Raw genomic sequence first — 227,346 nt, 5'->3', positions numbered from 1 at the left:
CGATGAGGATCCCGGAGGTGAAGGGGACGGAGGAGCGCCCGGCGTCCTCCAGGACGCGCAGGCGTACGGCGGGCTCCTTGTCCGGGGAGCCGTGGTGGGGGCCGCCGGGCTCGGACCACAGGCGGGTCGCGGTCGTCTCCAGCATCATGCCCATGCTGGGCGCGACGGGCTTGAGGCGCTGGAAGTCGGTCCAGGTCAGCACGCCCGGGTTGAGGTGAGGGAGCAGGCCCGTCTCCTCCAGGATGCGGATGGAGACGGCGCGGACGTAGGCGATCGTGTCGTCGTAGCCGTGCGCGTCGAGCCACTCCCGCGCCTCCGGCCAGCGCTCCTCGGGCTTGTCGCCGAGAGTGATGAGGGCTTCCTTGCAGCCGAGGGCGGCGCCCTTGCGGGCGATGTCGAGGACCTCGTCGGGGGACATGAACATCCCGTGCCCGGCGCGCCGCAGCTTGCCGGGCACGGTGACGAACGTGCAGTAGTGGCACTTGTCCCGGCACAGCCGGGTGAGGGGGATGAAGACGCTCTTCGAGTACGTGATGACGCCGGGGCGGCCGGCCGCCTCCAGGCCCGCGTCCCGCACCCGGGCGGCGGACGCGGCCAGGTCCTCCAGGCGCTCGCCGCGCGCCTGGAGCAGGACCGCCGCCTCGGTGACGTCGAGGGCGACGCCGTCCCGGGCACGTTTGAGGGCGCGACGCAGGGAGTTCTCGGTGGGGCCGGTGCCGCCGGGGCGGTCGGCGGGGCCGGTTCCGGAGGTCGCGGAAGTCGTCATTCTTTGAGGATACGTTCGAGCTGATCAGGGCCGACGGGGGCGCCCGATTCGTCCGTCACCGGCCGTCATCACACGGTGTCGGAGGCGCCGGACGCGCTGGTCACGTACCCCTGGTACTCGTCCAGCAGCCGCAGCACCTCCGTCTCCCCCGCCGGCGGCAGCTGCACCACGGCCTCCTCGATGCCCAGTTCGGCGTAGTGGGCGAGCTTGCCGGGGGACGGATGCACGGCGTACGGGACGACCTGGAGGGCGCCCGGGTCGCGGCCGGCGTCGGCCCACGCCGCGCGCAGGGCCGGCAGGGACTCGGACAGACCGCGCCCGCCGATGGGCAGCCAGCCGTCGGCGTACTCGCAGATGTGGGCGAAGAGCTTCGGCCCCGCGGCGCCGCCGAGCAGGGTGCGGGGGCCGACGACCGGGCCGCGCGGCTTCTGCACGGGCTTGGGATGGGCCTCGCTGGCACGGACGGAACCGAACTGCCCCTCGTGGGCCGTCGGCTCCTCGGACCACAGGGCGCGCATCAACGCCATCCGGTCCCGGACGAGCTCGCGGCGCGTACGCCACTCGACGCCGTGGTCGGCGGCCTCCTCGACGTTCCAGCCGTAGCCGAGGCCGAGCGTGAAGCGGCCGCCGGACAGATGGTCCAGGGTCGCGATCTGCTTGGCGAGGTCGATCGGGTCGTGCTGGGCGACGAGCGTGATGCCGGTGCCGAGCCCGAGGTTCTCCGTCACGGCGGCCGCCTGGCCGAGGGCGACGAACGGGTCGAGGGTACGGCCGTACTCGCGGGGCAGGTCGCCGCCCGCGGGGTAGGGCGTGGTCCGCTCCACCGGGATGTGCGTGTGCTCGGGCAGGTAGAGCCCGGCGAAGCCGCGCTCCTCCAGCTCACGGGCGAGGCGGGTGGGGGTGATCGTCTCGTCGGTGAGGAAGATGGTGACGGCGATGCGCATGGTGGGCCTTTCGTCCGACGCGGCGGCGCGGGTGTCGTCCTCATCTGTACCTTCGGAACGGCCGTCTGTCCATACCGACCGGTCGGCATCGGCGTGCGGGCGTCGGTGAGCCCCCCTCACGAGCGGCGGGCCCCCTGGAGGTCGCCGTTCAGCTCCCCACCCGCCCGGCGACGCACCGGTGCGAGCGTGTCCGTCCCGGACTGACGGCGCCGGTCCGGCCGAGGTTCGCGATCACCGGCCCGGCGTGGGCCGTCGCCCCGCGTGGGCCCGGCGTGGGCCATCGCCCCGCGTGCTCCTGACCCCTGCCCCATTCGCGTGAGCCTCCCGCTGACGCACCCGCCGTGAGCTGGAGGAACACGGCGTTCGCTCTGAAGGGCCTGTGTCGTCGGCCGCCTCGCGGTGAAAGCTCCCGTGAGCCAAGCCAGCGCCCACGAGAGGCAGGAAAACGTGGCACACCCGCGCAGAAACCGACGAGTTACAGCGGTGATCGGCACCGCGGTGGTCGCCGGAGCCGTGTTCTGCGGTGCTCCCACGGCACACGCCCAACCAGTCCCGCCCGGCCTGATCCGCCCGGTCGTCCCGAGGGTCCCGTTCCTCCCCGGCCCGGAGACCAGCCCGGGGTTCCGCCCGGTCGTCGTCGTCCCGAACGTCCCGTTCATCTCGGGTCCGGAGACCAGCCCCGGGTTCCGCCCGGTCATCGTCATCCCGGGCATGGGCGGTGGCGGCGGCACAGGCGGTGGCGGTGGCGGTGGCGGCGGTGGCGGTGGCGGCCCTGCGTGATGGGTGCCGAGCCGGCCTGGTCCGACTGGCTGTGGCAGGTGCGACGCGGCCAGTCGGATCAGTGCCGTCTCAGAACAGCGCGCTGTACGTCTGCCAGCCGGTGGCGAGGACGTAGGTGGCGCTGAACGTGCCGTCGCCCCAGCCCTTGTTGCGCAGCAGCTTGCCGTCGGTGGTACGGGAGACGAGGTCGGGGAAACCGTCGCCGGTCACGTCGCCGACCGCGACGATCGCGTCGCGGCCGGCGCCCCAGTCCTGGAACACCAGCGTCCGCGGCTTGAAGCCGCCCGTGCCGTTGCCGTCGTAGCGCCACAGCTCGCCGCCGGAGTCCCGCGCGATGAGGTCGCCGATGCCGTCGCCGGTCACGTCGGCGGCGCCGACGACGGTGTAGCCCTTCCATCCGGTGCCGACGCGCACACCCGGGTCCATGCGACCCTGCGCGTTGGACTTGTACAGGTAGAGGTCGCCGGACGCGGCCTGGCGGGCCAGCAGGTCGGGGCGGTGGTCGCCGGTGAAGTCGTCGGCGGCGACGATGGCGTCGAAGCCGCCCCAGCCGGAGCCGACCAGTGTGCGCTCGGCGTCGGGCAGGAAGACGCCGGTGCAGCCGCCGGAGTACCGGTAGAGGTTGCCGTCGGTGGTCCTGCTGAGCATGTCGGAGCAGCCGTCGCCGGTCATGTCGCCGACGGGGACGAACCGGGTCTTCGGGCTCCAGCCGGACCAGCCGCGGGTGGTGGTCAGGCTGCCGCCGGAGAACCGGTGGGCCTCGAGCAGGCCGCCGCTGGTCATCGTGAACAGCTCGCCGTAGCCGTCGGTGTCGGTGTCGCGGAAGGCGGACCGGCCGCCGGAAAGCCAGAAGTCGCCGGTCGGGAGGGTGCGGACGGCGCCGCCGTCGCCCGGGTCCACGGTCATGGTCCAGTGGTAGCGACCGCTCACCGCCTTCTCGCCCGCGTCGTTCCTGCCGTCCCAGGAGGTGCGGATGGCCGCGCCTTCGTGGGAGCTGCCGGCGAGGGTGCGGACGGTGGCGCCGTACGCGTCCTTGATGGTGAGCTTCCAGGACGCGGGCGGGCGGGTGAGCCGCCAGGTGCCCTCCCACAGGGGGTCGCTCGCCGTGCGCAGGTCCACGGTGGCGTCCGTGCGCCAGTCGAACAGGCTGATCTGCGACCGCGGCACCGTCACCGGTCGGATGTGGATCATCCACTCGCTGTCGTAGTAGGCCACATGGCCGCCGTACCGGTCGACGGACAGCGTGCTCGTCCACGTCCCCTCGGGGACGGTGAAGAAGGGGGTGGTGGTGGCCGGGTGGCCGCCGCCGAGGTGGAAGTCGGTGAGGGTCACCGTCCGCCCGTCCTCGGACTTCTGGACCAGATAGCCGTCGCCGACCTTGGCGGGCAGCGCACCGGGCACGGGGATGTTCTTGCCGGTGCTGTGGTCCCACACCCCGGCCTTGTCCGACGCGGAGCAGCGCCAGTACAGCCACCGCCCGACCGCCTGCAGGTCGTCGGGGACGCAGCCGGAGCCGAGCGCCACGTTCGCCGAGTTCGCCTTGGTGACCAGGTCGTAGGAGTTGACCGTGCCGGCGGTGCTGCCCGGCTTCCAGATCTTCGTGCCCCAGATGGACACCGCGGTGACCGACCGGGTGTGGATCTGCCCCGGGTCGGGCACGCCCGGGTCGAAGGAGCCGATGCGCTGCACGCCCTGGTCGTTGATCGCGATGTACGAACCGCCGGCCGCCACCACACGGTCCGGGGAGTCCCAGCCGAACGGGCCGAGCCGGATGTTGCTCTCGGGCGCCCCGCCGCCGAGGGCGTCCTGGCCCCCGAACGGCGTCATGAAGCCGACCCGGCCGTCGCCGAGCGCCCACAGTTCGGAGTAGAACGCGCTGCACGTGTACTCCGCGGGGTCGACGCCCTCGCAGGGGTAGTTCGTCCAGACGTGGGGGGCCGCGAGCTTCCGGGGCCCCGGCTGCGGGGTGCCGACGGCCGGGAGGTCGAACTCCCACAGCCCGCGATCCGTCTCGGGGTCGGCCGTCCCCAGCACACTGAGCTTCCCGCCGCCCAGCGCGAGGCTCGCGATGTACGCGTTGAGGTCGCCCCTGGTGCCGAGCGGGAACACGATCTCGTCCTCGGCCACTCGCGGCGCTTCCGGCGAGGCCGCCGCGGGCGCCGGGGAGAGACCGAGACCACCGACCGCCAGCGCGACGGCGGTTCCGATCGTGAGCGAGGTGTGTCTGATCGTGCGGGTGGTCATGTGAGCCCCCTGTCGGACGAGAGTCCCGTCTTCGTCTCGGAAGCTATGACCCTCAGGGCTCCCCGCGGGTTGTACAGAACTGAATGATCGTCAGGACAGTGCGCCGGCCTCGCCCCCGTCCAGGTCCACCACCACCGCCGCGTGATCGGACGGCCACACCCCGTCCACCGGCCCGTCCCCGGCCCGCCGCACCGCCCGTACGCGGACCGGGCCGCCGACCCCGATGTGGACGTAGTCGATCCGCGCGCTCGGCGTGCCGCCGGTCGCCACGTACGGGTTCGCCGCGTCCCACGTGGCCCACGGGGCGGCCGGGTCGGCGTACTCCCAGGCGTCGAGGAAGACCTGGCGGGGGACGGGCGGGGCCGTCCGGTAGCCGCCGAACAGGCGGATCTCGTCGGAGTCGGGCCAGGCGTTGAAGTCGCCGGTGACGATCGGGGGGAACGGGGTGTCGCCGCGGTGGTGGGCGACGAACTCGGCGAGGGCGGTGACCTGGCGGCAGCGGAGCGCCGAGGCGTGCAGCTGGGAGGTGAGGTGGGTGGTGAAGAACGGGATGTCGTGGGCGGGATGCGCCAGCCGGGTGTGGAGGGCGGCGCGGCCGTCGTCCACGTCCGAGGGCGCCGGGAGCGGGAGGACCTCCTGCCGCGCCACCGGCCATCTGCTCAGTACGGCGTTGCCGATGTGCACCGACGCGTCCCCGATCCGCCGCTGCCAGCGCTCGGGCGCGTGGGACGGCGCCCAGGCCCAGTCCAGGCCCAGCTCGCCGGCGAGCCACTCCGCGAGGTTCTCCCCGCCCGCGGCCCACACCTCCTGCAACCCCACGACGTCCGGGCGCAGTTCCCGCAGCACGGTGAGGATGGCCTTCTGCCGTGCCTCCCACGGCCCGAAGCGCCACCACAGGTTCCAGGTCACGACCCGCATCCGCAGCCACCCGCTCTCTCCCGCGCGTCGGCCACCATTGAAGCAACAGTTCGAGCCTGTGGTGTGAAGGAGTTGCACAGACGATGTCCCGCCTCGACGACCTCCGTTTCCGCGCCGCCACCGCCGTCCAGCGGCGCATGAACCCGCTGCTGCGCCGCCTCCCCCTCCAGACCGTCCTGGAGACCACCGGCCGCGTCTCCGGTCTGCCCCGGCAGACGCCGGTGGGCGGCCGGCGCGTCGGTGACTCCTTCTGGCTGGTGTCGGAGTTCGGGGTGCGGTCGCAGTACGTCCGCAACATCCAGGCGGACCCGCGGGTGCGGGTGCGGATCGGAGGCCGGTGGCACGCGGGCACCGCGCACCTCCTGCCCGACGACGACGCCGTCGCCCGGCTGCGCGCCCTCCCCCGGCTCAACAGCACGGCGGTGCGGGCGCTGGGGACGGATCTGCTGACGGTGCGGGTGGACCTGGGGGACTGATCCGGACGCCCCTCACCCCGGCCAGACGATCGCCTGCACCTCGCTGTAGGCGTGCAGCGCGTACGAGCCGACGTCCCGCCCCACCCCGCTCCTCTTGAACCCCCCGAACGGCGCCTCCATGTTGCGGCCGACGGTGTTGATCCCGACGCCGCCCGCCCGCAGCCGCCTCGCCACCCGGAAGGCCCTCGCCACGTCACCCGACCAGACGTAGTCGATCAGGCCGTAGTCGGAGTCGTTGGCGAGGGCCACTGCCTCGTCCTCCTCCTCGAAGGGGATCACCACGACCACCGGGCCGAAGATCTCCTCCCGGGCCACCCGCATGTCGTTCGTGCAGTCGGCCAGGAGGGTCGGGGAGGTGTAGAAGCCCCGCTCCAGGGGCGGGCGTTCGCCGCCCGTCACCACCGCCGCGCCCTCCTTGCGGCCCAGTTCGACGTACGCCTCCACCCGGTCGCGGTGGGCGGCCGAGATCAGCGGGCCGACCACCGTGTCGGGGTCCCTCGGGTCGCCCACCTTCAGGCGGGCCGCGTAGGCCGCCAGGCCCCGCACCACCCGGTCGTAGACACCGCGCTGCGCCAGCACCCGCGTCGGCGCCGTGCAGATCTGGCCGCTGTAGAAGGAGAACGTCGTGCCGATGCCGGCGACCGCCGAGGCGACGTCCGCGTCGTCGAGGACGACCGCCGCGCCCTTCCCGCCCAGCTCCATCAGCTGCCGCTTCATCGACCGCCCGCACACCTCGCCGATGCGCTGCCCCACCGCCGTCGAGCCGGTGAAGCTCACCATGTCGACGTCCGGGGAGGCCACGGCCGTCTCGCCGATCTCGGCCCCGCGGCCGGAGACGACGTTCACCACGCCCCGCGGCACGCCCGCCGCCTCCAGCGCCTGAGCCATCCGGTAGACCGACAGCGGGTCCTGCGGGGCCGGCTTCACCACCACCGTGTTGCCCATCGCGAGCGCCGGGGCGACCTTGCCGGCCGTGTTCGCCCACGGGTTGTTGTAGGAGGTGATGCAGGTGACGACCCCTACGGGCTGGCGGACGGCGAGCGCGCCGAACACGCCCGCCCTCCCCATCGGCCCGGCCTCGTTGATCTGCGGCGGGATCGCCCACTCGGCGGGCTCCACGCGCGCGTACCGCCGGAAGCGGGCGGCGGCCACCCCGACCTGCATCCCGCGCGCCGTCCCGGTCGTCGCGCCCGTCTCCGCCCGGGCGAGCTCGGCGTACGGCACCAGGTTGCCGCGGATGACGTCCGCCGCCCGCGCCAGCACCGCCGCCCGCTCCTCCGGGGCCGTACGCGACCACGGGCCGAAGGCCTCGCGGGCCGCGGCGCAGGCCGCGAGCACCTGATCCCGCGAGGCCTCCGGCGCCCACCCGACGGCCTCCTCGGTCGCCGGGTCGGTCACCTCGTAGTGGCCGCCGTCCGGATCGACCCACCGGCCGCCGATGAACAGACGCTCCCGCTCACTCACTTCGTCGCCACCGTCCGCGTGTCCCGCCCCGAACGCAGCACGCGCCCCGGCACCGCCCCGGTCACCACGTCGTCCCGGATCGCCTCCACCCCGTTGACCCAGACCGCCCGCACACCGAGCGCCCTGGAGTCGAGCCGAGGGCTGTCACCGGGCAGATCGTGCACGAGGGTCGCCGGTCCGGCGTCGATCCGCTCGGGGTCGAAGAGGACCAGGTCGGCGTGGAAGCCCTCCTGGACCCTCCCCCGCTCGCGCAGGCCGAACAGCCGCGCCGGGTCGTCCGTCAGCATCTTCACCGCCTGCTCCAGACCCGCCAGCCTCCGGCCGCGCAGACAGTCGCCGAGGAAGCGCGTGGTGTACGGGGCGCCGCACATGCGGTCCAGGTGCGCGCCGGCGTCCGAGCCGCCCAGCAGCACGTCCTCGTGCTGCCAGGTCTCCGCCCGCAGCGCCCAGGACGCCGGGTCGTTGTCCGTGGGCATGGGCCACAGGACCGTACGCAGCTCGTCGGCCGCGCAGATCTCCACCAGGCAGGCGAAGGGTTCCTGGCCGCGTTCCGCCGCGATGTCCTGTACCACCCGGCCGGTCAGGCCCCGGTTCGCCTCGCTGTAGGTGTCGCCGATGACGTACCGCCCGAAGTTCACCAGCCGGCGGAAGACGCCCGCCTCCTTGGACTCGGCGCGGCGCACCATCTCGGCCTGGACGGACGGGTCACGGAGCTTCGCGATCCGCTCGGGGACGGGCAGGCCCAGGATCGGGCCCCACCCGGGGATGAGGTTGAGCGCGCAGAAGGTGCCCAGGGACATGTTCATCGGGGTCAGGATCGGCATGGTGAGGGCGACCACCCTCCCGCCCGCCTTCCTGGCCCGCTCGCTCGCCATCAGCTGCCTCGGCACGCGTTCGGGAACGGCCGAGTCGATCGTGAGGACGTTCCAGTTCAGGGGGCGTCCGGCGGTCGCGCTCATCTCCACGAACAGGTCGATCTCGGCGTCGCTGAACTGGTCCAGGCAGCCGGCGACGATCGCCTCGATCTGGGTGCCCTCGTGCTCGCCGACGGCCTGCGAGAGGGCGAGCAGCTCGTGCGGCGTGGCGTGCCGGGAGGCCACCGGCTGCCCGTCGCCGTCGGAGTGGGTCGTCGACTGGGTGGTGGAGAAGCCCCACGCCCCCGCGTCCATCGCCTCGTGCAGCAGCCGCACGATCCGCGCCAACTGCTCCTCACTCGGCTGCCCGCCCACCGCGTCCGGCCCCATCACATACCGCCGCAACGCGCAGTGCCCCACCATGAAACCGGCGTTGACCGCGATCCGCCCCTCCAACGCGTCCAGATACTCCCCGAAGGAGCTCCAGCTCCAGGGCGCCCCCTCTTCCAACGCGACCAGGGACATCCCCTCCACCTTGGACATCATGCGGCGGGTGTAGTCGGCGTCCTCGGGGCGGGACGGGTGCAACGGCGCGAGGGTGAAACCGCAGTTGCCGGCGGCGACCGTCGTCACCCCGTGGTTGAGGGAGGGGGTCGCGTAAGGGTCCCAGAAGAGCTGGGCGTCGTAGTGGGTGTGGGGGTCGACGAAGCCGGGGGCGAGGACGAGGCCGGCGGCGTCCTCGACGGACCTCGCCTCCTCGGTGACCACCCCGATCGCGGCGATACGGCCGTCCCGGATTCCGACATCGGCGACGCGGGCGGGCCCGCCGGTGCCGTCGACGACGGTCGCGCCCTTGATGACGTGATCGAGCATGGACCTTGCCTCCTTGAATGTCGGCGCGGTGGGCCCGCCCAGGGGCGCGCGGGGCTGTATCGATATGCGGCTCCGCCGCGATGGGGGTCCCCCCGCTCGAGCGGAGCCGAGAGTGGGGGAGCGGCCGGCCAGAGACGACCCGCACCCCGCGATGGCGATCAGGCGGCCTGCCGGAACCGCGTCGTCCGGTGAACCGGATCCGTGTCGATCTTCGGAATCACGTGCTCCCCGATCAGCCGGATCGTCTGCAGCGTCTCCTCCTTCGGCACCCCGACCGGCAGTCCGAAGGACAGCTGGTCGGCGCCGGCCTGCTCCCACCGCTTGCACTGCCGCAGCACCTCGTCCGGATCCCCGCAGATCAGCAGCTCCTCCTCCACCAGGAGCTCCACGAACTCCGCGGTGTACTCGGGCAGCGTCTCCGGCCACACCGGGAAGCCCTCGGGCCGCGGGAAGGTGTCGTGGTACCGGAACACCAGCGACGGCAGGTAGTGCAGACCGCCGTCGACGGCGATCCGTATCGCCTCGTCGTGCGTCGGCGCGCAGATCGCGGTCGTCGTCACCATCACGTTGTCGTTGACGAAGTCCCCGATCGGCTCGGCGTTCACGACCGCCGTCTTGTACTGCTCCAGCACCCACTCCATGTCGGAGACCTTCTGCACGCTGAAGCCCAGCACCCCGAGCCCCTTGCGCGCGGCCATCGCGTACGAGGGCGGCGACCCGGCCGCGTACCACATCGCGGGGTGCGACTTGCCGTACGGCTTGGGCAGCACCTTCCTCGGCGGGAGCTGCCAGTGCTTGCCCTGGAAGCCGGCGTACTCGTCCTGGAGCCACATCTTGGGGAACTCCGCGATGGTCTCCTCCCAGATCTCCTTGGTGTAATTCATGTCGGTGATGCCGGGGAGGAAGCCGAGGATCTCGTGGCTGCCCGCTCCCCGCCCGCTGCCGAACTCGAAGCGGTTCTCGCTGAGGTGGTCCAGCATGGCGACCTTCTCGGCGACCTTCACGGGGTGGTTGACCTGGGCCAGCGGGTTGAAGATCCCGGAGCCGAGGTGGATGCGCCGCGTGGCGTGGGCGAGGTAGCCGAGGAAGACGTCGTTGGCGGAGAGGTGGGAGTACTCCTCCAGGAAGTGGTGCTCGGAGGCCCAGGCGTACTTGAAGCCGGAGCGGTCCGCCTGGATGACGTACTCGGTCTCCTCCATCAGCGCCTTGTGCTCGGCGAGCGGGTCGGTCTCGGCGCGCTTGCCGACGTATCCCTGTACAAAGAGCCCGAATTCCAAGGAGGTTCACCGTCCCCAGTTCATTTCTGACGCCTCGTCAGATTGGCTTGCCGCCGACTGTGGCACCGGGCGCATGCACCGTCAATAGCTGACTGACCGTCAGAAGATGCTCACCCCGGCCAGCCACCCCCCGTCGATCACGAACGGCTGCCCGGTGATGTAGGAGGAGTCGTCGCAGGTGAGGAACAGCGCGAGCCGGGCCACCTCCTCCGGGCGGCCGATCCGGCCCAGCGGCACGAGCTTGCGGTACAGCCCGTCCAGGGCCTTCACGGTCTCCTCGGCGTCCGCCGCCGGGTCCAGGACGGCCGGGTTGGACATCGCGGTGTCGATGGCGCCGGGGCACATGGCGTTGACCCGGATGCCCCGCGCCGCCAGCTCCAGGGCGGCGACCCGGGTGAGCCCGACGATCGCGTGCTTGGTCGCCGCGTACGCGCCGACGGCCGCCATGCCGGTCAGCGCGGTGTAGGAGGCGGTGTTGACGATGGTGCCGCCGTCGGTCAGCTCCGGCGCGACCGTCCGCACCCCCAGGAAGCAGCCGACCTGGTTCACCTGCACGACCTGCATGAACTCGTCGAGGGGCGTGTCGACGAGGGTGTTGAAGCGCAGGATGCCGGCGTTGTTGACGAGGCCGTCGAGGTGGCCGTACGCCTGTTTGGCCTCGCGTACGGCCGACCGCCAGCCCTGCTCGTCGCCCACGTCCAGGTGGACGTAGAGCGCTCCGATCTCCTTCGCGACCGCCCGACCCTGCTCGTCGAGCACATCGGCCACGACGACCTGCGCACCCTCCTCCCGGAACAGCCGCGCCTCCTGCTCGCCCTGGCCCCGCGCGGCCCCGGTGACGAGGACGACCCGCCCGTCGAGCTTGCCCATGCCGGCCTCCCTGGCATCGCTTCGCTGGATCGGCATCGTAGCGGGGTATCTGACGATACGTCAGATATACGTCGGAGGATTGCACAAGCACACATCAAGTGACCTGCCGGTTGGGACATTTGACTCTGTCCACAGCCTGTGCAGAACGCCAATAATCCACAGTCGAAAGGCAAAGACACCCCCAAGAGCGGAACACGGCATGGCCAAAAGAAGCAGGAAGTTCAAGAACAAGAAGATCCGGTTCGTCGCCGTCGGTGCGGCGCTCGCGACCGGTGGTGTCGTCGTCGCGCTGCTGCCGTCGGCGAACGCGGCACAGGAGTCGAAGACCCCGGCGCAGATCATGGACCTGTGCAAAAGGGCCAAGGTACTCAACGGCAAGCAGCAGTCCATCAGCGACTTCGGCGGGCATCCCATCGCCGGACCGAGTTTCGGGTCCGACAACTGCGATTTCGTCGAGACGAAGTTCGAGACCTTCGACGGCCCCACCGAAAAGGCCTCGATCGACTTCCCGAACTGCGAGCCGAACGCCACCCAGCCGGCCAAGGTGTCCATCACCTGGTCCGCCACGGCGGCACAGGGACAGGGCAAGTACACCGTCACCCAACAGGGGGGCGGTGGCGGCCTCTTCGGGCTGTTGAGCGGATCCTGGCTGAAGCACAAAGGCACCCTGGACATGACCGTGAAGTCGGCGACCGCCGGAACCACGGAACAGCGCGAAGTACCGGTCGGCAAGGTGCTCCACATGGAGTTCACGCCGAAGATGCAGCGCATGACCGGAGAGTGGCGGGTGCGGATCGACGCCCGCGAGGCGACGACCGTCACCAACGCCACCCCCGAGCAGAACTTCGTGGCGCCGGAGGTCGTCGAGGGCCCCGTCGTGCTGCCGGGCGCCGCGGGCGCCCCCGGTGTGGTGGACGGCACCTCCAAGGCCGTCCTCGAGGACTGCTGACCCCCGATCTCACCCCTTCGACCAGCCATTACCCCCACAGGAGACCATCATGACCCGCGCCGACCGTCCGAGAAGCCACCGCAGCAGGAAGAAGCGCGTCACCCTCGTCCTGGCCCCGGTGGCCGCCCTCGCGGTGGTCGTCCCGCTGATGAACCAGGCGGGCGCCGCCACCCCCTCCGAGGTGACCGCCGACTGCGCCGCGGACTCCGGCGAACTGGAGAACTGCGAGTTCGTCGACGTCCAGTTCAAGAGGAACAGCCTCGGCCCCAACCAACGCGTCTCGGCGGTGACCGACAACTGCGGAGCGACGGCCGCGGCGACGAACACCTTCAGTGTCAGCACATCCGTCACCAGAACCATTCAGCTGGAGGACGGCTTCACCGCGGCGGCCGACACCAAACTGGGAAACTCGTTCTTCGAGATCGGCGTGAAGTTCAACACCTCGGAAATCAACATCACGCGTGACGACAAGACGACCAGCCTGCAGTTCAGCAGGTCGGACACCGTGCAGCCGGACAGTATCGGTTTCTTCATGTGGTCCGCGAAACGCACCGACGTGAGCGGATTCCTCAGGGCCACCTACAAGGAGGAGCAGAGCGGTCAGAAGGTGTTCTTCGCACCGAGCGAGGGCGCTGCCACCGTCCACGTCTTCTATCCGCAGATCCTGAGGAACGGAACTCCGGACGGCCGCCTCTGGCTACGCAACGTGAAATGCGGCACTCCCGAGGCCGACGCGATCCTGAATTCCTCCGGCGGCGGCGCGCGGACCGACAGCGCCGAGGACGGCGGCGGCAGCGTCGCCGACCTCCGCGCGGAGCCCGGATTCGGTGAGGGCGGCGACGCGGTCACCGACGTGGAAATACCGCTCTCGGAAGTTCCCGCGCCATAGCCATGAGGTGAGGCTTCTCAGGTGCGAAGCACGGGCGCGGCCGGTGTGGCCCCGAGCCACCGCAGGACCGCGTCCGTGCTGCCCCGGGCGTCGAGCTTGCCGTAGATGTTGCTGAGGTTGTTGCGGACGGTCTTCTCGCTGAGTTTCAGGCGCAGCCCTATCTCCTGCGCGCCGAGCCCGGTCGACAGCAGCTCCATGATCTGCCGCTCGCGCGGCGAGAGCAGGGACCGCAGCCGCTCCATGGCGTCACCGGCCGTCGGCATCCGCTGGGCCCCCTCCCGCAGGGCGGCGCACGCGGCGGGCGACAGGTAGGTGTGGCCGACGGTGGCGGCCATCACCGCCGAGGACAGCATGTGGGTGCAGTAGTCGCCCTCGGCCAGATAGCCCGCCCCGCCCCGGAAGACCTCGACGACCGTCTCGGTGTCGGTGCGGTCGCTGACGACGATCACCGGGACGCTGCGGTCGTCCAGCGCCCTCAGCAGCCCCGGTAAGGCCTCCACCGGCTCCTCGCAGCGCAGTACGACGACGTCGAACGCGCCCTCACGCAGGCCGTCGTAGGGCGGTTGGACGTGCACCGTCCGGTCCACGTACGGATCGTCGGGGGCGGGCCAGCCGTCGAGCGGCCGGTCGCCCTCGGCGCAGGCGAGGGCGACGGAGAGTCGCTGGGAGGATCGCACTTACGGGGTCCTTCCGCCGGAGCCATCACGTCCGTACGTTCGTACATACGCGACCCGACGTGGACATGTTCAAACGTTCAAGAAGAACCTGTCACGGCGACGGCATCGCCGAGCAGCGGTCCCACCTCCGCCCCGAACTCGCCCATCTGGTCGGTGAGTTCGGCACGGCTCCGACAGCGGAAGCGCACCTGGATCTGGTGCACGCCCATCGCCCCGTACGCGCGCAGCGACTCCGCGAGAGCCTCCGGCGGTCCGGTGAGGGTGCGGCGGCCGACGTCCCAGGCGGGGGTGCCGACGTAGAGCGGCTCGGTGATGGCGCCGATCGTGAGCGGTGTGCCGTCGCCGCGCAGCCGCCGCAGCCGCTCGATCTGCGCGGGCAGCCGGTCCCTCGGGTCGCCCTGGGGCAGCCAGCCGTCCCCCTTGAGCGCGGCCCGGCGCACGGCGGCCGGGGAGGAGCCGCCGACCCACAGCGGCACCCGGGCCTGCGCGGGCCGGGGCCGCTGCCCGAGGCCCTCGAAGTCGTACAGCTTGCCGTGGTGGGACGGGAACTCCTCCTCCCCCAGCGCGGCCCGCAGCGCGTCGATCGTCTCGTCGAGGACCGCGCCCCGCCGCTCGAAGTCCACCCCGAGCGCCTCGAACTCCTCCCGTACGTGCCCGGCGCCCACCCCGAGGATCAGGCGGCCGCCGGACAGCGCGTCCAGGGTGGCGTACTGCTTGGCGGTGACCAGCGGGTGGCGCAGGCCGACCACCGCGACATGGGCGAGCAGCCGGACGCGTTCGGTGACGGCGGCGAGGTGGGCGAGGGTGGCCACGGGGTCGTACCAGACCGTGCTCATCGCGTCCGCGAGGCGGCGCGGGATCGCCACGTGGTCGCAGCAGGCCACATAGGCGAACCCGGCCCGGTCGGCGGCCCGCGCGATCTCCACCAGGTCGGCGGCTCCCGCGTCGGCCTCCCAGGGTTCGGCGTAGATCCCCGACTGGGACTGGACGGGGAGCTGGATGCCGTAGGCGAGGCTCACCGGGGGCTCCACAGGCCGTCCGGGGTGAGGCCCAGCAGGTCGATCGCGTTGCCCCGGACGATCCGCTCGACGACCTCCGGGTCCAGGTGGCCCATCTGGGACTCGCCGACCTCCTTCGACTTCGGCCAGGTGGAGTCGGAGTGCGGGTAGTCGGTCTCGTAGAGCACGTTCCCGACGCCGATCGAGTCCAGGTTCCGCAGGCCGAAGGCGTCGTCGAAGAAGCAGCCGTAGACGTGGTCGGCGAAGAGCTCGGACGGCGGCCGGTGGACCTTGTCGGCGACGCCGCCCCAGCCGCGGTTCTCCTCCCAGACGACGTCGGCGCGTTCGAGGATGTAGGGGATCCAGCCGATCTGGCCTTCGGCGTACATCACCTTCAGGTTCGGGAAGCGTTCGAACTTGCCGCTCATCAGCCAGTCGACCATCGAGAAACAGCAGTTGGCGAAGGTGATGGTGGAGCCGACGGCGGGCGGGGCGTCCTCGGAGGTGGAGGGCATACGGCTGGAGGAGCCGATGTGCATGGCGATGACGGTGCCGGTCTCGTCGCAGGCGGCGAGGAAGGGGTCCCACGCGTCGGTGTGGACGGAGGGCAGGCCCAGGAACGGCGGGATCTCGGAGAAGGCGACGGCGCGGACCCCGCGGGCCGCGTTGCGGCGGACCTCGGCCGCCGCCGACTCGGCGTCCCACAGGGGGATGAGGGTGAGCGGGATGAGCCGGCCCCGCGCCTTCGGGCCGCACCACTCCTCCACCATCCAGTCGTTGTAGGCGCGCACGCACAGGAGGCCGAGGTCGTGGTCGGCGGCCTCGGTGAAGGTCTGGCCGCAGAAGCGGGGGAAGGTGGGGAAGCAGACGGCGGACTGGACGTGGTTGACGTCCATGTCGGCGAGACGGGCGGGGACGTCGTAGGAGCCGGGGCGCATCTGCTCGTAGGTGATGACCTCCAGCTTGATCTCGTCCCGGTCGAAGCCGACGGCGGTGTCGAGGCGGGTGAGGGGGCGGTGCAGGTCCTCGTAGACCCACCAGTCGCCGATCGGGCCGTCGTCGCTGCCCGGGGTGCCCATGACGGGCTTGAAGCGGCCGCCGAGGAAGGTCATCTCCTTCAGCGGGGCGCGGACGACGCGGGGCCCGGTGTCGAGGTACTTCTTCGGGAGGCGGTCCTGCCAGACGGTGGGCGGTTCGACGGTGTGGTCGTCGACGGAGATGATCCGCGGGAAGGTCTCGTTGGTCTCCATGAAGGCACGGTAGCGCTGATCTGACGACCCGTCAGCTATGGCGGCAGCGGTCGGCGACCGGTGCCGCTGTCGGACTCTGTGCGAACGTGTGCGGGGAGCATGTGAGAGGTGTGTGGAGTCCCGTGCGTCGCCCTGTGTTCCCCGTGTGCCACCCTGTGATCGGCGTCTCCCACGGCTGACGGTTCCGGCCTGGGCAGGGCAAACTGACCTGGTTGGTCATGATGCCTAGGGGGACCCCGATGGACGACCGTGTTGGACACGGCGGCCCGCGCGTGCCGGAGCAGAGGCGCCCCGGCTCCTCCGGGAAGCCGGCGGCGTTGCGCTTCGACGTGCTCGGTCCGGTGCGCGCCTGGCGCGGCGAGGAGTCACTGGCGACCGGTTCCCCCCAGCAACGCGCCCTGCTCGCCGCCCTGTTGCTGCGCGAGGGCCGTACGGCGACGGCCGCCGAGCTGATCGACGCGCTGTGGGGCGAGGAGCCGCCGTCACAGGCGCTGGCGGCGGTGCGGACCTACGCCTCACGGCTGCGGAAGGTGCTGGACCCGGGCGTCCTGGTGAGCGAGTCCGGCGGGTACGCGGTGCGCGGGCTGCGGGAGGGCGCCCTCGACCTGGCGGTGGCGCAGGAGTGGGCGACGGAGGCCGAGAAGGCGCGCGGGGCCGGGGATCTCGGCCATGCGCGCAAGGTGCTGAACCGGGCGCTGGGCCTGTGGGACGGGGAGGCGCTGGCCGGCGTACCCGGCCCCTACGCGGAGGCGCAGCGCGTCCGCCTCGAGGAGTGGCGGCTCGGGCTCCTCGAGTCCCGCCTCGACCTGGACCTGGAGCTGGGCTGCCACGCGGAGGCGGTCTCCGAGCTGACCGCGCTCACGGCGGCGCATCCCCTGCGCGAACGCTTCCGTGAGCTGCTGATGCTCGCCCTGTACCGCAGCGGCCGGCAGGCGGAGGCACTGGCCGTGTACGCGGACACGCGGCGGCTGCTGGCGGAGGAACTGGGCGTGGACCCGCGGCCGGGCCTGCGCGAGCTCCAGCGCCGGATCCTCCAGGCCGACCCGGACCTCGTGGAGCCGTCCGCCCCGGCGGCCGAACCGCCGTCGGCGCCGGTCCGCCCGGCCCAACTCCCCGCCACCGTCCCCGACTTCACGGGCCGCAAGTCCTTCGTGACCGAGCTGAGCGAGGTGCTGGCCGGGGCGGCGGGCGGCGACGAGGACACCGGCCGGGTGATGGCGGTGTCCGCGCTGGCGGGCATCGGAGGCGTCGGCAAGACGACCCTCGCCGTGCACGTGGCCCACCAGGCCCGCTCGGCCTTCCCCGACGGGCAGTTGTACGTCGACCTGCAGGGCGCCGGGGCGCGGGCGGCGGAACCGGAGACGGTACTGGGCTCGTTCCTGCGGGCCCTGGGTACGGCCGACTCGGCCGTCCCGGACTCTCTGGAGGAACGGGCGGCGCTGTACCGCTCCGTGCTGGACGGCCGCCGCGTCCTCGTCCTGCTGGACAACGCGCGGGACGCGGCCCAGGTACGTCCGCTGCTGCCTGGGACGGCGGGGTGCGCGGCGCTGGTCACGTCGAGGGTGCGGATGGTGGACCTCGCCGGGGCCCACCTGGTCGACCTGGACGTGATGTCCCCCGACGAGGCGCTGGCGCTGTTCACGAAGATCGTCGGCGAGGAGCGGGTCGCCGCCGAGCGGGAGGCCGCGCTGGACGTCGTCGCCGCGTGCGGATTCCTGCCCCTGGCGATCCGCATCGCGGCGTCCCGCCTCGCGGCCCGCCGCACCTGGACCGTGTCCGTCCTCGCGGCCAAGCTCGCGGACGAGCGACGCCGCCTGGACGAACTCCAGGCCGGCGACCTCGCGGTCAAGGCCACCTTCGAACTCGGCTACGGCGCCCTGGAGCCCGCCCAGGCCCGGGCGTTCCGGCTGCTGGGCCTGGCCGACGGCCCGGACATCTCCCTGACGGCGGCAGCGGCGGTCCTGGACCTCCCGGTGGAGGAGACGGAGGACCTGCTGGAGTCCCTGGTGGACACCTCGCTGCTGGAGTCGGCGGCACCGGGACGGTACCGGTTCCATGACCTGGTCCGGCTCTACGCGCGTGCATGCGCGGAACGCGACGAACAGCCGCCCGGGGAGAGGGCCGCGGCGATGTCACGGCTGCTGGACTTCTACCTGGCCACGGCGGCGGGTGTGTACGCGATCGAACGGCCGGGGGATCGGCTGGTGGATCATCTGGAGGAAACGGAACACCAGGGGCTGAGCTTCGAGGACCGGCATGCGGCCCAGGACTGGCTGTACGCGGAGTCGGTCTGTCTGCTGGCCTGCGTACGGCAGTCCGTCGGCGCCAAGACCCTGAGAAGGGCCGTCGACCTTCTCTGCGCGACCAAGGACCTCGCCGAGTCGGGCGCCAACGCGCGTGAGTACGAAGTGGCCGCACTGACCCTGCGAGACCGGGCGCGAGACAGTGGAGACGTCCGCACCGAAGGCCGCGCGCGAACGGCCCTGACCAACGCCCACCTCGTCGCCGGCCGCTTCAAGGAAGCAGACGACGAAGCCCGGCAGGCCATGGAACTGGCCGCCCGAGCCAGTGACCCGCTCCCCAGTTGCTGGGCTCCCAACGACCGGGGCATCATCGCGATCTACGAGAACCGGCACGCCGACGGCGAACGCCACCTGCAGCAGGCGATCGAGAACTTCAGGGCTGACGGCAACGACGTCGGCGAGGCGAGCGCGCTGTGCAACCTGTCCCGGATCCACCTCGCCATGGGCCACACGTCCAGCGCCATCGAGCTGGCCCAACAGGGCATCGACATCTACGACCGCATGGGTCTCACGCTTCGGCTGGCCAACGGCCGCTACGCGCTCGGCATCGCTCTGACCCAGGCGGGCCGCCTTTCGGAGGCACTCGATCAGCTCACCGAAGCACTGACCCTCTTCCACGACAATCGTCAGCCTCTCTGGGAAGGCGTCACGCACTTCCGCATCGCGGAAGTCCACTTGGCAGCACAGCGCGCGACGCTCGCCGCGAGCCACGCGGAGCAGGCGATCGCGCTGCGGGGCATCGGCGGGGAGTGGCGACGCGGGACGGTCCTCACCGTGCTGGGAAGGGCGCTGTCCGCCATCGGCCAGTCGGACCGGGCCAGAGCATGCTGGCAGGAAGCCCTTGCCATCTACGAACGCTTGGGTTCCTCCGAGACGGGCGAGGTCCGTGAGCTGTTGGCCCCCGCGGCCGCGGCCTAGCGGTCCCTTTGACACGTTCATCGTTCGTTTATCGCCGCCCGGCACGCTTGGGGCAGTCGATCCGTCGCGCTGGGGGGCAAACGGATCGCCCAAGGCCACACCGTTAGGGTGAGCGGCCGAAAAGTGACCCGCCCGGCGGTCCGCGGGGGAGTTGCCGGGCGGGTCACTTCCACCCTTTGAACTGAGTTTCCGCAGGAGTTGAGAGCATGAGCAAGGCTGAGAAGAACGACGACGTCATCAAGCCCCTGGACAACCACGCCTCCTTCGTGGAGGAGGGGGTCCTCGCTACCGCCACCGAGAAGGACCAGCCCTCCGAGACGGAGATCACCACCCTGGACAACCACGCCTCGGGCGGCACTGCGAAGCTCCTCGACAACCACGCCTCGGACGAGACGGCCTGAAGCACAGCCCGACGGGGGAGACCGGCCGCGGCGGCGCGGAGGGGGAGCCGCCGCGGCCGAGGTGTGCCGGGCCGCCTGTTCACCTGCCGCCCCGGCGTCGTCCCCGTCCGCGACTCGAAGCGGGCAGCAGAGCCGGCGCACATCCCGCTCACCCACCCAAGGGCGGTTGTCCACAGGCCCAGCAGAGAACGGGCAGGACTGCGATCTTGGGTGGATGGGGCGGAGGGCGTTGCGGGAGTTGGCGGAGGGGGGAGTCCTCCTTACTTCGCGTGCCCTTGACGCGGGGTGGCCCAAGCGGAGCCTCACACGGGCGCTCCGGGCAGACGGCTGGACTCTCCTGAGAAAGGGTGCCTGGGCCGAGCCGGGAAGGAACCCGGACCTCGTCACGCGACTCCGGGCAGAGCAACTCCTCAACTCCCGGCTCGTCGTGAGCCACCGTTCGGCAGCCCCCCTGTGGCGGATCGAGACGCTGACCCGAGCCTCCCGTTCGCCCCTGGAGTTCACCGACCCCGAGCTCAGTCACCGGCCGGAAGGGCAAGACGTACGCGTGCACCGCACGCGCCTGGAGCCGGCGGACGTGTTCGAGCGGCGGGGCCTGCGGGTCACCGGCCCCGTACGGACCCTCACCGACCTGCTGCTGACCGGCCCCAGGGACGACGCCCTCGTCGCCGTCGAGTCGGGACTCGCCCGCCGCACAGTCGACGGCGTCCGCCGCGCACCGCTCACCGACCTCGACACGATCGGCTCAGCTCTCGGGCTGCGAGTACGGGCACGGGCGCGGGGCGCCGCCAGGGCACACACCTGGTTCGGTCTGTGCGACCCCCTCGCCGGATCACCGGCCGAGACGATCGCCCGCCTCCGCATGTACGACGCCGGCCTCCACGCCGAGTCACAGGTCGCCCTCCGTACACCGGACGGGCGCAGGATCGTGCTGGACTTCTTCTTCCGTGCCGAGGGCCTGGCCGTCGAGATCGAGGGCTACGCCTACCACGGCGCCCGCGATGCCCACCGCCGTGACGTCATCCGCTTCAACGCGCTCCAACAGTGCCCGGAGGTCAGACGCGTCCTGCGCTTCACCGCCGAGGACGTCTTCCACCAACCGGAGCGGATGATCCAGGAGATCCGCGCCGTCCTGGCGACTGCAAGGAACATCGCAAGCATCGCGTGAGTGTCGTGCGCTTCCGCGCCCCGAGGAGCTGTGCCGCCCGCAGGTGGCTGCAGTGACGCTGGATCGTCCGGCAACTCAGCGGACCAGGCTGGGCATCCGCCACCACCTCGCGGGCGGCCGGAACGAGGTGTCGGCTGGGGACGTGTCGGCCTGCGACCTTCGGGCCGCCGCCGGGCTTCCACGCAGGGAATCGGTGGTCGGCGCATCAGCGGGCATGGCGGCGCAGCAGGATCGCGAGCGTTTGGCGTGCGTCTCGGCGCCGCTCCGGGCTGCGGGAGAACACCGACACGGCCGCGGCGACGGCCGCGCTCCCGGTGTACAGAACACTCGCGGCTGCGGCGAGTTCGGCACCCGTGTGGAGCAGCGCGGGGAGAGCGGACATGGCTTGTGTACCTCCGTAGACAGTCCCCGGCGCTCGTCTTCGCCGGGCGGTAGTGGCAAACTTTCTCCACCATCCGGCGGGTTTCCGGCGATCTCCTGCAGAGAGAGCATGCCAAGTAGCCTGATCAACCCGCGTGTACGAGTCTTCCGGGGAGTTTCCGGCCGCGGTTGCGCGGACATCGGAGGAGAGGCAAATTGACCGCCGCCCGCTCAGCGTTACAGGAGTTCAGGGATGCGCTTTTCGAACTGTGGGTGGCGGCCGGCAAGCCCCCGTACAGCGCGCTTCTAAGGCTCGAAGACCCGGAGTTCGGCGTCCAGACGGCCGGTAACCAGACTCTGAGCGACTGGTTCACTGGCAAGAGCGCCCCATCCGAAGAGAAAACGAAATACGCTCTCGCGCTGATCCGCCGCCTGGTGGCCCGCATTCCCGATCGGTCCGCGCAGCACCAGAAATTCCGTCAGATGCAAGCTCGGCTGAGGGCAGCCCAGGCCGAGCGCAGCCAGAACCGCGGCGGGCGGCCGAGGTCCCGGACCGGGGGACGCGCTGGGGCACGGAAGAGGAGCGGCGCCGCTCCTACGAGGCGAGACCACGTGGACCGGCACAGCGAGGCAGTCACCACCGGCGGCAACAGTCCGGTGACCGTGTACCAGGTCGTCCCGCCGCACGAGGCCGCGGCACACACTGTCCCGTACCTCGAACTCCCCCCAGCGACACACAACTTCACCGGCCGGGAGGCTGAACTCGCCGCTGTATGGGACGTGCTCGACCCACACCATAATGAGAAGCGCCCTGCGACGATCGCCGCGATCTCCGGGATGCCCGGGATCGGCAAGAGTGAACTTGCGGTACAGGCGGCGCACGCGGCCCAGCGGCGAGGGTGGTGCCCCGGCGGTGTGCTGTACGTCGACCTCAGGTGGTACGAGCGGGACGACGCGGACGCGGTGGCGGACTTGGCGCTGTACGACCTGCTGCTGGTCCTGGGCGTGAGGGCGGAGCGCGTTCCGCGGCTGACGGGCCAGCGCGCCCAGCTCTACCGGGACGTCCTTGCCCAACGGGCCAGGCATTGTGAGCGCTTCCTCGTGGTCCTGGACAACGCCTCGAGCCCCGAACAGGTCCAAACGCTGCTCCCCAGCACGGGCGGCATCATCACTTCACGGGAGACGCTGGCCCGTCTCGATGGCGTCCGCCTGCTGAGGTTGGACGTGCTGAGCCCGGACGATGCCGTCGCCCTCATCAGCAAGGCGCTGGACGCCAGTGACAGCCGGATGGCGGAGCATCCGGCGTTGGCACGGGAGCTTGCCAGGCTCTGCGGTCATCTTCCGCTCGCGCTGCGGATCGCCGCCGCCCTGCTGGCAGAGGACCCCGAGGGCACGGTGGGTGAGTTGACCGCAGCGCTCGCCGACGAAAGGGAACGGCTTGCTGAGATCGCCCAGGGCGACTGGGCCGTCCGGGCCGCATTCGATCTGTCCTACGAGCGGCTGGCCGCTCACGAAGCCAGAGTCTTCCGGCTGCTGTCGATACGTCTCGGCGGCGACTTCTCCACCGAGACGGCCGCCGTGCTTACCGGTGACAGCGGCACATCCGTCCGACGCGCCCTGGTGTCATTGCGCCGTGCCGGCCTGGTCGACAGAGGCACGGCGGAAGGCCGCTGGCGTCTGCACGACCTGATCAGCGTGTACGTCGCGGATCTCGCCCGCGCCGAGGAGTCCGCGGACGACCTCACCGCGGCTCGCCACCGGCTGCTGCACCACTACGCCGCAGTCGCCGAGGAGGCGTCCCGGCAGCTTTGGAGCTCCGCGGGTGCCGGGGAGTCACGCTTCGAAGAATCCGTCGAGGCTCTGGAGTGGCTTGACGCGGAGGCCGTGGCGCTCGTCGCCGCGGTGCACACTGCCGAGGATGGCCGACTTCCCGAGTTGGTGGTGCGGTTGTCGGCGTGCATCGAGGACTACCTCCTCCTGCGGCGGCGGTTCAACGACGGGCTCGCCACCGCGGAGGCGGCGGTACGGGCGGCCCGTGCGCTGTGGGACCAACAGGACGAACGAGACCAGCGGGACGAGGGGGAGTTGGCCGGCGCGCTGGGCCGGTGGGGAAGATGGCTGGCCGCCGTGGGCCGCATCGAGGAAGCCATCGAGCCTCTGCAAAGTGCCGCCGTGGCCTACCGGCTGATCGGCAACCGCAGGGGCGAGGGCATGGCCTTGCGCCACTTCGCGCTGGCCAGAACCCATATGTACGACAACACTGCGGTGGCCTTCGAACGCGCGATCGACATCCAGCGGAGCCTTGGCGACCTGACTGCCGAGGCTGCCTCGCTCCTCGAACTGAGTGAGACCGTGCGCAAACGAGCGGTTTTGGAACCGGACTCCGGGCAGGTGCTCCTCAAGGACCGGGAGTTGCAGCAAGCGATCAACTGGTCCGCGCGTGCGGTGCTCCTGTACCGAAGGGCGGGAGGCCTGTACGGCGAAGGCAAGGCGCTTCGGGTTCTCGGCCGTTCGTGGGCGGACATGGGGCATGCGCGTGCCCTGGTGGGAAACCTGGCGACGGTAGCCCAACTGCGGCGCGTACTGAGCCCCGATGTAGAAAACGCCGACCTCGCGTACAGCTGGCTGCGGAATCTCAACAGAAAAGCGGAAGAGCTACGGAGTACCGGCTGGTCTCCTCAGGACTTGAGGGAGGCCCGCAAGGCCGTGCGGCATCTCGAACGGTCGGTCGAAGTCTTCCGTCGATTCAAGGACCCATACGGCGAAGTCCATGCTCTGACCGACCTGGCCTTCGCCCAGGGAATCGCGGGTGACGCCGGCCACGAGACGGTTCTCCTTGACCAGGCTTGGCGGATTGCAGTGGAGACCGAGGACCCGCACATCCAGGCGGTCGTGCTCCGCGGGCGAGGTGAGGAAGCGCTGAGGAACGAGCGGTACGAGGACGCCGTACGGCACTTCGAGGAGGCACTGCGGCTCTTCCGGGAGATCGGCGATATGTACGAGGAGGACCCGACGCGGACCCGTCTGGTCTACGCCTTGGAGCACGCGCGATGCATGGACGATGCCAATGCCCAGAGGAACCGGATGGTGCACATGTCGTTCCGAGCCACGATGCAAGCGTCCGATGGCACTGACTACACATGGGATGGCCTACCCCCTGCCGACGAGGAGTCGGTTCAGGACCTCCTGAGACGCGTGACCGCCCCCTTCGCGAGCGACTCCCCGAGACCCAAGTCCTAGGTGTGCACGTTCAGCAACGCAGTCGGGTGGGTTGGGGCCACCTCCAACGCCCAGACTTCCCAGGTCAGCCGCCCCACCCTGGCCCCAACCCACCAATTGCCGCTTGGTCCCCAATGAGTGAGGCTCACGAACAGGCCAAGGAACTGGCGGCCCCACAGCCACGCCCCCAACAGACGCTCACCTCAACACCCTCCCCACCCCAGGCACCCTCACCCCCGCAACTCCCCCTTGACCACCTTCCCGCCGGCGTTCCTGGGCAGCTCCCGCACGAACTCCACCGCCCGTGGCACCTTGTAGTTCGCCATCTCGCGGCGTGCCCAGGCGATCAGGTCGTCCCCTGTCAGGACGGCTCCCGCCCGCCGGACCACAAAGGCCTTGCCGACCTCGCCGAGCCGCGCGTCCGGGACGCCGATCACCGCGACGTCGGCCACATCCGGATGCAGGCCGAGCAGTTGCTCTATCTCCGCGGGGTACGCGTTGAAGCCGCCGACGATGAACATGTCCTTGATGCGGTCGGTGATGCGGAGGTTGCCGGCCTCGTCGAGGACGCCGATGTCGCCCGTCCGCAGCCAGCCGTCGTCCGTCAGGGCCTCGGCCGTGGCCGCCTCGTCCTCGTAGTAGCCGCGCATGACGTTGAAGCCGCGGACGAGGACCTCCCCGGGGGCGCCGGGGCCCAGGGCGGTTCCGGCGCCGGAGACGACCTTCACCTCCGTGCCGGGGATCGCCCGGCCCGAGGTGGACGCGATCACCGTCGGCTCGTCTCCCCGGCGGCACATCGTCACGATGCCGCCGGCCTCCGAGAGGCCGTACGCCGTCAGGACGGTGCCCACGCCCAGTTCGCCCCGCAGTCGTTCCACCAGCCGCAGCGGCACGACCGCCGCGCCCGTCACCACCAGCCGCAGCGCGGAGAGGTCGTGGGCGTCCCGGGCGGGGTGGTCCAGCAGGGACTGGTGGAGGGTGGGTGGGCCCGGCAGGACCGACACCCGTTCCTTCGCGATGTTCGCGAGGGCCGTGTTCACGTTGAACACCGGCTGGGGGATCATCGTCGCGCCCCGCATGAGGCAGGCGATGACGCCCGCCTTGTAGCCGAAGGTGTGGAAGAAGGGGTTGACGATCAGGTAGCGGTCGCCCTGGCGCAGGCCGGCCAGGTCGGACCAGATCTCGTAGGCCCGCAGTGTCTGGGCGTGTGTGATCACCGCGCCCTTGGGGCGGCCCGTCGTGCCCGAGGTGAAGATGATGTCCGACGGGGAGGAGCCGTCCACCGTCTCCGACCTCGCCCGTACCTCCGCCGCCCCCAGCCCCTCCCCGCTCGCCAGGAAGTCCTTCCAGGTGCGGAAGCCCACCGGCGCGTCCTCCGACAGGACCACCACCTGCTCCAGCCCGGGCAGACCGCCCAACGGCCCCTCCCCCGGGCCCTCGCCGGCCGCCCGCCGCAGTGACGCCACGTACGACGTCCCCAGGAACGTGCCTGTCACGAACAGCAGTTTCGCGCCGCTCCGGGCCAGGACGTCCGCCGCCTCCGCGCCCTTGAAGCGTGTGTTGAGGGGGACCAGGACCGCGCCGGCCGACACCGCTCCCAGTGCCGCCACCATCCAGTCGAGGGAGTTGGGCGCCCAGATCGCCACCCGGTCGCCGGCCCCGACCCCGTTCGCCATGCATGCCGCCGCCGCCCGCTCCACCCGTGCGCCCAGCTCGCCGTACGAGATGCGCGTACGGCCCTCCACCACCGCCTCGACGTCCGTGTACCGTCCGGCCGCCCACCGGACCAGCCCCGGGATCGTCCCCCACTGCTCGTCACCGCGCACGACGACCTCCCCACTACCGCTAGCTGACTGTCCGTCAGATTAGCTGTAACCTGACGGGCTGTCAGCTCCACTCATCTCCCCCCTCTGCGGAGGTGCGCGCGCATGCCCGGAGCAGCAGGACTCAAGGACGCCACGGCCATCGTCGGCATCGGACAGACCCCCTTCGCCAAGCACCTCCCCGAGGACGAGAGGACCCTCGCCTGCCGTGCCGTCCTCGCCGCGCTCGACGACGCCGGGATCGCGCCCGGCGAGGTCGACGCGCTCGCCTCCTACACCATGGAGGAGACCGACGAGGTGGAGCTGGCGAAGGCCGTCGGGTTCGGGGACCTCACCTTCTTCAGCCGCGTCCCCTACGGGGGCGGCGGCTCCTGTGCCACCGTCGCCCATCTCGCCGCCGCCATCGCCTCCGGGCAGGCGTCGGTCGGGGTGGCGTGGCGGTCACGGAAGCGGGGCAGCGGGCCGCGCCCCTGGACCAACACCACCGTCCAGCTCCCCACCCCGGCCCAGTGGACCCGGCCGTACGGGCTCCTGCGGCCCGTCGACGAGATCGCCATGCTGGCCCGCCGCTACATGCACGAGTACGGCGCCACCAGGGACCATCTCTTCAACGTCGCCCTCGCCTGCCGGAACCGGGCCAACCAGAACCCCGCCGCCGTGATGTACGAGCGGCCCCTCACCCGTGAGTCGTACATGAGCTCCCGCTGGATCAGCGAGCCCCTCTGCCTCTACGACAACTGCCTGGAGACGGACGGCGCGCTGGCCTGTGTGGTGGTGAGCCGCGAGCGGGCGCGGGACTGCCGGCAGCGGCCCGTCCTCGTCCACTCCGCCGCGCAGGGGCTGCCCGCCCAGCACCACGGCATGGTCAACTACTGGAACGACGACCCGCTCACCGGCCCGGCCTGGACCGCCGCCCGACACCTGTGGAAACACGCCGACTTCACCCCGCAGGACGTCGACGTGGCCCAGATCTACGACGCGTTCACGCCCCTGGTCCCCCTCTCCCTGGAGGGCTACGGGTTCTGCGGCCGGGGCGAGGGAGGCGCGTTCACCGAGGGCGGCGCCCTGGAGATCGGCGGCCGGCTGCCCCTGAACACCGGCGGGGGCGGGCTCTCCGAGGCGTACGTCCATGGCTTCAACCTCATCAACGAGGGCGTGAAGCAGCTACGGGGGACCAGTACGGCGCAGGTCCCGGGCGCCGCCACCTGTCTCGTCACCGCCGGCGAGGGAGTCCCCACCTCCGCACTGCTCCTGAGGAGTTGAGATGCTCGATCCCCTCGTCGACCCCGACGGCGCCCCCTTCTGGGAGTACGCCGCCCGGGGCGAACTCCGCGTCCAGACCTGCGCCGACTGCGGCGAACCCCGCTTCCCGCCCCGCCCCTGCTGCCCCCACTGCCAGTCCTTCGCGAGCGAGTGGGCGCCCACCTCCGGACGCGGGCGCGTCTGGTCCTATGTGGTCCCGCATCCGCCGCTCCTCCCCGACTACGCCGAGCACGCTCCCTACAACGTCGTCCTCGTGGAGCTGGCCGAGGCGCCCCGGATACGGCTGGTCGGGAACCTGGTGCGGGAGGCCGGGGCGCCGATCGACTCCCTTCCCGCCGACCGTCTGCGCATCGGCGCCCGCGTCCAGGCCGTGTTCGACGGGAGCCGTCTCCCCCAGTGGGTCCTGGAGCGCCCGTGAGCCTGCGGACCAGCACCGACAAGGACACCGGCGTCGCCGTGGTCACCCTCGACCGGCCGGAGCGGCTCAACGCCATCGACCTCGACATGGCTCGGCGACTCGTCGACGTGTGGCGGGAGTTGCGGTTCGACGACTCCGTACGGGCCGTCGTCCTCACCGGTGCCGGGCAGCGCGCCTTCTCCACCGGGATCGACCGGAGCGCCGTCGTGCCGCAGCCGTCCTCCCCGTACATGCAGGACGATCCGCTCCTCACCGTCGGGCCGAAGGCGAACGACCTGTGGAAGCCGGTCGTCGCCGCCGTCGAGGGGATGGCCTGCGGGGGCGCCTTCTATCTGCTCGGGGAGTGCGAGTTCCTCGTCGCCGGCGCCGACGCCGTCTTCTTCGACCCGCACACCACCTACGGGATGGTCAGCGCGTACGAGTCGGTGCTCATGGCGCAGCGGATGCCGTACGGGGAGGTCGCGCGGATGATGCTCATGGGGACCGCCGAGCGAATCTCCGCCCGGCGGGCGTACGAGATCGGGTTGGTGTCGGAGGTCACCGACACCGGTGGGGCGCTGGAGGCCGCTGTCGCCTGCGCCAAGGTCGTCGCGGGGTATCCGGCCGCCGGTGTCCAGGGCACAGTACGGGCCCTGTGGGCGGCGAAGGAGGCGGCCCGGGCGGCCGGGTTCGCGCAGGCGCCGTGTCTCGTCTCGCTGGGGAACCTGCCCGCCGAGCGGCAGGCGGAGCTGTTCGCCGGCCGTTCCGCTGCCGATCCCCGGGTGCGCTAGGGAGTTCACGTCGACGGGTCCGTCTCGCAGAGGGCGGTCCCGGCCGCGCGGGCCGGGTGCGGCGGTGAGGCATGACCGGCGCCGTACGTGGCACACGTGGTGAGCATGAGCACCACCGACGTACGGCGGGGTGAGCCGGTCACCACGGTTCTCACCTGGGAGGTGCGCCCCGGCCGGGAGCAGGAGTTCGAGGACTGGACGCACGGGATCACCCGGTGCGCCAGACGGTTCCCGGGCAACGAGGGCGTCTCATGGCTGCGCCCGGAGCAGGGTCACCGCTTCCACGCGGTGCTGCGCTGGTCCGATCCGCACCGGCTCGCCGCGTGGCTGGAGTCGGACGAGCGGGCGGAGTGGCACGCGCGGATCGAGGGTGTCGCCACGGAGATCGGCAGCGAGCGGCAGTCGACGACCGGGATGGAGACCTGGTTCAGTCTGCCCGGCACCACTGTCCAGTCCCCGCCCCGCTGGAAGATGGTGCTCACCACGTTCCTCGGCGCCTATCCGTTCACGCTGCTGATCCAGTGGCTGGTGACGCCCCGTACGGGTGGCTGGCCCCTGCCGCTGCGCAGCGCCGTGTTCCCGGTGGTGCTGCTGCCGACGCTGACGTATCTGGTGATGCCGCGGCTGAGCCGCCTGCTGCGGCGGTGGCTGTACCCTCCGCCGGACCGGTGAGCGGGCGGCGGGAGCGGAGCCCGTCCGCCTGTCGCGATCATGTCACTGCATGGCGACCTGTGCGTACGGGGCGTAGCGTCTGGGGTGAGAGCGGCGAACGGGCCGCTCCCCGCAGCGACGGCCGCCGTCCGGCCCCCTTTCCGTGTTATTCGGTACGACGGCCGTCCCGGACGGCACAGCGGCGCGCTACGCCGTTCTCGCCGTCCCGGTGCCCTTCTCCGCGTCGAGCGCGTACACGCACCGGTCCTTGCTGCACGCGTACACCACACCGTCGCGGACCACCGGGGAGCCGGTGATCTCGCCGCCGGTCGCCAGCTTCCAGCGCAGCCGTCCGTCGTCGGCCTTCAGGGTGTACAGCAGGTGGTCCGTGGAGCCGAAGTGGATGCGGCCCTCGGCGACCGCGGGGGCGCCCACGATGTCGCCGCCCGCCTGGAAGCGCCACTTGGGTGTGCCCGTGACGGCGTCCAGGGTGTAGAGGCCCTTGCCGCTGCCGACGTGGACGTGGCCGGCGGCCACCAGCACCGGATCGACGGAGGAGCGGGCCTCGGTGGCGATGCGCCAGCGGTCGCGGCCGTCGGTGGCGTCGAGGGCGTAGACCGTGCCGAGGTAGTCCGCCAGATACACCCCGCCGCCCGTCACCGCGGGGCCGGGGACGAAGGTGGGCGGGGAGAGGAAGACCGCCGGGGCCTCGAAGTGCCAGCGCACCATGCCGCTCGCCACGTCCACGGCGAGGACGCGGGTGCCGGCGGAGAGGTAGACGTAGCCGTCGGAGGCGGAGGTGACCCGGACCGGGACGCCGCCGCAGGAGGCCATGTCGCCGATGGGGTACGACCAGCGCTCGTCGCCCGTGCGGGCGTCCAGGGCGCGCAGGCGGGCGTCCTGCCAGACGTAGACCGTGCCGTCGTGGAGCGCCGGTCCGGCCTCCGGGGACTCGAAGTCGGTCTGGCAGCCGGTGACCTCCCACAGCTTCTGGCCGGTGGAGGCCTCCCAGCCCTGGACGCCGCCGCCGCGGGTGCCGGTGACGACGGTGCCCCGCTCGGCCTTGAGGCAGTACACCCAGGCGTCCGTCGGCAGCCGCCACAGGTCGGTGCCCTCGCGGGCGTCCAGGGCGAACAGGGTGGGGCCGTCGGAGGCGTGGACACGGCCGTCCGCGACCGCCATCGACCAGGCCACGTCCCGCGTCTTGAAGCGGCGGCGGCCGGTGGCCACGTCCAGGGCGTGCACCTCGAAGGAGGTGACGTAGACGAGGTCGCCGTCGACCGCGGGGGTGCCCCAGACGTCGTTGGACATGCGGAAACGCCAGGGGCGCCAGCCCGCCGGGGCGTCCGGGGCCGCCGTGGGGGCCGCCGGTGCCGTGGTCGGGTCGGCGCCGTTGACGCCGGGGTTGAGCCGGGTCCAGTGCGCGGAGAGGGCGGGTTCGGGCGCGGCGGCCCGGACGGCGGCGGTGGCGCGGACGTCGGCGACGCGCGGCCCGGGGCCGATGGGCACGGGCGCGCCGGCCAGGCGCACGGGGCCGGTGTCGGGGGCGCCGACCGCGACGGGCGCGGGCTCCGGAGGGGCCGGTACGACGGGGTCGTGCGAGGGCGGGGGCGGTACGGCGGGCCGTGCCATGCCCACGCCGCCGCCCCCGCCGCGGGCCGGGGCGGAGGCGGCGGGCTTGCCGGGCGGGCGTCCGCCGCGGCGGGTCTCGATGAGGGTGACCGCCTTCTCGGGCAGCCACGCCGACGCCGTACCGCTGTCGTCGGAGCCGGAGCCGAAGAGGTGGGGGGCGAGCTGGGCCTGGAGGTCGGCCGGGTTGGGGCGGGCCGTCGCCTCCATCTGCATGCAGGACTCGATGAGCGGGCGCAGCTCGTCCGGGAGGCCTTCGAGGTCGGGGCCCTCGCGCAGCAGCATGAAGACCGTCTCGACCGGGTTGGCGCCGTGGAAGGGCGGGTGACCGGTGGCGGCGAAGACCAGCATGGAGCCGAGCGAGAAGACGTCGCTGGCGCCGGTCACGCTGCGGGAGTCCTTGGCCTGCTCCGGGGACATGTAGGCGGGCGTGCCGACGGCGACGTTGGTCATCGTCAGACGTGTGTTCGAGACGCCGGACGCGATGCCGAAGTCGATCACACGGGGGCCGTCCTCGACGACGAGCACGTTCGACGGCTTCAGGTCGCGGTGGACGAGGCCGGCGCCGTGGATGGACTGCAGGGCCTCCGCGACGCCCGCGGCCAGCCAGCGCACCGCCTGGGCCGGGAGCGGCCCGCACTCGTTCACTATCTCCTCGAGCGACGGCGCGGGCACGTAGGCGGTGGCGAGCCAGGGCACGGCGGCGCGCGGGTCGGCGTCGACGACGGCGGCCGTGTAGAAGCCGGAGACCGCCCGGGCCGCCTCCACCTCGCGCGTGAAGCGCACGCGGAAGAGCTGGTCCTCGGCGAGCTCGGTCCGGACCGTCTTGATCGCCACGCGCCGGCCCGAGGCCGAGCGTGCCAGATAGACCAGCCCCATGCCGCCGGCCCCCAGCCGTCCCAGCACCTCGAACGGCCCGATCCGCCGCGGATCGTGCTGTGTCAGCTGATCCACCACTTGCCTGCCACCTCCCCGTACGAGCCGCGCCACCCATGTGTGCACGCGACCGAAGTGCAGCGTCTCACCACCGCACCGCCATGGCGGCACGCACCCCGATTCTTCCTGGCCGGGCCTTCGGTTGCGAACCCGGGGAGAATCAGGGTGTCCAATACCATTTACCGCCAAAAGTTACAGCTCATCGCTCCAGAAGCGCGAACGACGCCCCCTGATTGTCCGCGACGACGGCCACCGTGCCGTACGAGGCGGTGAACGGGCCCGCCGTGACCCGTCCGCCGAGCCGGCTCACCGCGCCGAGCGCCGCCTCGCAGTCCTCGACGCCGAAGTGGACGAGGAAGTGCGGCGGCATGACCTCGGGGAAGACGTCGGTGACCGGGGCCCGGCCGAAGTCGGGTTCGGCGCCGGGGCCGAAGAGTGCCTCGTGGAAGAGGTGGCCGTAGAAGGTGTTGGCGGTCTCGGTGTCCCGGGCGTACAGCTGGGCCCAGGCGAAGGCGCCGGGCCGGTGCCGGACGCCGAAGCCCTGGTGGCTGCCCGCCTGCCAGAGGCCGAACACGGCGCCCTCGGGGTCGGCGGCGAGGGCCGCGGTGCCCAGCCCGTCGACCGGGAACGGCGCCATGACGACCTGCCCGCCGGCCCCCTGGATGCGGCGGGCGGTCGCCTCCGCGTCCGGCGTCGCGAAGTACACCGTCCAGACGGTGGGCATACGGCCGTCCGTCTTGTGGGCGAGCGCGGCGACCGGCCGGCCGTCGAGCCGGGCCCACACGGAGGCGCCGTACGCCGTCTCGAAGGTCCATCCGAAGAGCTCACCGTAGAACCGCTCGCCCGCGCCCACGTCGGGAAGCTGCGCGTCCACCCAGCAGGGGACGCCCTCCGGGTATCCCTCTGTGTACACCGATGCCCTGTTTTCGGCCATACAGCCAACCTATCGGCGCTTCACGCAAGCCGCAGACCAGGCACACCCCTCCCCGCATCACCTCACACCCCATTTGCAGTCGGCCGAATAGCGCTCCGATCACCCCTCGGTAAGCTGACGGCATGACAGGACAAGTGCGTACCGTCGACGGCCGCGTTGCCGGTCGACGCGGGCAGGCGACGCGGCAGAAGTTGCTCGACTGCCTCAGTGAGATGCTCAGCTCCTCTCCCTACCGGGACGTCAAGGTCATCGATGTGGCCCGGAAGGCGGGCACTTCGCCCGCGACCTTCTACCAGTACTTCCCGGACGTCGAGGGCGCCGTCCTGGAGATCGCCGACCAAATGGCCGCCGAGGGCGCCGGGTTGACCGAGCTGCTCGAGGGGCGGTCCTGGGTCGGCAAGGCCGGCTGGCAGACCGCGCAGGAACTCGTCGACGGATTCCTCGAGTTCTGGAAGAGGAACGACGCGATTCTCCGCGTGGTCGACCTCGGTGCCGCCGAAGGCGACAAGCGTTTCTACAAACTCCGTATGAAGATCCTCAACTCGGTGAACAACTCCCTCGCGGACGCCGTCGCCGAGTTGCAGTCCAAGGGACGGGTCGACAAGGACGTGAACCCGGCCGCGATCGCCGGTTCGCTCGTCGCGATGCTCGCGGCGGTCGCCTCGCACCAGAAGGGTTTCCAGACGTGGGGCGTCAAGCAGGCTGAACTCAAGCCCAACCTGGCGCTGTTGGTGTACCTGGGCATCACCGGCAGGAAGCCGACGAAGTAGCCCGCGGCGGCGGCCCTTTCTTTTTCCCAGACCTCCAAGTCCTGTCTGGCAAGCGGTGGTTCACGTGCGTGAACCACCGCTTGCTTTGTCCTGGGGCGGGGTTGCGAGGCCCAGCGCGTCGGCGAGGCCCGTCGGCCGGGTGGGCGAGGCCCGTCGGCGGGGTGCTCGGGGCCCGCGGCCCGGGGCCCGGGCTCGCCGCTGGGCTACGCCGGCAGCGGCCGGTCCTTCACCACGTGCTTCATCACCAGCGTGGACGTCAGCCGCTGCACCCCCGGCAGCGTCGCCAGCCGCTCGTCGTAGAGCCGCTGGAAGGCCGCGAGGTCGGCGGTGGCCACCCGCAGCAGATAGTCCGGCTCCCCGAAGAGCCGCTGCGCGTCCAGGACGTGCTCGACCTCGCCCACCGCCCGCTCGAACTCCGCGACCGTGTCCCGGTCCTCCTGCCGCATCGAGACGAAGACCAGCGCCTCGAACGTCAGCCCCACGGCGGCCGGCTCCACCATCGCCCGGTAACCGCTGATCGCCCCGGACCGCTCCAGCTCCCGCAGCCGCCGGTGACACGGCGAGACGCTCAGGCGCACCCGCGCGGCCAGCTCGGTCACGGTCAGCCGCCCGTCCTGCTGCAACTCGGCAAGAATCTTCCGGTCCACGTCGTCCATGGGGTGGATCATTCCGGGTTTCCACCGGTTACGGAAAACTTCTGAAGGCGACCGGTGCTAGGACCTGGGGACGATCCGGAACAGCCGTATCTCCCGGTCCACCCGCGCCTGATACGTCGCGTACGGCGGCCAGAAGGCCAGCGCCGCCTGCCACACCGCCGCCCGCTCCTCCCCCTCCAGCAGCCGGGCGGTGACCGGGATGTCCTCGCCCTTCCAGCTGATCTCGGCGTCGGGGTGGGCGAGGAGGTTGGCGGTCCAGGCCGGGTGGCCGGGGCGGCCGAAGTTGGAGCCGATCAGGATCCAGCCGCGCCCTTTCTCCTCGGGCATGCAGGCGAGGGGCGTGCGGCGGGGCAGGCTGCTGCGGGCGCCGGTGGAGGTGAGGACGATCCCCGGCAGGAGCTGGGCGCTGAGCAGCACCTTTCCCCGGGTGAGCCGGTGGACGGCCCGGTCCAGGGCCGGGATGACGTGCGGGGCGACCCGGGCGAAGGCCGGGGCCGAGGAGATCTTCTGCACGAGACGGACGCCGATCACACCGCCACCTCCGTCCGGGGCTGCTGAAACAGCCGGGCCTCGTCGGCCGCGTGGGCGCGCAGCCGGTGCGCCGGCCCGAACAGCAGCTCGTCGCCGGCGGCCCGCTTGAAGTACAGGTGGGCCTCGTGCTCCCAGGTGAAACCGATGCCCCCGTGCAGCTGGATCGCCTCCCCGGCGGCGGTCCGCAGGGCCTGGAGGGCCTGGGCGAGGGCGAGCCCGCCCGCCTTCTCGCCGAGGCCGCGGCCGGTCGCCCAGGCGGCATAGTAGGCGGCGGAGCGGGCCGTCTGGAGCTGCACGTAGACGTCGGCCAGCCGGTGCTGGACGGCCTGGAAGGAGCCGATCACCCGCCCGAACTGCTCCCGCTGCCCGACGTACTCGACGGTCCGCTCCAGCGCGCGGTCGGCGGCGCCGACGGCCTCGCAGGCGAGGACGGCGGCGGCGCGGTCACCGACGCGGGACAGGGCGGCTGGAACGTCCTGGTCCTCGCTGTCACCGAGCAACTCGGCCTTGACGTGCCGGAGTTGTATGCGGGCCTGCGGGCGGGTCGGGTCCAGGGCGGTCTGCCGTACGCGGACGACTCCGTCGGCGTCCCCCGGGACGAGGAAGAGGAGGGTCCGGGAGCGGACGAAGCCGCCGGTGTGGGCGGCGACGAGGAGCAGCCCGGCGCTGTGCCCGTCGAGGACCTGGGCGGCCTCGCCGTACAGCGTCCACGCATCGTGGAGACGCCGGGCCTGGACGCCGCCCGCCCGGCCGCCCCCGGCCCAGTCACCGTCGTTGCCGCCGGTCAGCGCGAGGGCGGTGGCCAGGGCAGGGGCGGGGACGGCGAGGGTGGCGGTGAGGGCGCCGGAGGCGATGCGCGGGAGGAGTGAGGCGCGCTGGGCGTCGGTGCCGAGGGCGAGGAGGAGCGGGGCGGTGAGGACGCAGGTGGCGAGGAGGGGCGAGGGGGTGAGGGCGCGGCCGGTCTCCTCGCAGGCGAGGGCGAGGTCGGTGATCGGGCAGCCGACACCGCCGTACGCCTCCGGGAGGGCGAGGCCGGGGAGGCAGAGCTGGTCGGCGAGGGCCGCCCAGAGGGCGGGGTCATGGCCGGCGGGGGTGTCGAGGGCGGCCCGCAGATCGTGCGGGCCGGAGCGTTTGTGGAGCAGTTCCCGCAGCGTACGGCGGATCTCGTCCTGCTCGGCGGTGAGGCTGGGGTCCATGGAGGGCACTCCCCTTCCCGATCTGACGGGCCGTCATATTAGGGCGGGGGGACGGGAATGCCCAGAGACAACGACGGAGGGTCGCGACAAGGACGTGCCACCGACCGAGGGCGGCGACGGAGGGACGCCCACCTGCGGCGGGCGGCCGCGGAAGCACGCCACCTGCCGCGGACCGCCAGATCTGATGTACCGTCAGATCCATGTCAACCGTCTCCTCGGGCAACCGCAGGGTCGCCGTGGTCGGTGTCGCCCTGTCCGACTGCGGCCGCGTGGACGACGCGACCCCGTACGCCCTGCACGCCCAGGCGGCCCGGCGGGCGCTGGCGGACGCCGGGCTGGACCGGTCGCGGGTCGACGGCTTCGCGTCGGCGGGCCTGGGCACTCTCGCCCCCGTCGAGGTGGCCGACTACCTGGGCCTGCGCCCCACCTGGGTCGACTCCACCTCCGTGGGCGGTTCGACCTGGGAGGTCATGGCGGCCCACGCGGCGGACGCGATCGCGGCCGGCCACGCGAACGCCGTCCTGCTGGCCTACGGCTCCACGGCCCGCGCGGACATCAGGGCGGGCCGCCGCACGGGCACCTTCGCCTTCGGCGCGCGCGGGCCGCTGCAGTTCGAGGTCCCCTACGGGCACACCCTGATCGCCAAGTACGCGATGGCGGCCCGCCGCCACATGATCGAACACGGCACGACGATCGAGCAGTTGGCGCAGGTGGCGGTCCAGGCGAGGGCGAACGCCGCACTGAACCCGGAGGCGATGTTCCGCACCCCGGTGACGGTGGACGACGTCCTGTCCGGCCCGATGATCGCGGACCCCTTCACCAAGCTGCACTGCTGCCTGCGCTCCGACGGCGGCGCGGCCGTCCTGCTGGCGGCCGAGGAGTACGCAGCGGACTGCCGCACCGCCCCGGTGTGGATCCTCGGCACCGGCGAGCACGTCTCGCACGCGAGCCTGACCGAGTGGGACGACTTCACGGTGTCCCCGGCGGCGGTGAGCGGACGGCTGGCGTTCGAGCGGGCGGGGGTGAGGCCGGACGAGATCGACTTCGCGGAGATCTATGACGCCTTCACCTACATGACCTTGGTGACGCTGGAGGACCTCGGCTTCTGCGGGAAGGGCGAGGGCGGGGCGTTCGTGGAGAAGGGGCGGCTGAGGGTCGAGGGCGGGGAACTGCCGGTGAACACCGACGGGGGTGGGCTGTCGGCCCAGCATCCGGGGATGCGGGGGCTGTTCCTGCTGGTGGAGGCGGTGCGGCAGTTGCGGGGGGAGGCGGGGGCGCGCCAGGTTCGGGCGCGGGACGGGGAGCTGCCCCGGCTGGGGGTGGCTTCGGGGACCGGGGGGTGGTTCTGTTCGTCGGGGACGGTGGTCCTGGGGCGGGAGTAGGGCCTGACTATGGTCGCCGCATGACGATGACCGAGGCCGAGTACGTCGAGTACCTCCAGGCCGAGCAACGCCGGTATGCCTGGGTCATGCGGCGGTACGGTGGTCTGCTCCTGACGGAGTCCTGGGCGGCGGCCCTGGACTGGTACCGCTACGAGCCGCCCGAGAAGCAGTACCGCTGGCTCGTCTTCCACGACGAGGCGTGGCACTGGGCGATGTCGGTCATCCACGGCGACCGGTACACGGTGGACCATCCCGACCTGGTCGATCCGCCGGCCGAGTACCGGGCCCTGGACTGAGCGGCCCGGGTGATACTCGGGGCATGGGAACGGATCTCCACGAGCTGCTCAGGTCACTGCGGGTGTGGGACCCGGAGGTGACGGAACTTCCGGCCTTCGATCCGGACTCGGCGCCGGACGACCCGGTGACGCTGTTCGCCCAGTGGTTCGCCGAGGTGGTGGCGGCGGGCGAGCGGGAGCCGCACACGATGACGCTGGCGACGTCGGACGAGGACGGACTGCCGGACGCCCGGATCGTGATGCTGCACGGCGCGGGCCCGGAGGGCTGGTCCTTCGCGACGCACACGACCAGCCGCAAGGGACGTCAGCTGGCCGGCCGCCCCTACGCGGCCCTCACCTTCTACTGGCCCGTGCTGGGCCGGCAGGTCCGCGTCAGGGGACCGGTGTCCGTCGCCCCGCCCGAGGAGGCGCGGACGGACCTGCGGGTCCGGTCGACGGGTGCGCTGGCCGCCGCGCTGACCGGGCGGCAGAGCGAAGTCCTGGACTCGGTGGAGGAGTTGGCGCGGGCGTCGGAGGCGGCTTGGGAACGGGCCCGGCGGGACCCGGCCGCCGAGTCGCCGACATGGACGTTGTACCGGCTCCGTCCGCAATCCGTGGAGTTCTTCCAGGGCGAGGAGCGGCGACGGCATGTGCGGCTCAGGTACCGGCAGGAGGCCGGCGACTGGGTCAGGGAGCTGCTGTGGCCCTGAGGAACCGTGGCGGGGCTCAGTGCAGGGCTTCGATCTCCGGCTCCGGGTCCGTCGCCAGGCGGCCGTGGCGGTGGACGTCCCGCCAGGCGTCCCTGCGGCCCGCCTCCCACATCGCGCCGCGCAGGGTTCCCTCGTACAGGAAGCCGCACCGCTCGGCGATCCGGCAGGAGGCGTCGTGGCCGAGGGCGTGGCCCAACTCCAGGCGGTGGAGGCCGAGTTCGGTGAACACCCAGCGGGACGCCAGCAGCAGGGACCGGGTGGCGACCTGCCGCCCGCGCGCCTCGGGCAGGACCCAGTAGCCGATGTTGGCGACGCTCTGGATCCGGTCGATCGCGTTGAGACCGATCTGCCCGAGGACGGTCCCGTCATCGGCGTCCGTGACGCAGAGGCTCAGACCGCTCCCGGCCGCCGCGTCCGCGGCCTTCGCCCGCAACGACTCCCGTGCGCCGGCGGCATCCGTGACGGTCCTCAGCGGTGTGTTCCAGCGCAGGAAGTCGGGGTCGGCCAGCCCCCGCAGCCAGGCGTCCACATCGGTGGCGGAGTCGGGGTCCCACGGTCGCAGGCGCAGGCCGTGGCCCTGGACGACGAGGTCGGCCGGAAAGACGTACGTGTCACGGGTATCGGTCATCCGGTCATTGAACACCTGCCTGACCGGAGGCGTGCCGAGGTGTCTCCCGTCACCTCCCGGCCAGGCCTACCGCCGCCTCCGGCGTGAACACCGGCACCCCTTCCCGGAACGCCACCGCGAGCTCCATCCCCGCCCGCGGCTCCCCCTCCCCCACGACCTCCGTCGCCATCCGTGGCCCCTCCGCCAGATCCACCACCGCCGCGACATACGGCGTCCGCTCCCCGAAGGGCGGCAGGTCGTTCCGGTGGACGACGGACCAGGTGTAGAGGGTTGCCCGGCCGCTCGCCGTCTCCCACCTCACGTCCTCGCTCCAGCAGTACGGGCAGAACTCCCGCGGGTAGTGGTGGGCCCGCCCGCACGCCCCGCAGCGCCGGATCAGCAGGCGTCCCTCCGCCGCCGCGTCCCAGTACGCGCGCGTGAAGGCGTCGGCCTCGGGGAGGTCGTACCGCGCGCTCACCGGAAGAGCCCCAGCGCGTCGTCCACCGACCAGGTCTGCCAGGCCATGCCGCCCAGCGCGACCACGGAGATGAGCGCCATCATCCCGTTCTGCCCCTGCTCGGCCCAGTCGTGGATCATCAGGACGAGGTAGAGCAGGTTGAGCAGCAGGCCGCCGGCCAGGGCGATCGGGGTGAGGAAGCCCAGTACGAGCCCGAGGCCCAGGGCCAGTTCCGCGTAGACGACGACGTACGCCATCACGCGCGGCCTCGGGGTCACCACCGCGGCGAAGCCGGACCGTACGGCGGTCCAGCGGTGCTTGGCCGCGACGTCTGCCGCCCAGGCGATGCCGGAGCCCTCGAACCAGCTCTTCTTCTCCTTGTGCCGCCAGCTCTCCAGCCACCACAGACCGAGCCCGATCCGCAGCACCGCCAGCCACTCCGCACCGTCGAGCCAGATCGCATCCATGAATCTGACGGTACGTCAGATGCCGGGATCCCGGAAGAAGCGCATGGAGATCCGATGAGAGGGAGCTGTGGGTCCGCCGTGAAGCTGTGGGTCCGCCGTGAATGCCCCCAGATTGTTGGCAATTTCGTTCGCACTCCCGCTACGTTCACAGACGCAAGCCACGAGCAGCGAGGGAGTCGAACCGTGAAGCACAGGGCAGTCAAGCGCAGGTCGGTCGTCATCGGCATCGGGGCCACCGCCGGCGTCGCGGCAGTGGGCGGCGTCGCCCTGAGCGCGCAGGCCGCCGGCACGACGTCGTCCTCGTCCCCGTCGTCCTCCGCGGGGTCCCTGGTCTTCGACCCGGACGGCTACACCGAGCTCACCACCACGGTCACGGACACGGACGGCGCCCAGCACGAGGTGACCTACCACTTCTGGAAGGCGGTCACCTACGTCGCCAAGCCGGTGGACGAGAAGTACCAGAGCCTGAACGTCAGCGCGCCGGTCAGGATCGACGGCAAGGCGGTCGACGCGAGCGACGCGCCGATTCTGTTCGCGAACTCCGTCGGCGGCTACATGCCGTCCTCGGTCGCGGACGCCACCGGCGTCGGCGCGTCCGGCGCGCCCACCGGTGGGGGCGGCGGGGCCGCCGGCGGGGCCTCGCCCAGCGCCTCGGCGAGCGGCGCGCCCGGCGCACCTGGCGCCAACGGCAACACCAACGCCAACGGCGGTGCCCTGAACAGGAACCAGCTCCTCGCCCTGGCCGCCGGCTACGTCGTCGTCGAGCCCGGCGCCCGCGGCCGTACGCTCAAGAACGCCGCCGGCGAGTACTACGGCGTGGCCCCCGCCGCGATCGTCGACCTCAAGGCCGCCGTCCGGTACGTGCGGGCCAACAAGGGCCGTATCCCCGGCGACGTCGAGCGCATCGTCTCCGCGGGCACCAGCGCGGGCGGGGCCCTGTCCTCGCTGCTCGGCGCCTCCGGCGACAGCCCGCTGTACGACAAGTACCTGAAGGAGATCGGTGCGGCGGACGCGAGCGACGCGATCTTCGCGACCGGCGCCTGGTGCCCGATCACCGACCTGGAGCACGCCGACGGCGCCTACGAGTGGAACTGGGGCGCCAACGCCACCGGCTCGGGCGCCACGGTCGACCGGACGGTGTCGAAGGAGTTGCAGGCGCAGTTCGCCGAGTACCAGGCGTCCCTGAAGCTCAAGGGGCTGGGCGGCTTCGGCAGGCTCACCGCGCGCAACTACGACGCGTACCTGGTCAAGCAGTACCTGGAGCCCTCGGCGACCACCTACCTGGCCGGCCTGCCGGACTCCGAGCGCGAGACGTACCTCGCCGCCAACCCCTTCATCACCTGGAAGAACGACAAGGCCACGTTCTCCTGGACGGACTTCCTCACCCACGTCGGCGCCCGCAAGAAGACCGCCCCGGCCTTCGACGCCTTCGACCTGTCGACCGGTGAGAACAACCTGTTCGGCAAGGGCACGACCGTCTCGCGCCACTTCACGGCGTACAGCCTGAAGAACGACACCACCGGGCTCACCGCCAAGCGCCTCGACAGCGACATCCCCGAGACGCTGCGGCTGATGAACCCGATGTACTTCCTGGTCGAGAAGGCCAACCCCAGGCGCACCAAGCACTGGTGGATCCGCCTCGGCACCAGGGACTCCGACACCTCGCACACGGTGTCCGCCAACCTCGCCGCCGCCGCGCACACCCTCGGCGACGACGTGAACCACCTCTACTACTGGGACCAGGGCCACGGCGCCAACACCGACCCGGGCGACTTCATCAAGTGGATCGCGAAGGTGACGGGTCACCGGGCCGAGAAGCGGTAGCCCCCGAACGCGGCGCCCGTTTCCCGTCATGCCCTCGGTCGCCGTCCGCCCGCGACGCCGGGCCCAGCGCGCCTGGGCCCGGCGTCGCGGCGTGTCCCCAACGGCACATCCACGACGGCGTGTCCACAACCGGGCCGCCGTACGTCAAAACCAGACTCCGTACGCCATGACCAGGCCGTCGTACGCCATGACCAGGCCGTCGTACGTCACAACCAGGCCGTCGTACGCCACAACCAGGTGGCGTACGCCACACACCCCACCCATGACTCCTCCAAGCGTGATCAATCCGCAACCAATTCCGGTCTTGACCGAGACCCATCAACCCGCTGCGTGATTACGCTCGCGCTCATGGCCGACTCCACACCGTCCGCGAACCCCTCCGCGATCACCACCGCGAACCCCGCCGACCGCCCGGTCTACGTCATCGGCGGCGGCCCGGGCGGCCTCGCCACCGCGTACGCCCTGCGCGCCCAGGGGATACGCGCCGTCGTGGTGGAGAAGTCCGACCGGATCGGGGCGTCCTGGCGGCGCCACTACGACCGCCTGCATCTGCACACCACGCGGCGCCGGTCGGCCCTGCCCGGACTGGGGATGCCGCGCAGGTTCGGGCGGTGGGTGGCCCGTGACGACGTGGCGCGGTACCTGGAGAAGTACGCCGAGTACCACGAGCTGGAGATCGTGACCGGCGTCGAGGTCTCCCGCGTCGAGCGCACCGCCGACGGCACCGGCTGGCTGCTGCACGCCTCCGGTGGGCGCGAGCTGACCGGCTCGGCGGTCGTCGTCGCCACCGGCTACAACCACACCCCGTACCTGCCGGACTGGCCGGGCCGGGAGGCGTACACCGGTGACCTCGCCCACGCCTCCGCGTACCGCGACGGCAAGCCGTACACCGGCCGGGACGTGCTGGTCGTCGGCGTCGGCAACACCGGCGCGGAGATCGCCGTCGACCTGGTGGAGAGCGGGGCCGAGCGGGTACGGCTGGCCGTGCGCACCGTCCCGCACATCGTGCGCCGTACGACCGCGGGCTGGCCCGCCCAGTACAGCGGCATCCTGGTGCGCCGACTGCCCGTCGGCCTGGTCGACCGGATCTGCCGGGTGCTGGCGCTGAGCCTGCCCGACCTCTCCGCGCACGGTCTGCCGCGCCCCGACACCGGGCTCTACACCCGCGCCAGGCAGGGGGCGATCCCGGTGCAGGACGTCGGTCTGATCGACGCCGTGCGCAAGGGGAGGGTGGAGGTCGTGGCCGCCGTCGACGGCTTCGAGGACGGCAAGGTCGTCCTCGCCGACGGCACCCGCATCTCCCCGGACGCCGTCGTCGCCGCCACCGGATACGTCCGCGCCCTGGAGGGACTCGTCGGTCATCTCGGCGTCCTGGACGACCGCGGCCTCCCCGTCGCCCACGGCGCCCGTTCCCCGCAGGACGCGCCCGGCCTGTACTTCACCGGCTTCACCACGCCCATCAGCGGCACGCTCCGCGAGCTGGCGCTGGACGCGGAGCGGATCGCCAAGGCCGTACGCCGTCAACTCGCCTGATCTCACTGCCCGTTACACCTGTGCCAGATGTGACGGGAGCGTTGTCCGTGCCTCCGTGCGGAGCCAGAATGTGAGCCCTGTTCAACTTTCCGGCTCCACCCCCGCTCGCTCTCGCAGCGCTCGAAGCACGACGGAGGACGCACGTGGCACGTGAAAGACGGCTCTCCCGCCGCTCCCCTGACGGTCTCTCCCGCCGCTCCCTGCTCGGCGGCACCGCCGCCGTGGCCGCCGGCGCGGCCACCCTCACCGCGACCGGCGCCGGTACGGCGTCCGCGGCCACCACCCGGGCTGTGGACGTCGCCGTCGTCGGCGCCGGCCTCGCCGGTCTCACCGCGGCCCGTGACCTGGTCGCCGCCGGGAAGACGGTCGCCGTCCTGGAGGCCCGCGACCGCGTCGGCGGCCGGGTGGTGAACCTCTCGCTCGCCAACGGCGGGGTCACCGAGGGCGGCGGCGAGTTCATCGGCCCCACCCAGGACCGCATCAAGGCGCTCGCCGACTCCCTCGGCGTCGCCACCTTCGCCACCTACAACACCGGCAAGAACCTGCTCTACAAGGACGGCAAGAAGACCCCGTACGCCACCGACGGCCTCCTCGGCTCGGTCCCGCCGATCGACGCGGCGGGTCTGGCCAACGCGGCGATCGTGCAGGCCGCGCTCGACGACATGGCGAAACAGGTCCCGGTCGACGCGCCCTGGACCGCCGCGAAGGCCGCCGAGTGGGACCGGCAGACCTTCGAGACCTGGCTGCGCGCCAACGCCGTCGTCCCGTCCGCCAAGTTCCTTCTCGACGTGGCCTGTACGTCGATCTTCTCGGCCGAGCCCCGTGAACTGTCCCTGCTCTTCGTCCTGTTCTACATCGCCGCCGCCGGCAACGCGTCGAACCCCGGCACCCTGGAACGCCTCACCGAGACCGCCAACGGCGCCCAGGAGCTGCGCTTCGTCGGCGGCTCCCAGCTGGTGCCGATCAAACTCGCCGCCACGCTCGGCGACCGGGTGGTGCTGAAGGCCCCGGTCCACACGATCACCCAGTCGGGCGGCACCTACGTGGTGACGGCCGACGGCATCACCGTCACCGCCAGGAAGGTCGTCGTCGCCGTACCCCCGCCGCTGGCCGCCCGCATCACGTACGACCCGCTCCTCCCGGCCGCCCGCGACCAGCTCACCCAGCGCCTGCCGATGGCCTCGGTGGGCAAGGCGATCGCCGTCTACGACACCCCCTTCTGGCGGGCCGACGGCCTCAACGGCCAGGTCGTCAGCGACACCGGCGTGGTCAGCTCCACCTTCGACAACTCCCCGCCCGACGCCTCCTACGGCGCGCTGATGGGCTTCATCGAGGCCGACAAGGCGCGGGCCTACGACGCGGCGAGTGAGGCGGAGGTCAGGGCGGCCGTACTCAAGGACTACGCGACGTACTTCGGCGAGAAGGCCGCCTCCCCCACCTCCTTCGTCCTGCAACGCTGGAACAACGAGGGCTACACCCGAGGCGGCCCCGTCTCCATCGCCGCGCCCGGCGTCCTGACCCAGTACGGCCCGGCCCTGCGCCGGCCGGTCGGCGGCATCCACTGGGCCGGGACGGAGACCTCCACCTACTGGATGGGCTTCATGGACGGTGCCGTGCGCTCGGGCGAGCGGGTGGCGAAGGAAGTCCTGGCGGTGCTGTAGGAGCCGCCGGCCGTAGTGACCGCCCACGGGCCGGCCCCTGCTCAGGGGGTCGGCCCGTGGCATGTCCGCACAGGGGGCAGGACGCCACCGGGCCGTCCGCCGAGGACACATGGCGGACAAGAGTTCGTAACGAGCCATTGACAGGAGCTCCACCCGTGGGCACCCTCATGTGCACACGGTTGCCAAATCGATTGGGCAACCCGTAATCCACCACTTTGGGCGGGAGCGATGGCGCGCCGGATCAGGATCAAGGACGTGGCCGAGACGGCAGGTGTGTCCGTCACGACCGTGTCCCACATCCTCAACCGGGTCGAGGGCAAGCGGATCAGCCCGGAGACCCGGCAGCGCGTCCTGCAGGTCGCCGAGGAACTCGGGTACGCGCCGAACGGCCTGGCCCGCGGCCTGAGGCTGAAGCGCTCGCAGACCATCGGCTTCGTCAGCGACGAGATCGCCACCACCCCGCACGCGGGCCGGATGATCCTCGGCGCCCAGGAGGCGGCCGCGGCCGAGGGCGTGGTGCTGCTGCTGGTCAACACCAGCGGCGACGCCGAACTGGAGCGCACGAGCATCGAGATGCTCCTCCAGCGGCAGGTGGACGGCGTGCTGTACGCGGCCATGTACCACCGGAGCGTGGAACTGCCGAAGAGCCTGGCGTCGACGCCCACCGTGCTGCTGGACGCGCGCTGCGACGATCCCGCTGTCCCGTTCGTGGTGCCCGACGAGGTCCAGGGCGGTTACACGGCGGTGCGCGAGCTGATCGACCACGGGCACCGCAGGATCGGCGTGACCGTGCAGACCGTCGACCTCCCCGCCCGGCAGGGCCGCCTGGAGGGCTACCGCAAGGCGCTGGCGGAGGTCGGTGTCCCCTTCGACCCGTCTCTGGTCGCCGCCGAGACGGCGGTGCCGTTCAACACGGTCGGCGGTGACGTGACCGCGGGCTACCGGGCCGCCCGGCGTCTGCTGACGGCGAAGCGGCGCCCGACGGCGTTGTTCTGCTTCAACGACCGGATGGCCGCCGGTGCTTACCGGGCCGCCGCCGAGTTGGGGCTCTCCATCCCCGGCGACCTGTCGGTCATCGGGTTCGACAACCAGGAGCTGGTCTGCGAGGCCGTTCACCCGCAGCTGAGCACGGTTCAGCTGCCGCACTACGAGATGGGGGCACGGGCCGTGGCCCAGTTGCTCGCACTCACCAAGACGCCGGGCCGGCCACCGGGCCCGGACACACCGGAAATGCTGCCTTGCCCGCTGGTGGCGCGGGCATCGGTCGCTTCGCCGCCCCGACTCTGACCCCGGGACGGCGAAGCATCCGCACTATGACAGGCGACCGTCGCAACCGGTCGTCGGTCCTGCCAGTACTGTGAACACAGCGAAGGGTACACGCATGTCCACCTGGACCTTCAGTGAGTCGTCGAGCTGCCGCGGGCCTCTGACATCCGGCGCCGTCTCCGACTCCTGCCACTTCCGCGGCTCTTCGGCGCGCGGGTACTGAACCCGGCGCTCCTCACCGCCGGGACGTCCACGCCAGGACGTCCCGGGCAGCCGTGCCGTGCCAGGGCCGGCTGCTCCGTCGGCGTATCTCCGCACGCTCTCCGACATACCGAAAGGCACGTGTGTGTCCACCGCGCCCTGTGATCCGTACCGGCCCGTCGCGCACCTGCGCCCGCCCCGGAACTGGATCAACGACCCCAACGGGCTGGTCTTCCACGACGGCCACTACCACGTCTGCTACCAGTACAACCCGTACGGTGCGACGCACGCGAACATGCACTGGGGCCACTTCCGCAGCTCCGACCTGCTGAGCTGGGAGCCGCTGCCGATCGCCCTGTCCCCGACCCCGGGTGGCGTGGACGCCGACGGCTGCTTCTCCGGCAACGCCGTCTCCGACGGGGATCGGCTGGTCGCGTTCTACTCGGCGCACCGCGAGGACCGCTCGCCCCAGCATCAGCCGGTCACCTGCGCCACCTCCCTCGACGGCGGCCGGACCTTCAGCCCGCGGGGCGAACCGGTCGTCCCGGAACTGCCCGAGGGCTGCACCATGTACCGCGACCCGTACGTCTGGCGCGACGGCGACAAGTGGCGGATGCTGGTCGGCGCCGCGCTCGCCGACGGCCGAGGCGCGGCCCTGCTGTACGAGTCGCCCGACCTGGACGACTGGACCTACCTGGGACCCTTCGACGCCCGCGAGCAGGAGCCGGTCGGCGGCACCGGTCTGCACACCGGCGAGGGCTGGGAGTGCCCCCAGTACCTGCCGCCGCGGTCCGGACGGCCCGGTGCCCTCATCTTCAGCGCGTGGAACGACGACGACGGCCCCCGGTGCGTCACGGCCCTGGTCGGCGAGGAACACGGCGCCGTCTTCGAGTCCGGCCCGCCCGTCCTCGTGGACCACGGCCCGGACTGCTACGCACCCGCGCTGCTGCGTGCGCCCGGGGGCCACTCCCACGCCGAAGGCGGTGGGGGAAGCCGCTGGCTGCTGTGGGGCTGGTCCGGGGAAGCCCGCGAGGGAGCCTGGGCGGTCGCGGACGGCTGGGCCGGCGTGCTGACCCTTCCCCGCGAGATCGCGGTCGGCGACGACGGCACCCTGCGGCAGCAGCCCGCCGCCGAGCTGCTGGCTCTGCGCGGAGCGCACCACGTCCACGCCGAGGGCGTGACCCGGGGCCCCGAGCCGGTGGAACTCGGCGGCGTGGGCCGTGCCTTCGACCTGACGGCCCGCCTGGAGACGACCGGAGCGGCGAGCCTGCGGCTGCTCACCACCCCGGACGGATCCGAGTACCTCGACATCCGCCTCGACGCCGCCGCGGGCGAACTGGTCGTCGACCGCGACCACGCCTCGCTGGACGACCGGGCCCACGGCGGCTCCTACCGGATGCCCTGCCCCACCGGCCGGCCGGTCGACCTGCGCCTGGTCGTCGACCACTCCGTCGCCGAGGTCTTCCTGACCACCACCGGCCAGGTGCTCACCCTGCGCTTCTACCCGACGGGGGACGCCCCGTGGCGGCTGCAGGCCCGCACCGCGCCGGACACGCGGCTCGGCTACACGGTCGACGCCTGGGAACTGTCGCCCCTCGTGATCAAGGAGCCGAGCGCCGGCACCGCGCTGCCGCAGGGGCAGCCCGTATGACCCGGCCGTCGCCCCTGTCGCCGTACGGCCCGTGGCGAGCCCGGATCCGCTCGACGCACCTGAGCACCACCCACCCTCACCCTCACCGCACCCCGGAGGCATCCACCATGATCGCCGGAAACAGAAGAACCCGCCGGACGGCCCGTACGGCCCTGGCCCTGGTCCTCCCCCTGGCCGCGCTGGCCGCCTGCGGCGGAGGCGGCACCACCGACACCTCCGCCGAACAGGGCAGCGGCACGGGCACCATCACCGTCTGGGCCCACCAGGGCCAGGCCAGCGAGGCCACCGCCCTGCAGAACGCGGTGAAGTCCTTCAACTCCTCCCAGGACAAGATCAAGGTCAAGCTGACCCTGATCCCCGACGCCGACTACACCAAGACCATCACCGCCACCGACGCCGCCAAGCTGCCGGACGTGATGGAGTTCGACGGCCCGACCATGGCGAACTTCGTCTACAACAGGAAGCTCGCCGCGATCGACGACTACGTCTCGAGCAAGACCATGGCCAACGCCACGGACGCCATCAAGGCCGAGGGCGAGATCGACGGCAAGCACTACGGCCTGGGCATGTTCGACTCGGGGCTCGGCATCTACGGCAACAAGAAGCTGCTGGACGCGGCCGGCGTGAAGTACCCCACCGGTCTGTCCGACGCCTGGACCGCGCAGCAGTTCACGGCGGCCGTGCAGAAGCTGGCGGCCAAGGACGCCGACGGCAAGAGCCTCGACCTGCAGGAGGGCAACGGCTACGCGAGCGAGTGGGGCACCTACGGCTTCGCGCCGATCGTCTGGTCGGCCGGCGGCTCGCTGCTGAAGGACGGCAGGGCGGAAGGCGTCCTGGACACCCCGGCCGTGGTCTCGGCGCTGAAGACCTTCCAGTCCTGGAAGAAGTACACCGACCCCAACACCGACTCGAACGCCTTCACCAAGGGCCGCGTCGCGCTCAGCTGGGTCGGCCACTGGATGTACCCCGCCTACAGCAAGGCCCTCGGTGACGACCTCGTCGTCCTGCCCCTGCCCGACTTCGGCAACGGCCCCAAGACCGGCCAGGGCTCCTGGGCCTGGGGCATCGGCGCCAACAGCAAGAACGGCAAGGCCGCCGGCGCCTTCCTCGACGCCCTGCTGAACGACGCCAACGTCACCGCGATGACGACGGCCAACGGTGCCCCTCCCGGCACCAAGTCCGTGCTCGCCAAGAGCGAGCTGTACCAGCAGGGCGGCCCGCTCCAGCTCTTCGCCGACCAGCTCGCCAAGCCCTGCGGCGACAGTGACATCACCAAGTCCTGCGTGGCCGTGACCCGCCCGGTCACCGCCGGATACCCCACGGTCACCGCCAAGTTCAGCCAGGCCCTCGCCTCGGTCTACGGCGGCTCCGACCCGAAGAGCGCCCTGGAGAAGGCCGCCCGCGCCATCGACCAGGACTTCTCCGACAACGCCGGCTACAAGATCCAGTAACCCCGTTGGACAGAGCGGCCGGGGCGGGCGCCTTGACGAAAGGCCGTCCGCCCCGCCGGGAACAGGACCCCCTGTGAAAACCGTGGAACCCGCGGCCGCCCCGCCCTCCGGCCGCCATCAGAGCGAGGGCCCACCCGCGCGCAGTACCAGGCCCGCGAGGCCGTCGCGCAGGAACCGCGACTGGCTGCACGGACTGCTGATGTCCGCGCCCGCCCTCGGCGGACTCATCGCGTTCGTCGGCATCCCGTTCGTCTACGCGGTCGTGCTCTCCTTCTACAACGTGCGCCTCGGCTCCCCGCTGGCACCCACGTTCTTCGGTGTGGAGCAGTACCGGCGGCTGTTCACCGACCCCGACATGTCCGGGCCGTTCCTGCGGGCCCTGCTGAACAACCTGACCTTCGCCGTGGTCGTGGTCCCCCTGCAGACCGGGCTGGCGCTGGCGCTGGCGATCCTGCTCAACCGCAAGCTCAAGGCCATCGGGCTGTTCCGGTCCCTGTTCTTCCTGCCGGTGGTCTTCCCCATGGCCCTGGTCGCCGTGATCTGGCGGCTCATCCTCGCCCGCAGCGGCGACGGCCTGCTCAACTCGGCGCTGCACGCGGTGAGTCTCGGGAACTGGGGCGCCTTCGACTGGCTCGGCGACGGGCTCACCGCCATGGCCTCGATCATCGTGCTGTCCGTCTGGCAGGGCGTCGGCTTCCAGATGGTCATCCTGCTCGCCGGCCTCCAGCAGATCCCCGCCGAGCTGTACGAGGCCGCCCAGCTCGACCGGGCCTCCCGCCGGCAGCAGTTCCGCCATGTCACCCTGCCCGGCATCCGCGGCACGCTCGTCTTCGTGGCGCTGCTCACCTCGGTGCTGTCCTTCCGCGTCTTCGACCAGGTCTACGTCCTCGTCAAGGGCGGCGGACTCGACGAGGACGCCACCCGCACGGTGATGTACCAGGCCGTCACCACGGCCTTCGACCAGAACAACATCGGCCAGGCGTCCGCGATCACCGTCGTGTTCTTCCTGATCGTCGTCGCCCTGACCCTCATCCAGCGCCGCGCCGTCCGCACCGGCAACGAGGACTGACCATGACCCGCACACCCCTGCGCCGCTTCCTCGACTACGCCGTCCTCAGCGTCCTGGCCTTCGTCTTCGTCCTGCCCGTGCTGTATCTGGTGCTGGGCAGCTTCAAGCCCTCCGACGAGGTGCTGAACGGCCTGACCGGTTTCCTGCCCACCCACCTGTCGTTCGACAACTACACGGCCGTCCTGGACAACTTCGACTCCGACGCCACCGGCTACTTCTGGCGGTTCATGGGCATCTCGCTGCTGCTGTCCGCCGTCGTGGTGTTCGGCGGGCTGATCGTCAACTCCATGGCCGCCTACGGGCTCACCCGGCTGCGCTGGCGGGGCCAGGGCGCGGTCTTCCTGCTCGTGCTGCTGCTGATGCTGGTCCCGTTCGAAGCGGTGGCGGTGCCGCTGTTCTACATGTTCAACGACCAGCGCAACACCATCTACATCCAGGCCGTCCCGTTCATCGCCAACGCCTTCTCGGTCTACCAGTTCGCCACGTTCTTCCGCGCGATCCCGCCCAGCATCGAGGAGGCCGCCCGCATCGACGGCGCCGGTCCCTGGCGCACCTTCTTCGCGATCGTCGTCCCGATGTCGAAGCCGGTGTTCGCGTCGGTGGCCATCCTCACCTTCCTCACCCAGTGGGGCTCGTTCCTGTGGCCGGTGCTGATGGTCTCCGACCCCTCGGTGCGTCCGCTGCCGCTGGAGATGAGCGTCTTCCAGGGGCAGCAGCCCGTGGACTGGGGCCAGGTCCTCGCCTTCGGTGTGCTGCTGGTGCTGCCGGTGCTGATCGTCTTCGCGTTCTTCCAGCGGTGGTTCGTCCAGGGCGTCGCCGGCTCGGCGGTCAAGGGCTGATCCGGGAAGGTACGGACATCTCTTCTGTGCAGGCTTATTCCTGACATCCCGTCAGTTCTGTAATCTGACACTGCGTCAGTTACTTGGCAGTCACACAGGAGCGGGCGGACCGATGCTTGGATCAACCCACGGCACCCTCACCACCGACTCCCGCCGGGCCCGGGTCCTCGCGTGCGACGAGCGACCCGGGCCCGCCGTCCACGGCCGGTCCGCCGACGCGGACGACCTGGACGTCAGCGGGCGCCCGCTGTACGCCGACGTCCCCGATCTGGACCGGTTCTTCCGGCCCGGGTCCGTCGCGGTGATCGGCGCCTCGGACGCCGAGGGCCGGCCGAACACCGGTGTCACCCGGCAGCTGGTCGGCTGGGCCCAGCGGGTGGGGGCGCGGCTGCACCCGGTGCACCCCACCCGTGAGTCCGTCTTCGGCATCCCCTGCTGCCCCTCCGTCGCCGCCCTGCCCGAGGAGGTCGACCTGGCCGTGCTGCTGGTCGCCGACCCGCTGCCGGTGATCGAGCAGCTCGCCGAGGCGAAGGTGAGGTTCGCGGTCGTCTTCGCCTCCGGCTTCGCGGAGACGGGCGCGCAGGGCGCGGCGGCCCAGGACCGGCTCGCGGCGGCCGTGGCCCGCTCCGGGATGCGGCTGCTCGGCCCCAACACCAATCTCAACGCCTTCGAGCACTTCCGGGACGACCTCGACGGACCGGCCATCGCGCTGATCACCCAGTCCGGTCACCAGGGCCGCCCGGTCTTCGCCCTCCAGGAACTCGGCATCCGCCTCTCCCACTGGGCCCCGACCGGCAACGAGGCCGACCTGGAGACCGCCGACTTCCTGTCCTACTTCGCCGAGCAGCCGGAGGTCGGCGCGATCGCCTGCTACGTCGAGGGCCTCAAGGACGGCCGTGCCTTCCTGCTAGCCGCCGACCGGGCCGCCCGGCGCGGGGTCCCGGTCGTCGCCGTCAAGGTCGGCCGCACCGAGACCGGCGCCCGCACGGCCGCCACCCACACCGGCAAGCTGACCGGCGCGGACGCGGTCGTGGACGCGGCGATGCGCCAGTACGGCGTGATCCGGGTCGACGGGCTCGACGAACTCCAGGACACGGCGACCCTGCTGGCCCGCGCGAAGCCGCCGCTCGCCGACGGGGTGGTGGTGTACGCGATCTCGGGCGGCACCGGCGCCCATGTCGCCGACCTGGCGGCGGCGGCCGGGCTGCGGCTGCCGGAGCTGTCGGCGGCCAGACAGGCCGAGCTGCACCAGTGGATACCCGAGTACCTGAACGTGGCCAACCCGGTCGACAACGGGGGGCATCCCGTGGGGGACTGGCGGGGCCGGAAGATCATCGACGCGATCCTGGACGACCCGGAGGTCGGCGTCCTGATCTGCCCGATCACCGGGCCGTTCCCGCCGCTCAGCGACCGGCTCGTCCAGGACCTGGTGGACGCGGCCGAGCGGACGGACAAGCTGGTGTGCGTGGTGTGGGGCTCGCCGGTCGGCACCGAGCCCGCGTACCGGGAGGTCCTGCTCGGCTCCTCCCGGGTGGCGACCTTCCGCACGGTGTCGGGCTGTCTGACGGCCGTCCGCGCCCACCTCGACCACCATCGCTTCGTCAGCGCGTACCGCTCCCCCTTCGACCAGGCCCCCCGCACCCCGTCCCCGTCCTTCCGCAAGGCGCGGATGCTGATGCGGCCGGGCCAGCAGCTGAGCGAGCACGCGGCGAAGCAGCTCCTGCGCGCGTACGGGATACGGGTGCCGCGCGAGCAGCTCGTGACGAGCGCGGCGGCGGCCGTGCGGGCGGCGGGGCTGGTCGGCTACCCGGTGGTGATGAAGGCCTCCGGCGCCCGTATCGCCCACAAGACCGAGCTGGGGCTGGTGAAGGTCGGCCTGACCTCGGCCAGCCAGGTACGGGACGCCTACCGCGAGCTGACCGACATCGCACGCTACGAGGGCGTCTCGCTGGACGGCGTCCTGGTGTGCCAGATGGTCGAGCGGGGCGTGGAGATGGTCGTGGGGGTGACCCACGACGAGCTGTTCGGGCCGACGGTGACCGTGGGGCTGGGCGGGGTGCTCGTGGAGGTCCTGCGGGACACGGCCGTCCGCGTGCCGCCGTTCGGCGAGGAACAGGCCCGGGACATGCTCGTGGAACTGCGCGGGCGGGCACTGCTCGACGGCGTGCGGGGGCGGCCGCCGGCGGATCTGGACGCGCTGGTCGAGGTGGTGCTGCGGGTGCAGCGGATGGCGCTGGAGCTGGGGGACGAGCTGGCGGAGCTGGACATCAACCCGCTGATGGTGCTGCCCCGCGGGCAGGGGGCGGTGGCGTTGGACGCGCTGGCGGTGTGCCGGTGAGGGGTGTGTCGGCGCGGGGGCCGTCGGTGCGGGGTGGGCGGGGGACGCCGTACCGGCGAGGATCACGTCATGGACGACACGAACGGGACCGGGGCGACCGGCAGGACCGGCGAGCGAGCCGGGAGCGGCGGCCGGGGAGGCGGGAGAAGCCCGCGAGCGGGCAAGGGCCCGAGAGACGAGCCGATCGAGGAGTGGAGGGCCCGGCAGCCGACGGCCAGGGCGCTCTGCGCGGCGGTCCGGCGGGGCGACGTCGACAGGACACGCGCGCTCATCGAGGCGGGCGCGGATCCGGACCAGCTCATCGGCGAGTACGACGACTGGACGCCGCTGACCCTGGCGGCGTGCCACGGGCACCTGGCCGTCGTGGAGCTGCTGCTCGACGCCGGGGTGCACCCCGACTCGCAGAACCGGTTCGGGCTCCTGCCCGTGGTGCTCGCGGGGAGAGCCGACCCGCAGCCGTACCCGGAGATCGTCGACCTGCTGCTGAGGCACGGGGCGGACCTCGACGCGCAGATGAGGGGCAGGTCCGCCCGCGCCTGGCTCGCCCTTCCGCCGAGAACGGAGCCCGACCGTGCCCGAGACCTGGATACGCCACCGGACTGACCGCCACGTCACCCACCTCACCCTCGACCGCCCCGAGGCCCTCAACGCCCTCACGCCCGACCAGCGCGACCGCCTGATCGACCTGCTCGCCGAAGCCTCCGCCGACCCGGAGGTCCGGGCCGTCGTCCTCACCGGGACGGGCCGGGGCTTCTGCGCGGGCGCGGATCTGCGGGGCTCCGGCGGCGGCACCCGAGAGCGCGTCGCCGGTGACGTCGCCCGCACCCTCCGCCGGGGCGCCCAACGCCTGATCACGGCCGTCCTCGACTGCGAGAAGCCGGTCATCGCCGCCGTGAACGGCACGGCGGCCGGACTGGGCGCGCATCTCGCCCTGGCCTGCGACCTCGTACTGGCCGCGGAATCGGCCCGCTTCATCGAGGTGTTCGTACGCCGGGGCCTGGTCCCGGACGGCGGCGGCGCCTATCTCCTGCCCCGCCTGATCGGCCCGCAGCGCGCCAAGGAGCTGATGTTCTTCGGCGACGCCCTCACCGCGGCCGACGCCGAACGCCTCGGCCTGGTCAACCGGGTCGTCCCCGACGGCGAGTTGGCGAAGACGGCCCACGCCTGGGCCGAACGCCTCGCCGCCGGCCCGACCCGCGCCCTCGCCCTGACCAAGCAGCTCGTCAACGCCTCCCTCGACACCGACCGCGCCACCGCCCTCGCCGCCGAGGCGGCAGCCCAGGAGATCAACATGGGCACGGCGGACGCCCAGGAGGGCGTGGCGAGCTTCGTGGAGCGGCGCGAGGCGCGGTTCCGGGGGCGGTGACGAGGGCTCAGGAACCGGGCCTCAGGATCCGCAGCTCCCCCGCGTCCGGATCCCCGAAGATCACGAACAGCTCCGGCGCACGGTCCGTCCCGGCGACCGTCCAGGACGTGTCGTTCCCGCAGCCACTGCCGGTGCCACCGCCGGTGTCGAGGCGTACGACGACGTCGTCCCGGGCGTGGTAGTCGCTCTCCTCGTCGAGGGACCAGGTTCCGGTGCCGTCGCACACCTCGAAGTCGGCGGTCGCTTCGAAGCCGGGCTCGGCCGGCATCCGGGTCAGCTCGGCCCGGCCGCCCGGCAGCAGCCGCAGCACCTCGCCCTCCTCGCCGCGCCAGACGCCGGTGACGTCGGCGGCGGACAGCTTCGGGGCCTCGTACTCCTCGATCAGGCCCGTGGCGACGGCCAGCAGGCCTCCCGGCAGGGCGAGGACGAACAGGGCGACGGAGGCGACCCCCGCACGCCACCAGACGCTCCACAGGCCCCAGGCGCGTCGCGTGCTCCGCGCCCGCACGTACGCCGTCGCAAGGACGGGCAGCACGCCGAGGGCGGCGAGGACGAGGGCCGCGGCGGTGAAGGACCAGTCCCACAGCACCGCCCCCACGGCGGCCCACACCACGCCGGCCAGTGTCACGCCCAGCAGATGCTTCACCCACAGCGGCCGGCGCACTCCGCGCAGCACGACCTCGGCGAGCGCGGCCCCCGGGAACGTCTGCGCCCACGCGTGCAGCAGCCCCAGGACCGGCAGGTACACCGGCGCGAAGAGGAACAGGCAGGCCAGCCCGAGCGCCGAGCCGTAGCCGCTCCCGTACGGGTCGGTGGCCAGGGCGTGAGTCCACCACAGCGCGAACACCGCCGGAAGCTGCGCCGCCCCCGCCGCCACGGCCGCGGTCACGTCGGCGTCCGCCCTGCCGAGTCCGGCCTTGCGCCGGACACTCCCCCACCCCATGACCGCAGCGTACGGCCCCCCTTCCCGCCCGCCCGGCACACCCCTTCACATCTGACGGACCGTCAGCTTCAATGGGGAACGTGATGGGACACGCAGGCATGGCGGCCGCCGCCGTCCGCTATCTCGGGGCCCGACCGACGGAGCCGTACGAGCCGCTGCCCCGCCCCGAACTGCGCTGCGTCCGCGAGGACGAACGGGCGCCGGTCGACCAGGGCGAGTTCCGGCGGGTGCTGGGGAACTTCGCGACGGGCGTCACCGTCGTCACGGCACCGGCCACCGAGGGCGGCGATGCCCCCGCCGGCTTCGCCTGCCAGTCCTTCTCCTCCCTCTCCCTCGACCCGCCCCTCGTCGTCTTCATGGTCGGCCGCACCTCGACGACCTGGCCCCGGATCGCCCACGCGGGCGTCTTCTGCGTGAACGTCCTGGGAGCGGGCCAGGCCGGCCTGTGCCGCGCCTTCGCCGTCTCCGGCACGGACAAGTTCGCGGGCGTGCCCTACGACGCCGCTCCCGCCACCGGCTCCCCCCGCCTCGCGGGCGCCGTCGCCTGGATCGACTGCGCGATCCACGCGGTGCACACCGGCGGGGACCACCTGATCGTGGTGGGGCGGGTCGAGGCGCTGGGCGCCCACAGCGAGGAGGACGGGGAAACCGCCCCGCTCCTCTTCCACCGGGGGCGATTCGGCGGCTTCAAGGCCTGACAGCAAGGGTGCATCACTCGTTCGAGCGCACACCGCGTGATCTACGACGACACCAGCTAGGCTGTTCATAACGTCGCTGTTATGACCTGGGGTGAAGTAGAGCTGGAACCGGAGGTGGAGCAGTGGTTTCTCGCATTGCCCGCCGGCCACCGCGGTACGGTCGCGTTCTACGTGGATCTACTGGCCACTCGCGGTCCGCTGCTCGGCGAACCGTACTCGCGGCAGCTCGACGGAAAGCTGCGGGAGCTGCGCTTCCACCTGGATACCGACGCAGTGCGCATCACTTACTGGATCGCCTCGGGTCGGCGGATCATCCTGATGACGGTGTTCCGCAAGCAGCGGATGCGCGAAACCGCGGAGGTCGAGCGCGCCCGGCGGGCCCTGGTGCGCTGCGTCCAGGAACAGCACACTGTGGACGAGGTGTAAGGCATGTCTGAGCGCAGAAGCTGGAGCGAACTGCGGGACGAAGCTCTCGCCTCACCGGAGGCCCGGCGAGCGTACGACGCCGCGCGGATCCGCTTCGATCTGGGACGCGCCGTTCGTGAGCGGCGGGAGGCGTTGGGTATGACCCAGGCGCAGCTCGCACGGGTCACAGGTATGCAGCAGCCGGCCGTCGCGCGGTTCGAGGCGGGCGGGACCATGCCCACCCTGCCTCTGCTCGAGAGGTTCGCCGTCGCACTCGGCATGCGCCTGTGCGTCGGCTTCGAGCCCCTCGACCGCGCGAGTTGAGACGTTGTCTCAGGCCACCACCAACCCAGCCACCTTGGCGGACGGCCGCCGCCGGATCACCAGCGCCATCAACGCCGCCGCCGCGCACAGCGCCCCCGACGCGTACCAGACCACGTCGTACGAGCCGAACACGTCGCGGGCGACGCCGCCGAGGAAGGCGACGAGGGCGGCGCCGACCTGGTGGGAGGCGAGGACCCAGCCGAAGACGATGGCGCTGTCGTCGCCGTACTGCTCGCGGCACAGGGCCAGGGTGGGCGGGACGGTGGCGACCCAGTCGAGGCCGTAGAAGACGATGAAGAAGATCATCGGGGGGTGGACCGTGGGGGCCAGCAGCATGGGGAGGAACAGGAGGGAGACGCCCCTGAGCGCGTAGTACACGGCCAGCAGACGGCGCGGTTCGAAGCGGTCGGTGAACCAGCCGGAGGCGATCGTGCCGGCCACGTCGAAGACCCCGATGACCGCGAGCAGGGAGGCCGCCGCGGTGACGGGCATGCCGTGGTCGTGGGCGGCGGGCACGAAGTGGGTCTGGATCAGGCCGTTGGTGGAGGCGCCGCAGATCGCGAAGGTGCCGGCCAGCAGCCAGAACGGGCCCGTGCGCATCGCCGAGGAGAGGACCGTGACCGCCCGGCGTGCGGCGCCCCGCACCGGGGGCGGCTTCGGGACGAACTCCTGCGCGCCGTACGGCTTCAGGCCGACGTCGGCCGGATGGTCGCGCAGCAGCAGCCAGACGAAGGGGACGACCGCGAGGGCGGCGAGGGCGACGGTGACCGCCGCGGGACGCCAGTCGTACCGGGTGATCATCCAGGACAGCAGGGGCAGGAAGATCAGCTGGCCGGAGGCGGAGGCGGCGGTGAGGATGCCGCTGACCAGGCCCCGGCGCTCGGTGAACCAGCGGTTGGTGACCGTCGCCGCGAAGGCCAGCGCCATCGAACCGGAGCCGAGGCCGACCAGCAGGCCCCAGCACAGCAGCAGTTGCCAGGCCGCCGTCATCCACACCGTCAGACCGGAGCCGAGCGCGATCACGGTCAGGGCGACGGCGACGACCCGGCGGATGCCGAAACGGTCCATCAGCGCGGCCGCGAAGGGCGCGGTGAGCCCGTACAGCGCGAGGTTGACCGAGACGGCCGCACCGATCGTGCCGCGCGACCAGTCGAACTCCTGGTGCAGCGGGTCGATGAGCAGGCCGGGCAGCGAGCGGAAGGCCGCCGCGCCGATGATCGTGACGAAGGTGACGGCGGCGACGAACCAGGCGCGGTGCACTCGGACGCGGCTACGGGTGGGCTGCTGATCCCTTACGGGTGCGGGAGCTTCGCTTGTCTGGGTCACGCCATAAAGCTTCGGTTCTGCGCTTCTCCCCAACGAGTGGCCCGAAGGACAGCATTCGCTAGGATCGGGCCATGACCCAAGGCCGTCAGCAGGAGTCCCCGGAGTTCCGCCCGCACCGTGTCGTCGTGCTCGCCCTCGACGGTCTGCTGCCCTTCGAACTGGGCATCCCGCACCGCATCTTCGGCCGCCCCAAGGACACCGCGGGGCGGTGTCTGTACGAGGTCGTGACCTGCTCGATCCGCCCGCCCGGCCCCGTCGAGACGGACGCCGACTTCGCCATCCGGGTCGAGCACGGCCCGGAGACCCTCGCCACCGCCGACACCCTGATCGTCCCCGCCTTCTACGAGCGGGGCCCGGTCTTCGAGGAGGGCGTGCTCACCGAGGAACTGGCCGCCGCCCTCGCCCACCTGCGCCCCGGCACCCGCCTCGCCTCCATCTGCACCGGCGTGTACGTCCTCGCCGCGGCCGGCTTCCTCGACGGCCGCCCCGCGACCACGCACTGGGCCGACGCCGAGCAGCTCCAACGCCTCTTCCCGCGGATCAAGGTCGACCCGGACGTGCTGTTCATCGACGACGGCGACGTGCTGACCTCGGCGGGCGTCGCCGCCGGCATCGACCTGTGCCTGCACATGGTGCGCCGCGACCACGGCACCGCCGTCGCCAACGACGTCGCCCGCCGCACGGTCGTCCCCCCGCACCGCGACGGCGGGCAGGCGCAGTACATCGAGCGGCCCGTGCCGGATCCGCAGCAGGCCGGCACCACCACCGCGCGCGCCTGGGCGCTCGGCCGCCTCCACGAGCCGATCCAGCTGCGGGACATGGCCGCGCAGGAGTCCATGTCGGTACGGACCTTCACCCGCCGCTTCCGCGAGGAGGTCGGCATCAGCCCCGGCCAGTGGCTCACCCAACAGCGCGTCGAACGGGCCCGGCACCTTCTGGAGTCCACCGACCTGTCCGTCGACCAGGTCGCCCGGGACGCCGGTTTCGGCACGGCCCAGTCGATGCGGCAGCACCTGCAGGCGGCGCTGGGAGTGACGCCGACGGCGTACCGGCGCACGTTCCGGACGAGCCCTCAGCACGTCTAGAACGTCAGCACGGCCCGTGCCACCCGCCCCGCCTCCGCGTCCGCCGCCGCCTTCTCGAAGTCCTCCACCGGGTACGTCTGCGTCACCAGCTCGTCCAGGAGGAGCCGTCCGGCCCGGTACAGGTCGGCGTACAGCGCGATGTCCCGTTGCGGACGCGAGGAGCCGTAACGGCAGCCGAGGATCGACTTGTCCAGGTAGAGCGAGGAGACCAGGAAGGACGCCTCGGCGGTCGCGGGCGGCACGCCCAGCAGGACCGCCTGCCCGTGCCGGTCCAGCAGGTCGACGGCCTGCCGGATCAGCTCCACCCTCCCCACGCACTCGAAGACGTGGTCCGCGCCCGTCGGCAGCAGCTCCCGCACCCCCTGCGTCGACGTCAGGAAGTCGGTGGCCCCGAACCGCCGCGCCACCGCCTCCTTCGCCGGATTGGCGTCGACGGCCACGATCCGCAGCGCGCCCGCGATCCGCGCGCCCTGAAGGACGTTGAGCCCGATCCCGCCCGTCCCGATGACGACGACGCTCTGCCCGTACTCCACGCGCGCGCGGTTGAGCACGGCCCCGACACCGGTCAGTACGCCGCAGCCGATCAGCGCGGCCGACGGCAGCGGAACGTCCTCGGGGATCCGGACCGCCTGCACCGCCTTCACCACCGTCCGCTCGGCGAAGGCCGAGTTGGCGGCGAACTGGTACACCGCCCGCCCCGCGCGCGTGAACGGCTTCCCCGGCCGCCCGATGGCCTTCCGGCACATCGTCGGCCGCCCCCGGTCGCACTCCGCGCAGGTCCCGCAGTTGGCGAGCGTGGACAGCGCGACATGATCCCCGGGTACGACATGGGCGACCCCGTCGCCGACGGCCTCCACCACCCCGGCTCCCTCGTGCCCGAGCACCACCGGCGCCGGGAAGGGAATCGTCCCGTCGACCACCGAGAGGTCGCTGTGGCACAGTCCGGCCGCCGAGACCGCCACGAGCACCTCCCCCGGCCCCGGATCCCGCACCGCCAGATCGTCCACGACCTCGGCCCGCTTCCCGTCGAACACCACGCCACGCATCGCGCCCCCTATCCCTTGGGCTGTCTGGGCAGGCCGAGCACCCGCTCGGCGATGATCGTCCGCTGGATCTGGTCCGAGCCGCCGTAGATCGTGTCGGCCCGCGAGAACAGGAAAAGACGCTGCGCCTCGTCGAGTTCGTACGGCGCCGAAGGCGACCAGTCGGCCGGCCCCACGCCCGCCACCGCCCCCCGCACCTCCACCGCCAGCTCGCCGAGCCGCTGGTGCCATCCCGCCCACAGCAGCTTGGCCACACTGGGCGCCCCCGGCCCGCCCGCACCCCCCAGCGTCCGCAGCGCGTTCCACCGCATGGCGCGCAACTCGGCCCACAGCCGCACGATCCGCTCGCGTACGACGGGATCGCCGGCGGCGCCCGTCTCGACCGCCGCACGGACCACGCGCCCCAACTCCTCGGCGAACCCGATCTGCTGGGCCAGCGTCGACACCCCCCGCTCGAAGCCGAGCAGGCTCATCGCGACCCGCCAGCCGTCCCCCTCGGCGCCGACGACATGCTCCACGCGCGCGTGTGCCCCGTCGAAGAAGACCTCGTTGAAGTCGCTGGTCCCGGTCATCTGCCGGATGGGCCGCACCTCGATCCGGCCGGGCTGGTCCATGGGGACGAGGAAGAAGGTCAGGCCGCGGTGACGCGTCGAGTCGGGGTCGGTGCGGGCGAGGACGAAGCACCAGTCGGCCTCGTGGGCGAGGGAGGTCCAGATCTTCTGGCCGGTGACGCGGTACGTCCGTCCGCCGTCGGCGAGTTCGGCCTTCGTACGCACTCCGGCGAGGTCGGATCCGGCGCCCGGCTCGCTGTAGCCCTGGCACCAGAGCTCGGCGCCGGCGGCGATCGGGGGCAGGAAGCGGGCCTTCTGCTCGGCCGTGCCGTGGGCGAGGAGAGTGGGCGCGAGGAGGTTCTCACCGATGTGCCCGGAGCGGGGCGGCGCCGCCGAGCGCGCGTACTCCTCGGCCCAGGCGACCTGCTGGGTGAGGGGGGCGGTGCGGTTGCCGTACCCGGCCTCCGGCCAACCGAGGCCGATCCACCCGGCGGCGCCGAGGGTGCGTTCCCAGGTGCGGCGGTCGGCGGCGTGCGGGGCGTGCGCGTCGAGCCAGGCGCGCGCCTCGGTGCGGAACTCCTCGTCCACGGCGGTGAATCCGAACTCCACGTCCGCCTCCTCAGGCAGGGGCTACTGCGACTCGCTCAGGGGCACGGGGCCGCACCCCGACGGCACTCGAGCTCACCCGTTCGGCCGCGCCCCTTCCGTCGCGGCTCGCCGCATCTCCTCCAGCCGCTCCAGCATCGGCATCGGATCCACCCCCACCGTCCCCGGCAGAAACTCCGCGATCCGCTCGGGCGTCCAGGAACCCCCCTCCGCATAGGCCGAGCGCAGTTCCCTGGGCTGGGCCCACACCGCGATCTTCGGCCCCGCGACCGTGTACACCTGCCCGGTGACGCGCTCCTCCCGGGCCCGGTCGGACAGCAGGTAGACCACGAACGCGGCCACGTCCTCCGGCTCCCCGATCTCCGTCAGCTCCATCGGCACCCCCGCCGACATCCGCGTCCGCGCGACCGGCGCGACGGCGTTCGCGGTCACCCCGTACTTGTTCAGGCCCAGCGCGGCGCTCCGCACGAGCGAGATGATCCCGCCCTTGGCCGCGCTGTAGTTGGCCTGCGACACCGACCCCTGATGGTTGCCGCTGGTGAAGCCGATCAGGGTGCCCGAGCGCTGGGCGCGCATCACGGCCGACGCGGCCCGGAACACCGTGAACGTGCCCTTGAGATGCGTGGCGACGACCGGGTCCCACTCCTCCTCGGCCATGTTGAACAGCATCCGCTCCCGCAGGATCCCGGCCACGCACACGACCCCGTCGAGCCGTCCGTACGCCTCCACGGCCGTGTCGACGACCCGTTGCCCGCCCGCCATCGTGGAGATGTCGTCGGCGACCGCGACGGCCTCGCCGCCGGCCGCCTCGATCTCCTTGACGACGGCCTCGGCGACCTCGCTGGTGGGTGAGGCGCCGTCCACGGAGACGCCGTAGTCGTTGACGACGACCCGCGCTCCCTCCGCCGCCGCGGCGAGCGCCACCGCACGCCCGATGCCCCGTCCGGCGCCCGTGACGGCGACGGCCTTGCCGGTCAAGAAGTTCCCCACGCCGGGCCCCTTCCCGCGGTTTCTGACGGACCGTTAGATTTTATGGCCCGGCAGTCGGTCGGGGACAAGCCCCGGGGAGGCACCGAATGGCACTGCCCACGCCGCATCCGGCGTTCCAGGAGATCGCCGAGCGCGTCAACAACTGGGGGCGCTGGGGCACCGACGACGAGATCGGCACCCTCAACCTGATCACCGACGAGGTCGTGCGCGCGGCGGCCGCGGAGGTGCGCACCGGCCGCCGCGTGCCGCTGGCGCTCCCGTTGCGCGAGGACGGCGTGCAGACCGGGATGATCCCGGGGCGGGTGAACCCGCTGCACTCGATGGTGCAGATCAACCAGGAGATCTTCGGGCCGGGGACGGTGGCGTGCAGCGACGACGCCGTGACGATGGGGCTGCAGGCGGCCACCCACTGGGACGCGCTGACCCATGTCTCGCACTCGGGCCGGCTGTACAACGGCCGTCCGGCCGACACGATCACCGCGCACGGCGGCGCCGAGTTCAGCGGCATCGACACGGCGCGGCGCGTCGTCTCGCGCGGGGTCCTGCTGGACGTGGCACGCGCGCGTGGCGCCGACCGGCTGGAGGGCGGGCACCCGGTCACCCCGGAGGACCTGGAGGCCGCCGAGGAACTGGCCGGGACGCGCGTACGGGCCGGCGACATCGTGCTCGTACGGACCGGACAGATGGGGCTCTACCTCGCCGGGGACAAGCACGGGTACGCGCATCCGTCACCGGGGCTGTCGGTGCGCACGCCGGAGTGGTTCCACGCGCGCGACGTGGCGGCGGTCGCCAACGACACCCTCACCTTCGAGGTCTTCCCGCCCGAGATCGACGATCTGTGGCTGCCGGTGCACGGGCTCGACCTGGTGGAGATGGGGATGCTGCAGGGCCAGAACTGGAATCTCGAAGAGTTGTCCACAGCCTGTGGAGAAGAGGACCGCTACGCGTTCCTGCTGTCGGCGACGCCCGAGCCCTTCGCCGGTGCCACGGGCGCTCCGGTGGCACCCGTGGCCATCCTCTGACGGACGGTTGTCAGGTTTGTCGGGGTGATCAGGGCTGTCAGAGTTGTCGGAGTTGTCAGGGCTGTCGGAGTTGTTGGAGTTGTTGGAGTTGTCGCAGTTCAGGAGCAGCCGGGGACGCTGCCGGCCGGGGCGCACTGGTCGGGATCGTTGCCGGCGACGAGGGCCGCCGTCAGGCCGACCGAACCGCCCGCGACGAAGACGCCGCCGCCCTGGCCGTTCTCGGCCGTGTTGTCGGTGACGCGACTGCTGATCAGACGGGACGTGCCGCTGTTGTTGTACAGGCCGCCGCCGTCCTCCGTGGCGGTGTTCTCGTCCAGCAGGGTGCTCCGCAGGTACACGGTGCTGCCCCAGTTCGCGATGCCACCGCCGTACGAGCCGGCGTCGTTGTCCTCGATGCGGCCGGAGTTGACGGTCAGGGTCCCGGTCGCCGTGTAGATGCCGCCGCCCTCGAAACCGACGGCCGTGTTCTCGCGAACCCTGGTGCTGTTGAGCACCGTCGTTCCGAAGGTGGCCAGTCCACCGCCGGTGGAGGTCGCGGTGTTGTCCTCCAGGGATGTGGTGTTGGCGGTCAGCCGGCCGGAGGCGCCGACGTGGAGACCGCCGCCGTCGGAGCCGGTGTTCTGCGTCACGGTGGTGTTGGACAGTTGGGCGCGCGCACCGGCCGCCACCGCGATTCCGCCTCCCGGGCCCGAAGCGGTGTTGCCGGCGATGCGGGCGTTGAGCGCCGTGAGGGTTCCCCGGGTCAGGATTCCGCCTCCGGGGGTGCCGACGGCCGCCGTGGCACTGCCGCCCGACACGGCGACCCCGACGAGGACGAGGGACCCCTGGGCGGCGACCTCGGCGATGCGGAAGGGCGTGAGTGAGGCGCGGGTGATGGTGGAGGCGCGGCCGATGACGGTCAGCCTCCCGGTGATGGTGGGAAGTCCGTTGGCGCCGTCGGGGCCGACGGGCTCGGCGGCGGGAGCCGTGAGCGTGTAGGTGCAGCCGGGCGCGAGGACGATCGTTCCGGCGCCGAGGTCGTTGGCCCGGTCGATCCGCTCGACCAGCTCGGCGACGTCTCCGCACGGGACCACCGCCGCACTGCTCGAGGCAAGGGTCTCGGCGGTGGCCGGCGTGGCGATGCCCGACACGGACGTGCCCAACAGTGCGGCCAAGGCCAGGCCGCGCATGTTCTTCACGGTCAGCACTGGTTCTTCCTCGTTTCTCTGGTGGGGCCTCGGCAGTCCACTGTGATCATGGCCGTCGGCTGTGCGCACCCAGTGGGATCCGGACGGGTGAGGGCAGGGCTTCGGCCGGTTTCGAGGGGCGGCGCCTCTTGAAGCAGGCCGCACGTGCGGTCTCCTCGACCGGCCTTTCTTCTCAGGGGTGTTGGCGACGGTCACCGTGGGGGGCGCGAAATGCGCGCTGGGCCGTTCGCGTGAGTTGCCCAGGAGCCCCTTGCCGTTGGCATAGCCGCGATGAATAACTGGAACGGATCCGACCGGTGGGCCGCCCGTCCTCGCCGGGGGATGCGGCAGCCGGACCCGCCCGCGGCTCTTTCCGGAAGAGTCCGGGTGGCCATTCCGGCATACCGCGATGGGCACCCCCGGTGGGGAACTGGATCCCGTTCAGCCGGTGCCGTTCGCGGCACCGGCTGAAACGGCTGCCCAGGTCATGTCCCGGGCCTCCGTCGATCGACGAGGCCGACGCGATGTCCGCGGAGACGAAGCCCCCGCACGACGCCGCACGACCGCCCCGACCTGGGGCACACATGCTCGACCCGTACTCCTTACGAGTGATGCGAGTTGACGACCCCTTGTCACTCGATCGGACGTGTGGGTCACTGAAAGTGCGAACCGGCGGGCTGCCCATCCCCGTGCCGGGGGATCGTTGAGACAGGCAGCGTTTGCCGGTTTTCTCTTTGCCCGAGGGGATGCCGAAGGCCGTTGTTCCTCGCGTCTCGCGCCCTGTGCGCGGAAGCAGATGTCTCCTCGTTCGCCCCGTGCCCGGTGACACCGACTGCGCCTGGACGGCCCCGGAAGAAAGAGCAGACCTGTCTGCGGCAGGGCTGGTTCCTTGGTCCCGACGGGCATGGCGGCCGGTGACGGGTTCCCCTTGCCGGTTCCTCGCATGTCTCCCTCAACCAGCGAGGAGTGTCTCATGCCCATTTCTCCGAATCAGGGTTCCACCGGCGGCGGAACGCTGGTGACCATCACGGGGACGAACCTGTCCAACACCAGCGCCGTGAAGTTCGGCACCAAGTCGGCCACCAACGTCACCCAGGTCTCGCCGACCCAGGTGACCGCCGTCTCCCCGTCGGGAACCGGCACGGTCGGGGTCACCGTGACCACGCCCGGCGGAACCAGCAACCCGGTGTCGTTCTTCTACGTCGGCGCCCCCTTCAAGGGCTCCCTGGGGACCACGTCCGGGCCGTTGGCCGGCGGCAACGTCATCACGCTCAACGGCACCGGTCTGCAGACGGCCACCAGCGTGTCCTTCGGCGGGGTGACCGCCACCCCCACCGTAGTCAGCGACAGCCAGCTCACCGTCACGGTTCCGGCGGGCCTCGCGGCGGGGCCGGTGGGGGTCAGCGTGACCACCGCCGGCGGCACCAACAACGGCCTGTCGTACACCTACGTCGACAACCCGACGATCGGGACGATCAGCCCCAACTCGGGTGGGACGTCGGGTGGCACGGCGGTGACCATCACCGGCACCAACCTCGACAGCACCGAGTCGGTCACCTTCGACGGCAATCCGGCGCCGTTCTCGGTGATCAACTCCACCACGCTGTCGGCGGTCACCCCGCCCGGGACCGCGGGCGCCGTCGACGTGGTGGTGAGCAACCCCTCGGGATCGGACACCGAGGTCGGCGGCTTCACCTACGTGACCGGCCCCGGCATCTGATCCGTCCGGCAGCCTTCGCTCGACGGAGGCGATGAGTACCCGTCCGGGCGGCAGCCACCCCCTCCGCCCGGACGGGCCCCCGGCCCGCGTCCACGGGCGTGTCCCATCGAAGGAGTACAACCATGGCTGCCCCTGTGGTCTCATCGGTCAGTCCCAACCAGGGACCGGCCGCCGGCGGCACCACCGTCACGGTGACCGGCACCGGCTTCACCGGCGCGACAACCGTCCGGTTCGGCACCAAACCCGCGACCTCGTTCACCGTCAACAGCAACGCCCAGATCACGGCGGTCAGCCCGTCCGGCACCGGGACGGTGAACGTCACCGTCACCACCAGTCAGGGCACCAGCACCCAGCAGGTGTTCTTCACCTATGTCACCGGGGGCCCGTCCCTCACCGGCCTGACACCGGCTCAGGGGACGGTCGCCGGCGGCACCACCGTCACCCTGACGGGCGCCAACCTGACCGGGGCGACGGCGGTGAGCTTCGGCGGAGTGCCCGCGACGTCGTTCACCGTCACCTCGGCCACGCAGATCACCGCGGTGGCCCCACCGCATGCGGCCGGCAGCGCGGCGGTCACCGTCACCACTCCCGGCGGCACCAGCAACGCTCTCACCTTCACGTACGTGACGGCCCCTGCCGTCACCGGCCTGTCGCCCGCCCAGGGCCCGAGCTCCGGCGGCACCACCGTGACCCTGACGGGCACGGGCTTCACCGGGGCGACGGCGGTGAGCTTCGGCGGAGTGCCCGCGACGTCGTTCACCGTCACCTCGGCCACGCAGATCACCGCGGTCACCCCGCCCCACACGGCCGGCAGCGCGGCGGTCACCGTGACCACCCCCGCCGGCACCAGCAACCCCGACGACCCCAGCGCGTACTTCTTCTACGCGGCGCTGCCCTCGCTGACCGCCGTCACGCCCCCGTCCGGGAGCACGGCGGGCGGCACCACGGTCGTCCTGACCGGCAACGACCTGCTCGGTGCGACGGCGGTGAGCTTCGACGCGGCGCCCGCGACGTCGTTCACCGTCGACTCCGCCACGCAGATCACCGCGGTCACCCCGCCCCACGCGGCCGGCAGCGCGGCGGTCACCGTGACCACCCCCGGCGGCACCGGCAACCCCGTCAGCTACGTGTACGTCGCGGCCCCCACGCTGCTCTCGCTCGTTCCCGCCCAGGGACCGACGCACGCCGGCACCGTCATCACCCTGACCGGCACCGGCCTGACCACCACGAGCGAGGTACGGTTCGGCTCCACCCCCGCGGCGTTCACGGTGGTCTCCCCGACGCAGGTGACCGCGGTGGCCCCGGCGGGCAGCGCCGGGCCGGTCGGCGTCACGGTCGTCACCGCCGCCGGTACCAGCAACCCCCTCTTCTACACCCGGGTTGCGAGCCCCGGCATCTGAGGGGCGGCTCCCGCGGCCGGGCGGCAGGTGCACCCCTGCGCCCGGCCCGATGGCCTGTCCGGCCGTCGTGACGGCGGCACGGCCCCACGCGCCGCCGTCCGACTCCGGCGTTCCCGCCCCGGTTCCCTTTTCTCCCCCTGACGGAACCGACGCCGTATCACGACTCACACTCGCCGAGGGCTCTCGTCACCGAGGCCCTCGCCGTCCCCTCGCGGCGAATCGCTGACCTCAAGCGTGATCAGTCGCTCACGAGGCGTCAACAGCCCTTTGGCGATTCATCACTTAAGCCCTTTTTGCCCCCGGTGCGCACGGAAGCACGGACCGGCGCACCGCCGCACACCTCGGCACGCGCGAGCGGATCACCATGCACCCACGCACCGCTCACGCGTCGGACAGCGGGAGCCGGCCCTACACCGCCTCGTACGCCAGCCCCTCGTACGCCACCGCGCCGCCCCCGCACGCCGCGGCGGTCGCCCTCGGCTCCGCGTCGCGGTCCAGTTCGCACCAGATGCGCTTGCCGGGGCCCTCCACGGTCCAGCCCCAGCGGTCCGCCAGACCGTCGACGAGGGCGAGGCCGCGGCCGCCGGTGGCGTCGTCGTCGAGGCAGCGCGGCACGGGCGCCCGGGTGCTGCTGTCGGTCACCTCCAGGCGGACGGGAGCCTCCGCGGCCTCTCCGGCCGTGCCGCCCGGCAGGGACAGGCGCAGTACGGCCGGGCCGCCGGTGTGCACCACGGCGTTGGTGACCAGTTCGGAGACGAGCAGGATCAGCGTCTCGGCGAGCGCCTCGTCGGCCCCTATCCCGGACCCGGCGAGGCGCGAACGGGCCCACCTCCGGGCCCGACCCACCTCAGCGGGGTCGGGCCGGATCTCCAGCTGCACTTGAAGCACCTGCACCGCTCACACCATCCGAACCGGCGGACACATGGCCGCGCGCCACGTGAGCCACGCAAGCCACGCGAGCACCATGACGACGAGGGCCACGATCGTAGCCATTTTCTGCATGGCCAGAACAACGGCCAGAGGCAGGGTGACGGAACGTGATTCCCTTACGAGACAGCTTGATTGACGTACAGTCACCTCAACAAGCGCTTCGGGCATATTCCAGCGCGAAGGAGTACTCGTGCGGCATACTGTGCGACGCTCGTCGCGGGGAGTCGAACGGACGGGCCTCCGGCACCCGTCCGCCCTGCGAGCAGGGGCGCGCACCGTCGTATCCGGCACCGCCCCAGGGGCACCGCCGGCACGGATCGCGCTCGGAACCACTCGCATTGCACAGAAGGTACCGGAGCGACCCCGCGACTCCGGGCTGTGACGGGTCACGCATCGGACACAACCAAATGTCACGCTCCGTGACACCGATCTGCCACGATCCGCGACAAACGGTCCGTCAGACCGCCATCACCGCAGGCAGGGGGCCTATCACCCCACCTCGGAGAGCAGGTCCTCCGCGAGTCTTTGCTCACTCTCCGTGCTGCCTCCCGCACGTCGGGTGCGCACCCACGCCCGCTTCAGCAGCAGGTGCACCTCCGCCTCCCAGGTGAATCCCATGCCGCCGTGGACCTGGAGGCAGTCGCGCGCGCCGCGTACGGCGGCCTCGTCGGCGAGGAGCCGGGCGGCCGCGATGTCGGCCGGGTCGGCGGTGACGGCGGCCGCGTAGACGGCCACACGCGCCACCTCCACCCGCACCAGCAGCTCCGCGCACAGATGCTTGACGGCCTGGAAGGCCCCGATGGGCTGCCCGAACTGCTCCCGCGTCCGCGCGTGTTGCACGGCGAGCTCGCACGCGCGCGTGGCCGTGCCGAGCTGCTCGGCGGCGGTGAGGAGGACGGCGACGGGATCCGGCTCGCCGGGCACGGGCGCTCCGTGGACCCGGTGCAGCGGCGTCAGCGGATCCACCGACCGCAGCGGTACGGCGCCGGAGGCGTCCCCCCGCACGACGTCCGCCTCGGCCAGCCACTCCACCAGCCCGCCGTCGACGGCCGCCACGACCGTCTCCCCGCTCGCCGCGCCCGGCACGCCGCCGGCCGCGAGATGGGTGGCCACGAGCGGCCCCGGCAGCAGCACCCGGCCCGCCTCCTCGAACGCCAACACCGCCTCGGGCAGCCCGAGTCCGACCCCGCCCTCCGCCTCCGGCAGCCGCAACGCGAAGAAGCCCGCCTCCCCGAGCTCCCGCCACAGCACACGGTCGAGCGCGGGCCGGCCGACGGCCGCGCGCAGTCTCTCGGGGCCGAAGCGCCGCGCCAGCACGTCCCGCACCCCGTCCTTCAGCGCCCGCTGGTCCTTGGTGAGTTGAAACCGCATCTCGACGCGTTCACCGCCCCTTCGGCAGCCCCAGGATCCGCTCGCCCACGATGTTCCGCTGGATCTGCGAGGTCCCGGCGGCGATGGTGTACGACAGCGACGACAACCGGTCGAGCACCCAGGGCCGGTCGAGGTCCAGGGCGCCGTCGCCCAGGACGTCGGCGGCGGTGTCGTACAGCTCCTGACGCAGGTGCGAGTACCTCAGTTTGAAAACCGAACCCCCGGCGCCGGGCACCCCGCCGGAGGCCTCCGCCTCGCTCACGTTCCACTGGGTGAGCCGCCACAGCGCCCGGAACTCGGCGTTCAGCCGGGCCAGGCGGCGCCGCAGGACCGGATCGTCCCAGCGGCCGTTCCCGCGTGCCTCACGGGCGAGTTCGGCGAGGACGCGCCGGCAGGCGACCACCTCGCCCACGAAGGCCGTGCCGCGCTCGAAGGACAGGGTCACCATCGTCACCCGCCAGCCGTCGTTCTCCTCGCCGACCCGGTTGGCGACGGGCACCCGCACCTCGTCGAGGAACACCTCGGCGAACTCGGCGGACCCGGCGAGCGTCCGCAGCGGCCGCACGGTGACGCCGGGCGCGTCCATCGGCATGGCGAGCCAGGTGATGCCCCGGTGCCGGGGGGCCCGCGCGTCCGTGCGCACCAACAGCTCGCACCAGTCGGCGACTTCGGCGTGCGAGGTCCAGATCTTGGAGCCGCTCACCACATAGTGGTCGCCGTCGCGCCACGCGCGCGTGCGCAGCGCCGCGAGGTCGGAGCCGGCGCCCGGTTCGCTGAAGCCCTGGCACCAGACCTCCTCGCCGCGCAGGATCGGCGGCAGCCAGCGGGCGCGCTGCTCGGGCGTCCCCTCGGCGGCGATCGTCGGCCCTGCGTGCAGCAGCCCGACGAAGTTGGCGCCCACGTAGGGCGCGCCCGCCCGCTCCGTCTCCTCCAGGAAGATCAGCCGTACGGTCGGGGACGCGTCCCAGTGCACCTGCGCGTACCCGGCGTCGTACAGCATGCGCTGCCAGCCGAGGTCGTGGGCCCTGCGGGCGGGCCAGTCGTCGGGGGGCGGCTTCGGCGGGAGTGTGGGGAGCGCCTTGGCCAGCCACTCCTTCAGGCGGGCCCGGAACTCGGCGTCCCGCGGGCTGTCCGAGAGGTCCATCAGAGGTCGAGGCCGAGCATGCGGATGGCGTTGCCCCGCATCAGTTTGTGGACGGTCTCGTCGTCGAGGCCCTTGACATGGTCGAGGGCGACCTCCTTGGTGTGCGGGAAGGTCGAGTCGACGTGCGGGTAGTCGGTCTCGAAGGTGGCGTTGTCGCGGCCGACGACGTCCAGGGACGCCACTCCGTGCTTGTCGCGGAAGAAGCAGCAGAAGATCTGCCGGTAGTAGTACGTCGACGGCGGCTCGGGGATCAGGTCGCGGACCCCGCCCCAGGCGCGGTGCTCCTCCCAGACGTCGTCGGCGCGTTCCAGGGCGTAGGGGATCCAGCCCATCTGGCCCTCGGAGTAGGCGAGTTTCAGGGTCGGGAACCTGACCAGGACGCCGCTGAAGAGGAAGTCCATCATCGAGGCCATGGCGTTGTTGAAGCTGAGCGACGCCTGGACGGCGGGCGGGGCGTCGGGCGAGGCGGCCGGCATCTGCGAGCTGCTGCCGATGTGCATGTTGACGACCGTCCCGGTCTCCTGGCAGACCGCGAAGAACGGGTCCCAGTAGCCGGAGTGGATGGACGGCAGGCCCAGGTGCGTGGGGATCTCGGAGAAGGTCACCGCGCGCACCCCGCGGGCCGCGTTGCGCCGGATCTCGGCGACCGCGAGATCGATGTCCCACAGCGGGATCAGGCACAGCGGGATGAGCCGCCCGCCGCTGTCCCCGCACCACTCCTCGACCATCCAGTCGTTGTAGGCGCGCACACAGGCCAGCGCGACCTCCTTGTCGTGGGCCTCGGCGAAGGTCTGCCCGCAGAAGCGGGGGAAGGTCGGGAAGCAGAGGCTGGCCTCGACGTGGTTGAGGTCCATGTCCGCCAGGCGCGCCGTCGGGTCCCAGCAGCCGCGCCGCATCTGCGCGCGCGTGATGCCCTCCAGGGTCATCTCGTCCCGGTCGAAGCCGACGGCGGCGATGTTGCGCTTGTACGGGAACTTCAGGTCCTCGTAGATCCACCAGTCGGTGGGCTGGCCGTCCGGGTCCATCGTGATCTGGTACTTGCCGCCGACGTAGGCCAGCTCGCCGATCCCGGCGGTGAGCGGCTGCGGGCCGCGGTCGCGGTACTTCCGCGGCAGCCAGGTCTCGAAGAGGTGCGCGGGCTCGATGACGTGGTCGTCGACGCTGATGATGCGGGGCAGTTCGGTCATGGTCCCCTCCGCCTGGCGGACGCCTCTGCGACGGCCGTATCTGATGGTCCGTCAGATTTGCTCTGTCCTGCAGGCTAGTCCGCGACCCCTGGACCGACAAGGCGCCCAGCCCTACGCTCTGCCCACTATCTGACTGTCCGTCAGCTCTCAAGGGGGTCGCCGTGACCGACACCGCCCACGCCCTGAGCGCGTCCCGCACCCTCTGGGACCTGCTCGCCCGCCGCGCCGCCCTCACCCCCGACCGCCCGGTCCTCCTCCAGGGGGACCGCGTCCTGACCTTCGGCGGACTGCGCGAGCGGGCCGAGCGCACCGCGGCCGGCCTGTACGACATGGGCGTACGCCCCGGCACCGTCGTCGCCTGGCAGCTCCCCACCCGCCTGGAGACGGCCGTCCTCACCTTCGCGCTGGCCCGCCTGGGCGCCGTCCAGAGCCCCGTCATCCCCTTCTACCGCGACCGCGAGGTCGGCTTCGCCCTGCGCGAGTCCAAGGCGGAGTTCTTCGCCGTACCGGGCGTCTGGCGAGGCTTCGACCACGGCGAGATGGCCCATCGGCTCGGCGCGAAGGGCGTCTTCGAGGCGTACGACGACCTCCCGGCCGGCGACCCGTCCGTCCTGCCCGCCCCGCCCGCCGACGGCACCGGCGTCCGCTGGATCTACTGGACCTCGGGCACCACCTCCGACCCCAAGGGCGTCCTGCACTCCGACCGCTCACTGATCGCGGGCGGCTCCTGCCTGGCCCACGCGCTGCGCCTGTCGCAGGACGACGTCGGCTCGATGGCCTTCCCCTACGCCCACATCGCCGGCCCCGACTACACGGTGATGCTGCTGCTGTACGGCTTCCCGGCGGTGATGTTCGAGCAGTTCGCGCTGCCGGACGCGCTGACGGAGTACCGCCGCCACGGGGTCACGGTGGCGGGCGGATCCACGGCGTTCTACTCGATGTTCCTCGCCGAGCAGCGCAGGCAGCCCGGCTCCCCGGTGATTCCGAGCCTCAGGCTGCTCGCCGGCGGCGGGGCGCCCAAGCCGCCGGAGCTGTACCACGCCGTGGTCCGCGAGATGGGGGTGCAGCTCACCCACGGGTACGGGATGACCGAGGTACCGATGATCACCATGGGCTCGCCGGACGACACGGCGGAGAACCTGGCGACGACGGAGGGGCGGCCGCCGGAGGGGATGGAGATACGGATCGTGGACGGGGAGGTGCGGCTGCGCGGGGAGGCGGTCTGCCAGGGCTACCTGGACCCGGCGCAGACGGCGGAGGCCTTCGACGAGGACGGGTTCCTGCGCACCGGTGACCTGGGGCATGTGACGGACGGCGGCCATCTGGTGCTCACCGGGCGGCTGAAGGACGTGATCATCCGCAAGGGCGAGAACGTGTCGGCGAAGGAGATCGAGGACCTGCTGCACACGCATCCGGCGGTGGGCGACGTGGCGGTGATCGGGCTGCCGGACCCCGAGCGCGGGGAGCGGGTGTGCGCCGTGGTCGAGCCGGCCGAACGGCCGCCGGGCGCCATGGAACTGACGCTGGACGCGGTGACCTCGTATCTGCGCGCGGAAGGGCTGTCGCCGCACAAGCTGCCGGAACAGCTGGAGGTCGTGGACGCCCTTCCGCGCAACGAGACGCTGCGGAAGGTGCTGAAGTACAAGCTGCGGGAGCGGTACTCGGGGACGAGAAGCGCCTCGGGGACGGGCGGGTGACGGCTACTCGGGGACGGTGAAGTAGCGGGCGAACGCGGGGACGATCTCCGCCTCGCCGACCTTGCCGTCCCCGTCGGCATCGAGGGCGCGGACGGCCGTACCGGCCACGTCCTCGGGCACACCCAGGCATCCGAGCACGCGCACGGTGTCCTCGACGGTGGCGCGGCCGTCGCCGTCGGTGTCGGCGACGTCCAGGGCGGCGTGCAGGAAGGGGCGGGCGATCTCGGCGAACCGGTCCGGGTTGTCGCGCAGCCGCTTGACCGCGCCGTTCACGAACTCGTCCCGGGAGATGCGCTGGTCGCCGTCCCGGTCGGCGATCCCCGCCATGCCCTGCCAGAACGCCTCCGCGCCCGCGTACAGGGCCTGGCCCTTGTCCGACCGCGCCGGAGTGCCGAACTCGGCGAGCAGCGCCTTGGCGGCGGCGCCGAAGTCCTCGCGGTCGATGGAGCCGTTGCCGTCCTGGTCGAAGATGGCGAACCGGCCGGCGATCCTGCGCTCGTACTCGCTGCTGACCATGTCTTCTCGGGCCGCCTTACTCGTCGCGTGGGGTGCTTCCGGCAGGGAGCGTACGACGCCGGCGACGCTCGGTCAGCGGGAAGGTGACCGTTGTGCCAAGACCGGGGGAATTCCGGGACAGACGTGTGGCCGAGTGCCAGTGCGAGAGCCGTTCGCGGCCCCGGGTCGGAATTCGAGCCAGGGCCTGTCGTTGGGATCAGGTCGCAGGGGATCGACGGTGGCTCGTCAGTGCCGCGTCTGCGGCATGGTCCAAACGACAGGCCCTAAGCCGACAGCGGCTCGGTTCCGTCGTCCACGGCGTCCGTGACGTCCGCGTACACGTCGAAGAGCCGGCGGACGCCCAGCGCGCCGAGGACGCGGTTGACGTGGGAGTCCTCGACCGCGCCGCGCGCCGGGAGGATCAGGCGCAGGCGGCCCCGGCAGGAGCGGATGAGGCGGCGGGCGGCGATGAGGACGCCGACGCCGCTGGAGTCACAGAAACGCACCTCGGAGAGGTCGAGGACGAGACTGTGGCGGCCCTCGGCCACCTCGTCGTGGATCCGCTGACGCAGCACCGGCGACGTCACCAGGTCCAGCTCGCCCGACACATGGAGCACGGCCCATCCGCTCCGCTCGCCGCCGGTCACTTTGAACGCCACCACCACGCCCTTCATTCGCCGGAACGGAAGCTGTCCCTTCGCTTCCTCGCAGCGCGGCTGCCCAGCGGCCGTTCCCCGAAACGCCGAGCATAAATCTGAAGGCTTGGGAAACAGGCTTGTTTCAGTCGGTTTCAGTCCTGTTCGATCTGTCTTTATGCTCTTCTGATCCGAAGCGATCGAATCTGATCTTGCACAGGTCGGGTGGGCACAGGTAGGCACGACCCCCGAAGGGTCCCTTACCACCTCCCGCCCGACAGGGGGCGCACATTGCACCAAAGGGGCGTGCGTCGCCGGACGTGCCGACTACATTCGAGGTGACGGTGGACGCAGGCTGAACGCAGACACGCACACGGCGAGGGGGCAGCATGGCGAAGAAGGACGCACCGCCCCGCTGGGACCTCAGGATGCAGCAGCGGCTCACGCGCGGGGAGGCGGCCGCCCTCGGCGAGCTCTATGACCGGTTCGCTTCGCTTGTGCACGGACTTGCCCATCGCGTGCTCGAAGACGAACGTGCCGCCGACGGCATCACCCGCGAGGTCTTCGCCCACGTCTGGGAACACCCCGACGCCTACGACCCCAAGCAGGGCCCCCTGCGCACCTGGGTCGCCACCCTGACCCACCGCCTCGCCGTGCAGCGGCTGCGCGCCACCGAGACCGCCGCCCTCGCCCGCGGCGGACCCGGCACCACCGAGGAACTGGAGAGCAAGGTCCGCCACGCCTCCGTCGCCGCCCGCGCCGACTACATCGTCCAGTCCATGCCCACCCCCCTGCGCGCCGCCCTGGAACTCGCCTACTTCCAGCGCCGCGACTACCGCCAGACCGCCGCCGACCTCGGCGTCACCGAGGACGAGGCCCGCCGCCGCCTCCGCCTCGGCCTCCAACTCCTGTCCACGGCCCACGACACCGCCGCCCCCGGCGCACCGCCCGGCCACGGAGGTGCGGCATGAGCGGCGGCGAGCCCTTCGAGGCGTACGACGGACCCTCCGGGGACGACCAGGGCGACGAGGCGAAGAACGGCCCCAAAAGCCCCCGTGACGGCGACGGCGACGGCACGCACGCGTCCCCGACCCCGGCGCCCGGCCCCGACCCCGGCGAAGCGCCCCGCATCCCCCTCCCCCGCGCCTCCGTCGAGGACGGCGACCTGCCGCTGCCCGACCTCACCGGCCGCACGCGCCCGCACCTGGCGCATCCGGTGCTCAAGTCCCTGCTGGGCGCGTGGGCGCTGGCGGCCTGCTCGGCCGAGGAGACCGCGGCCGTCGAGGAGCATCTCGGCACCTGCGGCTCCTGCGCCGACGAGGCACGGCGGCTGCGCGAGGCCGTCGGCCTGCTCCAGCGGCCCGAGAGCCTCGACCTCGACCCCGGCCTGCGCACCCGCGTCCTGGACGGCTGCCTGGACCGGCGCCCGCCCCGCATCCCGGTCCCCCACTGGGCGGCGCCGTACGACGCCGAGACCGCCCGCCTGGACGCCCTGCTCCAGGACTTCGGGGACGCCGAGTGGCACGCCCCCGTACGGCTGCGCTGGTTCCACGGCGAGGGCCCGACGAGCCGCCGCACGACCGTCGCCGGGGTCATCGCCCATCTGCTCGCGGTGGACGGGCTGGTCGCCCTCGCCCTGGGCCTCGACGACCCGCTGACCGGCGCCAAACCGGCCGGAACGCCCGCCGAGCGGACCGAGGCCTTCTGGGAGGCCTCGCACTTCCCGCCGACGCGCTCCGTGCGGGGACCGTGGCGGGAGCAGAGCCACACCCTCGTCCGCACGGTCTCCTTCACCGACGGAAGCGCCTCCCCCGCCGGCGCGACCGGACGTGGCGGCGGCCCCGGCACCCGTCCGGTGTCGTACGGCGACTTCGAGCTGCCGCTGCGGGACGCGCTGGTCGACCGCGCCTTCGCGTGCTGGGTGCACGCCGAGGACATCGCGGAGGCGGTCGACTACCCCTACGCGGCGCCCGCGCCGCGCCACCTCCACGACATGATCGACCTCGCCGCCCGTATGCTCCCCGGCGCCCTCGCCGAACGCCGCCGCGCGGGCCTCGCCTCCCCGGCGGCCACCCGTCACCTCGTGACCGCCGGGCAGCCCGGCCGCAGCCTGCGGCTGGAGATCGAGGGGCGGGGCGGCGGCGACTGGCTCATCCCGCTCGACTCACCGGGAGCGGTGGGCTCAGCCGACCACCAGGTGGCCCACGTCGCCCTGGACGACGTGGAGTTCTGCAGGCTGGCGGCGGGTCATGTGTCGCCGGAGGAGGCGGCGGCGGGCCAGGTGGGGGACAAGACCGCGATCAGGGACGTGCTGTTCGCAGCGGCGTCGTTGAGCCGCATGTAGACCAGCCCTCCAAACCGCAGCCCCCGCCCCGCAGCCCCCGCCCCGCAGCTTGGCGACGGGCTAGGCGACGGGCTAGGCGAACACCACCGTCCGCCGCCCGTTCAGCAGGATCCGCCGCTCGGCATGCCACTTCACGGCCCGGGCCAGCGCCTGGCACTCCACGTCCCGTCCGATGGCGACCAGCTGGTCCGGGGTGACGTCGTGACCCACCCGCTCGACCTCCTGCTCGATGATCGGGCCCTCGTCGAGGTCGGCGGTCACATAGTGCGCGGTCGCCCCGATCAGCTTCACACCCCGGGCGTGAGCCTGGTGGTACGGCTTCGCCCCCTTGAAGCTGGGCAGGAACGAGTGGTGGATGTTGATGATCCGCCCGCTGAGCTGCTTGCACAGGTCGTCGGAGAGGACCTGCATGTACCGGGCGAGGACGACCAGTTCGACGTTCTCCCCGCGGACGATCTCCAGCAGCCGCGCCTCGGCCTCCGACTTGGTGTCCTTCGTCACCGGGATGTGGTGGAAGGGAATGTCGTAGGAGCCCACGAGCTCGGCGAAGTCGGTGTGGTTGGACACCACCGCCGCGATCTCCACCGGCAGCGCGCCGATCCGGGCGCGGAACAGCAGGTCGTTCAGGCAGTGGCCGAACTTGCTGACCATGAGGACGATCCGCATCCTCTCGTCGGCCCGGTGGATCTGCCAGTCCATGTGGAAGGAGTCACCGATGGCCGCGAAGCTCGCCCGCAGCTTGTCCACGGTCACCGGCGCCTCCGCCGAGAAGTGGACACGCATGAAGAACAGTCCCGTGTCGTGGTCGCCGAACTGCTGACTGTCCTCGATGTTGCAGCCGGTCATGAAGAGGTAGCTCGACACGGCGTGCACGATGCCCTGCTTGTCGGGGCAGGACAGGATGAGGACGTACTGGTCGGCGGGGGCCGCCGCGGCTCGGGTGGACTGCTCACTCATGCGGGACAGGGTCTCATGACGGCCCGGGCCCGGCGGAACACCGTCCGCAGGCCGGACCGGTGCGGACCGGACCGGGCAAACCGGACTGCGCCGACCGGACCGACGTGGACCGGGCCTACACGGACCGGGCCTACACGGACCGGGCTTACACGGACCGGGCCTACACGGATCGGGCCTACGCGGACCTCGTCAGGATCCGCAGCACCTCGAGCGTGCGCGGCGGCGCGTCCGGGTCCTCCCCGTCGGCCGCGGCCATGCGGACGTGCGCGTCACGCGCCGCCCGGACCGCCTCCGGCCAGCCGGGGTGGTCCACGTACGCGGAGACCGGCGCGTCCGGCCCGACCTGGTGCATGATCCGCAGCACACGCAGCACGGCGGTGTCGACGAGGGCCGCCTCCTGCGAGTCCCGGAAGATCGTGCCGACGTACTTCTCGGCGGACCAGTTGTCCAGCCAGGTGTCCTCGACCAGGCGGTACACGGCGTCGGTGACGTCCCCGTACCCGTCGACGCCGGCCAGCCAGACGTCACGCTGGAACACAGGGTCGGAGAGCATGTGCAGCGCGGAGCGCACATTGCTGCGCCAGCGCCACCACGGCATGTCGTTGAGTGGCATGCCGCCCATGGTGGAGGAGCGACGGCCGCGACGGGAAGAGTTCTCCGAACCTTGTTGCACGGTCATCGATCGTACGTTCTCGGTCACGCGAGCCTCACAGGCCCCTGCTATTCACCTCTGCGTCACCTTTCGTTGACCGAGTATCACTCACGGGTTAGCGATGTGGCGGAATGGTGCGTGTTCATGACCGGCAGGCGACGCACGCGAGGAACCTTCCTCCCCAGGTCCACCCGCTTCCCCAGGTCCATCAGAGCAACCGCCCTGTCGGCGGGAGCCCTGCTGGCCTGCGCGTCGCTCGCCGTCGGCTGCGGAGTCGTCCCCGGCACCACGGGGGATGCCGGGGACGATCCGATCGTCGTCATGACCTGGGCCCCCGAGGGCACGGCCGCGACGAACAAGCCCGGCATGCCCGCCTTCGCCCGCGCCTACGCCCGCTGGGTCAACGCCAACGGCGGCCTCAACGGCCGCAAGCTGACCGTGCTGACCTGCAACGACCACAACGACACCGTATCCGCCGCGAAGTGCGCCCGGCGCGCGGTCAAGGAGGACGCGGTCGCCGTCGTCGGCTCCTACAGCCAGCACTCCGAGTCCTTCCTCCCGCAGCTGGAAGGCGCCGGCATCCCCTACATCGGCGGCTACGGCGTCACCAACGCCGAGTTCACCAGCCCGCTGTCCTACCCCGTCAACGGCGGTCAGCCCGCGCTGCTGGCCGGCCTCGGCAAGGAGCTCGCCGCGGCCTGCGGTCCCGTCACCCTCGTCCGCCCCGACACCATCGCGGGCGACGCGCTGCCCCCCATGCTCAACGCCGGGCTCACCGCGGGCGGCCACAAGACCGCCAACGACCAGCGGGCGGCCGAGGACGCCACCGAGTACTCGGCGCAGGCCCAGACGGCCCTGGACGAGGCCACCGCCGACCCACGCGAGAAGGGCTGCGTGGTCCCGGCGCTCGGCGACCGCACCAGCACCTTCATGGACTCCTTCCGCCGCACCCGCTCCGACTACACCTCCGTCAGGACCGCCACCGTCCTCGGCAGCGTCGACCAGACGGTCATCAACTCCACCGGCGGCGCGTCCAGCCCCTATGAGGGTGCGTACGTCACCGGCTGGTACCCGGTGGCGAGCGACTCGCGCTGGAACGCGATGAAGAAGGTCATCAGCGAGCAGGCGTTCTCCGACACCCGGATCGACCCCGCGGACACCGGGGTGCAGACCACCTGGATCGCGTACAACGTGTTCCGGCAGGCCGTGGAGTCGCTGGGGAACGGCGAGGTGACCGCCGGCACCGTACGGGGCGCGCTGGACGACGGGCTGAAGATCAGCACGGGCGGGCTCACGCCGACCCTGCGCTGGGAGTTCACCGACAAGCTCGCCGCCATCGGCTTCCCGCGCCTGGTCAACGCCGACGTGACCCTGCAGACCGTGAAGAAGGGCCTGCTCGTCGCCGCCAAGAAGGGCTTCGTCGACGTGACGAAGACACTGGAGAACGCGGACGTCGACTGAACCGGTCCGGGCCCGCCCCGGGCTTACGGGGGCCTACAGCGGGCGGCGGTCCTACGAGCAGGCTGGACCTCCAACAGGGCCGGACCTCCAGCAGGGCGGGTCCCGGAGCAGGGCGGGTCCCGGAGCAGGGCGGGTCCCGGAGCAGGGCGGGTCCCGGAGCAGGACCGGACCTACAGCTGGGGTAGGGCCTACAGCTGGACCGGGCCTACAGCTGGGTCGGCTGCCGCTGGGTCAGGCCGTACTTCTTCGCGATCTCGTTCCACAGCTTCGCGGCCTGCGCCTTCTGGATGCTGGCGGTGCCGCTCTCACGGTTGCCGGCCTGCGTCTGCGGTGTGGTGCGGGCGGTGCCCTTCTTGCAGCTCTGCTTCTTGCCGCCGGCGACCTGGTCGGCCCAGGCCGCGTAGTGGTTGTCGGCGGACGCGGACGCCTGCCACGCCTTCGTCAGAGCGGTGGTCAGCGCCTCGTGGTCGGGGAGCCGGTCGACGGCCAGCCCGGACAGCTTGGTCACCAGCTCGTTGCGCTGCTTCGCCGCGTCCCGCAGGTCCGAGGCGGCCTGCGCGAGGTTGTTGCACGCCTTCACATCGGCCACCGCGCTGATCACACTGGCCCGGCTGCTGCCGCTGTCCGCGAGCAGCTTGTCCAGCGCGATCGCCTGCTGCTCGGCCGGATCGGCGGACGCCGAGGCGGAACCCTGCGTCGCGGGGGCGGACGCGGCGACGGTCTTGTTGTCGCCGGCGTCGTCACCACCGCCTCCGCCGGCGAGCATCGCCCCCGCGCCGATCCCGACGACGGCGAGCCCCACGCCGAGCGCCGCGAACAACGGCACGCGCGATCCGGTACGACCTCCCCCACTCTCGGCTTCGCTCGAGCGGGGGGACCCCCATCGGCCACGCCCGTGATCGTCGTCCCGCACGCCACGTCTGCCCGCGCCGGGCGGGGCGTAGGAGGGCTGCCCACCGGGGTGTCCCGGCCCGGTCCCGTAACCGCCGTGCCCGACGCCCTCCGGCTCCGAGAACCGCGGCAGCTGCTGTGTGGACCCGGCCGGTCCGTCACCCCCCGGCCCGTCCCGGAAGAGGTTCTCGAATCCGGCGGGCGGCTGCCGGTCCCCACCGGCGCCGCCGGGCCCGCCGTACGGCCCCTGTCCCGTTACCGGCGGGATGTACTGGGTGGCCTCGGCGTCGGGGTTGGCGGCGCCGGGGAGGGGGCCGGGGTGAGAGCCGGGGGTGGGGAGGGGGCCTGCGCCCGGGTGGGAGGGGGTGCCCGGAAGCGGGCCCGCGCTCGCGTGCGCCCCGGCGCCCGGGTGGAAATCCGCGCCGGTGTGCGCGCCCGAGCCCGGAAGCGGACCAGCGCCCGAGTGCGCGTCGGCGCCGGGAAAGGGGCTCGCGCCCGCGCCCGGCAGAGGGCCTGCGCCCGCGTGTGCGCCGGCGCCCGGGTGGGAGCCCGCGCCGGCGCCCGGCGGGGCACCCGCGCCGGGCATCGGGCCCGGCCCGTTCTGAGGCGTGCGGCCCAGGTAGTGGGTCGACTCCGACGGGGTTTCCGGCGGGAGGGCGCCCGGACCGACCGGGGGGAGGTACTGCGTCGCGCCCTCGTCCGCGGGAGCGGCGGAGACGGGCGGTATGTACTGGGTGGCGCCGTCGTCCGCAGGGGTGGAGGGGACCGGTGGGATGTACTGCGTGGCGCCGTCGACTGCGGCGGAGCCCGTGACCGGTGGGATGTACTGCGTGGCGCCGTCGGCTGCCGGGGCGGACGTGACCGGCGGTATGTACTGGGTCGCCCCCTCGTCGGCGGGCGGCGGCAGGGGGGCGGCGGGGGTGCCCTGACCGTAGGTCGGGGCCGGGGCGCCCTGGGGGGGCAGTGGACCCGCGCCCTGGCCGGACGGGGCGCCCCAGGCGTCGGGGGCCGTCGGCTGTGGTGTGTCCCACTGCTGGTCCGCCGGGAGCGGCCAGCCCTGGCCCGGCTGCTGCTGGTCGGGGCCCCACGGCTGGCCCCAGGTCTGCCCGCCGGCGGGCGCGGACGCCTGCGGCGCCTGCTGCCCGTACTGCTGCGGGCTGTCGTAGGGGCTGTTCGTCGTGCCCGGCAGCAGGGGCTCCCCGCCGTCGGAGGGCAGCACGATGCCTTCGCGCGCGGGCCGCGCCGAGGGCTCCTCGCCCTGTCCACTCTGCGTCACCGGGACTCCTACGAATGGGGGACCTCTCGAAATCGTCGGCTCACGCTACCGGGTCCCCGGAACCCCGTGCTACGCAGCTCAGGTCGTGATCTCCCTCCCAGTGAGGCGTGTAACGGAACCGGAGCGCCGTGCGCTGTATCCGTCACGCCCGGCGCGACGGCGGGCCGTTTCCCGGCGGTTCACGCCCCGGCGCCCCGTCCGTTCACGCGGCGGCCTGAAGATCCAGGCGCGCCCCGAACTCCCTGACCACCGGCTCCTCGCGGAACGGCTCCAGCCGCTGCTGGAGGTCCTCGAGGTACTCCGCGCCCCGGTTGGAGCGGAGCGTCTCGAGCAACTCGACCGCCTTCATGCCGGTGGCGCAGGCCTGTTCCACCTCGCGCTGCTGCACCTGGGCCGTGGCCAACAGCACATAACCGATGGCCCGCCGCCGCGCCCGGCTCCGCGGATGCCCGGCCAGCGACTCCTCCGCGCAGCGCGCCGCCGCCTCCGCCTGCCCCAGGTCGCGGTGACAGTGCGCCAACTCGTCGGCGAGGTAGGCCTCGTCGAAGTGCGCGATCCACGCCGGGTCGTCCCCGGAGGCCGGATCGGCCGCCTCCAGCGCCGCCACCGCCTGCCCGGACGCCACCTGAGCCGCCCGTACGTCGCCCATGAGCGCGTGTCCGCGCGCCTCGGCGGCGTGGAACATCGCCTCCGCACGCGGTGTCACGCGCCCCCGCGCCCCTTCCTGCGCCGCCCGCGCCAGCTGGGCGATCTCACGCGGGTTTCCGAGCTGGGCGGCGAGGTGGCTCATGGAGGCGGCGAGGATGTACCCGCCGTACCCGCGGTCGCCGGCCGCCTGGGCGAGGCGCAGCGCCTGGATGTAGTAGCGCTGGGCGAGGCCGGGCTGTCCGGTGTCGACGGCCATGTAGCCCGCCAGCTCGGTCAGGCGGGCCACGGACGCGAAGAGTTCACGCCCCACCGCCTCCCGGTACGAGCCGGCGAGGAGGCCCGAGACGACGCTGTTGAGGTAGTGCACGACGACCGGACGCACATGCCCGCTGCCGTACTGGTGGTCCAGGTCGACCAGCGCCTGGGTCATCGCCTTCACGGCCGCCACGTCGGACAGGCCCACCCGGGGACCCGCCGAGCGCGCCACCTGCGCGTCGGGCGAGGAGATCAGCCAGTCACGGCTCGGCTCGACCAGCGCGGAGGCGGCCACGGACGATCCCGAAAGGAAGTCCCGGCGGCCCACGTCACTGCGCCACAGCTCGCAGACCTGCTCGATGGCCCCCAGTACCGTCGGCGAGAACTGGAGACCGACACCTGACGCGAGGTTCTTGCCGTTGGCCATGCCGATCTCGTCGATCGTGACCGTACGGCCGAGTTTGCGGCCCAGTGCCTCGGCGATGATCGCCGGGGCGCGTCCGCGCGGCTGCTGTCCGCGCAGCCAGCGGGCCACGGACGTCTTGTCGTAGCGCAGGTCGAGGCCGTGTTCGGCGCCGCACATGTTGACGCGGCGGGCGAGCCCGGCGTTCGAGCATCCCGCTTCCTGAATGAGCGCCTGCAGCCGTTCGTTCGGCTGCCGCGCGACGAGAGGCCTTGCGGCCATTGGCACTACCCCCTGTGGCTGCGGTGCCTTCCCGCGCACCGAGTTGACGTGTCTTCCACCGAAAAGATCCGGCCGTGAAGATCAATGCCCCGCGGACACGACGAGAATGCGAGGCATGCGAGGATTGCCGGGGTAAAGGCGGAAGCCGACCCCCAAGCGTGACTACCCGCTCCCGCGCTCATTCCTCCCGCGCGCCCCCAACCGTGCAACCATGCGCCCCGGACGGGGAATCGATGCTCCTCCCCCGCGCACACGGGCGGGCGTAACCCCTGGTGACGCGCAGAGTTGTGTTCATCGTGGAAGAGACCATCGCGGGCGCCGAAGCCACCCAAATCCCGAAGCAGCGCGGGGAATCGCTGCTGGAGACCGCTGTTCGCTACGCCGAGGAGCGCCACTGGGACGTCTTCCCCGGCACCTGGCTGGAAGCCGTCGAGGGGGTGCAGCGGTGCTCCTGCGGCGACGCTGCGTGCGTCGCGCCGGGTGCGCATCCGTCACGCCCCGACTGGGCGACCCAGGCGACGGGCAGTGCGACGGTCGCGCGGCGGATGTGGCAGAAGCAGCCGACCGCCTCGATCCTGCTGCCCACCGGGCGGACGTTCGACGCGATCTCCGTGCCGGAGACGGCGGGGTTCCTGGCGCTGGCGCGGATGGAGCGGATGGAGTTGACGCTCGGGCCGGTGACGTTGACGCCTGACCGTCGGATGCACTTCTTCGTGCTGCCGGGGGCGTCCGTGAAGGTGCCGGAGCTGGTCCGCAAGCTCGGCTGGTCCCTGGGGTCGCTCGATCTCGTCGCGTTGGGCGAGGGGGCGTATGTGGCCGCGCCGCCCACGAGGTTCGGGTCCCGTGGGGCTGTGCAGTGGGCCTGTCGGCCGACCCCCGTCAATCGGTGGCTGCCGGACGCGGAGGAGTTGATCTCGCCGCTCGCCTACGCGTGCGGCAGGGATCGCTAGCGGCGCCTTCCGCCCCGCGCCCCTTCGGGGCGCGTTTTCCCGCCGTAGGGTTCATGCATGACCTCGGAAGCAGTCACGAGTGCCGTCGCCGTGCGAGTGCGTGGGCTCTGGAAGCGGTTCGGGCAGCAGGTCGCCGTGGCCGGGATCGATCTCGATCTGCCCGCGGGGAAGTTCATCGGGCTTGTCGGGCCCAACGGGGCCGGGAAGACCACCACGTTGTCGATGGTGACCGGGTTGTTGCGGCCCGATCAGGGGGCCGTGGAGGTCGTCGGGCACGACGTGTGGCGGGATCCGGTCGAGGTGAAGGCGCGGATCGGGGTGCTCCCCGAGGGGCTGAGGCTGTTCGAGCGGCTGTCGGGGCGTGAACTGCTCGGGTACAGCGGGAGATTACGGGGGCTGCCGGGGGCCGAGGTCGACAGGCGGGCCACGCAGTTGCTCGACGTCCTCGATCTGGCGGGCGCCCAGCACAAGCTCGTCGTCGACTACTCCACCGGCATGCGGAAGAAGATCGGGCTCGCGGCCGCGCTGCTGCACAATCCCGAAGTGCTCTTTCTCGACGAGCCGTTCGAGGGTGTGGATCCCGTGTCCGCGCAGACCATTCGCGGGGTGCTGGAGCGGTACACGGCCTCGGGCGCGACCGTCGTCTTCTCGTCCCATGTCATGGAGCTCGTCGAGTCGCTGTGCGACTGGGTGGCGGTGATGGCGGCGGGGCGGATCCGGGCCCACGGGCCCCTCGAGGAGGTGCGGGGAACTGCTCCCTCGCTGCAGCAGGCCTTCCTCGAACTCGTCGGCGCGCGGGGGCGTGACGCCGGCTCCGATCTCGACTGGCTGGGCGGCGGCGCCCGGTGACCGGCCTGACCTCCACCGTCGTACGGCTGAAGCTGTCGCTGTTGCGGAACGGGCTGCGGCAGTCCGGGGGGCGGCGGGCCGCGTATGTGGCGTCCGCAGTCGCGACGTTGTTGTTCGCCGCGCTGCAGTTGGTGGGGCTGATCGCGCTGCGGGGGCATGAGCACGCTGCTTCGCTGGTGGTGCCGCTGGTCGCCGTGCTGGGGCTGGGGTGGGCCGTGATGCCGCTGTTCTTTCCCAGCGGGGACGAGACGCTGGACCCGACCCGGCTGGTGATGCTGCCGCTGCGGCCCCGGCCGCTGGTGCGGGCGTTGCTGGTGGCGTCGCTGGTGGGCATCGGACCGCTGTTCACGGTGCTGATGCTGGTGGGGTCGGTGATCGCCGTCGGGCACGGGGCGTTCGCGTACGGCGTCGCCGTGGTCGGTGTCGTGCTGGGGCTGCTGGTGTGCGTGGCGTTCGCGCGCGCCGTCGCGGCCGCCAACATCCGGTTGCTGACCAGCCGTAAGGGGCGCGATCTGGCGGTGCTGAGCGGGCTGGTCATCGCGATCGGGGCGCAGGCCGTCAACTTCGTGGCGCAGCGGGTCGGTTCGGCGGGGCTCGGGCAGCTCGATCCGGCGGCGGAGGTGCTGGCCTGGGTGCCGCCCGCGTCCGCGATCGGCGCGGTGGACGCGGCGAGCGCCGGGGCGTACGGCGTCGCCGTCGCGCGCCTGGTGGTGAGCGCGGGGGCGCTCGCGCTGCTGGTGGCGCTGTGGGCGCGGACGCTGACGCGGCTGATGACCGCGCCGGACGGCTCCACCCTTCAGGCCGCCGAGCCGGCCGCACGGGACCGGCGGTCCTCTGCGGGGCTGCGGCGGTTGCTGCCGGGCGGCCGCACCGGCACGGTCATGGAACGCAGCCTGCGCTATGTCTGGCGCGATCCGAAGACCAAGGCGGCCTGGGTGACCTCGCTGGCGATCGGATTGATCGTGCCCGTGTTCAACGCGTGGCAGGGCACCGGCTCGATCTACTTCGCCTGCTTCGCGGCCGGGATGCTCGGTATCCAGATGTACAACCAGTTCGGGCAGGACACGTCCGCGTTCTGGATGGTCGCGATGACGATCTCCTCCCGGCGGGACGCCTACGTCGAGCTACGCGCGCGTGCCCTGGCCCTGCTGGCGATCACCCTGCCGTACGCGATGCTGGTGACCGTCCTGACGACGGCCCTGCTCGGCGACTGGGCGAAGCTGCCGGAGGCGCTCGGCCTGTCCTTCGCGCTGCTCGGCGCGATGCTGGCGACGGGCGCCTGGACCTCGGCCCGCTTTCCGTACTCCATCCCGCAGGAGGGGCACAAGAACGTCGCGCCCGGTCAGGTGGGGCTGGCCTGGATCGCGATCTTCGGCGGCATGGTCGCCGCCGCACTGCTGTGCGCTCCCGTCATCGCGGTGACCATCTGGCTCAACGTCAGCGAGGGCGGTGAGAGCTGGACGTGGCTGCTCCTGCCGGGCGGGGCGGTCTACGGGGCCGCGATCACCTGGCTCGGCCTACAGCTGGCGGCGCCGAGGACAGCGGAGCGGCTCCCGGAGATCCTCACGGCGGTGAGCAAAGGCTGACGGGACCCTCTGGTGGGGTGACTGCACCCCGTCAGGGGCCGCGGCCACGCAGCTGGGAAGGCGCCCTGCTCTCACTGCGTGAGCACGCCTCTCACCACGTGAGCGCCCCGTCCAGGAACGGCTCGATCGCCGCCCGCCAAGCCTCCGGCTGGTCGTAGTGGACGAGGTGGCCGGCGTCGGCCACCTCGGCATACTCACCGCGGGGGAGGACACGGACCATCTCCTGGGCCTCGGCGCGGCCCAGTTCGCCGTCGAGGCCGCGGACGACCAGGGTGGGGCACTGGACCTGGGCGAGTTCCTCCCAGTGGGCGTCGTAGACCCAGGTCTCGCGGGACTTCAGCATCTGCTCGGGTTCGAAGACGGGGCGCCAGCCGTCGGCGGACTCGTGCATGACCTCGGCGTAGAACGCGCCGCGGGCCGGGTTCGGGCGCTCCACCCAGGGGTCGTCCTCGCCGAACCACTTGCGGACGTCGGCGAGGGTGGCGAAGGGGACGGGCCAGGACTTGAACCAGTCGGCCCATTCGCGCTGGGAGGCCGCGCCGAGCGCGGAGGCCCGCATGTCGCAGATGATCACGCCGGAGATCAGGTCGGGGCGCTTGGCGGCGAGCTGCCAGGCGGTCAGGGCGCCCATGGCGTGGCCGATGAGGACGGCGGGGGCGAGGCCGAGCTGTTCGAGGGCGGCCTCGGCGTCCTCGACGTACGCCTCGCGGGTGAAGGCAGCCTGGGGAGGCTTGTCGCTCTGGCCGTGGCCGCGCTGGTCGAGGGCGATCGCGCGATGCCGTTCGGAGAGCCAGCGGGCGGTGGACGCCCAGTGCGAGGCCCGTCCCATCAGGCCGTGCAGTAACAGGATGCCGGTGGTGCGCTCCGGCTGGATCCCGGTGGTGTGCTCCGGGTCGCTCCGTGTGGCCCCCTCCCCCGCCGACTGGGACGGAATCGTGGCGTCCGACCCGTTGTCCGCCGGGTCGCCCTTCGGCGGGTCACCGAACTCCCAGGCCGCCAGGCGTACGCCGCCCGCCCCGGTCACGTCGATGCGTCGCGCCATAGGTCCTGGCACCCCCCTAGCTCCGCTCGGACCCCTCGCTCCCGCTCGAGCCGGCCGGTCCGGTCACGCGTCGTGTCTGCCGTCGTTCCGCTGTGCTGTGCTGCCCACTGCTTTCGCTCATCGCACGCCCCGGGCGAACCGTCACGCGCGGGCTCCGTCACACGCAGGCTATCGAATGCCTATTCGAAAATGCTCGTCTCGGCGAGCAACACCCCTCGTTCGAGTGACCACCCTCAAGGAATGATCGCCGCTGCTGAGGGGAGATCTTCAGCGGGAGGCGGACCGCTCGGGGAAACCGGTCCGAGGGGAACGACCCTGAGAGCTCGGGGCTCCGGGTCGGAACAGGGGAGGACAGGCCCCGGTGCCACACGGCACCGGGGCCCTCCTTTCGCCTGCGGCACATCATCCCGCCCCCTCAGGTCATATGCCTCACGCGACAGGGTGGCACGCGAAGCGCCGGAGCGCTGCGATTCGGCACAGGGAATCCCCGATTCGACGACATCGACGGGTCGCCTCAACCGCCCCAGGGGTCCCAGGAGTTGAACAACACTCAACGTTTGACCGAGGGCTCGGACCGGCGTTCGACTCCAGCGCCGGACTCGGCTCCCGGCTCGGCGCCGGGCCCGGCTCGGCCCAGTGCCCGACCCGGCGCCGGGCTCCGCTCCTCGGCCCGTGCCTGCCGCAGCTCCCGGCCCCGTGCCTGCCGCGGCTCTCGGCCCAGTGCCCGAGCGGCGCCCGGCTCAGCGCTTGGCGACGAACACGTGGGACGCGACGTCCGCCTCCAGCTCGGCCGCCTCGCCGCCGCTGCCGACCAGCACACCGCCGGCCGACTCGGTCACGCTCACCACCGAACCGGGCTGCACGCCCGCCCGGCGCAGCGTGTACATCAGCTGCGCGTCCGTCTGGATCGGCTCACCGATACGGCGTACGACGACCGTCTTGCCCTCCAGGCCCGGGTCGAGGTCGGCGAGCGAGACCATGCCCTCGTCCAGGAAGGGGTCGGCGCCGTCCTTCTCGCCCAGCTCCTCCAGGCCCGGGATGGGGTTGCCGTACGGCGACTCGGTGGGGTGCCGGAGCAGCTCGAGCACACGGCGCTCGACGGCCTCGCTCATCACGTGCTCCCAGCGGCAGGCCTCGGCGTGGACCTGCTCCCACTCCAGGCCGATCACGTCGACGAGGAGACACTCGGCGAGGCGGTGCTTGCGCATCACGCGCGTGGCCAGCCGACGGCCCTCGTCCGTGAGCTCCAGGTGCCGGTCACTGGCCACGGAGACCAGGCCGTCGCGCTCCATGCGGGCCACCGTCTGGCTGACCGTCGGCCCGCTCTGGTCGAGCCGCTCGGCGATCCGGGCGCGCATGGGGACCACACCTTCCTCCTCCAGCTCGAGGATGGTGCGGAGATACATCTCCGTGGTGTCGATCAGTCCGGACATACATGCCCCTCGATGAGATGTGCCGAAGGCTCGACGGCTCTCCGACGCGTGCGCTGGCCCTGGCTTCAATTCTGCCGGATACCACTGACAAGCGTGCCGCGCCGTGGGAACGAGGCGGTTGCACCGGGGGCCGTGGTCTCCTGCATCACGGGTGCTGCGGTCCGGGGGCCGGCCGTGGGAGTCCGCCGCCGAGGGTGTGCCGCACCCGTCGCAAGGGCTGCACGGGGCTGACAGGGCTGACCGGGCTGCAGGAGGTGGCCGGAGACTGCAGGAGGCGCATACCGGGCCATGTGAAGCCGTGTTGACAGCGGACTGGTCCAGACCGCACCGTGATCCGCGACACGGACACGGAGACGTGACACGGACACCGGACATGGCAAAGGGGCCCTTCGGATGAGTGACCGCACGCCCGCCGCCCAGTTCTTCGACGCCGCGATCGGCCTGCTGCACCGGGTCCGTGACGAGGAGGCCGGGGCCATCAAGGCCGCGGGCATCCTGCTCGCCGACACCGTGGCCTCCGGCGGCCGCCTCTTCGCCTTCGGCGCCGGCCACTCCTCGCTGGCCGCCCAGGACGTCGTCTACCGGGCCGGCGGCCTGGCGCTGATGAACCTGCTCGCCGTACCCGGCGTCGTCGGCGTCGACGTCATGCCCGCCACCCTCGGCTCCGCCCTGGAGCGCGTGGACGGCCTGGCCACCGCCGTCCTGGACACCTCCCCCGTCCGCGCGGGCGACGCCCTCGTGATCATCTCCCTGTCCGGCCGCAACGCCCTGCCCGTGGAGATGGCCCTCAGCGCCCGCGCCCTCGGTGTGAAGGTCATCGGCGTCACGTCGGTCGCGTACACGACGCAGACGACGTCCCGGCACGCCTCGGGGACGTTCCTCAAGGACCACTGCGATGTCGTACTCGACTCCAAGATCGCCGTCGGCGACGCCGAACTGACCCTCGACACCGTCCAAGCCCCCTTCGCCCCCGCCTCCACCGTCGTCACCACGGCTCTCCTCCAGGCCGTCATGGCCACCGCCGCCGCCTCCCTCGCCGACCGCGGCATCGAGCCGCCCCTGCTGCGCTCCGGCAACGTCGACGGGGGACACGAGTGGAACGCGCGGATCATGGAGGAGTACGGGGACCGGATCTTCTACCGGCGCTGAGTCGGTGGCCGCCTTGAGGCGGTGGCCGCCTTGAGGCGGTGGCCGCCCCGAGCCGGTGGGCCTCCGATCCGCCGATGCACTGGGAAGCCGCCACGCGCGCGTGAGGCCTCCCGCCCTCGCGAGGCGCCCCCGTACGGTGTCGGGTCAGGCGCCCCCGCCGCCCCCGGGCGGTCCCGCCAGGTCGAGCGCTGCGGCTATGCGGACGGCGACGTCCTCGGCGTACGTCGCGTCGGAGCGTTCGAAGGCGGTGCGGGCCGCGCCGCGGAGGAAGGTGACGACGCCCAGGGTGCGGCCGCGGCTGCGGAGGACCGCGCAGAGGGCGTGGACGGTGTCCTCGGGCCACTGGCGGGCGTGGGCCCACTCACGGGCCTGGTCCGGGGCCGCCGTGCCGGCCGAGGCGCGCACGGAGCCGGCGCGGGCCACGCACTGCAGCGCCGGGTGGCCCTCGCCGTAGCGCACGGGCAGGCCCGCGTGGCCGGTGAGGGCGCTGGGACCGGGGCCGCCGGACGGGGTGGCCGCGACCCGTACGAGCCGGGGCGGTCCGGTGGTCTCCCCGTCGGCCGTCGGAGGACCCGCCACCCGGTCGATCAGGGCGTGGTCGGCGAAGCCGGCCAGCGCGAAGTCAAGGTGGACGGTGGCCGCCTCGGCCGGGTCCTCGCACTCGGCCGCCGCCCGGGAGGCGCGGTGCAGCTGGTTGGTGCGGAAGCGCAGCAGCGCGGCCTCCTGCTCGCCCTGCTTGGCCTCCGTGACGTCCTGGAAGAGCCAGCCGACGCCCAACGGCACCGGCTCCTCCGCCAGCGGTGAGGCCAGCCGCAGGAACCCGCTGCGCCAGCAGCGCCGCTTCTCGCCCTCCGGGGTGCGCACCCCGACCCACATCTCGGCGGGGGCCGGCGGGGCGCCCTCCGCGAGGACGTGCGTCAGCGCGTTCTCCAACTCCTCGACGCCCCGGGTGAGCAGCTCGCCCAGCGGGCGGCCCAGGACGGCCGTACGACCCGTGCCGAGCGCGCGGGCCGCGTGCGCGTTGACGACGGCGGGCCGCAGGTCGGCGTCGACGAGGACGACGCCCCAGGAGGCGTCCTCGAACAGGGCCTCACTCAGCGCGATGGAGCGTTCCAGGTCGATCTGGGCGTGCACCTCGCTGAACGCGCAGTACAGGCCGGCGGGCCTGCCGTCGGGGCCGCGGACGGCGGCGGACTGGGTGCGCACGAGGACCCGGCCGCCGTCCTTGGTCACCAGCGCGAACTCGTGCACCTGCCGGCCCGGCGCGTGCATGGCGGACATCAGGCGGCCCTCGACCTCCTCGGCGTCCGCCTCACGCACCGCCCATCCGGCGAAGCCGCGCCGGCCGACGGCTTCCCCGGCGCTCCAGCCGAGGATGCGCTCGGCCTCACGGTTCCAGTGGGTGACGACACCCTCGGCGTCGAAGGCGCACAGGGCCGCGTCCATCCCGTCGAGCAGCGCGGCGAGCAGGTCCGAGCCGTCCGGGCCCACCGGACCGGCCCGCTCGGGCTCGTCCGGACCCAGCTCGTCGGTGGTCCCACTACGCCGGGAAGCACTCACCTGGACCCCCTGCAGGTTCGCTCACTTGCCCTTATTCAACTCGAACGTGACGCAGCCCACATATGGTTCCCGCAAGATTGCAGAGGAATCGTTGCGCCACGGACGCGGTGGGCCACGGTGGCGCGGACGCAGTGGGCCACCGTGGCGCGGACGCAGTGGCTCACGTGGTGGCCAGCCGCAGGTCGACCCAGAGGTCGTTCTCGCCGTCCAGCACGTACCGCTCGGTCTCCACGAAGCCGCGCGCCTCGGCGAACCGCAGGCCGTCCTCGTTGACGGCCAGCACGCACGTCTCGACCGCCCGCGCGCCCAGCACACGCGCGTGCGCGAGACCGCGCTCGTACAGGGCGGCGCCGTGGCCGCGGCGGCGGTACGCGGGCAGCACGCGCGCGATGACCGTCGCCACCGCCTCCTCGCCCTCCGGTGGCCGCACGGTGGAGCAGCCGACGAGGACGTCACCGACGTAGGCGTTCTCCAGGTGGTAACGGGCCGCACGCGCGCGTACCTCGTCGAGGGAGAGCGCGGCCGGCGGCACGATCGTGTTGTGGACGTGCCGCCACTGTTCGAGCATGGGGTCGCCGACGGCGGGCTCAATACGAAGATCAGTCACGGCAGCAGGCAAGCGTGCCTCCGCTCTCGCGTCAACGGGATTGCGGAGCACGCCGGTCACCTGCGCGCGCGTCAACGGGACTGCGGTGCCCGTGTCTCAGGTCTGCGCGCGTACACCTCGATCTCGATCCTCATCCGCGGGTCGGCCAGCCCGCACACCATCATCGTCGCTGCCGGCCGCACCTCGCCGAAGCAGCGGCGCAGCACCGGCCAGCAGGGCTCGAAGTCGTCCCGGTCGGGCAGCAGATAGCGCACCCGTACGACGTCCCGGAACCCACAGCCCGCCTCCGCGAGCGCGGCACCGATGTTCCGCAGACACTGCTCGGCCTGCTCGACCACATCGTCCGAGATGGTCATCGTCGCGTAGTCGTAGCCGGTCGTCCCCGGCACATGCACCCAGTCACCGTCGACGACGGCCCGGGCGTAGCCGATCCGCTCCTCGAACAGGGAGCCGCTGAGGATGGCACGTCGCTCGGTCATGGCCGGAACGGTAGGTGAGCAGGGAAGATACGTCCAATACGTGATGAGAGGCCCTCTGATATCCCTGGGGATATGAGCCGCCCGGAACTCCCCCTCCCCCAACTGCACGCGTTCGTCGTCCTCGCCGACGAACTCCACTTCGGCCGCGCCGCCGATCGCCTCGGCATCGCCCAGCCGCCCCTGAGCCAGCAGATCCGCCGCCTGGAGGACAAGGTCGGCCACGCCCTGTTCACCCGAGCTCCGGGCCGGGTCGCCCTCACCCCCGCCGGACGCGCGCTCCTGCCCGCCGCGCGGCGCGCCCTCACCGGCCTCGCCGACGGCCTCGCCGCGGCCCGTGCCGCCGGCGACGGCCGCACCGGCCGACTGCGCGTCGGCTTCGCCGCCTCCCTCGCCCTGACCGTGCTGCCGAACCTCCTGCGCACCCACCGCGACCGCTTCCCCGGCGTCCACCTGGACCTCCGGGAGATGACGACCGCTCCCCAGCTGACCGCGCTGCGTGAGGGCGCCATCGACGTGGGCCTCCTGCGGGAGCCGCCGCCGGAGGACCCCGACCTCACCTTCACCCCGATCCTGACGGAACCCTTCGTCGTGGTCCTCCCGGCCACCCACCCCCTGGCCGAGAACACCACGGTCCGCCTGGCCGACCTCGCGAGCACCCCCTTCGTCCTCCTCCCCCACGAAGCCGGCCCCGGCCTCCACGACCGCATCACCACCCTGTGCGCCACCGCCGGCTTCACCCCGCACGTCACCCAGGAAGCCGTCGAGTGGACGACGGTCTGCGCCCTGGTCGAGGCGGGCCTGGGCGTCTCCCTCGCCCCGGCAGGCATCCGCCGCCTCCGCCTGGAGGGCGTCGCCTTCCGCCCCGTGGACCCGCCGACGGCCCGTACGACGGTGGCGGCGGCCCGGCGGACGGAGGACCGGAACCCACTGGTGGAACACCTGCTGGCGACGGCCACGGAGCACGTCGTCGGACCCTCCTGACACAGCCCCCACCCCTGGACACGGGCGAGTGCGGCACGTCACTCACATCCATGGCGGCGGCGATGGCATGGACCCAGGGGCCACAAGGCACTCTCCGACGGGGCGGGGTGCGACGCCTCGGGGCGGCTAGGAGGTCACAACGGGGGCGCAACGAGTGGACGGCGGCCCTGCGGCTCGCCGTGGGTCGTCCCTACCATCCGGCGTACGGGGGGCACCAAGCGCGCCCCCTGGGCAAAGGGGGCGAGGCTGTGCAGTCCACCGTTTCATGGCCGGCGTTCCGGCGCTTCGTCGGCGCCGTCGCGGTCGGCGTGGTCCTGTCCGCGACCTCGGGGTGCACGGTGCCCGTCGACGCCGTCGCCGGCATCTCCGTGACCGGCGACGGCCATCTGCTCGGCGTCATGATGGTCTGCGGGCACCAGATCGACGGCGCGACCCTCTACGTGGACAGCACCGACGTCGACCGTACGGTGACGGTCGGCTCATGGACCGCCGACCGTCCCCTCACCGCCGGTCTCGCCACCTGGACCCTCGACGCTCCTTCCGCGGGCTGGGCCCCGACCGAATCGCCCACTCCGCTCACCGCCGGAACCACCTATGTCCTCTACGGCTGGACCGAGGACAACTCCTGGTCCTCGAGCAGCGTCTCCTTCACCCTGACCGACCGGGACCGGCTCACCCCGGGAATGGTGCGCTACGACGACCTGTCGGACGACGACGAGTCCGCAAGCACCGTCCCCGTGGCGGAGTTCGAAGCCAGGGCCTGCGCGAACGGTTGATGCGGCGCCTCGCGCCACGCCCCGCGTCCAGCACATCGCCGGAGCCGGAGGATCACGGCCGTGGCTCGTTCAGCCGAGCACGAGCGGGATCCTCGCCGCGAGCTCCCCCAGCGCGGCTTTCTCGGCGTCCGTCGGAAGGCGGCGTCCGGTCCCGACCAGCAGCGCGTCCCTGTCGGAGAACGACGCCGGAATCCGCGCCCCCGCGATCTTCTCCAGCGACGCGCGGGCAGCCGAAAGGGTCTCGGCGGGCGGTTCGGCGGCCGAGGGCAGGTGCGCGATCAGGTCGAGGTGATGAAGCGTCCATTCCATGACATACGCGGACAGGTAGTCGCCGACCGTCAGCACCTCGCCGCGGGTGCCGACACGGACGCCCGGGTCGGCGAGTTCGGCGGCGCGCCCGGCGGCGGAGCCGACGTCGTCGAAGTGGAACTTGAGCCACCTCGGCTCGCCGTACGCGGCGGCCAGCCGGGGGATCAGCGCGTCGAGCGGGTCCTCGCCGGTCGGGGGTTCGACAAGGTTCCAGTAGGTGACCGAGTCCACGGTCGGTTCGGTCGCGGCAGGCGTGACCAGCGTGATGAGGACGTCCTGGGCGTCGATGACCAGATGGCACACCAGGTCCCGCACAAGCCATCCGGCACAGCCGGACGGTCGTTCCCAGTCGTCCTCGGAGAGTTCGTCGACCGCCGTGCGCAACGCCGTCCAAGAGCGTGAGAAGAGATCCACTTCGGCACGGTAGTGCCGTACCGGAAAGGCGGACAAGCGGCCGCCGCGTCCGGCCGGAGTCGTCGCGGTCAACATCTCGGAAAAACAGTTGAGCCGCGGAGAACCACTTCTTAAGGTGGCTGGTACTTCGGAAGGGAGGTGGTTCGGCAGATGTATGAATACCGGACGGAAGAGGTGACTGCGGGCTAGCAGCCCGTCGTCAAACTCGGTTCGGCGCCGGACCAGCGTGTGTGAGACGCACGCAGCCGGCCAATCCAACGCAGTCACCCGACCCGCGAGTCGCCGGTACGTCCGGCCGGCCCCTCCTCTGGAGGACCAGACTCGCGGGTCGTCTGCGTTCCAGGGGCTTTTCCGCGATCCGGAGATTCTTCGGTACGTGATGCGCGCCACGTACGGATCTTTCGTCAGGCAGTACGCTGAGGGCATGCTTTCGCTCGTTCGGCGCCGCCACGTGGACTACGTCCGCGTCACGAGCATGGGCTGTCGACGCTCCGTCTGAGCCGTCCGGCCTTACTCCCCTCGCGTTCCCTCGCGGTCCTCGACCAGGCCGCCCGCGTTTCCCTTCCTCTGCCCACCTGGCACCCGTGCGCCCGCCTCACCCATGGCGGTCGTGTGGGACCCGTACACCCTGCGGATGCACCATGACGAACGTGACCCCGACGTCTGCGAAGCCGTCGTACCAGCAACTGCCGATCATCGATCTCTCCGCCGCCGACCGTGGACCGAGGGCCCGGGCACTGTTGCACGACCAGTTGCACAGTGCCGCACATGACGTGGGGTTCTTCCAGCTCGTGGGGCATGGGGTCACCGAGCGGGAGACCGCGCGGCTGGTGTCCGCCATGCGGCGGTTCTTCGCCCTGCCCGAGGCCGAGCGGCTCGCGATCGACAATGTGCGCTCGCCGCACTTCCGGGGGTACACCCGCACCGGTGACGAGCGGACGGGTGGGCGGCAGGACTGGCGGGACCAGCTCGACATCGGGGCCGAGCGGGCGGCGCGGGCGCCGGGGCCGGGTGAGCCGGCCTACTGGTGGTTGCAGGGACCCAATCAGTGGCCGGCCCGGCTGCCTGAGCTGCGGGTGGCCGCGCTGGCGTGGATCGAGCGGCTGAGTGCTGTCGCCGAGAGGCTGTTGCACGAGTTGCTGGCGTCGATCGGGGCGCCCGCCGACTTCTACGCCCCGATCTTCGGGGAGCGGGCGCATCCGCATCTGAAGCTGGTCCGGTATCCGGGGAGTGCGGGGGACGGGACCGGTCAGGGCGTGGGGGCCCACAAGGACTACGGGTTCCTGACCCTGCTTCTGCAGGACCAGGTGGGTGGCCTTCAGGTGCAGCGGGAGGACGGGCTGTTCCATGATGTGCCGCCGCTGCCGGGCGCCTTCGTCGTCAATCTCGGGGAGCTGCTGGAGGTGGCCACCAACGGCTACCTGGTCGCCACCAATCATCGTGTCGTGTCTCCGCCCAGCGCCGTCGAGCGGTTCTCCGTGCCGTTCTTCTACAACCCGCGGCTGGACGCGCGCGTGGAACCGCTGCCGTTCCCGCACGCCTCCGCCGCGCCCGGCGTGACCGACGATCCGGCGAATCCGCTGTTCGCCGAGTACGGCTTCAACGAGCTGAAGGGGAAGCTGCGGGCGCATCCGCTGGTGGCGGAGCGGCATCACGCGGAGCTGCTCAGCCCCGCGTGATCGTCCCCGTGGGGACCGCCCCCGGGTCGGCTCAGTGTGCGATGTCCTCGTAGCCCTCGATCGCGCGGGGGCTGCGGGAGCCCGGGCCGACGTAGCGGGCGGAGGGGCGCACGAGGCGGCCGGTGCGCTTCTGTTCCAGGATGTGCGCCGACCAGCCGGCCGTGCGGGCGCAGGTGAACATGGAGGTGAACATGTGCGCCGGGACTTCGGCGAAGTCGAGGATGATGGCCGCCCAGAACTCGACGTTCGTGGCGAGGACGCGGTCCGGGCGGCGGGCGTGCAGTTCCTCCAGGGCGGCCTTCTCCAGGGCCTCGGCGACCTCGAAGCGGGGGGCGCCCAGTTCGCGGGCGGTGCGGCGCAGGACGCGGGCGCGGGGGTCTTCGGCGCGGTAGACGCGATGGCCGAAGCCCATGAGGCGTTCGCCCTTGTCGAGGGCGCGCTTGACGTAGGCCTCGGCGTCCCCGGTGCGTTCGATCTCCTCGATCATGCCGAGGACGCGGGAGGGGGCGCCGCCGTGCAGGGGGCCGGACATGGCTCCCACGGCGCCGGAGAGGGCGGCGGCGACGTCCGCGCCGGTGGAGGCGATCACACGCGCGGTGAAGGTGGAGGCGTTCATGCCGTGTTCGGCCGCCGACGTCCAGTAGGCGTCCACCGCCGCCACGTGCTTGGGGTCGGGTTCGCCGCGCCAGCGGATCATGAAGCGTTCGACGACGGACTGGGCCTTGTCGATCTCGCGCTGGGGGACCATGGGGCGGCCCTGGCCGCGGGCGGACTGGGCGACGTAGGAGAGGGCCATGACGGCGGCGCGGGCGAGGTCCTCGCGGGCCTGTTCGGCGTCGATGTCGAGGAGGGGTTTGAGGCCCCAGACGGGGGCGAGCATGGCGAGGGCGGACTGGACGTCGACGCGGATGTCGCCGGAGTGGACGGGGATGGGGAACGGCTCGGCGGGCGGCAGGCCGGGGTTGAAGGCGCCGTCGACGAGCAGACCCCAGACGTTGCCGAAGGAGACGTGGCCGACCAGGTCCTCGATGTCGACGCCCCGGTACCGGAGTGCGCCGCCCTCCTTGTCCGGTTCGGCGATCTCCGTCTCGAACGCGACGACTCCTTCGAGTCCGGGTACGAAGTCGGACATCAGGCGGCTCCTCGTGATGTGTGCGACAGATGGCGCCGGTGGATCCACTGTCCTGTGCACATGGGTGTGCGGGGACTCGCGGTCCTGGCGGTCATCCCAGTGATGCCCCGTGCGGTGAGGGGTCACCCCAACGGGATGGCATCAGCACCATAATCCCCGAGTGCCACGTTTGGGGAGCCCTTGCGGCACTGAGTGCCACCCTCTGTGGGGTGGCGTTCGATACGGCAAGATGACCGCGTGAACGCCGTCTTCCCCGATCCCGCCTCGATGCGCAAGCAGTACCGGGCCGAGGGTCTCGCCGAGTCCGACCTGGCCGCGACGCCGGTGGAGCAGTTCGCGCGCTGGTTCAAGCAGGCCGCGGCGGAGGCTCACCTGTTCGAGCCGAACGCCATGGTCGTGTGCACGGCGGACGCCGAGGGGCGGCCCAGCTCCCGTACGGTGCTGTTGAAGCACTTCGACGAGCAGGGCTTCGTCTTCTACACCAACTACGACTCCCGCAAGGCTCGTGACCTCGCGGAGAATCCGTACGTGTCGCTGCTGTTCCCGTGGCATCCGATGGCTCGGCAGGTCGTGGTGCAGGGCGTGGCCCGGCGGACCGGGCGGGACGAGACGGCGGCGTACTTCCGGACCCGGCCGCACGGCTCGCAGCTCGGTGCCTGGGCGAGCGCACAGTCGTCGGTGATCGCGACCCGTGCCGACCTCGAGGCTTCCTACGCGGAGCTGGCGGCCCGCTATCCGGAGGGTGAGCAGGTGCCGGTGCCGCCGCACTGGGGTGGTTTCCGGGTGGCGCCGCAGTCGGTGGAGTTCTGGCAGGGGCGGGAGAACCGGTTGCACGACCGGTTGCGGTACGTGGCGGAGGCGGACGGGAGCTGGCGGGTGGAGCGGCTCAGTCCGTGAGGGGCCCGTCGCCGGGGCCTCTCACACCTTGCCGGGGAGGAACGCCGTGCGGTGTCCCGGCAGGAACTCCGCCACCCGGGCGCGGAACTCCTCGCTGAGCCAGGGCCAGTTCCAGAAGGTGAAGCCGAGGTGGACGAAGGCCAGGTGGTCGTTGGTCCAGTTCCAGGCGGGCAGGGGGACGGTCCGGGCGCATGCGGGGCACTCGACGTCGGCGGTGCCGGTCTTGTACCACTCGTCCATCGCGGCGGACAGCAGCGACGACGCGGAGGACCGGTCGGGGACGCCTGTCCCGCAGTACGGGCAGCTGACCGGGACCGGCCCCGCGCTGTTGTAGTTGCTCCAGAAGACGTGCCGCTCGGTGTGGACGGCGACGCCCTCCGGCGCGCCCCAGCGGGCGTTGTCGACCGCCTTGTGCCAGTTCGGGCCGGGCGGATGGGCCGGGTGTTCCCCGAGCCCCCAGCCCGGTTCCGCCTCGGCGAGCACGATGCCTTCGGCGACGAGCCAGTCCACCACGGCCCGCGCGAGGCGCGGCGCCTCCTGCGGCGTCGCGTCACGGTCGGCGATCGCCTGGAATGTGTCTCCCATGCCGGAAGCGTAGGTACCGGCACTGACAACGCCGGCCGCCGCGTCGGGCGACGCCCTCAGCCCAGCGCCTCGTCCAGCAGCCGGGCCCACTGCGCCACCACCCGTTCCCGGCGCCCCGCGTCGTCGGTGAGGAGGTTGGCGAGGCCGAGGCCGCGGGCCATGTCGAGCAGGCCCTGCACGGTTTCGCGGGCGCCGGGCCGCATCTCGTCGGCGCCGAGGAGGTCGACGGCTATGCGGTGGGTCTCGCGGCCGACGCGGGCCTCGAGTTCGGTCACGCGCGGACGCAGTGGCTCCTCGTTGGAGGCGGCGACCCAGAGGTGCAGGGCGGCGCGGAAGAGGGGGCCGGTGTAGAGGTCGACGAGGGCGGCCACGACGGCGCGCCGGTCGCCGGTGGCGCCCTGGGGGAACAGGGCGCGCAGGGCGCAGGAGCGTTCCTCGGCGACGTATTCGACGGCGGCGGTGAACAGGTCCTCGCGGGTGGGGAAGTGGTGCTGGGCTGCGCCGCGGGAGACGCCGGCGCGTTCGGCGACGACGGAGACCGTGGAGCCCGCCCAGCCGTGTTCGGCGAGGCAGGCCACGGCGGCTTCCAGGAGCCGCTGCCGGGTGGCCCGGCTGCGGTCCTGCTTGGGAGAGCGGTCGCCCGGGACACGGTCGACCGTGGTCACAGCACCCATGAGGGATCCCGTCGTTCGAGGAAGGCCGTCATTCCCTCGCGGGCGTCGGGCTGGGCGAACAACGAGGCGGAGAGCCTGTTCATCTCGCCCGCGTCCTCGACGAAGGCCTCCAGCACTGTAGCCGTGAGCAGTTCCTTGGTCCGGGCCAGGGCCGCGGGTGCGGCTCTGCGCAGGCCGTCGAGGACGGGGGCGAGGGCCTCGTCCAGGTCGAGGTCGCCGGCGGCCTGGGTGATCAGGCCGATGCGGGCCGCCTCGGCCGCGCCGAAGGTCTCGCCGGTGAGGCAGTAGCGGGCGAGGGCGCGCGGGTCGACGCGGGGCAGCAGCGGCAGCGAGATGACGGCGGGCGCGACGCCTATGCGGACCTCCGTGAACGCGAAGGTCGCCGCGTCGGAGGCGACCGCGATGTCGCAGGCCCCGAGCAGGCCCAGGCCGCCTGCCCGTACGTGGCCGGCGACGCGGGCCACGACGGGTTTGCGCAGTTTGACGATGTGCTCCAGGAGGCCGGTGAGGGCCTTGGCGGGCGGGGGGTCGCGCAGGTCGGCGCCCGCGCAGAAGGTGTTCCCGGTGTGGGTGAGGACGATCGCGCGTACGCCGGGGTCCCTGCCGCAGTCCTTGAGCGCGTCGGTGAGGTCGGTGACGAGCGCGCGCGACAGGGCGTTGCGGGTGCCGGTCGCGTCGAGGCTGAGGGTCTCGACGCCCCGCGCGCGTGTGCGGCCGATCAGTTCCGTCATGGGCGTTCCTCCCTGAGCTGTCGGCGCAGGATCTTCCCGGAGGCGGCGCGGGGTACGGCGTCGATGAAGGTGACGTGGCGGACGCGCTTGTAGGGGGCGACCCGTTCGGCGACGTACATGGCGACCTCTCCTTCGGCGAGGCCGGGGGCCGTGGGCTGGCGGACCACGTACGCGTGCGGCACTTCGTTGCCGTCGTCGTCGTACTCGCCGACGACGGCGGCGTCGGCGATGCCGGGGTGGGTGAGGAGCAGGGCTTCGAGTTCGGCGGGGGCCACCTGGAAGCCCTTGTACTTGATGAGTTCCTTGACGCGGTCGACGACGAACAGCCAGCCGTTCTCGTCGACGCGGCCGATGTCGCCGGTGTGCAGCCAGCCGTCGGTGTCGATCATGGCGGCGGTGGCGTCGGGGCGGCCCAGGTAGCCCTTCATGACCTGGGGGCCCCGGATGAGGATCTCGCCCGTCTCGCCGGCGCCGAGGTCCTTGTCGGGGTCGTCGAGGGAGACGATGCGCATCTCGGTGCCCGCGATGAGCTTGCCGACGGTGCCGGCGGGGGCGTCGTGCATGGCGTCCAGGGGGACGACGTGGGTGCCCGGCGACAGTTCCGTCATGCCGTAGGCCTGGCCGACGGGCGGCAGGTTCAGGCGCTGGGAGCAGGCGGCGGCGAGGTCGGCGTCCAGGGGGGCGGCCGCGCTGATGACGTACTTCAGGGACGACAGGTCGTACTGGGCGACCGCCGGGTGCTTGGCGAGGGCGAGGACGATCGGCGGGGCCACGTACAGGCCGGTGATGCGGTGGTGCTGGATGGCCGCGAGGAAGGTCTCCAGGTCGAAGCGGGGCAGGACGACGACGGTGGCGCCCCTGCGCAGGGGGGCGTTCATCAGGGCGGTCAGGCCGTAGATGTGGAAGAAGGGCAGGACGGCGAGGATGCGGTCGCCGGGGCCCGCGGAGATCGCCGGTTCGAGCTGGGCGAGGTTGGTGGCTGTCTGCCGGTGGGTGAGCATCACGCCCTTGGGGACGCCGGTGGTGCCGGAGGAGTACGGCAGGGCGGCGACGTCCGCCGTCGGGTCGATGTCGACCTGTGGCTCGGGGGCCGCCGAGGCGAGCATGTCGATCAGGGAGCGGTGGCCGGGGGCGCTGTCGCAGACGAAGATCTCCTCGACTCCGCCCGCGATCTCGGCGGCCCTGCGGGCCGTCTGCAGCAGCGGTGAGACGGTGACGATCCAGCGGGCGGCGCAGTCGCCGAGCTGTTTGGCGAACTCCTCGGCCGTGGCGAGCGGGTGCACGGTGGTGACGGTGGCCCCCGCGCGCGTGGCGGCGTAGAAGGCGGTCGGGAAGGCGATGGTGTTGGGGCTGTGCAGGGCGAGTACGTCGCCCTTGCGGACGCCGGCCTCGGCGAGGGCGGCGGCGATCCGCCGGTGGAAGCGGTCCACCTGTTCGTAGGTGAGGGTGGTGCCGTCGGTGCCGTCGACGAGGGCCGGCTGGTCGCCGAACCCGGCGGCGTGGCCCAGCACGGCGTCGTGGATGGGGAGTTCTACGGGCGGGACGTCTGCGTACTCGCTGCGGAACATGGTTCCTCCTCGCGCGACCGGCACAACACGGTGCTTCTCAGTACGACTTGGGCAGGCCCAGGGTCTGGTGGGAGACGTAGTTGAGAATCATCTCCCGGCTCACCGGAGCAATACGAGCCACGCGCGCCGCCGTTATCAACCTGGCGAGGCCGAACTCGCGGGTGAGGCCGTTGCCGCCGAGGGTGTGCACGGCCTGGTCGACGGCCTTCACGCAGGCCTCCCCGGCCGCGTACTTCGCCATGTTGGCGGCCTCGCCCGCGCCGGTGTCGTCGCCCGCGTCGTACAGGTGGGCCGCCTTCTGCATCATCAGGCGGGCCAGTTCGAGTTCGATGTGGGCCTGTGCGAGGGGGTGGGCGATGGCCTGGTGGGCGCCGATGGGGGTGTTCCAGACGGTGCGGTCGCGCGCGTACTCGACGGCTTTCGCGAGGGCGTGGCGGCCCATGCCGATCGCGAAGGCGGCCGTCATGATGCGCTCGGGGTTGAGGCCGGCGAAGAGTTGGAGCAGGCCCGCGTCCTCGTCGCCGACGAGCGCGTCGGCGGGCAGTCGCACGTCGTCCAGGGCCAGCTCGAACTGCTTCTCCGTGCCGTGCAGTTCCATGTCGATGGGGCGTCGGGTGAAGCCCTGCGCGTCGCGCGGGACGATGAACAGGCAGGGCTTGAGACGGCCGGTGCGGGCGTCTTCGGTGCGGCCCACGATGAGGGTCGCGTCGGCGATGTCGACGCCGGAGACGAAGACCTTGCGGCCGGTGAGGAGCCAGTCGGCGCCGTCGCGGCGGGCGGTGGTGGTGATGCGGTGGCTGTTGGAGCCGGCGTCGGGCTCGGTGATGCCGAAGGCCATGAGGCGGGTGCCGTCCGCCAGCGCCGGAAGCCACTCCTGCTTCTGGGCCCGCGTGCCGAAGCGGGCGATCACCGTGCCGCAGATCGCCGGGGAGACGATCATCATGAGGAGGGGGTTGCCTGCGGTGCCGAGCTCCTCCAGGACCAGGGAGAGTTCGGTGATGCCGCCGCCTCCGCCGCCGTACTCCTCCGGCAGGTTGACGCCGATGTAGCCGAGCTCGGCTGCGGCTTTCCAGAGGCTTTGGGTGTCGTGGTCGTGGTTCTTCGCGAAGGAGGAGACCGCTTCGCGAAGGGCCTTGTGCTCGTCGGACTCGATGAGGGTGGTCAATGTGGCTCCTTCGGGTGCGGGTTCGTTGTGGCTGGTCGCGCTCACGCGGCGGAGCCGCATATGGATACAGCCCCGTGTCCCTAGGGCCGGCTGCTCTCCACCACCGCCAGGAGCGTCCCCATCTCCACTTGTTGTCCTGGACTCACCGGCAGCGCCGTCACCGTCCCCGTCGCCGGTGCCGAGATGACGTGTTGCATCTTCATCGCTTCGAGCCACACGATCGGTTCGCCCGCCTGGACACTCGATCCGGTGATGAGACCGTCCGCGATCTTGACGACCGTTCCCGGCATCGGGGCCAGCAGGGAGCCCGGGGCGCGTTCGGTGGCCGGGGCGGGGAAGCGGGGCAGGGCGGTGAGGGTGGTGGTGTTCACGTGAACCTGGTCGCCGTACCGCGCCACCTCGAACCTGCGCCGGACGCCGTCCGCCTCCAGGATCACGAGGCTCGCGTCGGCGTGGACGACCCGCACGCCCTCCGCCGTCGGCCCGGTCCGCGTGTGCCGGTAGTGGACCTCGTGTTCCTCGCCGCCCACGGCGTACCGCTTGGTCTGCGGTTGCGACGGCAGGTTGCGCCAGCCGCCGAAGCGGGAGCGGCCGTGCGCGTCCGCGAGGGCTGCCGCGAGGGGGGCGTACGGGTCGGGGGCCGGCTCGGTGAGCTGCGTGAGGTGGCGGTCGTAGAAGCCCGTGTCCATGCGGGCCGAGGTGAACTCGTCGTGGCGCAGGGAGCGGATCAGCAGGTCGCGGTTGGTCGTCGGGCCGTGGATCGTCGTCCTCTCCAGGGCGCCGGCGAGTTTGCGGAGGGCCTGCGCGCGCGTGGGGGCGTGGGCGACGAGCTTGGCGAGCATGGGGTCGTAGTGGACGCCGATCTCGTCGCCGTCGCCGTAGCCGGTGTCCAGGCGGATGCCTTCCGGGGCGGTGAGGCGGTGCAGGGTGCCGGTCTGGGGGGTCCAGTCGTCGGCGGGGTCCTCGGCGTAGAGGCGGGCCTCGACGGCGTGGCCACGCGCGCGTGGGGGCTCGGGGGCCAGGGCGTGGCCTTCGGCGATGCGGATCTGCTCGGCCACCAGGTCGAGGCCGAAGATCTCCTCCGTGACGGGGTGTTCGACCTGGAGGCGGGTGTTCATCTCCAGGAAGTGCGCGCGGTCGTCGGCGACGAGGAACTCGACGGTGCCCGCACCGACGTAGGCGACGGCGCGCGCGGCGCGCACGGCCAGCGTGCGCAACTCCTCTGCGAGCCCTTCGGAGAGGCCGGGCGCCGGCGCCTCCTCGATCACCTTCTGGTGGCGGCGCTGAAGGGAGCAGTCGCGTGTGCCGAGCGCCCACACCGTGCCGTGCGCGTCGGCGAGCACCTGCACCTCCACATGGCGCCCGTGCTCGACGTAGGGCTCGACGAAGACCTCGCCGTCGCCGAAGGCGCTCGCGGCCTCGGCGCGCGCCCCGTCCAGCGCGGCGCTCAGCTCCTCCAGGCGGCGCACGACGCGCATCCCGCGCCCCCCGCCGCCCGCGGCCGCCTTCACCAACACCGGCAGGCCGGCCTCCGTCACCTCGTCCTCACGCAGGGGCGCGAGCCCCATGAGCGCCTTCGCGCGCGTCTTGGACGCCATCGCCTCGATCGCCTCGGGCGACGGCCCGATCCACACCAGGCCGGCGTCCAGGACCGCGCGCGCGAAGTCGGCGTTCTCGGAGAGGAAGCCGTATCCGGGGTGCACGGCGTCCGCGCCCGCCGCCACGGCCGCCTTCACGATCAGGTCGGCGCGCAGGTACGTGTCTGCGGGCGTCGCGCCCGGCAGCCGTACCGCCGTGTCGGCCACGCGCGCGTGGAGGGCGTTCTCGTCGGCGTCCGAGTGCACGGCGACCGTTCGGATTCCCCACTCACGGCAGGTGCGGAAGACGCGGCAGGCGATCTCGCCGCGGTTGGCGACGAGGACAGAAGTGATCACTGGAGGGTTCCTCACATCCGGAAGACGCCGAAGCCGCCCCGCGCGCCCTCGTAGGGGGCGGTGTGGACGGCCGACAGGCACAGGCCGAGGACGGTGCGGGTGTCGCGCGGGTCGATGACGCCGTCGTCGTACAGCCGCCCGGACAGGAACATCGGCAGCGACTCGGACTCGATCTGCTGCTCGACCATCGCGCGCAGGGCGGCGTCGGCGTCCTCGTCGTAAGGCTGCCCCTTGGCGACCGCCGACTGGCGGGCGACGATCGAGAGGACGCCCGCGAGCTGCTGCGGGCCCATGACGGCCGACTTGGCGCTGGGCCAGGCGAAGAGGAAGCGGGGGTCGTAGGCGCGGCCGCACATGCCGTAGTGACCGGCGCCGTACGAGGCGCCCATGAGGACGGACAGGTGGGGGACGCGCGAGTTGGAGACCGCGTTGATCATCATCGCGCCGTGCTTGACGATGCCGCCCTGCTCGTACTCCTTGCCGACCATGTAGCCGGTGGTGTTGTGCAGGAAGAGCAGCGGGATGTCGCGCTGGTTGGCGAGCTGGATGAACTGGGCTGCCTTCTGGGACTCCTCGCTGAAGAGCACGCCCTGGGCGTTCGCCAGGATGCCGACCGGGTAGCCGTGCAGGGTCGCCCAGCCGGTGGCGAGGCTCGTCCCGTACAGGGGCTTGAACTCGTCGAAGTCGGAGGCGTCGACGATCCGGGCGATCACCTCGCGCGGGTCGAAGGGGACCTTCAGATCACCGGGGACGATCCCCAGCAGTTCCTCCGGATCGTACTCGGGGGGCGCGGCGGGCCCCGGGTCCTCGTACGCCTTGCGGTGGTTGAGGCGGGCGACCACGCGCCGCGCCTGCCGCAGGGCGTCCCGTTCGTCGACGGCGAAGTAGTCGGCGAGGCCCGACACGCGCGCGTGCATCTCCGCGCCGCCGAGCGACTCGTCGTCGCTCTCCTCGCCGGTGGCCATCTTCACCAGCGGCGGGCCGCCGAGGAACACCTTCGCCCGCTCCTTGACCATGATCACGTGGTCGGACATGCCGGGGATGTACGCGCCCCCGGCGGTGGAGTTCCCGAAGACGACGGCGACGGTCGGGATGCCGGCGGCGGACAGCCGCGTCAGGTCCCGGAAGATGGCGCCCCCGGGGATGAAGATCTCCTTCTGCGAGGGCAGATCCGCCCCGCCCGACTCCACCAGGCTGATGCAGGGCAGCCGGTTGGCGAGGGCGATGTCGTTCGCCCGCAGCGCCTTCTTCAGCGACCACGGGTTGCTGGCGCCCCCGCGTACGGTCGGGTCGTTGGCGGTGATCAGGCACTCCACGCCCTCGACGACGCCGATCCCGGTGACGAGCGAGGCGCCGACGGTGTACTCGCTGCCCCAGGCGGCCAGCGGCGACAGTTCCAGGAAGGGCGTGTCGGGGTCGAGGAGCAGCTCGATGCGCTCGCGGGCGAGGAGTTTGCCGCGCGCGCGGTGCCGGGCGACGTACTTCTCGCCGCCGCCCGCCAGCGCCTTCGCGTGCTCGGCGGCCAGGCCGGCCAGCTTGGCGAGCATCGCCTCGCGGTTCGCTAGGTGGTCGGGGCCCCGGGTGTCCAGGGTGGAGTCGATGACCGTCACAGGAGGACCTCCGGGATGTCCAGGTGGCGGGAGCGCAGCCATTCGCCGAGGGCCTTGGCCTGCGGGTCGAAGCGGTGCCGGGAGGCGACACCGGCGCCGAGGATGCCCTCGACGACGAAGTTCAGGGCGCGCAGGCGGGGCAGGACGTGCCGGGTGACCGGCAGCTCCCGGCTCTCCGGGATCAGCTCCCGGAACCGCTCGACGGTCAGCGTGTGCACGAGCCACCGCCATGCCTGGTCCGACCGCGCCCACACCCCGACGTTGGCGTTCCCGCCCTTGTCGCCGCTGCGGGCACCGGCCACGAGCCCGAGGGGAGCGTGCCGGCCGGGACCGGGCGGCAACGGCTCCGGAAGGGGTGGCTCCGGTACGTCGTCGAGTACGAGCGTGTCGGCGGCCGGCGGCACGGCGACCCGGCGCCCGTCAGGGAGGACAGCCACCTGCTGCACCTCGCCCCGGGGAACCCGGTCCGCCTCGAACACCCCGTAGGGCGAGCCCTTCTCGGGTGGCGCGAGCACGTGGAAACCCGGGTAGCTCGCGAGCGCCAGCTCGACGGCGGCCCCGCTCAGCGCCCGCCCCACCGCCTCCTGCTCCGGATCCCGTACGACGAGCCGCAGCAGCGCGCTCGCGGTCTCCTCGGTGTCGGCGTCGGCCCGGTCCGTGCGGGCCAGCTCCCAGCGGACGTCGGCGACTTCGGCGAGCGCGGGCTCCATCTGTGCCCGTACGAGCGCGGCCTTGGCCTCGATGTCGAGGCCGGTCAGGACGAAGACGACCTCGTTGCGGAACCCGCCGAGCCGGCTGCGCCCGACCTTGAGGGTGGGCGGCGGAGCCTCCCCCCGCACCCCTTCGACCCGCACCCGGTCGGGCCCGTCCTGGGTGAGCCGTACGGTGTCCAGGCGGGTGGTGACATCAGGGCCCGCGTACCGGGCCCCGTCCGTCTCGTAGAGCAGCTGGGCGGTCACCGTGCCGACGTCGACGAAGCCGCCCGTGCCCGGGTGCTTGGTGATCACGCTGGTGCCGTCGGCGTGGAGTTCGGCGAGCGGGAAGCCGGGGCGGCGGACGTCCCGGCTCCCGTCCCGGAAGAAGGCGTAGTTGCCGCCGGTGGCCTGCGTCCCGCACTCCAGGACGTGCCCGGCGACGACGGCACCCGCGAGCCGGTCGTACTCCGCGGGACCCCAGCCGAAGTGGGCGGCGGCGGGCCCTGTGACCAGCGCCGCGTCGGTCACCCGCCCGGTGACGACGACGTCGGCGCCCTCCCTCAGGCAGGCGGCGACGCCGAAGCCGCCGAGGTAGGCGTGGGCGGTGAGGCTGCCGGGGTACCGGGGGCCGAGGTCGTCGCCCTCGACGTGCGCGACGCGTACGGGGATGCCGAGTCGTTCCGCCAGTTTCCGTACGGCGTCGGCGAGTCCGGCCGGGTTGAGGCCGCCTGCGTTGGTGACGATGCGGACGCGGCGGTCGTGGGCGAGGCCGAGGGACTCCTCGAGCTGGCGCAGGAAGGTGCGGGCGTAACCGGCGGAGGGGTCCTTGAGCCGGTCCCGGCCGAGGATCAGCATGGTCAGTTCGGCGAGGTAGTCGCCGGTGAGGACGTCGAGTTCGCCGCCGGTGAGCATCTCGCGCATCGCGTCGAAACGGTCGCCGTAGAAGCCGGAGGCGTTGCCGATGCGCAGGACGGTCACCGGGCGGGCCCCTCCCCGGTGGTGTCCTCCTCGGTGGTGTCCGGCTCTGCCTCGCTGGTGTCCGGCTCCGCCTTCGGTGGGCGGCCGGCTCCGGGCGGGCCCGCGAAGGCCTGGGCGAGGTCCAGCCAGCGGTCGGCGTCGGCGCCCTCGGCACGCAGGGAGAGATCGGCGCGGTTCGCGCGTTGAGTGACCAGGAGGCAGAAGTCGAGGGCGGGCCCGGTGACGCGGTCCGTGGCGTCCTCGGGACCGTACGTCCACAACGCGCCGGAGGGGCCGCGGAGTTCCACCCGGAACTCCTCGAACGGCGCGGGCTGTCCGTGCACGCCGAAGGCGAAGTCGCGGGTGCGGACGCCGAGGCGGACGATGTGCCGGAGCCGGTCGGTGGGAGCGCGGGTGACGCCGAGGGCGTCCGCCACGTCCAAGCCGTGGGCCCACGTCTCCATGAGACGGGCGGTGGCCATGGAGGCGGCGGACATGGGCGGGCCGTACCAGGGGAAACGCGCCCCCGCGGGTGCGGCCCGAAGGGCGTCCTCCAGGGCCTCGCGCCCGGCCCGCCAGTCCGCGAGCAACCGCGCGGGCGGCTTCCGGGCCCCTTCTTCAGCGCCGTTGTCCACGAAGTCCCCGAGCTCCGCCAGCGCCTTCTCGACCGCACGGGCGAAGGCGTCCTGATCGGTCACGGCCAGCAGGGAGGAACGGTCGGTCCAGGCGAGGTGGGCGATCTGGTGGGCGATCGTCCAGCCGGGGGCGGGGGTCGGGAGCGACCACTGATCCGCGGTCAACTCGGCGACGAGACCGTCGAGTTCGTCACTTTCGGCACGCAGGTCGTCGAGCACGGGAGTCGGGTCGGCCATGGGGAGGAGCATGGCAGCGGGGCCAGAAACAAGCAAGCGTGCTTGCATTATTCGTGTCGGGTGGCTGCGCTCGTCAGTTCTTCAGGGGTGGACGCGTCCAGCCGTTCGTGTCGGGGGGGCGCGTTCCGCGTGCGGGGCCGGTGCGCGCGGGAAGCGTCACACGACGATGAAGCAGTACAGGTGGTGGCCCTCGGCCAGGGCCGGGACGGCCAGTGCCGCCAGTTCCGTCAGGAAGCCGACGAGGTGCTCCGGGTACACGCCGGGCGCCTGTCAAGCCTCCCCCGGCATGCCGGCAGGCCGCCTCACGCCTCCGGTACCGCCGCCTTCGCCCGCCCCACCTGCGTCCGCACCGCCCCCATGCTCGCCGCGACGACCAGCGCTGTCGCCGCTGCCTCCGTGGCCGACAGGACCTGGTCGAGGACGAGGAAGCCGGCCGTGGCGGCAACGGCCGGTTCGAGGCTCATCAGGATGGCGAAGGTGGAGGCGGGCAGGCGGCGCAGGGCGAGGAGTTCGAGGGTGTAGGGGAGGACGGAGGACAGCATTGCCACCGCCGCGCCCAGGCCCACGGTCACCGGGTCGGCCAGTTTCGCGCCCGACTCGGCGATGCCCAGGGGCAGAAAGAGCAGCGCGCCCACCGCCATCGCGAGCGCGAGTCCGTCGGCCTGCGGGAAGCGGCGGCCCGTACGGGCGCTGAAGACGATGTACGCCGCCCACATCGCGCCGGCCCCCAGCGCGAACGCGGTCCCCAGCGGATCGAGGTCCGCGAAACCCCCGCCGCCGAGCAGGAAGACGCCGGCGAGGGCGAGCCCGGCCCAGAGCAGGTTGATCGCCCGGCGTGAGGCCAGGACGGACAGGGCGAGGGGACCGAGGACCTCCAGGGTGACCGCCGGGCCCAGCGGGATGCGGGCGACGGCCTGGTAGAAGAGGCCGTTCATCGCGGCCATCGTGATGCCGAAGACGACGACCGTGCCCCAGTCGGCCCGGGAGTGCCCGCGCAGCCGGGGCCGGCAGACCAGGAGGAGGACGACGGCCGCGACCAGCAGCCGCAGGGCCACGACGCCCAGCGCGCCCGCCCTCGGCATCAACGTCACCGCGAGCGCGCCGCCGAACTGCACCGAGACGCCCCCGGCGAGCACCAGGCCGACGGGGCCGAGGGCGCCGACGGAGCCCCCGCGGGCGGAGGCGGGAAGCGCCCCGGCCGCCGTGGACGAGGAGGACGGCGAGGTCGGCGCGGCGGTGTCGGGGGTGCTCACGGGCGGTCCTGGGGCTCGGGATTCAAGGGTGCGTTCATCACGATGTACTTCCAAGTCCAGAGTAGTGGACTTCCGTCAGGTGTGTGAAGCGCTTATGCCGCTGTCCCGGCGCCGTCTCGGATGCCGGGACGCTGAACGCGCCTGCCTCTTGCGGCGACGAGCCATCCGCCCATCAGTCGTCCGGCAGCCCTTCGGCCAGCACCTCCGCCAGGTGCCTGGCCCGTACCCCGGCAAGCTGCTCCACCTGTGTTCGGCAGGAGAAGCCGTCCGCCAGGACCGCCGCGTCGGTCGGCGCCTGCCGTACGGATGGCAGGAGCTGCTCCTCCGCGCACGCCCTGGACACCTCGAAGTGCCCTTTCTCGAAGCCGAAGTTGCCTGCGAGGCCGCAGCAGCCGCCGATCAGGGCGCCGGTGAGACCGGCGGCCTCGCGCAGCCTGCGGTCGGCCGTGTCGCCCAGCACCGCGTGCTGGTGGCAGTGGGTCTGGCCGACCGCCGGGCGGTCGAGGTGCGGTGGTCTCCAGTCGGGGGCGTGCCGCTCCAGGGCCTCCGCGAAGGTGAGGACGCGGGCGGCGAGGCGGGCCGCGCGCGGATCGTCGTGCAGCAGCTCGGGCAGGTCGGTGCGCAGGGCGGCCGCGCAGCTCGGTTCCAGGACGACCACCGGTGCGTCCGTCTCCAGCACCGGCTCCATCAGGTCGAGGGTGCGCCGCATCACCACACGCGCGTGATCGAGCTGCCCGGTGGAGACGTACGTCAGCCCGCAGCAGACGCGGCCACGCCGGGCCGTCAGCAAGCGGAGGGCGGACCTGGACCGGGCGTCCCCGACCGGCCGGCCCCGCATTCGTAGCGTCGGCGGGAGCACCACCCGCAGCCCCGCGGCTTCCAGTACCCGTACGGCGGCCCGGCCGACGGAAGGCGAGAGGTGCTCGGTGAAGGTGTCGGGCCACAGGACGACGAGGTCCCCCTTGCCGACATCGCGCCCGTCGCGCCCGGACGCAGGGCTTCCGCCGACCTCCGTGGGCCCTCTCCCCCGCCACCAGTCGCTGAACGTCCGCCGTGCCAGTCGTGGGATGTCCCGTTGCGGGGTGATCCCGGCCAGGCGCTTGGCGACGGTCGCCAGCGGTTTCACCGATGTGAGTGCGTTGATCAGGGCCGCCGTGCGGGTGCGGCTCGCCCAGCGCAGCCATACCGGCAGCCGGCCCATGCTGTAGTGGGCGGCCGGGCGGCGGCGTCCCTCGTAGTGGTGGTGGAGGAACTCCGCCTTGTAGGTGGCCATGTCGACCTCGACGGGACAGTCGGAGCGGCAGCCCTTGCAGGACAGGCACAGGTCCAGGGCCTCGCGCACCTCCTGCGACCGCCAGCCGTCGGTGACGAGCTCGCCGGCGAGCATCTCGTGCAGCAGGCGGGCGCGCCCGCGTGTGGAGTGCTGCTCCTCGCCCGTGGCCCGGTAGGAGGGGCACATCACGGCCGGGCCGGTCGCCGTCGTCGTACGGCACTTGGCGACGCCGACGCAGCGGCGGACCGCGGCGGAGAAGTCGCCGCCGTCGCCGGGGTAGCCGAAGGCCACGTCGACCGGTTCGCGGGGGAGGACGGAGAAGCGGAGGCCGGAGTCGAGGGGGGCGGGGCGGACCAGCATGCCCGGGTTGAGGAGGTCGTCGGGGTCCCAGACGCCCTTCGCCCGTTCGAACAGCGCGACCAGTTCCTCCCCGTACATCTTCGGCAGCAGTTCGGCCCGCGCCTGTCCGTCGCCGTGCTCCCCCGACAGGGAGCCGCCGTGGGCCGCGACCAGGTCGGCCAGTTCCTCCGAGAAGCGGCGGAAGCGGCCGATGCCGGCCTCCGTGAGCAGGTCGAAGTCGATGCGGACGTGGATGCAGCCGTCCCCGAAGTGGCCGTACGGGGCGCCGCGCAGGCCGTGGGCGGAGAGGAGGGCGCGGAAGTCCCGTAGGTAGGCGCCGAGTCGGGCCGGCGGGACGGCGCAGTCCTCCCAGCCGGGCCAGGCCTCGGAGCCGTCGGGCATCCGGGTCGCCGTACCGCTGGCGTCCTCGCGGATGCGCCACAGGGCGCGCTGCCCGGCGTCCTCCGTCACCACCAGGGAATCCACGGCGTCCGCCGCCCGCGCGATCGTCTCCGCACGCGCGCGTGCCTCCCCCTCCGACTCCCCGCCCGTCTCCACGAACAGCCAGGCCCCGCCCCGCGGCAGCCCCGCGGCCGACGGCACCAGGTCGGCGGCCATCCCCTCGACCGTCAGCGGCCCGAACGGCAGCAGTCCGGCCGCGGCCTCGGCGGCGGCGCCCTCGTCGGCGTACCCGAGGACGGCCAGCGCACGCGCGCGTGGCGCCTCGACGAGGTCGACGACGGCCTCCGTCAGCACGCCCAGCGTGCCCTCCGAGCCGCAGAAGGAACGGGCGACGTCGGCGCCCTTCTCGGGCAGCAGCGCGTCCAGCGCGTACCCGGAGATACGGCGGGGCAGCTCCGGGAAGCCGGTGCGCAGCCGCGCCGGCTCGCCCTCGACGAGGGACCGCAGCCCGTCCGGCGTGCCGGCCCATCCCTGGCCGAGCCGGAGCCGCTGCCCGCGCGCGGTGACGACGTCGAGCTCCCGCACCTGGTCCGCGGTCGTCCCCCAGGCCACCGAATGCGAGCCGCAGGAGTTGTTGCCGATCATCCCGCCGAGCGTGCAGCGGCTGTGCGTGGCGGGGTCGGGGCCGAAGCGCAGGCCGTGCGGAGCGGCGGCCTCCTGGAGCCGGTCGAGTACGAGCCCCGGCTGCACGACGGCCGTCCGCTCGACCGGATCCAGGGCGACCAGCCGGTTCAGGTGCCGCGTGAAGTCCAGCACGACGCCCACACCCGTCGCCTGCCCCGCGATCGATGTGCCCCCGCCACGCGCCACGACCGGCACTCCGCGGGTCCGGCACACCTCCAGCACCGCCGCCACGTCGTCCGCGTCACGCGGCGCGACGACGCCCAGCGGCACCCGTCGGTAGTTGGACGCGTCCATGGTCGTCAGCGCGCGGGAGGTGACGTCGAACCCCACGTCACCCCGGACGGCCCTGCGCAGCTCCCCCTCGAGATCTGTCATGCGTCCAGGATGCACCTCGTCACTGACAGTCACGAAAGCCCTGTGGAAAACCCGTCACCTCGTAGAACTCCACAGGTCCGAACGCCGGATATCTCGTCTCATCGAACGGACACGTTTCCGTACCGTTTCCTCCAGGAGATACGCTCCGGCCGTGGCTGAGATCCAGATTCCTGCTGACATCAAGCCCGCCGACGGTCGATTCGGCGCGGGCCCCTCCAAGGTGCGGGTGGAGGCGCTGGACGCCCTGGCCGCCACCGGTACCTCCCTCCTCGGTACCTCCCACCGCCAGGCCCCCGTCAAGAACCTGGTCGGCCAGGTCCGCGAGGGCATCTCCCAGCTGTTCGAGATCCCCGAAGGCTACGAGGTGATCCTCGGCAACGGCGGCTCCACCGCCTTCTGGGACATCGCGACCCACGGCCTGATCGAGAACAGGTCGCAGCACCTCAGCTTCGGCGAGTTCAGCTCCAAGTTCGCCAAGGCCGCCAAGCTGGCCCCCTGGCTCGCCGAGCCGGACGTCATCTCCAGCGACCCGGGCACGCACCCCGAGGCGGTCGCCGAGGCGGGTGTCGACGTCTACGCGTTCACCCACAACGAGACCTCGACCGGCGTCGCCATGCCGATCAGGCGTGTGGCCGGTGCCGACGAGGGCGCCCTGGTCCTCGTGGACGCCACCTCCGGCGCCGGCGGCCTCCCGGTCGACATCGCCGAGACCGACGTCTACTACTTCGCCCCGCAGAAGTCCTTCGCCTCCGACGGCGGCCTGTGGATCGGCATCTTCTCCCCGGCCGCGATCGAGCGCGCCGAGCGCATCCACGCGTCCGGCCGCCACGTCCCGGAGTTCTTCTCCCTGCCGACGGCGATCGACAACTCCCGCAAGAACCAGACGTACAACACCCCGGCCCTCGCCACCCTCTTCCTGCTCAACCAGCAGCTGGAGTGGCTCAACGGCCAGGGCGGGCTCGACTGGGCGACCCGGCGTACGGCCACCTCGGCGCGGACGCTGTACGGCTGGGCGGAGGACGTGAAGTTCGCCAACCCGTTCGTCGCCGACCCGGCCAAGCGCTCGGCGGTCATCGGCACGATCGACTTCACCGAGGAGGTCGACGCCGCGGCCGTCGCCAAGGTCCTGCGCGCCAACGGCATCGTCGACACCGAGCCCTACCGCAAGCTCGGCCGCAACCAGCTGCGCGTCGCGATGTTCCCGGCGATCGACCCGGCGGACGTCGAGGCGCTGACGAAGTGCGTCGACTACGTGATCGAGAAGCTCTGACCGCTTCGGTACGGCCGATGCGGTAGGACCGTTGCGGGAGGGCCGTCCGAGTACGGCCGATTCGGTACGGCAGTGAGGGGCGCCCGGTGACCACCGGGCGCCCCTCGTCGTCACCGTGGCCGCCGCTTCACCCGGTCGGACCATTGCCTCCGTCTCCGGGGCGGGTGGACGCTGGTCGGACAGGACGGACTGGACGGACTGTTCAGGGGGAGGGCGTCCACCGTGTTACGTGGCGGCAGAAGCTGGTCCGGGCGACGTGGTGACGTGGTGCTTCACGCGGTGCTGCGGGTGCTGATGCTCGCGGTCGCGGTGCCGGGGCTCATCCTGTGCGCGGACGGCGTCGAACGGAACCATCCGCAGGTCGTGACCTACAAGAAGGCCCCCCTGTGTCCCGCCGGCACGCCGTGGGAGACGGCCGGCGACTGCGTCGCGCGGACCACCGGCGAAGTCGTCGACAAGAACACCAGCCAGTCGTGCACGACGGACAGCAACGGGCTGAGTTCGTGCACCACCTACTACAGCCTGGACGTGCGCTTCGGCGCGCGTACGGAGTCGCTGGACGTGGGCTCGAAGACCTATCGCGCGACGGACCTCGGGGATCCGGCCGAGCTGCGCCTGTGGCGCGGAGAAGTGGTGCGGATGGTGGCCGGAGGTCACGTCGAGGGCTTTCTGACCTCTTCCGAGTGGGCCTTCGTAGGGTGGCTGTTCCTCGGCTGGCTGTTGCTGGGAGCCTGCTGGCCGGCCCTTTTCGGGCTGTGGCTGGCCCCGCTGCTGGGGGGCTGGCTGGTGCTGACCGTGCCGTATCTGATGGTCGCGCACAACCTTCTCGGGCTGAACCCGATGGGCTGGGTGGGCTGGAGCGTCACGGGCCTGATCACGGGGGTGGGGATCTGGCTCATGGGCCGATCCCTCACCTGAACCGTGGCCTGACCGCCGTCCGGCCGGCAGCGGCGGGAGCAGCCGTCACCGGGGGTCGGGCTTCTAACGGTGGACGGTGCCGATGTTCTTGGACCTGTCGACGGCGACGCACTGGGCTTCGGTGTTGGGGGGAACCGGGTTGGATACCGAGACTGCCGTGAAGTTGGGGTTACCGCAGTTGTTGTTCTGCCTGCCCTCCTGCGCCACATTCTGTTGGAACACGCCAAGTGCACCCGAGCCGCCCTCCGCCTCGGCGCCGTGGCTGATCTCCGAAGTGCCCTTGTTCTTCGAGTGGTCGACCGTCTTGCAGCGGGCCTCCACCTGGCCGGAGGTGGGGATGACGCTGGTGAGATTCGGATTGGCGCAGTTGTTGTTCTGCCTGCCCTCCTGCGCCACATTCTGCTGGGACATGAAGGACCCGCTGGAGCCACCAGTGGCCTCGGCGCCACCCGTCTTGGTGCGGTTGTGCTTGTTACGTGAGCTGTCCATGTTGGTGCACCAGCCCTCGACTCGCACCGTACGCCCTGTCGTAGCAAGAGAATCATTGGGGTTCGCGCAGTTGTTGTTCTGCCGGCCCTCCTGCGCCACGTTCTGCTGGGTCAGATCCAACTCACCGGAGCCCCCAGTAGCCCGTGCCCCGCCACCCTTTGTCTCGGTGTACTTGTTACGCGAACGGTCCACGTCCACGCATCGGGCCTCTTGCTGGATTTCCCCACCGACCGAAAAAGTTTCGTTGGGGTTGGCGCAGTTGTTGTTCTGCCGGCCCTGTTGTGCCACGTTCTGCTGGATCACGGTGTCTCCAGAGCCACCGGTGGCCTCCGCGCCGCCCTCCTCGTCCACGGTGTGCATGTTGAAGCTGGCATCACCAGTCGCGCAGCTACTTTCGGTATCGGCTGCCGAAGTCACGCCGACGAGGTTGGGGAAAAAAGCCCCGTTGGGGTTTGAACAGCTGTTGTTCTGCTTGTTCTCCTGGGCCGTGTTCTGCTGCGTGAGACCGCCGAGGCTACCGCCACCCCTGGCGGCTGCTCCGGGATCGTCCGCGACGGCGAAGCCGGTTCCGGAAGAGGCCAGGCCGACGGTCAGGACCGTCAACGTAGCGGCTCTGATCTTCTGCGCGCATCGCACACTTGCCTCCCAGAAGGACTCGTGTCGTTTACTTCGGCGTCCTTCCTCAACGAAGGCCCGCCGGCACGGATATGGCGGGCACGGCGTTTTCCGCCTGGATGGCCTACACCGTGCGTGACTTTCGGATCGGCCGGGCGTTCGTGATCGCGGCAAGGGCCGTCGCCGTGCGGGGAATCAGCCGGGATGCGGCAGTGCGGGGCCCGACGGTGAGCGGTCAGGAGATCCGGGCGTATGGGACAGCGGGGACGGCACGCGGCGCCGCGTGCCAGGGCGCGGAGGATCCGCCGGGCGGCGGCCGTGGTGTTCACCGCAGGTGCGCTGGTCGCCGTCGGCAGCGGCGGCGCTTTCGCGGACATTTTCGAAGACGTCCCGCTGAACGGGGAGGAGAACACCGACCAGGACGGGGAGCAGAACCTGTCCTGCGGAAACTCGGCCCGTCCGGTGCGGCTCAACATCGCGGAGACGGTGCACCGGGAGCAGGTCTGCGTCGATGACGACGGCCACACCCGCCACGACAGTGCCCGTGCGGATGGCGCCCAGGCCGTCGGGGGCACCACGCTCGGCCCTCAGGTCAACACCGCCCAGACCGGCAAACAGAACCTCGCCTGCGGCAACTCCTCCGACCTGGTCACGGTCAACGTGCTGGGCACCATGAACTGGGACACCACCTGCGTGGCCGCCGACCACGGCGACGTCTCCGGCAGCGGTGGCTACGGCGCCTCCCCGGGCAGCGCCCGCGCCCTGGGCGGCACGACGGTCGGTCCCCAGGTCAACGCCGCCCAGACCGGCAAGCAGAACCTGTACTGCGGCAACTCCTCCGACACCCTCACCGTCAACGTCGCCGGCACCATCCGCAAACACACCACCTGCACCGCCGTCGACCACTCCTCCCCGCGCCCCGGCGACGCCCACCGCGGTCGTGCTTCCGCCGACGCCGGCCAGGCCGTCGGGTTCGAGACCAACACCGCCCAGAACGGCCGCCAGAACCAGACCTGCGGCAACCCCGGCATGGGCATCGAGGTTCCCCTCGGCCAGACCGGCCACACGGCTTACTGCACCGCCCTCGACCATCCCTGAGCGCCGGCCGGCTTCAAGGCCGCCCCCTGTGACGCGACACCCGGGCACCGCCCCGACGGAGAGGCGCCCGGCAGCAACCACCGGGCACCCTTCCGTCATACGGCACGGCAGCTCACACGGCACCGCAGCTCATACGGCGTCCCAGCTCGGACGGGGCCACAGCTCATGCCCCCGTCCCCCTCACGCCGCCGTACAGCTCACGCTCGGCACGCCCCCGCCCCCGGGCGCCCCGCCGAAGCCGAAGCTTGCCGAACCGCCCGCCGGTACGGTGCCGTTGTGCGCGGCGTTGACCGCCGTCACCGTGGCGCCGCTCTGGGTGTACGTCGCGTTCCACATGTTCGTCACCTTCTGGGACCCGCTCCACGTCCAGGTCACCTTCCAGGAACCGATCGCCGTCGAACCGGAGTTGGTGACCTTCACCTCGGCGTTGAAGCCGCTCCCCCAGTCGCTGCTGACGGTGTAGGCGGCGGTGCAGGCGGGTGTGCCGCCGCCCGGGTCGCCGGGGTCGCCCGGGTCACCGGGATCGCCGCCCCCGCTCCCCGGCGGGAATCCCGGGGCCTTGATGCTCGCCAGGTATCCGTCCTTGACCGTGTCGACGGTCGACCAGTCGTCCTTCAGGATTCCGCCGGTGTCACCGGAGTTGGGGTTCCAGGACCAGAAGGTCCAGTGGAAGGAGTCGGAGCCGTACGTCGACGTCGAGCGCAGGTAGGTGACCAGTGCCGTCAGCCACTTCTGGTCGATCGTCGACTGGAGCGTCGTACCGAACTCGCCGAGCCAGACCGGGGCGATGTTCTGCTTGAAGATGTAGCCCCAGTACTTGTCCCAGACGCCGGGCATGTTCGCGGGGAAGGAGGGGTCGTTGAACCAGCTCTGCTGGGCCACGCTCGTCGCGTAGTCGTGAGCCGAGTACACCAGCCGGCCCGCGACGTCGAGGCGGACCGGGTACTGGGCGACGCCCATCAGGTTGCCACCCCACCAGCCGGAGACGCCGTTGAAGCTCTGCACGCCCTCCACGAAGATCAGGAGCTGCGGGTTGACGGAGAGGACGGCGTTGCCGGCCCGTTCGGCGGCCAGGCGCCAGTCCCTCGTGGTGTCGCCGCAGCCCCAGCAGGCGGGATCGTGGGGCTCGTTGTGGAGGTCGATGCCCACGACGGTGGGGTTGCCCGCGTAACGGCCCGCCAGCGACTTGAGGTTGGCGATCCACGTCGACTCGGGGACCGCCGAGGTGTACCAGAGCGCCGACTGGCCCGCCGCGTCCGGGCGGTGGCGGTCGAGGATGACCTTCAGGCCGCTCTGCCCGGCGTACCCCACGATCTTGTCCAGGACCTGCAAGGACGTCAGGCCCCGCAGGTCCGCGTTCTTGCCGTCGGAGAAGTTGAGGCTGTCCGGCATGGTGCCGGGCTTGAGGATGTCGTCGCTGAAGGGGAGGCGGAGGGTGTTGTAGCCCAGCGACTTCATCTGGTCGATCATCCTCTTGTAGTCGCGGGACCAGAGGCCGTGGACCACGTGGTTGGCGGTCTCGAAGCCGAACCAGTTGATGCCGGCGATCCGCACCGGCAGGCCGGACGCGTCCAGGATCTGACGGCCGCTGGTGTGCCAGTAGCCGGCTCCGGCGTCGGCCAGGCGCACACCGGTGTCGGCCGGGCGCGCCCCGGCCTCGACCTCGGTCCCGGCCTCGGCCGCGCGGGCGGTCTGGGCGCCCGCCGCCAGCGGTAACAGCAGGGCCGCGACGACGGCACACAGCGCTCTGCGCAGGGTGTGGAACATGTCGTTGCTTCCTCTCGGGGGGAGGCGCGGGCCCGGAACATTTGGGAGCGCTCCCATAGTCCGCGCACCACCCAGGAAACTGACATGCCATGGCCGCGTCAAGACACGTGGTGGTGGTTGCGGCGGCACGCGGTTCCGTGACCTCGGTCCGGCAGCCTTCAGCCCCTGCCTGCCCCGTCCCGTGGGGTGGGACGGGGCGGGCAGGTGGCGGCGTCACCCCCCTCGTGAGGGCACCTCACCGGCTCAGCTTCTGGAACCTCCGCACCGCCAGCGGCAGGAAGATCGCCGTCAGCACCACCGGCCACACGCCCGCCATCAGCAACGCGTGCTCCTCGACCCACGAGTCGCCGCCCCCGACCGGCGTCCCGAACAGGTCACGGGTGGCCGCGGCCGTCGAGGAGATCGGGTTCCAGGCGGCCACCGCGCCCAGCCAGTCCGGCATCAGCTGCGGGGCGACGAAGATGCTGGAGATCATCGTCAGCGGGAAGGCCACCGCGAACAGCCCGCCGGCCGCCTCCGGGTTCGGCACCAGCAGGCCCAGCCACACGCCGATCCAGATCAGCGCGAAGCGGAGCCACAGCAGCAGGCCGAAGGCGGCGAGGAAGCCGAGGCCGGCGTCCGGGCGCCAGCCCATCGCGAAGGCCGTCAGCATCATGATGGCCAACTCCGCGCAGGCGACGATCAGATCGGTCACCCCGCGCCCGGCGACCACCGCGGAGGAGGCCATCGGCATGGAGCGGAACCGGTCGATGACGCCCTTGGTGGAGTCGTAGACGACGAGCGTGGCGGTGTTGATGAAGCCGAACGCCATCGTCATCACGAACATCCCCGGCATCAGGAAGTCCTTGTAGTCCCCGCCGCCGGGCACCTGCATCGCGCTGCCGAAGACATAGCCGTAGAGGAGGACGGAGAGGATCGGGAAGCCCAACTGCCAGGCGATGTTGATCGGTTGCCGCTGGTAGTGGGTCAGGCCGCGGCGGACGATGTTCCAGACGTCGGCGAGCAGCCAGTACGTGCGGCCGTGCGGGGCGTGTCCGGTCAGATCGACGGCGCTCACGCGTCGGCCTCCTTCCCCTGTGAGGCATCGGTGCGGTGTCCCGTCAGGCGCAGGAACACGTCGTCGAGGCTCGGCCTGCGCAGTCCGATGTCCTCGACCCGGACGCCCTCGTCCTGCAGTGTCCGGGCCACCTCCGTCAGGGCGGAGACCCGGTCGGCCACCGGGGCGTGCACGCGCAACTCGGCCTCGTCCGCCTCCGGTTCGCCGTCCGAGACGCGGGCGACGACCTTCACCACGCGCGCGATCTCGGACCGCTCGGCGACCACGACCTCGATCCGGTCGCCGCCGACGCGGTTCTTCAGCCCGTCCGGGGTGTCGTCGGCGATGGCCCGCCCCTGGTCGATGACGGTGATCCGGGAGGCCAGCTTGTCCGCCTCCTCCAGGTACTGCGTGGTCAGCAGGACCGTCGTACCGCTCGCGACCAGCGCCCGCACGGACTCCCAGACCTCGCCCCGGCTGCGGGGGTCCAGTCCCGTCGTCGGCTCGTCGAGGAACAGGACGGCCGGGGCGAGGATCATCGACGCGGCGAGGTCGAGCCGGCGCCGCATGCCGCCGCTGTACTTGCCGACGCCCCGGTCGGCGGCGTCGGTCAGGTCGAACTGCTCCAGCAGCTCGGCGGCCCGCAGCTTGGCGCGCCTGCCGCCCAGGTGGAACAGTCGGCCGAACATCTCCAGGTTCTGCCGGCCGGTGAGCACCTCGTCCACGGCCGCGTACTGGCCGGTGAGGCCGATCCGGGCCCGGACCTCGCGCGACTGCCGGGCCACGTCCAGGCCGGCCACGCTCGCCCGGCCGCCGTCCAGCCGGATCAGCGTGGACAGGATGCGTACGGCGGTGGTCTTGCCTGCGCCGTTCGGCCCGAGCAGGCCGTGCACCGTGCCCTCACGCACGGCCAGGTCGAAGCCGTCGAGGGCGCGCTTCTCGCCGTACCGCTTCTCCAGTCCCTCGGCGTGCACGGCGTATCCGTCGGTCATGTGTCCCCCTTCCCTTCGTAGAAGTCTCGGCAAACAGAACTCCCGATAACTGAGTACACCGTACCCGATTGCGCGTACGCCGTACCCAGTTTTTTTCCGCGGAACTAAGCTGCACCCATGACGAGCAGCACGGAGACCAGCGGCAGCGGCGACATCGTCCGGACCCTCGAGCTGCTGTGGGACACCGGCAAGCGGCCGAGCCGCGGGCCCAAGCCGGGTCTGACGCTGGAGCGGATCGTGGAGACCGCCGTCGAGATCGCCGACCGGGACGGGCTCGACGCGGTCTCGATGCGCCGGATCGCCGCCGAACTGGGGACGGGCGCGATGTCGCTCTACCGCTACGTCCCCGGCAAGGCCGAGCTGCTCGACCTCATGCTGGACCGCGTGCAGCGCCCCGACCCGGGCGATCTGGGCGACGGCGGCTGGCGCCCCGCCCTGGAGGCCACGGCCTACGCCACCCTGGCCCTCTACCGCCGCCACCCGTGGCTGCTCCAGGTCAACCAGTCGCGCCCGATCCTCGGCCCGAGCGCCCTGGACGGCATGGAGAAGGTGCTCACCCGCATCAAGCCCATGGGCCTGTCCGACCCGGAACTGGTGTCGGCGATCATCATGATCGACGGGTACGTCGTCGGGGCCGCGCGCACGCAGCTCTACCAGGAGGAGGCGGAGCGCAAGTCGGGCATGACGGACGCACAGTTCTGGGCGGCGCAGGCGCCGGTGCTGGAGAAGATCATGGCCTCCGGGCGCTACCCCGTCATGGCCGCCCTCTCCGAGGACACCTTCCTCCCCCACTTCGACCACTTCGACTTCGGGCTCCAGCGGATACTGGACGGGCTGGAGGTGCTCGTCGAGCAGCGGAAGGGCGCCGCCGAGTAGGCCGCCTCAGCCCCTCGGACCCTCAGACCTCCAGTCACGGACCCCAGCTCCTCGGCCCCTCAGCCCCTCCGCCGCAGCCTCCGCACTCCGAACAGCGCGGCGCACGCGACGGCCAGGACGACGGCGCCCGTCCGCACGTTCCCGCCCACTCCGCCGCCGCTGCCGTCGCCGTCCCCCGAGGCCGCCGAACTCCCGCTCCCGGAGGGCGGCTTGGCGCCTCCCTCCGCCGCCCCGGGCGCGTCCTCCGCCTGCACCCCGCTGCCGACGCCCTCGGTGCCGTACAGCAGCTTCGAGCCGTCGGCCGAGTACGTGACGGACTCCCCCTGTTGCTGCAACGGCACGTCGAGCCGCTCCAGCCGCTTGGGCCTGCCGTCGTTCCAGTCGTAGAGGATGCCGCCGAAGTAGCCGCGGACGGCGAGGCGTCGGCCGTCCGGGGAGAGGGCGGCGTCGGTGGCCCAGAGGTCGATGGGGGCGACGGGCTTGAAGACGTTCGTGCCGGAGGTGGTCAGGCGGGCCGGCTGCTCGTAGAGGTGCCCGCCGTCCTCCTGCTTGTCGATGATGTAGACCCGTCCGGTCTTCGGGTGCACGACGAGCGACTCGGCGTCGCGGGGGCCGTCCTGGTACTTCACGACGTACTGCGTGGCCCGGATCGTCTGGTCCTTGAGCTGCTTCGGCTCGGGCAGCCGGTAGATCCACACGTGGTCCCACACGACGCCGTCGTTGTCGCCGATGTCGCCGACGTAGAGCTGGTTGTCGGGGCCCATGGAGATCGCCTCGACGTCGCGCGGGTTGCCCACGCCGGTCATGGTGATGGTCGCGACGGTCTTTCCGGTGGCGCTGTCCACCGCGTAGAGGTAGGCGCCCTTGTCCTGGTCGTTGTGCGTCCAGTAGACGCCGGGGTGCTGGCGGGAGGCGGCCAGGCCGCTGGACTCGGTGATGCGGGGGTCCTCGACGGTGAAGCTCTTGTCGCCGTCGGCGGCGGAGGCGGGCGCCGCGAGGGCGGCCACGAGCAGGGCCCCGGCAAGGAGGGCGAACGGTCGGCGCATGCCCCAAGCCTGCCACTCCGTCAGCCCTTTCCGGCGTGGTGGCAGGCCTCACACCCCATGCGTCACCTTGATCCCTCATGATGAGCGGATGCTCAGGTTGATGCCCGTCGGCGACTCGATGACGATCGGCAGCGCGGGCGAACACACGTGGCGCTACCGCATGTGGCAGCACCTGCGTACGACGTACGGCGGCCCCTTCGCCCTCGTCGGCCCGCGCGAGACGCTGTACGACAAGGCGACGGACGCGCCCACGTCGTACGAGTACGCCGACCCCGACTTCCCCCGCGCCCACCTGGCCGGCTGGGGCGAGGGCTGGCTGCACATGGTTCCGCTGATCGGCGAGGCGGTGCGGTCGTGCCGGGCGGATGTGCTGCTGGTGTCACTGGGCCTGATCGACCTGGGCTTCTACACGAACGCGGAGCAGACGGCGCGGAACGCGAGGGAGTTCGTCACGCAGGCGCGGTCGGCGAATCCGCGGGTCCGGATGGTGGTGCTCCCGGTGATCCCGAACGTGCGGGCGGAGTCGGACGCGTCGTTCGCCGCCGAGGTCACCCGCTTCAACGAGTTGCTGGCGAAGACGGTGGCGGACCTGGACGAGCCCCGCTCACCCCTGCTCCTGGCCTCCCCTCCCCCGTCGTACGACATCCACCACGACACCTACGACGGCACGCACCCCAACGGCAGCGGCGAGCACCGGATCGCGGCGGCCTTCGCGGACGCCATGCACCAGGCGTGGGGCGTGGGCGACAGCTACGGCGACTGACCGTCGTAGGCCCGCACGCGGAACAGGCGAATACCTGATCGAACTGACCATCGCCTTCGGGACCGACATCGACATGACCACCACCCTCCTCGGACTCACCCTGAAAACCGACGAGTTCCCCCGCGACTGATGACAAGCTGTGGGCATGGCCGTCATCCACCACACCACCCTCAAGCCCACCAAGCTGGAACTCCTCACCTCCTGGCTGCCCACCCGCCCCTGGTACGTCGGCGGCGCGGGCGCGCCGCGGTTGACCAAGGCCGGCGGCTTCCGGCTGGACGACCCGGAGGGCGAGGTCGGCATCGAGTTCATGGTGGCCACCGACTCCTGTGGCCCCGACCCGGTCCACTACCTCGTGCCGCTCACCTATCGCGGCGCCCCCCTCGACGGCGCGGAGCACGCCCTCGTCGGCACCATGGAGCACGGCGTGCTGGGACCGCGCTGGGCCTACGACGGCTGCCACGACCCGGTGCTGGTCACCCAGCTGCTGGCCCTGTTCGAGGGCCGGGTCCAGGCCCAGGCCCAGAGCGTCAGCGACGCCCCCGACCGGGAGGTCACCCGCTCCCACACGGGTGAGGGCCTGCCCTCCCCGGCCGCCTTCACCACGGCCGCCGACGACGAGACCGGCACCGAGCTGCGCGCCTCCGACGGGACGACCCTCCGCCTGCACCGAGTCCTGCGGCCGACCCTCGACGGCCCTCCCCTCCTCCCCCAGGGCGCGACCGGCCACGTCGCCGGCGCCTGGCAGATGCCGGACGACACGCGGGCGCGAGCCCTGTTCGCCGTCCTGCACACCACCTCCGGAGGCTGAAGGCGGGCGACCCGACCACCCCGACCGCTCGGACGGCCTTCCTGGACTCCCTTGCCTAGAGCGCACTCCACGGGGCTAGCGTGCCCGGCATGAAGTACACGCAGCTCGGACGCACGGGACTCAAGGTCAGCCGGCTCGTCCTCGGCACCATGAACTTCGGCCCGCAGACGGACGAAGCGGACAGTCACGCGATCATGGACGCGGCGCTGGACGCGGGCATCAACTTCTTCGACACGGCGAACGTGTACGGCTGGGGCGAGAACAAGGGCCGTACCGAGACGATCATCGGCAACTGGTTCGCGCAGGGCGGCGAGCGGCGCGAGAAAGTCGTCCTCGCCACCAAGGTGTACGGCAACATGGGCGCGGACGGCGAGGCCTGGCCCAACCACGACAAGCTGTCGGCGGTGAACATCCGGCGGGCCGTGGACGCGTCGCTCAAGCGGCTGCGGACCGACCACATCGACGTCTACCAGTTCCACCACATCGACCGCGCCACTCCCTTCGAGGAGATCTGGCAGGCCGTCGACGTCCTCGTCCAGCAGGGGAAGATCCTGTACGTCGGCTCCAGCAACTTCCCCGGGTACAAGATCGCCCAGGCCAACGAGATCGCCGCCAGGCGCGGCGGCACCATCGGCCTCGTCAGCGAGCAGTGCCTGTACAACCTCTACGAGCGCCGCGCCGAGATGGAGGTCATCCCGGCCGCGCAGGACTACGGCCTGGGCGTCATCCCGTGGTCCCCGCTGCACGGCGGGCTGCTCGGCGGCGTCATCAAGAAGGAGGTGGAGGGCGGACGGCGCAGCTCCGGGCGGGCCGCCGACACCCTCGCCGACCCGGCCGTACGCGCCAAGATCCAGGCGTACGAGGACCTGCTCGACAAGCACGGCGTGGAGCCCGGCGAGGCCGCGCTGGCCTGGCTGCTGACCCGCCCGGGCGTCACCGGCCCGATCGTCGGCCCGCGCACCGCCGAGCAGCTCGGCTCCGCCGTACGCGCCGCGAAGCTTGAGCTGAGCGAGGAACTGCTGGCCGGCCTCGACGAGATCTTCCCGGGCCCGGGCCCGTCTCCGGAGGCCTTCGCCTGGTGACACGGTGAGGACGACACCCCCTTGAGGGACGCACGTCCCCAAGGGGCGCGGGGAACTGCGCGACAAGCCACAGACGGCCCGCAGCCGACCTGCGACGCGCAGTCCCCCACCCTCGCTCCACCAGCGGAGCTACAGCGCGGCAGCCACCGCCACCACGACGAACAACAGCACGAGCACACCGGCCATGATCCGGTTCCGGGTCTTCGGGTCCACGCTTCGAGCCTAACCGGCCCCGCCGAGCGGCCAACGGGCGACCGCCTCGTAACGCGGCTGCTCCCCCGGCACCCCGGACTTCGGCAGGTTGCTGCGGACCAGCACCAGCTCGTCCACCGTCCACGTGCGGCCGGCGAAGGCGTCCAGCGCCTCGACGTACGACCGGACGTCCACGGCGTCCCGGCTGCGGGCCACCGTCAGATGGGCCTTGTAGCGGCGGTGCTCGCCCATGTCCAGGCCGGCCTTGCGCGCCGCCGCCTCCGTCCGGTCGGCCAGCAGCCGCAGCGCCGCCACCTCGCCCGACGCCCCGACCCACAGCGCCCGCCCGTGCCCGAACTGGCCCCCGCCCCGCAGCGCCAGCTCGAAGGGCTCACCGCGCCGCGCGACCCGCTCCAGCCGCGCCGACAGCTCCGGTACGACCTCCTCGTCGACCTCCCCGTAGAACGCGAGCGTGAAGTGCCAGCCGGGGCGGCCGGTCCAGCGCAGCCCGTCCGCACCGGGCAGCTTCTTCAGCTGCGCGATCTCGACGGCCAGTTCGTGGGCCGCTTCCTCAGGAGGCAGCACGGCGGCGAAGAGTCTCATGCGTCCAGTCTCGCTGCCGCACCCACGTGTGACCGGTCACCGTGCGTATCGTTGTACTGCGCGGCTGTCCGTGACCGAGCGGCAGCCGGGGAGGAACGCCACGATGACCGTCCTTGACGACAGGATCGAGATGGCCGAGAGCAGCGGCGAACTCACGCTCGACATGTTGTTCGAGTGGCTGGAGAAGATGCCCGTCCCCGAGGGATACAAGACCGAGATCGTCGGGGGGCACATCTTCATGTCGCCGCAGCGGGACAGCCACTGGGACATCATCCTGGACATCGTCGAGCAGTTGCGTGCCAAGTATCCGCGCAAGCGCGTCAAGTCCGACGTCCGCATCGACTATCCCGGGCATCTCAACGGCTTCGCCACCGACGTGACGGCTCTCACCGAAGGCGCTCAGAAGGACGAGAAGGGCCGCTGGCGGTACGAGGACGTCGAGTTCGTCGCCGAGGTCGTCTCCAAGGACACCGCCGCCAACGACTACGGCCCCAAGAAGACCGCCTACGCCCTCGCCGAAGTGCCGGTGTACCTGATCGTGAACCCGTACACCGCGGAGTGGCACCTGCACACCCTGCCGAGGGACGGCGAGTATCACGGCGAGGTCAGCTTCGGCTTCGGTGACGAGATCGACCTGACCGGGACCGTCGTCGGTCTGGTCCTCAAGACCGACGAGTTCCCCCGCGACTGACCCGGACGCCTCCTCCTATGCCGCCGTGGCCAGCCGCTCCTCCCGCCGCTCGCGCGGGACGAACCGCACCCGAGGATGGCCGCGGTGCCAGCCCACCGACAGGCGCAGGCCGCCGACGCGGGCCAGGAGCAGGCCGATGGTGACGGCCGCGGCGGCGGAGATCGCGCCGCCCACCGCGAGACCGGCCCGGACGCCGTACGCGTCCGTGACCCAGCCCGCGATCGGGGCGCCCACCGGGGAGCCGCCCAGGAAGACCATCATGTAGAGGGCCATGACGCGGCCGCGCATGGCCGGGTCGGTGCCCATCTGGATGCTGGTGTTCGCGGTGACGTTGACCGTCATGCCGAACATGCCGATCGGTGCCATGAGCAGCGCGAACAGCCACAGGGACGGGGCAGCCGCCGCCACCAGCTCCATGAGGCCGAACGCCAGCGCCGCCGCGATCAGCACCCGCATCCGGGCGGTGCCGCGCCGGGCCGCGAGCAGCGCGCCGGCCAGCGACCCGACCGCCATCAGCGTGTTGAAGAGGCTGTAGGAGCCGGCGCCCGCGTGGAAGACGTCGTCGGCGAAGGCGGAGAGATAGACGGGGAAATTGAAGCCGAAGGTCCCTATGAACCCGACCAGGACGATCGTCCAGATCAGGTCGGGGCGCCCGGCGACGTACCGCAGGCCCTCCCGCAGCTGGCCCTTGCCGCGCGGCGCCCGCTGGACGACGTGCAGCTCACGCGCCCGCATCAGCAGCAGACCGGCGATGGGTGCGACGAAGGACAGGCCGTTGAAGAGGAACGCCCAGCCCGTGCCCACACCGGTGATCATCAGACCGGCGACGGCGGGGCCGACGAGGCGGGCGGACTGGAAGTTCGCGGAGTTCAGGCTGACCGCGTTCTGCAGCTGGTCCGGGCCGACCATCTCGGAGACGAAGGACTGGCGGGCCGGGTTGTCGACGACGGTCGCGAGGCCGACGGCGAAGGCGGCGACGTAGACGTGCCAGACCTCGACGTGTCCGGAGAGGGTGAGCAGGGCGAGCGCGACGCCGGTGACGGCCATCGCCGTCTGGGTGACGAGCAGTGTGGGGCGCTTGGGGAGACGGTCGACGAGGACGCCGCCGTACAGGCCGAAGAACAGCATCGGCACGAACTGCAGGGCCGTCGTGACGCCGACGGCGGTGGCGGAGCCGGTGAGGCTGAGCACCAGCCAGTCCTGGGCGATGCGCTGCATCCAGGTGCCGATGTTGGAGACGACCTGGCCGGCGAAGAACAGGCGGTAGTTCCTGACCTTCAGGGAGCTGAACATCGAGGACCTGGCGCGGGTGCCGTCGGACGTCGTCTCTGGGGTGGACTGGGGATCGTGGGTGGTCGGTGCGGGGGCGGAATCTGCTCCGGGTCCCGTACTCAAAAGGGTTCGCCTCCTCGTGGACTGCCTACAGGTGTGCGAGCTTCTCCAGCACGGGGGCGGCGGCGCGCAGCTTGGCCCACTCGTCCTCGTCGAGGCCGTCGACCAGGGTGGCCAGGAACGCGTTCCGCTTGCGGCGGCTCTCCTCGAGCATGGTCTCGGCCTGCTCGGTCCTGGTGACGACCTTCTGGCGCCGGTCCTCCGGGTGAGGCTCCAGCCGGACCAGGCCCTTGGCCTCCAGCAGCGCGACGATGCGGGTCATCGAGGGCGGCTGCACATGCTCCTTGCGGGCGAGCTCGCCCGGGGTGGCGCTGCCGCACAGGGAGAGCGTGCCGAGCACCGACATCTCGGTCGGGCTCAGCGACTCGTCGACCCGCTGGTGTTTGAGTCGACGGGAGAGCCGCATCACGGCGGATCGCAGGGAGTTCACGGCGGCAGCGTCGTCGCCATGGGTAAGGTCCGACATGTTCTTTAGCGTAACTCATTACTCTCGCTAAGGACCACCGCGGGGCGCCCTGATGCCCGTGATGCCCGCCACTGACGCCCAATGTCACTCATACGGGTGACGCGAGCGCGGAACGCCATCCCACACCCCGAACTGTGCCGCGACCCTCGTACGCATGGGGACCAGCGTGCTCAGCCTGCGCATAGACCACGAACTGCTCGAACGACTCCGGCACCACGCCGCCAAAAGAGGAATGAGCGTCCAGGACTACGTCGTCCGGACGCTCATTCGCGATGACTTCGACGAGCGGTTCCAGACCGCCGTCGAGGAGACGGAGAAGTTCTACGGGCTCACCTGAGCCGCGTCGCACGGTCCGGGTGAGCCCGGGGGCGGGGCGGGTCAGGCCGAGGACACCGGGTCGGGTCGGGCGGAGGGCGGGGATCAGGTCAGGCCGAGGGCCGGCATGAGGTAGTAGAAGCCGAACACGGCGGCCACGACGTACATCGGCACCGGCACCTCCCGGCCCCGCCCGGCCGCCAGGCGCAGCACCACGAAGGTGATGAAGCCCATGCCGATGCCGTTGGTGATCGAGTAGGTGAACGGCATCATCACCATCGTGACGAAGGCGGGGATCGCGATGGTGTGGTCGGCCCAGTCGATCTCCTTGACGGAGTTCGCCAGGATCAGGAAGCCGACCGCGAGCAGGGCGGGGGTGGCCGCCTGGGAGGGGACCATCGTGGCGACGGGGGTGAGGAACAGCGCCACGGCGAAGAGGCCGCCGGTGACGAGGTTCGCGAAGCCGGTGCGGGCGCCCTCGCCGACGCCGGCCGTGGACTCCACGAAGGCGGTGGTCGCCGAGGAGGAGCTGGCGCCGCCGGCGGCGACGGCGAGGCCGTCGACGAAGAGCACCTTGTTGATGCCGGGCATCTCACCCGAGGCGTTGGTCAGCTTGGCCTCGTCGGAGACGCCCATGATCGTGCCCATCGCGTCGAAGAAGCACGACAGCAGGACCGTGAAGACGAAGAGGACGCCGGTCAGCACGCCGACCTTGCCGAAGCCGCCGAAGAGGCTCACCTCGCCGATGAGGCCGAAGTCGGGGGTCTCCACGGGGTTGCCGGGCCACTCGGGCGTGGTGAGCCCCCAGGTCGGCACCTTCGCGACGGCGTTGATGACCAGCGCCAGGGCGGTCATGGCGACGATCGAGATCAGGATCGCGCCGGGGACCTTGCGGACGATCAGTGCGAGGGTGAGCAGCGCGCCGAGGATGAAGACGAGCACCGGCCAGCCGTTGAGGTGACCGTCGGCGCCGAGCTGGAGCGGGACGGTGGTGTGGGCGGCGTCCGGGATACGGGTGACGAACCCGGAGTCCACGAGTCCGATCAGCATGATGAACAGGCCGATGCCGATGCTGATCGCCTTGCGCAGCCCGAAGGGCACGGCGTTCATGACCCGCTCACGCAGACCGGTGGCGACCAGGAGCATGACCACAAAGCCGGCGAGGACGACCATGCCCATCGCGTCGGCCCAGGACATCCGGGGTGCGAGCTGGAGCGCGACGACGGAGTTCACGCCGAGACCGGCGGCGAGCGCGATCGGCACGTTGCCGATGACGCCCATCAGCAGCGTCGTGAACGCGGCGGTGACACAGGTGGCGGTGACCAGCTGGCCGTTGTCGAGCTGGTGACCGTACATGTCCTTCGCGCTGCCGAGGATGATCGGGTTCAGCACGATGATGTAGGCCATCGCGAAGAAGGTGGCGAAACCGCCGCGGACCTCACGGGCGAGGGTGCTGCCCCGCTCGGAGATCCTGAAGTAGCGGTCGAGAGCGCCGTACGCGGGCGAGCTGCCCGGCTCTTCGGGCGCGGGGACCTTGGCGGGAGCCGAGGTGGACATGCGAAACCTCATTCACCAGCGGACTTCCCCCAGCCGCTTTGGCGCTTCCTACGAACACAAGTGGTCAGAAACAAACTGTTTCAGTATGAACATATGAGTCCGCGAACGCCATCTCCGCGCGTAGACCCCAGGGCCGGGTGGCGGGCCGCCCCCGCCTCGTAAGCTGTGCCCCATGGCGAAGTGGACCCCGAAGCACGAGGCGCCGGAGCCCCTGGAGGGCCCCGTGGTCGCCACCATCACCGGCGGCACGATCCTCTGGTTCGCCCTCTTCCTCGTCCAGCTCCCCTTCTACGGCTGGTTCGACGACCACGGCCACCTGTGGTGGCTGTGGACCTGCCTGGCGGGCGGCGGACTCGGTCTCTTCGGCATCTGGTTCGTCCGCAGGCGGGACGAGGCGATCAAGCGGGCCGCGAACGCCGGGCCGACCGAGCCGTCGAAGCCCGCCGAACCGTCGGAGCCCGCCGAGCCGTCGTCGAAGCCCGCCGAGTCGTCGTCGAAGCCGAGCCGGACCGAGTCGGGCCGAGTGGACGGCGCGTAGTACCACCGCACTACGGCCCTCCTCCCGAGGTCGGATCTTCCGGACTTCCGGCGGGTGAACGGCCCAATCCGCACGTACCGTCGATTCCATGCCCCATACCGACGCCGCCGCCCCCGCCCCGGCTCCCACGGCGACCGGGCTCACCGCCAGCGAGGTCGCGGAGCGTGTCGCACGCGGTCAGGTCAACGACGTACCCGCCCGCAGCAGCCGAACCGTCGGCGAGATCGTCCGGGCGAACGTCTTCACCCGGTTCAACGCGATCATCGGCGTGCTCTGGCTGATCATGCTGGCCGTCGCACCGATCCAGGACGGCCTCTTCGGGTTCGTGATCCTCGCGAACACCGGCATCGGCATCATCCAGGAGTGGCGGGCGAAGAAGACCCTCGACTCCCTGGCGGTGATAGGCGAGGCCCGGCCGACGGTCCGCCGCGACGGCGTCGCCGTCCAGGTCAGCACCTCCGACCTCGTCCTGGACGACCTCATGGAAGTCGGTCCCGGCGACAAGATCGTCGTCGACGGGGTCTGCGTCGAGGCCGACGGACTGGAGATCGACGAGTCGCTGCTCACCGGCGAGGCGGACCCCGTCGTCAAGCGTCCCGGCGACGAGGTCATGTCGGGCAGCTTCGTCGTCGCCGGCGGCGGCGCCTTCCAGGCCACCAAGGTCGGCCGCGAGGCCTACGCCGCCCAGCTCGCCGAGGAGGCCTCCCGCTTCACCCTCGTCCACTCCGAGCTGCGCTCCGGCATCTCCACGATCCTGAAGTACGTGACGTGGATGATGGTCCCCGCCGCGATCGGCCTGGTCGTCACCCAGCTGTTCGTCAAGGAGAACGACCTCAAGGACTCGGTCGCCCGCACCGTCGGCGGCATCGTCCCCATGGTCCCGGAGGGCCTCGTCCTCCTCACCTCCGTCGCCTTCGCGATCGGCGTGATCCGCCTCGGCCGGCAGCAGTGCCTCGTCCAGGAACTCCCGGCCATCGAGGGCCTCGCCCGCGTCGACACCGTCTGCCTGGACAAGACCGGCACCCTCACCGAGGGCGGCATGGACGTCACCGAGGTCCGCGGCCTCAACGGCGCCGACGCCACGTACGTACACCAGGTCCTCGGCGCGCTCGGCGAGTCCGACCCCCGCCCCAACGCCTCCCTCCAGGCGATCATCGACGCCTACCCGGACACCGACGACTGGCGCTGCACCGAGTCGCTCCCCTTCTCCTCCGCCCGCAAGTACAGCGGCGCCACCTTCAGCGAGGGCAACGGCGAGACCAGTACGTGGCTGCTCGGCGCCCCCGACGTCCTGCTGCCCGCCGACGACCCCGCCCTCGCCGAGACCGAGCGGCTCAACGAACAGGGCCTGCGCGTCCTCCTCCTCGCCCGCGCCGTCCGCGACCTCGACGATCCCGAGGTCGCCCGCGGCGCCGGCGCCACCGCCCTCGTCGTCCTGGAGCAGCGGCTGCGTCCCGACGCCGCCGACACCCTGCGCTACTTCGCCGAGCAGGACGTCCAGGCCAAGGTCATCTCCGGCGACAACGCGGTGTCGGTGGGCGCCGTCGCCGCCAAGCTGGGCCTCGACGCCCGTACGGTCGACGCGCGCCGGCTGCCCGCCGAGCGCGACGGGATGGGCCGGGCCCTCGACGACGCCACGGTGTTCGGCCGGGTCAGCCCGCAGCAGAAGCGGGACATGGTCGGCGCCCTGCAGTCCCGCGGGCACACCGTCGCGATGACCGGCGACGGCGTCAACGACGTCCTCGCGCTGAAGGACGCGGACATCGGCGTGGCGATGGGCTCGGGCTCCGAGGCGACGCGGGCGGTCGCCCAGATCGTGCTGCTGAACAACAGCTTCGCCACGCTTCCGTCGGTGGTGGCGGAGGGCCGGCGGGTCATCGGCAACATCACGCGCGTGGCGACCCTCTTCCTGGTGAAGACGGTCTACTCGGTGCTGCTGGCCCTGCTGGTGGTGTGCTGGCAGGTGGAGTACCCCTTCCTCCCCCGCCACCTGACGTTGCTGTCGACGCTGACGATCGGCGTCCCGGCCTTCTTCCTCGCCCTCGCCCCCAACAAGGAACGCGCCCGGCCGCACTTCGTACGACGGGTGATGCGCTACTCGATCCCGGGCGGGGTGCTGGCCGGTCTCGCGACCTTCGTGACGTATCTGATCGCCCGGCACCACTACACGGGCGACGGCGCCCTGGACGCCGAGACGAGCGCCGCGACGCTCACGCTGTTCCTGATCTCGATGTGGGTGCTGGCGATCATCGCCCGCCCGTACACCTGGTGGCGGATCGCGCTGGTGGCCGCGATGGGCGTGGGCTTCCTGGTGGTGCTGGTGGTGCCGTGGCTGCAGGACTTCTTCGCGCTGAAGCTGGTGGGGGTGACGATGCCGTGGATCGCGGTGGGCATCGCGGTGGTGGCGGCGGCCGCCCTGGAGTTCCTCTGGAGGTGGGTCGACCGCCGCTTTCCCGCTTAGCGCTCGGCAGGAGCCGGGGGTGGTGCCGTCCCGGCCCCTGCGGGCGTGCGCGTCGTGGCCGTCCACGACGCGCACGCGCGGCGAAGCCGCATGCCGATGTCGATGTCGATACGGACCCGCGGCGAGCGCGGGGCATCGATCAGGTGATTGTCGGGTAATTACTGCACGTCGATGAAGTCGCCCGCCGCGCTGACCGGCGCGGTCGTGGCGGTGCCCGCGAAGGTGTAGCGGTAGTAGCCGTCCGCCGACGCGGTCACCGTGGTCTTCAGGCCACCGGTCGCGGTGGTCTTGACACTCTTCACCGTCTTGTAGGTGGTGGTGCCCTTCTTGCGGAACTGCAGCTGGGCGTACACGCCGGAGTAACCGCCGTACGTGTTGGTGTCCCAGTTGGCGCGGGTCAGCTTGCCCGTGACGGTGATGGTCCTGCCCTTCTTCACCGGCTCGGGGGCGGCGTTGGCCGTCAGCTTGGCCAGGCGCAGGATCTTCGTGGTGCCGAGGCCGCCCTGCCACTTGGCGTCCGCCTCGGACTGCGCGTCCTTGCCGATGGCGAGAGCGCCCACCTTCCAGACGCCGGCTTCGTTGTTCGCCACGTCGCCGTAGTCCGCGCTGACGTAGATGGTCGCCGAGCAGTTCAGGACGGTCGTCGAGGCCGCGGTGCACTTCCCCGGCGCGTCACTGATGATCATGGGGTTGGTCGAGGGGCCGAGCGTGGTACCGCGGTAGACGAGCGGACCGTTCTCGAAGGAGGAGGTGCTCAGGTCGGCGGGCTTCGTCAGGGTGTACGTGACCGGCACGGCGACCTTGCCGGTGGCGCCGACGACGATGTTCTTGCCCTTGTTCACCTTCATGTTGGAGAAGGTGACAGCGGGCGCCGCCGACGGTGCGGCCTGCGCGGCCGGCACGGCGAAGGCGGAGAGGGCGAGGGCGCCGGTGACGGCGACCACGGTGGCGCGAATGCGCATGTGCGTTCCCCAGATGGAGAGAAGTGATCTCGGAGTCTGTTGACTCGTCAGGTGAGATGGGTGGCGGATGAGGAGGGTTGTAGCGAGTCAAGGATTTTTGACGGAGCCTTAGCTATGGCTTGCCAGTCACAGCACCGTGGGCCACGGATCAAGGGCCACGGGTCGCGGGAAGAGGGCCGAGGGCCAAAGGACAGGGCCCACTCCTCGCTGGAGGCGAGGAGTGGGCCCTGTCCTGTGTGTCAGTGACGTACGTCAGTGACGTCAGCGCACGTCGATGAAGTCACCCGCGGCGCTGACCGCCGAGGCGGTCGTGGTGCCCACGAAGGTGTAGCGGTAGTAGCCGTCCACCGACGCCGTGACGGTGGTGGCCAGACCACCGGTCGAGGTGGTCTTGACGCTCTTCACCGTGGAGTAGGTGGTGGTGCCGTTCTTGCGGAACTGCAGCTGGGCGTACACGCCGGCGTAGCCGGTGTTCGTGTTGGTGTCCCAGTTGGCGCGGGTCAGCCGGCCCGTGACGGTGATGGTCTTGCCCTTCCTCACCGGCTCGGGGGAGGCGTTGACCGTCAGCTGCGACTGGCGCACGAGCCGGGTGGTGGCGAGGGCGTCGCCCTCGGCGTAACCGACCTTGCTCCAGTCGATGTCCTCGGCGAAGGGGTCGACGTCGTTCCAGTCGATGACGTAGCCGAGCGCCTTGAAGGTGGTGGCGTCGGCGTTGGTCAGCTCGTCGGTCGGGTAGATGTCGATGGTGCCCTTGCAGTTGGACACGGTCGCCGAGGCGGCGGTGCAGCTCGGCCAGTCGTCGCCGACCAGGACGTTGGCCGGGTTGTCGTACGAGCCGCGGTAGATGACGACGTCCATTTCGACGTCTTCGGCGTTGAGGTCGACGTCCGCGGCGTGCGTCACCTGGAAGGTCACCGGCACGCTCACCCGGGCGGTGGCGCCGGCGACGATCGGCTTGCCGTTGTTGACCTTGACGCCGGAGAACTTGGCGTCCAGGGCGTAGGGGGTGCCGGTGTCGGCCGCGCCCACACCCGTGTACGCGGTCTTGCCGGAGGCGGCCCGGTGCGCGGCCTGGGCAGCCTTGAAGGAGTCGGCCTTGCCGGGCGTGCTGTCAACGGCCTGGGCGGCCGGCACGGCAAGGGCGGAGAGGGCCAGGGCGCCGGTGACGGCGGCCACGGTGGCTCGAATGCGCATGCATGTCCCAAGTGAAGAAGGGGCTCTCCGGGCGGATGCCTCCAGCGAGCCCGAGTGGGCGTGAGCCTGTCGGCTCGCGTGGTCAGATCACCGGCGGCCGGAAATGGTTGTACGGCGTCTACTACCTGACGTCGACGTAGTCGCCGGCGGTCGTGACGGCGGCCGTCGCCGCGTTGCCCGCGAAGGTGTAGCGGAAGGAGCCGTCCGCCGTGGCCTTGACGGTGGTCTTCAGGCCGCCCTTGCTGTTCGTCTTGACGGTCTTGACCGTGCTCCAGGTGGTGGAGCCGTTCTTCTTGTACTGGAGCTTCACCGGCTGACCGCTGTAACCGCCGAACTTGTGCGTCTCCCAGTTGGCCCGGGTGAGGGCACCGGTCACGGTGATCGTGGCGCCCTTGCGCACCGGCTCCGGGGAGGCGTTGACGGTGAGCTTGGAGGAGCGCTGGATGTTGAAGCCCCGGGCGTAGTCCTTCTGGACGTAGTCGACGTCATTGCCCGCGGCGATCGCCCAGACCTTCCAGAGCCCGGCCACCTTGTTGATGAGGTTGCCGCCCGTCTTGAGCGTGAAGGTCGACTTGCAGTTCGAGGTGGTGGCGTTGACGGTGGTGCAGGTGGCCCGGCCGTCACTGCTGTTGGCCACGGCGCCGCTGTCGGACGACTCGATGTCAGCACCGTGGAACAGGATCACCTGCGCCCAGTCGACACCCGAGTTGTCCTTGACGGTGAAGGTGACGGTGACGGCCTTCGTCCCGGTCGCGCCGACGACGACCGGCTTGCCACCGTTCACCACGACGTTGGAGATCTTGGTGTCGCCTCGCACCTCGTCGGCCTGCGCGGCGGGCACGGCCAGCCCGGTGAGGGCGACGGCACCGAGAGACACGGCGGCGGCAGCGTTGCGGATACGCATGAGTGTGGTTCCCCCAGGTCGATGGGGCCCGCGGGACGCGACGTCCCAGCGGGGCCCGAATGCTCAACGGACCGGCTGTGACAGCCGGTTCGCTGTGTGAGACTCGCGACCCTACTCGACGGTTGCGTATTTGACGAAGGAATTGTGAGCGAAGCGTGAATGACCGTCAGCGACCGCGCGGGCGCTGCGGCCGCTGCCCCAATACCCTGAGCTCGACCTCAGATTGGAGATCGCGGATTGAGCTACCCCTTCGAGTGCGGTGACAAGACGGTCTGGGACGCGGGCTACTACAGCGGTCAGCTGTACGCCTCCCTCGCACGGGGAGCAGCCGAGTTCCTTGAGGTGCCGTCCGGTCTGACGCCTACCCGGGAAGGCGGCTGCGAGGTGGATCCGGCGGCGCTGCTGACCTTCACCGCACAGCTGTACGACCGCTACTCCTCCACGCGCAACCACGTGCTGCACAGTCTCGTACACGGCCTGCTGATCACCTCGCTCGTCCTCGTGGAGCGGACAGGTGGCGTGATCATTCTCCGGCCAGAGCACGAGGCGACGTTGGGGCGGGAGAAGTCGGCCTTCGCGGGCTCCATGGCCTGACACAAACGGACGAAATGACAAGCCGCTCCACCGGGGTCATCCCGGCGGAGCGGCCTTTGCCGTGCGTCCGTCTCAGTCGAACCAGCGGTCCCGGGCCAGCTCTGCCGTCCGGGACGGGTCCTCCAGCAGGGCGGCGACCTCGAAGCGGCGGGGCCACTGGCCGGCCGCCCAGGCCAGACCGGCGGCGACGCCCTCCAGGGTGGCGGCGTGCAGGACGCCGTCGTTGGTGAGGCGCCAGTCGATCTCGACGCCGTCGACGACGAGTTCCTCGTGCTCGACGTAGGTGTCGGGGGTGCGTGGGCCGAGGAGGGCGCGGACCGACTCGGGTACGTCGTGCTCGGTGCCCTCCGAGTCCACCTCGCCCGTCACGGACTCGCTCAGTCGCCGTACCTGGAACAGTTCGGCCAGGTCGGCGGCGCGGGACGGGCGGACCGGCAGCAGGGGGACGCCCTCCGTGAAGGGGAGCAGGTCGGGGGAGTCGACGACGACGGCGTCGGCCGCGTCCACGACCTCCACCCGGCCGTCGACGACGGCCCGCAGCTCGTCCGGCAGGGTCACCTGCTCGGGGTCCAGCTCGGCCAGTGCGCCGTACAGGCCGTGCAGTTGGGCCGCGGTGACGGGGCGGTCCGGGTCGGCGAGGCGGTCCAGGAGTTCCGCCGCGCCGCCCGGCTCGTCCAGCAGCGCCGACACCGACGTCCGTACGCCCAGCGCCCGCAGGACCTGCTCGTCGTCGAAGCCGGTGGCGTCGGCCTCGTCGTACAGGCCGCGGAGCAACGGGTCGCCGCCCGCCGCCAGCAGACCCGCCGGGCGGCGGCCGTCGAGGACGGGCTGGCCGCGCAGCCACCAGGCGGTGTAGGGCCGTACGACCTCGTGGGTGCCGTCGTGGAGGAGGATGCGGACCGGCTGGGTGAGGGCGTCGCGCAGCGGGGGCCGGGCGAGGAGGGCGAGGGCCTGGGGCCACTTGTCGTCGTCCACGAGGTCGAGGTCGCGGACGGCGATCAGCTCGGTGGCCACCGGAGGCACCGGGCTGTCCGGGAAGCGGTCGAGGATGTCCTCGCACCACACGTCGACGGCGTCGAGCAGGCCCGCGTCGTCGGGTTCGGCGAAGTCGCCCTCGCGGGGCTCCAGTTCGTCCGGGTCGAGGACGACGTCCGTGGCGCGGACGAGCGCGAAGTCGGCGAGGACGCCGCAGGCGGCCAAGGGCTGCTCGCCCCATTTCTCCGCCAACTCGGCGTCGACGGACGCCAGTTCGTCTTCGCGGATCACGGACGCGAACGGGCTGCCGGGGAGGACGAGTTCACCGGCGGGGACGAGTTCACCGTCCTCGTCGGGCAGGGCGAGGGCGCCGAGCCAGGGCTCGTCGCCGGGCTCCAGTCCCGCGTCACGGACGAGGGCGAGGACGGTGTCGGCGAGCTCCTCGGCGTCGGGCGCGTCCTCTTCCCAGGCCACGCCGCTGTCATCGAGGGACGCGGCGACGGCAGCCCGCACCTGCGGCGTGGTGAGGATGGCACGCGGCGTCGCGGGAAGGGCTCCGAGCTTCTCCAGCAGCGGGTGCGCGGCGTCCTCGTGGGCGACCTTGAGGCCGAGCCGGGCCAGGACGTCCGCGTCGACGCCGGCCGTGTCCGGGTCGGGCAGCAGCACCTGCCGGGGCCCGATCGTCGTCCGCCCGTCGGCCAGCGGCACGGCCAGCCCGGAGAGCCGGTCCGGGTCGACGCCCGCCAGACTCTCGTACAGGCGGTACCACCAGTCCGGGGACTTCTCCAGCCCCGCCAGCCGGTCGATCGCGTCGGCGAGCGGGATCCGGGCCACGCCGAGAGTGCGCAGTTCCACCCGCCGTTCCAGCCCGGCGGGAAGGAGGGTCGGCAGGACCTCCGCCAGCACCCGTACGGTGTCGGCGCCCGCCCCCTCCACGATCTCCGCGTCACGCGGCCGCAGCACCTCGGGGAGCTCCTCCTCCGGTGCGGGCTCGACGGCGGGCGGCAGGAACGCCGTGCGGGGCAGCCGGTCCAGGATCGCCTGGCGCAGGACGCCGTCCAGCTCGCCCTTGCCCAGTGGGCCCGGCACCAGATCGATGATCCCGGCGCCCACCGGCCGCCACTCGGCGAGCAGCCCGGCGTACGCGTCGGCGGCGCGCTGCACCAGGAAGTCGGTCAGCGGGCCGGGCGCGGCATGACGCCGGGTGGTGTCCAGCGGGAAGGAGGCGATGAGCAGCGCGGGCACACCGAGCGGCTCGTCGCTCGGGGTCGGCGCGTGCAGTACGGGGCTGGTGCGGGGGTGCGCCGGGCTGCCGTCGGCGTCCACGGGCACCGCCCAGGTCACCGACCAGTACGGCCGCAGCCGCTCCTCCACCGGCCGGTCGGCCAGCAGGTCCGCCGTGAGCGGCCCGTTCGCGGCGGCGGCACGCCAGCGGGTGGTGCCGTCCCGGGAGTCCTCCACGACGGTCAGGTCCCCGTCGGCGCGGCGGCACAGGGTGCGCGGCGCCTGGTCGCCCACCTCCACGACGACCTCCTCCAACCCCGGCAGGGCGAGGAGCAGGGCGTCGTCCACGGCGGTCAGCAGCCGCTCGGCGAGATCGGCGGCGGCCGGGTCCCGCAACGGCAGGATGACGGCCGTGTCGTACGGGTCCGGGGCCGTGCCCTCGGCGGCGAACGGCAGCCGCAGCAGGGGCACGTGTCCGTCGCGGCGGCGGATCTCGTCCCCGAGGCCGGGGCTGTGGCGGGCCGTCTCGGAGGCCAGGACGCGGGCCTCCGCCAGCGACCAGCGCACCCCGCCGTGCCGGCCGACGACGGCGGGCTCGTCGGTGACGGCGAGGACGGCCGCGAAGCCGACGCCGAAGCGGCCGACCGACACCTGCTGCGTGTCCCGCTTCGCGGACGCCCGGAGCGTGGCGAGCGACTCGACACCGGCCGCGTCCAGCGGTGCGCCGGTGTTCGCGGCGACGAGGACGCCCTCGCGGAGCGTGAGGCGCAGCCGCCCGGGGACACCCGCCCGCGCCGCCGCGTCCGCCGCGTTCTGCGCCAGCTCGACGACGAGGCGGTCCCGGTAGCCGCCGAGGACGAGATCCTCCTCGGCGTTGGCGTCCTCCCGGAACCGGGCGGGACTGGTCGCCCAGGCGTCCAGCACCCCGCGGCGCAGACGGGCCGTACCGAAGGGGTCCGCGCCCTCGGGCGCCGGCCGCACGAACTTGCTCACGTCGGTTTCCCTCTTCCTCGTCGCCGTGAGGAGAAGGTATCGCGCGGCGGAGGCGGTCAGCTTCCGGAGGCGAAGGGGAGGAAGCCGGACCAGGCGGCGGGGGTGAGGGTGAGGCGGGGGCCGTCGACCGGGTCGTTCTTGGGGTCACGGATGTGGATGGTGGTGGGGGTGGTGGCTACCTCGACGCAGGAGTCGCCCTCGGAGCCGCTGCTGTAGCTGCTCTTGAACCACGCCAGGTCGGTCATGCCTCTCAGTCCTCGGAGGCGTACGGGAGGAAGGCGGTCCAGGCGCTCGGGGCGAAGGCCAGGCGGGGGCCGTCCACGGTCTTCGAGTCGCGGATGTGGATGGTGGCGGGGGTGGTGGCTACTTCCACGCAGGAGTCGCCTTCGCTGCTGCTGCTGTAGCTGCTCTTGAACCACGCCAGGCCGGAGGCGCCCCCGGCCGAGGTGTTGCGGATCATGTTTCCCCCAGCAGTTGATCAATGAAGGCCGTCGACTCACGCGGGGTGAGCGCCTGAGCCCGGATGATGCCATAGCGCAGTTCCAGGATACGGAGATGCCTGGGCTCGGAGACCGGTCGGCCGTTGGCCACCGCTGGCGAACGACCCACCGCAGAGCCGTCCTCGAACTTCAGCACCTCGATGCCACCGGCCAATCCGGCGTGCTCCTCACGGTTCATCGGCATCACCTGAAGCTCGACGTTCCGCAACCGACCTGCCTCGCGCAGATACTCGAGTTGGCCGCGCAACACCGTCTTTCCTCCGAGGGGGCGTCGTAGAGTCCACTCCTCCAGAACAAAGCTGATCTCAGGCGACGGGTCCCTTTCGAAGACGGTTTTGCGGGCCACACGCGCGGCGATGAACCGCTCCACCTCCTCCTCGCCGTACGCGGGGCGCCGCATCAGAAGCAGCGCTCGTGCGTACTCAGGTGTCTGCAACAGTCCATGGATGTTCAGCGGATCGTAGAGCTGAAGTTCGACCGCCTTAGCCTCCATCGAAGCCAGATCCCGCACCTTCTTCGGGTAACTGACCTTCTTCACGTCCTCCTTCATCGCCGAGAGCAGCCCACCCGCCCCCAGCACCTCGTCCGCCCTGTCCAGGAACTCGGGGCGAGGAATCCGCTTTCCGCTCTCAATCTTGTAGATCATGTCTTCGCCGTAACCGACCGCCTCCGCGAACTGGCCGGCCCGCATCCCCAACGCCTCGCGGCGCAGCTTCAACTGCCGTCCCACGGTGGCGACGACTGCCAACCCCCACTCGTCGTCCGGCTCCACCTCCCACCCCGGCTCGTCCGCATCGACCTCAACGCTCACCGGTGTTCCATTCACGTGCGTCATTCCGCGCCCCTCCGTCGCTCGACAGCCCTCGACACCGCCGGACAACCCCCGGACAGTCACCGTACGCAACCGCGTCGTCACTTTTCACAGTAGGCCGACTTGGACACTCTGAGTGACGTGATCCAGGAATTCACCTCCGGCCAGCCGCAACCCGGCGACCACTTCCGCAACTTCAGCCTGCGGCTGTCGTCCACGCCCCGCGGAGCCCGCCTCGCCCGGCTCCTCGCCACGGAACAACTCCGCGCCTGGGGGCTCCCCTTGGACCCGGCGGCCCACATCGTCGCCGAGCTGGCCGCCAACGCCGTCACCCACGGCCGCGTCCCCGGCAGGGACTTCGGGCTGTTGCTCTACGTCATCGGCGGCACGCTCCGCGTCGAGGTCACGGACACGCGGGGCGACCGGACGCCGAGCCTCCGGCAGGGCGCAGAGGACGACTCCGAATCGGGCCGAGGCCTGCTCCTGGTGGACGCGTTGGCCGACCGCTGGGGTGTGTACGAGGGGCTGCGGCCACGCAAGACGGTGTGGGCCGAAATCCGTCTGTCACCGGAGCCCGAAAACGCGTGCTCCGGTGACAAGGGCGATCCCTTGGCGTCGCCGCCTGGCTGGAACGCGACCTCACCCCCACCGCCGTACGCCACGCCCTGACCGAGAACCTGCCGCTGGAACCCCTGATCCGCCCGGCCGCCTTCCTGGCCCACCGTCTGACCGCACAGCTGCCGCCCCTTCCCCCATACCGCGCCCCCGAGCCGCCGCCGGCTCCGCCACCCGCTCCAGAACTGCGACGGCTGCGACCACGCCTTCCGCTCACCGACTCCAGGACTCTGCCGTGACTGCCGCACTCCCCTCACCACCGCTTCCTGAGACCGTTCTGTCCCGTTCTCTTCCAGCAGGCCGGGTACTCTGGCCTGGGCACTCCCAGGAGGACACCATGAGCACTCAGGCCGATCACGAGCACGAGTTGATTCCCCGTCCTGAGCTGACTCCTGATGCCCTGCGTGCAGCTCTCACCGTCGTTGCCCCAGGTCGCCTGGACGAGATGCAGTCCATGAAGGACGAGGCCTTTGCCAAGGCAGTCGAGTGGCAATCACTCAGCCCGGTACAGAGCTGGGTCCTGATCTGGGCCAAGGAGATCGAAATCGCCCGCCGTCCGGACCTCTCCACCCGCTACGCCCAGGCGGAGAGCAATCTGGAGCATGAAGACCCGGACGTCGCGCGGGAAGCCCTCCGCGAGCTGAGCGCGGTCCTCGAGGAGGCCCTGAAAGCAGTGCGCGAGTGAGCTGGAAGTGGGAGTACGCCTTCGGCGCCGAAGAAGCCGCTCGTACTGCCCCTGCAGACTTCCTCACCGCCGTGGAACGCAAGGCCGACGAACTGGTCAGAGCGGCCGAAGCCCTCCACATTCACGGGCGGGCCCATGAAGGGATCGACCCGAAGGGCGGCGAAATCATCGTCTCCGGCGGCTGGTTCGGTTACCAGGTCGTCGTACGCAGCGAACGCGTCTACATCGTCCAGATCACCTACCTGGGCTTCTGAGCCTTGCTCCCACACGCTTACCGGGCCATGCGCGACTTCGTGCAGTCCATGGACGACACCCTCCCCGGCCGGTTCGAGATCACCAAGGAAGGGATCGTCCACGATCTGAGGGATCCCGGCGGCCGGCATGCGCTGACGACTGTGCACATCCGGAAACGCCTGGAGAAGGTGATGCCGGAGGATCTCGTGGCGCACACGGGTGAACCCGACGTCGAGGACGAACCCGAGGGCGTCATGCGCCGTCCCGATGTGATGGTGATCAGCGAGGCCGAGATGGAGGGAGACGGATCCTTCGATCCCCGCTCGCTCGTCGCCGCCGTGGAAATCGTCTCGCGCTCCAACCCGGACAACGACTGGGTCTCCAAGATGCGCGACTACCCGCTGATCGGCGTCCCCGTCTACGCCGTCTTCGACCCCCGCACCGGCACCGGCGCCGTCCTCACCGACATCCACCCCACCCCCGACGGCCCGCGCTACGCGACGCGCAAGGACTTCGTGTACGGCGAGGACGTCACCATCGGCGAGTGGACGATCCCGACGGACGGCCTGCCGCTCTACCGGAACGAGGACGACCGGAACGAGGGCGACCGGCCCGGGTCGGGGGGCTGACGGCTCAGGAGTGCCCCAGCTCCGCCGACTCCTCGTCCGTCATCACCGGCACCGATCCGGAGTCCGCCGCCGGACGCAGGGGGAACGGGTCCACCCGCGTCTCGTCGATCACCGGCGGAGCCGGCCGCGGCGGCTTCGGCATGACCGCGGCCTCGGAGTGGCCGCCGCAGCCGTACGCGAGCGACACCACACGGCCGTCGGCGGGTGAGAACTCGTTGGCGCAGACGCCGAAGGCCTGGCCGAGGGAGCCGCCGATGGGGGTGAGGAAGCCGCAGGTGACGCAGGAGGCGGGGGCCGCCTGGGCCATGGGGGTCTTGGCGCCGTAGGCCTCTTCCCAGCGGTCGGCGGCGGTGTGGAGGCCGTAGCGGGAGAGGACCCGGGCCCGGCGCATGCCGAGTTCCTCCGCGACCGCGGCGATGGAGCCGCGGGACGGAGTCGTCGGGAGCTTCGCCGGCGGGCCCGCCGTCACCTCCGCGTCCTCCGCCTCCACCAGCTCCGCCATCTCCTCCGAGACGGCCGAGCTCGGCGACGGGGCCTCCTCGCCGGTGTAGCCGGGCTCCAGGCGGAGGTCCTCGGCGTCGGTGGGGAGCAGGTCGCCCGGGCCCATGTCGCCGGGGCGGAGGCGTTCGCTCCACGGGACCCACTCGGGGGCGAGGACCGCGTCCGGGCCGGGCAGCAGGACCACCTCGTCCAGCGTCACGACCTTCGCCCGCGAGGCGCGCGCGACCGTCACCGCCCAGCGCCAGCCCCGGTAGCCGAGCTCGCGGCACTCGAAGAAGTGCGTCACCACGCGGTCGCCCTCGGAGAGCACGCCGACGTGCTCCCCGACCACGCCGGGCGCGGCGGCCTCCTCTGCCGCGGTGCGGGCGAGGTCGACGGCCTCGGCGCACAGGCGGTCGGGGGTGCGGCTTCGCGTGATCGCTGCGCTCACAGGTATCGCTTCTCTCCTACGCCGTCTCCAGGGTGCGGTTGCCACCGGCGGTGGAGCGGACGGAGCGGACCTGGGGACCGCGTCGACGTCCGCGCCGATCGCGCTCGGGCGCACCTGTGCCATCCATTGTGAGGGATGGCTGAGATAGGCACGCTACCTCTTCGCGGGCTCCGAGCCCACACCGACGGTGTTTCTGGAACCCCCGGCACCATGATTCCCCGGCCCGACCCTGACCGTCGGCCGGCCGGTCCGCCGGACAGCACACGGCCGTACGCGCGGTAACCGCACTACGGAAGGCGTTCTCGGGGCACTATGACGGGGTGGCAGCCGCGAGGACACCCCAGGGCGCCACCGGGACCGGTGGGGCGAAGGGATGCAAGGGGAGGAGCCGGGTGAGCGGTTCGGGCCGTAGGCCAGGGTCCGTCCGCGCGATCGGTCGTGCCCTGCACCTGCCGTTCACGGGAACCGCCCGAGGCATCCGCAAGGCCACCCACGCCCACGGCGCCGGTGAGTCCGGTCTGGGCAAGCTGATCGAGCTGCACGGGGTGAACGGCGCCGGCGATGTCATGATCACGGTCGCGCTCGCCTCCACCGTCTTCTTCTCCGTGCCGACCGACGAGGCCCGCGGCCGCGTGGCGCTGTACCTCGCGATCACCATGGCGCCCTTCACCCTCCTCGCCCCCGTGATCGGTCCGCTCCTGGACCGCCTGCCGCACGGCCGCCGGGCCGCCATGGCGGGCGCGATGGTCGCCCGCGCCGTGCTCGCCCTCGTCCTCTCCGGCGCGGTCGTCACCGGCAGCATCGAGATGTACCCGGCGGCGCTCGGCGTCCTGGTCGCGTCGAAGGCGTACGGCGTGGTCAGAAGCGCCGTCGTCCCGCGCCTGCTGCCACCGCGCTTCTCGCTGGTGAAGGCCAACTCCCGCGTCACCCTGGGCGGTCTCCTGGCCACGGGCGTCGCGGCACCCGTGGCGGCGGGCCTGCAGGCGCTCGGCCCGCGCTATCCGCTCTACGGCGCGTTCGTGATCTTCGTGACGGGGACGGTCCTCTCCTTCTCCCTCCCGCCGAAGGTCGACTCGGCGAAGGGCGAGGACACCGCGCTGCTCGCGGCGGACGAGCAGCATCTGCACGGCCCGCATCGCCAACCGGTGAAGCGTCCGGGCCTGCGGACGGTCGGCATCGCCGTCACCCACGCGTTGGGCGCGAACGCCGCCCTGCGCTGGCTGTCCGGCTTCCTGACGTTCTTCCTCGCGTTCCTGCTGCGCGAGCACCCGCTGACCGGCCAGAGCGCGGCGGTGTCGCTGGGCATGGTGGCCGTCGCGGCGGGCCTGGGCAACGCGCTCGGTACGGCGGTGGGGGCGTGGCTGCGCTCCAGGGCGCCGGAGCTGATCATCGTGACGGTGGTGGCGGTCGTCCTCGGCGCGGCGCTCACGGCGGCCGTCTTCTTCGGGGCGTTCCTGGTGGCGTGCCTGGCGGCGGTCGCGGGTTTCTCGCAGGCGCTGTCCAAGTTGTCCCTGGACGCGCTGATCCAGCGGGACGTGCCGGAGCTGGTGCGGACGTCGGCGTTCGCTCGCTCCGAGACGCTGTTGCAGATGTCGTGGGTGTTCGGCGGCGCGGTGGGCATCGCGATGCCGCTGAACGGCGCCCTGGGCCTGTCGGTGGCCGCGGCCGTCGTGGCCGTCGGCTGGGTCACCACGGTCCGCGGCCTGCTCTCCTCCGCCCGGCACGGCGGCACCCCGCGCACGAACCTGGCGTGAGCGGAGGGAGCCGGCGGGGCCGGCGGGGGCGGTGTGAGGGCGGGACGGCCTGCCCGGCCGAACGGCGGGACCGGCCCGGCAGTGGAACCGGCTGGATGGGCCGGGCGGCGCGGACGGGCAGTGGAACCGGCTGGACGGGCCTGGCGGCGCGACCGGCGGGACCGGCCGGGCAGCGGGACCGGCGGGATGGGCCTGGCGGCGCGACCGGCGGGACGGCGGGACCGGCCGGGCAGTGGAACCGGCGGGACCGACCGGGCGGCGCGACCGGCGGGACGGCGGGACCGACCCGACGGCCGGACGGCGGGACGGCGGGACCGGCAGGCGACCAGGCACGCCCCGGTCCGCGTGGCGTAACACACAGCCACGCCGCCCCCCACGTAGAGAGACCGCCGACCGTGCCCGATAGCCTTCGGCCATGACCACGCTGCCCCGCGGCGAAGCCGCTGATGTACACCGCGTTGTGCGGCGCCGCCGCGCCGTCGCCGCCGCCGGCGCCGTTTCCGCCGGACTGCTCGTCCTGTCGGCCTGCGACAAGCCGACGCCGCTCTCCACGATCACCGTCGGCCGCTCCTCGGTCAGCGAAGAGGCCACCTGCGGCGGTGAGGGCGAATCCCTCAAGCCCGCCGAGCTGACGGCGTGCCTCAAGGAGAAGGACATCAAGTCGATCAAGGTCGACCCGGACGAGACCGTCCGCTTCGGCGTCGACCCCGACGTGGCGGACAAGCGCTGGACGATCCTGATGAACGGTCAGCCGCTCACCGAGGACAGCGACAAGACGTACCGCACCATCCCGGGCAGCGTGTTCTTCAACGCCCAGTACGGCGCCCAGGGCGACTCCACCCTCGTCTCCATCAAGGCCGGCGACGGCAAGAAGGACAGCCAGACCGTCACCGGCCTGTGGTCCTTCAAGCTCGAGAAGGACGACTGATCGCTGCCGCCGGGCCCCGCGTGCTTGTGGCCACCGCCGTTCCCGTGGAGAGGGACGCGGTGGCACAGGCGCTCGCCGGGCCGACCCGCGAGGTGCGCCTCGCCGGCGCGACCCTGCACCGCACCCCGCGGACGTACGACCTCCTGGCCGCCGGTGTGGGCCCGGCCCTCGCCGCCGCCTCCACCGCCGCCGCCCTCACCTCCGCCGCCCTGGCCGGCGCCCCGTACGACCTGGTCGTCTCCGCGGGGATCGCCGGCGGCTTCGCCCCCGACGCCCCCCTGGGCTCCCTCGTCGTCGCCGACGAGATCACCGCCGCCGACCTGGGCGCGCAGACCGCCGACGGCTTCCTGCCGGTGACCGAGCTGGGCTTCGGCACGATCACCCACCGCCCGCCCTGCGCCCTCGTGCGGCAGACCGCGACCGCCACCGGTGCCCGCACCGGCGCGGTCCTCACCGTCTCGACCGTCACGGGCACCGCCGCCCGCGCCGCCGCCCTGCGCGAGCGCCACCCGCGCGCCCTCGCCGAGGCCATGGAGGGCTTCGGGGTCGCCGAGGCGGCCGCCGCGCACGGCACGCCCGTGCTGGAGATCCGCGCGGTCTCGAACGCCGTCGGCCCCCGCGACCGGGCCGCCTGGCGCATCGGCGCCGCTCTGGCCGCGCTGACCACGGCCTTCGGGAAGCTCACACCCGTCCTGGAGAGTTGGACCCCACATGACCGGTGACCAGTTGCAGATCGCGTACTCGCCCTGCCCCAACGACACCTTCGTCTTCGACGCCCTCGCCCACGGCCGCGTCCCCGACGCCCCCGCGCTCGACGTGATGTTCGCGGACATCGACATCACCAACGGCATGGCGGAGCGCGGCGAGCACGACGTGCTGAAGGTGTCGTACGCGGTGCTGCCGTACGTCCTCGACGCGTACGCGCTGCTGCCCTGCGGGGGTGCGCTGGGCCGGGGCTGCGGGCCGCTGGTGCTGACGCGGGAGACGGGCGACGGCGGTGCCGCCCACGACGTCGGCGGTGCGGGACTCGCCGGCCGTACGGTCGCCGTGCCGAGCGAGAGGTCGACGGCGTATCTGCTCTTCCGTCTGTGGGCGGCGGAGACGGTCCCCGGCGGGGTCGGCGAGATCGTGGTCATGCCCTTCCACGAGATCATGCCGGCGGTGCGGGACGGGAAGGTCGACGCGGGCCTGGTCATCCACGAGGCGCGCTTCACGTACCAGAACTACGGCCTGCGCAAGCTCGCCGACATGGGCGAGCACTGGGAGGCCACGACCGGCCTGCCGATTCCGCTCGGCGCGATCATCGCGAAGCGCTCGCTGGGCCCGGAGCGGCTGCGGCTGCTCGCCGAGTCGATCCGCGCCTCCGTCCGCGCCGCCTGGGACGCCCCCGAGGTCTCCCGCCCGTACGTCATGGAGCACGCCCAGGAGATGGACCCGGCGGTCGCCGACCAGCACATCGGGCTGTACGTCAACGAGTTCACGGCGGATCTGGGCGAGGACGGCTACGCGGCCGTGCGCGGGCTGCTGACGCGCGCGGCGGCCGAGGGGCTGGTGCCGCCCCTCGGCCCGAACGCGCTCGACTTCCCGTAACCGGGGCTACACGTCCAACTGGTCGGCGACCGCGCGCAGCAGGCCCGCGATCTTCTTGCCGGAGGCCTTGTCGGGGTAGCGGCCCTTCTCGAGCATCGGGGTGATGTTCTCGAGGAGGGTCGTCAGATCCTGCACGATGGAGGCCAGTTCGTCCGGCTTCTTGCGCTGGGCCGCCGCGACCGAGGGCGTCGGGTCGAGGAGGACGACGGAGAGTGCCTGGTCGCCGCGCTGCCCGGCCACGACGCCGAACTCCACGCGCTGACCCGGCTTCAGTGTCTCGACTCCGGCGGGGAGGACCGAGGAATGGACGAAGACGTCACCGCCGTCGTCGCGGGAGAGAAAGCCGAAGCCCTTCTCGCTGTTGAACCACTTGACCTTGCCGGTAGGCACGTCTGTCCTCGTCCTCGTACTCGTCGGAAAACTGCTTCTGAAAACGGCTCTTGATAGCACTACAGCGGGTCGACCATGACCCGCCGGTACCAAGGCTAATGGTCTCCGGGCGGGTGACAAGACGTCGCCCGGTTGTTCCTTCGCGCAGGGAACTACCCTGGTCGGGTGCGTGACAAAACCCAAACGAATTCCGCCGCGCCCGGTGACCGACTGATCCGTGCCGGTGCCATCGTGTTCTTCATCGGTGCCGTGGCCACTCTCGTCACCGTGGCCCCGCTGTTCCTGGGGACGACGCCTTTTCCGACGTACATGTTCGGGTTGAGCATGCTGATGGGTGTCGGGTTCGTCATCGCGGGGGCCGGTGTGCTGCGGTCGGTGGCCGCGGGGCGGCGGCGGGCGCGAGCGGCCGGAAGGTGATCGCCGGCGTCGGCTTGCGGCCTCAGGCCGCCGCGAGGTGGTCGGTGAGCCAGGCCGGGAACTCCGTCAGGTCCCGCAGGACGACGTCCGCGCCGGCGCCGGTCAGCTCCTGCGCGCTGCACGGGCCGGTCGCCACGGACACCGCGAGGGTGCCGGCCGAGCGGGCGCCTCGTATGTCACCGACGTGGTCGCCGACGTAGACGCTCGCGCCGTGCTCGCGCAGGGCCGCCGCCTTCTGTTCGGCCCACAGGTTGCCGATGACCGCGTCGGCGTCGATGCCGAGGTGCTTCAGGTGGAGCTTGGCGTTGGGCTCCCACTTGGCGGTCACGACGATCGCCCGCCCGCCCGCCGCCTGCACGGCCGCCACGGCATCGCGGGCGCCGGCCATCGCGAGCGTGCGGGTGATCGCGTGGGTGGGGTACAGCTCGCGGTAGACGTCGGCCATGGCGGGGACCTGCTCCGCGGGGAACCAGTTGGCCATCTCCTCCTCCAGGGGCGGCCCCAGACGCGTGATCGCCAGGTCTGCGTCTATGTACGCGCCCGTCCGTTCGGCCAGCGCCCTGTAGACGGCGTGGATGCCGGGGCGGGAGTCGATGAGGGTCATGTCGAGGTCGAAGCCGACGGTGAGGGTGGGGGCGGAGTGGGGGGAGGAGGAGGGCTGCGGGCTCATGCGGGCCATTGTGCCCAGGGGGACGGAACCCGGTTTTCTTCGCCCCCGCCGCCCCTACCCTCCCCGACCTCCAGGGGCTCCGCCCCTTCAACCCCACCGGGGGCTCCGCCCCCTGCACCCCCAGCGGGGCCACGCCCCTGCACCTCACGCGGGCTGCCCGCCCCGGCCCCCTGAACCTGCAGCGCGGGGCGCGGTCCGTTTTTACGGCCGAGGAGGGATGCGGGACGCCAGCCCCGCAGGGGGCGCAGGGCGTTTCCAGGGGCGTGGCCCCGCTGGGGACGCTGGGACGCTGAGCGCCGAGCCGACCGGCTTCACCTCTGCCGCTGTGACCGCCACACCAGAAACAATGCCGACGCCACCGCCGCGCCCCGCACCACCCACGGCAGGGTCTCCCCCACCGCGTCGTTCATCTGTCCCTCGGCGATGGGAGCGCCCCAGCGCCCCTCGGTCCGGCCCCACAACCAGACGACACCGGCCGCGACCGACAGGCCCGGCAGCACCATGACCGCCCACTGCGTCTCCCGCTCGGTCAGCCGGCGTGAGAGGTAGGCGATGAGCCAGCCCACGATCAGCACGGGCCACTTCCCGATCACCGCCCCGACGACGAGGCAGCCGGCGGCGATCAGCAGGAGGGGGTTGCTCCAGCGACCTGGCCGGAGGGAGGGGAGAAGGCGCCGACGCCGGGCGGGAGCCTCGTCCGCGTCCGCTTCGACCGCCGTGCTCTCCGTCTCCTCCGCCTCGACCGCCACCTCCTTCTCCTTGGACGGCGGAGGCTTGAGCATGTCCGGGATCTCCACGCCGCCCACGAAGCCCGGCACCTCGTCACCGAGCAGGAAGGGGTTGGGCTCACGCCGCCACCAGTCGGGGGTCTCCATGGCGTCGCCGAGTTCGTGTGCGCCGGCCCGGTGCGGAGGGGACGGTACGTCCGAGGGGGCGGGCGGGGCCGCGTCGGAACGCGGACGGGGGCGTGGCACGATCCGCCGTATCCCCTTCGGCCGCCCCTCCTCGTCCTCACGGACCCGCTGTGCGGGCACGGTGGGCTCCGGCGCCTGCGGCACACCCGGGCTGTCACCGGCCGCGGCCGCGACGACCTCGTCCGGGCTGCCGAGGCGGGCGATGATACGGCGGACGGCGGCGGGACTGTCGACGGGCGCCTTGGCCCGGCGCCGGTCGATCTCGTTCCGCAACTCCGAGACGAGCCGCATGCGCGTGGCCGACGACAACTGCCGCTGCTGGGCCACATCTCCGACGCGGCTCAGATACTCGTAGACGACCTGGTCGCTCTCGATCCCCACGGGAAGACGCTATCGCGCAGGCCCCGACAATCCAGCCCGTCCGACGCATCCGGAACGGGCTGGACGAACCCGGCCCGCCCAATGCACCACGCACGCGCACAGGTGCTTCCGGCCCGGCCGGTGCGCTGCGCACGGACGCAAATGATCCCGGCCCGCCCTGCGACCTGTGAACGAGGACCAGCCAAACCAGCCCCATCCGGTGCCCTGCGCACGGGCGCAGGTGATTCCGGCCCCTCCGGCGGCCTGTGAACGAGGGCCGACAAAAACAGCCCGTCCGGCGTTTGAGGACGAGGCCCGTTCAGGGCCGAAGCGGGGGGCTGGGGGCGGCAGCCCCCAGGGACGGCCGCCCCGAGACAGGCCCAGCACTCCACCCAGGCCAACAGAAAGCGACCCCCACTCACCCGCGCCACACCCCCAACCGCCGCAGGCCAAGTCAGCCCGTCCGGCGTTTGAGGACGAGGCCCGTTCAGGGCCGAAGCGGGGGGCTGGGGGCGGCAGCCCCCAGGGACGGCCGCCCCGGGACAGGAGCACCACTTCACCCAGGCCAACAGAAAGCGACCCCTGCTCACCCGCACGACGCCCCCTCAACCGCCGGAGGCAACCCGCTAACGTGGGTCAGATGAGCACCCAGGCCCACCCGTCCCCCCGTTCCCTCGCGGAAGCGCTCCGCGCGAGGGACGACGCCTCCCTGGCCGCTCTTCTGCGCCGTCGCCCGGACCTCATCACCCCGGTCCCCACCGACCTCACGCAGCTCGCCACCCGCGCCGGCACCCGTGCCTCCGTCGTACGGGCCCTGGAGCGGCTCGACCGGTTCGCGTTGCAGACGGCGGAGGCGCTGGCCGTGGCCGGGGATCCGGCGTCGTACGACGAGCTGCTGGGGCTGATGGCGGGGGACGCGGCCGACGAGGCCGTGGTCGCCGCGCTGCCCGCCGCTGTGGCCGCCCTGCGCGAGCAGGCCCTCGTCTGGGGTGCCGACGACCGGCTCCGTCTCGTCCGTACGGCCCGTGAGCTGCTGGCGCCGTCCCCGCAGCACCCGTCCCCGACGGGGCTCGGCCCGTCCGTGCAGGAGGCGACCGCGGGGATGTCGCCGGGCCGGATCCAGGAGATCGTGTCGGCGGCCGGGCTGCCGTCGACCCACGACTCGGTCTCGGCGGTCGCCGCGCTCACCGCCCTCTTCACCGACCGGAAGAGGATGCAGAGGCTGCTCGGCCAGGCCCCGGCCGACTCCCTCGACGTACTGGAGCGGCTCGTCTGGGGTCCGCCGTACGGCCAGGTCACCCCCGACCCGGCGCCTCGTCTGCGCTGGCTGCTCGACCGGGGGCTGCTGCTGCCGACCGCGCCCGGCACCGTCGTCCTGCCCCGCGAGGTCGCCCTGCATCTGCGGGCCGGGCGGGCGCACCGCATGCCGGAGCCCGTCCCGCCCGCCGTGGAGCCGCACGTCCTGCACCGTCCACAGGTTGTGGACGCGACGGCGGCCGGGCAGGCGTACACGGCGCTGGCGACGGTCGAGGAGCTGCTGAAGGACTGGGACGAGGGCGGGCCGGCTGTGCTGCGGGCCGGAGGGCTCAGCGTCCGTGATCTCAAGCGGACCGCCGTCGCGCTGGACGTGTCCGAGCCGGTCGCCGCGTTCTGGGTGGAGCTGGCGTACGCGGCGGGGCTGCTGGCCTCCGACGGGGAGGCCGACGAACGGTACGCGGCGACCCCGGCGTACGACGAGTGGCGGGAGCGGCCCGCCGCCGAGCGGTGGGCACTGCTCGCGGAGACGTGGCTCACGGCGACGCGGACGTCGGGGCTGGTCGGCGGGCGGGACGCGAAGGACCGGACGCTGTCGGCGCTGGGGCCGGGGCTGGACCGTTCGGCGGCGCCGGAGGTGCGCCACCGGGTGCTGACGTTGCTGGCGGCGCTCCCGGAGGGCGGCGCGCCGGACGGGGAGGCGGTGCTCGCCCGTCTGCGCTGGGAACGGCCGCTGCGAGGCGCCCAGAGCGAGGACGACCTCCGCACCCGCCTCGCCCGCTGGACCCTCACGCAGGCCGAGCTGCTCGGCGTGACCGGCCGCGGCGCCCTCTCGGCGCACGGGCGGGCGCTGCTCGGAGCCGCGGCCGCGCCCAAGGCGGCCGAGGAGCCGAAGGGGCCGGGCGACAAACTCCCCGTCCACCACCACCGCCCGTCCGCTCCCCCCGAGCCCCTCTCCCCGCCCGAGCAGGCCGTGGCCACCGCGACCGCCGCCCGCCTCCTCTCCCCGCTCCTGCCCGAGCCCCTGGACCATGTGCTCCTCCAGGCGGACCTGACGGCCGTGGCCCCCGGCCCCCTGCACCGCCCGCTCGCCGACATGCTGGGCGTCCTCGCCGACGTCGAGTCGAAGGGCGGCGCCACCGTCTACCGCTTCACCCCCGGCTCGGTACGCCGCGCCCTGGACGCCGGCCGTACCGCCTCCGACCTGCACGCCTTCCTCGCCGCGCACTCCCGTACGCCGGTGCCGCAGCCGCTGGCGTACCTGATCGACGACGTGGCCCGCAAGCACGGCCGGCTGCGGGTGGGCGCGGCCTCGGCGTACGTCCGCTGCGACGACGAGACGCTGCTGGACGAGATCCTCGCCGACAAGCGCGCCGCCGGCCTGCGTCTGCGGCGCCTCGCTCCGACCGTGGTGGCCGCGCAGGCCGACCCGGCGGCCCTGCTCGACGGCCTGCGCGCGATGGGCTTCGCGCCGGCCGCCGAGTCCGCCGAGGGCGACGTCCTGATCACCCGTGCGCACGCCCACCGCACTCCGCCCCGTACGCCTCCCGCACCGGTCCCCGACGGCCCGCCCGTCCCCGACGCCACCCTCCTCGCGGCCGCCATCCGTGCGATCCGCGCCGGTGACCTCGCCTCCACCGCGCCCCGCAAGCCCACGGACGCCACCCCGCTCGCCCCCGGGGAACTCCCCCGCACCAGCTCCGCCGAGACCCTCGCCACCGTGCAGGCCGCCGTCCTCACCGGCGAGGCCCTGTGGATCGGCTACGTCAACGCCGAGGGCACCGCCAGCCAGCGCGTCATCGCGCCGGTGCGGGTGGAGGGCGGCTTCGTGACGGCGTACGACCACACGGCGGACGAGGTGCGGACGTATCCGCTGCACCGGATCACGGGGGTGGCGGAGTTGGCGGACGACTGACGGCCGGGGGACCGGTCGTGCCCCGGGCGTGACCGCTCAGCAGACCCCGAGGGGGGCGTCCGCGGGCAGGCCGAAGTGGGCGCGGGCCGCGGTCTCCAGGGGGCCGGACGACATCGGGTCGTGGAGGGCGGACTCGGCGAGGAAGCCGAAGTGGGCGTCCGTCCACTCCGCGTTGCCCTCGCCGTCGGGCGCCTCCTCGCGCGAGACGACCCGGAAGCCGCCGGCGGCCGCGTCGTCCCGCTGCAGCCGTACGACCTGCGGGTCCTGCGCGCCGCCGCACTCCACGAGGGTGCCGTCGCGCATCCCGTACTCCATGCACAGCGTCTTGACGCCCGCTCGTACGACGTCCCCGCGCTCCACCAGCTCGAGCGGTTCCACCCGGCAGAACCAGCGCGCGTCGAGGGCGGGCTCGCTCTCGCCGTATCCGCTGCCTCGCGCCTCCGCCACCAGCCGGGCCTCGATCACCGGCCGCACGTCGCCCCACAGCCGTGTGTCGACGTTCCCCGGCCACATCACCCAGGTGCCGGTGGCCGCCAGCACCGCCGCGGCTCCCACACCGACTGCCCCTCTGCCCACCGACAGGACCGGCATACGTGCACTCCTCACCGCGTCGCGCCCACCGCGCTGCTCCCCCCGGTCAGACGGCCGAGGGGTGCGCAGGGTTGCCCGGCAAAGGCCGGGGTGGCAGCGGGCCGCCGTTCGGGGACGCGGTACGGCACACTGGACGTTTGGCCGTGCGGAAGGGATGTGGGTACGTGAACGGACCGCTGATCGTCCAGTCGGACAAGACCCTGCTCCTGGAGGTCGACCACGAGCGGGCCGACGACTGCCGCCGGGCCATCGCGCCCTTCGCGGAGCTGGAGCGGGCCCCGGAGCACATCCACACCTACCGGGTGACCCCGCTGGGCCTGTGGAACGCGCGAGCGGCCGGGCACGACGCGGAGCAGGTCGTCGACGCGCTGGTGCAGTACAGCCGTTACCCGGTGCCGCACGCGCTGCTCGTCGACATCGCCGAGACGATGGACCGCTACGGCCGCCTGACCCTGAGCAAGCACCCGGCGCACGGCCTGGTCCTGACGACCACCGACCGCCCGGTCCTCGAGGAGATCCTGCGCTCCAAGCGGATCGCCCCGCTCGTCGGCGCCCGCATCGACCCGGACACCGTCGTCGTGCACCCCTCCGAGCGCGGGCAGATCAAGCAGGTCCTGCTGAAGCTGGGCTGGCCGGCCGAGGACCTCGCCGGGTACGTCGACGGCGAGGCGCACCCGATCGAGCTGGCCGAGGACGGGTGGGCGCTGCGGCCGTACCAGAAGCAGGCCGTGGAGAACTTCTGGCACGGCGGGAGCGGGGTCGTGGTGCTCCCCTGCGGTGCCGGGAAGACGCTGGTGGGGGCCGGTTCCATGGCCCAGGCGAAGTCCACGACCCTCATCCTCGTCACGAACACCGTCTCGGCTCGGCAGTGGAAGCACGAGCTGGTGAAGCGGACCTCGCTGACCGAGGACGAGATCGGTGAGTACAGCGGGACGCGCAAGGAGATCCGGCCCGTCACCATCGCCACGTACCAGGTGCTGACGACGAAGCGGAAGGGGATCTATCCCCATCTGGAGCTGTTCGACTCCCGGGACTGGGGGCTGATCGTCTACGACGAGGTGCACCTGTTGCCGGCGCCGGTCTTCAAGTTCACGGCGGATCTGCAGGCGCGCCGCCGGCTGGGCCTGACCGCGACGCTCGTCCGCGAGGACGGCCGCGAGTCGGACGTGTTCTCGCTGATCGGCCCGAAGCGCTTCGACGCGCCGTGGAAGGAGATCGAGGCGCAGGGCTACATCGCGCCCGCGGACTGTGTGGAGGTCCGGGTCAACCTCACCGACTCCGAGCGGCTGGCGTACGCGACCGCGGAGGCGGAGGAGAAGTACCGCTACTGCGCGACGACGGACACCAAGCGGAAGGTGACGGAGGCGATCGTCCGCCGGTTCGCCGGCCAGCAGATCCTGGTCATCGGCCAGTACATCGACCAGCTCGACGAGCTGGGCGAGCACCTGAACGCGCCCGTCATCAAGGGCGAGACCTCCAACGCCCAGCGCGAGAAGCTCTTCGACGCCTTCCGGGAGGGCGAGATCAGCGTCCTGGTGGTCTCGAAGGTCGCCAACTTCTCGATCGACCTGCCGGAGGCGACGGTCGCCATCCAGGTCTCCGGGACCTTCGGTTCACGCCAGGAGGAGGCCCAGCGCCTGGGACGGGTGCTGCGGCCCAAGGCCGACGGCCACCAGGCCCACTTCTACTCGGTGGTGGCGCGGGACACGATCGACCAGGACTTCGCGGCGCATCGGCAGCGGTTCCTGGCGGAGCAGGGGTACGCGTACCGGATCGTGGACGCGGACGAGTTGCTGGCGGAGAGCTGAGGCGCGAGCGGGCGCGGGTGTCACCTTCTGCGGACGCCGGCTTCCTCGCCGTACTCGCCGAGGATGATCACGTCGAAGGCGGCGCCCGCGAACACCCTGGCGGCGCGCAGGGCCTCGCCGAGGCGGTGGCGGTGGCTGCCGAGCACGGCGGAGGCGCCGGGCGGGCGGCCGGGGGCTGGGGTGATGGTTGCTGCGCTCATGTGTCCATGGTGGCTTTCCGGCCAGGAGGAGGCATCGGTCTGGCGGGCGAACCCGCGTCGTCATCGCGTAGTACCCGGGGGTGAGCCGTTCCCCCAGGGAAGGAGGGCGCGGTCCCCTAGGGGACGAGACAGGGAACGCGATGTCGGGGCGCCTCGCGAGAAACCCGAGAGCGACGAGAACCGCCGGAGCCGAAAACCGCCGACGCGGAAAGCCCTGGCGAAAACCGCTTGGCGCGGAAAACCCTGCCCGCGGAAAACCATTGGTCTTCCGCTCCCCCGCTCACCTAGAATCCCCGCTCTTGCCCGCCTCCCTCTGGGAGTGCCGTCGTCCGGACGGAAACCGGACGGCATCCCGCAGCGCCCTTTCCCCGCAGGTCCCTCCGGAGGCACCCCTTTGTCCACGCCCGCCCACGACTCTCCCGACGGTCCCCTCGGCCGCGAGCGCGCCCACCTGAGCGCCTCCCGCTCCGCGCTGCGTGCCATGCGCGAGGACGTGGAGGCCCTCGACATCAGCGACGTCACCGCGAACTGGGTCAACGCCCAGATCCTGGAGCGCCAGATCGGGGAACGCATCAAGGCGCTGGCCGACCTCAGCGACACCCCGCTGTTCTTCGGCCGGCTCGACTACCTGCACGCCCCCGGCGCCGAACAGGCGGAGGGCGCGGAAGGGGAACGCTTCTACATCGGCCGGCGGCATGTGCACGACGCCGACGGGGACCCGATGGTGATCGACTGGCGCGCGCCGGTGTCGCAGCCGTTCTACCGGGCGTCCAGGAAGGACCCGATGGACGTCGCGCTGCGCCGCCGCTTCGGGTACACGGGCGGCGATCTCACCGCGTACGAGGACGAGCACCTCTCGGATCCGGCGGAGGTCTCGGCGACCACCAGCAAGCTGCTCCAGCAGGAGATCGAGCGCCCGCGTGTCGGCCCGATGCGCGACATCGTGGCCACCATCCAGCCCGAGCAGGACGAGATCGTGCGGTCGGGACTGGCGGGCAGCGTGTGTGTGCAGGGAGGCCCGGGCACCGGGAAGACGGCCGTCGGCCTGCACCGGGTCGCGTACCTCCTCTACGCCCACCGCGAGCGGCTGGCCCGCACCGGCACCCTGGTCATCGGCCCGAACCGGTCCTTCCTCCACTACATCGAGCAAGTCCTTCCCGCACTGGGCGAGTTGACGGTACGTCAGGCTACGGTCGACGACCTCGTGGCGCATGTGGAGGTACGCGGCACGGACGACGCGGCGGCCGCCGTCGTCAAGGGCGACGCGAGGATGGCCGAGGTGCTGCGCCGGGCCGTGTACTCCCACGTCACGATGCCCACCGAACCGGTCGTCGTCGTGCGCGGCTCACGCCGCTGGCGCGTCCCGGCGTACGAACTGGAGGACGTCGTCCGCGAGTTGCTCGACCGCGGCATCCGCTACGGCGCCGCCCGCGACGCCCTCCCGCAGCGCATCGCGCACGCCGTGCTGGTGCAGATGGAGCGGGCCGGGGAGGCGCCGGACGACCGGGTGCAGGACGCGGTGGCGCGCAACAGCGCGGTGAAGGCGGCGGTGAAGGCGGTGTGGCCGCCGGTGGACCCGGCGAAGCTGGTGCTGCGCCTGCTGACGGACGCGGACTTCCTCGCCGCCCACGCGGAGGGCGTCCTGACCGAGGAGGAGCAGAAGACGATCCTGTGGGCGAAGCCGGTCAGATCGGTGAAGTCGGCGAAGTGGTCGGCGGCGGACGCGGTGCTGATCGACGAGACGAGCGACCTCGTGGAGCGCACGCCCTCCCTCGGTCACGTGGTGCTGGACGAGGCGCAGGACCTCTCCCCCATGCAGTACCGGGCCGTCGGCCGCCGCTGCTCCACCGGCAGTGCGACCGTCCTCGGCGACCTCGCGCAGGGCACCACCCCCTGGGCGACCCGGAGTTGGCACGATGCCCTCACCCACCTCGGGAAACCCGACGCGGTGGTCGAGGAGCTGACGGCCGGTTTCCGTGTCCCGACGGACGTCATCACCTACGCCTCCCGCCTGCTCCCGCACATCGCCCCCGGCCTGACGCCGGTCGCCTCGGTCCGTGAGAACCCGGGCTTCTTCGCCCTCCGCCCGATCGCCGGGGACGACGACGTGGTCGCCGCCTGCGCGGAGTTGCTCCGCAACGAGGGCTCCATCGGCCTGATCGCGGCCGACGCCCGCGTCCCGGCCCTGTCCGAGGCCCTGTCGGCGGCCGGCCTCACCCATCTGGCCCCCGGCCAGGAAACGACCCGGGAGACCCGCCTGACCCTGGTCCCGGCCTCCCTCGCCAAGGGCCTGGAATACGACTACGTGGTCCTGGACGAACCCCAGGCGGTGGTCGACGGCGAACCGGACGAGCGGACGGGGCTGCGACGGCTGTACGTGGCGCTGACCCGAGCGGTGTCGGGCCTGATCGTCACGCATGCGGCCCCGCTGCCGCCGCAGCTGTCGTAGGGCGTGCGATCGCGTCGGCCGCCGAGCCCTCACACGGTCACCCGCGGCGTCGTCGGCAGCCGGGCCGACACCTCGACGGCCGGTGGGTGACCGGCCTTCCGGGTGAGGGGCCTCCCGCCTCAGTCGCCGTCCACCACCCGCCGCCACTCCCCCACGGCCTGCGCCGAGACCGGCCCCGCCCAGCCCCCGGGCCGCGCCGCGCCGCCGATGTGGAAGGCGTCGATCCCGGCCGCGCGCAGTGGGGGCACGTGGTCCAGTCGCAGCCCGCCGCCCACCAGGATCCGCGGCTCGTACCCCGGCTCCCCGCCCCGTGCGGCCTCGGCCAGCAGAGTGGGGAGGCCGTCGTCGACGCCGGCGGCGGAGCCGGCCGTGAGGTAGGTGTCGAGGCCGGGGAGGTCGGCGAGTTGCTTGCGCAGGGCGTCCCGGTCGGCCGTGTGGTCGATGGCGCGGTGGAAGGTCCAGCGGCAGCCGTCCAGTTCGCCGACCACGTGCTCCACGGCGGTCAGATCCACCCCGCCCTCCGCGTCGAGGAAGCCCAGCACGAACTCCTCGGCCCCGGCCTCCCGCAACTCCCGCGTGACGCGAACCAGCCGTTCGGGATCCCCTGCGGCGAAGCCGTCCGCCAGTCGCAGCATCACGCGCAGGTCGAGGTCGACGGCGGCACGGATCCCGGCGAAGGTCGTCACGGGTGGGGTGAGCCCGTCGGCGGCCATGTCGGTGACCAGCTCGAGGCGGTCCGCGCCTCCGGCCTGGGCGGCGACCGCGTCCTCGACGTCGAGGGCGATCACCTCCAGGACTGCACGCTTGCTCATGGGACCCCATTCGTCCGTAGGCGGCTACAGCGGGCCTGTCGTGGGTCTGACACGACAGGCCCGCCCCAACAGGTCTAGTCCAATCCAGCCTACGCCTGTACCGAACGACACTCACCCCCACCCGCCCGCCGACCGCGCCAAAATGAACCCATGGCCGACGCCCCCGCCGCCCCCGCCACGCCCACCGCCCTCGAAACCCTCCGCACCCGCTTCACCCGAGCCCTCGAAGCCGCCCGCTCCCCCGCCACCACCCCGGACCCCCTCCCCTACGCCGACAACCTCCTCACCCGCTGGCAGGAACCGCAGCGCCGCTACCACACGCTCGCGCACCTCACCGCGGTCCTGGACCACGTCGACACCCTGGAGGAGTACGCCGACGACGCGGACGTCGTCCGCCTGGCCGCGTGGTTCCACGACGCGGTCTATCTGCCCGACCGCTCGGAGAACGAGGAACGCTCGGCCCGCCTCGCCGAACGCGCGCTCGCCGAGGCCGGCCTTCCGGACGCGAAGACCGCCGAGGTCGCCCGCCTGGTCCGCCTCACCGTCACCCACGACCCGGCCGACGACGACCACGACGGCCAGGTCCTGTGCGACGCCGACCTCGCGATCCTGGCCGCGCCCCCGTCCGCGTACGCCGCCTACACGGCCGCCGTCCGCGAGGAGTACCACTTCGTCCCGAACGAGGCCTTCCGCGAGGGCCGCGCGGCCGTCCTCCGCCAACTGCTGGACCTGCCCCGCCTGTTCCGCACCCCGCACGGGGCGAGAGCATGGGAGGCGACGGCGCGCTACAACCTGCGGGGAGAGCTGGACCTACTGACGGGGTGACCTCGCGCGCCCCTTCGGCCGGCGCAACCCGGACGCCGTCAGCAGCCGCACCACCTCCCGGCTGCTCACCTCCACCGCCCCGGCGGCCACCGCGTCGGCGTAGTGGTGCGCCGGAATGTCGTAGTGATCGCGTTCGAAGGCCCGCCGGGGCACGCCCAACCGCTCCGCGAAGACGTGCAGTTCGTCGTACGAGACATCGCTGACGAGGTGGGACCACATGCGGCCGTGGCCCGGCCAGTCCGGCGGGTCGATGTAGATCGTCACGCGGGCCTCACGAGGACGGCATCCCGCCGGTCGCCGACCCCAGCGCCCCGACCGCCGCGACCTTCACGCCCGCCTTGTGGCACACCCAGTGCGGGTCGGGCCCGAGTTCCGGCTCGACGTCGAGGGCGTGCGGGTCGCCGGAGCCGCAGACCGGGCACAGCGGCCAGCGTCCGTACCGCTCCAGCAGCGCGTCCTGGACGTCCTGCGCCACCAGCCCGGCGACGAAGTCCGCCCCGTCCGGCCACTGCTGGACCCACCATCGCCGCTGGACGACGGATTCCTCGACCAGCGACACCACGTCCGCCTCCGCGACCTGACCCGTGACCAGGTCGGCGAGGACCAGGGCGCGCGCCGCGTGCAGTGCCTGTTCCAGTGAGCTGATGGGGTTGCCGGAGGGGTCCATGTCCCTATTGTGCGCACTCTTGACCGAGACACCGAGCCGAAAATATCTTTCATGAGTGACCGAGGACGTGAAAGAAATTTTCGGCGGCGCCACCGCCTCGGCCCTCGCCGCCAAGGTCCGTACGCTCGCCCCGTCCATGACCCGCTCCATGCACCGCGTCGCCGAAGTCGTCGCGAGCGACCCCGCGGGCTGCGCCGCCCTGACGGTCACCGCCCTCGCCGAACGCACCGGCACCAGCGAGGCCACCGTCGTGCGCACCGCCCGCCTCCTCGGCTATCCCGGCTACCGCGACCTGCGCCTCGCCCTCGCCGGCCTGGCCGCCCAGCAGCAGTCCGGCCGCGCCCCCGCCATCACCACCGACATCGCCGTCGACGACCCCCTCGCCGACGTCGTCGCCAAACTCGCCCACGACGAGCAGCAGACCCTCGCCGACACGGCCGCCGGCCTCGACACCGCCCAGCTCGGCGCGGCCGTCGACGCGGTCGCCGGCGCCCGCCGCACCGACGTCTACGGCGTCGGCGCGTCCGGTCTCGTCGCCCAGGACCTCGTCCAGAAGCTCCTTCGGATAGGGCTCATGGCCCACGCCCACAGCGATCCGCATCTCGCCGTGACCAACGCCGTGCAGCTGCGGGCGGGCGATGTCGCCATCGCCATCACCCACTCCGGGTCCACCGGCGACGTCATCGAGCCGTTGCGGGTGGCGTTCGAGCGGGGGACCACGACGGTGGCGATCACCGGGCGGCCGGGGGGCGCGGTGACGCAGTACGCCGATCATGTGCTGACCACGTCGACGGCGCGCGAGAGCGAGCTGCGGCCGGCGGCGATGTCGTCGCGGACGAGTCAGTTGCTGGTGGTGGACTGTCTGTTCGTGGGGGTGGCCCAGCGGACGTACGAGACGGCCGCGCCCTCGCTGGCCGCGAGCTATGAGGCGTTGGCGCACCGGCACCGCTAGTGCCGCGGCAGGCAACGTTTGCCCGTTGAGGAGCGGGGTCGTGGGGGTACCTCCCGCCCGAGCCGTGCGAAGCCGGTTCGAGGGTGGGGGAGCGTGCTCTCGGTGTGCCGGCCGGAAGCCCTCGTACTGGATGTACTTGGGCTTTCGGCCGGTGCGGCGAGAGGGCGTGCCGGGCGTCGCGACGGGGCGAACGTTGCCTGTCGCGGCACTAGGTCGTGGACCGAGGGGGTGATTGTCCGATGGCGTGCGCGGCGCCGTCGTGGCCTGTCGCGCCCACGCGGCGGAGCCGCATATTTGTACAGCCCCGCGCCCCATGAGTAGCTGCACTGAGCCCCCGCTCCGAAGTAACCGGAAAGAGTCGCCCTCCATGACCTCCGCCTCCTCCCCCGACCCTCTCCTCTCCCAGCTGGAATCCCTCACCACCGAAGCCTTCCGCCCCGACCTCGCCGACATCGACCGGCTCCCCACCCTCGACATCGCCCGCCTCATGAACGGCGAGGACGCGGCCGTCCCCGCCGCGGTCGCCCACCGGCTGCCCGAGATCGCCGCCGCCATCGACGCCGTCGCCGAGCGGATGGCACGCGGCGGGCGGCTGATCTACGCCGGTGCCGGGACCGCCGGCCGGCTCGGTGTGCTGGACGCCTCCGAGTGCCCGCCCACCTTCGACACGGCCCCGGGGCAGGTCGTCGGCCTCATCGCGGGCGGCCCGCAGGCCATGGTGACCTCGGTCGAGGGTGCCGAGGACTCCCGGGAGCTGGCCGAGGCGGACCTGGCCGCGCTCGTGCTGGCCCCGGAGGACACCGTGGTCGGCGTCTCCGCGTCCGGGCGGACGCCGTACGCGCTCGGCGCCGTGGAGTACGCCCGCTCCCGGGGCGCCCTGACCGTCGGGCTGGCCTGCAACGCCGGCAGCGCGCTGGCGGCGGCCGCCGAGCACGGCATCGAGGTCGTCGTCGGGCCGGAGCTGCTCACCGGGTCGACCCGGCTGAAGGCGGGCACGGCGCAGAAGCTGGTGCTGAACATGCTGTCGACGATCACGATGATCCGGCTGGGCAAGACGTACGGGAACCTGATGGTCGACGTCCGCGCCTCGAACGAGAAGCTGCGCGCCCGCTCCCGGCGGATCGTTTCTCTCGCGACGGGAGCGGCGGACGAAGAGATCGAAGCCGCCCTCGCGGCCACCGACGGCGAGGTGAAGCACGCGATCCTCGTCCTGCTCGCCGGGGTCGACGGGCCGACGGCCGCCCGCCTTCTGGAGGAGTCCGGCGGTCATCTGCGTGCCGCGCTCGCCGCGGCGCGGGCCTGAGCCGCACGCTCGGGGAGTGCGCCAAGACACCGCCTCCGCCACCGCCGCCGCGCTCCTCCCCCTGGTCGGCGGCCCCGCCAACGTCACCTCCGTCGCCCACTGCATGACCCGCCTGCGGCTGAGCCTCGCCGACACCTCCCGCGTGGACGAGGGGGTGCTGCGGGCCCTGCCCGGGGTGCTGGGGGTCGTCGTGGCCGACGGCATGTACCAGGTGGTGCTCGGGCCGGGTGTCGTGGCGAGGGTGACGGCCGCGTTCCAGGAACTGCTGGGCCGCTCGACCGCGGGGGGACCGGCTGCGGAGGGACCGACCGCGGAGGGACCGGCTGCGGAGAGGCCGGCTGCGGGGGGACTGGCTGGCCAGGGACCGGCTGCAGGGGGACCGGCCGCAGAGGAGCCGGCTGCGGGGGAACCGGCCGCCCAGGGACCGGTCTCGGAGTGGCCGGCCGCGGAGGGGCCGGCCGCGCGGGGAGCGGAGTTGAGGGAGGAGCGGCGGCGGCGCAACGCCACCCCCTTCAAGACCGCTCTCCGTCGTGTCGCCGCCGTCTTCGTCCCCCTCATCCCGGCGCTCATCGGCTGCGGAGTCCTCGCCGGGGTCAACGGTCTCCTCGTCAACGCCGGCCTGCTGCCCCGGCTGACCCCCGCCCTCGCCGCCGTCGCCTCCGGCTTCATGGCGCTGATCGCCGTCTTCGTCGGGCACAACACGGCGAAGGAGTTCGGCGGCACCCCCGTCCTCGGCGGGGCGGTCGCGGCGATCGTCGTGTACCCGGGGGTCGCGAAGGTCACCGCGTTCGGGGTGACACTCGCCCCGGGCCAGGGCGGAGTCCTCGGCGCGCTGGCGGCCGCGCTGCTGGCGACGTACGTGGAGAAGGCGTGCCGCGGCCGGGTCCCGGACGCACTCGACGTCCTCCTCACCCCCACCCTGACCGTCCTCGTCGCGGGCCTCGCCACGCTCTACGGCCTCATGTACGCGGCCGGCGCGGTCTCCGCCGCCATCGGCACCGCCGCGAACTGGCTGCTGACGACGACGGGCGCCTTCGCCGGCCTCGTCCTCGGCGGCCTCTTCCTCCCCTTGGTGATGCTCGGCCTCCACCAGGCCCTCATCCCCATCCACACCACGCTCATCGAGCAGCAGGGCCACACCGTCCTGCTCCCCGTCCTGGCGATGGCGGGCGCGGGCCAGGTCGGCGCGTCCCTCGCGGTCTACGTCCGCCTGCGCCACGACACCTCACTGCGGACGACGATCAGATCGGCGCTCCCGGCGGGTCTCCTGGGCGTCGGCGAACCCCTGATCTACGGCGTCTCCCTCCCCCTCGGCCGCCCCTTCCTCACGGCCTGCGTGGGCGGCGCGGCCGGCGGGGCCTTCGTCGGCTTCTTCGCGATGCTCGGCGACCAGGTCGGCGCCACCGCCATCGGCCCGTCGGGCTGGGCCCTGTTCCCCCTGCTGGCCGGCCCCCACGGCTGGGCCACGGCCCTCGGCGTCTACGCGGGCGGCCTGGTGACGGGGTACGCGGTCGGTTTCGCCGTGACGTACGTCTTCGGCGTCACCGACCGCGCGGCACCGCCCGCTGCTTCCGGTGACCCTTCCGGGAGCGGCGCCTGACATCGCCGGAATGTCAGTGGTGTGTGCGACGGTGGTGTCATCGGTGTCCGGCGCACGAGCGCAGCAAGCGGCAGGAAACGGAGACGCTCGCCATGAACCACGCACAGCTCACCCACCTGGGCCGTGCCCTCCGCCTCCTCGGTGAGCACGGCGAGGCCCTCACCTCGGACACCCCGGACGCCAAGCTGCAGGAGGTCAAGGCCGATCTGCGGCGGGCGCTGGAGCTGCTGGACGAGAGTGTCACCGCGCCCGCGACCCGCTGCGCCGAGCATCCGAACGGCCCCGTCGACGAGGCCGCCCCCGACCTGTGCCTGCTCTGCGAGACGCGCCGGCGAGCCGCCCGCCGCGCCGAGTTCAACGGGCCCGCCCCCCAGTCCGCGCGCCCCGCCTCCCCCTCCCGCTACGGCACCCGCGGCGACCGCCCGCAGCCCCAGCAGCGCTGGCTGCCGGAGCTGTGGAACGGCCAGGAGTGGCAGCTGTGCGGCACGCCCCGCCGCGACCGCCGCGAGGCCGAGCTGTACCTCGCCGCCCTGCGCCGCGGCTCCCGCCCCGCCATGGCCTACCGCCTGGTCCACGAGTTCACCGACTACGAGGTCCTGCGCATCTGGGGCACGCCCGTGAAGGTCGACATCGAGCCCCTCGGCAACCTTTAGCGGGCAGTCTTCAGCGCCGTCTTCAGCGCCGTCTTCAGCGCCGATCTTCAGCGGGCATCCTTCGGCCGACAACGTTCAGCGGCCGCCCGCCCGCGTGTTTGCGGGAAGACGGCCGCCTGGGAGCCGTTGTCATGCCTGGGCGGTTCGCGCCGGCGTCACGCCTTGGCCGGTTCGGCGATCTCGGCCGGGGTTTCGGGGGCCTGTGCGGCCGTCCGCTGCCGGGGGATGAAGGTGGCGAGGAGGAAGGCGACGAGCGCGGCTCCGGCGCCGAGGGCCATGACGACCTTGAAGCCGTTCTCGGAGGGCAGCGCGTAGCCGCCGAAGTCGGTGGTCATCTGGGCGAGGACGACGCCCGCGATGGCGCTGGCGAACGACGTGCCCAGGGACCGCATCAGCGTGTTCAGGCTGTTCGCCGCGCCCGTCTGGGAGGGGTCGACGGCGGCCATGATGAGGGCGGGGAGGGCGCCGTAGGTGAAGCCGACACCGGCGCCGATGACGCAGGACACCAGGATCAGGTGCCAGACCTCGGACATGAGCAGGATGTTCAGGCCGTAGCCGGAGGCCACGATCAGCGCGCCGATCATCAGCGTCACCTTCGGGCCCTTGGCCCGGGTGATCCCGGCGGACACGGCGGACATGGCCATCATCACCAGGCCCTGCGGGGCGAGGACGAGGCCGACGGTGAGCATCGACCTGCCCAGGCCGTAGCCGGTCTGCTCGGGCAGCTGCAGCAGCTGGGGCAGGACGAGGGACATCGCGAACATCGAGAAGCCGAGGGCGACAGAGGCGAGGTTGGTGAACAGCACCTGCTTCTTGGCGGTGGTGCGCAGGTCGACCAGCGGCTGCTTCGCCCGCAGCTCCCACCGGCCCCAGGCCGGCAGGATCACCACGGCGGCGCCGGCGAGGCCGAGCGTCGTGGCGGAGGTCCAGCCCCAGTCGGCGCCCTTGGACACGGTCAGCAGCAGCGCCACCAGACCGGCCGACAGACCGAGCGAGCCGACGAGGTCGAAGCGGCCGCCGGCCCGGTTCTGCGACTCCGGGACGAACAGCAGGACGAGGAGCAGGGAGACGAGACCAAGGGCGGCGGAGGTCCAGAACAGGACGTGCCAGTCCCAGTTGTCCGCGATGAACGCGGCGGCCGGCAGACCGAGCGCACCACCGACACCGAGGGAGGCGCTCATCACCGCCGTCGAACCGGCGAGCTTCTCGGCGGGGACCACGTCCCGCAGGATGCTGATGCCCAGCGGCACCACGGCGGCCGACAGGCCCTGGAGGGCACGGCCGACGATCATCGGAACCAGCGAGTCGGCGAGAGCGCAGACCACCGAGCCGGACACCAGCAGCAGGATGCTCACCACCAGCATCCGCCGCTTGCCGACCATGTCACCGAGCCGGCCCACGACCGGGGTGGCGACGGCGGCCGCCAGCAGCGTCGCCGTCACCGCCCACGCGGTGTCGGAGGCGGGCGCGTCCAGCAGCCTGGGCAGCTCGGGGACGATCGGGATGACCAGGGTCTGCATCAGGGAGACGACGATTCCGGCGAGGGCCAGGACCGCCACCACGGCGTTCGACCTCGGCGGGGCGGCTGACCCCGCGGCGGCGGGTCGGGCAGGAGCGTCGGACATGACAGGGGCCTCCGTCGGAACTACAGGGACTGGACTGCTTGACTCAAGCAAGCTTATGCAGATTGATTGAGTTAAGCAAGCTAAATCCGCTGGGTCTGCTCCGCTGACCGGTCGACGGGGGACCGGGTGACCGGCCGACGGCGTTGGACCGGGACGGTCGAAGGCATTGGACCGGGACGGTCGAAGGCGTTGGTTCGGTCGCGGCGCGTGTCCGGGAGACGAGGGATCCTCATCTCCCGGACAGCACCGGTGCGTCGACCGTCAGCTGAGAGTCCTCAGCGCCGACGCGTCGTACGGCTTCAGCTCGTCGAAGCGGTCGGCGAGGACCTTCGCCGCCCACTCCGGGTCCTGGAGCAGGGCACGGCCCACGGCCACCATGTCGAACTCGTCGCGCTCCAGGCGGTCGAGGAGGTCGTCGATGCCCTTGACCGGGGAGCCCTCGCCCTGGAAGCCCTTGATGAAGTCGCCGTCGAGGCCGACCGAGCCGACGGTGATGGCCGACTTGCCGGTGAGCTTCTTCGTCCAGCCCGCGAGGTTGAGGTCGGAGCCGTCGAACTCGGGGAGCCAGTAGCGGCGGGTGGAGGCGTGGAAGGCGTCGACACCGGCCGCGGCAAGCGGGGTGAGGATGGCCTCCAGCTCCTCCGGGGTCTCGGCGAGCCGGGCGTCGTACGCCTCCTGCTTCCACTGCGAGTAGCGGAAGATGACCGGGAACTCGGGCGAGACCGTCTCGCGGACGGCCGCGACGATCTCGGCGGCGAACTTCGTCCGGGCCACCGGGTCGCCGCCGTAGGCGTCGGTGCGGCGGTTCGTGCCGGCCCACAGGAACTGGTCGATGAGGTAGCCGTGGGCGCCGTGGATCTCCACGCCGTCGAAGCCGATGCGCTCGGCGGCCGCGGCGGCCTCGGCGAACGCGCCGATGACGTCGTCCAGGTCGCGCTGGGTCATCGCCTTGCCGGTGCCCTCGGTTCCGTCGACACGGATGCCGGAGGGGCCGACGGCGGGAGCGTCCGCGTAGGGCGGCTCGCCCTGCTTGCGCACCATGCCGATGTGCCACAGCTGCGGCACGATCGCCCCGCCCGCCGCGTGCACGGCCTCGGCGACCTTCGCCCACCCGGCCAGCTGCTCCTCGCCGTGGAACCGCGGCACCCGGTCGCTCTGCCCGGCCGACTCGTGGCCGACGTACGTCCCCTCGGTGACGATCAGACCGACACCGGCGGCGGCCCGGCGGGCGTAGTACGACACCACGTCCTCGCCGGGGACGCCCCCCGGTGAGAACATGCGCGTCATGGGCGCCATCGCGATGCGGTTGGGAACGATCAGGCCGTTGATCGAGACGGGCCGGGAGAGAATCTCGGCGGCGCGGGAGGCGGCGGGGGTGACGGTCACGTCAGGGGCTCCTCGAAGAGGTCGTCGGACATCGAGCAGTCGTCATCGGGCAGTTGGCGTTCCGGGCGGTATGTGCATACGCATTGACCGCCCGGGAACGTCAACCGCTCCGCCGTCCCTGCCATTCCGCCCTGGCGCCGAGAGCCCCTGTGACCCCGGACACGGTACGAACCCGGAGGTCGCCGGCCGGTCCGCGCGGTGCGGCCAGGCCCCGCGACGCCGGGGATGATCCAAACGACAGGGCCTAGGGAACGAGTTTGAGGAGCCTGTTGGGCGAGCCGGTGCCGATGTCGCGCAGCACTCCGGTCGTCGCTCCGTTCACGAGGGCACTGTGCACGGCCGCCGGGGTCGCGGTGGGGTGGGACGTCAGGTAGACGGCCGCGGCTCCCGCGACATGGGGGGTGGCCATCGAGGTGCCGGAAAGGGTGGCCGTGGCGGTGTCGCCGGTGTGCCAGCCGGCGGTGATGGAGGAGCCTGGGGCGAACAGGTCGAGGACCGGGCCGTAGTTGGAGTAGGCGGCTCGGTAGTCGGCACTGGTGCCGGCGCCGACGGTGAGCGCGGCGGGTACCCGGGCGGGCGAGGAAGTGGCCGCGTCCGCGTTCGAGTTGCCGGCGGCGACGGCATAGGTGACGCCGGAGGCGATGGAGTTCTTCACCGCGTTGTCCAGCGCGGTGCTGGCGCCGCCGCCGAGCGACATGTTGGCGACCGCGGGACGGGCGCGCTGGGCGGTGACCCAGTCCACACCCGCGATGACGCCCGACGTCGTGCCGGAACCGCCGTTGTCGAGGACCCGCACCGCCACGACCCTGGCGGCCTTCGCCACACCGTATGTCGTGCCGGCGACCGTGGTGGCGACATGGGTGCCGTGTCCGTTGCCGTCGGCGGCGACGGTGTCCCCGTCGATCGCGTCGTACCCGTAGGCGGCGCGCCCGGAGATCTGCTGGTGGGTGATGCGCACGCCGGTGTCGATGACGTACACCGTGGCACCGTTGCCGGCCGTGTTGGGGTAGGTGTACGTCCTGCTGAGCGGAAGCGCCGCCTGGTCGATCCGGTCGAGTCCCCAAGGAGGGTTGGTCTGGGTCGCGTCGAGGGTGACCCTCTGGTCCTTCTCGACGGACGCGACGTCGGGATCCGCCGCGAAACTCCGCGCTCCGGCGGCGCTGACGTGGACGGCGTAGCCGTTCATCGCGGAGGTGTAGGTCGCTTCCACGGTGGCGCCGTACTTGGCCGCGAGCCGCCGGCCTTCCTGCGAGGCCGCTCTGAATCCGGCGGACGACTTCAGCGTGACGAGGTAACTGTTGTCGATGCCGTAGGGGGAGTTCTCGTTCAGGACCTTCCCGCCGGCCGGGGCCGCCTCGGCGGGCAGGACGGCGCCGCTTCCCATCGCGGCGGCCGCGACGACCGCGGCGGCGGCTGCGACGGCTCGGCGCCGGGTCGTGAAGATTTTTCGCATGCTGAAGAGCCTTCCTCGGGCGGGCCCGTAACCCTGTGCGCGGTTACTGCTCCAGCGAGGATGACCTCATCACTCAAGCGAAATATGTGACTTCAGTACGGTTCGCCCTTTTGTGGCGGCCGGTTGCTGCGTATGGGCGGCCCGGTCCGCCGGGCGAACGGCCGAGGGCGGCACCCCCTGCCGGAACAGGGGGTGCCGCCCTCGGTACGAACGGACGGAACCGATCCTCGAAGGTCTTCGAAGGATCAGAAGTCCATGTCACCGCCCGGCATGCCGCCGCCGGCCGGGGCCGCGGCCTTCTCCGGCTTGTCGGCGATGACGGCCTCGGTGGTGAGGAACAGCGCGGCGATCGACGCGGCGTTCTGCAGCGCGGAGCGCGTCACCTTGGCCGGGTCGATGATGCCCTCGGCGACCAGGTCGACGTACTCACCGGTCGCGGCGTTCAGACCGTGACCCGGGGTCAGGTTGCGCACCTTCTCCACCACGACGCCGCCCTCGAGGCCGGCGTTGACGGCGATCTGCTTCAGCGGGGCCTCGAGCGCCAGCTTGACGGCGGCGGCACCGGTGGCCTCGTCGCCCTCGAGCTCCAGCTTCTCGAAGACCTGGGAGGCCTGGAGCAGGGCCACGCCACCACCGGCGACGATGCCCTCCTCGACGGCCGCCTTCGCGTTGCGGACGGCGTCCTCGATGCGGTGCTTGCGCTCCTTGAGCTCGACCTCGGTGGCGGCACCGGCCTTGATGACGGCCACGCCGCCCGCGAGCTTGGCCAGGCGCTCCTGGAGCTTCTCGCGGTCGTAGTCGGAGTCGCTGTTCTCGATCTCGGCGCGGATCTGGTTCACGCGGCCCGCGACCTGCTCCGAGGAGCCGGCGCCGTCGACGATGGTGGTCTCGTCCTTGGTGATGACGACCTTGCGGGCCTTGCCCAGGAGGTCCAGGGAGGTGTTCTCGAGCTTGAGACCGACCTCCTCGGAGATGACCTCGCCGCCGGTGAGGATGGCGATGTCGTTCAGCATCGCCTTGCGGCGGTCGCCGAAGCCCGGGGCCTTGACGGCGACGGACTTGAAGGTGCCGCGGATCTTGTTGACGACCAGGGTCGACAGGGCCTCGCCCTCGACGTCCTCGGCGATGATCAGCAGCGGCTTGCCCGACTGCATGACCTTCTCCAGGAGCGGGAGCAGGTCCTTGACGTTCGCGATCTTGGAGTTCGCGATCAGAATGTACGGGTCGTCGAGGACGGCCTCCATACGCTCCATGTCGGTCGCGAAGTACGCCGAGATGTAGCCCTTGTCGAAGCGCATACCCTCGGTGAGCTCCAGCTCCAGACCGAAGGTCTGGGACTCCTCGACGGTGATGACGCCTTCCTTGCCGACCTTGTCCATCGCCTCGGCGATGAGCTCGCCGATCTGGGTGTCGGCGGCGGAGATGGACGCGGTGGAGGCGATCTGCTCCTTGGTCTCGACGTCCTTCGCCTGCTCGAGCAGGGCGGCGGAGACGGCCTCGACGGCCTTCTCGATACCGCGCTTGAGGGCCATCGGGTTGGCGCCGGCGGCTACGTTGCGCAGCCCCTCCTTGACCAGGGCCTGGGCGAGAACGGTCGCGGTGGTCGTACCGTCACCGGCGACGTCGTCCGTCTTCTTGGCGACTTCCTTGACCAGCTCGGCGCCGATCTTCTCGTACGGGTCCTCGAGCTCGATCTCCTTGGCGATGGAGACACCGTCGTTGGTGATCGTGGGGGCGCCCCACTTCTTCTCGAGGACGACGTTGCGGCCCTTGGGGCCGAGGGTCACCTTGACGGCGTCCGCGAGCTGGTTCATGCCGCGCTCGAGGCCGCGCCGCGCCTCCTCGTCGAACGCGATGATCTTGGCCATGTGAAGTGGTCCCTCCAGGACTGGGGGTGATTCCTTCGGACCGCGCCCGCGCCCGCGACGGACGGCTCCCGACCCGGTGGTTCCTTGCCCCACCCGGCCCGCGAGCCTCACCGACCCGGTCCTTCGTTGTCACTCTCACCTTCAGAGTGCTAACGCCAATGATTAGCACTCGGCCCTCCCGAGTGCAAGGTGCGCCCGCGAAGCCGGCTCGTTGAGGGTGGCGGTCGGGTGGCGGGTGAGAGCGAGCGGCTCGGGGTGATCGTCCCGGGACGAACCGGGCGAAGGGGCCCGCGGCCTGCGGTGTGCCCCCGCGGCCGGCGCGAAGGGCCCGCACGGGCAGCACGAAGGGCCCGCACCCCCGTCGGGATGCGAGCCCTTCGCTGAAAAATATTCAGGCGGTGACGCGAACCATGTCGGCCTGCGGGCCCTTCTGGCCCTGCGAGATCTCGAACTCGACCCGCTGGCCCTCTTCCAGGGTGCGGTAGCCGTCCATCTGAATCGCGCTGTAGTGGACGAAGACGTCCGCACCACCGTCGACCGCGATGAAGCCGTACCCCTTCTCCGCGTTGAACCACTTGACGGTGCCCTGAGCCATGCCTAACTCCCCTATTACTGGCCCTTGCACAGATCCACACTTCGCGGACCCGGGTCAGACCTCACCCCCCAGTTGATTGGGGGCGTGCGCCGGAACGCGTCGACCGCGGCTGAATGTATCTGTCCAACTGCCGTCTGCAACAGGTCAATCGGACGAGAATTCCGGACGCCAAGGGTCCGGAATATGGTGAGAATTCCCCCGAATTCAGGGCAAGTCGGGCTCCACAAAGGGAACGAAAGGCGCAAAACACCTGCACACTTTGGCTACTTCTCATCGCATGCGAAGCCGAAATTCCAGGGCGCCCGGCATGCGATGGGCGGCGCGTTCCCCAACTGTACCGCGCTCAACCACACAGAATTGCCCCCTCCGCTTCTCTCACGGAGGGGGCAATTCGATGAACTCTCGGTAATCGCTGTTACCGACGGTTACTACCGGCGGGTACTGAACCTCGGTCAGCCGCCCGCGACCGCCGGAATGATGGACACCCCGGCGCCGTCCGGGGTCGCCGTCTCCAGGCCCTGCTCGAACCGGACGTCGTCGTCGTTCACGTACACGTTGACGAACCGGCGCAGCTTGCCCTGGTCGTCGAGAACGCGCGCGGCGATACCGGTGTGGTTCTTCTCCAGGTCGGCGATGACCTCACCAAGGGTGGCCCCCTCGGCAAAGACCTCGGCCTGACCGCCGGTGTAGGTACGCAGGATGGTGGGGATGCGGACGGTGACGCTCACGATGTGACCTCCGGTCTGTACAGCGCCCCCAGGGGCGCGGGGCTGTGCTCAAGGTGCGGCTACCGCCGCGCGGGCGCGACCAGCCACGCACGGCCCGCAGACGAACAACTACGCGCTTACGCGAGACCAGCTTCCCGGAACGACTCCAGGTTGGGACGAATGGTCGCGGTCAGCCCGGTCCCGGCCACCGCGTCCAGCGTCTTGAGGCCGTCACCGGTGTTGAGGACGACGGTCGTGAGGCTCGGGTCCAGCAGCCCGCTCTCGATCAGCTTCTTCGTGACGCCGACCGTCACACCACCGGCGGTCTCCGCGAAGATCCCCTCGGTCCGGGCGAGCAGCCGGATCGCGTCGACCACCTGCTCGTCGGTCACGTCCTCCACCGCGCCGCCCGTACGCCGCGCGATGTCGAGAACGTACGGACCGTCCGCCGGGTTGCCGATGGCCAGGGACTTGGCGATCGTGTTCGGCTTCTGGGGGCGGACGACGTCGTGGCCGGCCTTGAAGGCGACGGACACCGGCGAGCAGCCCTCGGCCTGCGCGCCGAAGATCTTGTACGGCTTGTCCTCGACGAGCCCGAGCTTGATCAGCTCCTGCAGACCCTTGTCGATCTTGGTGAGCTGCGAACCGGAGGCGATCGGCACCACGATCTGGTCCGGCAGCCGCCAGCCGAGCTGCTCGCAGATCTCGTACGCCAGCGTCTTGGAGCCCTCGGCGTAGTACGGCCGCAGGTTCACGTTGACGAAGCCCCAGCCCTCGCCTGCCGGGTCGCCGATGAGTTCGGAGCAGAAGCGGTTGACGTCGTCGTAGTTGCCCTCGATGCCGACGAGCTCGCCGCCGTAGATCGCGGCCATGACGACCTTGCCCTGCTCCAGGTCGTGCGGGATGAACACGCAGGAGCGGAAGCCGGCGCGGGCGGCGGCGGCGCCGACGGCGCCGGCGAGGTTGCCGGTGGAGGAGCAGGACAGGGTGGTGAAGCCGAAGGCGCGGGCGGCCTCCAGGGCCTGGGCGACGACGCGGTCCTTGAAGGAGTGCGTCGGGTTTCCGGAGTCGTCCTTGACGAAGAGCTTGCCGGCGTCGACGCCGAGCTCGCGGGCGAGGTTGTCGGCCTTGACGAGCTGGGTCCAGCCGGGGTTGATGTTGGGCTTGTCCGCCACGTCGGCCGGGACGGGCAGGAGGGGCGCGTAGCGCCAGATGTTCGCGGGGCCCGCCTCGATGCGCTTGCGGAGCTCCTCCGTGTCGTAGGAGGAGAAGTCGTACGCGATCTCGAGCGGGCCGAAACACTCCTCGCAGGCGAAGACCGGGCCGAGGGGCACGCGGTGGCCGCATTCGCGGCAGCTCAGCGCGGCGGCGGGACCGAGGTCGACGGAGTTGGTGGTGGCAACTGTCTGCGCAGCCATGTGAGGCGAGGCCCTTTCTCCTCATCTTCCTCACGACGCATCTCGCCGTGAGACGGATTTGGCACCTTCCCTAGCCGGGAGCCTCGCCACTTCCGTGTGACAAGAACCGACTGGAGGGTTGCCGGGGCTTCATCGGGCCGTGTCCCTCTGCCCCTCTGGATGAGCGGTATGTGGTTGTGAACGCGGGCGACCCCCGGACATGCGATGGTCATCCGCGTTGTTCAAGACTGTAACCGAAGGCCAGGACAGTTGAGATAGTCGTCCGAACCGCGAGACGGATCACACGGTCACCCTCCGGGCACCGCGTGTGATCACGACAGTGAGGAGCCGCAGACCGTGCTGGAAGAAGTCGAGCGCTGGCTGGCCACCCGCTCCTGGTCCGTGACCGATCGTCCGCTCCACAGGATCCTGGCCGCCAAGCGGGCCTCGGGCCGGTCGGTGTCCGTCGTGCTGCCCGCGCTGAACGAGGAGGAGACCGTCGGCGACATCGTCGCGGTCATCCGTCACGACCTCATGCAGCAGGTCCCGCTCGTCGACGAGCTCGTCGTCGTCGACTCCGGCTCCACCGACCGTACGTCGGAGGTCGCCGCGGCGGCCGGCGCCCGAGTCGTCCACCGGGACACGATCCTCCCCCGGATCCCGAGCGTGCCCGGCAAGGGCGAGGTCCTGTGGCGCTCCCTGCTGGTCACCACCGGGGACATCGTCTGTTTCGTCGACGCCGACCTGAAGGAGTTCTCCTCCGACTTCGTCTCGGGGATCGTGGGCCCGCTGCTCACCGACCCGGACGTCGACCTGGTCAAGGCCATGTACGACCGTCCCCTGCGCGGCGCGGCCGGCCAGGGCGGCCGGGTGACGGAACTGATGGCCCGCCCCCTGCTCAACATGCACTGGCCGCAGCTGGCCGGCTTCGTGCAGCCGCTCGGCGGCGAGTACGCGGCCCGCCGCAGCCTGCTGGAACAGCTGCCGTTCCCCGTCGGCTACGGCGTGGAGCTGGGCATGCTGGTCGACGCGCTGCACCTGGTGGGCCTGGACGCGCTGGCCCAGGTCGACGTCGGCGTACGCAAGCACCGCCACCAGGACGGGCAGGCGCTCGGCCGGATGGCGGCGGCGATCTACCGCACGGCCCAGCTCCGGCTGGCCCGCGGGCACCTCGTCCGTCCCTCCCTCACCCAGTTCGAGCGGGGCGCGGACGGCTTCGAGCCGCGCACCTACTCGGTGGACACGGAGGAGCGGCCGCCGATGGCGGAGATCGCGGAGTACGCGGCCCGCAAGGTCGCGTAGCCGGGCGCGTAACACGGTGGGCAGGCCGTATACGGCTGGATACGACCCGTCCACGCAGTGCATCCGTACGTTTGAGCGGATCCGGACCGGGCTAGGTTGAGGCGTATGGCTTCCACGCACGGTGCTGCTGTTCAGGGTGCTCGAGGTGCTCAGGTGCTGGTCGCGTCCAACCGCGGCCCGGTCTCGTACGCCGTCCGCGAGGACGGTTCGCTGCACGCCAGGCGAGGGGGCGGCGGGCTGGTCTCCGGTCTGTCGGCGATCGGCCCGGACGCGGGCGCCCTCTGGGTCTGCTCGGCGCTCTCCGACGGCGACCGCGAGGCGGTACGGCGTGGGGTGGGCGAGTCCGGGGTGCGGATGCTGGACATCCCGGCGGACGTCCACGCCGACGCGTACAACGGCATCGCCAACTCCGTGCTGTGGTTCATCCACCACCTGCTGTACCAGACCCCGCTGGAGCCGGTCTTCGACGCGGAGTTCCGGCGCCGGTGGGCGTCGTACGAGACGTACAACCGCGCCTTCGCGCAGGCGCTGGCGGAGGAGGCGGCGGACGGGGCGGCCGTCCTCGTCCAGGACTACCACCTCTGTCTGGTCCCAGGCATGCTCCGCGAACTGCGCCCGGACCTGCGCATCGGCCACTTCTCGCACACACCGTGGGCGCCGGTGGACTACTTCGGCCTGCTCCCCGGCGACATCCGCGCGCAGCTCCTGAACGGGATGCTCGGCGCGGACCGCCTCGGCTTCCTCACCCGGCGCTGGGCGGACGCGTTCACGGCGTGCTGCACGGAGTTCACCGCAGGCCTGGGCAGCACCGAGGTCGGTGTCCACGGCCTGGGCGCCGACGGCGACTTCCTGCGTGCCCGCTCCCACGAGCCGGACGTCGAGGAACGCATGGCCGGCCTCCGTGAGGAGATCGGCACCGCCCCCGACGGCAGCGCCCGCAAGGCGATCGTCCGCGTCGACCGCACCGAACTGTCGAAGAACATCGCGCGCGGCCTGCTGGCCTACCGGCAGTTCCTCGACGACCACCCCGAGTGGCACGAGCGCGTCGTCCACGTCGCCTTCGCCTACCCCTCCCGTCAGGACCTCGCCGTCTACCGCGAGTACACGGCCGAGGTGCAGCGGGTGGCGGCGGAGATCAACGAGCGGTACGCCACACCCGGCTGGACGCCGGTCGTCCTGCACGTCAAGGACGACTTCGCCCGCTCCTTGGCCGCATACCGCCTCGCGGACGTGGCCCTGGTCAACCCCATCCGCGACGGCATGAACCTCGTCGCGAAGGAGGTCCCGCTCGTCTCCGACGAGGGCTGTGCGCTGGTGCTGTCCCGGGAGGCCGGCGCGTACTGGGAACTGGGCGACGACGCGATCGTCGTCAACCCCTACGACGTCCTGGAGACCGCCCGCGCCCTGCACGAGGCGCTGACCATGAGGCCGGAGGAGCGGGCGGAGCGCACCAAGAGGCTGGTGGCGGCCGCGACCGCGCTGCCTCCGGCCCAGTGGTTCCTGGAACAACTGCAGGCGCTGCGAGAGCTTCAGCCGAACCGCCCGAGCTGACCCGCGAGCGCACCCAGCAGCCCCACCACACCAGCCGGCCCCTCGACCACGAGATCGGCACGCTCGGCCAGTTCGCTGACCCCGGCGCTACCTCGAACAACTGCAAGCAGCGCCGGAAACTCAGCCCAGCCGCCCGAGCTGACCCGCGAGCGCACCCAGCAGCCCCACCACACCAGCCGGCCCCTCGACCACGAGGTCGGCGCGCTCGGCCAGTTCGCTGACCCCGGCGCTACCTCGAACAACTGCAAGCAGCGCCGGAAACTCAGCCCAGCCGCCCGAGCTGACCCGCGAGCGCACTCAGCAGCCCCACCACACCGGCCGGCCCGTCGACCACGAGGTCGGCGCGCTCGGCGAGTTCGGTGACCTCGGTGCTGCCGCTGGCCACGAGTAGGCCGGGGAGGCCGTCGGAGCGGAGCTTCTCGACGGCGGCGAAGGCGGGAAGGTCGCCGAGGTCGTCGCCGGCGTAGAGGACGGACTCGGCGCCGATCTCACGGACGTACTCGGTCAGTGCCACGCCCTTGTCCACGCCGGGCGGCCGCAGTTCGAGGACCATCCGGCCGGGTTCGACGATCAGCCCGTGCCGGGCGGCGAGGTCGGCGAGGGGCTGCCGGAGGGCCTCGAAGGCGGCCTGGGGATCACTGGCCCGGCGGGTGTGGACGGCGACGGCCCGCCCCTTCTCCTCCACCCACGTCCCCTGCCAGTCCCCGGCGGCTTCCAGCACCCCCGGCAGCTCGGCCCGCGCGGCGGCGACACCGGGATGCGGGGCGGGCGCCGAGACGGTACCGGTGCGTGCGTCCCACCGCTCGGCCCCGTAATGCCCGAGCACGGCGAGACGCTCCAGCCCCGGCACCCCGGCGAACCCCCCGTTCCGCACGGCCACGGCAGCGGGGCGACCGGTGACGACGGCCACGGAAGCGACCTTGGGGGCGAGTTCCGCGAGGGCGGGCACGGCATCCGGGTGCGCCCGGGCGTCGTCCGGGTTCTCGACGATCGGCGCGAGCGTGCCGTCGAAGTCGAGAGCGACGAGGGCGGTGCGGGGACCGGCCAGGATCGCTTCGAGAGCTTGTCGCCCGTGGGGGGTGGTGGGGGTGGGGAGTCCGGGTTCCATGGAGTCCATACGGTGACGATAACCGCGGCCGGTGAGGATAACCCCGGGCAACCTCAGCCGGTCCGGGGGTGCCCCCCTCCGGGGGAGTTCGAGGACGAGGCCCGTTCAGGGCCGAACCGGGGGTCTGGGGGCGGAGCCCCCAGGGGACGGGAAGGGGTAGGGGCGGCGGGGGCGAAGAACCCTGCCCCGCACAACCTCACCGCTCCGCCCGCCGAGCCTCCCGCACCCTCCGCAACCGATTCACCGTCACCGGATCATGCGCCAGCGCCCTCGGATCGTCCAACAGGGCATTCAGCAGCTGGTAGTACCGCACCGGCGACAGCCCCAGCTCCTCCCGGATCGCCCGCTCCTTCACCCCCGCCGCGGGAAACCCCCGCCGCTCCAGCGCGAGGATGCCCCGCTCCCTCGCCCCCAGCTCTTCCTCCGGCCGCTCCATGCCCGCACGGTAACCCAACGGCTCACCCGGCGGAGCCGCTCGCCACGGTGGTGGCCGTCGCCTGCAGCTGGCCGAGGACGCCGGCCGGGCTGCCGGACGGCGTCACGGCCTGCCCGATCCGCTTCTTGATGTCCGCGCTGACCGTCGCCCAGGAGGTCCGCCCCACGGGATACAGCTGGGAGACCGGCAGCTGGTCCAGGAACGGCTTGAGGTCCGCGTCCTCCGAGGCCTCGCTCATGACCTGGGACGCGGAGTTGGTGACCGGCAGCAGGTCGTACTCGCGGGAGAAGTCGAGGACGTTCTTCTCGCTGTAGACGAAGCTCAGGAACTCCTTGATCTGGTCGGCGTGCCCGTTCTGCCGGAAGGCGGTCATCCAGTCGGCGACGCCCATGGAGACCTTGGCGGGGCCGTCGACGCCGGGCATGGGCACCATGCCGAACTTCACGCCCTTCTTCGCGGCCGTCTTCATCAGCGAGGGATGCCCGTTGAGCATCCCGACCTGCCCGGCGGCGAACGCCGCGAACGCGTCGGCCCGGTTCAGCTCGCCCGGCGCGACCGGCCCGGTCAGTCCCTTGCCGACCAGTTCGTTCTTCAGCCAGGAGAACGTCGCGACGTTCTCGGTGGAGTCGAGGCTGTAGCCGGTGGCGGTCGCGGTGTAGCCGCCTCCGCCGCTGAGCAGCCACTGCATGGTCTCGGCCTGCGCCTCCTCCGGCCCGAGGGGCAGCGCGTAGGGGTACTTCACGCCCTCCGCCTTGAGCGCCTCGGCGTCGTCGGCGAGTTGGGCCCAGGTGGTGGGCGCGGTGATCCCGGCCTTCTCGAAGAGGCTCTTGTTGTAGAACAGCAGCCGCGTCGAGGAGGCGAACGGCATCCCGTACTGCACGCCCCGCACCTCGCCCGCGTCCGCGAGCTGGGGCACGAAGTCGGCCTGGACGGGGATGGAGAGCACCTCCCCCGCCTTGTAGAGCAGGTCGGCGGCGGCGTAGTCGGAGTACGCGCCGATCTGCGCCATGTCGGGTGCCTTGCCGGCGTCGACCATCTCCTTGACCTCGCGGTCGACGTCGTTCCAGGAGTAGACGGTCACGTCGACGGTGACGCCGGGGTGGTCCTTCTCGTACGCCTCGACGAGCTCGTCCCAGTACTTCTTCGAGCTGTTGGCGCTGCTGTCGCCGTAGTCGGCGGCGACGAGTCTCAGGGTGACGTCGCCGGAGTCACCGCCGGCCCCGCAGCCGGCGAGGACCGCCGTCATGCTCAGGGCGGACGCCACCGCGATCGTTCCCGACTTCCTTGCCCGCCGCTGCACTGCTTCTCCTGCTGCCTGACGGCCGAGCCCCGTGAAACCCATATGAATGCTCCGACCAATTAAACCGTTATTCGGATCAAGGTCTACACCACCAGTCGGATTATGACCTAACGAGCGCAAGTGGACTAGACCTCTCGCGGGTCCTCGGGCCACACTGTCTCCCGTGAGACATGTCATCGCCCTCGACGTGGGCGGCACCGGGATGAAGGCCGCCCTGGTCGGCGCGGACGGCGCGCTGCTGCACCGCGCCCGCCGGGCCACCGGGCGCGACCGCGGCCCCGACGCGGTTCTCGCCGGCATCCTCGACTTCGCCGCCGAGCTGCGCGAACACGGCGCCGAACACCTCGGCGAGCCCGCGTCCGCGGCAGGCGTCGCCGTCCCCGGCATCGTCGACGAGGCCCACGGCATCGCCGTCTACGCGGCCAACCTCGGCTGGCGCGAGGTGCCCCTGCGCGACCTGCTCTCCGAACGGCTCGGCGGCCTCCCGGTCGCCCTCGGCCACGACGTACGCACCGGAGGCCTCGCGGAGGGCCGCATCGGCGCGGGCCGGGGCGCCGACCGCTTTCTCTTCGTCGCCCTGGGCACCGGCATCGCGGGCGCGATCGGCGTCGAGGGCCGGGTGGAGGCGGGCGCGCACGGCTTCGCGGGCGAGATCGGCCACATCGTCGTACGGCCCGGCGGAACGCCCTGTCCGTGCGGCCAGCACGGCTGTCTGGAGCGGTTCGCCTCGGCGGCGGCGGTGAGCGAGGCATGGGCGCGGGCCTGCGGGGACCCGGAGGCGGACGCGGCCGACTGCGCGAAGGCCGTCGCGTCCGGCGACCCGAACGCCGTCCGGATCTGGCAGCAGGCGGTCGACGCCCTCGCCGACGGCCTGGTCACCGCCCTCACCCTGCTGGACCCCCGCACCCTCGTCATCGGTGGCGGCCTCGCCGAGGCGGGAGAAACCTTGTTCACACCACTGCGGGACGCCGTCCGGCAGCGGATCACCTTCCAGAAACTGCCGGAGATCGTCCCCGCGGCACTGGGCGACACGGCGGGATGCCGAGGCGCGGGCCTGCTGGCGTGGGATCTCCTCAACACGACGAACGGTATGGAGGTAACTCCCTGATGGCAGCCCAGCCAGGGGCGCGGGACAGCGCCGATGTGCGGCTCCGCCCCGGAGCGCGAGAAACCACGACGAGCCGGCACCCCGCGACGCGCGGGGCCCCCCTGGTGCTGTCCGGCGCTCAAGTGGTCCTCCCCACAGGTATCGCCAAGGGCGCGCGACTCACCGTGGACGGCACCCGAATCTCCGGCACCACACCGGAGAACGCCCAGGTCATCGACCTCCCCGGCACCTACCACGTAGTGCCCGGCTTCGTGGACATCCACAACCACGGCGGTGGCGGAGCCTCCTTCTCCGGCACGGCCGACGACGTGCAGAAAGCCATCCACGCCCACCGCCGCCACGGCACCACCACCCTCGTCGCCTCCACCGTCACCGACGACATGGATTTCCTGGTCCAGCAGGCCGGACTGCTGTCCGAGCTGGCCGAGCAGGGCGACCTCGCCGGGATCCACTTCGAGGGCCCGTTCATCTCGCCGTGCCGCAAGGGCGCGCACTCCGAGGAGCTGCTGCGCGACCCGGACCCGGCGGAGGTGCGCAAGCTGATCGACGCGGCGCGCGGCAGGGCGAAGATGGTCACGCTGGCCACGGAACTGCCGGGCGGCATCGACTCCGTACGGCTGCTGGTCGAGCACGGGGTGATCGCGGCCGTGGGCCACACGGACGCCACGTACGAGCAGACCGTCGAGGCGATCGAGGCGGGCGCGACGGTCGCCACCCACCTCTTCAACGCGATGCCCGCCCTCGGCCACCGCTCCCCCGGCCCGATCGCCGCGCTCCTGGAGGACGAGCGGATCACGGTCGAGCTGATCAACGACGGCGCCCACCTGCATCCCGCCGCCCTGGAGCTGGCGTTCCGGCACGCGGGCGCGAACCGCGTCGCGTTCATCACGGACGCGATGGACGCGGCCGGTATCGGCGACGGCCGCTACATGCTCGGCCCGCTGGAGGTCGAGGTCAGCGAGGGGGTGGCCCGTCTGGTGGAGGGCGGCTCGATCGCGGGGTCCACGCTCACCATGGACCGCGCCTTCAGACGGGCGGTGACCGTCGACCGCCTCCCGGTCGAGGACGTGGTCGCGGCGCTGTCCGCCAACCCGGCCCGGCTGCTGGGCATGGACGACCGCGTGGGTTCCCTGGAGCCCGGCAAGGACGCCGACCTGGTCCTGCTGGACGAGAACTTCGACCTGAAGGGCGTGATGCGGCGCGGGGATTGGGTGGTCGATCCACAACTGGCGTGAATCGTCCGCTCGTAGAGAGACGGTGGCCGACCCTGGGACTGGGCCGACCGCCGTCTCTTTGGCATGATCGACCCCCCGGAAACACGGAAACGCCGAAACCCGGGAACGAAGAACAGCAGGCGAACACCAGCACGCGGGGGAGGTCGGCCGAGGTGATCCTCACCGTCACGCTGAACACCGCTCTCGACATCACCTACCGCGTCCCGGCCCTGCGCCCGCACGCCGAGCACCGGGTGACCGATGTGACGGAACGGCCCGGCGGCAAGGGGCTGAACGTGGCGCGCGTCCTGGCCGCCCTCGGCCACGAGGTCACGGTCACCGGCTTCGCGGGCGGCGCCACCGGCCGCGTCGTCCGGGACGGCCTGGTAGGTCTCACCGGCGTGACCGACGGGCTCATACCCGTCACCGGCACCACCCGCCGCACGGTCGCCGTCGTCGACGAACGCACCGGCGACACCACCCGGTTGAACGAGCCGGGCCCCGTCATCACCCCCGCCGAGTGGTCCGCCTTCCAGGAGGCGTACGAGGGTCTGCTGGCCGGCGCGCAGGCGGTGGCCCTGTGCGGCAGCCTGCCGCCGGGCGTGCCGGTGGGCGCGTACGCGGGCCTGGTCCGCACCGCGCGCGCCGCGGGGACACCCGTCCTGCTGGACACCAGCGGCGAACCGCTGCGCCGGGCGGTCGCCGCCCGACCGGACCTGATCAAGCCGAACGCCGACGAACTGGCCGAACTCACCGGCTCCCACGAGCCGTTGCGCGCCACCCAGGACGCCCGCCGGCGCGGCGCCCGCTCCGTGGTGGCCTCCCTGGGCCCCGAGGGCCTGATCGCGGCGACCCCGGAGGGGCGCTGGCGGGCCACCCCGCCCGCCCGCCTGAGCGGCAACCCGACCGGCGCCGGCGACTCCGCGTCCGCCGGCCTGCTGTCCGGCCTGGTCGACCGTCTCCCCTGGCCCCAGACCCTGGCCCACGCGGTCGCCCTGTCCGCGGCGACGGTCCTGTCCCCGGCGGCCGGCGAGTTCGACCGGGCCGCCTATGAGGAGCTGCTGGGGCGGGTGGCCGTGACGGGGGAGGCCAGCGCGGCGTGAGGCCCCCTTCCGCCACCCTTCTCCAGGGTGAGCGGTAGCCGCTGTTCTCTTACTTCCAGCCGTCCAACAGCCACAGTTGGTCGATGTTGGCGTCGCAGGAGTTTCCCTGCTCGCAGGAGATCTTGATGGTGTTAGTGCCCTTGGTCAGCTGGATGTTGGACCATGTGGACGTCCAGCCCTTCGAGTAGTCACCCGCCGGCGCCTTTGCGAAGTTCGCCATGTTGAGCGGTCGGGTCTGGGCCGTCCCGTTGATCGTGACAGTGGCGTTGGCGTCCTTTCCGGGCACCCCGTAGCCGACGTACAGGGTGTACTTCCCCGTCTTGGGGATGCTGTCGACAGTCCAGGTGACCGAGGCGCCGACCTGATTGAAACCGGTCACGTACACGCCGCCCGCTGCTTTGGCGCCCTTGACGTCCGAGGCCAGCGTGGCCGTGCCGCCCAGCCGCAGCGCCTTGGCGTCGTTCTTCGGCAGCTCGGCCTCGTCGCTCGGGTCGCCGCTGCTGGACTCGCTGGGCGAGGCGCTCGCGGAGGCGGTGGGCGCGGTGGAGGCCTGGTTGCCGCTCTGGTTCTTCTTGTCGTCGTCGGAGTTGCCGTTCGCCATCGCCACCGCGATGCCGATCACGACGGCGGCGACGACCGCGACCGCGCCGATCAGCAGGCCCTTGGTGTTGGGGCCGCGGCCCCGGCCGCCGCCGGCGGGCTGCTGGCGGCCCGTCGTGGGGCCACCGCCGCCGGGGAAGGTCTCGGGCGCGGCGTAGGTCGCGTTCGGCTGGCCGTACGCACCCTGGGGGGACGTCGCCTGCCCGTACTGCGCGGTCTGCTGCTGCGGCGGCGGCTGCTGGCCGTACTGGCGGCGCTCGCCGACGGCGCGCACGCGGCTGACCGAGTTGGGGTAGCCGTAGCCACCGGAGGGCGGCTGGGCCCCGTTGGCCTGGCCGTCGGCGTAGAGGTAGCCGAACGGGTCGTCGTCCTCGGGCGTACTCGCGCCGTTGTTGCCGGGCGTCATCCCTTTCGTACTCCTCAACAAGTGCGGGGTGGATGCCTACGCGTGTGTATACGTGCGGAGAAGAGCGAGCCTACCCGCTCCACAGGGCCCAAACGGGTGACTCGGATCGCACACGCACCCCGAACACGCCCTTGACCTGCGGATCAGCCCGCTCGTCTGTGCTGTTTGGGACGGGATCGTTTCTCGACGTACATCCGCTCGTCGGCGGACTTGAGGACCTCGTCGGCGGTCATCCCGCAGTGGGCCCAGCCGATGCCGAAGCTGGCGCCCACGCGGACGGCCCGGCCTTCGGCGCGGATCGGCTGGATGATCTCGTTGCGCAGCCGTACGGCGAGGTCCTGGGCGTCGGCGCGGCCGAGGCCGTCGGCGAGGATCACGAACTCGTCACCGCCGAGCCGGGCGACGGTGTCGCCGTCGCGGACACCGCGCGAGAGCCGCCGGGCGACCTCGATGAGGACCGCGTCGCCGGCGTTGTGCCCGAACCGGTCGTTGATCGACTTGAAGCCGTCGAGGTCGCAGAAGAGGACCGCGAGCCCCTTGGCGCCGTCGTCGCGGCCGACGTCCTCGGGGGCGACGGTGTGCACATGGTGGTCGTAGGCGTCGTACGCCTCGCTGCCGCCGGGCCGGTAGTCGAAGCCGTGGCCGTTGGCGTCGAAGGCGGCCGGGTGGCCGTACGCCGCGTCCTGCGAGTCGAAGGCGTCGAGGGCGGCGGGGTGGGTGGACTGCGGGCGCTGACAGAGCCGGGAGGAGAGGCGGGAGCGCAGCTCGGCGGAGTTCGGCAGGCCGGTGAGGGAGTCGTGGGAGGCGCGGTGGGCGAGCTGGAGCTCGCGGCGCTTGCGCTCCTCTATGTCCTCGACGTGGGTGAGGAGGAAGCGGGGGCCGTCGGCGGCGTCGGCGACGACGGAGTTGCGCAGGGACACCCAGACGTACGTCCCGTCGCGGCGGCCGAGGCGAAGCTCCGCCCGTCCGCCCTCCGCCGAGGTGCGCAGCAGGGTGCCTATGTCCTCGGGGTGGACGAGGTCGGAGAAGGAGTAGCGGCGCATCGCGGAGGCGGGGCGGCCGAGGAGGCGGCACAGGGCGTCGTTGGTGCGCAGGATCCGGCCGTGCTGGTCGCCGCCCATCTCGGCGATGGCCATGCCGGAGGGGGCGTACTCGAAGGCCTGCCGGAAGCTTTCCTCGCTGGCGCGCAGGGCCTGCTGTTCGCGTTCGAGCCTGACCAGTGCCCGCTGCATATTCGCGCGTAGACGTGCGTTGCTGATGGCGATGGCGGCCTGGAAGGCGTACATCTGGAGCGCCTCGCGGCCCCAGGCGCCCGGGCGGCGGCCGTTGCGCGGCCGGTCCACGGACAGGACGCCGATGAGTTCGCCGCAGGAGCCGCCGCCGGGCGCGGCGGGCGTGTACATGGGCGCGAAGAGACGGTCGGACGGGTGCCACTCGTCCTCGAAGCGGGGCGCCGGCCCGTCGGTGTACCACTGCGGGACGTCGTCGTCGTCGAGGATCCAGCCCTCGGTGTGCGGTATGAAGACGAGGTCGCCCCAGTTCTCGCCCATGCGCAGGCGCCGCTCCCAGGACTCGCGGGAGCCGACCCGGCCGGTGATGAGCGCCTCGGCGGCGGGGTTGCCCGAAAAGGCGGCGACGACCAGGTCGCCGTCCGGGCGTACGAGGTTGACGCACGCCAGCTCGTAGCCGAGTGCGGTGACCACGCCGTCAGCGACGGTCTGCAGTGTGTCCGCCAGGCTCCGGGCCGTGTTCATGTCGGCCATGACCTGGTGCAGCTGTCGCAGGGACGCAAGGCGGACGTAAGGCTCCGACTCGGTCTCCATGCTCGCCCTCCCCCCGAGACTTCGCAGCGAATCAAGGGTTGTCTTCGGCGTAACGTCGTTTCTGTCGTTGCGACTGTCGTTGTGTGTACCTGTGACGCCTCCGCCACTGAATCACAGCGCGCTGCCCACTCGGTACACAGGGTCAACAATTAATGGCCCTTGTGACTCAAGTCACAGAAGAACGTGAACAATTGAGTGGGGTTTCTGCGTTTTTCCTGTGCGTTTACTGGGCGTATGACAACGCGTCCCGCCGCCGGACAACCCGGCACTCCCACCGAGGGTACGGGAATCGCTCCCCCGCCGGTCTCCGTCGCTCCCCGGCCGGTCTCCGGGCGGTCTCCGGGCGGTCTGCGGTCGGTCTGCGGTCGGTCTCCGGGCGGTCTTCGGCCGGCCCGAGATCATCTCCGGTCCGTCCCGGTCGCCTCCGGTCCGTCCCGGGTCCTACGACCGCACTCGGGCGGAGGTCCGATGCGCCGCGGACCGCACGGACACTAGCGTGCAGACGTGCCTCCAGACGTGCTCAAGACTCACCCCGTCCCCGTCGCCCCACCCGCCTCCGGGCATGCTGAGGGGGTGAGCAACGACGAGTTCCGCGCCGCGATGTCCCGGCTCGCCGGCGGTGTGGTCCTGGTGACCGCGCAGGAGCCGCCGCTGGACCCGGACGACCCCCGCGCGCCGCAGGGCGAGTACGCCGGCATGACGGCGACGGCGTTCCTGTCCGTCTCCCTCGACCCACCCTTGGTGCTGGTCAGTCTGCGCACGGGCGCCCGCATGGACGACCTGCTGGACGAGCAACCCCTGTGGGCGGTCTCGGTGCTGGCGGAGAGCCAGCGCCACATCGCCGGCCGCTTCGCGATGAAGGGCCGCCTCAGCGACCGCCTCCTCTTCGAGGACATCCCGTACACCCGCGGCGAGACCACCGGCGCGCCCCTGGTCGGCGGCGCCCTCGCCACGCTGGAGTGCCGCACCGAGCAGCGGGTGGAGGCGGGCGACCACACCCTTGTGATCGGCCGGGTGCTCAGCGCCCGGGTGCCGAGCGCGGAAGGCGGCCCGCTGGTCTATTTCAAGGGCCGTTACCGGCAGTTGGGCTGAACGGGAATTCAGTGGTCCCGTACTGAACTCCCGTCCTACGGTGCCCGAATGACGACACCCACACCGGCGACGGCACCAAGGACTTCGGGCGCTTCGGGGACTTCCCTCAGGCTCGAAGAAATCACGCGCGCGAATGTCGAGGCCGCGCTCGCCATTCGAGTCCGCCCCGAGCAGGAATTCGCGGTCTCCCCCGTGGTGAAGTCCCTCGCCGAGGCATACGTCCATCCCGGCGTCGCCTGGCCGCGCCTGATCGTCGACGGCGAACGGCCCGTCGGCTTCCTCATGGCCTTCCTGGACATCGACTGGAACCTCGACGGCACCCTCTTCCGCTCCGGCCTGTGGCGCCTGAACATCGCCGCGGGCGAACAGGGCCGCGGCTACGGCCGCTTCGCCGTCGAGTCCGTCGCCACGGAGATCCGCCGCCGCGGCGGCAAGGAGCTGTACGTCACCTGGCACCCCGGCGAACACGGCCCCGAGGGCTTCTACCTGGGCCTGGGCTTCCGCGACACCGGGGAGCGGAGCGAGGGGGAGACGGTCGGGATGCTGGCGCTGGACTGACGGCGCCCCGCGAACACCCCGAACCGCCACCGGACTAGACCAACTCCACCTTCACCTCCGCCAACCGGTCGGGGTCCGTCACGATGTCGATCGCAACGATCCGACCGTGTACGACCGTGAAGGCCAGCGCCCGTTCGACCCGCCCGTCGCCGATCACCGCCAGGCCGGTCGCGCCGTCCACGAGGGCGGGGCGGGCGACGAGGGCGAGATGGGAGAAGCTGCTCGCGCCGGCCGCCACCGCCGCCGCGCCCACGGTGACCCCGGCCTCGCTGCGGGCCTCCACGTCCGGGTCGAGGACGTCCAGCAGTCCGTCGAGGTCGCCCTCCCGGGCGGCGGCCAGGAAGGCGTCGACGACCGCCCGCTGCCGGGCCAGGTCGGCGTGGGGTTCGTCGGCGCCGCGCACCCGGCGCCGGGCCCGGCTGGCGAGCTGCCGGGTGGCGGCCGGGGTCCTGCCGACGATGCCGGCGATCTCCTCGAACGGCACCGCGAACAGGTCGTGCAGGACGAAGGCCAGCCGTTCGGCGGGCGTGAGGGTGTCGAGGACGACCAGCAGGGCGGCGCCCACCGAGTCGGCGAGCAGGGCGTTCTGGGCGGGGTCGGGGTCGGCGGCGGGCGCCGGGGTCCAGCTCTCCAGGGGTTCCTCGGCACGGGAGCGGCGCGAGCGCAGCATGTCCAGGCAGACCCGGCCGACCACCGTCGTCAGCCAGCCCCCGAGGTTGTCGATCCGCTCCGCGTCGTGCCGGCTGAGCCGTACCCACGCCTCCTGCACGGCGTCCTCGGCCTCGGCGGCGGAACCGAGCATCCGGTGCGCCACGGCGCGCAGATGGCCGCGGTGCGCCTCGAAGGACTCGGCCAGGAAGTCGTCGTAGTCGTGCTCGCCTATCGGCATGGGTCACGCCCCTCGGTCGCGGTGGGTCGCCGTCAAGGGGATGACGAACGGGCGGAAGGAAATGTGACGCCCCGGAGCTCAGCCCCAGTCCCGTCCGGAGCGCCCTCGCTTGGTCTCCGACCGCTGCTTCTTCTCCCGCAGCCGGCGCTCGTTGATCCCGCGCGGGATACGCGTGGGCCGGCGGGGCTTCGGCGGGGGTGCCGTCGCCTCGGCGAGAAGCGCGGCGAGGCGTACGGCGGCGGTCTCACGGTTGCGCCACTGGGAGCGGTGCTCGGAGGCGCGGACGGTGATGACGCCGTCGACGAGACGCCCGGCGAGCCGCTCCAGCGCCCGCGCCTTCCACACCTCGGGCAGCGCCTCGGTGCGGGCCAGGTCGAAGCGGAGCTCCACCTGCGAGTCGCTGGTGTTGACGTGCTGCCCGCCGGGCCCCGACGACCGCGAGAAACGCCACATGAGCTCGGCCTCGGGGAGCGAGACGGAGCCGCGGATACTGAGTTGTCTGGGGGCCGGGCCCCCAGACCCCCGAAAGGGACCGGACATGCCGTACATGTTCCCGCCCCTGACCGGTCCACGTCACCCGAATATCCGACGACGCACCGTGCGGCCCACCGGCGGCGCCCCGGCGAGCCCGTCCGAGGTAAAGAAAGTAAAGACACGGGGAACCTTGGACACCCTCGGCCGCGTTCATAGGGATAGCTGTAGCTTCGTGGCGCACGAAGCCTCTACGCACCGAGGGAAAGGACTCCCAACCATGGCTGTAAGCCTGTCCAAGGGTGGCAACGTCTCGCTCACCAAGGAGGCTCCGGGCCTGACCGCCGTCACCGTGGGCCTCGGCTGGGACGTCCGCACCACCACCGGCACGGACTTCGACCTCGACGCCTCCGCGATCGCGGTCAACCAGCAGGGCAAGGTCTACTCGGACGCCCACTTCGTCTTCTTCAACAACAAGCAGACCCCGGACAACTCGATCGTCCACACCGGCGACAACCGCACGGGCGAGGGCGCGGGCGACGACGAGGCCATCAACGTCAACCTGGCGGCCCTCCCGGCCGACATCGACAAGATCGTCTTCCCGGTCTCCATCTACGACGCGGAGAACCGCTCGCAGAACTTCGGCCAGGTCCGCAACGCCTACATCCGCATCATCAACCAGGCCGGCGGCGCCGAGATCGCCCGCTACGACCTCTCGGAGGACGCGGCCACCGAAACGGCCATGGTCTTCGGCGAGCTCTACCGCAACGGCGCGGAGTGGAAGTTCCGCGCCGTCGGCCAGGGCTACGCCTCGGGCCTCGTCGGCATCGCCCAGGACTTCGGCGTCAACGTCTGAGTTTCCGGCTCCGAGAGCCCGTGCTGCCCCGTGCCGGGATGTCCTGGCACGGGGCAGTGCTGCCCTCGCGGGCAGCCTGAGCGCCGCGCACCGTCGGACGGTCGGCCTCGGGCGGTCGGCCTCGGGCGGTCGACCTCGCTCACGGGCGCTCCGGCTTCCCCTCCCCGTACAGCCAGTCCCGCCAGATCGGCTCGAAGTCCTTCTCCGGTGCCTGCTGCTCGACGTACTCCGTGAAGTCGTCGGTGTCGGCGTTGCCGTGGCGGTGGGTGGCGGTCCAGCCCTGGACGAGGTCGTAGAAGGCGTCGTCGCCGAGGGTCTGGCGGAGCTTGTGGACGACCATCGCGCCGCGCTGGTAGACCGGCTCGTCGGAGACGTGCGCGGCGCTCGGCTGCTTGGCGGGCGGGAAGGACCAGAGGTCCTCGTAGGTGTCCTCGCCGTGGGTGTAGAGGGCCTTGAAGGTCTCCTCGGCGGTGGTACCGCCCTCGTCCTCCCTCCAGAGCCACTCGGCGTAGGTGGCGAAGCCCTCGTTGAGCCACATGTCCTGCCAGGTCCGCGGTGTGACGGAGTTGCCGAACCACTGGTGGGCGATCTCGTGGACGAGCAGCCCGCTGTCGGGGGCGCCGGGGAAGACGGGGCGGTTCTGGGTCTCCAGGGCGTAGCCGGCGTCGTCCGGGCGCTCGACGATGGCGCCGGTGGAGGAGAAGGGGTACGGGCCGAAGTTGTACTCGGCCCACTCCATGATCTCGGGGAGCCGGGCGAGCGACGTGCGGGCCGCGGCTGTCTGCGTGGGGTCGGTGGCCACGTACACGGGCAGGCCGTCCTCGGTGGTGGACCGGGTGACGTCGTAGCGGCCGACGGCGAGGGTGGCGACGTGGCTCGACACGGGCTCGGCGGTGTGCCAGGTGTAGGTGGTGCGGCCGCCGGTGGTTCGCTCGGTCGTCAACTCGCCGTTGGAGACCGCCGTCAGGCCCTTCGGCACGGTGACGGCGATGTCGTACGACGCCTTGTCGGAGGGGTGGTGGTTGCCGGGGAACCACGCCATGGAGCCGGTCGGCTCGCCGAGGGCGAGCGCGCCGTCCTCGGTGCGCAGCCAGCCCTCCTTCGAGCCGTCCGGATCGGTGACCGTCTCGGGGCGGCCCGCGTAGCGCACGGTCACCTCGAAGGTCTCGCCCTCGTCGAGGCGGTCCTCCGGGCGGACGGTCAGTTCCTGGCCGTCCCGGCTGAAGCGGGCCGGGCCGCCTTCGACGGTGACCTTCTCGACCTCCATGCCCCGCAGGTCGAGGTCGAAGGCGGAGAGCGGCTGCGTGGCGCGGGCGGTGATGCGGGCGGTGCCGGAGAGGCGGCGGCCGGCGGGGTCGTAGGCGAGGTTCAGGGCGTAGTGGCGGACGTCGTAGCCGCCGTTGCCCGCCTTCGGGAAGTAGGGGTCCCCGGCGCCCGCGCTGCCGGTGTCGTCCTGTGCTCCGCCTCCGTCGCACGCGGTCAGGGCGAGGGTGAGGGCGAGTGCCCAGGGGGCGGCGCTCCGGACAAGGCGTGCGGATCTGGACATGTCAGTGATCCTATGTGCCGAGTCCCGGGTCGGGCGGGGGCGTGACACCATCGCCTACGTGCTCGACATCGGCTACGCCCTCTCCAACCGCTTCCCCGATCCCCCGCAGACCGACTACCGCCGCGCGGACGTCCACGCGCTGCGGCACGACCTGTTCTGCGGGGACGTCTACCTCGCCGACACCAAGGCGGACCGGGAGTTGTCCACAGCCTGGGGATGGGTGCCGGTGCTCGACTTCGCGTGGGCGCTGTGCGACATCGTGGAGCGGATCGACCAGGATCCGGCGGGCTCCCGCGCCTCCCGCCCCCAGTACGCGGAGCTGGACTTCACCGAGTCCACCGACCGCATGCTCTTCGAGCGCCGCTTCGGCTGGGTGGACATCGAGGCCGACTGGATGCCGGCCGAGGAACCCCCGCTGACCTTCTCCCACGCCGAACTGCGCCGCGAGTCCCGCGACTTCCTGCACGACCTGATCGCCGACCTGGTCGACCTGCACGAGGACCTGGGCGAGAACCCGGCGATCTGGACCCTCCAGGCACGGTTCCCCCGGGTGCGGTGAGCGGCCCGGACCGGCCCCGCCTCGCCCCTCGGAGCCCTCGCCTCTCAGAGCCCACGCCCCTCGGAGCCCTCGCCTCACAGAGCCCACGCCCCTCGGAGCCCACGCCCCTCGGAGCCCCGAGCCCTGAGCGTCCTCAGCCCTCGGTCCCGCGTGGCGACGACGGCGGGCGTGCGCCGCCGAGCAGCAGCACCTCCTCGACCGACGTCTCGTACGGCATGTCACCCCAGGACAGATAGCGATAGCCCGTGGTCAGCCGGGATGCGTTCAGGCCCAGGCAGTCCATCACGTCGTAGTGCTGGGCGTTGGCGAACACATAGCGGCCGTCCTCCCCGTCCTCGGGGTCCAGGGGTATGCCGCGCAAGGCGGACTCCAGTGCCGCGCGGTCCACAGGGCCTGCGGCGAAGGGCAGGAAGGCGTCGGGGTCCACGCCCACCGGCTCGGGGAACTCGTACTCCTCCTCGAGGGCCGGGGCGTTGCCGTTCTCGTCGAGCCCCGGATCGTCGAAGTAGCCGGGGCAGGAGTCGTAGTCGAGCCGGAGCGCGCCGTCCTCGAAGACGAGCATCACGAGCACGTCCGAGTCGAACAGGTACGTCCCCACCGTCGGCGCCCCGAGCAGCTTGCTCAGCGGCGCCGCCAGGTCCGGTGCCGTGGTGTCCGGATCCGGACAGATCACCGTGTGCGCCGGCCCCACCGGCAGCGCGTACCCCCTGATGTCCGCGCCCTCCAGCAACGGCACCACCTCCTCGCACCGCCGCGCCACCAGCACGTTCCCGTAGAAAGTCCCCACCCTCAGTCCTCCACCCTGATCCCCAGCTCCGCCGCCAGCACCGGCGCCAGATCCAGTAGTTGAGCCGTGCTGATCACCGCGCCCGACAGGCGGTCCAGGCCGCCCGCGAGGGCCAGTTCCGTCGCGCCGCGCAGGTCCACGTCCGTGAGTGTCGCCGCGGTGAAGTCGGCCGACTTCAGGGCGCAGTCGACGAACTCGACCCGCTCCAGGCGGGCGCCCCCGAAGTCGGGCTCGACCAGGACGCAGCCCTCGAAGACGACGTCCCGCAGCCGAGCCTGGCGCAGGTTCAGAAAGTCGATCTTGCCGCCGCGGACCAGGACGCGCTCCAGGACGGCGCCGTGCAGCTGGGTCCCGCCCAGGCGGGCGTCGACGATCTCGACGTCCCGCAGGGTCGACTCGGCCAGATCGGTGCCGACGCCTCTGATGCCGGCGAGGACCGAGTCGAGGAGGCGGGCATGGGACAGCCGGGTCCCGTCCAGCGCGCAGCCCGTCAGCGCGCAGTCCATGAAGCGGGCGCCCGCGCCGTCCTGCCCGGCGAGGTCCGTCCCCGCGAACTCCACCGCGTCGTAGTCCCCGTCGGGCTCCACCTCCTCGCCCTCGTACGCCTCCAGCGCCGGCAGCCGCACCTCCGGCCGCCGCGCGCCCTTCACCCTGCTCCCGGCAGGGCCGCCGGACCTGCCCGCCCTGCCGGTGCCGCCGGTCCCACTGGTCCCACCCGTGCCTGTCCTCGCCATGCCCCCATGCTGCACCCCACCACTGACAATCCCGCTGACCTGCGCGAACACCCCCATGTCACAAACCGAGGCCCTCGGCCGGTCCCACTGGCGAAGACAGTCGTCGTCGAAGGAGATCCCCGCCATGCCCCACCCGCACCGCACCACTCTCACCGTCATCGGTGGCGGCTTCGCCGGCCTCACCGCCGCGCTCGCCGCCGCCGAGGCGGGCGCCCGGGTCACCCTCCACGAGGCCCACCACACCCTCGGCGGACGGGCCCGGACGGCGGACGGCCCGTACCGGACGAACGAGGGCCCGCACGCCCTCTACAACGGCGGCCCGCACTGGACCTGGCTCAGGCAGCGCGACCTCATCGGGCCGCTCGCCCCGCTCCCGCCCCTGGAGGCCGCCCGGCTCCGGCTGCGCCACCGGGGCGTGCTGCGCCGCACCCCGCCCTTCGCGATGCTCAAGCTGCTGCGCCCCGGCGCCCGCCGCGCGCCCGTGGACGTCGACTTCCTGACCTGGGCGACCGACCTGGCCGGCGAGGAGGGCGCCCGCGCCGCCGCCCACTACTCCGCCGTCGCCCTCTTCCACCACGACCCCGGCGCCCTGTCAGCCGCCTTCGTACAGGAACGCCTGCGCCGCGCCACCAAGCTGCCGCCGGAGGCGCACTACCCGCGCGGCGGCTGGGGTGCCCTCGTCGACCGGATGGCGGCGCGGGCATGGAACCTGGGCGTCCGGATGGAGACCCTGTCCCGCGTCGACACGCTCCCCACCGACACCCCCGTCATCGTCGCCACCTCCCTCGACGCCGCCCGCCGTCTGCTGAAGGACGACTCACTGACCTGGCCGAGCGGCCGTACGACCCTGATCGACCTGGCCGTCCGCGGCCTCCCCCGCTCTCGGCTTCGCTCGATCGGGGGGATCCCCACCAGTGACGCCTTCGCCGTCTCCGACCTGGACGCCCCCGGCTGGCTCGAACGGTTCACCGCGCAGGACCGCACGCTCGCCCCGGCCGGCGAGCAGCTGATCCAGGGCCAGATCCCGATCGCGCCGCACGAGTCGAAGGCCGAGGGCGTCGCCCGCGCCGAACAGCTCCTCGACCTGGGCTTCCCCGGCTGGCGCGAGCGCGTCACCTGGCGGCGCGAGGCCGTCGCGGCGGGCCGTACGGGCGCGGTCGACCTGCCCGGCACGAGCTGGCGGGACCGCCCGGCCGTGGACCGCGGCGACGGCGTGTACCTGGCCGGCGACCAGGTGGCCGCGCCCGGGGTGCTCTCGGAGGTCTCCTTCAACAGCGCCCTGACGGCCGTGTCCCTCGCCCTCGGCCGGAACGCCCTTGACCTCAAGCGCGCTTGAGGTCGCAGGGTGGGGTCACTGAAGCCACGGGACACATCTGGGGGGACCCGCCATGCACGCCGTCCGTCTGCACGCCTTCGGCCCGGCCGAGAACCTCGTCCACGAGGAGGTCGAGGACCCGCGGCCGGCCCCCGGCCAGGTCCGTGTCGCCGTCGAGGCCGCCGGGGTGCACCTGCTGGACACCGCCCTGCGCGAGGGGATGCGGGGCCCGCTGCCCGAGCTGCCCGTCCTGCCGACCGTCCCCGGCCGCGAGGTCGCCGGCGTCGTCGAGTCCCTCGGCGAGGGCGTCGACGAGGCCTGGCTCGGCAAGCGGGTCGTCGCCCACCTCGGCTTCGCCCCGGGCGGCTACGCCGAACTGGCCGTCACCGACGTCGCCCGCGTCCACGAGATCCCGCCGAACCTCGACGCCGCCCAGGCCGTCGCCATGATCGGCACGGGCCGTACGGCGATGGGGATCGTGCAGTTCGCCGAGCTGGGCCCCGACTCCGTGGTGCTCGTCCCGGCCGCCGCGGGCGGCATCGGCACGCTGCTCGTGCAGTACGCCAAGAACGCGGGCGCCACCGTCGTCGGTCTGGCGGGCGGCCCGGAGAAGGTGGCGCGCGTGCGGGCGAACGGCGCCGACCTCGCCGTCGACTACACGGAACCGTCCTGGCCGCAGAAGGTCCGCGCCCACCTCGGTGGCCGGCCGGCCACCGTCGTCTTCGACGGCGTCGGCGGCGACGTCGCCCGCGAGACCACCGCCCTGCTCGGCCCGGGCGGCCGGCACATCGTCTTCGGCTGGTCGGGCGAGGGCCTGCACGACGGCAGCGCCTACCTCGTCGAGGGCGTCTCCGAGCAGGTCCTGGGTCCGGTGATGATGCGGAAGGCGGGCGGCGACAACCCCATCCGCACGCTGGAACTGCGCGCCCTCGCCGAGGCCGCCGCCGGCCGTCTCACCCCGGCCGTACAGCGCTTCCCGCTGACCGAGGCGGCCGCCGCCCACCGGGCGCTGGAGACACGCGGAACGACCGGCAAGGTGGTCCTGGAGCCCTGACGGACCATGACCGGTCGCCCACGGACCGGGATGCAGGCCCGCCGGTTTCATGGCCTTCCGGCCGGATGGGCGAAGGGGGCGGAGGAACCCCCGGCGGGACCCGCCCCCGCCGCAGATGGAGCCCTGCCTTCATCGCCCTCGCCCAGCTCATGGTCGTCCTCGACTCCAGGGTCGTGGACATCGCGCTGCCCTCCGCGCAGCGCGAGCTGGGCATGTCGGACGGCAACCGCCGATGGGCGATCACGGCCTGCACGGCCTACTCACCGGCCTTCGGCGGCCTGCTCCTGCTCGGCGGCCGGATCGCCGACCTGGTGGGCCGCTGACGCGCCGTCGTCATCGCCGCCCGAGCCTCAGTGCCGGCCGGCCACCCGGTCCGCGATCCGTGCCAGCCGGGACGACCCGGCGCTGTGGGTCTCGGTCTCGCGCCGGTCGGCGGTCCGATAGGTCGCGTACATGCCCTGCACGCCCAGCCAGCGCAGCGGCTCCGGCTCCCACCTGCGGACCTTGTGGCCGACCCACGGCAGCACGGTCAGCTCGGTGTTCCCGCCCTGCCCGGAGTCCAGCCGGACGAGGTCGCACAGCGTGCGGCCGGCCAGATTGGCGGTGGCGACGCCGGAGCCGACGTAACCGCCCGCCCAGCCGAGGCCCGTGGCCCGGTCCAGGGTGACCGTGGCGCACCAGTCGCGCGGCACGCCCAGCACCCCGGACCAGGCGTGCTCGACGCGCACCCCGGCGAGCGCGGGGAAGAACCCGACCAGGATCTCGCGCAGCGCCTCGACGGTCTCGGGCTGCGTGCGCCCGTCGTTGTCCGTGCGCGAGCCGAAGCGGTACGGCACCCCGCGCCCGCCGAGCGCGATCCGCCCGTCGGCGGTGCGCTGGGCGTACATGTAGGCGTGCGCCATGTCGCCGAGCGCCTCCCGGCCCTCCCAGCCGACGGCCGCCCACTGCTCGTCCGTGAGCGGCTCGGTGGCGATCATCGAGGAGTTCATGGGCAGCCAGGTCCGCCTCTCGCCCTTCAGCGCGGCCGTGAACCCCTCGGTGCAGCGCAGCACGTACGGCGCCCGCACGGTCCCGTACGGCGTCACGGCCCGCCCGACGAGGATCTCCGTCACCGGGGTCGACTCGTACACGTCCACCCCCAGGGCCTCGACGACCGCCGCCAGCCCCTTCAGCAGCTTCACGGGGTGCACGCGCGCCCCGTGCGGGGTCCAGCTCGACCCGACGGCCCCCGCCACCCGGATCCGCGCGGCGGTCTCCCGGGCCCCGTACAGCTCGCGGTCCTTCTCCCCGTACGCCAGCTCGTGCGCGTGGAAGTCCTTCAGCCGGGCCAACTGGGCGGGTGTACGGGCGACTTCGAGGACCCCGCCCTGGTGGACGTCGGCTTCGATGCCCTCGGCCCGCGTCACCCGCACGACCTCGTCGACCGTCTCGTTCATCGCCCGCTGCAGCCGTACGGCGGCCTCCCGGCCGTGCAGCCCGGCGTAGCGGTCGCGGCCCGCGATGCCGTTGTACAGCCAGCCGCCGTTGCGCCCGGAGGCACCGTATCCGCAGAACCTCTGCTCCAGGATGGTGATCCGCAGGGAGGGCGCGGCCTTCTTCAGGTAGTACGCGGTCCACAGGCCCGTGTAGCCGCCGCCGACGATCACGACGTCCGCGGAGGCGTCACCGGCGAGCGGCTCCCGAACCGCCGGGAGGCCGTCGTCCGCGTACCAGTAGGAGATCCCGCCGTTGACGACACCGTTCACGGCACCGTTTGCCGAGCTGTTCATGGCCGGACGCTAACCCGGTGGGACGGGTGCTGTCTCCTTCGGATTTCGTCGTTCTTTCCGCCCTTGCACGCCCCTGACCAGCGGGTAACAGCCCAGCCCGATCAGCACGGACACGAAGTGCCCGACGTCGGTGAAGGTCGGCCCGGCCGTCAGCGGCCACACGTACACCGCCAGCACGGCCGCCAGATACGCGTACCGCCAGGGCGTCCGGATCCGGTACGTCAGCACCGCGACCACCCCGGCCAGCGCGTAACTCACCCCGAAGTCCAGCGTGTCGACCGCCGACCACGGCGCGATCCCGTCATGGATGGCCTTCGCCAGCGCCCCCTCGCTGACCAGCGTCGCCAGCACATGCGCCGCCACGCACACCACCAGCCACCGCGCGGTCCCCAGCCAGCGCTCGGCCTGCGCGTGGAAGACGGAGTACAGCACCGCGTACGGCACCCAGTAGCCGCCGTCGATCCACATCGCGCTCGCGACGAGCGCCCGCACCGGGTGCTGCGACAGCTCGTGCAGATTGGTGGACCGCTGCCGCAGGAACTCCCGCTCGAACTCCGGCGACATGTGGTGCAGGGCGACGGTGGTGACGAACAGGACGCCCAGCCACACATAGGTGCCGGGGGCGCTGCGGACGTACGCCCACACCGCGCGCGGGACCCGGGTAAATCGCATGAGCCGATTCACGCACGCCAGTATCGTCCCCGGCGTGATCGACATTCCGGGCGGGCTGGCGGCGGCGCAGGCACGGGCCAACGGTGCGGCGGGGCGGGCGTTCATCGCCGCGCTGCCGGGGCTCGCGGCGGAGTTCCTGCGGCGCTGGGAGCTGCGGATCGACGGGCCCTCGATGCACGGCGTGAGCGCGCTCGTCCTGCCGGTCACCGCCGCCGACGGGACCCGGGCCGTGCTGAAGCTGCAACTCCTGGACGAGGAGAGCGCGGGCGAGCCGGTCGCCCTGCGGCTCTGGGACGGCGACCCTGCCGTACGGCTGCTGCGGCACGACGCGGCGACGGGCACGATGCTCCTCGAACGCCTCGATCCGGCGCGCATGCTCTCCCACGTCCCGGACACCCATGAGGCGGTCCTGGTCATCGCCCGTCTCCTGGCCCGTCTGACGGCCGTCCCGGCCCCGCCGGGCCTGCGGCGGCTCGACGACATCGCACGAGCCATGCTCGACGACACTCCCCGGGCGCTGGAGCGCGTCGCGGACCCGGCCGACCGCCGGCTGATCGCCGACTGCGCGGCCGCCGTCCGTGAGGTGGTGGACGAGAGCGGCGACCGCCTCCTGCACTGGGACCTGCACTTCGAGAACGTCCTCGCCGCCGACCGCGCCCCCTGGCTCGCCATCGACCCCAAGCCGCTCGCCGGCGACCCCGGCTTCGAGCTCTGGCCCGCGCTGGACAACCGCTTCGACCCGGCCGACGTCGACTGGCGCTTCGACGCGATGACCGAGGTGCTGGGGCTGGACCGGGAGCGGGCCCGCGCCTGGACGCTCGGCCGGGTGCTGCAGAACGCCCTGTGGGAGATCGAGGACGGCGGCCCGCCGCCGGCGGACGACCTACGGATCGCCCGCCGCCTGCGCGACCGCTGACCCACCGGCTCCGCTCCGTCAGCTCCGCCGCCTGCCCGACCGCTGACCTACCGGCTCCGCTCCCTCAGCTCCGCCGCCTGCCGGGCCTGCTTCTCCCGGTCGCCGAGCGGCAGGTAGGAGAAGCGCGGGCACAGCGTGTGCGCCGGATCCCCGGGGACCGGCGTACGCATCAGGGCGACGGCCCGGTGGCGCAGCTCGTGCATGGTGTGCACGGCCCGCGGCAGCGCCTCCGGCTCGCCCGAGAACGCGCGGTACAGGCCGTCGACGAGCCCGGAGTACGCCAGGTCGAACTCGATCAGCGCGGCGTCCTCCGGTCCGTCCGCCCGGTCGCCGTTGCGCGGCACGTGCAGCGTCGGGTGGACGGCGCCGTAGTCGACCAGCAGCAGGGCGCCCTCGGGCTCCTCGTGGGCCAGTTGGCCGGTGCGGAAGCGGCGGCCGGTCCGCAGCTCGCGGAAGCGGGCGTAGTGGGAGTACATCTGCCAGCCGGAGCGGAGCCTGTCCTCGGTGGTGACCTTCTTGGCCTCCTGCTCCAGGTGTTCCGGGGGCAGTCCCTCCCCCTCGTCGACGATCGTCCTGACCGCCTGCAGCGCGGAGGCCCGGTCGCGTACCTCCACGACATGGCCGGCGCCGCCGTAGTACTGGGTGTCCGGCACCTGGTTGCGGTGCTGGAAGGCCGAGTCGGGGCAGATCGCGGGGTCCTTCAGGGCCAGGACGACCGCGCCGTAGAACTCGCCGATGGTGCGGTAGCCGCACGCGCCGGCCGCGATCTCGTCGACGTCGGCCGCGCCGTGCAGCGGGTGCTCGATGCGGATGAATCCGTCCACGGCCCGCGGGGAGAACGGCAGCAGCCCGAGCGTGCCGATGCCGGAGATCAGGGGGCTGTCCAGCGGGTAGTCGGGGATCGGGCCGAGCCCCTCGTGGCCCTGGAAGGTGACGGGTTCGACGCTCGGCACCTCCCCCAGGGCGTTGAGGACGTTCGCCGCGAGGGTCATGTGGAGCATCTCCTCCATGACCACGCTGCGGATCGTCTGCGCCGCTTCGGTGTTGCGGCCCTCCTCGATGGAGTAGAGGGCGGTCAGGTAGACGGGGATGGTGCTGAGCTCCACGCCGATGGCCAGCTGCAGGGCGGCCCTGAGGTCCGTGAGCGTGGAGATCGGGGTGGGCTGGGTCACCGGCCCGCTCCCTTCAGTTCCTGGGCGATCCGGTCGCCGGTGCGGATGGCCAGCGCGGTCATGGTGAGCGTCGGGTTGGAGGTGCCCAGCGTCGGCATGCTGCCGCAGCCGACGACGTAGAGGTTGTCCAGGTCGTGGCTGTGCTGGTGGCTGTCGACGACGGAGGACCTCGGGTCGTCGCCCATCCGGTGCGTGCCGGCGACATGGCCCGCGCCGCGCACCCAGTACGTCACGCCCTCGTACTCCACGGCCGAGGCGTCGTGCGGGTCGTAGTGCGTGTAGTCGCCGGGCTCGTAGATCGGGCGCCGCTGCGTCTCGTCGACGCCGAGCCGCCGGAAGAACTGCTTGCCGGCCTCCGCCGCCCAGGGCAGGGAGGCGCGCACGTACTCGGAGAGGTCGTAGTGCAGGACCGGGCGGTGCTTGCCCAGCGCGTCCCGGTAGCGGTCGTCGACGGTGACCCGGTTGGTGGGCTGCGGGTCCTGTTCCAGCTCCCAGGCGAGCCGGAACTGCCGGGGCAGGATCTCGCCGAGCCTGTCGCGCAGCTCCTTGCCGTAGAGCCGCGCCCTGCCGTCCCGGCCGCCGCCGACCAGGTCGTGGACGGTGTCGTACGGCGCGTTCTCGGGGAAGTTCCAGCCCCAGTTGCCGATCTCGACGCGGAAGGCGGTGCGTTCCCCGCGGAAGGGGCCGTCGCGGAAAACGGGGATGCCGGAGGTGGAGCCCGGCCCGCGGAACGCGCCGGCGTTCTCCTGGAGCAGCCCCCAGGTGAGCAGCAGCGGATGGTCCATCAGGTTGCGGCCGACCTGGTCGCTGTTGTTGGCGGCGCCCGAGGCGAGCAACAGGGTGGCGTTCTCGACGGCGTTGGCGGCGAGGACGTACGTCCCGGCGGTCACCGTGTGCTCCGACGGCGTGTTGCCGTCGTCGTAGTACGTCTTGTACCGCAGCCCGGTGACCGTCCCGGTCTCGCCCGGCCGCTGGGTGTGCAGCACCTGCGTGACGACGCACTGGCTGCGTACGGCGATCCGCGCCCTGACCTGCTCGCCCTGCCCCGGCTCCCGGTCGGGGTAACGGACGATCAGCTCGTACAGGGTCTTCAGCGCGCTGTACTTGGCCTGGGCGGGGCAGATCGGGATGCAGCTGGAGTTGCCCTCGCAGCGCTGCCCCCGGTCGGCGTTGCCGACCGCGCCGACGACCTCGTACGTCGGTGTGGTCGGGGTGGAGTTGCGGGCGGACGGGGTGTTGCTGATCCGGACCGTGAAGTCGTGGACGGTGCCGTCCCTGCCCTTCAGACCGATCGTCATGCCGTCGGCCAGCTTGGCCAGGTACTGGTCGAGATAGCTGGAGGGGACGCGCTCCATGGGGAAGCTGTAGACCCCGCCGGGGAACCGCACGGTGTCGGCGGCCTCGAAGAACTCCGCGGGGTTGTCGACGAAGCCGGGGTAGCACTGGTCGGCGACGTCCGCCGCGACGCCGATGACGTCCCACTCGGCCCGCTCGTAGTACGGCTTCAGCTCCTCGTAGGTCAGCGGCCAGTCCACGCCCCGTCTGTAGGTCGAGTACATCCGGAAGTCGTGGGGCAGCATGCGCAGGCAGGTGCCCAGCCAGTGCAGGGTGGTGCCGCCGAGGGAGCGGGCGTAGTCGCTGCCGAAGGGCAGGGGCCCCATCTGGACGAAGTACCCCTGGTCGGCGGGCATCCTGGTGTGCCGCCCCTCCATGACCGGCCTGCGGATGTCCAGCACGTCCGGCTGCGGCGCCGAACCGCTCGCCGGATAGGGCGAGTTGGGGACCTTGACCAGCGCCTCCTGGTAGGCCTGCACATAGGTGTCGTACTTGTCGGCGCTCATCGCCGTGGCCCGGCCGGCCTCCAGGATCAGGATGCGCGGATGCCGGGCCGGGTACTCGGCCGCGGCCTTCTCCACGACCGTCTTGGCGACCGTGGCCGCGGCGATGCCCCCGCCGACGATCACCAGGTCGAAGTGCTCGTTGCTCATGGCGCCTCCTCGGGCTCAGAGGGTCGAAGGCAGGTAGGGGGGCTCGGCCCACGAGCCGAAGCCGGGCGGCTTGGCGCCCATCGGGTGGGCGCCGGCGGCGGCCCAGACGAGGCCCTCGCGGTAGCCCCGGGCGGACACGACGTGCTCGACGTCGTCCGCGGTCGAGCCGTTGACGTCGCGGTGCCGGCCGGAGAGCGGGTACCAGCTGCCGAGGTACCAGAGCTTGATCAGGCTGACCACGACCGGCCCGAAGCGCGGGCTGTCGATCAGCTCCGCCTCCAGGGCCTCACGTCCGCCGTGCCTGCGGTCCGTCTCCAGGGCCTCCGCGGCGGCCCGCAGCAGCTGCCCGGCCTCCCGCTCACCGACGATCCGCAGCAGGGTGTCGTAGTACGTGCCGATCAGGCCGGTGCCGGCCAGCTCGGCCCGGTCGAAGCCGGTGAGGGCGACGGAGAGATCGGTGAAGATCTGCTGGGGCGTGGGGGGTGAGGTCCCGTTGGGCATGCGAGTGCTCCCGTGCGGTAGGCGGTGGGCGTCCGGCGGTACGCAGCTGGCGATACGCGGCAGGCGAAAGTAAGCAGGCGCCACGACATGCGTGCACGCGCCGCACGGCGAGACCGGCGCAAGCCCCGGGCACTTCACCCGGCCGGAGGAGAGAACACGGGCGGCAAACCCGCCGTCCGGGCGGAGTCCGGCGAACACCCGCCCGGAAACAGAACCCCCCGCCGCACAGACGAACGACGGGCGGAACCCGGAAGAGAAGAAGAGTTCCCTGCCGGACTGGAACCGACGACCGCCGCAGAGGCGGCGCGCGCTCGCGCCGTGCGCGGGCCTTGATGACGTAGGGAAAGTCTTATCCCGCTGGGATGGGGTCTCGTCGTCTTGGCTGCGCTACGCCGCTGCGTGGCTAGTGCTGTGACCGGGAAGGTCTGCCGGGTTGCTCGTTGTGCTGGTCGGATGTGACGACTTCGACTGGCATGGGGAGACGGTATGGCGTTACCGGTCAGGGTCCGCGGGCTGACCGAGCAGGAGGGGCAGAAGCTGCAGCACATCGTTCGGCGGGGCAGCACGCCCGCATCCGCAGTGAGCGTCAGCAGCGTTGGGGCCGCCCACGTCCCGAAGCGGCGTGATCATGCGGGGAGGCACTCCAGTCGATGCCTGAGGTCACTCATCTCATTTCGCCAACCGGAAGTGCACGATGGCGATGGTGTCGGTCGGCTCGATCTGGGGGTAGTGAAACCGCAGTCTGTCGTGAAGCTCGGCGAGATTACGGAAGCCGTCCGCTCGGGCGTCCGACTCGCTCAGCTGGGCAATCGTCTTAGCAGTGACCTGCGTGACGACACCCGGTAGTGCCACCTCGTCGTCCAACTCGAACACCAGCATCACCGGGCCCGTCTCCACCGGGTCACGGAAACGTACCGTGGTCGTCTTCTGTTCGGCGCGTACTGCATCGAGATAGTCAGGATGGAAGTACAGGGTTTGAGTCGCCGTTGAGTGCTGCCAGGAAGTGCTGTCGTCCATTCGGCGCACCCTAATGGAACGAGCAAACCCTCCGTGTCACACAATCCGGTGGATGCCCCGGGCCCCGGGCCCCGGGCCGGCGAACGTTTCCGGTCACAGCACTAGCCAGGCGCCTGGCCGTGCTCGAGGTACACAGGGGAGCTCTGTGCTCGGGCCTCAATGGCAGCAAGGATGCGGCGGGCCAGCCGTGAGATTCTGCGATCTGCGATCTCGCTCGGCGCCACGAATGTGATGCCCTTCAGCTCCTCGGCCTGCGGTCGGATGTCGGCCACTGTCTCCGAGTCCAGCTCGCCGCCGTCGAACAGGTACAGCACTTTGTCGCTCTCGGTGGCTCTCGGTGGCGTTGGGTGCCCAGTCGACGGCCAGGAGGCGGCCGAGCTTCGGCGTGATGCCGAGCTCTTCCTGTACCTCTCGGCTCGCAGCTTGCAGTGGCGATTCGCCGGTCTCGACGGAGCCCCCGGGGATGTCCCAGTAGTCCTCGTACGTGGGCTCCACCGTGAGGACGCGTCCGCCGGCATCAAAGAAAAGCGCACCCGCGGCCATGCGCGGATGCGCCATCTTCGCTCCGTGCTCGCTCACTGCCATACAGCCGAGCGTGCCCACCTCGTAGTGCTCTGCTAGGTGGTGTCGTGTGCTGCCCTGGGATGAGTTGTCGGCCCCGGCTACAACCCGATCTGCGTCGTGCCCGCGCGTCCCGCAGCAGTTCTGCACGGGGTGCGCCGGCTGCGCCGCCTGCGGGCAGGGCTCCGCATGTACGGACGGTCCGGAGGCAAGGAGAGAATGAGGCCATGGCGAGATGCAAGAAGTGTGGTGCGGAAAAGCGCCGTTGGCCCCGTTCCTGTTCCCGGTGCCGTTCCCAGTCGGACCGAGGGGACGTGGCCGGGGACGCTGCCGAGCTGGCCGTGGAGACAGGACTGCTCGGATGGATCGGGCGAGGAGTCATGACCGTGGTACGGCTGATACTGCGCGCGGTCGACTGACCAGACTCTGGTGAGCACGCCCGGACCAACGTCTGACTGATCGACCCGGCCTCAAGGATCATCGCCAGTGCGTCGTCCACGCGGTTGTGGGCGCTGAGCGCTCGGGCACCACCGCCCCGGCCGCCCGGTCGACCCGCAGAACGTCAATCGGTCGTTCTTCCGCATCACCGACGCCGCCGGCCTTCGGCGCATCCGTCTGCACGACGCCCGGCACGGGTGCGCCACCCTCCTCGCCGCGGCCGGTGTCGGCCCCGCGTCGTGATGGAGATCCTGGGGCACAGCCAGATCAGCATCACGATGGACGTCTACACGCACGTGGCGTCGGACACCCAGCGCGAGGCCATCAGTCACATGGATCGCCTGCTCAGGCGCCGTCTCGACCGCGAGCGACCGCCCGGGTTGATGTCACCCGTGGATGTCGAACGCCCCGGACCGATCATCGGCCGGGGCGTTCGGGCTGTTCAGCGAGAGAGCCCCCTGTCGGACTCGAACCGACGACCTTCGCTTTACAAGTTCCGATCACCCGTGGCCAGACCTGGATGCCAGCCATCCAGCCCGGCCCGGAATCGGCACTGCTGCATCTCCTCATACAGCGACGTCCACCGATGTTGCCGTCAAGGTGTGCCGTCAGCGAGGCGTCCGAGACTCGGTCTGCCGCGAGTCTCCGGACACCAGCTCTGGCACGGGAGGCCGTCATGATCTTCTTGCGGGACCACCGATCACCTGGCCACGCAACCGAGTGCCCACCCCCGCCACAGCAGGCACACCTGCACTCACCTGGGCATTTACACGCGCGGCACGTTTGCCTCGCACCACAACGTGGTACGAACGGGGTACGAGCGTGGTACGTTCGCCGAGTGCGTGTCGATGAGCTGATCTGGAATGACTGGAACGAGGAGCACATCGCCAAGCACGGCGTGTCCCCCGACGAGGTGGAGGAGGCATGCCAAACGAAGCCCATTCGGGCGCGCCTTGTTCGGAACGAAACCTATGCACTGTTGGGTGTCACTAACAGTGGGCGTCACCTAGCCGTCTTTCTCGCGCCACGAGGCAAGAACACCTACTACGTGGTTACAGCTCGCGATATGGACCCCCGTGAGCGCCAAAGGTTTGGAAGGGGATGAAGATGACCAACGAGAACGAGAGTCCGAATCGCAGCGAAAGCGACTTGGAGTCACTCGCGGAGTACTTCCAATCCGCCAGCCTTGCAGACATGGAGTCCAGCGAGGTCGAAGTGGAGCCGTCGCGCTACCCCATGGTGTCCCGTTCCATTCGCATGGAACAAGCCATGATGTCTGAAATCCGGAAAGTTGCGGCGCAGCGCGGTGTACCCGTTACGCAGCTTATGCGTCAATGGGTTCGAGAAGGCCTGGAGCGGGCTAAGTCGGAGACAAAGGAAAATCTTTCGCTTTCGCAAGCGGCAGAGGTAACCGCCACGCCTCACGACATCCCGCGAATCGGCGTGCACGCCCTCTATGCGAATCTCTCTCTTGCCCGCTCTTACACCGTGGGGCTGATCAAGCATCACGAGGAGAGTGGCAGGGACGCCGTCGTGGGCCGACGCATTGAGCGCAGGGTGCTGCAGGAGCGGGCCATGCGGGACCCTCACAGTTCAGAGACCGAGGCGCTGGACCCGACAAAGAGGGAGCGGAGCAAGTAAAAAATGATCGACGTAACCGCCCAAGACCACGTGCTTACTTCGCTCGTGAACATCATCAACGCTTCGCAAGGCGACGAAGACGGTCCGGGCGTTGTACTCACCGTTGGCGGCCTAACCGTGAGCGGAAATATCATTCCGAACTGGCTGTGGTTCGCCGGAATGCGTCAACAGATCGCCGACGCAACGGGAAACAAGGGACCCGCATCCGGGATGGAGCTTTTCTTCAAATCTTGGGAAGATGCCGTCCTTGAGGGCAAAGCAGAAGAAGAAGCGGCGCTATCCGCAAGTGAAGGACTAGCACCGCGATACCAGGACGCAATCCGCGATAGGGATACAACCGTATTCATCCACCTACGCGATGCCAGAGTCTTTCAGCCCGGCCAAAAAGGGCTTCCGGGAAATGGCATGTACTGGCGCGGAAGGATCTGCGAAGTAACCGGGTGGTCGTTTGGGAAGCTTGAGTAACTAAACCAAGCACTTCTCCGCTCACACTGGTTACGCCTCGACGTGGCGGGCTCCTGCCCGCCGCATCGGGGCGAGGCAGTTATGGCCAGAGGCAGACGGCAGCCGACGCATTGGCGCGCCTGACGTGTGAAGCGTCTGGCGTTGGTCTCTGCCGTCCGGCCACAGGCCTTTGAGCCGAATCCATACACGCCCGCACCATAAAGGTCAACCCTCGGAATACCTGAGCGTCACCGTCCGCAAAACGCCACCGAAGCCACGTCCCCCTGACTTAATAACGAGGCCAACGATGCCCGGTAGGGTCCGTTGCTTCACTTCGTCGTAGCCGCTGCACCCACGCCCTGGGGCAGCGGGAGTTAGCCCACGTCAGCAGGCACGAGGCGGCTCGTGAAGCCCGCGTGGCACAGCCGCTCATAGGCAGCTATCACGTCCTCGGGCACATCTTGCTCGATCATGAACCCCTGCTGCGGGTAGATCATGAGTCGCTGGAGGGCGCCAACAAGCATGTCGATCACTAGTCGACCGTCACCAATGCTGTCTACGTACTCGGAAAACTCCATCGGGACCGAGGTGCACACGATTTCAACGCCCGGCCATAGCTTGCGAGTGGTCGCGTATGCCCGGCGCTGCTCGTACGGCTTGGACACAAGGAGAATCGACGAGACGTTGACGCCCTCTTCTGTCAGGAGCTCCCGCGAATACGTGATGTTCTGCCCCGTATTGGTGGCGTGTGGTTCGACCCGAAGCGCTTCGGCGGGCACTCCCAGCTCCAGCGCATGCTTCCGATAGGCGACGGCCTCCCCCTCCGGGAAGCGCGCCCGAGTCGTCGGGCTGTTGGCCCCCGTGAACACGATCAACGGCACCAAGCCGGCCTGATAAGCCTCGGCCGCTGCCGTCGCTACGCTCAGATCATGACTGCCAAGGCCAATGGCGACCGAACAGGACTTTAGGGCGTGATGCATCTGGTGGTAGTCCCAGATGAGTCGTGCGTCTTGCCATGCCCGAGCCGAGATCATCAGTCGGTCCCGTTCCCCACGTAGTGCAGCGCCTCGGCCGCCTCGCCCTCTGGGAGCTGCTGGGCCCAAGCCATGAAGGCACTTCGCACCTGTGCTGGCTCTGCCGCATTGAGGGATCCAGCAAGCTGCTCCCACGTGGCGCCGCGCCGCCGCCCCTCAAGGACTAGGCGCTGCTCCTGGTCATCAAGTTTGCGCCGGATCACAACACCGAGGGCGAGCGCGGCGAGTGCATCGGCAGCACTGGCGTCAGCCGTGGCCTGGCCGGCGAAACTGGCCATGTGGCGCTCCCGCCGGTCCGTCAGAAGCCACAGGTCCGTGGCGGGTACGTCGTCGGGAGTCGCGATGGCCACTGTGTCGATCGGCTGCGGCTTGCCTTCACTAGGCACGGGGGCCTCCATCCTCTGGCTTCTGGTCGCGGGCGGAATCGGGAACCTTGAACTCGTACTCCCACGCGAACCGAGAGGCCGCGTGGATGCCTACGGCGAATTCGACCACCGTGCCATCCGCCGTATACGTGGTTCTGTGAAGCTCCACCACAGGTTCACCCATTGGAAGCTGTAGAAGCTTTACCTCATCAGCTGTAGGAACGCGGGCGAACAGGGCTTCTCTCATGTGGTCGATCTCGTAACCCGCGTCATACAGCACCCGGTACCCACCGCCACGGCCGGCGGGCCCCGGCGTGGGATCGACGATGCGCGTTCCCTCGACGTGTTCGGGCCGGTAGTAGCTGGTCAGAGAGTGGGTCGGCTGGGTGCCTTCCTTCACGAGGCGGGCGCGCGCGTACACCGCGGATCCGACTGGCACACCGAGACCCTCGGCCACGAGGCCACTCGCCTCGACACGGCTCACGGTTTGTGTCTGCTCGTTGCGCTTGTACGAGCGCCCCGACGCGACACGGTCAGCGATGAACGCGACCTCATCCCCGTCGCGCCACTTCACCTTGTCGTATCGAGCGATGCCGAGCCGCTTGAGCGGTGAGCGCGGGCGTACGACCGTGCCGTGCCCGCGCGACGACGTCACCAGTCCCTCAGCCTCAAGCGCCTTGTACGCCTGATGAACGGTGGACTTGGAGCCTTCCCCAGCCTCGACAAGGTCTCTGATCTGGGGCAACTGGGCCCCGGGTGCGTACTCGCCGTTCCTGATCTGTTCCGCGAGTCGATCCGCCAGCTCGCGCCACTTGGGTGCCACAGCCGAACTCCCTTCGATGTCGTCCAGTGAAGCACAGTCCCAGGACTGTTGACAGTCCTGGGACTGCGTGCCATCTTCATCTCAGGCCGCTCGCAGTCCTAGGACAGCGAGTTGGAGGGGCCCTCTTTGGGCTGCCTTCCACGTGCGGCTAGGGGCCCGGGACAGAGCGGGCTGAGGGCACCGGATCCCTGGTCAACCGGATGGCTAGGCCGAAAGGCCAACGTCTCCATACGCCTACAAACGGGGGCTCGTGTTCCCGAAGGAGACACCTGCACCACTTGCAAGACCTCAGCCCCGGCAACCAGCCATGAAGGGCGCGGGATCGAATCTCGCCCGGGGCACTTCGATCGCTGGTCTGCGGTCGTGTCGCGTGTCTTACGCGGCTTCCCCTTCAACGGCGCGCGGCCCCGGGTGGCTAGACCCGGGACCGCTGTTCGGGCCGTTCCTGTGTGAGAGGAACACTGACCCATGAAGCACATCGGTGCTGCTCAGGTGGCTGTTACCGCCGACGAGTTCGACCGTGAGCCGACGCTCGCGGAGTTGGACGCGATCGAGCAGGAGTCTCCGCTGATCCTGGCGGAGGTCGAGTTGCTCGACGCGCAGATCAAGGCCATGGACCACCCCGCGAACGAGGTGGACACGCGGCGCATCCGCCGGGCCCGGAATCGCGTGCTGGCCGCGCGGCGGGACCTGGTCAACCGCACGGCTGACGCGAGCGCGCCCGGCGGTGCGGCGTGAAGGCCAGGACCGTTCTGCCCGCCGTCGCCATGACGGCGGTGTCCATGGTGCTCACCCTCGCCGTGGTGGTGATGTGGCTGGTCGAGTCGATGCCGTGGCCCGTCGCCCTGGTCGTCGGTCTCGGCATCGACGGCGGATGGCTCGCCACCCTCGCCTACGAGCGCCGCCTGGCCGCGCAGGGCGACCACAACCGCGCGGTCACCGCCGTCGGCTGGACGTTCGGCCTGATCGCCACCGCCGTCTTGGTCGCGCACGCTCTGACCGCCGACCACTCGCGCGGCGCGTGGCTGGCCGTGGCGTGGCTGCCGCTCGCGGCGAAGGCGCTGTGGCTGGTGCACGGTCTGTGGGAGCGCACCGCGCTCACCCCTGCCGCGCTGGACGCCATCGCAGGCATCCAGCAGGAAGCCCGCGACGAGGCGGCCGTGGCCCGCGCCCGGCTGCGTGCCGAAGCATCCACAGAGGAGACGCGGCTGACGACCGTGACGGCCGCAGGGGCGCGCGTCGCACGCGTGCAGGCCAAGACCGCTGAGACGCTCGCCGACGCGTGGTCGACGCTGGAGGCCGCGCGTCGGGGCGAGGACACCGGCAGGGCACTGACCAGCGTGACGGCCCGCGTCACACCCGACGTCACGCCCCGGTGGGAGCTTCCCGTGTGGGGCCCCACGGAGCCGGTCCCCGCGCTGGAGTCGGGACCCGCGCTCACGGATGCGGAGCTTGACGCTCTGATCGACGAGATCCGCAACAGCGAGACCCCGGCCCTGTCCTACCGCGAGATGGCCACCCGCTTCCGCGCGGCCGGCCACTCCGCCTCCGAGGTCCGGTTGCGGGCCGCGTGGAAGCGCGTGGCGTGATGGCTGCGCTGCCGGTCTTCCGGTGGCATCTCGCCCCGGAGGGCTACGCCACCCGCCGCCAGCTACGGGCGCGCGGTCTGCGCCCCGGCGGGCAGGGCGTGGCCGCTCAGCTCGAACGGCCGCGCCGCCGCCGCGGGCCGCTGGTCGCCTACCTCTACCAGATCGACCTGGCCAAGCCGGTACGGCCCATGACCCCCGCGAAGTGGGCGGCTCTGGCTAAGGCCAACGCCGCCCGCCGTACCTGCCCCAAGTGCCGACGCGATGCCGGATACGTCATCCCGGCGTCTCTCGGTGCCTGCGTGGGCTGCACCTACCCCGCTCCCTCCGATTCCCTGAGGAGTTGCTGACCATGGGCAAGCCCGACACCCGCAGCATTGACCGCGAGATAGCCAAGACGAACCGCAAGCTGGAGGCGGTCCGCCGGGGCGAGATGTGGGCCCTGAACAGCTCCGAGCGGCGCGCCGTCCTCGGGGCGCTCGCCGGGGGTTCGTACCGGGTCCTGCGCGGCAAGAGCACCACCCGGCAGGAGAACCGGCTGGAGTCCGTCTCCGAGCAGGCCATCACCCGGCTGACGGCCGAGATCACCGCGCTGCACATCGAGCGGGCGCGGATCGTGCGGGAGTACGCCGCCGCCAAATCCGCCAAGAAGGCGTCGCGGTGGTGGTGAACACGCAGCCCGCGAGCGGCCGTTGCCCGGCCGCGCACCCGGAAGACCCCACGCCCTGCGTCGGTCCGGCCGTGGTGACCGTGCTGGACCGCTTCAACGCGGGCGCGGACGGCTGCGAGCACCACAGCGCCCGCCTGCTCGCCTCCCTCAACGGCGGACGCGTCTACGCCCTCCCGCACGCCGCGCCCGGTACGGCCATCCGCGTGTTCAAGGCGGCCGACGGTATCCGCCCGTTCTGCTGGCTGGACGGCCCGCGCACCGAGCCCTCCCAGCTCAGCCACGCGGAGAACCGCGCCCGTCACGGCGCCTGAACCACCCCCCGCCCCCGCCCGCCCCGGTTGCGGCGGGGGCCCCTCAACTTCCCGCCCCAATCGGGGCAGTCAGGAGTGCTCCCGTCATGGGTGACACCGTCGTGCACCTGCACAAGAACACCGACCCGTCCACCGAACCCGCCGCCGTGACCACGTTGACCGTGGTCCCCGACCCCGCCCCGCCCGCGCCCGTCCCGCTGTGGGTGCGCTCCGGGCGCGCGGTGAAGACGGCCGCCACGCACGACCGCACGAAGACCGCCGCGCGTGCGGCCGTCCGGCACACCCTCTACGTGGCCGGCGGGGCGCGGATCGTGGCCCGCCGTGCCTGGGACGGCCGCACCGCCGCCCGCTATGAGCGCAACCTGCGCGCGGCGGAAGCCGCGGGGAACTATGAGGCCGCGATGGAGTGGGAGGAGCGCGGGCAGCGCTTCCGCGAGGCACGCCACCGCCGCCGGATGGACCTGCTCCACTCCCCGGTGGACGCGGCCAAGGGCGCCCTGGTCGGCACCGGCATGGGCATCGGATCCCTGGTCGCCCTCGGGGTCGTGCTGGCCATCGCGAACAAGGACGTCACGGACGTCATCACCCCGGTCATGGCGGTCATTGAGTTCATCCGCCTGATGATCACTATCGTGTCTGTGGTGTGGGGGCCGCTGGTCACCCTGGGCCCGTTCTTCGCCCTGCTCGCCCTGTGGGCGGTTGGCAGCAAGCAGCAGGCCGCCCCGGCGTGGGTCATGCCGGACCGGGTCCGCAACGGCGAGGGTGAGCCGATCACCCCGTCCATCGTGGTCAAGGCCCTGCGCGACCTGGGTATCCCGGCCATGCGCAACGCCATCAAGGAAATGGGCGACGCCGGCGCGTCCATGTTGTCCCCCATCGTGATCGCCGGATGCGGGGTGGAAGTCGACGTCACCCTCCCCTCGGGGGTGTCGACGAACGAGATCCAGCAGCGGCGGCGCAAGCTCGCCGAGAACCTGTCCCGGCACGAGCACGAAGTGTTCATCACCATCCCGACCGCCGCCCGCACGGTGCGGCTGTGGGTCGCGGACTCGGGTGCGCTGGACGAGCCGATCGGCCCGTCGCCGCTGGTCACGGACGAGACGCTGACCGGGGATTACGCCAAGGGCCGCGCCCCGTGGGGCCAGGACCTGCGCGGGGACGCCGCCGCCATCAGCCTCTTTCAGCGGCACTTCCTGATCACGGGGCTTTCCAACCAGGGCAAGACCGCCGCCCTGCGCGCGCTCGCCCTGTGGCTCGCACTCGACCGGTCGGTGCAGTTCCTCATGGGCGACCTCAAGGGCGCCGGCGACTGGGCCATGTTCGACGGACTCGCCGATGTGCTCATCCAGGGCCCGACGGATGAGCACGTGATCGAGGTGACCGAGATGGTGGAGAGTGCGGTCGACGAGATGAACCGCCGTCTTGTGGCCCCGCCCGGCACCGCGTTCCCGCCGCTGATCGTGCTGGTCGACGAAGCACAGGTGGCGTTCATGTGCCCGGCCGTGGACGACGAGAAGCGCCCCTACGGCGGCCAGAAGGCCAAGTCCCGCTACTTCAACGCCGTCCGCAAAATCCACAACCAGGGCCGCGCGGTCAACGTCCTGATGTGGCAGGGCACCCAGGACCCCACCGACCAGAACCTCCCCAAGCTGGTCCGTGAGGGCGCCCACACCCGTGCCTCGCTCGCCCTGGGCACCGAGTCACAGGCACGCATGGCGCTCGGTGACAAGGCGGTCGACGGCGGCGCCGCACCGAACCTGCTGCGCCCCGGCCTGGACAAGGGCACCGTCGTGGTCGCCTCCGACGGCATCGAGATCCCCGCCGGACAGGCGTCCATCACGGTCCGGACGCACTACATCAGCACAGATGATGCGCACGTGATCGCGGAGCGGGCGAAGGCGCTGCGCGACGGGGTCACCACCCTGCACGCCATCGAGCGGGGCGAGGAGCGTGACCCGCTCGCCGACATCGCCGCCGCCCTCGGCGACGCGGCACGGGTACCAACCACCGACGTCCTCAAGCGGCTTGCCGCGCTCAACGAGGACGCCTACGGCACCTGGACGAACGGTGACCTCAAGCGCGTCCTGGACGCGCACGGCGCGGAGCCCTACAAGTCCGACGGCCGCATGGTCGTCGCCCGCGACCGCGTCCTGCGCGCGCTCGCCAACCGCGACGGCGACGGTTCCGCTTCCGTCTCCGAGTAGAGGGAGGCGACCCCTCCCCGGGCCAGGGAGGCAGGGAGAACTCCCTGAAGGGCTCCCTGGCCCGCCTCCCTGGCCCTGACCTGCACGAATGATCAGTCAGGGAGTCAGGGAGGCACGCAGGTCAGCGCACCCGAAACCCCCTCCACACGCCACCCCGCAGGGGGTGGTCCCGCCTCCCTGCACCGTCACCCGAAGGGATTCCGCATGTACTCCGAGGAGACCGACCGGGCGCCCGCCTTACGGGGTCCGGAAGTCCAACAGCCCACCCCGATCACCCCCACCGTGGCCCCGTATGCGGCGCCACTCGTTCCCCTCCAGCCGCACGCCGTGCCGACGGTCGCGAGCGTCGTCCTCCCGGACGGCCGTGTCGTCACCGGCTACGCCATCGAGCCGGCCAAGCCGGAACCGGTCGTCGCCAAGCCGGCCGTCTCCCGCGCGGCGGTGAACGTCGCCCTCGGAGGCGTCGGGTTCGCCGCCGTGTGCGGCGGACTGCTCCTGCTGACCACCTTCATCACCGCGCTCACCGCCCTCATCACCCAGCTCATCACCCTCGCCGCCGTCATCTTCGGCGGATGGATCGCCGTCCAGATCTTCAGCGCACGCAGCCACGGCGAGAGCGGGACCACGGTCAACATCCGCAAGGCCGTCATCAAGCGCAACCGCTTCTACCAGTAGCTACGCCAAGGGCGGCCCCTTCATTCCGCCAAGAACCGGGGCCGCCCTTGCCAACCAGCCAACAACTGACCTGTTGGAGGTCATCCAGCATGACGCAACCCACCACCATCGGGCGAGCCTTACCCCCGGCCGTTCGCACCCTGCTCCCGGGAGCTCCCGCGGCGAGCGGGATGCGGTTCTACCTGACCACGCACAAACGGCACTGGCTGCGTCTCACCGATGTGCCGCTGTTCTTGAAGTCCGAGCACTTCGACCGCGCCATCAAGTGGGACGAAGCCCGCGGCCCCTACGCCATCGACTCCGGCGGCTTCATGGAGCTCAAGGACAAGGGCGCCTGGACCCGTTCGCCCCGCAAGTACGTCGATGACCTGCGCCGCATCTGGGAACACGTCGGCCCCTACGACTGGGCCGCCCCGCAGGACTGGATGTGCGAGGACGCCATCATTCACGGCGGCACCTTCAACGGACAGCACTTCATCGGCACCCACCTCAGCGTTGTCGAGCACCAGCGGCGCACGGTGGCCAACTTCCTTGAACTGCGCTCCCTCGCCCCGGACCTGCGCATCGCTCCCGTGCTCCAGGGCCGCAGCATCCCCGAGTACGAGCGGTGTGTGGAGCTGTACGAGCGGGCCGGTGTCGACCTGCGGGCCGAACCGGTCGTCGGGCTGGGCTCGGTGTGCCGGTTGCAGTCCACCCGCCAGGGCGCCGCCATCGTCACCGCCATGGCCGCGCACGGCTTCCGCCTCCACGGCTTCGGCTTCAAAATTCTCGGTCTGGAACGCGTCGGTCACCTGTTGGCCTCCGCGGACTCCGCGGCCTGGAGCTCCCACGCCCGCCGCCGGCCGCCGCTGCCTGGCCACACCCATAAGAACTGCGCGAACTGCATCGACTACGCCCTGCTGTGGCGCGAGCGCGTCATCAACGCCATCCCCACCCACGGCCAGATGCTCCTGACCGACCGGAGCGCCGCATGAATCTCCTGCACACCGCCCTGAGCCTCGCCGCAAACGGAATCCCGCCCCTGCCCCTGCGGGCGGGCAAGGTGCCGTTCGGCAACTGCCCGGACTGCGCCGGCAACGCGTGCGGCGGACGGCCGAACATGAAGAACCCCGGCCCCTGCCGCTGCCCCGGCGTCTGCCACGCGTGGGCTGCCGCCACCACCGACCCGCACGTCCTCACCTCCCCGGCATGGGCGTCCGCGTGGCGTCGGGCCGCCGCCGTCGCGTACCACCCGGGCGGCGCCGGCGTGACCGTGGTCGACCTGGACGACGCGGCGGCCGTCGCATGGGCCCGCGCCACCCTCCCGGCCACACGCACTGTGCCGACAACACGGGGGGAGCACTGGATCTACCAGGGTGTCACGCGGTCCGTGAACACTGTCCGCCCCGGCGTCGACATCAAGTCCACGATGGCTTACGCCCGTTGGCTCGGTCCCGGCACCGGCTCCACAGCCGCCCTCCCGGACGCTGTGCGCGCGCTGGCAGTAAAGGACCCGTCCACGGCTCGCAGGGCGCCACAGACGCTCACAGCGCTGAGGAGCGGTCAGGGGGAGTGCCGCCACCGTACGCCCGCCTATTTGGAACGTGGCATCGCCATGGCCGAGCAGCGCATCACCGAAGCCCGTAGCGCCATCCACGCGACCGTGTACCGCACGTTCCTCGCCGTGCTGTCCACGCACGGCCGGTGCGGCTGCCTCACCGACGCCCACATCGGTCGTTTGTTCACCGCCGCGCAGGCCAAGGGCGAATCCCCCCGGCACTGCACCGACGCGTGGACCAACGCCCTGACCAGGTTGGGACTGTGACCATGTCCGACGACGAGAAGAACCCCGCCCGCGAGATCATCACCGACTACGCGCGGGCGCACTTCCGGTACTTCCGCACCGCAGACGGCACCGTGTACGCGCAGAGGAACGGCCACCCCGTCGCGCGGCCGATCCGCTCCCAGGGCACGACGGGAAGTCACCGCCAGGAACTTATGGTCGGCCTGTTCAGGGACGGTCTCGGGGTGTTCAACGGCACCGCGCTCAAGGAGGCACTGGACCTGATCGAAGCACTCGCACTCACGGAGGACGTGCAGCCCGTCCACATCCGCGTCGCCCCCGGATTCGACGGGGCGACGTGGCTGGACCTGGGCCGCAGTGACGGGCAGTCCGTCCGCATCCACCCCACCGGCTGGGACGTGCTCACCCCCGACCCGCGTGAGGTGTGCTGGCGGCGCACCCAGCTCACCGGTGAACTCCCCCTGCCCGCCAAGGACACCGACGGCAAGGGCATCGATCTCCTGCTGAGGCTGTGCAACTTCGCCAACGCCGAGACCGAGTGCCTGGCCATCGCCTGGCTGATCGGCTGTTTGGGACCGTCCGTGCCCGTCCCCGCCCCGTTCCTCACCGGGCCCCAGGGCGCCGGCAAGTCCACCGGCGGACGCATGCTCGTACGGATCATCGAGGGCATGAGCGGCGACCTGCGCCGCGCCCCGAAGGACGAAGAGAACCTGATCGCAGCAGTGGCGGCCGGATGGGTCACAGCCCTGGACAACCTCTCCCACATGACCCCGGACCTGTCCGACGCCATGTGCTGCATCGTCACCGGCGCCGAGAACGTCAAGCGCGCCCTGTTCACCGACGGGGACGTATTCCGCGCCCGCTACCGCCGCCCTCTGCTCCTGACCGGTATCGACGTGGGAGTCATCCGCCCCGACCTCGCCGAACGGCTCCTGCCGCTGCGCCTGGAGCGGCCCCGGGTGCGGCGCACCGAAGCGGAACTGTGGGCGGAGTACGCGGAGGTGCTGCCCGTTGTCCTCGGGTCTCTCCTGGATCTCACGGTGAAGGTCCGCGCGGTTGAGGCGGAGACGCCCACCGATCTGCGGATGGCGGACTTCGCGCACCTGTGCGCGCAGCTCGACGCGGCCACCGGGCTGGGGGCGCTCACCGCTTACCGGGCCAGTCTGGACGACCTCAACGACGACGTCATTGAGGGGGACTTGCTGGCGCAGACCGTCCTCAGGCACGCCGCTGAGATCGAACCGGGCGCTGAGCAGCGGATGACTTCCACGGAGTGGCTGCACTGCCTCACTCGCCTCTACACGGGCGAGGACTTCCGTCCCCTGCCCAAGGGCTGGCCGACCACCGGCAAAGTCCTCTCCGACCGGCTCAAGCGCCTCCAGCCGACCCTCGCCGCCCGGGGCGTCCTCATCGACTCGGGCCGCACCAGGGACGGCCGCTACATCGAGATGACCCGCTCGCCCGCCACGCCCCCGCACGAACAGCAGACGTTATGACCGGCACCGCCGCCCGACCGCACGAGCAAGAGGAGCACCACCGGCCAGGCGTGCTCCTCTTGCTGTTCGGCGGCACCGCCGCCCTGCGATGGACGCGCCGCGAAGCGGCTCCTTCTTCACTCCCTGAGCCGCGGCACATCACCACAGACGCCCTCTCTTTTTCCTAAGTAGGGGAACGCTGCGTCACCGCGTCACAGGCGCCCCGAAAACGGTAGGTGACCTGCGCATACGGGCGTGACGCAGACGCTCCCGGCTGCGTCACGCCGCGTCACCTGCGTCACGCGTGACGGACGGCCTGCGTCACTCGTGACGCACCCCCACCCCTCTGCGTCACACAAAACCCGCAGGCCAGAAGCCTGAATGACGCAGGTGACGCGGTGACGCAGAAATCCACACCTCGGACACACACGCGCATCCGCTACCGCCGCAAGGCCCCCAGAGGAGTCCACGCATGACCACCGCCATGCCCCCGACCCCCCAAGCGCTCAAGGTCCCCGAGGTCATGACCGCCCTGCGCCTCAGCCGCAGCAAGGTCTACGACCTCATCCGCTCCAAGGAACTCCCGAGCTACACGTCCGGCCGTGCCCGCCGCATCCCGGTGGAGGCCGTCAGCAAGTACATGCAGAACCGACTTGAGGAGAACGCAGCCTGATGGCACCCCGCAAGAGGAACCCGAACGGTGCCGGCAGCATCTGGCAGCGCAAGGACGGGCGTTTCGAGGCGCGGGTCTACGTCCCGCAGCCGGACGGCACCCGCAAGCGCAAGACGGTCTACGGCGCCACCTGGGAGGAGTGCGACGAGAAGCGGCAGGAACTCGTCCGCCGCGACCGACAGGGCATCCCGACGCCGTCCCGGTCGGCGAAGCTCTCCGAGTGGCTGCCGTACTGGCTGGAGGAGTACGTCAAGCCGCACCGGAAGCGCACGACCTACGTGAAGTACGAGATGCACGTGCGGCTGTACCTCGTGCCGCTGCTGGGCAGTCGCCGCCTGGAGTCGCTCACCACCGCGAACGTGCGGCAGATGATCTCGAAGGTCACCGCGCAGTCGTCGGCCGCCACAGCGAAGGAGGCGCACCGCGTCCTGCGCACCGCCATCACCGCCGCCTGCCGCGACGAACTGATCAGCCGCAACGTCGTCCAGCTCGTCCCCGCGCCGCGAGTCGAGCCGCGGGAGCTGCGCCCCTGGTCGCTGGACGAGACCCTGACGTTCCTGGAGGCCGCCCGGACGGATCCGCTCTACACCGCGTTCGTCCTCGCCGTCGCCCTCGGTCTGCGGCGCGGCGAGATCCTCGGCTTGCAGTGGCGGGACGTCGACCTTGACCGGCGCACCCTCACCGTCCGGACCACGCTGCACCGTGGCGGCAAGGAGCTCTACCTCGACACGACCAAGAACCGGCGGTCGCGAGTGATCCCCATCCCGCTGATGTGCGTGGCGCCGCTCCGGTGGCAGCGCATGCGGCAGGCAGAGCGCCGCGCGGCGGCCGGCGCCGACTGGCACGAGAGCGATCACGTCTTCACGACCCGCAGCGGGCGGCCGATCGAGCCCCGGAACCTCTACCGATCGTTCCTGCGGATCTCGGAGGCCGCCAAGCTCCCGCAGGTCCGTCTCCACGACACCCGTCACGGATGCGCCTCGCTGCTCTTCGCGGCCGGCGTCGCACCCCGCACCGTGATGGAGATCCTCGGTCACTCGCAGATCGCAGTGACCATGAACGTCTACACGCACGTGAGCGACGACCACCGGCGGGAGGCCATGGGCCACATGGATCGGCTGCTCAAGCGGCGCCGTTAAGCGGGACTGCCGTCAAGAACTACCGTCAACGCCCCCACGGTCCCAGACCGTGGGGGCGTTGTCCCTGCTAGATCAAAGAGCCCCCTGTCGGACTCGAACCGACGACCTTCGCTTTACAAGAGCGGTGCTCTACCAGCTGAGCTAAGGAGGCCTGCACACAGGTGCCCGTGCAGTGTACCCAGCTCCCGGGGGTGCTCTGTCGAAAATTTCCGCGAAGTTCACATGCCCCGAGGTACTGACAGATCAGGCGAACGCCAGGTACCGTCCTGAGCCAGTTCACCCGTGTGGACTACACCAACCACCTTCCTACAACGGATCGTCCGGCACGTTCCTGCCGGTAGAAGGGGGCCTCTGAGCCATGGCCACAGTCACGTTCGACAAGGCGACCCGGATTTACCCGGGTTCCACCAAGCCCGCCGTCGACGCACTCGACATCGAGATCGCGGACGGCGAGTTCCTCGTCCTGGTCGGCCCGTCGGGTTGCGGAAAGTCCACCTCGCTCCGGATGCTCGCGGGGCTCGAGGACGTCAACGGCGGCGCCATCCGCATCGGTGACCGCGACGTCACGCACCTGCCGCCCAAGGACCGGGACATCGCCATGGTGTTCCAGAACTACGCCCTCTACCCGCACATGACGGTCGCCGACAACATGGGCTTCGCGCTCAAGATCGCCGGCGTCAACAAGGCGGAGATCCGGCAGAAGGTCGAGGAGGCCGCGAAGATCCTCGACCTCACCGAGTACCTGGACCGCAAGCCGAAGGCCCTCTCCGGCGGTCAGCGCCAGCGTGTCGCGATGGGCCGCGCCATCGTGCGTGAGCCGCAGGTCTTCCTCATGGACGAGCCGCTGTCCAACCTCGACGCCAAGCTCCGTGTGTCGACGCGTACGCAGATCGCGTCGCTGCAGCGACGCCTGGGCATCACCACCGTCTACGTCACCCACGACCAGGTCGAGGCCCTGACGATGGGCGACCGCGTGGCGGTCCTCAAGGACGGTCTGCTCCAGCAGGTCGACACCCCCCGCAACATGTACGACAAGCCCGCCAACCTCTTCGTGGCCGGCTTCATCGGCTCCCCGGCGATGAACCTGGTCGAGGTGCCGATCACCGACGGCGGTGTGAAGTTCGGCAACAGCGTGGTGCCGGTGCAGCGCGACGCGCTCTCCGCGGCCACCGACAAGACGGTCACCGTCGGTGTCCGCCCCGAGCACTTCGACGTGGCCGGCGCCGACTCCGACCAGGGCGTCGCGGTCACCGTGAACGTGGTCGAGGAGCTCGGCTCCGACGCCTTCGTCTACGGCACCGCCAAGGTCGGTGGCGAGTCGAAGGACCTCGTGGTCCGTGTCGGCGGCCGTGACGTCCCGGAGAAGGGCAGCACGCTGCACGTCGTCCCGCGCGCGGGCGAGACCCACGTGTTCTCGACCTCGACGGGCGCCCACGTGTTCTCGACCTCGACGGGCGCGCGCCTCTCCGACTGAGCGCTCCGCACGGGATGAATCCACCCGGTTGACGAGAAGGGCCCCGCTGGTTGCTGCGGGGCCCTTCTCGTTGTCACCGAATCCCCGGCACACCGGGCGTTTCGAGCAGCGAGCGTCAACCCCTACCCAAAAAGGGGCACTCCTTCATCCCCCGACCGGGTGACTAAACGTCGCTGCATGATTACCTCGCGCTACCCTCACACGCGTGAAGCACTCCGTGAAGCACTCCACCCCCCAGACGCGACGCGGCCGGGGTCCCGCCCGGCGGGTCGGCCGCTCCCTCGCCCTCGTCCTGCCCGTCGTCATGGTGCTCTCGGGGACCCTCGCGGTCACCCGGGTCAACTGGACGGGGAACCCCTCCTCCGACTCGGTGCTCACCGCCGCCGACGTCTCCACCGCGCACCGCACCTCGCACGGCGCAGCCCGGGCACCGCAGGACGTCCTGCGCGACCAGCTGCTGACCGAGCTCCAGGAGAAGGACCCGGGCACCGCCCTGACCCACCTCCAGGCCGCGGTGAACGGCAAGCCGTCCCTGGCGAAGTACTGCGCCTCCATCGCCCGCGACCTGGGCCGCGCCGCCGTCCGCGCCTACGGCGCCTCCCGCGCCCAGTCCTACGCCCGCCCCGTCTGCGACACCGCCTTCGCCTCGGGCGTCCTGGCCGCGCACAACTGAGGTCGTGGGGGGGCCCCCCCCCCCCGGGGGGCCGCCCCCCCCCGGCCCCCCCCCCCCGCGCCGGGGCCCCATGACCAAA

At 71.6% G+C, this 227,346-nt stretch carries 210 protein-coding genes, 1 tRNA gene, 4 pseudogenes and 1 riboswitch (1 of these 216 running past the window's edge); of the genes and pseudogenes, 106 read left to right on the top strand and 109 right to left on the bottom strand.

The genetic code is table 11. The features are described from left to right. Positions 1-766: the beginning of a bifunctional FO biosynthesis protein CofGH gene (locus tag ACPT94_RS13300; RefSeq protein WP_425245903.1), read on the bottom strand. It extends 1,847 nt beyond the left edge of the window; only the first 766 of its 2,613 coding nucleotides appear in the window; it begins with the start codon at positions 764-766; its stop codon lies beyond the left edge, outside the window. A 68-nt stretch (positions 767-834) separates the two neighbouring features. Further along, on the bottom strand, positions 835-1,710 hold the full coding sequence (locus tag ACPT94_RS13295) for an LLM class F420-dependent oxidoreductase (protein ID WP_425245902.1): 876 nt from the start codon (positions 1,708-1,710) through the stop codon (positions 835-837). Between the two features lie 483 nt (positions 1,711-2,193). Between ACPT94_RS13295 and ACPT94_RS13290 the strand changes: the two genes are divergently transcribed. Next, positions 2,194-2,490, top strand: coding sequence for a hypothetical protein (locus ACPT94_RS13290; RefSeq protein WP_425245901.1), 297 nt, complete (start codon positions 2,194-2,196; stop codon positions 2,488-2,490). Between the two features lie 69 nt (positions 2,491-2,559). Here ACPT94_RS13290 and ACPT94_RS13285 read toward each other — a convergent pair whose 3' ends face one another. Both ACPT94_RS13285 and ACPT94_RS13280 read right to left on the bottom strand, forming a co-directional pair. Continuing rightward, on the bottom strand, positions 2,560-4,734 hold the full coding sequence (locus tag ACPT94_RS13285) for an FG-GAP-like repeat-containing protein (protein WP_360334589.1): 2,175 nt from the start codon (positions 4,732-4,734) through the stop codon (positions 2,560-2,562). A 90-nt stretch (positions 4,735-4,824) separates the two neighbouring features. Beyond that, on the bottom strand, positions 4,825-5,652 hold the full coding sequence (locus ACPT94_RS13280) for an endonuclease/exonuclease/phosphatase family protein (protein ID WP_425245900.1): 828 nt from the start codon (positions 5,650-5,652) through the stop codon (positions 4,825-4,827). 83 nt (positions 5,653-5,735) lie between these two features. Here ACPT94_RS13280 and ACPT94_RS13275 point away from each other — a divergent pair, with 83 nt between their 5' ends. Further along, entirely contained in the window at positions 5,736-6,128 is a 393-nt protein-coding gene (locus ACPT94_RS13275) for a nitroreductase/quinone reductase family protein (protein ID WP_425245899.1), read from the top strand. A gap of 12 nt (positions 6,129-6,140) precedes the next feature. Here the strand turns inward: ACPT94_RS13275 and ACPT94_RS13270 are convergent, their stop codons facing one another. The 4 genes from ACPT94_RS13270 to ACPT94_RS13255 form a co-directional block, all read right to left on the bottom strand. Further along, a complete protein-coding gene (locus ACPT94_RS13270) occupies positions 6,141-7,592 on the bottom strand; it encodes an aldehyde dehydrogenase family protein (protein ID WP_360334580.1) in 1,452 nt (483 codons plus the stop codon). Then, on the bottom strand, positions 7,589-9,319 hold the full coding sequence (locus ACPT94_RS13265; protein WP_425245898.1) for an N-acyl-D-amino-acid deacylase family protein: 1,731 nt from the start codon (positions 9,317-9,319) through the stop codon (positions 7,589-7,591). The genes ACPT94_RS13270 and ACPT94_RS13265 overlap by 4 nt, the downstream gene beginning before the upstream one ends. 158 nt (positions 9,320-9,477) lie before the next feature. Continuing rightward, positions 9,478-10,596, bottom strand: coding sequence for an LLM class flavin-dependent oxidoreductase (locus ACPT94_RS13260; RefSeq protein ID WP_425245897.1), 1,119 nt, complete (start codon positions 10,594-10,596; stop codon positions 9,478-9,480). 99 nt (positions 10,597-10,695) lie between these two features. Next, the gene (locus ACPT94_RS13255; RefSeq protein WP_360334734.1) at positions 10,696-11,466 is read right to left on the bottom strand and encodes an SDR family NAD(P)-dependent oxidoreductase; all 771 of its coding nucleotides are present in this window, start codon (positions 11,464-11,466) and stop codon (positions 10,696-10,698) included. A 199-nt stretch (positions 11,467-11,665) separates the two neighbouring features. Between ACPT94_RS13255 and ACPT94_RS13250 the strand changes: the two genes are divergently transcribed. Both ACPT94_RS13250 and ACPT94_RS13245 read left to right on the top strand, forming a co-directional pair. Then, positions 11,666-12,415: a hypothetical protein gene (locus ACPT94_RS13250; protein WP_425245896.1), complete on the top strand. Its 750-nt coding sequence runs from the start codon at positions 11,666-11,668 to the stop codon at positions 12,413-12,415. A 49-nt stretch (positions 12,416-12,464) separates the two neighbouring features. Then, positions 12,465-13,304, top strand: coding sequence for a hypothetical protein (locus ACPT94_RS13245; RefSeq protein WP_360334568.1), 840 nt, complete (start codon positions 12,465-12,467; stop codon positions 13,302-13,304). A gap of 17 nt (positions 13,305-13,321) precedes the next feature. Here the strand turns inward: ACPT94_RS13245 and ACPT94_RS13240 are convergent, their stop codons facing one another. From ACPT94_RS13240 to ACPT94_RS13230, 3 genes are all read right to left on the bottom strand, one after another. Further along, complete coding sequence (locus tag ACPT94_RS13240; RefSeq protein ID WP_425245895.1) at positions 13,322-13,981, bottom strand: LuxR C-terminal-related transcriptional regulator; 660 nt, start codon at positions 13,979-13,981, stop codon at positions 13,322-13,324. A gap of 77 nt (positions 13,982-14,058) precedes the next feature. Next, positions 14,059-15,000 (bottom strand): LLM class F420-dependent oxidoreductase, encoded by a 942-nt coding sequence (locus ACPT94_RS13235; RefSeq protein WP_425245894.1) that lies wholly within the window; start codon positions 14,998-15,000, stop codon positions 14,059-14,061. Beyond that, a complete protein-coding gene (locus ACPT94_RS13230) occupies positions 14,997-16,229 on the bottom strand; it encodes an amidohydrolase family protein (RefSeq protein ID WP_360334559.1) in 1,233 nt (410 codons plus the stop codon). Before ACPT94_RS13230 ends, ACPT94_RS13235 begins: the two co-directional genes overlap by 4 nt. A gap of 239 nt (positions 16,230-16,468) precedes the next feature. On the opposite strand from ACPT94_RS13230, the gene afsR reads away from it, so the two are divergent. The 3 genes from afsR to ACPT94_RS13215 all read left to right on the top strand — a co-directional run bounded on the left by afsR (position 16,469) and on the right by ACPT94_RS13215 (position 21,019). Beyond that, positions 16,469-19,450 carry an SARP-family global regulator AfsR gene (afsR, locus tag ACPT94_RS13225; protein ID WP_425245893.1) on the top strand — a complete coding sequence of 994 codons (2,982 nt, stop codon included), beginning with the start codon at positions 16,469-16,471 and terminating at the stop codon, positions 19,448-19,450. Positions 19,451-19,656: 206 nt separating this feature from the next. After that, positions 19,657-19,851: a hypothetical protein gene (locus tag ACPT94_RS13220; RefSeq protein ID WP_425245892.1), complete on the top strand. Its 195-nt coding sequence runs from the start codon at positions 19,657-19,659 to the stop codon at positions 19,849-19,851. 427 nt (positions 19,852-20,278) lie between these two features. Next, positions 20,279-21,019, top strand: coding sequence for an endonuclease domain-containing protein (locus ACPT94_RS13215; protein ID WP_425245891.1), 741 nt, complete (start codon positions 20,279-20,281; stop codon positions 21,017-21,019). Positions 21,020-21,224: 205 nt separating this feature from the next. Here ACPT94_RS13215 and ACPT94_RS13210 read toward each other — a convergent pair whose 3' ends face one another. Beyond that, the gene (locus tag ACPT94_RS13210; RefSeq protein WP_425245890.1) at positions 21,225-21,401 is read right to left on the bottom strand and encodes a hypothetical protein; all 177 of its coding nucleotides are present in this window, start codon (positions 21,399-21,401) and stop codon (positions 21,225-21,227) included. 194 nt (positions 21,402-21,595) lie between these two features. On the opposite strand from ACPT94_RS13210, the gene ACPT94_RS13205 reads away from it, so the two are divergent. Then, positions 21,596-24,619 carry an NB-ARC domain-containing protein gene (locus ACPT94_RS13205; protein WP_425245889.1) on the top strand — a complete coding sequence of 1,008 codons (3,024 nt, stop codon included), beginning with the start codon at positions 21,596-21,598 and terminating at the stop codon, positions 24,617-24,619. A 209-nt stretch (positions 24,620-24,828) separates the two neighbouring features. Here ACPT94_RS13205 and ACPT94_RS13200 read toward each other — a convergent pair whose 3' ends face one another. After that, positions 24,829-26,424, bottom strand: a complete 1,596-nt coding sequence (locus tag ACPT94_RS13200) for a FadD3 family acyl-CoA ligase (protein WP_425245888.1) — start codon at positions 26,422-26,424, stop codon at positions 24,829-24,831. A gap of 102 nt (positions 26,425-26,526) precedes the next feature. Here ACPT94_RS13200 and ACPT94_RS13195 point away from each other — a divergent pair, with 102 nt between their 5' ends. From ACPT94_RS13195 to ACPT94_RS13180, 4 genes are all read left to right on the top strand, one after another. After that, entirely contained in the window at positions 26,527-27,684 is a 1,158-nt protein-coding gene (locus tag ACPT94_RS13195) for a lipid-transfer protein (protein ID WP_360334547.1), read from the top strand. A 1-nt stretch (position 27,685) separates the two neighbouring features. Further along, entirely contained in the window at positions 27,686-28,102 is a 417-nt protein-coding gene (locus ACPT94_RS13190) for a Zn-ribbon domain-containing OB-fold protein (protein ID WP_425245887.1), read from the top strand. Next, positions 28,099-28,872 carry an enoyl-CoA hydratase/isomerase family protein gene (locus ACPT94_RS13185; RefSeq protein ID WP_425245886.1) on the top strand — a complete coding sequence of 258 codons (774 nt, stop codon included), beginning with the start codon at positions 28,099-28,101 and terminating at the stop codon, positions 28,870-28,872. The genes ACPT94_RS13190 and ACPT94_RS13185 overlap by 4 nt, the downstream gene beginning before the upstream one ends. Before the next feature lie 105 nt (positions 28,873-28,977). Further along, the gene (locus ACPT94_RS13180) at positions 28,978-29,544 is read left to right on the top strand and encodes an antibiotic biosynthesis monooxygenase (protein WP_425245885.1); all 567 of its coding nucleotides are present in this window, start codon (positions 28,978-28,980) and stop codon (positions 29,542-29,544) included. A gap of 186 nt (positions 29,545-29,730) precedes the next feature. Here the strand turns inward: ACPT94_RS13180 and afsK are convergent, their stop codons facing one another. Both afsK and kbpA read right to left on the bottom strand, forming a co-directional pair. Continuing rightward, the gene (gene afsK, locus ACPT94_RS13175; RefSeq protein ID WP_360334536.1) at positions 29,731-32,109 is read right to left on the bottom strand and encodes a protein serine/threonine kinase AfsK; all 2,379 of its coding nucleotides are present in this window, start codon (positions 32,107-32,109) and stop codon (positions 29,731-29,733) included. Positions 32,110-32,287: 178 nt separating this feature from the next. Beyond that, the gene (gene kbpA, locus ACPT94_RS13170; protein ID WP_360334533.1) at positions 32,288-33,022 is read right to left on the bottom strand and encodes an AfsK-binding protein KbpA; all 735 of its coding nucleotides are present in this window, start codon (positions 33,020-33,022) and stop codon (positions 32,288-32,290) included. A gap of 134 nt (positions 33,023-33,156) precedes the next feature. Here kbpA and ACPT94_RS13165 point away from each other — a divergent pair, with 134 nt between their 5' ends. Then, a complete protein-coding gene (locus tag ACPT94_RS13165) occupies positions 33,157-33,792 on the top strand; it encodes a TetR family transcriptional regulator (protein ID WP_360334732.1) in 636 nt (211 codons plus the stop codon). A 203-nt stretch (positions 33,793-33,995) separates the two neighbouring features. On the opposite strand, the gene ACPT94_RS13160 is transcribed toward ACPT94_RS13165, so the two are convergent. Genes ACPT94_RS13160 through ACPT94_RS13150 form a run of 3 tightly spaced genes read right to left on the bottom strand, consistent with a single transcriptional unit; the run spans position 33,996 to position 36,175 of the window. Further along, positions 33,996-34,448, bottom strand: coding sequence for an Lrp/AsnC family transcriptional regulator (locus ACPT94_RS13160; protein ID WP_360334530.1), 453 nt, complete (start codon positions 34,446-34,448; stop codon positions 33,996-33,998). A gap of 57 nt (positions 34,449-34,505) precedes the next feature. Then, positions 34,506-34,979, bottom strand: a complete 474-nt coding sequence (locus tag ACPT94_RS13155) for a nitroreductase family deazaflavin-dependent oxidoreductase (protein ID WP_425245884.1) — start codon at positions 34,977-34,979, stop codon at positions 34,506-34,508. Continuing rightward, the gene (locus tag ACPT94_RS13150; RefSeq protein WP_425245883.1) at positions 34,976-36,175 is read right to left on the bottom strand and encodes an acyl-CoA dehydrogenase family protein; all 1,200 of its coding nucleotides are present in this window, start codon (positions 36,173-36,175) and stop codon (positions 34,976-34,978) included. Before ACPT94_RS13150 ends, ACPT94_RS13155 begins: the two co-directional genes overlap by 4 nt. A gap of 200 nt (positions 36,176-36,375) precedes the next feature. On the opposite strand from ACPT94_RS13150, the gene ACPT94_RS13145 reads away from it, so the two are divergent. Genes ACPT94_RS13145 through ACPT94_RS13135 form a run of 3 tightly spaced genes read left to right on the top strand, consistent with a single transcriptional unit; the run spans position 36,376 to position 38,542 of the window. After that, on the top strand, positions 36,376-37,557 hold the full coding sequence (locus tag ACPT94_RS13145; RefSeq protein WP_360334521.1) for a thiolase C-terminal domain-containing protein: 1,182 nt from the start codon (positions 36,376-36,378) through the stop codon (positions 37,555-37,557). A gap of 20 nt (positions 37,558-37,577) precedes the next feature. Further along, on the top strand, positions 37,578-37,853 hold the full coding sequence (locus ACPT94_RS13140; RefSeq protein ID WP_360334518.1) for a hypothetical protein: 276 nt from the start codon (positions 37,578-37,580) through the stop codon (positions 37,851-37,853). A 23-nt stretch (positions 37,854-37,876) separates the two neighbouring features. After that, the gene (locus tag ACPT94_RS13135) at positions 37,877-38,542 is read left to right on the top strand and encodes a pyridoxine/pyridoxamine 5'-phosphate oxidase (RefSeq protein ID WP_360334516.1); all 666 of its coding nucleotides are present in this window, start codon (positions 37,877-37,879) and stop codon (positions 38,540-38,542) included. A 16-nt stretch (positions 38,543-38,558) separates the two neighbouring features. On the opposite strand, the gene ACPT94_RS13130 is transcribed toward ACPT94_RS13135, so the two are convergent. From ACPT94_RS13130 to ACPT94_RS13120, 3 genes are read right to left on the bottom strand one after another with little or no spacing between them, the layout of a single operon-like run. Next, a complete protein-coding gene (locus ACPT94_RS13130; RefSeq protein ID WP_360334514.1) occupies positions 38,559-39,170 on the bottom strand; it encodes a GNAT family N-acetyltransferase in 612 nt (203 codons plus the stop codon). Positions 39,171-39,219: 49 nt separating this feature from the next. Then, a complete protein-coding gene (locus ACPT94_RS13125) occupies positions 39,220-39,627 on the bottom strand; it encodes a Zn-ribbon domain-containing OB-fold protein (protein ID WP_360334511.1) in 408 nt (135 codons plus the stop codon). Further along, positions 39,624-40,073, bottom strand: a complete 450-nt coding sequence (locus tag ACPT94_RS13120) for a DoxX family membrane protein (protein WP_360334508.1) — start codon at positions 40,071-40,073, stop codon at positions 39,624-39,626. The genes ACPT94_RS13125 and ACPT94_RS13120 overlap by 4 nt, the downstream gene beginning before the upstream one ends. A gap of 183 nt (positions 40,074-40,256) precedes the next feature. On the opposite strand from ACPT94_RS13120, the gene ACPT94_RS13115 reads away from it, so the two are divergent. From ACPT94_RS13115 to ACPT94_RS13065, 11 genes are all read left to right on the top strand, one after another. Next, a complete protein-coding gene (locus ACPT94_RS13115) occupies positions 40,257-41,897 on the top strand; it encodes a subtype B tannase (RefSeq protein ID WP_425245882.1) in 1,641 nt (546 codons plus the stop codon). A gap of 348 nt (positions 41,898-42,245) precedes the next feature. Further along, positions 42,246-43,430 (top strand): flavin-containing monooxygenase, encoded by a 1,185-nt coding sequence (locus ACPT94_RS13110; RefSeq protein WP_360334502.1) that lies wholly within the window; start codon positions 42,246-42,248, stop codon positions 43,428-43,430. A gap of 143 nt (positions 43,431-43,573) precedes the next feature. Further along, on the top strand, positions 43,574-45,091 hold the full coding sequence (locus ACPT94_RS13105; RefSeq protein ID WP_360334499.1) for a flavin monoamine oxidase family protein: 1,518 nt from the start codon (positions 43,574-43,576) through the stop codon (positions 45,089-45,091). A 228-nt stretch (positions 45,092-45,319) separates the two neighbouring features. Further along, on the top strand, positions 45,320-46,378 hold the full coding sequence (locus ACPT94_RS13100) for a LacI family DNA-binding transcriptional regulator (protein WP_425245881.1): 1,059 nt from the start codon (positions 45,320-45,322) through the stop codon (positions 46,376-46,378). 325 nt (positions 46,379-46,703) lie between these two features. Further along, positions 46,704-48,209, top strand: a complete 1,506-nt coding sequence (locus ACPT94_RS13095; RefSeq protein WP_360334493.1) for a glycoside hydrolase family 32 protein — start codon at positions 46,704-46,706, stop codon at positions 48,207-48,209. Between the two features lie 107 nt (positions 48,210-48,316). Beyond that, a complete protein-coding gene (locus ACPT94_RS13090) occupies positions 48,317-49,660 on the top strand; it encodes an ABC transporter substrate-binding protein (RefSeq protein WP_360334490.1) in 1,344 nt (447 codons plus the stop codon). A gap of 73 nt (positions 49,661-49,733) precedes the next feature. Then, on the top strand, positions 49,734-50,729 hold the full coding sequence (locus ACPT94_RS13085; RefSeq protein WP_360334487.1) for a carbohydrate ABC transporter permease: 996 nt from the start codon (positions 49,734-49,736) through the stop codon (positions 50,727-50,729). Positions 50,730-50,731: 2 nt separating this feature from the next. After that, complete coding sequence (locus ACPT94_RS13080; protein ID WP_360334484.1) at positions 50,732-51,568, top strand: carbohydrate ABC transporter permease; 837 nt, start codon at positions 50,732-50,734, stop codon at positions 51,566-51,568. Positions 51,569-51,680: 112 nt separating this feature from the next. Next, positions 51,681-53,906 (top strand): acetate--CoA ligase family protein, encoded by a 2,226-nt coding sequence (locus ACPT94_RS13075; RefSeq protein WP_425245880.1) that lies wholly within the window; start codon positions 51,681-51,683, stop codon positions 53,904-53,906. Between the two features lie 69 nt (positions 53,907-53,975). Then, complete coding sequence (locus tag ACPT94_RS13070) at positions 53,976-54,509, top strand: ankyrin repeat domain-containing protein (RefSeq protein WP_425245879.1); 534 nt, start codon at positions 53,976-53,978, stop codon at positions 54,507-54,509. Continuing rightward, positions 54,478-55,272, top strand: coding sequence for an enoyl-CoA hydratase/isomerase family protein (locus ACPT94_RS13065; protein ID WP_360334475.1), 795 nt, complete (start codon positions 54,478-54,480; stop codon positions 55,270-55,272). The genes ACPT94_RS13070 and ACPT94_RS13065 overlap by 32 nt, the downstream gene beginning before the upstream one ends. A gap of 7 nt (positions 55,273-55,279) precedes the next feature. On the opposite strand, the gene ACPT94_RS13060 is transcribed toward ACPT94_RS13065, so the two are convergent. Beyond that, a complete protein-coding gene (locus ACPT94_RS13060; RefSeq protein WP_360334472.1) occupies positions 55,280-56,215 on the bottom strand; it encodes a hypothetical protein in 936 nt (311 codons plus the stop codon). Between the two features lie 83 nt (positions 56,216-56,298). On the opposite strand from ACPT94_RS13060, the gene ACPT94_RS13055 reads away from it, so the two are divergent. The 3 genes from ACPT94_RS13055 (at position 56,299) to ACPT94_RS13045 (ending at position 57,642) form a co-directional block, all read left to right on the top strand. Continuing rightward, positions 56,299-56,913: a flavin reductase family protein gene (locus ACPT94_RS13055; protein WP_360334729.1), complete on the top strand. Its 615-nt coding sequence runs from the start codon at positions 56,299-56,301 to the stop codon at positions 56,911-56,913. A gap of 81 nt (positions 56,914-56,994) precedes the next feature. Then, the gene (locus ACPT94_RS13050) at positions 56,995-57,339 is read left to right on the top strand and encodes a type II toxin-antitoxin system RelE/ParE family toxin (RefSeq protein WP_360334469.1); all 345 of its coding nucleotides are present in this window, start codon (positions 56,995-56,997) and stop codon (positions 57,337-57,339) included. A 3-nt stretch (positions 57,340-57,342) separates the two neighbouring features. Next, complete coding sequence (locus ACPT94_RS13045) at positions 57,343-57,642, top strand: helix-turn-helix domain-containing protein (RefSeq protein ID WP_360334466.1); 300 nt, start codon at positions 57,343-57,345, stop codon at positions 57,640-57,642. Positions 57,643-57,651: 9 nt separating this feature from the next. Here ACPT94_RS13045 and ACPT94_RS13040 read toward each other — a convergent pair whose 3' ends face one another. After that, a complete protein-coding gene (locus ACPT94_RS13040) occupies positions 57,652-58,968 on the bottom strand; it encodes an MFS transporter (RefSeq protein WP_425245878.1) in 1,317 nt (438 codons plus the stop codon). 71 nt (positions 58,969-59,039) lie between these two features. Between ACPT94_RS13040 and ACPT94_RS13035 the strand changes: the two genes are divergently transcribed. Further along, positions 59,040-60,053 (top strand): GlxA family transcriptional regulator, encoded by a 1,014-nt coding sequence (locus ACPT94_RS13035; protein ID WP_425245877.1) that lies wholly within the window; start codon positions 59,040-59,042, stop codon positions 60,051-60,053. Here the strand turns inward: ACPT94_RS13035 and ACPT94_RS13030 are convergent. From ACPT94_RS13030 to ACPT94_RS13020, 3 genes are all read right to left on the bottom strand, one after another. Continuing rightward, the gene (locus ACPT94_RS13030) at positions 60,050-61,099 is read right to left on the bottom strand and encodes a Zn-dependent alcohol dehydrogenase (protein WP_360334457.1); all 1,050 of its coding nucleotides are present in this window, start codon (positions 61,097-61,099) and stop codon (positions 60,050-60,052) included. The two genes, ACPT94_RS13035 and ACPT94_RS13030, sit on opposite strands and share 4 nt — an antisense overlap. A gap of 8 nt (positions 61,100-61,107) precedes the next feature. Beyond that, positions 61,108-62,256, bottom strand: a complete 1,149-nt coding sequence (locus tag ACPT94_RS13025) for an acyl-CoA dehydrogenase family protein (RefSeq protein WP_360334454.1) — start codon at positions 62,254-62,256, stop codon at positions 61,108-61,110. 72 nt (positions 62,257-62,328) lie between these two features. Beyond that, positions 62,329-63,243 carry an SDR family NAD(P)-dependent oxidoreductase gene (locus ACPT94_RS13020; protein ID WP_360334451.1) on the bottom strand — a complete coding sequence of 305 codons (915 nt, stop codon included), beginning with the start codon at positions 63,241-63,243 and terminating at the stop codon, positions 62,329-62,331. A gap of 86 nt (positions 63,244-63,329) precedes the next feature. Here ACPT94_RS13020 and ACPT94_RS13015 point away from each other — a divergent pair, with 86 nt between their 5' ends. Next, positions 63,330-64,265 carry a cyclase family protein gene (locus tag ACPT94_RS13015; protein ID WP_425245876.1) on the top strand — a complete coding sequence of 312 codons (936 nt, stop codon included), beginning with the start codon at positions 63,330-63,332 and terminating at the stop codon, positions 64,263-64,265. 98 nt (positions 64,266-64,363) lie between these two features. Here ACPT94_RS13015 and ACPT94_RS13010 read toward each other — a convergent pair whose 3' ends face one another. Next, positions 64,364-65,452, bottom strand: coding sequence for a right-handed parallel beta-helix repeat-containing protein (locus ACPT94_RS13010; protein WP_360334446.1), 1,089 nt, complete (start codon positions 65,450-65,452; stop codon positions 64,364-64,366). A 952-nt stretch (positions 65,453-66,404) separates the two neighbouring features. On the opposite strand from ACPT94_RS13010, the gene ACPT94_RS13005 reads away from it, so the two are divergent. Continuing rightward, a complete protein-coding gene (locus ACPT94_RS13005) occupies positions 66,405-67,151 on the top strand; it encodes an IPT/TIG domain-containing protein (RefSeq protein WP_360334443.1) in 747 nt (248 codons plus the stop codon). A gap of 122 nt (positions 67,152-67,273) precedes the next feature. Further along, entirely contained in the window at positions 67,274-68,551 is a 1,278-nt protein-coding gene (locus ACPT94_RS13000; RefSeq protein ID WP_425245875.1) for an IPT/TIG domain-containing protein, read from the top strand. A 408-nt stretch (positions 68,552-68,959) separates the two neighbouring features. Here the strand turns inward: ACPT94_RS13000 and ACPT94_RS12995 are convergent, their stop codons facing one another. From ACPT94_RS12995 to ACPT94_RS12980, 4 genes are all read right to left on the bottom strand, one after another. Beyond that, complete coding sequence (locus ACPT94_RS12995; RefSeq protein WP_360334726.1) at positions 68,960-69,430, bottom strand: ATP-binding protein; 471 nt, start codon at positions 69,428-69,430, stop codon at positions 68,960-68,962. 540 nt (positions 69,431-69,970) lie between these two features. Continuing rightward, positions 69,971-70,852 (bottom strand): acyl-CoA dehydrogenase family protein, encoded by an 882-nt coding sequence (locus ACPT94_RS12990; protein ID WP_425245874.1) that lies wholly within the window; start codon positions 70,850-70,852, stop codon positions 69,971-69,973. Between the two features lie 10 nt (positions 70,853-70,862). After that, positions 70,863-71,996 (bottom strand): acyl-CoA dehydrogenase family protein, encoded by a 1,134-nt coding sequence (locus ACPT94_RS12985; RefSeq protein WP_425245873.1) that lies wholly within the window; start codon positions 71,994-71,996, stop codon positions 70,863-70,865. Then, positions 71,996-73,183 carry an amidohydrolase family protein gene (locus ACPT94_RS12980; RefSeq protein WP_425245872.1) on the bottom strand — a complete coding sequence of 396 codons (1,188 nt, stop codon included), beginning with the start codon at positions 73,181-73,183 and terminating at the stop codon, positions 71,996-71,998. The genes ACPT94_RS12985 and ACPT94_RS12980 overlap by 1 nt, the downstream gene beginning before the upstream one ends. A gap of 161 nt (positions 73,184-73,344) precedes the next feature. On the opposite strand from ACPT94_RS12980, the gene ACPT94_RS12975 reads away from it, so the two are divergent. Then, positions 73,345-74,880 (top strand): class I adenylate-forming enzyme family protein, encoded by a 1,536-nt coding sequence (locus ACPT94_RS12975; RefSeq protein ID WP_360334428.1) that lies wholly within the window; start codon positions 73,345-73,347, stop codon positions 74,878-74,880. 3 nt (positions 74,881-74,883) lie between these two features. Here ACPT94_RS12975 and ACPT94_RS12970 read toward each other — a convergent pair whose 3' ends face one another. Further along, a complete protein-coding gene (locus ACPT94_RS12970) occupies positions 74,884-75,396 on the bottom strand; it encodes an EF-hand domain-containing protein (RefSeq protein ID WP_360334425.1) in 513 nt (170 codons plus the stop codon). Positions 75,397-75,659: 263 nt separating this feature from the next. Further along, positions 75,660-76,040, bottom strand: coding sequence for an STAS domain-containing protein (locus ACPT94_RS12965; protein ID WP_360334723.1), 381 nt, complete (start codon positions 76,038-76,040; stop codon positions 75,660-75,662). A gap of 359 nt (positions 76,041-76,399) precedes the next feature. Here ACPT94_RS12965 and ACPT94_RS12960 point away from each other — a divergent pair, with 359 nt between their 5' ends. Together ACPT94_RS12960 and ACPT94_RS12955 are read left to right on the top strand one after the other, a co-directional pair. Continuing rightward, on the top strand, positions 76,400-76,981 hold the full coding sequence (locus tag ACPT94_RS12960; protein WP_425245871.1) for a sigma-70 family RNA polymerase sigma factor: 582 nt from the start codon (positions 76,400-76,402) through the stop codon (positions 76,979-76,981). Further along, complete coding sequence (locus ACPT94_RS12955) at positions 76,978-78,354, top strand: zf-HC2 domain-containing protein (protein ID WP_360334419.1); 1,377 nt, start codon at positions 76,978-76,980, stop codon at positions 78,352-78,354. The genes ACPT94_RS12960 and ACPT94_RS12955 overlap by 4 nt, the downstream gene beginning before the upstream one ends. 72 nt (positions 78,355-78,426) lie before the next feature. On the opposite strand, the gene purU is transcribed toward ACPT94_RS12955, so the two are convergent. Continuing rightward, positions 78,427-79,311, bottom strand: a complete 885-nt coding sequence (gene purU, locus ACPT94_RS12950; RefSeq protein WP_360334416.1) for a formyltetrahydrofolate deformylase — start codon at positions 79,309-79,311, stop codon at positions 78,427-78,429. A 175-nt stretch (positions 79,312-79,486) separates the two neighbouring features. Further along, the gene (locus ACPT94_RS12945) at positions 79,487-79,990 is read right to left on the bottom strand and encodes an SCO4402 family protein (protein WP_360334413.1); all 504 of its coding nucleotides are present in this window, start codon (positions 79,988-79,990) and stop codon (positions 79,487-79,489) included. Between the two features lie 117 nt (positions 79,991-80,107). Between ACPT94_RS12945 and ACPT94_RS12940 the strand changes: the two genes are divergently transcribed. Beyond that, entirely contained in the window at positions 80,108-81,424 is a 1,317-nt protein-coding gene (locus ACPT94_RS12940) for an ABC transporter substrate-binding protein (protein ID WP_360334410.1), read from the top strand. Between the two features lie 205 nt (positions 81,425-81,629). Here ACPT94_RS12940 and ACPT94_RS12935 read toward each other — a convergent pair whose 3' ends face one another. Next, the gene (locus tag ACPT94_RS12935; protein ID WP_425245870.1) at positions 81,630-83,591 is read right to left on the bottom strand and encodes a hypothetical protein; all 1,962 of its coding nucleotides are present in this window, start codon (positions 83,589-83,591) and stop codon (positions 81,630-81,632) included. Between the two features lie 202 nt (positions 83,592-83,793). Then, on the bottom strand, positions 83,794-85,179 hold the full coding sequence (locus ACPT94_RS12930; protein WP_360334404.1) for an NsdA family TPR-like regulatory protein: 1,386 nt from the start codon (positions 85,177-85,179) through the stop codon (positions 83,794-83,796). A gap of 287 nt (positions 85,180-85,466) precedes the next feature. Between ACPT94_RS12930 and ACPT94_RS12925 the strand changes: the two genes are divergently transcribed. The 3 genes from ACPT94_RS12925 to ACPT94_RS12915 are packed head-to-tail and all read left to right on the top strand — an operon-like array spanning position 85,467 to position 88,564. Then, positions 85,467-86,129 (top strand): bifunctional DNA primase/polymerase, encoded by a 663-nt coding sequence (locus ACPT94_RS12925; protein ID WP_360334720.1) that lies wholly within the window; start codon positions 85,467-85,469, stop codon positions 86,127-86,129. Positions 86,130-86,186: 57 nt separating this feature from the next. Next, entirely contained in the window at positions 86,187-86,978 is a 792-nt protein-coding gene (locus ACPT94_RS12920) for an ABC transporter ATP-binding protein (protein WP_360334402.1), read from the top strand. Beyond that, positions 86,975-88,564 carry a transporter gene (locus tag ACPT94_RS12915; protein WP_360334399.1) on the top strand — a complete coding sequence of 530 codons (1,590 nt, stop codon included), beginning with the start codon at positions 86,975-86,977 and terminating at the stop codon, positions 88,562-88,564. Before ACPT94_RS12920 ends, ACPT94_RS12915 begins: the two co-directional genes overlap by 4 nt. Positions 88,565-88,655: 91 nt before the next feature. On the opposite strand, the gene ACPT94_RS12910 is transcribed toward ACPT94_RS12915, so the two are convergent. Both ACPT94_RS12910 and ACPT94_RS12905 read right to left on the bottom strand, forming a co-directional pair. Next, positions 88,656-89,606, bottom strand: coding sequence for an alpha/beta fold hydrolase (locus ACPT94_RS12910; protein ID WP_425245869.1), 951 nt, complete (start codon positions 89,604-89,606; stop codon positions 88,656-88,658). A 740-nt stretch (positions 89,607-90,346) separates the two neighbouring features. Next, on the bottom strand, positions 90,347-91,039 hold the full coding sequence (locus ACPT94_RS12905; protein ID WP_067020955.1) for an iron-dependent transcriptional repressor DtxR: 693 nt from the start codon (positions 91,037-91,039) through the stop codon (positions 90,347-90,349). 393 nt (positions 91,040-91,432) lie between these two features. Between ACPT94_RS12905 and ACPT94_RS12900 the strand changes: the two genes are divergently transcribed. Further along, entirely contained in the window at positions 91,433-92,188 is a 756-nt protein-coding gene (locus tag ACPT94_RS12900) for an SIS domain-containing protein (RefSeq protein WP_360334392.1), read from the top strand. A gap of 144 nt (positions 92,189-92,332) precedes the next feature. Here ACPT94_RS12900 and ACPT94_RS12895 read toward each other — a convergent pair whose 3' ends face one another. The 3 genes from ACPT94_RS12895 to ACPT94_RS12885 all read right to left on the bottom strand — a co-directional run bounded on the left by ACPT94_RS12895 (position 92,333) and on the right by ACPT94_RS12885 (position 94,834). Beyond that, a complete protein-coding gene (locus ACPT94_RS12895; RefSeq protein ID WP_360334389.1) occupies positions 92,333-93,748 on the bottom strand; it encodes a PAS domain-containing protein in 1,416 nt (471 codons plus the stop codon). Between the two features lie 160 nt (positions 93,749-93,908). Next, entirely contained in the window at positions 93,909-94,355 is a 447-nt protein-coding gene (locus ACPT94_RS12890) for a GNAT family N-acetyltransferase (protein ID WP_360334386.1), read from the bottom strand. A 71-nt stretch (positions 94,356-94,426) separates the two neighbouring features. Beyond that, positions 94,427-94,834, bottom strand: a complete 408-nt coding sequence (locus ACPT94_RS12885) for a RidA family protein (protein ID WP_425245868.1) — start codon at positions 94,832-94,834, stop codon at positions 94,427-94,429. A gap of 72 nt (positions 94,835-94,906) precedes the next feature. Between ACPT94_RS12885 and ACPT94_RS12880 the strand changes: the two genes are divergently transcribed. Further along, positions 94,907-95,815, top strand: a complete 909-nt coding sequence (locus ACPT94_RS12880) for a LysR family transcriptional regulator (protein ID WP_360334382.1) — start codon at positions 94,907-94,909, stop codon at positions 95,813-95,815. A gap of 248 nt (positions 95,816-96,063) precedes the next feature. Continuing rightward, a complete protein-coding gene (locus tag ACPT94_RS12875; protein WP_360334379.1) occupies positions 96,064-96,591 on the top strand; it encodes a hypothetical protein in 528 nt (175 codons plus the stop codon). 69 nt (positions 96,592-96,660) lie between these two features. Here the strand turns inward: ACPT94_RS12875 and ACPT94_RS12870 are convergent, their stop codons facing one another. Beyond that, on the bottom strand, positions 96,661-97,314 hold the full coding sequence (locus tag ACPT94_RS12870; RefSeq protein ID WP_360334376.1) for a maleylpyruvate isomerase N-terminal domain-containing protein: 654 nt from the start codon (positions 97,312-97,314) through the stop codon (positions 96,661-96,663). A 650-nt stretch (positions 97,315-97,964) separates the two neighbouring features. Between ACPT94_RS12870 and ACPT94_RS12865 the strand changes: the two genes are divergently transcribed. Further along, positions 97,965-98,993 (top strand): isopenicillin N synthase family dioxygenase, encoded by a 1,029-nt coding sequence (locus ACPT94_RS12865; protein WP_425245867.1) that lies wholly within the window; start codon positions 97,965-97,967, stop codon positions 98,991-98,993. 31 nt (positions 98,994-99,024) lie between these two features. Here ACPT94_RS12865 and ACPT94_RS12860 read toward each other — a convergent pair whose 3' ends face one another. Next, the gene (locus ACPT94_RS12860; RefSeq protein ID WP_360334370.1) at positions 99,025-100,125 is read right to left on the bottom strand and encodes a citrate synthase 2; all 1,101 of its coding nucleotides are present in this window, start codon (positions 100,123-100,125) and stop codon (positions 99,025-99,027) included. 267 nt (positions 100,126-100,392) lie between these two features. Between ACPT94_RS12860 and pdxH the strand changes: the two genes are divergently transcribed. After that, the gene (gene pdxH / locus ACPT94_RS12855) at positions 100,393-101,022 is read left to right on the top strand and encodes a pyridoxamine 5'-phosphate oxidase (protein ID WP_360334717.1); all 630 of its coding nucleotides are present in this window, start codon (positions 100,393-100,395) and stop codon (positions 101,020-101,022) included. A gap of 21 nt (positions 101,023-101,043) precedes the next feature. Here the strand turns inward: pdxH and ACPT94_RS12850 are convergent, their stop codons facing one another. The 11 genes from ACPT94_RS12850 to ACPT94_RS12800 form a co-directional block, all read right to left on the bottom strand. Then, entirely contained in the window at positions 101,044-101,607 is a 564-nt protein-coding gene (locus ACPT94_RS12850; protein WP_425245866.1) for a hypothetical protein, read from the bottom strand. A 56-nt stretch (positions 101,608-101,663) separates the two neighbouring features. Further along, the gene (locus ACPT94_RS12845; protein ID WP_360334364.1) at positions 101,664-102,281 is read right to left on the bottom strand and encodes a TetR/AcrR family transcriptional regulator; all 618 of its coding nucleotides are present in this window, start codon (positions 102,279-102,281) and stop codon (positions 101,664-101,666) included. Next, positions 102,269-103,012: an enoyl-CoA hydratase family protein gene (locus tag ACPT94_RS12840; RefSeq protein ID WP_360334361.1), complete on the bottom strand. Its 744-nt coding sequence runs from the start codon at positions 103,010-103,012 to the stop codon at positions 102,269-102,271. The genes ACPT94_RS12845 and ACPT94_RS12840 overlap by 13 nt, the downstream gene beginning before the upstream one ends. Beyond that, on the bottom strand, positions 103,009-104,580 hold the full coding sequence (locus ACPT94_RS12835) for a 4-coumarate--CoA ligase family protein (RefSeq protein WP_360334358.1): 1,572 nt from the start codon (positions 104,578-104,580) through the stop codon (positions 103,009-103,011). Before ACPT94_RS12835 ends, ACPT94_RS12840 begins: the two co-directional genes overlap by 4 nt. A gap of 37 nt (positions 104,581-104,617) precedes the next feature. Further along, positions 104,618-105,745 (bottom strand): acyl-CoA dehydrogenase family protein, encoded by a 1,128-nt coding sequence (locus ACPT94_RS12830; protein ID WP_425245865.1) that lies wholly within the window; start codon positions 105,743-105,745, stop codon positions 104,618-104,620. 80 nt (positions 105,746-105,825) lie between these two features. Further along, entirely contained in the window at positions 105,826-107,679 is a 1,854-nt protein-coding gene (locus tag ACPT94_RS12825) for an acetyl/propionyl/methylcrotonyl-CoA carboxylase subunit alpha (protein WP_425245864.1), read from the bottom strand. Between the two features lie 11 nt (positions 107,680-107,690). Then, positions 107,691-109,331: an acyl-CoA carboxylase subunit beta gene (locus ACPT94_RS12820; protein ID WP_425245863.1), complete on the bottom strand. Its 1,641-nt coding sequence runs from the start codon at positions 109,329-109,331 to the stop codon at positions 107,691-107,693. Beyond that, positions 109,286-110,962: an acyclic terpene utilization AtuA family protein gene (locus tag ACPT94_RS12815; RefSeq protein ID WP_425245862.1), complete on the bottom strand. Its 1,677-nt coding sequence runs from the start codon at positions 110,960-110,962 to the stop codon at positions 109,286-109,288. The genes ACPT94_RS12820 and ACPT94_RS12815 overlap by 46 nt, the downstream gene beginning before the upstream one ends. After that, entirely contained in the window at positions 110,959-111,813 is an 855-nt protein-coding gene (locus tag ACPT94_RS12810) for a TIGR03084 family metal-binding protein (protein ID WP_425245861.1), read from the bottom strand. Before ACPT94_RS12810 ends, ACPT94_RS12815 begins: the two co-directional genes overlap by 4 nt. 302 nt (positions 111,814-112,115) lie before the next feature. Continuing rightward, positions 112,116-113,066 (bottom strand): EamA family transporter, encoded by a 951-nt coding sequence (locus tag ACPT94_RS12805; protein ID WP_360334342.1) that lies wholly within the window; start codon positions 113,064-113,066, stop codon positions 112,116-112,118. A gap of 172 nt (positions 113,067-113,238) precedes the next feature. After that, complete coding sequence (locus ACPT94_RS12800) at positions 113,239-116,139, bottom strand: FAD-binding and (Fe-S)-binding domain-containing protein (protein ID WP_425245860.1); 2,901 nt, start codon at positions 116,137-116,139, stop codon at positions 113,239-113,241. Positions 116,140-116,290: 151 nt separating this feature from the next. On the opposite strand from ACPT94_RS12800, the gene serC reads away from it, so the two are divergent. Next, positions 116,291-117,409 carry a phosphoserine transaminase gene (serC, locus tag ACPT94_RS12795; protein ID WP_360334336.1) on the top strand — a complete coding sequence of 373 codons (1,119 nt, stop codon included), beginning with the start codon at positions 116,291-116,293 and terminating at the stop codon, positions 117,407-117,409. Between the two features lie 264 nt (positions 117,410-117,673). After that, positions 117,674-118,327: a hypothetical protein gene (locus ACPT94_RS12790; RefSeq protein ID WP_425245859.1), complete on the top strand. Its 654-nt coding sequence runs from the start codon at positions 117,674-117,676 to the stop codon at positions 118,325-118,327. Between the two features lie 63 nt (positions 118,328-118,390). Here the strand turns inward: ACPT94_RS12790 and ACPT94_RS12785 are convergent, their stop codons facing one another. Further along, entirely contained in the window at positions 118,391-119,419 is a 1,029-nt protein-coding gene (locus ACPT94_RS12785) for a hypothetical protein (protein WP_360334330.1), read from the bottom strand. A 264-nt stretch (positions 119,420-119,683) separates the two neighbouring features. Between ACPT94_RS12785 and ACPT94_RS12780 the strand changes: the two genes are divergently transcribed. Beyond that, positions 119,684-120,529, top strand: a complete 846-nt coding sequence (locus tag ACPT94_RS12780) for a hypothetical protein (protein WP_425245858.1) — start codon at positions 119,684-119,686, stop codon at positions 120,527-120,529. 180 nt (positions 120,530-120,709) lie between these two features. Here ACPT94_RS12780 and ACPT94_RS12775 read toward each other — a convergent pair whose 3' ends face one another. The 3 genes from ACPT94_RS12775 to ACPT94_RS12765 form a co-directional block, all read right to left on the bottom strand. Beyond that, the gene (locus ACPT94_RS12775; protein ID WP_425245857.1) at positions 120,710-122,296 is read right to left on the bottom strand and encodes a cellulase family glycosylhydrolase; all 1,587 of its coding nucleotides are present in this window, start codon (positions 122,294-122,296) and stop codon (positions 120,710-120,712) included. Positions 122,297-122,531: 235 nt separating this feature from the next. Beyond that, positions 122,532-123,353: an ABC transporter permease gene (locus tag ACPT94_RS12770; RefSeq protein ID WP_425245856.1), complete on the bottom strand. Its 822-nt coding sequence runs from the start codon at positions 123,351-123,353 to the stop codon at positions 122,532-122,534. Beyond that, positions 123,350-124,324: an ATP-binding cassette domain-containing protein gene (locus ACPT94_RS12765; protein ID WP_360334319.1), complete on the bottom strand. Its 975-nt coding sequence runs from the start codon at positions 124,322-124,324 to the stop codon at positions 123,350-123,352. The genes ACPT94_RS12770 and ACPT94_RS12765 overlap by 4 nt, the downstream gene beginning before the upstream one ends. 117 nt (positions 124,325-124,441) lie before the next feature. Here ACPT94_RS12765 and ACPT94_RS12760 point away from each other — a divergent pair, with 117 nt between their 5' ends. Beyond that, positions 124,442-125,200: a TetR/AcrR family transcriptional regulator gene (locus ACPT94_RS12760; RefSeq protein WP_360334316.1), complete on the top strand. Its 759-nt coding sequence runs from the start codon at positions 124,442-124,444 to the stop codon at positions 125,198-125,200. A gap of 59 nt (positions 125,201-125,259) precedes the next feature. On the opposite strand, the gene ACPT94_RS12755 is transcribed toward ACPT94_RS12760, so the two are convergent. After that, on the bottom strand, positions 125,260-126,246 hold the full coding sequence (locus tag ACPT94_RS12755; protein WP_360334313.1) for a WD40 repeat domain-containing protein: 987 nt from the start codon (positions 126,244-126,246) through the stop codon (positions 125,260-125,262). 88 nt (positions 126,247-126,334) lie between these two features. Between ACPT94_RS12755 and ACPT94_RS12750 the strand changes: the two genes are divergently transcribed. The 3 genes from ACPT94_RS12750 to ACPT94_RS12740 all read left to right on the top strand — a co-directional run bounded on the left by ACPT94_RS12750 (position 126,335) and on the right by ACPT94_RS12740 (position 128,902). Next, positions 126,335-127,009 carry an SGNH/GDSL hydrolase family protein gene (locus tag ACPT94_RS12750; RefSeq protein ID WP_360334310.1) on the top strand — a complete coding sequence of 225 codons (675 nt, stop codon included), beginning with the start codon at positions 126,335-126,337 and terminating at the stop codon, positions 127,007-127,009. 145 nt (positions 127,010-127,154) lie between these two features. Next, positions 127,155-127,820: a maltokinase N-terminal cap-like domain-containing protein gene (locus tag ACPT94_RS12745; protein WP_425245855.1), complete on the top strand. Its 666-nt coding sequence runs from the start codon at positions 127,155-127,157 to the stop codon at positions 127,818-127,820. Positions 127,821-127,909: 89 nt separating this feature from the next. Beyond that, the gene (locus ACPT94_RS12740; protein ID WP_360334304.1) at positions 127,910-128,902 is read left to right on the top strand and encodes an aldo/keto reductase; all 993 of its coding nucleotides are present in this window, start codon (positions 127,910-127,912) and stop codon (positions 128,900-128,902) included. Between the two features lie 222 nt (positions 128,903-129,124). Here the strand turns inward: ACPT94_RS12740 and thpR are convergent, their stop codons facing one another. Continuing rightward, on the bottom strand, positions 129,125-129,697 hold the full coding sequence (gene thpR / locus ACPT94_RS12735) for an RNA 2',3'-cyclic phosphodiesterase (protein WP_360334301.1): 573 nt from the start codon (positions 129,695-129,697) through the stop codon (positions 129,125-129,127). A gap of 103 nt (positions 129,698-129,800) precedes the next feature. Between thpR and ACPT94_RS12730 the strand changes: the two genes are divergently transcribed. Continuing rightward, complete coding sequence (locus tag ACPT94_RS12730) at positions 129,801-130,388, top strand: Uma2 family endonuclease (RefSeq protein WP_360334299.1); 588 nt, start codon at positions 129,801-129,803, stop codon at positions 130,386-130,388. A 15-nt stretch (positions 130,389-130,403) separates the two neighbouring features. On the opposite strand, the gene ACPT94_RS12725 is transcribed toward ACPT94_RS12730, so the two are convergent. Together ACPT94_RS12725 and ACPT94_RS12720 are read right to left on the bottom strand one after the other, a co-directional pair. Further along, complete coding sequence (locus tag ACPT94_RS12725) at positions 130,404-131,783, bottom strand: MFS transporter (RefSeq protein ID WP_360334296.1); 1,380 nt, start codon at positions 131,781-131,783, stop codon at positions 130,404-130,406. Between the two features lie 25 nt (positions 131,784-131,808). Continuing rightward, on the bottom strand, positions 131,809-132,246 hold the full coding sequence (locus ACPT94_RS12720) for a MarR family winged helix-turn-helix transcriptional regulator (RefSeq protein WP_360334293.1): 438 nt from the start codon (positions 132,244-132,246) through the stop codon (positions 131,809-131,811). Positions 132,247-132,400: 154 nt separating this feature from the next. Here ACPT94_RS12720 and ACPT94_RS12715 point away from each other — a divergent pair, with 154 nt between their 5' ends. After that, positions 132,401-132,583, top strand: coding sequence for a ribbon-helix-helix protein, CopG family (locus ACPT94_RS12715; RefSeq protein ID WP_360334291.1), 183 nt, complete (start codon positions 132,401-132,403; stop codon positions 132,581-132,583). 83 nt (positions 132,584-132,666) lie between these two features. On the opposite strand, the gene ACPT94_RS12710 is transcribed toward ACPT94_RS12715, so the two are convergent. After that, a complete protein-coding gene (locus ACPT94_RS12710; protein ID WP_360334289.1) occupies positions 132,667-134,118 on the bottom strand; it encodes an NCS2 family permease in 1,452 nt (483 codons plus the stop codon). A 172-nt stretch (positions 134,119-134,290) separates the two neighbouring features. Between ACPT94_RS12710 and ACPT94_RS12705 the strand changes: the two genes are divergently transcribed. Continuing rightward, positions 134,291-134,656 (top strand): DUF2530 domain-containing protein, encoded by a 366-nt coding sequence (locus ACPT94_RS12705; RefSeq protein ID WP_360334287.1) that lies wholly within the window; start codon positions 134,291-134,293, stop codon positions 134,654-134,656. An 88-nt stretch (positions 134,657-134,744) separates the two neighbouring features. Continuing rightward, on the top strand, positions 134,745-137,117 hold the full coding sequence (locus ACPT94_RS12700; protein ID WP_425245854.1) for an HAD-IC family P-type ATPase: 2,373 nt from the start codon (positions 134,745-134,747) through the stop codon (positions 137,115-137,117). 158 nt (positions 137,118-137,275) lie between these two features. Here the strand turns inward: ACPT94_RS12700 and ACPT94_RS12695 are convergent, their stop codons facing one another. The 3 genes from ACPT94_RS12695 to ACPT94_RS12685 all read right to left on the bottom strand — a co-directional run bounded on the left by ACPT94_RS12695 (position 137,276) and on the right by ACPT94_RS12685 (position 140,177). Then, on the bottom strand, positions 137,276-138,079 hold the full coding sequence (locus ACPT94_RS12695) for a hypothetical protein (RefSeq protein ID WP_360334281.1): 804 nt from the start codon (positions 138,077-138,079) through the stop codon (positions 137,276-137,278). Between the two features lie 261 nt (positions 138,080-138,340). After that, a complete protein-coding gene (locus ACPT94_RS12690; protein WP_425245853.1) occupies positions 138,341-139,273 on the bottom strand; it encodes a hypothetical protein in 933 nt (310 codons plus the stop codon). A gap of 121 nt (positions 139,274-139,394) precedes the next feature. Next, positions 139,395-140,177 carry a DUF5707 domain-containing protein gene (locus ACPT94_RS12685; protein ID WP_360334275.1) on the bottom strand — a complete coding sequence of 261 codons (783 nt, stop codon included), beginning with the start codon at positions 140,175-140,177 and terminating at the stop codon, positions 139,395-139,397. Positions 140,178-140,414: 237 nt separating this feature from the next. Here ACPT94_RS12685 and ACPT94_RS12680 point away from each other — a divergent pair, with 237 nt between their 5' ends. Continuing rightward, the gene (locus ACPT94_RS12680; protein WP_360334272.1) at positions 140,415-140,771 is read left to right on the top strand and encodes a DUF6086 family protein; all 357 of its coding nucleotides are present in this window, start codon (positions 140,415-140,417) and stop codon (positions 140,769-140,771) included. A gap of 72 nt (positions 140,772-140,843) precedes the next feature. Here ACPT94_RS12680 and ACPT94_RS12675 read toward each other — a convergent pair whose 3' ends face one another. Genes ACPT94_RS12675 through ACPT94_RS12660 form a run of 4 tightly spaced genes read right to left on the bottom strand, consistent with a single transcriptional unit; the run spans position 140,844 to position 145,298 of the window. After that, positions 140,844-143,963: a sacsin N-terminal ATP-binding-like domain-containing protein gene (locus ACPT94_RS12675; protein ID WP_425245852.1), complete on the bottom strand. Its 3,120-nt coding sequence runs from the start codon at positions 143,961-143,963 to the stop codon at positions 140,844-140,846. Positions 143,964-144,019: 56 nt separating this feature from the next. After that, positions 144,020-144,208 carry a DUF397 domain-containing protein gene (locus ACPT94_RS12670; protein WP_425245851.1) on the bottom strand — a complete coding sequence of 63 codons (189 nt, stop codon included), beginning with the start codon at positions 144,206-144,208 and terminating at the stop codon, positions 144,020-144,022. 5 nt (positions 144,209-144,213) lie between these two features. Next, positions 144,214-144,423 (bottom strand): DUF397 domain-containing protein, encoded by a 210-nt coding sequence (locus ACPT94_RS12665; protein WP_425245850.1) that lies wholly within the window; start codon positions 144,421-144,423, stop codon positions 144,214-144,216. Then, complete coding sequence (locus tag ACPT94_RS12660; protein ID WP_425245849.1) at positions 144,420-145,298, bottom strand: helix-turn-helix domain-containing protein; 879 nt, start codon at positions 145,296-145,298, stop codon at positions 144,420-144,422. Before ACPT94_RS12660 ends, ACPT94_RS12665 begins: the two co-directional genes overlap by 4 nt. 117 nt (positions 145,299-145,415) lie before the next feature. Here ACPT94_RS12660 and ACPT94_RS12655 point away from each other — a divergent pair, with 117 nt between their 5' ends. The 5 genes and pseudogenes from ACPT94_RS12655 to ACPT94_RS12635 all read left to right on the top strand — a co-directional run bounded on the left by ACPT94_RS12655 (position 145,416) and on the right by ACPT94_RS12635 (position 147,437). Beyond that, positions 145,416-145,943, top strand: coding sequence for an ATP-binding protein (locus tag ACPT94_RS12655; RefSeq protein WP_425245914.1), 528 nt, complete (start codon positions 145,416-145,418; stop codon positions 145,941-145,943). Beyond that, positions 145,886-146,159: pseudogene (locus ACPT94_RS12650) on the top strand (helix-turn-helix domain-containing protein); the annotation flags it as partial. The gene ACPT94_RS12655 and the pseudogene ACPT94_RS12650, both read left to right, overlap by 58 nt. 67 nt (positions 146,160-146,226) lie before the next feature. Further along, complete coding sequence (locus ACPT94_RS12645; protein ID WP_360334257.1) at positions 146,227-146,574, top strand: hypothetical protein; 348 nt, start codon at positions 146,227-146,229, stop codon at positions 146,572-146,574. Then, the gene (locus tag ACPT94_RS12640; RefSeq protein WP_360334254.1) at positions 146,571-146,828 is read left to right on the top strand and encodes a hypothetical protein; all 258 of its coding nucleotides are present in this window, start codon (positions 146,571-146,573) and stop codon (positions 146,826-146,828) included. Before ACPT94_RS12645 ends, ACPT94_RS12640 begins: the two co-directional genes overlap by 4 nt. A 27-nt stretch (positions 146,829-146,855) precedes the next feature. Beyond that, the gene (locus tag ACPT94_RS12635; RefSeq protein ID WP_360334252.1) at positions 146,856-147,437 is read left to right on the top strand and encodes a Uma2 family endonuclease; all 582 of its coding nucleotides are present in this window, start codon (positions 146,856-146,858) and stop codon (positions 147,435-147,437) included. A gap of 4 nt (positions 147,438-147,441) precedes the next feature. Here the strand turns inward: ACPT94_RS12635 and ACPT94_RS12630 are convergent, their stop codons facing one another. Continuing rightward, positions 147,442-148,368, bottom strand: a complete 927-nt coding sequence (locus ACPT94_RS12630; RefSeq protein ID WP_360334249.1) for a DUF3027 domain-containing protein — start codon at positions 148,366-148,368, stop codon at positions 147,442-147,444. 320 nt (positions 148,369-148,688) lie between these two features. Between ACPT94_RS12630 and ACPT94_RS12625 the strand changes: the two genes are divergently transcribed. The 4 genes from ACPT94_RS12625 to ACPT94_RS12610 all read left to right on the top strand — a co-directional run bounded on the left by ACPT94_RS12625 (position 148,689) and on the right by ACPT94_RS12610 (position 152,640). Further along, on the top strand, positions 148,689-150,122 hold the full coding sequence (locus ACPT94_RS12625) for an MFS transporter (RefSeq protein ID WP_360334246.1): 1,434 nt from the start codon (positions 148,689-148,691) through the stop codon (positions 150,120-150,122). Between the two features lie 415 nt (positions 150,123-150,537). After that, complete coding sequence (locus ACPT94_RS12620; RefSeq protein ID WP_360334243.1) at positions 150,538-151,050, top strand: DUF2771 domain-containing protein; 513 nt, start codon at positions 150,538-150,540, stop codon at positions 151,048-151,050. Further along, the gene (locus tag ACPT94_RS12615; protein WP_425245848.1) at positions 151,020-151,772 is read left to right on the top strand and encodes a futalosine hydrolase; all 753 of its coding nucleotides are present in this window, start codon (positions 151,020-151,022) and stop codon (positions 151,770-151,772) included. The genes ACPT94_RS12620 and ACPT94_RS12615 overlap by 31 nt, the downstream gene beginning before the upstream one ends. Beyond that, the gene (locus ACPT94_RS12610; protein ID WP_425245847.1) at positions 151,762-152,640 is read left to right on the top strand and encodes a 1,4-dihydroxy-6-naphtoate synthase; all 879 of its coding nucleotides are present in this window, start codon (positions 151,762-151,764) and stop codon (positions 152,638-152,640) included. Before ACPT94_RS12615 ends, ACPT94_RS12610 begins: the two co-directional genes overlap by 11 nt. A 6-nt stretch (positions 152,641-152,646) precedes the next feature. On the opposite strand, the gene ACPT94_RS12605 is transcribed toward ACPT94_RS12610, so the two are convergent. Then, entirely contained in the window at positions 152,647-153,030 is a 384-nt protein-coding gene (locus ACPT94_RS12605; protein ID WP_133911996.1) for a cold-shock protein, read from the bottom strand. Positions 153,031-153,195: 165 nt separating this feature from the next. Here ACPT94_RS12605 and ACPT94_RS12600 point away from each other — a divergent pair, with 165 nt between their 5' ends. Then, positions 153,196-153,447, top strand: a complete 252-nt coding sequence (locus ACPT94_RS12600; RefSeq protein ID WP_360334237.1) for a hypothetical protein — start codon at positions 153,196-153,198, stop codon at positions 153,445-153,447. A 22-nt stretch (positions 153,448-153,469) separates the two neighbouring features. Here ACPT94_RS12600 and ACPT94_RS12595 read toward each other — a convergent pair whose 3' ends face one another. Then, complete coding sequence (locus ACPT94_RS12595) at positions 153,470-154,126, bottom strand: HAD family hydrolase (RefSeq protein ID WP_425245846.1); 657 nt, start codon at positions 154,124-154,126, stop codon at positions 153,470-153,472. Between the two features lie 302 nt (positions 154,127-154,428). Further along, positions 154,429-155,412 (bottom strand): hypothetical protein, encoded by a 984-nt coding sequence (locus tag ACPT94_RS12590; RefSeq protein WP_360334231.1) that lies wholly within the window; start codon positions 155,410-155,412, stop codon positions 154,429-154,431. Positions 155,413-156,031: 619 nt separating this feature from the next. Between ACPT94_RS12590 and ACPT94_RS12585 the strand changes: the two genes are divergently transcribed. Next, positions 156,032-158,560 carry a helicase-associated domain-containing protein gene (locus ACPT94_RS12585; RefSeq protein ID WP_360334228.1) on the top strand — a complete coding sequence of 843 codons (2,529 nt, stop codon included), beginning with the start codon at positions 156,032-156,034 and terminating at the stop codon, positions 158,558-158,560. Between the two features lie 36 nt (positions 158,561-158,596). Here ACPT94_RS12585 and ACPT94_RS12580 read toward each other — a convergent pair whose 3' ends face one another. Then, positions 158,597-159,151, bottom strand: coding sequence for a hypothetical protein (locus tag ACPT94_RS12580; protein ID WP_425245845.1), 555 nt, complete (start codon positions 159,149-159,151; stop codon positions 158,597-158,599). A gap of 164 nt (positions 159,152-159,315) precedes the next feature. On the opposite strand from ACPT94_RS12580, the gene ACPT94_RS12575 reads away from it, so the two are divergent. After that, the gene (locus ACPT94_RS12575) at positions 159,316-160,959 is read left to right on the top strand and encodes a DNA repair helicase XPB (protein WP_360334222.1); all 1,644 of its coding nucleotides are present in this window, start codon (positions 159,316-159,318) and stop codon (positions 160,957-160,959) included. A gap of 20 nt (positions 160,960-160,979) precedes the next feature. Here the strand turns inward: ACPT94_RS12575 and ACPT94_RS12570 are convergent, their stop codons facing one another. Next, entirely contained in the window at positions 160,980-161,159 is a 180-nt protein-coding gene (locus tag ACPT94_RS12570; RefSeq protein WP_425245844.1) for a hypothetical protein, read from the bottom strand. 394 nt (positions 161,160-161,553) lie between these two features. Here ACPT94_RS12570 and ACPT94_RS12565 point away from each other — a divergent pair, with 394 nt between their 5' ends. Further along, positions 161,554-163,608 carry a HelD family protein gene (locus ACPT94_RS12565; protein ID WP_360334217.1) on the top strand — a complete coding sequence of 685 codons (2,055 nt, stop codon included), beginning with the start codon at positions 161,554-161,556 and terminating at the stop codon, positions 163,606-163,608. 119 nt (positions 163,609-163,727) lie between these two features. On the opposite strand, the gene ACPT94_RS12560 is transcribed toward ACPT94_RS12565, so the two are convergent. Then, entirely contained in the window at positions 163,728-164,420 is a 693-nt protein-coding gene (locus tag ACPT94_RS12560) for a copper homeostasis protein CutC (protein WP_425245843.1), read from the bottom strand. Positions 164,421-164,570: 150 nt separating this feature from the next. Here ACPT94_RS12560 and ACPT94_RS12555 point away from each other — a divergent pair, with 150 nt between their 5' ends. Then, complete coding sequence (locus ACPT94_RS12555) at positions 164,571-165,245, top strand: HD domain-containing protein (RefSeq protein WP_425245842.1); 675 nt, start codon at positions 164,571-164,573, stop codon at positions 165,243-165,245. Here ACPT94_RS12555 and ACPT94_RS12550 read toward each other — a convergent pair. Then, positions 165,231-165,509 (bottom strand): DUF4031 domain-containing protein, encoded by a 279-nt coding sequence (locus ACPT94_RS12550; protein WP_360334209.1) that lies wholly within the window; start codon positions 165,507-165,509, stop codon positions 165,231-165,233. The genes ACPT94_RS12555 and ACPT94_RS12550 overlap by 15 nt on opposite strands. Positions 165,510-165,516: 7 nt before the next feature. Beyond that, a complete protein-coding gene (locus ACPT94_RS12545; RefSeq protein ID WP_360334206.1) occupies positions 165,517-165,912 on the bottom strand; it encodes a DUF8819 family protein in 396 nt (131 codons plus the stop codon). A gap of 55 nt (positions 165,913-165,967) precedes the next feature. On the opposite strand from ACPT94_RS12545, the gene ACPT94_RS12540 reads away from it, so the two are divergent. The 4 genes from ACPT94_RS12540 (at position 165,968) to ACPT94_RS12525 (ending at position 170,420) form a co-directional block, all read left to right on the top strand. Then, the gene (locus tag ACPT94_RS12540) at positions 165,968-166,864 is read left to right on the top strand and encodes a MurR/RpiR family transcriptional regulator (RefSeq protein WP_360334203.1); all 897 of its coding nucleotides are present in this window, start codon (positions 165,968-165,970) and stop codon (positions 166,862-166,864) included. Positions 166,865-167,231: 367 nt separating this feature from the next. Further along, complete coding sequence (gene murQ, locus ACPT94_RS12535) at positions 167,232-168,167, top strand: N-acetylmuramic acid 6-phosphate etherase (RefSeq protein WP_425245841.1); 936 nt, start codon at positions 167,232-167,234, stop codon at positions 168,165-168,167. 16 nt (positions 168,168-168,183) lie between these two features. Continuing rightward, a complete protein-coding gene (locus ACPT94_RS12530) occupies positions 168,184-169,767 on the top strand; it encodes a PTS transporter subunit EIIC (RefSeq protein ID WP_425245840.1) in 1,584 nt (527 codons plus the stop codon). 92 nt (positions 169,768-169,859) lie between these two features. Next, positions 169,860-170,420, top strand: a complete 561-nt coding sequence (locus ACPT94_RS12525; protein WP_425245839.1) for a hypothetical protein — start codon at positions 169,860-169,862, stop codon at positions 170,418-170,420. Positions 170,421-170,575: 155 nt separating this feature from the next. On the opposite strand, the gene ACPT94_RS12520 is transcribed toward ACPT94_RS12525, so the two are convergent. The 7 genes from ACPT94_RS12520 to thrC form a co-directional block, all read right to left on the bottom strand. Continuing rightward, positions 170,576-172,045: an MFS transporter gene (locus ACPT94_RS12520; protein ID WP_425245838.1), complete on the bottom strand. Its 1,470-nt coding sequence runs from the start codon at positions 172,043-172,045 to the stop codon at positions 170,576-170,578. Positions 172,046-172,306: 261 nt separating this feature from the next. Then, positions 172,307-173,431 (bottom strand): NADH:flavin oxidoreductase, encoded by a 1,125-nt coding sequence (locus ACPT94_RS12515; RefSeq protein ID WP_360334188.1) that lies wholly within the window; start codon positions 173,429-173,431, stop codon positions 172,307-172,309. A 244-nt stretch (positions 173,432-173,675) separates the two neighbouring features. Then, a complete protein-coding gene (locus ACPT94_RS12510) occupies positions 173,676-174,884 on the bottom strand; it encodes a S8 family peptidase (RefSeq protein WP_360334185.1) in 1,209 nt (402 codons plus the stop codon). A 245-nt stretch (positions 174,885-175,129) separates the two neighbouring features. After that, on the bottom strand, positions 175,130-176,752 hold the full coding sequence (gene groL / locus ACPT94_RS12505; RefSeq protein WP_360334183.1) for a chaperonin GroEL: 1,623 nt from the start codon (positions 176,750-176,752) through the stop codon (positions 175,130-175,132). A gap of 391 nt (positions 176,753-177,143) precedes the next feature. Beyond that, a complete protein-coding gene (locus tag ACPT94_RS12500; RefSeq protein ID WP_004986573.1) occupies positions 177,144-177,347 on the bottom strand; it encodes a cold-shock protein in 204 nt (67 codons plus the stop codon). 452 nt (positions 177,348-177,799) lie between these two features. Beyond that, positions 177,800-178,075: a ubiquitin-like small modifier protein 1 gene (locus ACPT94_RS12495; RefSeq protein WP_360334180.1), complete on the bottom strand. Its 276-nt coding sequence runs from the start codon at positions 178,073-178,075 to the stop codon at positions 177,800-177,802. A 116-nt stretch (positions 178,076-178,191) separates the two neighbouring features. Then, on the bottom strand, positions 178,192-179,472 hold the full coding sequence (gene thrC / locus ACPT94_RS12490; RefSeq protein ID WP_425245837.1) for a threonine synthase: 1,281 nt from the start codon (positions 179,470-179,472) through the stop codon (positions 178,192-178,194). Positions 179,473-179,490: 18 nt separating this feature from the next. Further along, positions 179,491-179,638: riboswitch (SAM riboswitch) on the bottom strand. Positions 179,639-179,808: 170 nt separating this feature from the next. On the opposite strand from thrC, the gene ACPT94_RS12485 reads away from it, so the two are divergent. Together ACPT94_RS12485 and ACPT94_RS12480 are read left to right on the top strand one after the other, a co-directional pair. Next, on the top strand, positions 179,809-180,753 hold the full coding sequence (locus tag ACPT94_RS12485) for a glucosyl-3-phosphoglycerate synthase (RefSeq protein ID WP_425245836.1): 945 nt from the start codon (positions 179,809-179,811) through the stop codon (positions 180,751-180,753). Positions 180,754-180,858: 105 nt separating this feature from the next. Beyond that, positions 180,859-182,304: an alpha,alpha-trehalose-phosphate synthase (UDP-forming) gene (locus tag ACPT94_RS12480; RefSeq protein WP_425245835.1), complete on the top strand. Its 1,446-nt coding sequence runs from the start codon at positions 180,859-180,861 to the stop codon at positions 182,302-182,304. A gap of 262 nt (positions 182,305-182,566) precedes the next feature. Here ACPT94_RS12480 and otsB read toward each other — a convergent pair whose 3' ends face one another. The 3 genes from otsB to ACPT94_RS12465 form a co-directional block, all read right to left on the bottom strand. Next, positions 182,567-183,421: a trehalose-phosphatase gene (otsB, locus tag ACPT94_RS12475; RefSeq protein ID WP_425245834.1), complete on the bottom strand. Its 855-nt coding sequence runs from the start codon at positions 183,419-183,421 to the stop codon at positions 182,567-182,569. A 187-nt stretch (positions 183,422-183,608) separates the two neighbouring features. Then, entirely contained in the window at positions 183,609-183,848 is a 240-nt protein-coding gene (locus tag ACPT94_RS12470) for a DUF3263 domain-containing protein (protein WP_360334165.1), read from the bottom strand. A gap of 22 nt (positions 183,849-183,870) precedes the next feature. Beyond that, positions 183,871-185,094 (bottom strand): extracellular solute-binding protein, encoded by a 1,224-nt coding sequence (locus ACPT94_RS12465; RefSeq protein ID WP_425245913.1) that lies wholly within the window; start codon positions 185,092-185,094, stop codon positions 183,871-183,873. Between the two features lie 217 nt (positions 185,095-185,311). On the opposite strand from ACPT94_RS12465, the gene ACPT94_RS12460 reads away from it, so the two are divergent. From ACPT94_RS12460 to ACPT94_RS12450, 3 genes are all read left to right on the top strand, one after another. Further along, complete coding sequence (locus ACPT94_RS12460; RefSeq protein ID WP_425245833.1) at positions 185,312-186,256, top strand: ROK family protein; 945 nt, start codon at positions 185,312-185,314, stop codon at positions 186,254-186,256. Positions 186,257-186,360: 104 nt separating this feature from the next. After that, complete coding sequence (nagA, locus tag ACPT94_RS12455) at positions 186,361-187,491, top strand: N-acetylglucosamine-6-phosphate deacetylase (RefSeq protein WP_360334705.1); 1,131 nt, start codon at positions 186,361-186,363, stop codon at positions 187,489-187,491. Positions 187,492-187,643: 152 nt separating this feature from the next. After that, entirely contained in the window at positions 187,644-188,573 is a 930-nt protein-coding gene (locus ACPT94_RS12450; protein WP_360334159.1) for a 1-phosphofructokinase family hexose kinase, read from the top strand. Positions 188,574-188,622: 49 nt separating this feature from the next. Here ACPT94_RS12450 and ACPT94_RS12445 read toward each other — a convergent pair whose 3' ends face one another. Both ACPT94_RS12445 and cdgB read right to left on the bottom strand, forming a co-directional pair. Continuing rightward, positions 188,623-189,579 (bottom strand): CBM35 domain-containing protein, encoded by a 957-nt coding sequence (locus ACPT94_RS12445; protein WP_360334156.1) that lies wholly within the window; start codon positions 189,577-189,579, stop codon positions 188,623-188,625. A gap of 143 nt (positions 189,580-189,722) precedes the next feature. After that, entirely contained in the window at positions 189,723-191,402 is a 1,680-nt protein-coding gene (cdgB, locus tag ACPT94_RS12440) for a diguanylate cyclase CdgB (protein ID WP_360334153.1), read from the bottom strand. Positions 191,403-191,975: 573 nt separating this feature from the next. On the opposite strand from cdgB, the gene ACPT94_RS12435 reads away from it, so the two are divergent. Both ACPT94_RS12435 and ACPT94_RS12430 read left to right on the top strand, forming a co-directional pair. After that, the gene (locus ACPT94_RS12435) at positions 191,976-192,494 is read left to right on the top strand and encodes a flavin reductase family protein (RefSeq protein WP_360334150.1); all 519 of its coding nucleotides are present in this window, start codon (positions 191,976-191,978) and stop codon (positions 192,492-192,494) included. Positions 192,495-192,542: 48 nt separating this feature from the next. Then, on the top strand, positions 192,543-193,052 hold the full coding sequence (locus ACPT94_RS12430; RefSeq protein ID WP_425245832.1) for a GNAT family N-acetyltransferase: 510 nt from the start codon (positions 192,543-192,545) through the stop codon (positions 193,050-193,052). Positions 193,053-193,086: 34 nt separating this feature from the next. On the opposite strand, the gene ACPT94_RS12425 is transcribed toward ACPT94_RS12430, so the two are convergent. Continuing rightward, positions 193,087-193,941, bottom strand: a complete 855-nt coding sequence (locus tag ACPT94_RS12425) for a sigma-70 family RNA polymerase sigma factor (protein WP_360334144.1) — start codon at positions 193,939-193,941, stop codon at positions 193,087-193,089. Between the two features lie 78 nt (positions 193,942-194,019). After that, the gene (arfB, locus tag ACPT94_RS12420) at positions 194,020-194,490 is read right to left on the bottom strand and encodes an alternative ribosome rescue aminoacyl-tRNA hydrolase ArfB (RefSeq protein WP_425245831.1); all 471 of its coding nucleotides are present in this window, start codon (positions 194,488-194,490) and stop codon (positions 194,020-194,022) included. Between the two features lie 202 nt (positions 194,491-194,692). Between arfB and ACPT94_RS12415 the strand changes: the two genes are divergently transcribed. Next, entirely contained in the window at positions 194,693-195,268 is a 576-nt protein-coding gene (locus tag ACPT94_RS12415) for a TerD family protein (RefSeq protein ID WP_360334138.1), read from the top strand. A 139-nt stretch (positions 195,269-195,407) separates the two neighbouring features. Here ACPT94_RS12415 and ACPT94_RS12410 read toward each other — a convergent pair whose 3' ends face one another. Further along, positions 195,408-196,814 carry a M1 family metallopeptidase gene (locus ACPT94_RS12410; protein WP_425245830.1) on the bottom strand — a complete coding sequence of 469 codons (1,407 nt, stop codon included), beginning with the start codon at positions 196,812-196,814 and terminating at the stop codon, positions 195,408-195,410. Between the two features lie 58 nt (positions 196,815-196,872). On the opposite strand from ACPT94_RS12410, the gene ACPT94_RS12405 reads away from it, so the two are divergent. Next, complete coding sequence (locus ACPT94_RS12405) at positions 196,873-197,373, top strand: hypothetical protein (protein WP_360334702.1); 501 nt, start codon at positions 196,873-196,875, stop codon at positions 197,371-197,373. A gap of 133 nt (positions 197,374-197,506) precedes the next feature. On the opposite strand, the gene ACPT94_RS12400 is transcribed toward ACPT94_RS12405, so the two are convergent. Further along, on the bottom strand, positions 197,507-198,160 hold the full coding sequence (locus tag ACPT94_RS12400) for a hypothetical protein (RefSeq protein WP_425245829.1): 654 nt from the start codon (positions 198,158-198,160) through the stop codon (positions 197,507-197,509). Positions 198,161-198,162: 2 nt separating this feature from the next. Then, positions 198,163-198,894 carry a pentapeptide repeat-containing protein gene (locus ACPT94_RS12395; RefSeq protein ID WP_425245828.1) on the bottom strand — a complete coding sequence of 244 codons (732 nt, stop codon included), beginning with the start codon at positions 198,892-198,894 and terminating at the stop codon, positions 198,163-198,165. Between the two features lie 124 nt (positions 198,895-199,018). On the opposite strand from ACPT94_RS12395, the gene ACPT94_RS12390 reads away from it, so the two are divergent. From ACPT94_RS12390 to ACPT94_RS12380, 3 genes and pseudogenes are all read left to right on the top strand, one after another. Further along, positions 199,019-200,230: an NAD(P)-binding protein gene (locus ACPT94_RS12390; protein WP_360334126.1), complete on the top strand. Its 1,212-nt coding sequence runs from the start codon at positions 199,019-199,021 to the stop codon at positions 200,228-200,230. Positions 200,231-200,282: 52 nt separating this feature from the next. Next, the gene (locus ACPT94_RS12385; RefSeq protein ID WP_360334123.1) at positions 200,283-201,263 is read left to right on the top strand and encodes a zinc-binding dehydrogenase; all 981 of its coding nucleotides are present in this window, start codon (positions 200,283-200,285) and stop codon (positions 201,261-201,263) included. Between the two features lie 65 nt (positions 201,264-201,328). After that, positions 201,329-201,583, top strand: a pseudogene (locus ACPT94_RS12380) (MFS transporter); the annotation flags it as partial. A gap of 30 nt (positions 201,584-201,613) precedes the next feature. Here ACPT94_RS12380 and ACPT94_RS12375 read toward each other — a convergent pair. Further along, a complete protein-coding gene (locus tag ACPT94_RS12375) occupies positions 201,614-203,032 on the bottom strand; it encodes an NAD(P)/FAD-dependent oxidoreductase (RefSeq protein ID WP_425245827.1) in 1,419 nt (472 codons plus the stop codon). A gap of 9 nt (positions 203,033-203,041) precedes the next feature. Next, positions 203,042-203,704 carry a rhomboid-like protein gene (locus ACPT94_RS12370; protein ID WP_425245826.1) on the bottom strand — a complete coding sequence of 221 codons (663 nt, stop codon included), beginning with the start codon at positions 203,702-203,704 and terminating at the stop codon, positions 203,042-203,044. On the opposite strand from ACPT94_RS12370, the gene ACPT94_RS12365 reads away from it, so the two are divergent. Beyond that, entirely contained in the window at positions 203,703-204,620 is a 918-nt protein-coding gene (locus ACPT94_RS12365) for an aminoglycoside phosphotransferase family protein (protein ID WP_425245825.1), read from the top strand. The genes ACPT94_RS12370 and ACPT94_RS12365 overlap by 2 nt on opposite strands. Positions 204,621-204,667: 47 nt before the next feature. Here ACPT94_RS12365 and ACPT94_RS12360 read toward each other — a convergent pair whose 3' ends face one another. The 6 genes and pseudogenes from ACPT94_RS12360 to ACPT94_RS12335 form a co-directional block, all read right to left on the bottom strand. Beyond that, a complete protein-coding gene (locus ACPT94_RS12360; protein ID WP_360334114.1) occupies positions 204,668-205,792 on the bottom strand; it encodes a ferritin-like domain-containing protein in 1,125 nt (374 codons plus the stop codon). Further along, a complete protein-coding gene (locus ACPT94_RS12355; protein ID WP_425245824.1) occupies positions 205,789-207,780 on the bottom strand; it encodes a GMC family oxidoreductase in 1,992 nt (663 codons plus the stop codon). The genes ACPT94_RS12360 and ACPT94_RS12355 overlap by 4 nt, the downstream gene beginning before the upstream one ends. 15 nt (positions 207,781-207,795) lie before the next feature. Continuing rightward, positions 207,796-208,281, bottom strand: a complete 486-nt coding sequence (locus tag ACPT94_RS12350) for a hypothetical protein (RefSeq protein ID WP_360334109.1) — start codon at positions 208,279-208,281, stop codon at positions 207,796-207,798. A 669-nt stretch (positions 208,282-208,950) separates the two neighbouring features. Further along, the gene (locus ACPT94_RS12345) at positions 208,951-209,298 is read right to left on the bottom strand and encodes an ASCH domain-containing protein (RefSeq protein ID WP_360334106.1); all 348 of its coding nucleotides are present in this window, start codon (positions 209,296-209,298) and stop codon (positions 208,951-208,953) included. Between the two features lie 101 nt (positions 209,299-209,399). Beyond that, positions 209,400-209,612 (bottom strand): NUDIX hydrolase, encoded by a 213-nt coding sequence (locus tag ACPT94_RS12340; protein ID WP_360334742.1) that lies wholly within the window; start codon positions 209,610-209,612, stop codon positions 209,400-209,402. Positions 209,613-209,706: 94 nt separating this feature from the next. Next, a pseudogene (locus tag ACPT94_RS12335) lies at positions 209,707-209,841 on the bottom strand (NUDIX domain-containing protein); the annotation flags it as partial. A gap of 549 nt (positions 209,842-210,390) precedes the next feature. Between ACPT94_RS12335 and ACPT94_RS12330 the strand changes: the two are divergent. From ACPT94_RS12330 to ACPT94_RS12320, 3 genes and pseudogenes are all read left to right on the top strand, one after another. Further along, positions 210,391-210,659: pseudogene (locus ACPT94_RS12330) on the top strand (tyrosine-type recombinase/integrase); the annotation flags it as partial. 745 nt (positions 210,660-211,404) lie between these two features. Further along, entirely contained in the window at positions 211,405-211,938 is a 534-nt protein-coding gene (locus ACPT94_RS12325; protein ID WP_425245823.1) for a hypothetical protein, read from the top strand. A 3-nt stretch (positions 211,939-211,941) separates the two neighbouring features. After that, positions 211,942-212,403, top strand: coding sequence for a hypothetical protein (locus ACPT94_RS12320; RefSeq protein ID WP_425245822.1), 462 nt, complete (start codon positions 211,942-211,944; stop codon positions 212,401-212,403). A 353-nt stretch (positions 212,404-212,756) separates the two neighbouring features. Here the strand turns inward: ACPT94_RS12320 and ACPT94_RS12315 are convergent, their stop codons facing one another. Genes ACPT94_RS12315 through ACPT94_RS12305 form a run of 3 tightly spaced genes read right to left on the bottom strand, consistent with a single transcriptional unit; the run spans position 212,757 to position 214,604 of the window. Beyond that, complete coding sequence (locus ACPT94_RS12315; RefSeq protein ID WP_425245821.1) at positions 212,757-213,416, bottom strand: YdcF family protein; 660 nt, start codon at positions 213,414-213,416, stop codon at positions 212,757-212,759. Continuing rightward, entirely contained in the window at positions 213,416-213,802 is a 387-nt protein-coding gene (locus ACPT94_RS12310) for a hypothetical protein (RefSeq protein ID WP_425245820.1), read from the bottom strand. Before ACPT94_RS12310 ends, ACPT94_RS12315 begins: the two co-directional genes overlap by 1 nt. Then, positions 213,795-214,604: a GntR family transcriptional regulator gene (locus ACPT94_RS12305; RefSeq protein ID WP_425245819.1), complete on the bottom strand. Its 810-nt coding sequence runs from the start codon at positions 214,602-214,604 to the stop codon at positions 213,795-213,797. The genes ACPT94_RS12310 and ACPT94_RS12305 overlap by 8 nt, the downstream gene beginning before the upstream one ends. Positions 214,605-215,072: 468 nt before the next feature. On the opposite strand from ACPT94_RS12305, the gene ACPT94_RS12300 reads away from it, so the two are divergent. The 12 genes from ACPT94_RS12300 to ACPT94_RS12245 all read left to right on the top strand — a co-directional run bounded on the left by ACPT94_RS12300 (position 215,073) and on the right by ACPT94_RS12245 (position 225,120). Beyond that, on the top strand, positions 215,073-215,342 hold the full coding sequence (locus tag ACPT94_RS12300) for a DUF6284 family protein (RefSeq protein WP_425245818.1): 270 nt from the start codon (positions 215,073-215,075) through the stop codon (positions 215,340-215,342). Continuing rightward, the gene (locus ACPT94_RS12295; RefSeq protein WP_425245817.1) at positions 215,339-216,193 is read left to right on the top strand and encodes a protein spdB; all 855 of its coding nucleotides are present in this window, start codon (positions 215,339-215,341) and stop codon (positions 216,191-216,193) included. Before ACPT94_RS12300 ends, ACPT94_RS12295 begins: the two co-directional genes overlap by 4 nt. Further along, entirely contained in the window at positions 216,193-216,540 is a 348-nt protein-coding gene (locus ACPT94_RS12290) for an RRQRL motif-containing zinc-binding protein (RefSeq protein ID WP_425245816.1), read from the top strand. Before ACPT94_RS12295 ends, ACPT94_RS12290 begins: the two co-directional genes overlap by 1 nt. 2 nt (positions 216,541-216,542) lie before the next feature. Further along, positions 216,543-216,860, top strand: a complete 318-nt coding sequence (locus ACPT94_RS12285) for a hypothetical protein (protein ID WP_425245815.1) — start codon at positions 216,543-216,545, stop codon at positions 216,858-216,860. Continuing rightward, positions 216,851-217,171 carry a hypothetical protein gene (locus ACPT94_RS12280; RefSeq protein WP_425245814.1) on the top strand — a complete coding sequence of 107 codons (321 nt, stop codon included), beginning with the start codon at positions 216,851-216,853 and terminating at the stop codon, positions 217,169-217,171. The genes ACPT94_RS12285 and ACPT94_RS12280 overlap by 10 nt, the downstream gene beginning before the upstream one ends. An 86-nt stretch (positions 217,172-217,257) precedes the next feature. Beyond that, positions 217,258-219,375 (top strand): FtsK/SpoIIIE domain-containing protein, encoded by a 2,118-nt coding sequence (locus ACPT94_RS12275; protein ID WP_425245813.1) that lies wholly within the window; start codon positions 217,258-217,260, stop codon positions 219,373-219,375. 204 nt (positions 219,376-219,579) lie between these two features. Further along, positions 219,580-220,050: a hypothetical protein gene (locus tag ACPT94_RS12270; RefSeq protein WP_425245812.1), complete on the top strand. Its 471-nt coding sequence runs from the start codon at positions 219,580-219,582 to the stop codon at positions 220,048-220,050. An 89-nt stretch (positions 220,051-220,139) separates the two neighbouring features. Beyond that, positions 220,140-221,024 carry a deazapurine DNA modification protein DpdA family protein gene (locus ACPT94_RS12265; protein WP_425245811.1) on the top strand — a complete coding sequence of 295 codons (885 nt, stop codon included), beginning with the start codon at positions 220,140-220,142 and terminating at the stop codon, positions 221,022-221,024. Next, on the top strand, positions 221,021-221,854 hold the full coding sequence (locus ACPT94_RS12260) for a bifunctional DNA primase/polymerase (protein WP_425245810.1): 834 nt from the start codon (positions 221,021-221,023) through the stop codon (positions 221,852-221,854). Before ACPT94_RS12265 ends, ACPT94_RS12260 begins: the two co-directional genes overlap by 4 nt. A gap of 2 nt (positions 221,855-221,856) precedes the next feature. Further along, positions 221,857-223,329, top strand: coding sequence for an ATP-binding protein (locus ACPT94_RS12255; RefSeq protein WP_425245809.1), 1,473 nt, complete (start codon positions 221,857-221,859; stop codon positions 223,327-223,329). A gap of 451 nt (positions 223,330-223,780) precedes the next feature. Then, complete coding sequence (locus ACPT94_RS12250) at positions 223,781-223,981, top strand: helix-turn-helix domain-containing protein (protein ID WP_358985224.1); 201 nt, start codon at positions 223,781-223,783, stop codon at positions 223,979-223,981. Then, the gene (locus ACPT94_RS12245) at positions 223,981-225,120 is read left to right on the top strand and encodes a site-specific integrase (RefSeq protein ID WP_425245808.1); all 1,140 of its coding nucleotides are present in this window, start codon (positions 223,981-223,983) and stop codon (positions 225,118-225,120) included. Before ACPT94_RS12250 ends, ACPT94_RS12245 begins: the two co-directional genes overlap by 1 nt. Positions 225,121-225,198: 78 nt before the next feature. On the opposite strand, the gene ACPT94_RS12240 is transcribed toward ACPT94_RS12245, so the two are convergent. Next, positions 225,199-225,271: transfer RNA gene (locus ACPT94_RS12240), tRNA-Thr, on the bottom strand. Positions 225,272-225,478: 207 nt separating this feature from the next. Here ACPT94_RS12240 and ACPT94_RS12235 point away from each other — a divergent pair. Then, complete coding sequence (locus ACPT94_RS12235) at positions 225,479-226,594, top strand: ABC transporter ATP-binding protein (protein WP_425245807.1); 1,116 nt, start codon at positions 225,479-225,481, stop codon at positions 226,592-226,594. 217 nt (positions 226,595-226,811) lie between these two features. Beyond that, positions 226,812-227,267, top strand: a complete 456-nt coding sequence (locus ACPT94_RS12230) for a hypothetical protein (RefSeq protein WP_425245912.1) — start codon at positions 226,812-226,814, stop codon at positions 227,265-227,267. Positions 227,268-227,346: the final 79 nt, after the last annotated feature.

Source organism: Streptomyces aurantiaciflavus, assembly GCF_049808595.1.
Classification (GTDB): domain Bacteria; phylum Actinomycetota; class Actinomycetes; order Streptomycetales; family Streptomycetaceae; genus Streptomyces.
Note: the sequence above shows the minus strand (reverse complement) of the source record. Positions and strands in the feature narration are given on the sequence as shown.

Coding starts and splice junctions, on each gene's coding strand:
- ACPT94_RS12285 (WP_425245815.1), top strand. CDS start 216,543: ATGGGCAAGCCCGACACCCGCAGCATTGACCGCGAGATAGCCAAGACG.
- ACPT94_RS13190 (WP_425245887.1), top strand. CDS start 27,686: ATGCTCGATCCCCTCGTCGACCCCGACGGCGCCCCCTTCTGGGAGTAC.
- ACPT94_RS12270 (WP_425245812.1), top strand. CDS start 219,580: ATGTACTCCGAGGAGACCGACCGGGCGCCCGCCTTACGGGGTCCGGAA.
- ACPT94_RS12235 (WP_425245807.1), top strand. CDS start 225,479: ATGGCCACAGTCACGTTCGACAAGGCGACCCGGATTTACCCGGGTTCC.
- ACPT94_RS12760 (WP_360334316.1), top strand. CDS start 124,442: ATGACGAGCAGCACGGAGACCAGCGGCAGCGGCGACATCGTCCGGACC.
- ACPT94_RS12375 (WP_425245827.1), bottom strand. CDS start 203,032: ATGAACAGCTCGGCAAACGGTGCCGTGAACGGTGTCGTCAACGGCGGG.
- ACPT94_RS12880 (WP_360334382.1), top strand. CDS start 94,907: ATGAGCCGCCCGGAACTCCCCCTCCCCCAACTGCACGCGTTCGTCGTC.
- ACPT94_RS13245 (WP_360334568.1), top strand. CDS start 12,465: ATGACCCGCGCCGACCGTCCGAGAAGCCACCGCAGCAGGAAGAAGCGC.
- ACPT94_RS13295 (WP_425245902.1), bottom strand. CDS start 1,710: ATGCGCATCGCCGTCACCATCTTCCTCACCGACGAGACGATCACCCCC.
- ACPT94_RS13045 (WP_360334466.1), top strand. CDS start 57,343: ATGTCTGAGCGCAGAAGCTGGAGCGAACTGCGGGACGAAGCTCTCGCC.
- ACPT94_RS12430 (WP_425245832.1), top strand. CDS start 192,543: ATGACGACACCCACACCGGCGACGGCACCAAGGACTTCGGGCGCTTCG.
- ACPT94_RS12810 (WP_425245861.1), bottom strand. CDS start 111,813: ATGGCCGACCCGACTCCCGTGCTCGACGACCTGCGTGCCGAAAGTGAC.
- ACPT94_RS12720 (WP_360334293.1), bottom strand. CDS start 132,246: ATGTCGGACCTTACCCATGGCGACGACGCTGCCGCCGTGAACTCCCTG.
- ACPT94_RS12265 (WP_425245811.1), top strand. CDS start 220,140: ATGACGCAACCCACCACCATCGGGCGAGCCTTACCCCCGGCCGTTCGC.
- ACPT94_RS12255 (WP_425245809.1), top strand. CDS start 221,857: ATGTCCGACGACGAGAAGAACCCCGCCCGCGAGATCATCACCGACTAC.
- ACPT94_RS12710 (WP_360334289.1), bottom strand. CDS start 134,118: ATGTCCACCTCGGCTCCCGCCAAGGTCCCCGCGCCCGAAGAGCCGGGC.
- ACPT94_RS12955 (WP_360334419.1), top strand. CDS start 76,978: ATGAGCGGCGGCGAGCCCTTCGAGGCGTACGACGGACCCTCCGGGGAC.
- ACPT94_RS12320 (WP_425245822.1), top strand. CDS start 211,942: ATGATCGACGTAACCGCCCAAGACCACGTGCTTACTTCGCTCGTGAAC.
- pdxH (WP_360334717.1), top strand. CDS start 100,393: ATGCGCAAGCAGTACCGGGCCGAGGGTCTCGCCGAGTCCGACCTGGCC.
- ACPT94_RS13220 (WP_425245892.1), top strand. CDS start 19,657: ATGAGCAAGGCTGAGAAGAACGACGACGTCATCAAGCCCCTGGACAAC.
- ACPT94_RS13250 (WP_425245896.1), top strand. CDS start 11,666: ATGGCCAAAAGAAGCAGGAAGTTCAAGAACAAGAAGATCCGGTTCGTC.
- ACPT94_RS12845 (WP_360334364.1), bottom strand. CDS start 102,281: ATGGGTGCTGTGACCACGGTCGACCGTGTCCCGGGCGACCGCTCTCCC.
- ACPT94_RS12740 (WP_360334304.1), top strand. CDS start 127,910: ATGAAGTACACGCAGCTCGGACGCACGGGACTCAAGGTCAGCCGGCTC.
- ACPT94_RS12665 (WP_425245850.1), bottom strand. CDS start 144,423: ATGATCCGCAACACCTCGGCCGGGGGCGCCTCCGGCCTGGCGTGGTTC.
- ACPT94_RS12775 (WP_425245857.1), bottom strand. CDS start 122,296: ATGTTCCACACCCTGCGCAGAGCGCTGTGTGCCGTCGTCGCGGCCCTG.
- ACPT94_RS13160 (WP_360334530.1), bottom strand. CDS start 34,448: ATGGACGACGTGGACCGGAAGATTCTTGCCGAGTTGCAGCAGGACGGG.
- ACPT94_RS12325 (WP_425245823.1), top strand. CDS start 211,405: ATGACCAACGAGAACGAGAGTCCGAATCGCAGCGAAAGCGACTTGGAG.
- ACPT94_RS13060 (WP_360334472.1), bottom strand. CDS start 56,215: ATGGGGTGGGGGAGTGTCCGGCGCAAGGCCGGACTCGGCAGGGCGGAC.
- ACPT94_RS12715 (WP_360334291.1), top strand. CDS start 132,401: ATGGGGACCAGCGTGCTCAGCCTGCGCATAGACCACGAACTGCTCGAA.
- thpR (WP_360334301.1), bottom strand. CDS start 129,697: ATGAGACTCTTCGCCGCCGTGCTGCCTCCTGAGGAAGCGGCCCACGAA.
- ACPT94_RS13130 (WP_360334514.1), bottom strand. CDS start 39,170: ATGACCGATACCCGTGACACGTACGTCTTTCCGGCCGACCTCGTCGTC.
- ACPT94_RS12260 (WP_425245810.1), top strand. CDS start 221,021: ATGAATCTCCTGCACACCGCCCTGAGCCTCGCCGCAAACGGAATCCCG.
- ACPT94_RS12390 (WP_360334126.1), top strand. CDS start 199,019: ATGCCCCACCCGCACCGCACCACTCTCACCGTCATCGGTGGCGGCTTC.
- ACPT94_RS13090 (WP_360334490.1), top strand. CDS start 48,317: ATGATCGCCGGAAACAGAAGAACCCGCCGGACGGCCCGTACGGCCCTG.
- ACPT94_RS13080 (WP_360334484.1), top strand. CDS start 50,732: ATGACCCGCACACCCCTGCGCCGCTTCCTCGACTACGCCGTCCTCAGC.
- afsR (WP_425245893.1), top strand. CDS start 16,469: ATGGACGACCGTGTTGGACACGGCGGCCCGCGCGTGCCGGAGCAGAGG.
- ACPT94_RS12510 (WP_360334185.1), bottom strand. CDS start 174,884: ATGCGAAAAATCTTCACGACCCGGCGCCGAGCCGTCGCAGCCGCCGCC.
- cdgB (WP_360334153.1), bottom strand. CDS start 191,402: ATGGAGACCGAGTCGGAGCCTTACGTCCGCCTTGCGTCCCTGCGACAG.
- ACPT94_RS12885 (WP_425245868.1), bottom strand. CDS start 94,834: ATGACCGAGCGACGTGCCATCCTCAGCGGCTCCCTGTTCGAGGAGCGG.
- ACPT94_RS13140 (WP_360334518.1), top strand. CDS start 37,578: ATGACGATGACCGAGGCCGAGTACGTCGAGTACCTCCAGGCCGAGCAA.
- ACPT94_RS12635 (WP_360334252.1), top strand. CDS start 146,856: ATGCGCGACTTCGTGCAGTCCATGGACGACACCCTCCCCGGCCGGTTC.
- otsB (WP_425245834.1), bottom strand. CDS start 183,421: ATGGACTCCATGGAACCCGGACTCCCCACCCCCACCACCCCCCACGGG.
- ACPT94_RS12765 (WP_360334319.1), bottom strand. CDS start 124,324: ATGACCGACGGATACGCCGTGCACGCCGAGGGACTGGAGAAGCGGTAC.
- murQ (WP_425245841.1), top strand. CDS start 167,232: ATGACCTCCGCCTCCTCCCCCGACCCTCTCCTCTCCCAGCTGGAATCC.
- ACPT94_RS12905 (WP_067020955.1), bottom strand. CDS start 91,039: ATGTCCGGACTGATCGACACCACGGAGATGTATCTCCGCACCATCCTC.
- ACPT94_RS13195 (WP_360334547.1), top strand. CDS start 26,527: ATGCCCGGAGCAGCAGGACTCAAGGACGCCACGGCCATCGTCGGCATC.
- ACPT94_RS12910 (WP_425245869.1), bottom strand. CDS start 89,606: ATGGCGCGACGCATCGACGTGACCGGGGCGGGCGGCGTACGCCTGGCG.
- ACPT94_RS13285 (WP_360334589.1), bottom strand. CDS start 4,734: ATGACCACCCGCACGATCAGACACACCTCGCTCACGATCGGAACCGCC.
- ACPT94_RS12245 (WP_425245808.1), top strand. CDS start 223,981: ATGGCACCCCGCAAGAGGAACCCGAACGGTGCCGGCAGCATCTGGCAG.
- ACPT94_RS13210 (WP_425245890.1), bottom strand. CDS start 21,401: ATGTCCGCTCTCCCCGCGCTGCTCCACACGGGTGCCGAACTCGCCGCA.
- ACPT94_RS13120 (WP_360334508.1), bottom strand. CDS start 40,073: ATGGATGCGATCTGGCTCGACGGTGCGGAGTGGCTGGCGGTGCTGCGG.
- ACPT94_RS13275 (WP_425245899.1), top strand. CDS start 5,736: ATGTCCCGCCTCGACGACCTCCGTTTCCGCGCCGCCACCGCCGTCCAG.
- ACPT94_RS13100 (WP_425245881.1), top strand. CDS start 45,320: ATGGCGCGCCGGATCAGGATCAAGGACGTGGCCGAGACGGCAGGTGTG.
- ACPT94_RS13265 (WP_425245898.1), bottom strand. CDS start 9,319: ATGCTCGATCACGTCATCAAGGGCGCGACCGTCGTCGACGGCACCGGC.
- ACPT94_RS12755 (WP_360334313.1), bottom strand. CDS start 126,246: ATGCGCCGACCGTTCGCCCTCCTTGCCGGGGCCCTGCTCGTGGCCGCC.
- ACPT94_RS13000 (WP_425245875.1), top strand. CDS start 67,274: ATGGCTGCCCCTGTGGTCTCATCGGTCAGTCCCAACCAGGGACCGGCC.
- ACPT94_RS12745 (WP_425245855.1), top strand. CDS start 127,155: ATGGCCGTCATCCACCACACCACCCTCAAGCCCACCAAGCTGGAACTC.
- ACPT94_RS12395 (WP_425245828.1), bottom strand. CDS start 198,894: ATGGCGAGGACAGGCACGGGTGGGACCAGTGGGACCGGCGGCACCGGC.
- ACPT94_RS12290 (WP_425245816.1), top strand. CDS start 216,193: ATGGCTGCGCTGCCGGTCTTCCGGTGGCATCTCGCCCCGGAGGGCTAC.
- ACPT94_RS12560 (WP_425245843.1), bottom strand. CDS start 164,420: ATGAGCAAGCGTGCAGTCCTGGAGGTGATCGCCCTCGACGTCGAGGAC.
- ACPT94_RS12465 (WP_425245913.1), bottom strand. CDS start 185,094: ATGACGGCGGTCCTCGCCGGCTGCGGGGCCGGCGGTGACTCCGGCGAC.
- ACPT94_RS12985 (WP_425245873.1), bottom strand. CDS start 71,996: ATGGACCTCTCGGACAGCCCGCGGGACGCCGAGTTCCGGGCCCGCCTG.
- ACPT94_RS12595 (WP_425245846.1), bottom strand. CDS start 154,126: ATGGCCCGCATGAGCCCGCAGCCCTCCTCCTCCCCCCACTCCGCCCCC.
- ACPT94_RS12345 (WP_360334106.1), bottom strand. CDS start 209,298: ATGGACGACAGCACTTCCTGGCAGCACTCAACGGCGACTCAAACCCTG.
- ACPT94_RS12900 (WP_360334392.1), top strand. CDS start 91,433: ATGAGTGACCGCACGCCCGCCGCCCAGTTCTTCGACGCCGCGATCGGC.
- ACPT94_RS13005 (WP_360334443.1), top strand. CDS start 66,405: ATGCCCATTTCTCCGAATCAGGGTTCCACCGGCGGCGGAACGCTGGTG.
- ACPT94_RS12820 (WP_425245863.1), bottom strand. CDS start 109,331: ATGGCTGCGCTCCCGCCACCTGGACATCCCGGAGGTCCTCCTGTGACG.
- ACPT94_RS12990 (WP_425245874.1), bottom strand. CDS start 70,852: ATGCGGTTTCAACTCACCAAGGACCAGCGGGCGCTGAAGGACGGGGTG.
- ACPT94_RS12750 (WP_360334310.1), top strand. CDS start 126,335: ATGCTCAGGTTGATGCCCGTCGGCGACTCGATGACGATCGGCAGCGCG.
- ACPT94_RS12695 (WP_360334281.1), bottom strand. CDS start 138,079: ATGCGCATTCGCGCCACCGTGGTCGCCGTCACCGGCGCCCTCGCCCTC.
- ACPT94_RS12660 (WP_425245849.1), bottom strand. CDS start 145,298: ATGACGCACGTGAATGGAACACCGGTGAGCGTTGAGGTCGATGCGGAC.
- ACPT94_RS13145 (WP_360334521.1), top strand. CDS start 36,376: ATGTCAACCGTCTCCTCGGGCAACCGCAGGGTCGCCGTGGTCGGTGTC.
- ACPT94_RS13280 (WP_425245900.1), bottom strand. CDS start 5,652: ATGCGGGTCGTGACCTGGAACCTGTGGTGGCGCTTCGGGCCGTGGGAG.
- ACPT94_RS12920 (WP_360334402.1), top strand. CDS start 86,187: ATGACCTCGGAAGCAGTCACGAGTGCCGTCGCCGTGCGAGTGCGTGGG.
- ACPT94_RS12385 (WP_360334123.1), top strand. CDS start 200,283: ATGCACGCCGTCCGTCTGCACGCCTTCGGCCCGGCCGAGAACCTCGTC.
- ACPT94_RS12250 (WP_358985224.1), top strand. CDS start 223,781: ATGACCACCGCCATGCCCCCGACCCCCCAAGCGCTCAAGGTCCCCGAG.
- ACPT94_RS12350 (WP_360334109.1), bottom strand. CDS start 208,281: ATGCCCAACGGGACCTCACCCCCCACGCCCCAGCAGATCTTCACCGAT.
- ACPT94_RS12500 (WP_004986573.1), bottom strand. CDS start 177,347: ATGGCTCAGGGCACCGTCAAGTGGTTCAACGCGGAGAAGGGGTACGGC.
- ACPT94_RS13150 (WP_425245883.1), bottom strand. CDS start 36,175: ATGGACCCCAGCCTCACCGCCGAGCAGGACGAGATCCGCCGTACGCTG.
- ACPT94_RS12585 (WP_360334228.1), top strand. CDS start 156,032: ATGAGCACCCAGGCCCACCCGTCCCCCCGTTCCCTCGCGGAAGCGCTC.
- ACPT94_RS13055 (WP_360334729.1), top strand. CDS start 56,299: ATGGGACACGCAGGCATGGCGGCCGCCGCCGTCCGCTATCTCGGGGCC.
- ACPT94_RS12685 (WP_360334275.1), bottom strand. CDS start 140,177: ATGCGTATCCGCAACGCTGCCGCCGCCGTGTCTCTCGGTGCCGTCGCC.
- ACPT94_RS12800 (WP_425245860.1), bottom strand. CDS start 116,139: ATGACAGATCTCGAGGGGGAGCTGCGCAGGGCCGTCCGGGGTGACGTG.
- ACPT94_RS12415 (WP_360334138.1), top strand. CDS start 194,693: ATGGCTGTAAGCCTGTCCAAGGGTGGCAACGTCTCGCTCACCAAGGAG.
- ACPT94_RS13030 (WP_360334457.1), bottom strand. CDS start 61,099: ATGCGTGGCGTGGTGTTCGACGGGAAGCGGGCCGAGGTCGTGGACGAT.
- ACPT94_RS12840 (WP_360334361.1), bottom strand. CDS start 103,012: ATGACGGAACTGATCGGCCGCACACGCGCGCGGGGCGTCGAGACCCTC.
- ACPT94_RS12355 (WP_425245824.1), bottom strand. CDS start 207,780: ATGAGCAACGAGCACTTCGACCTGGTGATCGTCGGCGGGGGCATCGCC.
- purU (WP_360334416.1), bottom strand. CDS start 79,311: ATGAGTGAGCAGTCCACCCGAGCCGCGGCGGCCCCCGCCGACCAGTAC.
- ACPT94_RS13255 (WP_360334734.1), bottom strand. CDS start 11,466: ATGGGCAAGCTCGACGGGCGGGTCGTCCTCGTCACCGGGGCCGCGCGG.
- kbpA (WP_360334533.1), bottom strand. CDS start 33,022: ATGGCCGAAAACAGGGCATCGGTGTACACAGAGGGATACCCGGAGGGC.
- ACPT94_RS12570 (WP_425245844.1), bottom strand. CDS start 161,159: ATGAGCGCAGCAACCATCACCCCAGCCCCCGGCCGCCCGCCCGGCGCC.
- ACPT94_RS13070 (WP_425245879.1), top strand. CDS start 53,976: ATGGACGACACGAACGGGACCGGGGCGACCGGCAGGACCGGCGAGCGA.
- ACPT94_RS12445 (WP_360334156.1), bottom strand. CDS start 189,579: ATGACGCCCGGCAACAACGGCGCGAGTACGCCCGAGGACGACGACCCG.
- ACPT94_RS12580 (WP_425245845.1), bottom strand. CDS start 159,151: ATGCCGGTCCTGTCGGTGGGCAGAGGGGCAGTCGGTGTGGGAGCCGCG.
- ACPT94_RS12670 (WP_425245851.1), bottom strand. CDS start 144,208: ATGACCGACCTGGCGTGGTTCAAGAGCAGCTACAGCAGCGGCTCCGAG.
- ACPT94_RS12620 (WP_360334243.1), top strand. CDS start 150,538: ATGACCACGCTGCCCCGCGGCGAAGCCGCTGATGTACACCGCGTTGTG.
- ACPT94_RS13050 (WP_360334469.1), top strand. CDS start 56,995: ATGACCTGGGGTGAAGTAGAGCTGGAACCGGAGGTGGAGCAGTGGTTT.
- groL (WP_360334183.1), bottom strand. CDS start 176,752: ATGGCCAAGATCATCGCGTTCGACGAGGAGGCGCGGCGCGGCCTCGAG.
- ACPT94_RS12315 (WP_425245821.1), bottom strand. CDS start 213,416: ATGATCTCGGCTCGGGCATGGCAAGACGCACGACTCATCTGGGACTAC.
- ACPT94_RS12780 (WP_425245858.1), top strand. CDS start 119,684: ATGGGACAGCGGGGACGGCACGCGGCGCCGCGTGCCAGGGCGCGGAGG.
- ACPT94_RS12425 (WP_360334144.1), bottom strand. CDS start 193,941: ATGCCGATAGGCGAGCACGACTACGACGACTTCCTGGCCGAGTCCTTC.
- ACPT94_RS13110 (WP_360334502.1), top strand. CDS start 42,246: ATGGCCGACTCCACACCGTCCGCGAACCCCTCCGCGATCACCACCGCG.
- ACPT94_RS12410 (WP_425245830.1), bottom strand. CDS start 196,814: ATGTCCAGATCCGCACGCCTTGTCCGGAGCGCCGCCCCCTGGGCACTC.
- ACPT94_RS12970 (WP_360334425.1), bottom strand. CDS start 75,396: ATGGTCAGCAGCGAGTACGAGCGCAGGATCGCCGGCCGGTTCGCCATC.
- ACPT94_RS12700 (WP_425245854.1), top strand. CDS start 134,745: ATGCCCCATACCGACGCCGCCGCCCCCGCCCCGGCTCCCACGGCGACC.
- ACPT94_RS12300 (WP_425245818.1), top strand. CDS start 215,073: ATGAAGCACATCGGTGCTGCTCAGGTGGCTGTTACCGCCGACGAGTTC.
- ACPT94_RS12940 (WP_360334410.1), top strand. CDS start 80,108: ATGACCGGCAGGCGACGCACGCGAGGAACCTTCCTCCCCAGGTCCACC.
- ACPT94_RS13075 (WP_425245880.1), top strand. CDS start 51,681: ATGCTTGGATCAACCCACGGCACCCTCACCACCGACTCCCGCCGGGCC.
- ACPT94_RS12730 (WP_360334299.1), top strand. CDS start 129,801: ATGACCGTCCTTGACGACAGGATCGAGATGGCCGAGAGCAGCGGCGAA.
- ACPT94_RS12645 (WP_360334257.1), top strand. CDS start 146,227: ATGAGCACTCAGGCCGATCACGAGCACGAGTTGATTCCCCGTCCTGAG.
- ACPT94_RS13135 (WP_360334516.1), top strand. CDS start 37,877: ATGGGAACGGATCTCCACGAGCTGCTCAGGTCACTGCGGGTGTGGGAC.
- ACPT94_RS12980 (WP_425245872.1), bottom strand. CDS start 73,183: ATGACCGAACTGCCCCGCATCATCAGCGTCGACGACCACGTCATCGAG.
- ACPT94_RS12365 (WP_425245825.1), top strand. CDS start 203,703: ATGAGCCGATTCACGCACGCCAGTATCGTCCCCGGCGTGATCGACATT.
- ACPT94_RS12480 (WP_425245835.1), top strand. CDS start 180,859: ATGGCTTCCACGCACGGTGCTGCTGTTCAGGGTGCTCGAGGTGCTCAG.
- ACPT94_RS12275 (WP_425245813.1), top strand. CDS start 217,258: ATGGGTGACACCGTCGTGCACCTGCACAAGAACACCGACCCGTCCACC.
- ACPT94_RS12930 (WP_360334404.1), bottom strand. CDS start 85,179: ATGGCCGCAAGGCCTCTCGTCGCGCGGCAGCCGAACGAACGGCTGCAG.
- ACPT94_RS12610 (WP_425245847.1), top strand. CDS start 151,762: ATGACCGGTGACCAGTTGCAGATCGCGTACTCGCCCTGCCCCAACGAC.
- ACPT94_RS12690 (WP_425245853.1), bottom strand. CDS start 139,273: ATGCGCATTCGAGCCACCGTGGCCGCCGTCACCGGCGCCCTGGCCCTC.
- ACPT94_RS13180 (WP_425245885.1), top strand. CDS start 28,978: ATGAGCACCACCGACGTACGGCGGGGTGAGCCGGTCACCACGGTTCTC.
- ACPT94_RS12860 (WP_360334370.1), bottom strand. CDS start 100,125: ATGTCCGACTTCGTACCCGGACTCGAAGGAGTCGTCGCGTTCGAGACG.
- ACPT94_RS12850 (WP_425245866.1), bottom strand. CDS start 101,607: ATGGGAGACACATTCCAGGCGATCGCCGACCGTGACGCGACGCCGCAG.
- ACPT94_RS12945 (WP_360334413.1), bottom strand. CDS start 79,990: ATGACCGTGCAACAAGGTTCGGAGAACTCTTCCCGTCGCGGCCGTCGC.
- ACPT94_RS12835 (WP_360334358.1), bottom strand. CDS start 104,580: ATGTTCCGCAGCGAGTACGCAGACGTCCCGCCCGTAGAACTCCCCATC.
- ACPT94_RS12525 (WP_425245839.1), top strand. CDS start 169,860: ATGAACCACGCACAGCTCACCCACCTGGGCCGTGCCCTCCGCCTCCTC.
- ACPT94_RS12960 (WP_425245871.1), top strand. CDS start 76,400: ATGGCGAAGAAGGACGCACCGCCCCGCTGGGACCTCAGGATGCAGCAG.
- ACPT94_RS13230 (WP_360334559.1), bottom strand. CDS start 16,229: ATGGAGACCAACGAGACCTTCCCGCGGATCATCTCCGTCGACGACCAC.
- ACPT94_RS12370 (WP_425245826.1), bottom strand. CDS start 203,704: ATGCGATTTACCCGGGTCCCGCGCGCGGTGTGGGCGTACGTCCGCAGC.
- ACPT94_RS12545 (WP_360334206.1), bottom strand. CDS start 165,912: ATGGACCCCTCCGGCAACCCCATCAGCTCACTGGAACAGGCACTGCAC.
- ACPT94_RS13035 (WP_425245877.1), top strand. CDS start 59,040: ATGACCCAAGGCCGTCAGCAGGAGTCCCCGGAGTTCCGCCCGCACCGT.
- ACPT94_RS13015 (WP_425245876.1), top strand. CDS start 63,330: ATGGCACTGCCCACGCCGCATCCGGCGTTCCAGGAGATCGCCGAGCGC.
- ACPT94_RS12520 (WP_425245838.1), bottom strand. CDS start 172,045: ATGTCCGACGCTCCTGCCCGACCCGCCGCCGCGGGGTCAGCCGCCCCG.
- ACPT94_RS12705 (WP_360334287.1), top strand. CDS start 134,291: ATGGCGAAGTGGACCCCGAAGCACGAGGCGCCGGAGCCCCTGGAGGGC.
- arfB (WP_425245831.1), bottom strand. CDS start 194,490: ATGTACGGCATGTCCGGTCCCTTTCGGGGGTCTGGGGGCCCGGCCCCC.
- ACPT94_RS12470 (WP_360334165.1), bottom strand. CDS start 183,848: ATGGAGCGGCCGGAGGAAGAGCTGGGGGCGAGGGAGCGGGGCATCCTC.
- ACPT94_RS12555 (WP_425245842.1), top strand. CDS start 164,571: ATGGCCGACGCCCCCGCCGCCCCCGCCACGCCCACCGCCCTCGAAACC.
- thrC (WP_425245837.1), bottom strand. CDS start 179,472: ATGGCTGCGCAGACAGTTGCCACCACCAACTCCGTCGACCTCGGTCCC.